Raw genomic sequence first — 229238 nt, 5'->3', positions numbered from 1 at the left:
CGGCTATCCGGATCAATGGCGCGACTATAGCAGCTTTACGGTCGGCGACAGCGCCTATGCCAACGAGATTGCGGGTCAGAAAGCCGAAACCGCGCATCAACTTGCCAAGATCGGTCAGCCGATGGACAAGGGCGAATGGTGGATGACGCCGCAGACGGTGAACGCGGTCAATTTGCCGGTGCAAAATGCGCTCAATTTCCCCGCTGCGATCCTCCAGCCGCCTTTCTTTAATGCCAAGGCGGATCCGGCCTATAATTATGGAGCCATCGGGGCAGTCATCGGTCACGAAATCAGCCACAGCTTTGACAATAATGGCGCGGCCTTTGATTCCACCGGCGCGCTGCGCAACTGGTGGACCAAAGAAGATTTGGCGAAGTTCGAGGCAGCAGGTGCGGCGCTCGCTGACCAGTTCGACACCTATAAGCCGTTCCCCGACTTGCACGTCAACGGCAAGTTGACGCTGGGTGAGAATATTGCCGATGTCGCCGGCCTACAGGCTGCTTATGATGCCTATCATGCGTCGCTGAAGGGCAAGGAAGCCCCTGTCATCGACGGCTTCACCGGCGATCAGCGTTTCTTCATCGCTTTTGCCCAGACCTGGGCGACCAAGATGCGCGATGAGGCGCTGCGTCAGCGTGTCGCCACCGATGGCCACGCGCCGGGCATGTATCGCGCGCTTACCGTTCGCAATCTCGATGCTTGGTACAAGGCGTTTGATGTCAAGGAAGGCGACAAGCTGTACCTCGCTCCCGACAAGCGCGTGCGCGTTTGGGGATAGGATGATTGGACGACGGGGCGGTCAGTCCACCCCGTCGTCGTTCGTCGGTGTGACCGGCTTTTCCTTTAGGATCAGATAACGATAAACGCCGATCGCGTTGATGATTAGCAGCGCGATATTCTGCCAGCCGATGCCTTCGCTATCCTGTTGCAGGAAGCCCCAGGCGATCAGAGCCATACTGCTCGTCACGAAAATGACGAAGGCCCAACCTGTCCATCGTCGGCCGAGGTTAAGCGAGACTATTAGCGCTGCGAGCGTCGCTGCGCCCGCACCATAATATTGGAAGACGGTGAGCAGGCTTTCGTTCAAGCCCCCGCGCCAATCAGTTCCCGCCCAATCAACATGCGTCGGATCTCATTGGTGCCGGCGCCAATGTCGAGCAGCTTGGCATCGCGCCAATAGCGTTCGACCGGCCAATCCTTGGTATAGCCCGCGCCGCCGAGCGCCTGAATCGCCTCGCCGGCAACCTTCACCGCATTTTCGGACGCGAGCAGGATGCAGCCCGCCGCATCAAAGCGCGTCGTTTGTCCAGCATCGCAGGCCTTGGCGACATTATAGACATAGGAGCGCGCTGACTGGAGCAGGACATACATGTCGGCCACCTTGGCCTGCATCAGCTGGAATGAGCCAATTGGCTTACCAAATTGTTTGCGGTCGCGAACATAGGGAATGACCGTATCGAGGCAGGCTTGCATAATACCCAGTTGCAGCCCCGCGAGCACGACACGCTCATAATCGAGGCCCGACATCAGCACGCCAACGCCGCCGTTTTCCGGTCCTATGACCTGTTCTTCGCTGATTTCGCAATCATTGAAAACCAGCTCAGCGGTCGGGCTGCCACGCATACCGACCTTGTCGATTTTTTGTCCGATGCTGAAACCCGGCATGTCCTTTTCGATCAGGAACGCCGTAATACCGCGCGACCCCGCTTCGGGACTCGTTTTTGCATAGACGACCAGCGTGTCGGCATGGGTCGCATTGGTGATCCAAAATTTGGTACCGTTGAGGACATAGCCGCCCTGCACCTTGTCGGCCTTCAGCTTCATCGACACGACATCGCTGCCCGCGCCAGCCTCTGACATGGCCAGACTGCCGACATGCTCGCCCGAAATCAGCTTGGGCAGATATTTCGCCTTTTGATCGCCATTGCCCCAGCGGCGGATCTGGTTGACGCACAAGTTCGAGTGCGCGCCATAGGACAGACCGATGGCGGCGCTGGCGCGGCTGACTTCCTCAACCGCGATAACATGTTCCAAATAGCCCAGACCAAGCCCGCCAAATTCCTCTTCGACGGTGATGCCGTGCAAGCCAAGCTCGCCCATTTGGGTCCATAGCTCGTCGCGCGGGAACCAATCCTCACGATCAGCCTTGGCGGCGAGCGGAACAATCTGCTCATCGGCAAAGCGCGCCGTGGTGTCGCGGATCATCTGGGCGGTTTCGCCCAAAGCAAAGTCGAATTCTGGGGTGGCGCGCATGGTGTTCCTCTGCATCTGAATTGGTCCGCGACTAGCAGGAAGCAATGGCAAGTTGAAGAGGCGGCGCAAGTCGGATTTTTGCTCCCGTCATTCCTTCTTGCTTGCCGATGTCGGCATGAACGGCCACATTGATCGTAATTCTGGCAGACGCGGGCTGTCTGATCAATCTGTGCATGATGGTCGGACGGTGTAGATGTTCAACATCTTTGGGGCGAAGATATGTTACTGTTCAGAGGGCGTGAAGCCCATAGTCGTTCCCTGTCCAAAGCAATCAGCTGGCGAATTTTGGGCAGTATTGACACCTTCATCCTCAGTTGGTTGTTTACGTCCGACGTCAAGGCGGCAGGGGCGATTGCGAGCACCGAAGTGCTGACCAAGATGCTTCTCTATTATTTTCACGAGCGCGCCTGGAGCCGGATTGGATGGGGTATGGGCAAGGGTGGAGTGTCCGGTGGCAGCGACAAGCCGACGCCGCATATTTGAAAGCCATGCCGTGGGACTGATGAGATTGCCAGCCCCGCCAATTGCGTCTAACCAGTTGCATAGCGAAACTGACATTCCCTGTTTTGGAGATACGCAATGACTGACTTGCCGGCAACCAACCTGACCATGCACACGCTCATCAAACCAGAAGGCGAGCTGGAGGTTTCGCTGGTACGTCTGCCGATGCCCGATCCCGCACCGCATGAAGTGTTGGTGAAGGTTCAGGCCACGCCAATCAATCCGTCCGATCTCGGGCTGCTATTTGGTGCTGCCGACATGTCGACCGCGCGGGCCAGCGAGCGTGATGGTTTGCCGGTCGTCACGGCTGATGTGCCGGCACCTGGGATGCGCGCGATGATGGGCCGCATCGGCGAGGCGCTCGCGATTGGCAACGAAGGCTGCGGCGTTGTTGTCAAAGCCGGGTCGTCGCCCGAAGCCCAAGCGCTGATGGGCAAGACGGTGGCACTGATTGGTGGCGAGATTTATGCCGAGTATCGCTGTTTGCCCGCGCAAATGTGCATGATTTTGCCCGACGGGACCACTCCCGAAGATGGCGCGTCCTGTTTCGTCAATCCGCTCACGTCACTGGCCTTTGCCGAAACGATGAAGATGGAAGGGCACAGCGCGCTGGTTCATGCCGCCGCCGCGTCCAATCTGGGCCAGATGCTGGTAAAGATTTGCGCAAAGGATGGCATCCCGCTGGTCAATATTGTGCGCAGCGATGCGCAGGTGGCGATTTTGAAATCGATCGGCGCGACTCATATCGTCAATAGCAGCGACGATGATTTTCTCGACAAGCTGACCGAAGCGCTCATCGAAACGGGTGCGACAATCGGTTTTGATCCGATTGGCGGCGGTAAACTGGCGGGCCAGATTTTGAGCTGCATGGAAGTGGCGGCGGTCAAGCGGATGAAGACGTACAGCCGCTATGGGTCGGACACGTTCAAGCAGGTCTATATCTATGGTGCGCTCGACCTAGGTCCGACGATCCTCAACCGCAGCTTTGGCCTGACCTGGGCGCTGTCGGGGTTCCTGCTCACGCCTTTCCTGCAAAAGGCCGGAATGGAAGTGAATATGCGCCTGCGCAAGCGCGTCGTTGATGAATTGACCACGACGTTCAAGAGCCATTACAGCCACACAATTTCGCTCACAGAGGCGCTCTCTCTCGACGTGATCGAATCCTATAATGCCAAGCGCACGGGTGAGAAATATCTGATCAAGCCAGCGGGCTGATGAACGGGCCGGCTCTGCAAAGCTGAGGGATCAGCGTTTCATGCACTGGCGTTTGTCGTCGCGCATATATTCGCTGCAATTCCACAAGGCCTTTTCAAAGCCTGCCTTTTCATCGCGCAAATAGGAAAAACTCATGGCGGCGCGTGCGGTGTCGCTCATAGCGTCGCCCTGTGGTTTCAGGACCGGATTGGTCCAGCCCATAAACTTGCAATAATCGCGCGCGCCGCACAGGCGGAGCGCAAGCGTGACAAAGGATTCCGCCGGTGCGCGGCGGTCGAGCAATATATAGATGGTGTCACGGCCGACCATGTCGCCCTTACCGGGAATGAGGCGAGCAGCTCCAGCGGTGGCGTTTGTGTCCGTGGCAGGCTCTGCAGGGGCGTGGGCAGATGAAATCGCGGCAAGTTTGGCAACCGGCGCATCGCTGCCTTGAACTGCGCCACGAAACGCACCCGGCGTTCCCCAATATCCGGGCCAGCGAAAAAAGAGGTGGGTGTCAACGACAGCAATTTTCTCGAGGCTATCGCTCCAATAGGGCAGGACCCAATCGGTGTGGTAATGGGTCGCGAGCCCGACTTGCTTGTCGACGCCGCCCGACAACATGGTGTCTGCCGTCGCCTGCGCCCGCTTCCAGGCCGCGTCCGAATAGCGCCGGTTCAATGCGCCATCGCAGGTAAAGGTGAACTGGCATCCGGTGCGGCGCTCTGATCCCTGAAAGACGACGGCGCAGATCGATTTGGGAAAGGCGGGGTGGCGAACGCGGTTGATGATGACCTGACCGACCGCACGCTGGTCCTTGCTATCGTCGCCCGCTTCATAAATCATCGCCGCTGCCAGGCAATCGCGGGCGCGGGTGCGGTTTTCGGCATCCCCGGGGTAGGTAAACGGTCGCGCGGCGACAAAGCCCGATGTGACGAGCGGAACCAGGTCATTTAACGCCTTGGCGTCCTCGCTGGCAATGGGTGCCAATTCCATCGGCAACACGTCTGGAACAACCTCGGCGGGCGGTGCTTGCGGCGCAGGCGGTCGATGGCCAGTCAATGTTGCGGGGCCAGTGCTGCTAAGGTGCAGCACCGCGCCAATCGCCACGACCGCCAGCAACAGGAACAGCCACGCCGACCAGTCGCGCCGCAAAGGCAACGTGGGCTGATCCTGATCGGTCGTCATGGCTAGTGTCAGATCTCCGGCAAGAAATCGGACACCGACAAATAGCGCTCGCCGGTATCATAGTTGAAACCGAGGATACGACTACCTGCGGGCAGGTCGGGGAGCTTTTTGGCAATCGCCGCTAATGTCGCACCCGACGAGATTCCAACCAGCATTCCTTCGTCGGTTGCGGCACGCAGCGCCATGGCTTTGGATTCTTCAGGCTCGACTATGATCACGCCGTCGAGCAAATCGGTGTGCAAGTTGCGCGGAATGAAACCGGCCCCCAATCCCTGAATGGGGTGAGGCCCGGGTTTGCCACCCGAAATCACCGGCGACGCACTAGGCTCGACAGCATAGACTTTAAGGTTCGGCCAATGCGGTTTCAGAAATTCCGCGCAACCGGTGATATGCCCGCCAGTGCCAACTCCGGTAATCAGGACGTCAATCGGACTATCCTTGAAATCCTCCAGGATTTCAGGGCCGGTCGTATTGGCGTGAATCGTGACATTGGCTTCATTTTCGAACTGCTGCGGCATCCAGGCACCATCGGTGGTTTCGACCAGCTCGATGGCACGCTCGATGGCGCCCTTCATGCCTTTTTCGCGCGGGGTCAAATCAAAGGTCGCGCCATAGGCGAGCATCAATCGGCGGCGTTCGATCGACATGCTGTCGGGCATGACCAGAACAAGCTTATAGCCTTTGACCGCAGCCGCCATGGCCAAACCGATACCGGTGTTGCCCGATGTTGGTTCAACAATCGTGCCGCCTGCTTTCAGGCTGCCATCGGCTTCTGCTGCTTCTATCATTGCAAGGCCGATACGGTCCTTGATAGATCCACCGGGATTGCTGCGCTCTGATTTGATCCACACTTCCGCATCCGGGAACATTCGTCCCATCCGGATGTGCGGGGTGTTGCCTATGGTGTCGAGAATGGAGCGAGCTTTCATGACGGTCCTACCTTAAATTGAGGTTCAAATGTGCGCGCGCGGCGCAGTTCTGGAAACAGCCTCGACCATAGCGCGGTGATGGCTATCGCGCCAGCGCCGCCAAATATAACCGCGCCGACCGGTCCCAAAAGCGCGGCGGCGACGCCTGATTGCATTTCACCCAATTCATTCGAGGCAGAAATGGCGAGTCCCGAAACCGCGCTGACCCGTCCGCGCATATTATCGGGCGTGTTGAGCTGGATTAATGTGCTTCGGACAAAGACCGAGAACATGTCCGCCGCACCCAAAATGCTGAGCAAGCCAAGCGACAGGAGGAAGTTTTTGGATATGCCGAACAAGATCGTCGCAAGCCCGAAGACGACAACAGCCCACAGCATCTTCACCCCGACATTGCGCTCGATCGGTTTGAAAGCGAGCGCCAGGGCCACGGCAGCGGCTCCAAGCGCAGGTGCTGCGCGCAGTTGACCCAAACCTTCAGGGCCGACATGCAATATGTCACGCGCATAAACCGGCAGCAGCGCGGTTGCCCCGGCGAGCAGGACCGCAAACAGATCGAGGGTGATGGTGCCGAGCAAGAAACGCTCGTTCCAGGTGAATTTCAAACCGTCGGCCATTTCTCGCAACGGATGGCGCCGGACCGCTTCGGGTGGCGGGTAAACCGGTCGCACCATGCTGATGGACAAAATCGACAGCGCCAGCATGGAGACAGCAAAGATATAAGGTGCTGTGGGGTTGGCACCATAGAGTAGTCCGCCAACCGCTGGCCCGACAACCGATGCCGACTGCCACGCAATCGAACTCATGGCGATGGCCCGCGGCAAAACAGCGGGCGGGACGATATTGGGGGCAATGGCACTCATCGACGGACCGATGAAAACGCGTCCGACGCCATGCATGGCTGCAAGGGAAAACAATAGGGGCAGGGTCAGGCTGTCATTCCAGGTGAACCACCCCAATGCCAACGCCACGCACATGTCGACTGTGTTGGAAAAGCGCGCCACCAGTCGTCGTTCAACGAGATCAGCAATCCATCCAGCCAAGGGTGTGAGCAAGGCGAGCGGAATGAATTGGAACAGTCCGACCAGTCCCAGCTGGAAAGCGGCATCGCGCGGCGACATGCCATAATCGGACCGCGCCACATCATAAACTTGCCAGCCAATGACGACAGCCATCGCCAAGGTCGCCATGACAGCAGTAAAGCGTGCAAACCAGAAATAGCGAAAATCGACAATGGAGAGCGGGGAGGGCGGTTTACCGACAGGGTCGGGCTGCGCTGGCGATGTGGTCGTGGCCATGACAGGCGCTCTAATCTTGAACCCGACAATGCGCTAGATAGCTAATCTATGTTATTCGTCGATTTTTTGATGCGACCTTCCTAAAGGAGTGCCAGAGAGCGCCATGTGGAAGCTCAGGGAGATAGTTTAGTGTTTAAAGGCAAGAATCGGATAGGTAGCGCAGTTCTGGCTGCATTGATGGTAACGACAGCGGGCTGCAACACCTCATCCGACAGTGGTGCGTCGACCAGCGCAGAGGCCGTATCGGCTTCGGGCTGGAGCCAGTTTCGCGATGATTTTCTCGCCGGCTATTTCCCGCTCAATCCGACCTTCGCCGTCTATCAAGGCAAGCATGACTTTGATGGCAAGCTGCCCGACTGGTCGCCTGAGGGCCTGGAGGCCCAAGCCGCATTTCTGGAAAAGACCATCACTGATGCCAAGGCGATGGACGGAGACATGACGGACGCGGAAAAGTTTGAGCGCGACTATCTAATCCATGTCGCCCAGGGGCAGCTATTCTTTTTGCGCGATGCCGATTTCCCGCACAAAAACCCGGCCTTCTATGTCGGTGCGCTGGATCCCAATGTGTATATCTCACGCCCCTATGCCGATGCGACGACTCGGATGAAGGCGTTTATCGCCTATGCCGAGAATGTCCCGACCGCTGCCGCCCAGATCAAAGCGAATCTAAAGCTGCCTATGCCAGCGACCTTTGTGAAATATGGCGCGGCGGGCTTTGGCGGTTTTGCCGATTATTACACCGGCGACGCCAAAGTAGCCTTTGCCGATGTGAAGGACCAAGCGCTGCAAAAGCAGTTTGACGATGCGACCGCCAAGGCGTCGGCGGCAATGAAGGATCTGGCCGCTTATGTCAGTTCCAAGCCGGGAACCGCCGATGGCTATGCGCTGGGCGCGGACAATTTCTCAAAGATGATTCTGACCAGCGAGGCCGTCGACACACCGCTCGACGAACTGGAAAAAATTGGCGAAGCGGATCTCAAGCGCAATCAGGACGCGCTTAAAGCCGCGTGCGACAGCTTTGCACCCGGCGTTTCGATCGCCGCTTGCATGGCCAAGATGGGGGCGGACAAGCCCGCTGACGGACCCGTGGCAGAGGCGCGGCGGCAATTGCCCGAACTGCGCGCTTTCCTCGTGAAAAAGGATCTTGTGTCGATCCCGGGGGCCGAACAGGCCAAGGTCGAAGAATCGCCTCCCTATAACCGTCAGAACAGCGCCTATATCGATATCCCCGGACCTTATGAGACCGGATTGCCGTCGGTTTATTATATCTCGCCGCCGGACCCGAGCTGGGATGCCAAAACGCAGGCCGATTTCGTGCCGGGCAAGAAGGATCTGTTGTTCACATCGGTCCATGAAGTCTGGCCGGGGCATTTCCTGAACTTCCTCCATTCGAACCGGTCCGACAGCATCTTTGGCAAATTGTTCGTCGGCTATGCGTTCGCAGAGGGTTGGGCGCATTATACCGAGGAAATGATGTGGGATGCCGGTCTGAATGACGGCGACCCCGAAACGCACATCGGTCAGCTATCGAATGCGCTACTGCGTGATTGCCGTTATTTGTCGGCGATCCGCCTGCACACCAAGGGTATGACCGTTGCGCAGAGCGAAAAGCTGTTCAAGGATCAGTGCTATCAGGACGCAGGCAATGCCAAGCAACAGGCGGCGCGCGGAACCTATGACCCGCAGTATCTGAACTACACCATGGGTAAGCTGATGATTCGCAAGCTGCGCGAAGATTGGACCAAGGGCGATCACACCAAGTGGAAGGCGTTCCATGACCAGTTCCTGTCCTATGGTGGCCCGCCGATTCCGATGGTGCGCGCCGCAATGATGAAGGAAGCGACGCCCAAGGCTGCCTTTTAATTGTGAGACAAGGGGAGGGTTTCAAAAAAAGACTGGAAATCTTCCCCCGTTTCATGCCAGCTTCATCCGGTCTTGGGAGGGATTGGATGATGAAGAATTTGGGACCACGCACTGGCGTAGCGACTGTCATGGCATTGGCGGTGATGACGCTTGGCGGGTGCAGCGATCCGGCAAGTGAGGCCGGGGCGTCGCGTAAGGCCGACGCCACAGTCGCGCAGGCCAAATTTCCCGATCGCGTTTATTGGGGCGATACCCATCTTCATACCAGCAATTCGGTCGATGCGTTCGGCTTTGGCGTCCGGTTAGGGCCTGAAGATGCGCTGCGTTTCGCAAGCGGCGAAGAAGTGACAGCCTCACATGGACTGAAAGCCAAATTGGCGCGTCCGCTCGATTTCTTGGTCGTTGCTGACCATGCCGAAGGTTTGGGCGCGACGCGGCGACTCTATGAAGCGCCGCGCGCGTTGATCCGCGACCCTGACCTGCGGCGCTGGTACGACATGATGCATGAAAGCGATGCCGGTGCGTTGAAGGTGACGGCTGAGCTGATCACACGCGCCGCCAATGGCACCTTGCCCAAAGCGTTGAGCGATCCGGTCGCGAATGAAAAAAACACGCGGACGATCTGGACCAACAATAATGATATTGTCGAACGCTATAACAAGCCCGGCAAGTTCACGGCCTTTATCGGATTTGAATATTCGCTGATGCCCGACGGCAATAATCTGCATCGCGTTGTCATGTTCCGCGATGGCAAGGCCGAGGCGGATCAGGTGCTGCCCTTCTCGTCGCTCCTGCCTGGCGCCAGCCCCAGCAAGCTGTGGGACTATATGGACGCCTATCAGAAAAAGACCGGTGGACGTGTGCTGGCGATTCCGCACAACCCCAACTTGTCAAACGGACTGATGTTCGAGACAGAGGGGCCTGATGGCAAGCCCATGACCGCGGAATATGCGCGGCGTCGTGCGGCCCATGAGCCCGTCGTTGAAATCACTCAGATCAAGGGCGACAGCGAAACCCATCCGTTTCTTTCTCCCAATGATGAGTTCGCGAGTTTTGGCGATGCGGGTTGGGAATTGGGCAATCTGCCGCTGACGCATGATGCAACGCCCGACATGTATGGCGGCAACTATGTGCGCGAGGCTTTGAAGCGCGGGCTGGCCATCGAGGCCCGAACCGGCGTTAATCCCTATCAATTGGGCTTCATCGGGTCGACCGACAGCCACACAGCGCTCTCGACCGCCGACGAGAATAATTTCTTTGGCAAACATAGCGGCAACGAACCGAACAAAGACCGAGCATCTGAAGGCCAGAATCTGGGCACTCGTGCTGGCCGCTTTGGTTGGCAATATCTGGCGGGGGGCTATGCCGGAGTTTGGGCAACGTCCAACACCCGCGCGGCCATTTTTGACGCGCTGGCGCGGCGCGAAGTTTATGCGACCACCGGACCGCGCATGACAGTGCGCTTTTTTGGCGGATGGGATTTTGCTGATGCCGACCTGAAGGGCGACTTTGTCAAGGCAGGCTATGCCCGCGGCGTCCCGATGGGCGCGGTACTGTCATCTGGTAAAGGTGCGCCGCGATTCATGGTTTCGGCGCTGAAAGACCCTGATGGCGGCAATCTGGATCGTGTTCAGATCGTCAAGGGCTGGGTCGACCGCAGCGGCGTGTCGCAGGAAAAGGTCTATGACGTGGCTTGGAGCGATCCCGCCAAGCGGCCGAGGGGCGCGAACGGGAAGGTTCCGGCGGTCGGCAATACGGTCGATATCGCCAAAGCGACCTATGAAAACAGCATCGGCGCGCCCGAGCTGGCGACGGTTTGGGTGGACCCCGATTTTGACGCCAAGGAACGCGCCTTTTATTATGTGCGCGTGCTGGAGATTCCGACACCGCGATGGGTGTTGTTCGATGTGTTACGATATGGCGCGAAATTGCTGCCTGGAACAGAATTGACGTCACAAGAGCGCGCGTATACGTCGCCCATCTGGTACAGTCCCGCCAGTTGATATTGCGGCGGCCAATTCCGGCCAGAAAGTCTGGTCCCTAATGCGCGATTTGCGGCTCAGCGTTGTCATGCCGATGTATAATGCTGCCCGTTATGTCGAGGATGCGATTGATAGCGTTCTGACGCAGACCATGCCCGATTTCGTCTTTTACATCGTCGACGATGGATCGACCGATGGTTCGGGTGAGATTGCGGCGCGAAAGGCCGCCGAAGATTCGCGCATTCACCTGATTCATCAGGATAATCAGGGTATTGTGGCTAGCCTGAACCGCATGTTGGAATTGGTCGATACGCCCTTTGTGGCACGTATGGACGCCGACGATATTTCCCTGACGGATCGCTTTGCGCGGCAGTTGGAACGTATCGAGATGGATCCGGACCTGGGCGCACTCGGCACGCAATTTGTGGAGATCGACAATGGCGGGCGCGCCCGTAATCTGCAATTTCAACAGCCCGTTGGTCGCGCAGAGGTCCGTGCACAGCTCGAAATCCGCCAACCCGTCGCCAACCCGACCGTGATGTTCCGGACCCAGATATTGCGAGATGTCGGACTCTATCGACAGGCGTTTCGCTACTGCGAAGACTATGATTTGTTCCTGCGATTATCTGAAATCGCAGATATCGACAATTTGTCCGACATTTTGCTCCACTACCGTCGCTCACCGGGCCAGATGAGTGTGCTCAACAACGGCCATCAGACCCGCCAAGCGGCTTATGCCCGCCTTGCTCACACAGAACGGGGGCAGGGCCGACGCGACCCATTCGACGGTATGGATGACTTGCCGGCTTTGGACGAACTCGACCATATCCTTGGCCGACAAGGCGTTGCAAGGGCAGTGCAGACCGATGTGCTCGCAGATTTGCGCTATGCCGTCGCCAGTATGAACGATGTGGAGTTTGCCGATTTTCTTCGTACTGTTCGACGCGGTGTGCCGTTGACGGAAGGGTGGCGGACTGTCGTGCGCTGCCTGATCAACCGGCGCATCAAACGCGCCGCACAACTGGCCCTCGCCCTTGTTCAGGGGAACGCACAAAACAACTAGGTTGAAGACCTCTGGCGTCGCTGGCTAAGCTGATGGTGCCTTCAATCGTGCGATGAAAAATCCGTCGAGACCGCCGGAATCAGCAAGCATCCCAGGCAATATCCGAACCTGCCCCTTTGCATCAGGTACAACGCCTGCTGGCACTTCCTCTTGCGCCACCGGATCAATGGACCAGCCGGGGTGATCGTCAAGGAAGCGTTCGATTTGCGCTTCGCCCTCGGCTTGTTCGAGCGAGCAGGTGGCATAGACCAGAGTTCCCGACGCTTTGACCCACGCGGCGGCGCGGCCCAGCAACTGATGTTGCAGGTCGGAGAGCTGCCAGATGTCGGTGGGTTCGATGCGATGAAGGACGTCGGGGTGGCGCCGAAAAATGCCGGTCGCAGTGCATGGGGCATCGAGGAGAACCGCGTCGGCGGGGGCTTCAGGCTCCCACTGCCGCAAATCACCCTGCGCGATTTCAACGTGCAAGCCTGTGCGCTTGAGATTGCGTTCGAGCCGTTGCAATCGCTTGGCGCTGCTATCGACTGCAGTTGTGGCCCATCCCGCTGCCGCCAACTGCATCGTCTTGCCACCCGGAGCCGCGCAAAGGTCGAGCACGGTTTTTCCGTTGCCATCGCCCAACAAGTGCGCCGCGATACTGGCGGCGAGATCCTGAACCCACCAATTACCGCCAGCATAACCCGCGACATCCTCTATCCGGTCGCCGCGCGGTAGGCGGCGGTGTGCGGCATAAAGCGCCGTTCCGTCATCGAAGCTGTCGGCGGCGGCCTGACTGGCGAAACTCAGGTCGACGGGCGGCGGCTGGCTCCATGCCGCCTCGGCGTCCGCAACCATCGCATCTCCCCATTGCCCCTGCCAACGCTCGGCAACGTGGCTCGGCAGGCTGGCACGGGCGGGCAATTTCCATTGCTCTTTCTGGGCGCGAGACAGGATGGCATGGACCAGCCGACGCGGGCCTCCGGCAACAAGCGGTAGCGCCGTCGCAACAACAGCATGCGGCGGTGTTTTGAGGATGAGCACTTGCGCGAGGCTGAGGCGCAGGACAGTGCGCGCTTTGACATCATCGGCGAGTGGTTGCGGCGTTGCCTGATCGATCAGGCGGTCGATATCGACCATCCAGCGCAGCGTATCGGATGCTATGGCGACCGCAAAGGCGCGGTCTGGCGGCGGCAATCCCTGAGCGGCGGCATGTGAAGCGAGGTCGAGCGGTTCACCCCGTCGCAAAACCGCGTCGAGCATCCGCAAGGCCGAGCGTCTGGCGGCGGTCCCGGCGGGGTCATCCTGATTCCGGTATGGGCGGCGGCGCCCCGGATTCGGTTCATTCATAAGGCTTGATATCCAAGAAAAACGGGTTCGGAGTGTTGGCGCAACAGATACTGTCTCCTATAGTAGAAGGAGCAGAGCGACCCTTCGTATCACTGCGGGAAAGAGACGACCATGCTCAGCGCATCAGAACCGAAAATGATCGGCGGAACTCCTCGCGCCCAACTGCGTCCACCGCATGCCAAACCACCTGCGAACTGGACGATGGAACCACTGCCTGAGCCGCAACCAATTGCGAAGGTTGAGGCCAAGGACCAGCCCGGCGGGCGCGATCCTGTCCGCTATGGTGACTGGGAAAACAAGGGGCTCGCGATTGATTTTTGACAGGCCCGTCAAGCGCAGGCGTTCGCCGTCATCCGAAAGGATTCATGCGGGCGACCAGGCGGGTGCGGTCGATATATTGATGCTTAAGCGCCGCGAGAAAATGGATGATAACCAACACTAGCATGGCGATGCCCATCACTTCATGCCCTTCGTGCATGGTACCCGCGAGCGCTTTGCTGGGGCCAGCGATCAACGGAAGGTCGAACAGGCCGAAATAATTGATCGGGGCCTTTGCTGCCGACATCCAGATCCAGCCGGAAAGAGGCAGGAGGAGGAGCAGCGCGTAAAAGACGAAGTGGACAAGCTTGCTAAGCGGGCGTTGCCAAGAGGGCGTTGCGGCGGGCAGGGGCGGCGGTGTGTGCGTCAACCGCCACGCAATGCGCGCCAGCGTCAGCACCAAAATCGTGATGCCGAGCGGCTTATGCACCGCCATTGCCGCCATATGGGTCGCTTTGGACATGTCCTCGGTCAGCATTGCCAAACCGATATTGGTAACGACCGCTGCGCCAATCAGTAGATGAAGCCAAATCGCTACTCTTGTGTAGCGCTCGCTCTGGGTGCTGGCGTCGGCGGTCGTTGCCATGTTCTTGCGTCCTTATGTCGTTGGGGCTTCAGTGACTAAAGGCATCTTGCCCAGTTTCACCTGTTCGGCAAAAATTTCGCGCATCAACTGTAATGAAAAAAGATGTGCAAAAATGAGGCCGAGCATACCGTTCTGCATCATCTTGCGCAGCACATCGCCGCGCAGTTCGCGCAGCTTGGCTTCGTCAACCATCTTGAATCCGCGATAGACAAAGGGCTTGTCGCTACCTTCGGGCTGAATACTGACTTCGCCGTCCATCAGCAGGTCCGCTTTCTTCAACTCTTCCATAAATTGGCCGGTGCGCTGCCCTGCTTCTTCAAATTGTTTGCAGAAATCCAATACGGCGTTGGTGGCGTCGGTCGGTTGTCCATCCTTGAACAGCGCATCGCCTTCGTCAAACTTGCCGATGGCCTTGCTGGTCGGGTCAAAACAGAGCGACAGTTCGTCGCTGTCGGGCCGCAAACGGGCGAGAAGAAAAGGGTAGCGACGGACATAAGCGGGCACATAGACCGGATTGATCAACTTACCTTCGGCATCGACGAAGGTGTTTACCCCTTCGTTCATACCCATCAGAGCCAGTGGAACGGGGACTTCGCTTGCTGAAAAGACAATGGGATAATAACGCGAGGCCGAGACAAACTCGTCGGAGGTCAAAGGAACCGCGTGCTGGTCGATCAGAAATTCGGCATTATCAAGAGCACGAGCATGGAAATCCGCATGATCGACGCTCGAAAGCGGCTGCAGGTCCTTATAGAAAATGGGCAGGTTGGCAGCATCGGTCACAGAGGCCATGAAATTACTCCGAAAATAAAAGCCCCGCCAAGCGGAGCAAAAAAGCTAATGGCGCGCCTTATTGAGCCGCGCGCCGCGACGCAAGAGGCGGATGCGATGATTCCGACCGGTTGTTCAGGGAACCAGCTTGCCAGGATTAAAGATACCGGCAGGATCCAACCCTGCTTTGACCCCGCGCAGCGCCGCAATCCGGGCCGGACTCGCCATTTCCGCGAGCATGGCGCGCTTCATTTGTCCGATACCATGCTCGGCAGAAATTGATCCGCCCAATTCAATGACATGGCGATAGACGCAGCGGCTAACATTCTCGCCATTCTCTGTGAGCCATAGCGCGCCATCGGCATCAACAGGCGGCTGGATATGGTGATGAATATTGCCATCACCCAGATGCCCAAAGGACAGGATGCGCGCACCCGGGAACTTCTGCGTGACCCGCGCGGGATTGTCGGCAATAAATTGCGGCATCCGGTCGACTGGCACACTGACATCATGTTGCAGGGCAGGGCCATCGGCGCGCTCGGCCTCTGATATCGAATCGCGCAGGCGCCAGAAGTCATCGGCCTCACGTTCGTTTTTAGAGAGCACGACATCGCGGAGCAGCCCGCGATTCAAAGCTTCACCCAACGCCGCCTGCGCATCATCATCGATTGCCATCGCCTCCTCAGCGGCAAACTCGATCAAGGCATACCAGGGGTGGTTGCCCGCAAGCGGGTGCCGAGTCTGCGGAATATGGCGAAGCACAGCATCGAGGCAGCTGTGCGGGACTAACTCAAAGCCTTCGAGCTGCGCGCCCATAAACTCGTCAAGACAACGCAAGAGCGAAAGAGCATTCTCGGGGCTGCCCAGTCCAGCCCATGCGGTGCTGCGCGCCACAATGGCTGTGCTCAGGCTCAATGTTGCTGCCGTCACAATGCCCAATGTCCCTTCGGCGCCGCAAAACATGTGGCGGAGATCATAGCCGCGATTGTCTTTTTTGAGCGGTGCCAATCCCTCAAGAATATTTCCGTCAGGCAGCACTGCTTCGATGCCGCTGACCAGATTGCGCATGGTTCCGTGGCGGAGAACCTGGGTGCCGCCGGCATTTGTCGACACCAGTCCACCGATGGTTGCAGACCCTTTTCCTCCCAGCGTTAAAGGGAAACGCAGGCCCTGCTTCTGCACCGCATCGTGCAAATCCGACAATATGACGCCAGCCTCTACTACGGCCAGCTTTGCATCGCGATCGATAGAGCGAATGCGGTTCATCCGTCGCGTGGACAATAAAAGTTGGTGCCCGGATTCATCCGGCGTAGCCCCGCCTACCATCCCGCTGTTGCCGCCCTGGGGCACCAGAGCGACGTCTGCGGCGCTGCAGAGCGCTACGATTTTAGCCGTTTCCTCGGTGCTCGCTGGGGAGAGCATAGCTGCTGCTGCGCCATGAAATTTTCCGCGCCAGTCGGTTAGCCAGGGCGATAGGGCGTCAGCATCCTGAGTGTAGCCTTTTGGACCCAGCAGGGTTTGCAAATCAGCGAGCAACTGAGTTGTAGGCGCGCGCGTCACACCGGACACTCCTTGATACCCAGAATGGCGGCGATGGCCATATTCGATAAAAAACAGTTCATTTGATATTCAATCATAGGGCTCTAAAACATATTTTCGAACCGGTAGCATGACTTTTTCGCGCTATCATCATTCGCGGGAGCGGTCGGGTGCCTTTCAAATTTCGTTGTCATATCGGCCTTTGCGGTGAGAGGGCATGAATCCTGCCTTGCTCTTGCTTATGGCTGCGGCACCAGCCCCTGACGCATTGCCGATGGCAGGAACAGCGGAGCCGCTGCCTACACTGGAAATGCCCCAGATCGGTCCAGTTCCTGCTCCCTATCTCCAGGTGATTATCGAACGGCGAATCATTATTCGCGTTCCCGCACAGCGTTCGCCCCTGACCAATTTTTCTGCGAGCCGGAGCGAGCAATCTGCCGCGCCCGAAATGCCTATCGTCTGGAAAGAAACCAAAGCTCCCAAATGCGTGGCAATGCAAAATATCATGGGAATGCGGGCGGTGCAGCGCGATAGCATCGACCTTATGACGCGTCAAAATCAGCGGCTTCGGGCGCAACTCAATCGCGGCTGCCGCGCGCTCGATTTCTATTCGGGTTTTTATATGCAGAAGAATAAGGACGGGCGGCTCTGCGAGGATCGCGATTCCATCCACGCTCGCTCCGGTGCCAAGTGTGAAATCGACAAATTTCGGATATTGGTGCCCGTGCGCGAGAAAAAATGATTGGCGGCGGAACGTCGCAATTCCTTGACTTTTCCAAAGTAGTTCCGCAAGGGCGGCGTCAGCGTCAGGCCATGTGTTGCCATACGCTTTTTCAGACTCCGGACATATTGAAACTATGAAATTTGCCGACCTCGGCCTTTCCGACGAACTTTTGCGCGCTGTTGAAGAGTCGGGCTATGACACTCCGACGCCGATTCAGGCGGGTGCCATTCCTTCGGTATTGATGATGCGTGACATGATCGGTATCGCCCAGACGGGGACAGGCAAGACCGCGTCCTTTGTTCTGCCGATGATCGATATTTTGGCGCATGGTCGGACGCGTGCGCTGATGCCGCGGTCCCTTATTTTAGAGCCGACCCGCGAATTAGCCGCCCAGGTTGCTGAAAATTTTGAAAAATATGGGAAATATCACAAGCTGTCGATGGCACTTTTGATCGGCGGGGTCCAGATGGGCGATCAGGTTAAGGCGCTTGCCAAAGGCGTTGATGTGCTCATCGCCACGCCAGGCCGCCTGATGGATCTGTTCGAACGCGGCAAGATATTGCTCAACGGGTGCGATTTGCTCGTCATCGACGAAGCCGACCGGATGCTCGACATGGGGTTTATCCCTGATATCGAAAGCATCTGCTCCAAACTGCCGACCAACCGCCAAACCTTGTTGTTTTCTGCGACCATGCCGCCGCCGATTAAAAAATTGTCGGACAAGTTCCTATCCAATCCAAAGATGATTGAAGTTGCTCGTCCAGCCAGCACCAATGCCAATATCGCGGAATTTCTGGTCAAAACTGCCGAACGCGGGAAAAAGACTGCGCTGCGGCGATTGATAGACAGCGAGGATTTGTCGACCGCGATCGTGTTCTGCAATCGCAAAACCACGGTCCGCGACCTTGCCAAATCTTTGCAGCGTGATGGCTATAAAGCGGGTGAAATTCATGGTGATATGGATCAAAGCTCACGCATCGCAGAGCTTGATCGGTTTAAGGCCGGGACGATCAACATCTTGGTCGCTTCGGACGTTGCTGCGCGCGGTTTGGATGTCAAAGGCGTCAGCCATATTTTCAATTATGACGCCCCCTGGCATCCCGATGATTATGTCCACCGTATCGGCCGCACTGGCCGTGCCGGTGCCAAAGGACGCGCGTTTACACTGATTACCCCTTCGGATGACGAAGCCATCGAGAATATTCAAAAACTTACGGGTAAAAAAATTGACCTGTTCGGCGACGGTGGTGCGGATGCGACCGCGAGCGAAACGCCAGCGGTTGATCGCGAGCCATCCGGACGCGGCCCCCGCAAGCGGCGTGGCGCTTCGAAACCCGAACGCAGCGCCAAGCGCGAAGACTCAGCACCGACGCGCGACGACATATCGCCAGTCGAAACCAAGCCAGCAAAACATGCCGCCGAACCCAAAAAGGCAAAACCCGCGCCTGCAGCTTCGCAAGATGATGATGGCCCGGACGATGGCTGGAATGGCCCACTGCCGGGCTTTCTATCGGTAGGGTTTGGCGAATAGATCTAACCGACCAAGGCTAGTCTAGCAGTGCTGTGGGTTCGCACGGTCTCGTCCACATCAGCATCGCGCGTGACGCGATCACAATTTGACGAGCATCTTGCCCGTATTGGCACCGGAAAACAGGCCTAGAAACGCCTCCGGTGCTGCTTCGATCCCTTGGTAGATAGTTTCGTGTATCGTGACGGCTCCGCTGGCGATTAATCCACCCATGTCGCTGTAAAATTCTTCCATACATTCGAAAAATTGGTCGGTGTAGATAAAGCCTTCCATCCGGATGCGCGCCGAGATGGTGCGGATGATATATTTCATTTCCTGCGCTTTGCCGTCGTTATACACGTCGATCATGCCGCAAATTGCAAAACGGGCGAAGTCATTTGCGGTCGCAAAGGCTGCATCCAGATGATCGCCACCGACATTGTCAAAATAAACATCAATGCCCGGCTTGCCCAGTGTTTTGAGCGCCTCGGCCAGCTGTGGAAGGACTGCTCTGGCCTTGTAGTCGATCACAGCATCGGCACCCAATTCGCTGACCCATTGGCATTTATCGGCACCCCCGGCGGAGCCGATGACGGTCATCTCCCGCGCTTTTGCAATCTGGACCACAGCGGACCCAACCGCACCGGCGGCGGCCGAAACAAATATTGTGTCGCCGGGCTTCGCTGCGGCGACACGCAGCAAACCGATCCACGCGGTTCCACCAGTCAATCCCATATTGTGAAGAAAGGTCTGCGGTGTCATTCCAGCGGCCAAAGCCTCAGGCGGCAATTTGTTGGGGGACATATCCAGCCCGATCACACCGCCATCGCGCCAGCCGCCCATGTGGAGGATCACGTCACCCGGTGAAAAACCATCCATGCGGCTTTCGATCACTTCACCAATCGCACCACCGGTCATCGGTTCGTCAAGTTGGAAGCTTGCTGAATAGCTTTTGGCGTCATTCATGCGACCGCGCATATAGGGGTCAACCGACAGCCAGAGGTTTTTGACGCGGAGCTGATCCACTTCCAACGGACCGTCAGGAATCTCGCGCAAGGCGAAATCTGCCATGGTCGGGAGGGCGGCAGGACGATTGGTCAGGTGCCAAGCTTTGCTCATTTGCTGTTCCTTGTCTCTGTTACACAGAACTGTAACGGCTTTTGCGACAAAAGCCATTGCCGCTATCCGACAGGCTCGTTAATACGCCGCCCGTCCCGGGGCCGTAGCTCAGATGGGAGAGCGCTGCAATCGCACTGCAGAGGTCAGGGGTTCGATTCCCCTCGGCTCCACCATATTTTGCGATTATTGCGTTGAAATTCCTAAAATAGTTCAACTTATCAGACCTCCCATCACTTGCGCCCCAGTCAAACAGCAAAAGATGCGGCGAGACAGGCGCGCGAGACATAGGATGCTCTTGCTTACCATGCTCTAATTGCGGGTCCCACTGACCGCATAATTTGCATTTTGATGATGAATCGGTCAGTCCTCAGCTATGCGATTACGCCAGATCGAAATTTTCTATCACGTCTATCGGAGCAAATCGATCAGCGGAGCCGCGCGCGATCTGTTCGTTTCGCAACCATCGGTCAGCACTGTTTTGCGACATCTGGAGGATCATCTTGGCTTCCTGTTGTTCCGTCGCGAAAAGGGGCGGCTGGTTCCGACCGATGCGGCGCACGAATTATTCACCGACATTCAGGCCATCTATGCCCAGATTGCGATGCTGCGCCGGTCCACCGAAAATATCCGCAATCGCAAGGGCGGGCACCTCCACATCGGAGCACTGCCATCGCTCAGCCTGAACCTGATTCCTCAAGCGATTGCCAGAGTACGCGCTAATGATGCCGATATGACCTTTGAGGTTACGACAATGCACAGTCGCGAACTCCAGACGGCGTTGATCGAAAAGCGCTGCGACCTGTGTCTGGGGTTTGAGGCACCCTTGCACCAACGCCTAGCCTATGAATTGCTGACCGATGCCGAATTGTTGCTCGTTTCGAAGCCGGGGGCTTTTGATGACAGCGTCGATACTGTCCAACTGGAGGCGCTGAACGGTATGCCCTTTATCGGCATGAAAGATTCGGGGCCAGCCGGCGCACTGCTTGCCGAAACGCTTGAAAAAAATGATGTGTATCCCAAGGAGATCATCACCGCCCATTCCTATCATGTTGCAATTTCGCTGGTCGCGCTGGGTCAGGGGCTGGCGGTTGTCGATGAATTTACCGCCGCGTCGGAATTGGCGGATGGCTTGGCGCGCTTCAGCTTTGCAGAGCCTCTGCGATTGCCGGTAATCGGCATGTATCATGCCGATATACGTAAGGATCAGCTGATCAAGGATTGCCTTGCCACCATTATCAAGACCGCAACCGAAATCAGGCGTGTCGTCAAGCCGTCATAGCCCAAGGCTATAGTGCAGGAAAATCTCTATACTTAGACCCTGAAATTCCCCTGCTATTGTCGGTTCAAATAAGATCTTCAAGGGGGAGTACCATGGGTATTGCACGATCAACTTTCCGGCTGTTGCTGGGATCCACCATTTTATTCGGCAGCGCGGGTACGGCCTATGCACAACAGGCGGACGACACCAACAGCGACGGTGAGCCGATCATCATTGTCACTGGCTCGCAGATCCAGGGCGCAAAGATCAATGATGTTCTGCCTGTCACGGTACTGAACGAAACGGATATCGAAGCGACCGGCGCCGCATCGGGCGAAGAGTTGTTCAGCTCCATACCGCAAATCGGCACCGTCTCCTTTAACGAGCAGAGCACGACTGGCGGCATCAACGGCGCGCGCGGCGACATTGCATCGATAAATCTGCGTGACCTTGGTACCGGCAATACACTGACGCTGATTAACGGCCGCCGCATGGTGCTCCATCCCGGCTTCCAGACCGAACTGCTTGTGCCTGTCGTCTCCTCTGATGCGAACGAAATCGCACCGGGCAGCGTCAAGCGATTGGAAATCCTGCGCGACGGTGCATCAGCTGTTTACGGGGCCGATGCGGTCGCCGGCGTGATCAACACCGTGCTGAAGGGCGGTATGAACGGCGGCTTTATAGATGCCGATTGGCGCGCGTCGGACGGGACCAGCCTGTACAGCACCAGCATCAGCGGCGGCTTTGGCTTTGATATCGCGGGCGGACGCGGCAACATCACCTTCTATGGCGGCTATTTCCACGAAAATGGCGCTCCGGTCACGATCCGTGAATATGCGCGCTATGATGACCGACGCCCGCTTGTCGTCGGCACACTGTTCGAAGGCGACGCATCGTTTAACAACCGGTCGACGAGCAGCCCCTATGGTCAGTTTGATATTCAGGCACCTAGCAACCGGACGCCGATCGGCGACGATGACTTTTACCTTCAGCCGTCGACATTCCCCAGCTGTCGTCTCGATTTTGGTGGCGGTATCTGTGCCCGCGCGGGCACCACGCCAACCACTGACGTTCGCTATAACACCAATTTTGGCGTTGATCTCTTCTCGCGCAAGAACCGCTATAATGCAGCGCTGCTGTTCGACTATGATCTCAGCGATGCCGTCAAATTCTATTTTGAAGGCAGTTTTTATCGATCGGAAAGCCGCCGCGCCAATGAAGCGACTGCTTTACTTTCCGCTGTACCTGTTGGCATATCGCGCGACGCCTATTGGAACCCGTTCGGCCCGACGACAGTTAATGGTCAGCCCAATCCAAACCGGCTTCCCGGCACGACAATTTCGGCGACGGGTGCCGATATCATCATGGAACGCTATCGCTTCATCGATGTCGGCAATCGCGACGTGTCGTTCAACAAAAATACCTATCGTCTGGTCGCCGGGCTCAAGGGTGAGATTGGCAATTGGGATTTCGACACCGGTCTGGTCTATTCGCAGGCCAACAGCAACGACTTTACCCGTGGTCGTATTTCACTGACTCTGCTGCAAGAGGCCCTCAATCGCACCACGCCCGATGCCTATAATCCGTTTAACGGCGGCTGTCTCGATGACCCCAACAATGGCGATTGCACACCCAATCCACAGTCGGTGATCGACGGAATTACCGTCGATGTCTTCCGCAAGGGCGAAACATCGCTGGCGCTCGCCGATTTCAAATTGTCGCGGCCTGACTTTTTTACCCTACCGGGCGGCGATGTGGGTGTTGCGGCGGGCGTCGAGTTCCGACGTGAAACGTTCCGCGACGATCGCGATCCGCGGCTAGATGGGACCATCACCTTTACCGACACAGTAACCGGTGATTTCAACGGCAGCGACGTCGTCGGGTCAAGCCCCTCGCCGGACACCAGCGGCAGGCGCGATGTCTTTTCAGCCTTTACCGAAGTGTTCATTCCGTTGGTTTCGCGCGACATGAACATTCCATTGATTCAGGACTTCAGCGTCCAGGTCGCGGGCCGTATGGAACATTTCAACGACATCAAGGAAACCACCATTGTTCCGCGTATTGCGGCATCGTGGCGGCCATTCACTGGTATCATGCTTCGCGGCGCCTGGTCAAAGGGCTTCCGCGCACCGAATTTGGTACAGGTGAATGACGCTGGCACCACGCGGTCGAATACACGCGATGACTTCGTCGTGTGTCAGGCGCGCGTTGAAAAGGGGCTGGACGCCAATCTAGGCGTCTGCAGCGGTACCGGCACAGTCAGCTTTCGCTCAGGCGGCCCGAACCTAAAGCCCGAAAAAACGCAGAGCATCAACCTGGGTGTCGTGGTGGAACCACCCTTCATTCCCGGCCTGACGCTCACTGCCGATTATTGGCGGGTAAAGCAAAAGGGCCTTGTCGGCGTATTTGGTGACGATAACGCCATCGCGCTCGACCTGTTGCGTCGGTTGAATGGGTCGACCAATCCTAATGTCGTCCGCGAAGCGCCAGATGCCGATGATATCGCGCTGTTTACGGGCACCAGTCTGGCGGGCAATCCGGCGGGCAAGATCATTCAGGTTCTCGATCCCTATCTGAACCTCGACAGCCGCACTTCGCGCGGCTGGGACTTTGGCTTCTTGTATAATGTTCCCGATTTCGGGATGGGCGATTTCCGTTTGCGTGTGAATGCGGCGCGCCTGTCGTCCTTTGTTCAATCGGCTGGCCCGGATGGACAGGAACTGCTCGGCGCAATTGACGCTGGTATCTTGCCGGCCGACGTTACAGTGGGTGGACTTGGCCAGTTGCTAGAGATCGAAGGTCGTCCGAAATGGCGGCTGAGCGGTTCGGTCGGCTGGGGCAGCGGCCCCGTCGATGTCAGCCTGTTCGGGCGCTATGTCGGCAAAGTATTTGATACCAGCGTGACACAGGATCAGACCGGAGATTTCTATGAAGTCGATGACTGGTTCGTCATGAATGCGTCTATTGCCTATACGATCAAGAACAACACCGCATTGGATGGCACGCGCCTGAAATTCGGGATCAACAATCTGTTTGACAAAGACCCGCCGCTGGCAGACGAATCCTATGGATTTTTCAGCGAGTTGCACAGCGCACGCGGACGCCAGTTCATTGTCGAACTGCGCAAGAAGTTCTAATTAAACGGGGAAGGGGGACCGGACCATGCCAGTCAATGGAAAATGGGTCCGGTCTCCGGCCCTGAGCAAGTTACGGATAGGCGGAAAACTTGCGAGAATCCTGATTGCATCGCTGGCGTTGGCGGGTTTTTCGCCGCCACCACCAGCACCGCCGGCCACCACAGTCGTGCCGCCGCCATCTCTGGCGCAGGCGGACGGATGCGAAAGCGGTAACGTCACGATCACCGCCGACTTCGAGGAAGGGGCCTTCGCTCAATGCGCCCGCGTTTCGAACCGGCATTTCGTCCTGACCATCGCCGCAGAAGATACTCAGGTCATCAATTGCAGTCCCTGGTATGCGTTTAAGGTGAGTGCCAAACACCCGACACCAGTGGTCGTGGACTTGCGCTATCTGCATTGCGGCCATCGCTATTGGCCCAAAGTCAGCACCGATGGTCAGTCATGGTCGCGGCTCGACAAAAATCAGGTCAAGATTCGTAAAAAATCGGGTCTGAATCAGGCGCGGCTCAAATTGTCGGCCACCCCGACACCGCAGATTGTTGCCGCACAGGAACTGGTGCCTGCGGCTTTCTATAATCAATGGATGTCCAGTCTTGCCGCCTTCCCGACGGTACAACGGTCGCGTCTAGGTGCTTCGAAGGAGGGGCGGGCCATCGACATGCTGCGCATTGCCGCGCCGGGACAGGCACCGCGTGAGCAAATCCTGTTACTCGGTCGGCTGCACCCACCCGAAACCACCGGCACCGTCGCGCTGTTCGCCTTTGTCGAGCGCCTGCTTCAGGATGACCCCCTAGCGACCGCCTTTCGCGCGCGCTTTGCCACCAATGTCGTTCCGATGCTCAATCCCGATGGCGTCGCGCACGGCCATTGGCGGCACAATATGGGAGGGGTAGATCTCAACCGCGACTGGGGACCCTTTACCCAGCCCGAAACGCGACTGGTCCGCGACTATGTGGCGGGGCTAACCGGCGATGGTGTAAACAAGCTGCGGTTAATGATCGATTTCCACTCGACCGCGCATGATGTGGTTTACACGCTACCCGCTGGCACGACGACCGAACCTCCCGGCTTTACGGAACACTGGCTGTTGCGATACGCTCAACTAATGCCGGATTATCATGTCAATATAGAGTCCAAACACAATGCAGGCGGGCCAGTGTCAAAAGCATGGTTCTTTGACCAATATCACGTCCCGACCGCGACCTTTGAAATGGGCGATGAAACCGATCGTGCCCTGATCCGTAAGGCAGGAACGGCGGCGGCGACGGCGATGATGGAAAGCCTGATGGCAAGCAATGTCCCCTAAAACCCACGGACTTCTATCAATGGCGGTGTTGCTGTTGCTTTCGTCGGGATGTGCCGCAACCCGTCAGAAAGACACCAAGCGCCATGTCGATGCGCTGATTATCGGCGGGCAAATATATGACGGGTCGGGCCGTGCGGGCTGGCAGGGCGATGTGGCCCTTGATGACGGTCGGATATTGGCCGTCGGACCGCATCTTGAACAGCAATATGTCGGCACACGTCGGATAGATGCGCGGGATATGGTCGTCGCGCCGGGGTTTATCGACCCGCACACACACGCCGACCATGATCTCTCCAGCTCCGACGCTGCGCGCCGCGCCAACCAGGCCTATGCCTTTCAAGGCGTAAGCACAGTCGCTGTCGGCAATGATGGATTTGGCAGCGCCTTCACTGACAATCCACAGGGCCTGCCGAGCGATTTTGGCACCAATGTCGCGCCGCTCGCGGGTTTCGGTGCAATTCGCCGCGCGGTGATAGGCGACCGCGACCGCGCGCCCAGCGCAGACGAACTAGCGCAGATGAAACAGCGTCTGGCGACGCAAATGTGCGCGGGCAGCTTTGGCTTGTCGACTGGGCTTTTCTATGCCCCGCAAAGCTTTTCCAAGACTGGTGAGGTGGTGGAGATGGCACAAGTAGCCGCGCGCTTCGGTGGCTATTATGACAGTCATATCCGCGACGAAAGCGACTATACAATCGGCGTGCTAGCCGCGGTGCAGGAGGCCCTAGACATTGGTCGTCGCGCCGGTTTGCCGGTGCATATCTCGCATATCAAGGCGCTAGGTCCTGCGGTCTGGGGCAAAAGTGCGGCGATGATTGCGCTGGTCGAAAAGGCGCGCGCCAGCAGGCAGATTGTGACCGCCGACCAATATCCCTATGCCGCATCGGGGACGCGGATCAGCAATGCGCTGGTAGGCCGCTGGGCGCTCGATGGCGGACTGACGGCGTTGCGGACGCGACTGGCCGATCCGGCCCAACGCGCGCGTATCGCGGCGGATATCACCGCCAATATCACAAGGCGCGGCGGTGCTGACACATTGTTACTGACCAAATCGGTCGGCGTTGACTCAGCGCTAGAAGGGCAAATATTACAGCAAGTTGCTGACGCAGCGAACCAGACACCCACGGCGGCAGCCATCTCTATATTGGAACAGGGGGATGCCTTACTGGCCTCATTCAATATGAACGAAGACGATATTCTCGCCTTTGCGGTCCAGCCTTGGGTGATGACAGGATCGGACGGAAGTGAGGGGCATCCGCGAAAATACGGGACTTTTCCCACCGCATACCAAAGTCTCGTCAGCAAGGGGCACCTGTCGCTGACGCGCTTTGTGGCACGGAGCAGTGGCGACATAGCACTGATGATGGGCCTGACAGATCGTGGCTTCCTGCGCGCTGGAATGGCCGCCGATATTGTTGTCCTTGATCCGTCTGCCTATGCGCCGCGTGCGGACTATCGTCATCCGACCGAATTATCGTCGGGCGTGCAGACGCTGCTGGTGAATGGTGTCGCCGTGATAGCAGATGGCACAGCGACCGGACAACTCGCCGGACATGTGTTGCACAAATCTGTGCAATCAAAACAATGTGCCGCACAACAATGATGAAGGCTTTGGATGACTAAATATTGGTTCGGTGTCGCGCTTTGGAAGCGTGTTGTCCTGTCGTTGATTCTGGGGGTGGTTGCCGGGATTCTGATGGGCCATGGAGCCGAATCGATAAAATGGATTGGCGACCTGTTCATTCGTGCGATCAAAATGCTGGTTGTGCCTCTGATCTTTTTTTCGCTGGTATCGGGAGTTGCCGCGCTGGGTGATCTGAAAAAGCTGGGTCGCGTAGGCAGCAGGGCGCTGGCCCTGTTTTTGGGCACGGCAATTATTTCGGTCACCTTGGGGATGACATTGGGGACGCTGGTGCGCCCCGGTGATGGCCTGCGGATCAGTATCGAGGGAGCCGCTCCGGCAACTCCCGCGCATAGTGTCACCGACATGATCCTCGCTATGATCCCTGAAAATCCGGTGATGACCATGGCACAGGGTCAGATACTTCCGCTGATTATCTTTGCCATGTTGTTCGGCATCGCGCTGCTGATGGCGGCCGAAGAAGGCAAGCCGCTCGTGCGTGCGGTCGATGCTGGTGCTGCGGTGATGCAGAAAATGACAATGCTGGTGATGGAACTCACCCCCTTTGGCGTCTTTGCGCTGATCGCTTGGGTGACCGGAACCTTTGGCTTTGCCGCACTCATCCCGCTCAGCAAGCTGGTGGGACTCAATTATGGCGGCTGCCTCATCATCCTGCTTGTTGTCTATCCGCTGATCATTCGTACCATTGCTAAATTGCCGGTGCGTGATTTCTATCGCGGCATACTTGACGCGCAGGCCGTGGCTTTTTCCACCGCCTCATCTAATGCCGCGCTGCCGGTGACGCTGCGCTGTGTGCAGCGCAACCTCGGCGTTTCGAAAAGCATCGCCAGTTTCACCGTCGCACTGGGCGCCACCATCAATATGAACGGCACCGCTATGTATCTGGGTGTCGTCGCGCTGTTCGGTGCGCAGGCCTATGGCATTGAGCTGACCCCGATTTCCTATCTGCTGATCGGCCTCACCTCGACGTTGGGCGCGGTTGGTGCAGCGGGGGTTCCGGGGTCAGGATTGGTAATGATGAGCCTAGTCCTGACCTCGATCGGCGTGCCGCTGGAGACGATTGCTTTTGTTGCGGGTATCAACCACATCCTCGACATGATGCGGACCATGACCAATGTGACCGGCGATGCGACGGTTGCCGTGGCAGTGGGGCGGATGGCGGGAGAGATCGACGTCGAGGAATATGTCTCCGACGATGATGTCTGACTCTATTCGGACAGGATATTGGCCGACCGTTCGGCAGACCCCATTGCCAGCGTCCACCCCAGCATCCCATGACCTATATTCACCGCCACACGGTCGCCCAGCTGACGAATGATCGGCAGTGAATTGGGGGTCATTGGGCGGTGTCCGGCCCAAAAATCGGTCGCGCGATCATAGTCAGCCGCCTGCGGAAGCGAAGCACGAGCGGCTGCTAGCAAATGCTCGATCCGATTGTGGTCAACGGCTGTGTCGCCATCTCCCAGATCGGCAATCCCCGCGACCAGCATCTTGTCGCCGCAATGGGTGAAAACGATGCGGCGACTGCTGTCTGTAATGCTCGTCTGTGGGGCATGTTGGCCCAAAGGAGCGGTGAAGGAATAGCCTTTCATGGGCTCAATAGGCGGTCTCCAGCCCAGATCGCGCGCAAATTCGGTGGCTGCAAAACCGGCGCACAGCACGATCTGGTCATGGCGTAGCTCTTGCCCACCCTTCAACACGACGCGAACATGGTCGGGATGCGGTCGAAGCGCGGTGACGGGCGAAGCAAAGCGAAAATTGACGCCAAATTTGCGCTGCGCGACCTCCGCCAGCTGATTGGCGAATTCGAAACAATCACCCACGGCATCATGCGCGCTGTGTATCGCTCCGACAATTGGAAAGCCCGCCTGATCCAGAGCTGGTTCGACCGACAGCACCTCGTCAGGAGACAGCGCGCTTTGCGATGCACCCTGGTCTGCTTTCAGCGACAGGATAGCGCGTGCGCGTGCAAAGCCGGACGATGAATCAAAGATTTGTAGTTTGCCCGCTTGCCGAAAACCAAAAGCCAGATCTTCTTCACTGCATAGCTGTTCGAGCGCGATGCGCGATTCATCAGCCAGCTTCAAGCAAGCCAGCGTATTGGTGCGAAATCGAGCCGCAGTGCAGTTGCGCAGAAACTGGCCGAGCCACAGCAGAAACTGTGAATCGCATCGCCAGAACAGCCGAAAGGCCTGGTCACGGCCAAAGCTGAGCTGCGGCAAGTCGCGGATCACCGAGGGGCTGGCGAGGGCATCGGTGTAGCAATAGCTCAGCTGACGTCCGTTGCCCCATGACGCTCCCATCGCGGGTCGGTCATGCCGGTCATAGACGGTCACCCGATGGCCTCTCTTGGCGAGTGCATAGGCGGTCGTTGTTCCGACAATGCCGGCCCCGATAACGGCAATATCTAGCGACTTGAACATGGTCGGAATTTGTCCATATTTCGAAGGGATGGCTACTATACATTGCTGTCCGTGCCATAGCTGTCGGCTATGGTTTTAGCCGCTAATGGCGCTAGCTATTGGGCCGAACATTAGGTTAGGCTGCGCACAGGGGGGACGTTGCGCATGATGGACAGAGTGTTTGCGAAGCGGAGAGCAGCCAAAGCGGGACGCCGGTTCCGCGCTTATTGGCTGCCTTTGGTGCTGCTCACGACTGGCAGCGCCGACGCTGCCAGCGAAACGCCAGTGCCAGCCGCTGCCGTTGCGGCCGACCATCTCAGTCTCAGCGGACAGATTCAGGTGGTAGGTGGCACCGTCGACCCTGCTACTTTGCGAGTGCAGATCAACGATGTGGTCGCGCCGCTCGACAGCGATGGACGATTCCACGCCAAACTGGCCCCTAACAGCTATTATCAACTGGAGGTCAGCGGCGCGGGCATCTTCACTACAGTCCAGACATTTGGTCATAATGAGCTTCGCCAACAGGGCGCGCTTGCCGCGCTGCCTCCCGTCGACGTTGTGGCGCGAAAACCGGGTCGGGTTGAACTTTTCTTTGGCGGCGATGTTATGGCCGGACGCCGCTATTCCAAACCGCTTTGGGATGAGCATGTCCTGATCCACAAAGGGTCGGAGGAGCAGGATATCGTTCGCCTCCTCAAGCCCATGCAGCCCTATTTCGTCCATGCGGATATGGCATCGGTCAATCTGGAAACTGTTCTGGCGGACAATGCACCTGGCGATTTTCCGGGGAAAACCGTTGTCTTCTATTCACCATTGGCCTTGGCAAAGGCGCTGGCGGATGTCGGCATCGACTATGTCACTCTCGGCAATAATCACAGTTTTGATTATCTCGACCCCGGCATTTTGACCACGCGGTCGGCGGTCGAGGGGGCTGCGCTCGCCCATTCCGGGGCGGGGCTGAACGAAGCAGAAGCTCTACGCGCTGCGCGGATTGACCTTGCCGGTGCCAAGCTGGCTATGCTGGGCTTTGTCGGTTGGGAAGGGACCGTTGAACCGAACCAGGTCGCCGAGACGAATAAGGGCGGCGCCGCACTCGGCAGCGATGACAATATCGCTTCGACGGTGCGCCGTGAGGCGGCGGCGGGGCGCAGCGTCATCGTCCAATATCATGGCAGCACGGAATATAGCGATGCGCCGACCGAGGTCAGCGAGCGCCGGATGAAACTAGCGCTCGACAGCGGCGCTGCGCTGATCGCCTCGCATCACCCGCATGTGCCGCAGGGTCTCGAACTATATCATGGCAAGCTGATTGCCTATTCGCTCGGCAACTTTCTGTTTGACCAGTATTTTCACGAGACGCAAGGCAGCATGGCGCTGAAGGTCTGGATGGACGACGGCCAATTTTATCGTGCTGAGGCGGTGCCGATCCAGATACTCGATTATCGTCCGGTGCCAGCGGTGGGCGATATGCGCGCCGCCATCCTGCGCCGCTTGTTTGCGCTATCGGCGGATCGCGGTACCTATTTGCGCATGTCGGGCGGCCATGCCGTCGTCGATTCCCGCTCCGTCGCACCCGCCGCCACTACGCCTGGCTGCGCGCAAAGTCCCGCCGGACCGGACAGCCTTATGAAATCCTCTTTTGATCTGTGGGTTGGGCCACGCGGTTGCCCCAACTTTACCGATAAAGACAGTCGCACCGGAGCCGATATTTTCCAGCGCGGCGATTTTGAGAATGCCGTCTTTGGCGATGCCACTGACCGGACCTGGGGAGCTACCAACGCCAGCATCGGTTTCGACCGTGACCAGCAGCAAAGTCATTTGACTGTCACCGGCGCACCCGCGCAAGACCGAATGGAATTTGCGCCCAAAAGCTTCTTTCGAACCGGACATTTCGGCCAATACAGCCTGATCGCACGCGTTCGGACGCGTCAGCCCGCCACCCTTGCGATGGAGGTTCAGCCCCGCCCAGAAGGGATGGGGCGGCTCAAAGCGCTCGCCACCGCAACCCCGCGCCAGATCGGCACAGTTGCCCTGAAGGGTGGTGCAAACTGGCAAAATATCCGCATCAATTTTACGATCCCCAACCCCAACCCTGGCGATGGCGAAGGCGACAAACCAACCTTTCGGCCTCTCTTTACTCTGAGTCAGGCGGGAAGCGCATGCAAAACGAGCGATGCCCCTTTGCGAATAGAGCTGGACGATGTCGCACTCATCAATTGGCAGAACTAATATCATGACCTTTGGCTCGAACCTGCGCCCTAGGTGTTTGGTCCCGGCAAAGACTCAATACAAAAGCTGGAAGCGATGAAGTGGCCAGACATCGGTGGTCGTTGCGCCCCGCCAACGCAGCCTCCGCTTCGCGCTGCTTTGCAATTGATTATCCTGCGAAATCCCGGATCATATTTTTGGCAATAACCAGTTGCTGAATCTGCGTGGTGCCTTCGTAGATACGATAGATGCGGCAGTCGCGATAGAAGCGCTCGGCCAGATATTCCTTTAAATAGCCTGCGCCACCATGGATTTGGACCACGCGATCGGCGACGCGCCCGCACATTTCGCTGGCGAACATTTTGGTGGCGGCGGCCTCGACAAGGATTTTCTCGCCGCGATCCGCGCGCGCGCAGGCGTCATTCAACATACAATCGGCGGCGTAAATCTCGGCTTTGCTGTCGGCAAGCATCGCCTGAATCAACTGAAAATTGGCAATGGGTTCGCCGAAAGCCTTGCGTTCCATCGCATATTTTAGCCCTGCATCGAGCATGCGCTGGGCATAGCCAACACTGGCTGCAGCTACCGATAATCGACCATTATCAAGGCTTTGCATCGCAGTGCGAAATCCCATGCCCTCTTCGCCGCCGAGCAGTGCGTCTCCGTCGACATGTACGTCTTCCATGATGACATCGGCAATTTGCGACCCCGCCTGACCCATTTTGCCATCGGGCTTGCCAATCGACACGCCGGGGGCGTCGCGCGGGACGAGGAATGCGCTGACATGCGCATTTTTAGGCAACGCCTCGGCATTGGTGCGCGCCAAGACAAGGATAACGTCGGCGAAGGGGGCGTTGGTGATGTAGCGTTTGGTGCCGTTGAGGACATAGCCATTGCCATCACGCACCGCGCGGGTTTTCATGGCGGCGCTGTCGGATCCGCTGTCGGGTTCGGTAAGGCCAAAGGCGGCGATGGTGCCGCTGGCTAGTTTGGGAAGCCAATGCTCCTTTTGCTGATCGGTCCCAAAACCGACCAGCGCCTTGCACACCATGCCAATGTTGATCGAAAGGATCGAGCGATAGGCCGGCGAAGCATAGGCAATCGCCTTGATGAAACCGACATATTGGCTGATATTCATGCCTGCACCGCCATATTCGGGTGGCATCGTCACACCGAACAACCCCATTTCGCGCATTTCGGTAAGAATGTCGTCTGGGACACGACCGAGGTCTTCCAACTGATCCTCTGCCGGAATCAGCCGGTCGCGGACATAGCGATGAATCTGCTCCATGAAGGCGGCATGAATGTCAGCGTCCATCCCGGGGTTGGCCATGTCATTCACACCTTCTGGAGGGTCATTGTTGTTCATAGCTGTCAATCGCCGAAAAGATTCGGGTCAGTTGTTCACGTTCGTCGGTCCCGATATCGGGGCGCCAAATTTCAAACAGCAATATCGTTCGGTCGCTTGTTCCGTGATTCCACGCTTCATGTTCAAAACTGTCGTCGAAAATCAGCAATTCGCCCTCACGCCAGTGCCGCGTTTCCGCCCCTACACGGATGCCACAGCCGTCGGGCACGACAAGCGGCAGGTGGCAGATCAGCCGGGTGTTGAGCATACCATGATGCGGCTGGATATGTGTGTCGGGGGTGAGGCGTGAGAAAAGCGCAAGCGGTGCGCGCTGGGGAATAATCGGCTGCGGCGCGTGGGTAAGGGCCGCCAGAGTCGCGGGACACTGCTCGGTCATTCCGGGAACGACTTCGCCATCTTTCCACAGCCATGCGGCACACCAGTCTGGCTTGTCGAGCAATGGATTATTGGGTGGAGGGCGATCTGAACTGGCAGTTACATATGGGCCGAACCGATCGGGTGCATCGGCGACGAGGTCGGCAAGTTCGGCGCGAATTGCGTCCGCAGCAGCTTCGATTTCGTTGACCCAGTCGAACGCGTCGCGCTCAAAGAAAGGGCGTTGAGTGAGACCGGGGAAGTAAAACATATTCGGCTGCTGCAGGTGCAGCACTTCGTCGCCACGTAGCAGTCGCAAGGCTTGGGCAACACGGGGACTGGCGTCCTGATCCCGGACCCCAGAAGCATCAAGTTTCTTGGCCAAATGCGCGGCAAACTCTGCCTCCGCCGCAGCGAGAAATTTTTGAGCGCGGTCGAGCCCAGCATGAAGGGCTGTGGCAACTTGCCCGGCGGTCGATGCCGTGCTGAGCGCGAGGCGATAAAAGCTTGCGGCGGCGCGCTGATCATCCTTGCGGCGCTTGAGTTCTGCCATAGCGAGCATGGCCGCGATATTGCTCCGGTCGCTACGGATCGCCTGATCAAGGGCAGATTGTTCCGCGTCAATATCATCGGCGCTGTAAGCGGCGCGGGCCTGTTCCAGCCATGAAGCATTGCCTGTCATCCCGTCGGCATAGCGTTGCAGCTGTCTTTTGCAAGCAAGCTACAGCATGACATTGGCGGCGGCTCATACTCTGTCAGTTGGTGTATCTGCGGACGGTTTCTAGCTAGATGGATAGGCGCTGGGAGCAGATAAGATCAAAATCGCGTCCGTCAGGCCAGTTTGACGAAACTGTCGAGCACGCGTTTGGTCCCTGCCTGTTCAAATTCCACTTCCAGCTTGTTGCCATCAATATCGCCGATGGTGCCATAACCGAACTTTTCATGAAAGACGCGACAGCCGATGGCGAGGTCGGTGCGGGCCTTGGCGCCAACCGAGGCGGCGGGACCGCGCTCGCTGGGCGGTGCGCTGCGTGTGACGGTTGACGAGCGCACGGCACCGCGTTGCCATGCGGGGCCACGCGATTGCGCGCGCGCAGGCTTTTGTTCGGTGACATGGGCAAAGGGATATCCCTGCGCCGACCAGTTAGCGCGCCACATGCTGGCACCGCCGCCCATCGTGTTGACGACATCGACATGTTCGTCGGGCAATTCGGCAATGAAGCGGCTGGGGATGCTGCTCATCCACTGACCATAGATGCGGCGATTAGAGGCGTGATAAATTTGGGCGTGGCGGCGGGCACGGGTGATGGCGACGTAGGCAAGCCGACGCTCCTCCTCCAAACTGGCGGCTCCGCCCTCGTCCATTGCCCGTTGCGAAGGAAAGACGCCATCTTCCCAACCAACAAGAAAGACATGATCGAACTCTAGCCCCTTGGCGGCATGTATGGTCATGATGGTGACGGTTTCGCCCTGTTCCTGGGAATCCCGGTCCATCACCAGGCTGACATGTTCGAGGAACGTCTCGAGCATATCATAATCTTCCATTGCGCGGACGAGTTCGGAGAGGTTCTCGATACGCCCCGCGGCATCGGCACTGCGGTCGGCCTGAAGCATGGCGGAGTAACCCGATTCGTCGAGGAGTAGTTGCGTCAGTTCGGGATGCGACAGCTGTTCCGATTTGCCCTGCCAATTTTTCACTAACGCCACGAAGCTGGAAAGCGACCGCCGAGCCTGCGGCGTGAGTTCATCGGTTTCGACCAGCCGCTCAGCCGCATGGAGCAGCGGTGTGTGTTCGGCGCGCGCGGTTTGGTGAATCCGCGCGAGCGCTTTGTCCCCTAGTCCACGCTTGGGCATGTTGACGATACGTTCAAAAGCCAAATCATCGGCGGGTGATTGGATCAGCCGCAAATAGGCGAGGGCATCGCGAATTTCGGCGCGCTCATAGAAACGGAAGCCGCCGACAATCCGATAGGGCATACCAATGGAGATGAACCGGTCTTCAAATTCACGGGTCTGAAACTGCGCCCGCACCAAAATAGCAGTCCTGTCGAGACTGACGCGATTGCGCTGAAGCGTTTCCAACTCTTCGCCGACGCGCCGCGCTTCTTCCGGCCCGTCCCACACGCCAATAACACGCACCTTGTCGCCGGGATCCAAGTCGGTCCATAGCGTCTTGCCCAAGCGGCTGCCATTGTTCGCAATCAAGCCGGAGGCGGCGGCCAATATTTGCGGTGTCGAACGATAATTTTGTTCGAGCCGGATCACTGTCGCGTCGGGAAAATCCTTTTCAAAGCGTAGGATATTGGCGACCTCAGCGCCGCGCCAGCTGTAGATTGATTGATCATCATCGCCGACGCAGCAGATATTCTTGCGGGCCTGAGCGAGCAGGCGAAGCCAGAGATATTGGCTGGCGTTGGTGTCCTGATATTCGTCGACGAGGATATATTTGAACCGCTGTTGAAATTGTTCCAGCACATCGCGATGGGTCCGCAGGATGACGAGAATATGCAGCAACAAATCGCCAAAATCGCAGGCATTGAGCCCTTTTAGTCGCGCCTGATAAAGCGCATAGAAATGCTGTCCTTTGCCATCGGCAAAGGCTTCGCGGTCGGCGGCATCAAGGTCGGTGGGCACAAGTCCCCGGCTTTTCCACCGGTCGATCAGGCCGGCGAGCAGCTTAGCGGTCCAGCGCTTTTCATCAATCCCTTCAGCATGAATCAGCTGTTTGAGCACGCGCAATTGGTCATCGGTGTCGAGAATGATGAAATTGCTTTGCAGGCCCACCAGTTCGGCGTGTCGGCGCAACATTTTGGCCGCGATGCTGTGAAAGGTGCCGAGCCAGGGCATGTCCTCGACCGCATCGCCGATCATCCGGCCGATGCGCTCTTTCATCTCACGCGCGGCGCGGTTGGTGAAAGTGACGGCCAATATCTCGCTGGGCCAGGCGCGACGGGTGGCGACTAGATGCGCGAGCCGCGCGGTCAGCGCCGCCGTTTTGCCCGTGCCCGCGCCTGCCAGCATCAAAACCGGCCCTTCGGTGGTCAGCACAGCCTGTCGCTGCGGACCGTTAAGTCCGCGAATATAGGGCGGGTCCGATGGGTCGGTGGCGGGAATGTGGGGTGAGGGGGTGGGCAATGCGGTCACGAGTGAACGATTAGGGAACAGCCACGCGCAGTGCAAGCGTGGCGCTCAGTCAATTTTCCGCATCAGCGTGAGCAGCGCTTTACCGACCCGTCGTTCGACCTCAATCGCAAAGCCTGAGACTTGGACTGCCTCATTGGCTGCTGTTTCCATTGCAATCCAGCTTTCCGGAGGCGTCCAGCCATGGCGACTGAGTTTATCGAGCGCGACGCTCCCCGCGCCGGTGCCATAGGGGGCGTCAAGCAGGAGCAGGTCGAACTGGCGTGGCGTGGGACCAAGACTGAGGACCGAGCCGGTGCGCACATCGGCGCGCGACAGCGCGCCAAAGGCTTCTAAATTGGAGCGAAGTGCGTCGATCGCCGCGCGATCCTGTTCGGCGAACAGACAATGCGCCGCACCGCGTGACAAGGCTTCGATGCCTAGTGCGCCCGATCCGGCGAAGAGGTCCGCGACAGCTAACCCTTCGAAGCTGCCCAAGCGGCTGCTGAGCATAGAAAACAGTGTTTCGCGCGTGCGATCGGCGGTCGGGCGCGTCGCTTCACCCTTCGGTGCCTGCAATTTACGGCCCCGCCATTCTCCGGCAATGACGCGCATTAGGCTTTGCCCATGTGCCGACGAAATTTGAACAATTCGTCACGGGGGACGACATCGACGGCACCCATCGGCAGGCCGTCGAGCGCGAAAGCGCCATAGCGGGTGCGGATGAGGCGGCTGACCTGCAAGCCGAAATGTTCGAGTACCTTGCGGACTTCGCGATTTTTGCCTTCGGTCAGTGTCAGTTCGACCCATTGGTTGCGACCGGTGCGGCGTTCCAGGTTGGCGTCGATTTTGCCATAGGTCACACCGTCAATGGTGATGCCTTCGGCCAGTTCTTCCAATTGCATCTGGCTGATGTCGCCAAAGGCGCGGGCGCGGTACGTGCGCTCGACGCCGCTGGCGGGGAGTTCAAGGTCGCGTTTGAAGCCGCCGTCGTTGGTCATTAGCAACAGCCCCTCGGTATTATAATCAAGCCGCCCCACTGGCATCAGGCGCGGCAGATCCTTGGGCAGAAGGTCATAGATGGTCTTGCGCCCTTTCGGGTCGCGCGCTGCCGTGATGCAGCCTGACGGTTTGTGAAAACGATAGAGCCGGGTCGAAACGGGCTTGGCGACGGGGTGGTCATCGACGGTCAACCCCTCCAGCGTCGTCAGAAGCGGGGCGGGCTGGGCCACGATCGCGCCATTGAGCGCGATGCGTCCCTCCTCGATCATCCGTTCAACATCGCGGCGCGAGCCTACGCCGGCGCGCGCCAGCAATTTGGCGATGCGCTGTGGCCCATCGTGCGTTTCTGCCGATTCTTTTGTGGGCTTGGCATCGCGCACCGCGGCGCGCGCGGAGCGGCGACCTTTGAGGCCACCCGTGGCTTTTGAAGGGCGTCCGGCTGGACGGGCAGGGGGGCGGGGTCCGGAACGTGTCATGATGGTGGAACGGATACGCCTTTCACGACGTTGTTTAAGAAATGAGGGTCTGTCGAAGGAATATTCATAGTCGCAAAAGCGTCGCTTCGTCGATGCAAAGCAAAACCCATCTTGCGCGATGCTTCGCGGCGCGTCATGCCCGTGCAAAAAGGTAAAGGCAATGCTCTTCGACTCTCGCCCAACATGCATTAAACGCTTGCTGATCATCGAGGATGATCCGGTGGTGGCGTTCGATAATGAACGGATACTGCGACACAGCCATTATGATGTCGTTGCGACGGTGAATTCAGGGGAAGCTGCCGTCGCGGTTTTGGCGCGTGAACAGATTGATGCAATCGTTCTTGACCTCGGGCTAGCTGGGCACATGTCGGGACGCGAAGTGGCGCGATTGGCGCGGGATCGCGAAATTACTGTCTTGCTGGTAACGGGACAATGCCCAGACGACGCTAGCGAGCTGGCTCTGGCCTGTTTGAACAAGCCGCATAGCGCCTCTGCACTGGTGAGCGCGCTGCGTGCTATCGAAACGATGATTTGCAAGAACAAGGCTCCCCGCAAAGTGCCGGGTTTACAGACATATTGGCAGCCCGCTGCGGCCTGAGGGGCTGCGAATATGGTTTGTCCGATGCGCTGGACTGGCCTCGTTGCCAAATAGCCGCTTCCAATTTGTCCCCAACGCTTTAGGCCTGTCGTCACAGAGCGAACGGCGCCCTTGCCAGGGCGCGCCATGAAGGGGACATCCATGCCGACAGAATCCGCTTTGCCGGTGCAAAAGGGATGGCTCGATAGCCTTCGCCCTTATTTTGAGCCAGCGCCGCTGGCTGCACTGTTCCTTGGCATCTCGTCGGGTTTCCCTTTCGCCATGATCGGCGCAACGCTGACGACGCGACTCGCGCAGGACGGGATCGAAAAGTCATCTGTCACGGCCTTTGCCCTGACTTTCCTTGCTTATAATCTCAAATGGGCTTGGGCGCCCGCGATCGATCGGTTTCGCATTCCGTTGCTAGGACGAATTGGTCAGCGACGCTCGTGGCTCATTGTTGTCGGCGCGCTTGTGTTTGCTGCCGTTTCTGTGCTCGGAAACCTGGACCCTCAGGCGTCGCTTGCCGTAGTCGCGCTCGCTGCAATCGGGGTCGGATTGGCGGGTGCAACTTTTGACATTGTAATCGACGCCTATAGGATCGAACTGCTCGCACCCCATCAATTGGGGACCGGGTCGGGAATGTCACAATATGGGTGGCGTATCGGCGCGGCTTTGGCTGGTGGTGTCGCTCTTGTGGTTGCTGAGCGAGCGGGTTGGGGCGTTGCCTATATGGTGTGTGCCGCGCTGGTTTTGCCGGCGATTGTCACCGGACTCGTCATGGGTGAACCCGAACGCAAGATCGAGCGAAATTGGCCGCCGTTCTTATCGCGTTCCAAATATGCGCTGTTCATCTTCAGCTTTCCGATCATCTATTTCCTAGCAACGAAAGTCGATGCTTGGCTCGGGGTAGATATCCTTAGCCTGATGGCAGTGGTTGGTTACCTGTTTCCACTTTTTGATCTTAGCGCCCGACGTGCGCGCGACACCGGTTGGAATGGTCAAGTAAATTGGATTATCGCAGCGCCTGCAATCGCGTTGAGCGGCGTCCTTGCAATGGGTTGGGACCAGACAGCGGCCTATGTCAGCACGAGCATTTTGTCGATATTGCTGGGTGTCGGAGCGGTATTCTTGCTGTTCCTGTTAGCCCAGCCAGCACGGGGGCGCAGTATCGACGAAGAGCCCGACGCGAGCGCGATTGGCCCGCTGGTAGAATTTTTCTCCCGCGAGGGTGCCGTCCTGACAATTTTGTTCCTGTTACTACACAAAATTGGCGACACGCTGGCCAATCTAACATTCCGTTTGTTGTTTGAAGACCTTGGCTACACCAATGACGAGATTGCCTTTTATGACGTGGGTCTGGGCTTTTGGGCGTTGCTGGCGGGCGTATTTGTCGGCGGCATTCTTTATGCGCGGCTGGGGATGAAGCGTTCAGTGCTGTTGAGTCTGGTGCTGATGGCGGTTTCCAACTTCAGTTTTGCAGGGCTGGCCGCAGCCGGGCACAGCAATTGGGGTATGGCGGGCGCCATTGGTTTTGAAAATTTCGCTAGCGGCATCGGCGGAGTTTGTGTTGTCGCTTATCTCTCGGCCCTCGCAGATCTGCGCTTTACAGCAACGCATTTTGCTCTGTTTTCGGCCGCAGCGAGCATCTTGGGTCGATTCCTGACCGGCACAGGCGCGGGCAAGATGATTGAGCAAATTGGGTATGTACAGTTTTACCTACTGACGACGGCGATTGCGGTGCCCGGCATCCTTATTTTTTGGTGGATGATCGCTTCCGGCCTCGTCGACCGTTCGATTGGAACTGCTGGGGAAGTCGAAATACCCGAAAAGCGAGAATAGAAACCTAAACCGGCATCTCCCCGTTCAATCTGAGCACCTCGCCAGCAAGATAGAGCGAACCCGCTATCAGGACGATGTCGTGCTGTGGATTGACGCTGAGCAGCTCAAATGCCCCGGCAACTGAGTTTGCCTGACAGGCAGCCGAGTCAAAAGCACAGGCGCTGTGATGATCATGGTCAGGTACCGGCACCACTATGATCGAGGCTAGTTGTCCGGCGAGCGGTATCGTTAGGGCTTCGGGTTGTTTGTTCGCAATCATCCCCGCGATCAAATGGATGCGGCGACCGTCGGCGGCAAAATGGCGTGCGAGCTGCAATCCCGCGTCGGCATTATGCGCTCCATCCAGCCAGATTTCGGTGCCTGCGGGTAACAAGGCAGTCAAAGGCCCCGCTTGCAGTTTCTGTAACCGCCCTGGCCAGAAGGCGGTTGCGACGCCCTGTGTAATGGCTGAGTCTGAAACTTCGGGACCGGGTGACAATTTCAACATGGCAATCGCAAGTCCGGCATTCCTCATCTGATGGGCGCCCGCCATTCGTGGTTGGAGCGTTTCGGCGACGGATCGGTCTTGTGCGTGCCAGCGAAAGCCGTTCACAGCGGGCTCGACTGTCCAGTCGGCGGCTTCTGAAAATGCCGTGACACCGGCTGCGGCGGCGCGACCGACGATAACGTCCATCACGGGCTGCGGATAAGAGAGTGTCGCGAGCGCCGAGCCGGGTTTGATGATGCCAGCCTTTTCCCAGGCAATCCGTTCTGCCGGTTGTTGAGGGGTGCCGATCTCTGGTGCCAACAAGAAGGCTTCATGGTCGATGCCGAGAGAGGCTATGCCGCAAACCGCAGGGCGGGGCAGGATATTTGTGGCGTCAAGCCTACCGCCTAGCCCGACCTCGATCACGCAATCATCGGCGGGTTCGCGCGAGAAGGCGAGGAAGGCCGCCGCTGTCGTGACCTCAAAGAAACTCGCGCCAAGGCCATCGACGTGGTCGAGAACTTCCTCGAGCAAAGCCGCAAGTTGGGCGTCGTGGATCAACTCACCGGCAATTCGGATGCGTTCATTGAAACGCACCAGATGTGGGCTGGTATAACTATGGACGCGTCGACCACTTGCTTCGAGGATTGCACGCAGGAAGGCGCAGGTTGAGCCTTTGCCGTTGGTCCCCGCGACATGAAAGACACGTGGGAGGTGGTTCTGTGGATTACCTAGTCGATCACAAAGCGCCGCGATGCGCTCCAGCCCCAAAATGTCGCGCCCGGGCGACAGATTGGCCAGCCGGTCAAGCTGCGCCTGTACCGCAGAGTCCAAGGATCGGGCATGGTCCGCCATGAAAGGTGACGCCGCGCCGAAGTTTCGGCTCAGGCGGCTTTGCCGGGCGCGAGATAGCCGATCAGGCGACCGAGTGTTTCGCGCATATCTTTCCGCTCCACCACCATGTCGATCATCCCGTGATCGAGCAAATATTCGGCGCGTTGGAACCCGTCGGGCAGTTTTTCGCGGATGGTGTTTTCAATCACCCGCTGTCCCGCAAAGCCGATGAGGGCGTTGGGCTCGCTAATCTGCACATCGCCGAGCATCGCATAGCTGGCGGTGACGCCGCCGGTGGTCGGGTCGGTGAGGAGGACGATATAAGGCAGACCTGCGCGCTTTAGCCGGGCTAGCGCCACGGTCGCGCGCGGCATCTGCATCAACGATAGCGTGCCTTCCTGCATCCGCGCGCCGCCCGCCGCTGTCACCGCTATAAAGGGACAGCTGCGACGGATAGCTTCTTCAACGCCAGCAACAAAGGCTTCGCCGACAGCGACACCCATCGAACCGCCCATGAAGGCGAAATCCTGAACGCCGACGACAGCAGGATGGCCACCAATTTTGCCATAGGCGTTCTGAAAGGCATCGCGGTCGCCGGTCTGACTGCGTGCCGCTTTGATGCGATCGACATATTTTTTGGTGTCGCGAAATTTCAGCGGATCTTCGGGAGCGGGCGGCGCAGCGATCATGCTGTGCTCGCCGCCGTCGAACAATTGGGCAAAACGCTGCTTTGCACCGATGCGGTCATGATGATCGCAGCGCGGGCAGACATTCAGATTGTCCTCCCACTCCTTGACGAACACCATCTGTTGGCACTGGCGGCATTTATGCCACAAATTGTCCGCCGTATCGCGCTTGGCCGTGAAGGGCAGGGCGTTGCGAACGCGTTCGAGCCAGCTCATGCGGCACTCTCCTTTGCGTGGTGGATAGCATCGGCGAGGCTGCGGGTGAAGGCCTCGACATGCGGGCCTGCATCGGCACCATATTTGCCGACAAGTTCGACAAGCGCCGAGCCGACAACGACACCATCGGCGACGCTGGCGATCTGTGCGGCCTGTTCGGGGGTGCGGACGCCAAAGCCGACGGCGATAGGGAGGTTGGTCTGGCTACGCAGGCGTGCCACCGCGTCTTCGATGCTGGCCTGTGCCGCTTGTTGCAGCCCGGTGATGCCGGCGACGCTGACATAATAAAGAAAACCGCCCGCGCCATCGAGCACAGCAGGAAGGCGCGCGGCGTCTGTGGTCGGGGTGGCGAGGCGGATGAGGTCGACGCCAACTCCGCGCAGCGCGGGGCCAAGTTCTGGGTCTTCCTCGGCGGGTATATCGACGCAAATGACGCCATCGACGCTGGCTTTGGCACATTCTGCGGCGAACCAGTCGCCGCCGCGGATCGTCATCGGGTTGGCATAACCCATCAGGACAAGCGGCACGTCGGGGTGACGCTGGCGAAAGGCCGTTGCCGTCGCAAAGATGTCGGCCGTCGTTGTGCATTTGGCAAGGCTGCGCAGGTTTGCTTTCTGGATCGCGGGACCGTCGGCCATTGGATCGGTGAAGGGCATACCAAGCTCGATGACATCGGCCCCGCCCGCAACGAGCGCATCAAGGTTTGAGGTCGTGTCGCCGTCGCCCGCAGTAATGAATGTGACGAGCGCAGTTTCTAAAAATGCGTTTGAGAGACGGGTCATTGGGTTGGTTTCCAAATAACTGCACCGATACCCGCAACAAACGAAAGGTCCAGGGCAAAAGGTGCCAGCTCCGATGCTATGATTTCACGACCTGTGATCGTGAAGACCAATGCAGAAAGTATGAAGCCGATCGGAAGGCCGATCATGAAGAACACAAGTGCACGACCGATAATGAACCTCACAGTTGCACCTCTAGTGCGTCGGCCACCGTCGCAATATCCTTGTCGCCGCGGCCCGAACAGTTGACGATGATGATCTTGTCCTTGTTCATCGTTGGCGCAATGCGTTCGGCGGCGGCAATGGCGTGGGCAGACTCCAGCGCGGGGATGATGCCTTCGAGCTGTGTTAGCTTTTGGAAACTCGCTAGTGCCTCTTCATCAGTCACAGGCACATAACGGGCGCGGCCGGTTTCATGGAGCCAGCTATGTTCGGGGCCGATGCCCGGATAGTCGAGACCCGCCGAGATGCTGTGCGCTTCGGTGATTTGTCCGTCCTCGTCCTGAAGCAGATAGGTTTTGTTGCCGTGGAGGATGCCTGGCTTGCCGCCCGCGAGGCTCGCGGCGTGCCGTGCGTTGAGGCCTTCTCCTGCCGCTTCGACGCCGACGATCTCGACCTCGGGATCGTCGAGGAAGGCGTGGAAGAGGCCGATTGCGTTCGATCCGCCGCCGACAGGGGCGATGAGCATGTCGGGCAGTCGGCCTTCGGCTTCCATTATCTGCGCGCGCGCTTCGGTGCCGATCACCGACTGGAAATCACGAACCAGCTCTGGATAGGGATGCGGACCGGCGACGGTGCCGATGATGTAGAAAGTGTCGTGTACGTTCGCGACCCAGTGGCGCAGTGCCTCGTTCATCGCATCCTTGAGCGTCTTGGCGCCCGATTCGACCGCGACAACTTCGGCACCGAGCAGCTTCATTCGGAACACATTGGGCTGTTGCCGTGCGACGTCGACCGCGCCCATGAAAATGGTGCACGGCAAACCGAACAAGGCGGCGACGGTTGCGGTCGCGACGCCATGTTGTCCCGCGCCGGTTTCGGCGATGATCTTCGTCTTGCCCATGCGCTTGGCGAGCAGTATCTGGCCTATGCAATTGTTGATTTTGTGCGCGCCGGTGTGATTCAAATCTTCGCGCTTAAGGTAAATTTTTGCGCCGCCAAGGGCATTGGTCAGCCGCTCGGCTAACCATAACGGGCTGGGGCGACCGACATAATTTTTGAGCAGATCGTCAAATTCTTCACGGAACGCCGGATCAACCTGCGCCGCACGATATTCGCGTTCAAGGTCGAGGACCAAAGGCATCAGCGTTTCGGCGACAAAACGTCCACCAAACTGGCCGAAATGACCGCGCTCGTCTGGTTGGCTGCGATAGCTGTTCGGCGTGCTTGTCATGCGTCCATCTAAACCACGCACCCTGAGCCTGACGAAGGATGCGGAAAATGTCAGGCTTCGTAAGGCTCAGCCTGTGCGTCCGGAAAATTCAGGCGCTGCGGGCGGCTTTAAGGAATGCCGCAATCTTGTCCACATCCTTGATGCCCGGCGTGCTCTCTACGCCCGATGACACATCGACTAGGGGGGCGTTTGTGGCTTGGATCGCTGCCTTCACATTGTCGGGTGACAGACCGCCAGCGATTCCCCACGGAATTTCATGGCGATGGTTGCTCAGCAACGTCCAGTCGAATTTGGTGCCAGTACCACCTGGCAGCGTTTGGGCAGGCGAATCGAACAGCAAGCGGTCAGCAATTCCGACAAACTTGCGCGCATAATCAAGCGTCGCCGCGTCGCGAAGTCCGAGAGCTTTCCAAATCTCAACCTTGAGATTCTGTTTGACCAGCCGCAGCCAATCGGCCGCTTCATTGCCATGGAACTGGATGACGTCTGGCTTGACTATTTCATACGCTTTTGCGGTCAATGCAGGCTCTGCGTTGACGAGCAACAAGACGGTCTTGACCGCCGAGCCCGCCTGTTGGCGAAGTTCCGCCGCTTTTTTGAGGTCAACATGGCGCGGACTCGGCTCGAAATGAACCAAGCCGATATGAGTGGCGCCGTGCTTGATCGCCGCGTCGATACCTTCGCTGGACGAAAGGCCGCATATTTTCATCAGTCTCGACATGGTTACCTTTTGCGCTGCGTCCGCACCCGCTTCAACAGTGGAACATCATTTGAATCAATCGTCGGTCAGAGCGTAGCCTCTATGGCCCGCGCGGCCAGATCGGGGTCTTGCGACTGACTGATCGGTCGCCCGATCACCAGCATAGAGGCACCGTCCGCCATCGCCTGTGCTGGGGTTACGATGCGCTTTTGATCGCCCGCTTTGCCATTGGCTGGCCGCACGCCGGGAACAACAAAATAGCCACGCGGCCATGCTTTGCGCGCGGCCTTCACTTCCTTGCCCGAGCAGACAATGCCATCGAGTCCCGATTTTTTTGCGAGCATGGCGAGACGTTGAACTTGGTCGTGTGGGCTGCCGTTGACGCCGGTGTCGTCAAGATCTGGTGTGTCGAGACTGGTTAGCACCGTCACCGCCACAACCTTGGTGTTCGTGCCAGCCGCCGCCTTTGCCTCTTCGAGCATCGCACGTCCGCCACTTGCATGAACAGTCAAAACGGCAGGCTCTAAGGGACGCAGCGCCTGAATGGCTTTGGCAACCGTGTTGGGAATGTCGTGCAATTTCAGGTCAAGAAAGATGGGCAAGCCCAGCTTGGCCATTTCATGAACGCCATGATGCCCATTGGCGCAGAAGAATTCCAAACCCAACTTTAAACCGCCAACATGATGACGCACTTTTTGCGCCAAGGCCTGGGCGGCGTCCAAGTGAATCGTATCAACGGCAAGGAAAACAGGCGATGTCATGGCGCCTCGAGCGGGGAAGAGGTGGCATTTGATTTCGGTGTGCCAGGCGCAACAGACTCTGATGACCGATTAGCCATGGCGCGCAGATCGGCAAGTTGCCGTTCGCTATTGTCTAGCCGACGTTTCAGCGACCAGCGCGTTGCTCGATGCGCGATCCACATCGGCAACAAGCCCAACAGGAAGGATACGAGGATCAGAACCGGCAATTTGGTGTCGGCCAATTGACCCGGCCAAATTGTGATTGTGACCTTGTTCCAGTTTGCCATCGAAAAAATGACGAGGATTATCGTCAGGGCAATCCAGAGAAATGTTCGAAACATGGACATTAAATTGGCTCCCGCAACATCCGAGATATGACCCTAAGCCAAGTTTGGCCGCTATTCCAGTAGCAGCGCGCTATTCGCCGAAAACACGCGAGAAAATGGTATCGACATGTTTGAGGTGATAACCGAGATCGAACAGTTTGGTCAGTTCGTCGACAGAGAGCAGAGCAGTGACATCGGCATCAGCTTTGAGCAGATCGAGCAGCGCCAATTGGCCATCGCTCTCCCATACGCGCATCGCATTGCGTTGAACGAACCCATAGCTTTCCTCACGGCTAGCGCCAGCCTGAGTCAGCGCCAGCAAGACGCGCTGTGAATGAACCAGTCCGCCCATACGATCGAGATTTTTCTGCATCCGTTCGGGATAGATCAGCAATTTGTCGATGACACCGGTCAGCCGCCCTAGCGCGAAATCTAGCGTAATCGTCGCATCGGGGCCGATGAAACGCTCGACCGAACTATGGCTGATGTCGCGTTCGTGCCACAGCGCGACATTCTCCATCGCGGGTGTGATGGCGCTGCGCACCATGCGCGCAAGACCAGTCAAATTCTCGGTGAGGATCGGATTGCGCTTGTGCGGCATCGCCGACGAACCCTTTTGACCCGGTGAGAAATATTCCTCGGCTTCCAACACTTCGGTGCGTTGCAGGTGGCGCACTTCGGTGGCGAGCCGCTCGATGGATCCGGCGATGACACCCAGCGTCGCAAAATACATGGCGTGGCGATCACGCGGAATGACTTGTGTCGAAACGGGCTCGACGCTCAGCCCCAGTTTCTCCGCGACATGCGCCTCGATGGCCGGATCAATATTGGCGAAAGTGCCGACTGCCCCGGAAATGGCGCAGGTGGCGATGTCGGCGCGGGCGACAACCAGACGGTCGCGGCAGCGTGAAAATTCGGCATAGGCCTGCGCCAATTTAAGCCCGAAAGTCACCGGTTCGGCATGGATTCCGTGGCTGCGCCCGATTGTCGGGGTCATTTTATGTTCCATCGCCCGCCGCTTGATTGCTTCGAGTAGCGCGTCAAGGTCAGCCAGCAAGATGTCGCTCGCTTGCGCCAGTTGGACCGATAGGCAGGTGTCGAGCACATCGCTGGAGGTCATGCCCTGATGCATGAAGCGCGCTTCTTCGCCAACATTCTCGGCCACCCAGGTCAGGAAGGCGATGACATCATGCTTGGTGACGGCCTCGATGGCATCAATGGCCGCGACGTCGATGGTCGGGTTGGTCGCCCACCAGTCCCACAACGCCTTGGCTGCTGATTTTGGAACGACGCCATGCTCTGCCAGTGCCTCGGTCGCATGGGCCTCTATTTCAAACCAGATGCGAAAGCGCGCTTCGGGTGCCCAAACGGCGGACATGGTAGGACGGGAATAGCGGGGGACCATAATATGTTCTTCCTTGCGGCGGCTTATCGCGGAATCGGCGCGTAACGACGCCGAGCCGCCCCCTAGCAAAGCCAAGTCGCAACGCCAAACGCTGCGCACATGCAACCCGATAAAATTGTCAGTTGTTGTCCTATTGCCCCCTCAGGGCACACAGGCTGCCTCCTCTTGGGCAAGCCGTGCCATATTTTGGAGAATAGACATGTTGAGACCGATTCTTTTCGCAGGCGCTGCTATGCTGGCACTCCCTGCTGCAGCACAAAGCACCCCCGCGCCGGACGACGTGACGTCACCGGCAAGTGAAGCCGATACGATGACCGCTGATCCGGGGACGACCGCTTCGGCGCCCGATTCAACCGATTCGATGACGGATGAGTCGTCCCAACCCGGCAATTCGCAAGCCTCAGCCTCTGCTTCGCAGATCTCGCAAATAGTCGATAAGGATTTCCCTACATATGATGCAGATGCAAACGGCGAACTGAACCAGAGCGAATTTGGTTCCTGGATGATCGCGTTGAAAACGTCGACCGAACCCGGATTTGACGCGAGTAGCGAGGAAGCACAGACGTGGCTTGGTAAGGCCTTCGCTTCTGCCGACGCCGACAAATCGCAGGCTGTCAGCAAAGTCGAACTCACGGGTTTTCTGACGCGCGGTGCAGGCTAAGCACACAACGGTACATAAATAAGTGATCAGGGGCCGCTATTCTATTTAGGACGGCGGCCCCGTTTATTATGTCACAGCAACCCCATCGATCGAAAGCTGCGGTAATCGCCGCCGCCGATGATGATATGGTCATGCAATGTTACACCCAGCTTCCCCGCCGCCTCGGCAATATCGCGCGTAATGGCGATATCCTGACGGCTCGGTTCGGGACTGCCGCTAGGGTGGTTGTGAACAAGGATGATCGCGGCGGCGCCCAATTCCAACGCGCGCTTGACGACTTCCCGGACATATATGGCCGACTGGTCGACCGACCCTTCACTAACGACTTCATCACGGATCAGCATATTGCGCGAATTGAGATAGAGCACGCGGACGCGCTCTATATCGATTGGCCCCATATCGGCGCGCAGCCAGTCGAGCAGCGCGGTCCAGCTCGACAAAAGGGGGCGCTCAGCAAATTCGCCTTTCAGCATCCTCAGGCTGGCGGCTTGAACGATCTTCAACGCAGCAATGCTGGAATCGCCGAGGCCATCAACGCGCCGAAGTGATTCGGGGTCGGCGCTTATAAGTTGAGCCAGCGATCCGAATTCGCGCAGCAAAGCCTTGGCTAGCGGCTTGGTGTCACGGCGCGGAATGGCGAGCGCGAGCAAATACTCAACAAGCTCATAATCCTGCAATGCGTCTGGCTTGCCAGTTAATAAGCGAGAGCGGAGACGCGCACGGTGACCGCTATGATCCGAATGGGGGGCTGGAGCCGTTGTCATGGAGGTGGGGGATAACCGGCTTGTGACCCGCACTCAACGGTCATAGATACAAAGCCTTATGGTTCCTGAATATTCCTTGCGACGAAAAGTCGGACTGTGCGTTGCGATGCCATGTAGCTGGCAAAGCGGCTATGGGTGGCTTCTTGGCTTTCAGGCCGAGCCGTTGACGTTGAATCTGAGAATGGCGTGAGCGAAACAACCAAGTCCTTTTTTCTGCGTCGGCCTTGGCTATGGGGCGGCGTGTCGGTCGTTGCTTTGATTTTGCTCCTGCTGTGGCTGGGCCGCGCGCCGATTGCCGATCATTTTGTGCAGCAGCAACTGGAATCACGCGGAGTCCCGGCCTCTTACACCATCGAACAAGTTGGGCTAGGGACGCAGCGCCTATCAAATATTGTCGTCGGCGATCCGGCGCACCCCGATCTGACAGCGAAGCGTGTTGAGGTTCATCTGGGGTTCGGATCATCTGGCCCCACCGTCTCGCTGATCCGCGCCGAAAGTGTGCGCCTTTATGGGCGCGTTATCGATAGCCAACTGTCGCTGGGCGCGCTCGACAAGTTTCGCGACCCGACCAGCAACGACCCTTTGGCCTTGCCCGATCTGGCGGTTGACCTGACCGATGCGCGGGCACGCATCGCAACGCCCTGGGGCAGTGTTGGTGCGGCGCTCGACGGGCGTGGCAATTTGCGCAAGGATTTTGCTGGGACGCTGGCTTTGGTCGCGCCCAAGGTGGTGGCGGGGGGCTGCACCGCGCAGGACATGAGCTTTTATGGGAAGCTGACCATCGAATTGGTCGAGCCGACGTTGCGCGGGCCTTTGCGCGGTAAAAGTCTTGTGTGTGACACGGGCGGTTTGAAAGCGGCCTCACCACAAATCGCGCTCGATCTGGCCCTTTCGGAAGATTTGCAGAACTGGCACGGGACATATGACGCGAGCCTTGCCGCTCTGCGTGTCGCAACTTTTCGAGCCAACCGACTGGTAGTGAAGGGCGCATTTAAAGGCAATGTAAAACGAACCGAGATCGACACCGAGGCTCAACTCGCCCTGCTAAACGGGCCAGATTTTTCCGCCGATAGCGTTGCTATTGATGCCAAAGCTGTGCTCGGCAAGGCTGAACCGACCGTCAAGGGTTCGCTTCGTTTTGCCAAAGCTGCCGCTAGCCGGACGCTGCGGCAGTCGCTGCTACGCGCGGTCGATGGCGTGAAAGGCAGCCCGCTTGGTCCTCTAACCGATAAGGCTGCGACGGCTATGTCGTCGGCGCTGGCCGATGTGTCGGGACAGTCTGACTTTGCCTTGACCGGCGATCAGTGGACACGGCGGATCGAATTAATCGCACCGCAACTGACATCGACCAGCGGTGCAAAGATCAGCGCCGGTTCCGACAGCCGCCTTGCCTATCTATTGGCCACACCCAAACCCGCGCTGTTGATCGCGGGGCAATGGACTCTATCCGGCGGAGGACTGCCAGTGGGTGATATTCGTATCGACCGACAGGCGGATGGTTCGACATCGGGGTTGGCAAGGTTTGAACCCTATCGCGCCGGAACGGCAGAATTGGCGCTGACGCCGATTCGCATTTCGGGTGGTCGCGACGGCAGGCTGCGATTTGATTCCATTGCCACGCTGTCGGGGCCGGTTGCGGGTGGCCGCATATCGGGGCTGGCAATCCCGCTGAGCGGACAGGTCGATCAGACCGGCGCACTCGCTTTGCGCGGAGGATGCTCGGTCGTGCGGCTCGACAGCGCCGTTATTGGTTCGATGAAAGCGGGACGAAATGAAGTCCGCCTGTGCAGCAAAGCCGGACAGCCGCTTTTGGCGCTGGGTGGCAATGGATTGCGCGGAACTGTTATCGTGCCCGACCTGTCTTTGGCCGCCACCTCCGATGGATCGCCTGTTCGCATTACGGCAAAGCGCGGCGAGATGGATCTGACGTCGCAACGCTGGTCGTTCGCACTGGCCAATGTGTCGATGGGCGAAGGCGATTCGGCGACCGAATTTGCGATGGAATCACTAACCGGACAAGCGGTTAAAGCTGGACTCGTCGGTACTTTGACCGGTGCGCATGGCCATATTGGTCCCGTCCCACTCGATCTGAGCGAAATGGGTGGCGACTGGAGATGGTCGAATGGTGAGCTTTCGCTCGACGGTTCGGTTGTCCTCAGCGACCGGCAAGCTGATGCACGGTTTTTCCCGCTTATCAGCCAAAACGCCCATCTTTCTTTTGCGGATGGTGTCATCGACGCCACGGCGGGTTTCTCTGAACGCAAGACAGAGACAAAAATTCTCGACACAGTCATCCAGCACAAGGTGAATGGCGATGGCGGTCATGCCGACCTCACCGTCAACAATTTGCGTTTCAACAGCGAATTCCAACCGGTCCAACTGAGTGCGCTGGCATTGGGCGTTGTTGCCAATGTCGAGGGATCGGTGGTCGGCAACGGTCGGATCGACTGGAATGATGCTGGCGTAATGAGCCACGGGACATTCGCGACCGCCGGAACCAATTTGGCGGCGGCCTTTGGCCCAGTGAGCGGGCTTACCACCACTTTGACATTTGATGACCTGTTGAACCTCCACACCCCACCGCATCAAATTGCCAGCATCGAAGAGATCAACACCGGCTTTCCCGTCATTGGCGGAAAAATCGACTATCAACTGCTCGGAACCACCCGCATACGTGTCGATGGAGGTGAATGGCCGTTCGCTGGTGGCAAATTGTCGCTGCACCCGACCACGCTGGATTTCGGCGCCGAGCAGACGCGGTATCTGACCTTTGATCTGAATGGCGTCGATGCGGCGGTATTTTTGCAGCAATTCGGGTTCGACAATATCACGGCTACCGGCGTTTTCGATGGCACCCTGCCTGTCGAGTTCGACGGGCTGGGCGGGCGGATCGTCAATGGTCGGCTTGATTCGCGGTCGGGCGGCGGGACGCTGGCCTATGTTGGGGAATTGTCGAACCGCGATTTGGGTGCCATTGCCAATTTCGCGTTTAGCGCGCTTAAATCGCTGAAATATGATGATCTGAGCATTATCCTGAACGGCGATCTGGATGGAGAGATGGTCACCGATATCCGGTTTGGTGGGGTCGGACAGGGAGAAGGGGCCTCGCGCAATTTCCTGACCAAACAGATTGCGGCCTTGCCGCTGGTGTTTAACGTCAAAATATCGGCCCCCTTTCGCCAGTTGATTACATCTGCCAAAGGTTTTTATGATCCCAGCCTGTTGGTTCGACAGAATTTGCAGGCGCTGGCCGAAGAGCAAGAGGCCCAGCGACGGGCGCAAGAAAAACCGCCTGTTCAGCCTTCAGAAAGTGAGCCCATGCCATGACCAAGGGGAAGAAAATGGGTTTGAGTGGAAATTCAGTGGGCGTCATCATAGCTTTGGTGGCCGTTTCGGGAGGATTGGCGGGTTGTGTACAGATTGCGACGCCTGACAAACCGATTGAAATCAACCTGAATATCAACATCAAACAAGAAGTCGTATATCGGTTGGACGGCGATGCGAAAAAACTGATCGACCAGAATGCCGACATATTTTGACCAGCAAGTGAGGAAATGAAGATGGTTTTGCAACGGACCCCAAGCAAGAGCAAAAAGCTGCTGGCTGGCGGCCTGTTGGCGGCGGCTGTGCTGGCGCTAACCGCGACCGCAGCGATGGCGCAGCGTGACCCGGCTTATGAATCCGCCCGTAAATCGGGGCAGGTCGGTGAGCAAACCGATGGCTATCTCGGCATTGTTGGTTCGCCGACTGCGGCGGTCCGCGACATGGTTCGCGATATCAATATCAAGCGCAAAGCCGCCTATACCGAGCGCGCTGGCGCGACAGGCAGCACAGTAGAGCAGTTTGCTTTTACGAGCGGCTGTAACCTGATTGCCAAAACCCAACCGGGCGAGAAATATCAGACTCCGAGTGGCGGATGGCAGACCCGTGGCGCCAGCCCGCCACAGCGCGATCCCCGCTGCCTCTGATTACCGTAGCGTCCTAGCTGCTTGCGGGGAGCATGGAACAGATAGCTGAAAACGGCCATTCGTCCGCCAAGGTTGACTTGCGAGGGCACGCTACGTAAATGGGCGTCGCTTCGCCGGTCGGCCCTGTCGATCGCGCGAAAATCCTATACTTTTTGCCAAGGACGATTCGGTTTCGTGACGAACCCCGACCCCAAGGACGCACACGCTTCCCCAGTGGTGCAGGATCCGGAGCTGGAATCGCTCGACTCCCGGCTGTCTGACGCACGCCGGAAAGAGGATGCGCGGCTTGCGGCGGACCATGCCCCGATGCGCGCAACGGGCAGCAATGCCGGCTGGCAGGTCGCATCGACCATGTTGGGCTATCCTCTTGGCGGCATCATTATCGGCCTGTTTCTCGACAGGCTGTTTGGAACTTTGCCGTGGATAACCATTGGCCTGATGTTTACCGCCTTTGCCGGTGCGTTGATTCAGGTTGCACGCAACAACAGTAACAGCGCCGATTGAGCGCGAAGAACAGGGAATGACGATCAGTGGCGGCCGAATCTACCATCGACCCGATGCACCAGTTCGCAATTGCCCCCTTGGGCAGCGAGCATCTGACCGCATCGCCGTTCATGTTTACCAACTCGTCCTTATGGATGTTGATCGTGTTCGCGGTCATCGTCGCTTTCATGCTGGGCGGGACAAAGCGTCAGCTAGTGCCCGGTCGCTGGCAGGCAGCGGTCGAGGGTCTGACCGGCTTTGTCGACAATATCACGCGGCAGAGCATAGGGCCTGAAGGGCGGAAATATCTGCCTTGGGTGTTTACAGCGTTCACCTTCATTCTGTTCGCCAACTGGATCGGAGCGATGCCCTTCGCGATTGTTCCCGGTGCGCATCCGTTCACCGTGACCAGCCAGTTCAGCGTAACCGGCGTCATGAGCCTGATCAGCTTTGCCATCGTACTCGCGGTTGGTTTCTGGAAGCATAAACTGCACTTCTTTACGCTTTTCTGGCCTAAAGATACGCCAATTTTCCTTGCTGTTCCTATCTCGCTGATTGAATTTGTCTCATTTCTGGTGCGTCCTTTCAGCCTTGGACTGCGACCCTTTGTTGCTATGTTCGCTGGCCATATCCTGCTCGACGTCTTTGGCAACTTCGTGGTTCAGGGACTCAACACCGGTGGGGCGATGGGCTATGGTATCAGCGCGCTGTGCTTTGTCTTCGTGGTTGGGGTCAACGCGCTGGAACTGCTCGTCGGGGCCATTCAGGCTTTCGTGTTTGCTTTGCTGACCGCGCTTTACATCAACGACGCGGTCAATCTGCACTGATTTGATTATTTTCGCTTTCTTACAACATTTTATCTAACGGAGTTATTATCATGGATCTCGCTTCTGCTCAGGTTATCGGCGCCGGTATCGCCGCCATTGGTGTTGGCGCTGCTGCGGCTGGCGTTGGCTTTGTCTTCGGTTCGTTCCTTCAGGGTTCGCTACGTAATCCCGCAGCTGCTGCTGGTCAGACCGGCACGCTCTACATCGGTTTTGCTGCTGCTGAATTGCTCGGCTTGATGGCATTCGCCGTCGCTATGATCATCCTTTACGCCCGTTAATCGGACAGACGTTGGCGATGGCCGGTGGGGTTTCCTGCCGGTCCGCTGACTGACTTAAGGTAGCCCAATGCCTCAACTTACCCAGTTCATGACCGTCTATCAGTCGCAGTGGTTTTGGCTGCTGTTGGTGCTGGGCGCGATCTATTTCATTGTTGGTCGCGGTATCGTCACCAAGGTCGAAGAAACTGTCGATGACCGTGATGCGAAGATCGCGAGCGACCTCGCCGCCGCCGAACGGGCGCGCAGCGAGGCCGATTCGATTGAGGAGCGGCTGCGGACACGGATGAACGAGGTTCATGCCGAGGCACAGGAAGCCGCCGCCACAGCCAAATCGAAGGCCACGGCTGCAGCGGAAAAGCGGATTGCCAAGGCCGATGCGGCTCTGGCGTCCAAAGCCGAGGAGGCGAGCGCCAAGCTCGCAGAAGCACGCGCCGCCGCAATGGCCGCGATCGAAGATGTTGCTTCGGACGTCACGCGCGACATCGTCACCAAGCTGACCGGTCAGAAAGTCAGCGAATCCGACGCCCGCAAGGCCGTCGCAGGAGCCTTGACCCATGGCTAATCAAGCTGCGGCCAGCACCGCGACCGATACCGTCAGCGTTCCCTTGCCCGCATCGGATGCTGATCATGCCGTGACAACCGAGCATGTCGGCGTTGCCGAATCGCACGGCGAGGCGGCCTCCTTCTATGGGATCGAAGCTGGCGGCATTGTCGCGCTGGCGATGATCGTTGTCTTTGCGATCATGCTCAAAATGCGCGTACCTGCGCTGATCGCCTCGATGCTCGACAAGAAGATTGCCGGGATTCGCGAGCAACTCGACACGGCAGCCGGACTTCGTAAGGAAGCCGAAGCACTCAAGGCCGAGTATGAGAAAAAGACCCGCGACGCTGACAAGGAAATCGCTGCCATGACGGCGAGTGCCGAGAAACAGGCTGCTGAAATCGTTGCCAAAGCCAAAGCTGACGCCACCCATATGATCGCCCGCCACACCACGCTGGCCGAGGAACGGATTGCCGTTGCCGAAGCACAGGCGCTGGCTGACGTTCGTCACGCGGCAGCGCAGGCTGCAACGAAAGCAGCTGCAGCTTTGATCGCCGACAATCATGATGCATCGAACGACAAGTCGCTGGTTGATGATGCCATCGCTGCCGTTGCCAAGGGCTGACGGCAGCAGTCTTCCCTAACATGCTGTGCCGAGGTTGAGTTTGCGCTAAAAACTCAGCATGACGCGCCGCGCCATGGCTGGCGATACACTGTATACAAGCTTCAACAGCTTGACCATGCCGACATTGATTTCGGCTTTATCGTTCAGAATTCCGCGAACAATTTCGGCAGCGCAGTCTGTCGCGCTCATTTTCTTGCTGTTGCGTCCTGCTGTCATCTTGGTTTCGACCACCGGCGGCAGAGCCTCGACGATGCGAAGGTTGCTGTCCTTGTACAAATGGCGGATGGCCTGCGTATAGCTGCGTAAAGCCGCCTTTGACGCACAATAGATGGACCCTCCGGCGCGCGGGGCAATGGCGAGACCCGATGTTACATTGACGATCATCGCCGCTGGTTGAGCCCGCAAAACAGGGATCAGGCGGGTGCATAGAGCAATCGGTGCCTCGACATTGGTGCGCAGGCATTGCTCGGCACTCCCCATACTGGTCGCGTCGTCGGGATCATAGTCGCTGCCCATACCGGCATTGTTGACCAGCAAGGCCAAGGACTGGTCGGCCATCGCGGTGACAATCGCATCGATGCCGGCCTTGTCGGACAGTTCTGCTGCGATGGTTCCAAACCCGCGACCTGCCATGTCTTGTAGTCGCTCGGCTGATCGACCGGTGACCGTCACCCGTGCGCCTGCGGCCTGTAGCTGCAGAGCAATCTCGCGACCGATGCCGTCGCTGCCGCCGGTGACCAGCGCCACTTTGCCATTTACGTCCATCCGTCAGCCCCTCTGTCGTCAAAATCGACACCGACTATGGCAGCTTGGATGCGCTTCGCCTACATGGATTGGCATGGCCCGCCCCAACGCCCCCGACCGGTTCAACGAGGAGAAGGCGACCTATGTCGTGCGCGGCTCAGAGATTGATGGCGACAAACCCGATCTGGAGCAGGGGGCCGAGGTCATTCGCAGTATCGTGCGAAAATTGCCCGCGCGACCGGGGGTTTACCGGATGCTCGATGGGCGCGGCGATGTGCTGTATGTCGGCAAGGCGCGGGCGCTAAAGAACCGGGTGACCAATTATACGCAAGTGGCGCGATTGCCGCAGCGGTTGCAGCGGATGGTTTCGCAGACACGTGCCATGGAGATTGTCACGACGACCAGCGAGGCCGAGGCGTTGCTGCTCGAAGCGCAGCTCATCAAGCGATATCGCCCGCCCTATAATGTGCTGCTGCGCGACGACAAAAGCTTCCCTTTCATCCTTTTGCGCGCCGATCATGACTTTCCTCGGGTGCAAAAGCATCGCGGCGCGCGGCGCGCAAAAGGACGCTATTATGGCCCGTTCGCTAGCGCGGGCTCGGTCAATCGCACGTTGAACGCACTGCAAAAGACCTTCCTGTTACGCAGTTGCACCGACAGTTTTTTTTCCAACCGCTCGCGCCCCTGTCTGCTCTATCAAATCCGCCGCTGTAGCGCGCCCTGCGTCGACCGGATCGGTAAGGAAGATTATGCGCAGCTTGTCGGTGATGCGCAGGATTTTCTGGAGGGACGCTCGACGACGGTCCAGAAGCGGCTCGGTGTGGCGATGGATGCGGCTGCGGACGCGCTTGATTTCGAGCAAGCGGCGGTGTTGCGCGACCGGCTGAAGTCGCTGACCTTCATTCAGGGCAGCCAGTCCGTTCACGCCGACGGACTGGGCGATGCCGATGTTTTTGCGCTCGCGGCGAAGGGCGGGCAGTTGTGCGTCGCGGGTTTCTTCATTCGCGGCGGGCAGAATTGGGGGCATCGCAGCTTTTTTCCAACGCATGTGTCCGGTGTGCCAGAGGATGAGGTTCTCGCGACCTTCCTGATGCAATTTTACGAAGGGGTGCCGCCGCCCAAGTTGATATTGGTCGACCGCGAGCCAGCAGAAGCGGCATTGCTCGCCGAAGCCTTAGGCACCGTTGCAGACCGCAAGATCGAGATCAGCGTCCCGCAGCGCGGTAATCGCCGTCGGTTGCTTGAACAGGCGGTGCGAAATGTCGGTGAGGAAATAGATCGCCGCATTGCCGAAAGCTCCTCACAAGCCAAATTGGGGCGGGATCTGGCCGAATTGTTCGACCTGGAAGCTCCGCCGCAACGGATCGAAATTTACGACAACAGCCATATCCAGGGCACAAATGCGCTCGGTGGGATGGTTGTCGCTGGCCCCGAAGGCTGGATCAAAGGCGCCTATCGCAAGTTCAACATCAAACGAGCCGAAACCGCACCCGGCGATGATTTTGCCATGATGCGGGAGGTATTTGAGCGCCGTTTTGCCCGCGCTATCGAGGAAGATCCGGACCGCAGCAAGGGCGAATGGCCCGATCTGGTGCTGATCGATGGCGGCAAGGGACAGGTATCGGCAGTCGCCTCGGTCTTCGCCGAATTGGGTATCGATGATCTCCCTTTTATCGGCGTTGCCAAAGGCCCTGACCGCAATGCGGGGCGTGAGACATTTTACCTGCCTGATGGCCGCGAATTCACGTTGCCACCCAACAATGCTGTGCTGTTCTATATCCAGCGTTTGCGTGACGAGGCGCACCGCTACGCCATTGGTGCGCACCGGCAAAAGCGCGCAAAGGCGATGGGAACATCGCCGCTGGACGAGGTGCCGAGCATCGGACCTGCGCGTAAAAAGGCATTGCTGATGCATTTCGGGACCGCGCGTGCTGTTCGCAACGCCAGCCTGGAAGATCTGGCGCGTGCGCCAGGGGTCAGCGAGACGGTGGCGCGGACTGTCTATGATTTCTTTCATGACTAATTTGCGCGCCGAGGCGCTGTTGTGTTCGGTGCGGGCGCATGGTGAGCATGGCAGCATATTGCGCGGCCTGACGCGCGATGAGGGAATGGTCGCTGGATATGTTCGCGGTGGTCGGTCGCGGCGGCTGCGGCCCATCCTGATCCCCGGCAACCGGGTCCAGATCGAACTGCGTGCACGGACCGCCGATCAATTGGCTGGCGCGACGGTTGAATTGACCGAGAGCCGCGCGCCCTTGCTCGCCGAGCCGTTGGCGGCCGCCGCGATCGACTGGATCACCAGCGTGACGGCGGCGACATTGCCGGAAAATCAGGCCTTTCCGGCCTTGTTCGATGCTTTGTCGGGACTGTTGGACGCGGTCGCTGCGGCGCCATCGGCGCGGCAATGGGCGGCGGCTTTGGCGCGTTATGAATTGCTGTTGCTTGCCGAGCTTGGTTTTGGGCTCAATCTCGACGAATGTACCGCGACGGGCGGTCGCGATGATTTAGCCTTTGTCAGCCCCAAATCAGGCTCTGCGGTAAGCCGTGCGGCGGCGGTCGGATATGAAGGACGCCTGTTCGCTTTGCCTCCCTTTCTGCGTGGAGAGAATATCAGTCCTGATCTGGATGATGTGCTTGATGCACTCAAAATCACCGGCCATTTCATCGACCGTTCGCTGCTGGATGGTAAGGCTCGCGATCTGATTGATGTGCGGCAACGTTTGACCGACCGGCTCAAAAGGGCGGTTGCGTGAGTGCGCGTGGCTCCCTAAGCGGCAGGCAACAAGTGAAAGGGTATGGCGTTGCAAATTTTGCTGCTTGCGGGTGACGGAATCGGTCCTGAAATCATGGCCGAGGCGGAAAAGGTCATCGCGGCGCTGGCGTTGCCGGTGACATTGGACCGCGCACTGGTCGGCGGATCCGCTTTTGCAGCTACCGGTCATCCTCTACCGCCCGAAACGCTGGCCAAGGCGAAAGCGGCCGATGCCATATTGTTCGGCGCGGTGGGCGACCCGCGTTTCGATAAAGTTGATAGGCAATTGCGGCCCGAACAGGCCATATTGGGTTTGCGCGCCGAATTGGGCCTGTTCGCCAATCTGCGCCCCGCCAAGATGTTCGCCGGATTAGAGGATGTCTCCGCATTGCGGCCCGAAGTTGCCTCGGCCATTGATCTGCTAATCGTGCGCGAACTCAATGGCGACGTCTATTTCGGCGAGAAAGGGACTCGCACAACCGCAGACGGCGAACGCGAAGGCTATGACGTGATGGCTTATAGCGAAAGCGAGGTGCGTCGCATCGCCCATGTCGGCTTTCGCGCCGCACAAGGCCGCAAGGGGCGTCTTTGCTCGGTCGATAAGGCCAATGTGCTGGAAACATCCCAGCTTTGGCGCGACGTCGTCATCGAAGTTTCCGCCGATTATCCTGATGTGGCACTGACCCATATGTATGTGGACAATGCCGCGATGCAATTGGTCCGCAATCCCGGCCAGTTCGATGTTGTCGTGACCGGCAATCTGTTTGGCGACATATTGTCCGATCAGGCGAGCATGTGCGTCGGTTCGATCGGTTTGCTGGCGTCGGCGTCTTTGAGCGAAGGCACGCAAGGGCTGTATGAGCCGATCCATGGCAGCGCACCGGACATCGCCGGGCAGGGCATTGCCAATCCGTTGGCGATGATATTGTCGCTGGCCATGTTGCTGCGCCATTCGGGCGGTGATGAGGCCAATGCGGCGCGGATAGAGGCGGCGGTTGCCCATGTGCTCAGCGAAGGCGCGCGCGGCGCCGATCTGGGCGGGACGATGGGGACGGTTGCGCTGGGTGATGCCGTGGTCGCCGCATTGAACGAAAGAGGGTCATGAAAAAGAAATCCGGAATAGATCGCGAGTTAACGAAACACTGGCATGCGGCAACCCGCGCGGTTCGCGGCGGTACATCACGCACCGAACATGGCGAGACGTCAGAGGCGATGTTCCTGACATCTGGCTATAGCTATGACGATGCAGAAAGTGTTGCGGCGCGCTTTGCCGGTGAAGCGCCCGGCATGACCTATTCGCGGCTGCAAAACCCGACCGTCGCAATGCTGGAGGAGCGTATCGCGCTGATGGAGGGGGCCGAGGCGTGCCGTGTGCAATCGACGGGCATGGCGGCGATGACCGCTGCCTTGTTGTGTCAATTGTCGGTCGGCGACCATATTGTCGCGGGCAAAGCGGCTTTCGGGTCGTGCCGCTGGCTCGTCGATAGTCTGTGCCCGCGTTTTGGTATCGAAACCACCGTTGTTGATGCCCGCGACAATGATGCCTGGGAACGGGCCATTCGTCCGAATACCAAGGTGTTCTTTTTTGAAACGCCCGCAAATCCGACGATGGACATTGTCGATCTGGCCCATGTTTGCGGACTGGCGCGCGCGCATGGGATCACCAGTGTGGTCGACAATGCTTTTGCCACCAGCGTGCTGCAACGCCCACTGGAATTTGGGGCCGATGTCATCGCCTATTCGGCGACCAAGCTGATGGAAGGGCAGGGCCGCGTTCTCGCCGGTGCCGTTTGCGGGTCCGAAAAGTTCATCAACGACGTGCTGCTGCCGTTTCAGCGCAATACAGGGCCGAATCTGTCGCCTTTTAACGCTTGGGTCGTGCTCAAAGGGCTTGAGACGCTGGAATTGCGGGCGCAGCGTCAGTCGGAAAACTCGCTGGCCGTTGGACAATCAATTGAAAAGCGGGTGGCGCGGATGCTGCACCCGTGGCTGGCCAGTCACCCCCAGCAAGAGCTGGCGATTCGCCAGATGGACGCGTGCGGACCGATTTTTTCCTTTTCGCTCGACGGTGGGCGCGAACAGGCGATGGCCTTTCTGAACGCGCTCGAACTGGTCGATATCAGCAATAATATTGGCGACACGCGCAGCCTGTGCTGTCACCCCGCCTCGACGACACATCATAGCGTCGGTGCCGAAACCCGCGCTGATATGGGGATTGATGAAGGGATGTTGCGTATCAACATCGGGCTGGAGGATGCGCGCGATATTATCGCTGACATCGACCAGGCATTGACCAAAGTCGGGCTTTGAGCGACCTTAGGCCATGATGATGGAATTGCTGTTCCCCTTTGCCGAGACAACCGAGGCGGTCACCGTGCGCGTCGCGGTCAGCTATTTGCCCGAACAATCGCATCCGGCGCTCGGTCGCTGGTTCTGGGCGTATCATGTTCGCGTCGAGAATCACGGCGAACTGGCGGTGCAACTGATCAGCCGACACTGGCGCATTGTCGATGGCATGGGGCAGGTCAGCGAAGTCGAGGGTGAGGGCGTTGTCGGTGAACAGCCGGTCATCGCGCCGGGCGGATCGTTTGACTATGTATCGGGATGCCCTCTACCCACCGCCGAAGGGTCGATGGTGGGGAGTTATGAGCTGGCGCGGGCCGATGGCAGCGCGCTGATGGTGTCTATCCCGCAATTTCCCCTTATCGCGCCCGCGACCGCGCCATGAAGCGCACTCATTTGCCGCTCAATGCCTTGCGGGTTTTCGATGCCGCCGCACGGCACCTCAGCTTTACACGCGCCGCCGACGAACTGGCGGTCACGCCAGCCGCCGTTGGCCAGCAAATTCGCGCCTTAGAGGATATGCTGGGGGTGGTGCTGTTTCGTCGCACGCCCAAAGGTCTGGAGCTGACCGGAGAGGCCGATGCGGGCCTTGATTCGCTGCGTCATGGTTTTCTGCAATTTGAAGAATCTGTGCGGGCGATGCAGGCGGGACAAAGCTCGCAATCGCTGACCATCGCGGCACCGCGTGACTTCACCGCCAAATGGTTGGCGCCGCAGCTCGCAAAATTCAGCCAGCAGGCGCCCGATGTGCGATTTACACTGGTCTCAGCCGACAGCGGAATCGATTTTACCGAGGCTAACCTCGATCTCGCAATATTCTGGGCCGAAGGTCCTGGCGAGCATGAGGGTGTTGGCTTGGGCGATGCAAAGATGGTGACCGTGACGGGGCCGGGAAGCGGCAGCGACACGCGCATTGCCTGGCCCGGCTGTCCGGTTGCCGAGGGTGAACCGGCGCTGCGTCTTGCCGATGCGGGGCTAGCAATCGACGCCGCCGCCAACGGGCTAGGCTATAGCTGCGTTCCGGCGCTGTTGGCAGAGGCTGACATTGCGGCGGGGCGGGTACGTCAGAAGGATGAGGCTTTCGAGGCCAAGCGCAGCTATTGGCTCGTCGCACCTTTGCCGCAATGGCGGCAGAAAAAGGTGAAGGCCCTCGTGGCTGCTCTGAGCGGCGGTTAGCGGTCGGGAAGCTGTGCTGCGGAACGGCTCACCAACAAGGAAAATCGCGTCAGATCAACAGGCTTGGTCTTGTCGTGCCATTGCGCGATCACGGCATAGCAGCTGTTGTTGGAGCGGCAGAGGATCTGAACCGCCGCGAGGACGCCGGTTTCAGAGCCGCCCTTATAGCCGACATAGGCCCAGCCATCGCGGGCGACCATGCCCGGATTAATCGCCAATATTGCGCGCGCCTCAGGGCTTGCCTCTTTTGCGAGCCATTCCGCCAGCCGCGCCATCATGTCGGCATCGGCAAACCATTCCACAGTGCCGCTGAAAACAGGCTTTTCCGATAGCGTGGAAACATCAACGTTGCCGACGCGCAACTGACTGTTATGCGCTTTCAATAATTCGGTTCGCTCTGTGGTGGAACTCGCTTTCCATTGTGCCGCCAGCTCTGACCCTTTGGGGCTTTTTAACGCCGCCATTTCCACTGTTTTCAGGATGGGTAGCGATGTTTTGGCGTCAATCCATCCGGACTTGACCGCGCGAGCGGCGACGCGGTCGCGACCGAGTGTGTCGATGAGCAGGTCGGCGGCGCTGTTGTCGCTGATCGAGATCATCAGCGCGGCGAGACTATGTAATGTCAGGGGAGATTTGTCGGGCCAGTTCTGGATCGTGCCCGAAGGTATCGACTTGGCATCTAGTGTCACCACGTCGGACCAGTGCCGTGTGCCGGCGCGAACCTCGGCATCAAGTTCGGCCAGCACCCACAGCTTGAAAACCGATCCCAGCGGCAGAACCGGGGTCGTCGACGTCCCGAACAGTTTTTGGGGCGTTTCTGCCCCCAGCCGATAGGCGGCCAAACTCTTTTCGCCCGGCAACGCTGCGAAATCTGTGAGCAACGCCTCCGGCCCGGCTGCGTCTGCCGCAGGTGCAACGGGTTTGAACAGCAATTCGGTTATCAGATGGGGGGCGTTTTTTGCGTGACGCAGTTCAACGCGAAGTTGCCCTTTGGCGAAGCGCAAAATCCCATATCCGACGTCGGTGCCAAGGTCGTGCCATTCGACATACTCTACAGCCGCGCCGAGTTGCCCCACCAATTGGTCGCGCAACGCCCCTATTTTGGCCGGCGGGATGGACTGTAAAAAGGAGGGTGCGAATATCTCTTTGGCACTGGCGCTGCCATTCAGAAAATCGATAACGTGATCGGCTTGCTGGCGGGTGGTCGAGGGCGCGACCTCAGCCGCCGTTTCCTGTGCAATGGCGGATACCGGTATAGCGAGGAGGAACAGGGCCGCCGCAAGGGCGGTGGGTAGCGGGGCAAACAGAGATTTCATTCTTGGTCTCCTTCAAAACGGTTCGCGCTATGATCGAGGCGATCAATCTGACGGCGAAGCATCGCCGCGGCGCGGTGGTTGAGCCACCAGATGCCACCGAACAGCAACGCCGGTATCGCGATGTAATATGTGATGCCAAGCGGATCCAAATGGCCGGTGATTGCGGCCTGTCCGACCATGAACACTATCAAACCGGGCACCAGTGGCCCAAGATACCAGCGGCCAACGCTGGCGAGCATTTGTTCTTCGACGACAAGGCGGGCGCGATAATGGGTGCGTACATCGGCTGTGGCCGTGGTGGATTCTGGGCGTGATGTGCGGCGCGAAAGCTGCCAAACGACAACGGCAATCCCGGCGATCATCATCAGGCTGCCGACTTTCAGCAAGAGACCAGGCAGGATAACCGCATAGATGGCGAACGCCACTGCGACGATCGCCGAGGCAATATATTCGCGTCGGTTACGCCTATGAACCTGCTCGCCAAAGCGTTTGGCACGATGTTTAATCTCATCCAGCGGGAGTGGGGCAGGGGTCGCATCGTCGTCCTGCCACAGGCGAAACAGGCTTTCCTCGTCAAAATTGCGGATCATCGGGCCTCTCCCTCTTTGGCAAAGCGGCGGGTTAGCATGGCTTTGAATCGGTGGACTTTCGTGGCGACGGCATCGGGGGAGACGCCGGTGATTTCGCCGATTTCGGCGGCGGGAACGCCTTCAAGATAGAGCAGCATGATCTGGCGATCGGGCGGATTAAGGCGGTGGATGATGTCCAGCATCAAGGAACGCGCCTGATCGACCTCGATCAGGTCATAGGGTGACGGTTCGTCCGCCGCGATTTCCAGATCTTCGATGCTCGCCCAGTTCCGGCTGCCGTATCGCCGGTGCTGCAGCATATGACTGGTCGCGCGGTTGTGCGCGACACGCCATACCCAAGTGCTCAGCGAACAATGACCCTCGAAAGTGGCGAGGCTGCGCCACAGTGCGACTTGTATATCCTGTTCAAGGTCAGGGCGCAGATTGGCGTCGGCTTCATAGGCGCGGACGATGCGTCCAATCCCGCCGCCAAAGCGTGCCATCGCCTCCGTAAAGGTCGCATCCTGCTCTGCTTCTGTCACTCCGGCCTCCAGTCCCCGTGATGGTCTGGTAGTTTAGTCAGCGCCGCGCTGGCTTTCTGACACAGGGTCGGAAATAAATTTGTCAGGCGTCAATCGCCGCTTCGTCGAGGGTCGCAGCGTTGGCCTGGATGAACTGGAAACGATGTTCGGGATGTTTGCCCATCAACCGGTCGACCAGATCCTTGACCAGATGCCTCTCCTCATATTCCTGGGGCAGGGTGACGCGCAGCATGGATCGCGTTTCCGGGTCCATTGTCGTTTCGCGCAGTTGCCCCGGATTCATTTCGCCAAGCCCTTTGAAACGCCCGACGTCCACTTTCTTGCCCTTGAACAATTTCGCTTCGATTTCAGCGCGGTGCGCGTCATCCCTTGCATAGGCAGAGGTGCTGCCTGAAGTGAGGCGGTATAGGGGTGGCTGGGCCAGATAGACATGACCTCGGCGGACAATGTCGGGCATTTCCTGAAAGAAGAAAGTCATCAGCAGCGTGGCGATATGCGCCCCGTCGACGTCAGCGTCGGTCATGATGACGATTTTTTCGTAGCGTAGGCGATCGGCGTCGCAATCCTTGCGCATCCCGCAGCCTAGTGCGAGCGCCAGATCAGCGATTTCCTGATTGGCGCGGATTTTGTCGGCGCTGGCGCTGGCGACATTCAAGATTTTACCGCGGATCGGAAGGATCGCTTGTGTCTTTCGGTTGCGTGCCTGTTTGGCGCTGCCGCCGGCGCTATCGCCTTCGACGATAAATAATTCCGTACCTTCGGGGCCATTGTTCGCGCAATCTGTAAGCTTGCCGGGCAGCCGCAATTTGCGCCCGCTGGTGGCGGTCTTGCGTTTGACCTCGCGTTCGGCCTTGCGCTTCAGCCGTTCGTCCATGCGTTCGAGCACCAACCCCAATAGCGCGCGCCCGCGATCCATATTGTCCGACAGGAAATGGTCGAAATGGTCGCGAACGGCATTTTCGACCAGACGCGATGCCTCCGGGCTGCTCAAGCGATCCTTGGTCTGGCTTTGGAACTGCGGGTCACGGATAAAGACCGACAGCATCATTTCGCCGCCATTGAACACATCCTCGGCGGTGATTTGCGCAGCCTTTTTCTGACCAATCAGATCGCCAAATCCGCGTAATCCCTTGGTCAGAGCCGCTCTCAACCCCGCTTCATGCGTGCCCCCAGCCGGGGTGGGAATGGTGTTGCAATACCAGCTATAGCTGCCATCGGACCATAATGGCCAGGCAATCGCCCATTCGGCGCGGCCCTGTTCGTCCGGAAACTCCTGACGCCCCACAAAGGGTTCTGCCGTGGCGCATTCGCGGCTGCCAATCTGTTCCTTCAAATGGTCGGCAAGCCCGCCGGGGAATTGAAAGATCGCTTCTGCTGGCGTGTCATCGCCAATCAGATCTGGCGCGCATTTCCAACGGATCTCGACCCCTGCAAACAAATAGGCTTTGGACCGCGCAAGCCGGTAAAGGCGCTGTGGCCGAAAGCGGCCATGCTCGCCGAAAATGGCAGGATCGGGAATGAAAGAGACACTGGTACCGCGCCGGTTGGGTGTTGGTCCCAAATCTTCCAGTCCACCTAGCGGCGCACCACGCCCGAAACGCTGACGAAAAAGCTGCTTGTTGCGCGCAACCTCTATCTCCGTTTCGATGGACAGGGCGTTGACCACGCTGACTCCAACACCGTGCAGACCTCCCGACGTCGCATAGGCTTTGCCTTCAAACTTGCCGCCAGAATGGAGCGTCGTCATAATGACTTCAAGCGCAGACTTGCCGGGAAATTTTGGATGCGGATCAACCGGTATGCCGCGGCCATTGTCGGTCACAGTTAGACGGTTGCCGACATCCAGCGTAATTTCTATCCGATTCGCATGACCGGCGACGGCTTCATCCATGCTGTTGTCGATCACTTCGGCGGCAAGATGGTGCAGCGCGCGCTCGTCGGTGCCACCGATATACATGCCGGGCCGGCGGCGGACGGGCTCCAGCCCCTCCAGCACTTCAATTTGCGAGGCGTTGTAGCTGTCGGTGGCAGCGGTGTTGGCGGTGTCGAACAAATCGTGACTCATGCCCCTGCTATAGAAGGGCAGGAGTCCTGCTTGCAAGGCTCCGATTAGGCTGGTTTGGTCGGCGCAGGAAAGATTGCGAAATTGCCGTTGGCACTTGCGACCAACCGATCATGCTGGAACAGGCGGGCATCGATATTGCCCACGCGCTTGCCGCGATGCAGCACGGTGGCCTCGCAAATCAACAGGCCTTCGCGGACGCCGACATGATAATTCATCTTGAGGTCGATGGTGGCACACCAAAAATCCGCATCGAGCTGACTCGACAGCGCGCCGCCCATTGCGGAATCGGCCAGTGAATAGGCGACGCCGCCATGGGCAACACCCTGCGGGTTGAAATGCGTTTCCGCCTTGATGTCGATCAGCATCCGGCAAAAGCCGTCGTGCCGCTCGTCCATCTTCATCCCGAGCATGTGCGCGAAGTGAAAGTCCTGCGGAAAAGGCTTCACCGAACGCGCGGGCCACCGAAGGGCGGAGGAGGCGGAGGACGGCGTGTGCCACGGGGCAGTTGCGCCTGATAAGCGCGTCCGCAATGCTCAACGCAATAGGGAAAGCCCGGATTTACCGCGACGCCGCAGAAATGGAAATCAGGTTCACCCGGATGGCCCATCGGCCAGCGGCAGATACGGTCATTGAGGTCAAGCAAGCTCGTCTTGTCGGCAATTTCGGGGCTCGGCTTGGCCGGAACCAACCGGCGCGGCGGCGCGGGAGGAATCGGAGCCTGCTGGTCGCCCGGACCCTGCCGGATGAATCCACCGGGGCCAATCGACACAATACGCGGTGTGTCAGGCTTTACGGTCGTTGACGGATCGGCCGGTGTGGCCGGAGCCGAAGGTGTGCCGGTGTTGGTTCTTGCTTCAACCTTGTGCGCCGCAGGTGCCGCCGGACGCGGAGCAGGGGCGGGGGTAGTTGCACGCGGCGCAGGTTTCTGAGCAGGTGTCGCTGCCCGCGGTGCCGCCTTCGCTTTGGCGGGTTTGGCTGCATCGGCGGCTTTGACCGGCGACGGGCGCGATTTCAGGCCCAGGCGGTGCGCCTTGCCAATGACGGCATTGCGGCTGACGCCACCCAGTTCTTCGGCGATCTGGCTGGCAGTCAGCCCTTTTTCCCACATGCCACGCAAGCTATCGATGCGCTCGTCGGTCCAAGACATAAAATATTCCTTATATTTCCGCACAAGAGCAAATATCGGGACCCGGAAAGGTCTGCACAGGCGTTGCTCCGCTTGCGGTAAAGTCGGGGACGCGATAGGCGAGAACGCCATGAACGACCAGCCCCAAATTTCGCGCGTTGCCGCAGGTCTGAATAATGACCCGCAACCTTTTGCCGAACCCGGTGTCCCGCATATCCGTGCCCTGAATGTGCCAGGTATGCAGGCCCTATATGTCAAAGAGGTGAAGCGGTTTTTCAAGGTGCAGTTGCAAACTATCTGGGCTCCGGCGATTACAACGCTGCTTTTTCTGGTCATCTTTACCGTTGCCCTCGGCGGATCGGGGCGCAAAGTGCTCGATGTTCCATTCCCTGATTTCATCGCGCCGGGCCTGATCGTGATGGCGATGCTGCAAAACAGTTTCGCCAACAGCAGCTTTGCTCTGCTTGTTGGCAAGATACAGGGCACAATCGTTGACTATCTGATGCCGCCGCTGGCCGTGGGGGAATTGATTATTGCGCTGATTGGCGCCGCAGTTACGCGCGCGATCCTTGTCGGGATGGCTCTGTGGTTTGCTATGCTGTTGTGGCCCGGCGTGCATGTGATCCCGCAACATATGTGGGCGGTGGTGCTATTCGGTTTGCTGGGCGCTTCGATGTTGGCGTTCATGGGTCTGATCACGTCGATCTGGGCCGAAAAATTTGACCATGCCGCCGCTGTTACCAATTTCGTCGTCGCTCCGCTGGCCCTGCTCTCGGGCACCTTTTACTCGGTCGACCGCCTCTCTCCCCTGTTTCAGACGATCAGCCATGCCAATCCCTTTTATTATGTCATCATGGGATTTCGCTATGGTTTCATTGGCGCTGTGGATTCGAGCATTGCATACCCGGTCGCGACAGCAACCCTGTTCTTGTTGGGTGTGATTATCCTGTTGGCGGCGGCTACATACCGGCTCTTGCTGTCCGGCTGGAAACTGAAAGCCTGACCCTTAGCGATTAGTGCCGCTGGTTCGGGCGCAAACGATACCGACCGCGCTCCATCCCGTCGAACATATGGTCGATTTGCGGGTGATCGATTGGTCCCCCGTTATTATCCGCAACCAGATTCTGCTGGCTGACATAGGCAATATAGGTCGAATCCTCATTCTCTGCGAGCAGGTGGTAAAAGGGCTGCTGCTTTGCGGGACGCATGGATTCGGGGATGGATTCATACCATTCATCGCTGTTCGCAAAGACGGGATCGATGTCGAACACCACGCCGCGAAAATCGAACATCCGGTGCCGGACAATGTCGCCGGGGGCAAAATTGGCCCGCACGATGATTGGCGCAGCGATGACCCCATTCTTGGCCATCAAGGGCAACGAATCTTGATTATGTGTCATGATGTCAATCTATGCCCATTTGCCACTTATTCAAGGTCTATGACCAAATGGTGCCCAAGCCTACCAGATATAGGGGGTGGAGGTGAGTGAGGGATTCGAACCCTCGGTACCGTTGCCGGCACTTCGCATTTCGAGTGCGACGCTTTCGACCACTCAGCCAACTCACCATGGGTCGGGGGGCGCATGTAACGATGCACTCTCGACCATGCAACACCGATTATCACATTATGTGGCCCCGCCATCATCCACCGGTCCTACGACCACAGCCGGACGGCAGTTTATCGTGGCTATGATGCTGGTTGCGGGGCCAAATGGTTGCTAGACGACAGGAGCAATTGGCGCATCGCGAATGAAGGAGACCATGGTTTTGTCATTGGCTGGTGTACGGGTTCTCGATTTCGGACGCTATATAGCGGGGCCATATTGTGCCGCACTGCTCGCCGACTATGGTGCCGACGTCATTCGGATTGAACAGCCCGGGGGCAATGATGACCGGTTTACCGTTCCCGTAGCCGAAGATGGTTCGGGCGCGATGTTCCTGCAGATGAACCGCAACAAACGCTGCCTCAGCCTGAAGCCCGGCAGCGAGGAGGGGCGCGAGATTGTCCGGCGTTTGGTCTGCACAGCCGATATTGTGGTCGCAAACCTGCCTGACGAAGCCTTGAAGAAACTAGGCCTCGACTATCCAACCCTGTCTGCGCTCAACCCCCGGGTCATCCTGGCCACCGCATCGGCCTATGGCAGCGAAGGTCCGCTTGCGCGCCATGTCGGGTTCGATGGCGTCGGCCAGGCGATGTCGGGGACCGTGCATCTGGCCGGCACGGTCGATCAACCCTATCGGGCGGCGGTCAACTATGTCGATTTTGGAACCGCGCTACATTGTGCCTTTGGTGTCATGATGGCGCTGCGCGAACGCGAAGCAACGGGGAGGGGGCAATGTGTATCGGGATCGCTGCTGGGTACCGCCCTCGCCATGTCGAATGCGCTGACCATCGATCATGCACTCAACGGTATTGATCGTCCGCCCATCGGCAACCGTGGTTTTGGGTCGGGACCAACGGATTTATTCCGCACCCGCGATGGCTGGATCATGGTGCAGGTTGTGGGAAACCCGATTTTTGCGCGTTGGACCAATCTGGTGGGTGCGCCCCAGCTTGTCGACGATCCACGCTTTGGCAGTGACATGGCGCGTGGAGACAATGGCGCAATATTGAGCGAGATCATGCAGGTCTGGTGTGCAGAGCGGACAGTCGAGCAAGCCATCACGCAATTAGGTGAGGCGCGCGTCCCCGCGGGTCCTGTTTTGCGCTCTGCCGAGGCGCTGGCGCATCCTCAAGTTGCAGCCTCCGAACTGGTCGAGCCCATGGCTTATCCCGGGACCAGCAAGGATGCGCCGGTGATACGTGCGCCGTTGCGCATGTCATCGACCGCCAAGTCCCCACCGGAACGCGCGCCCACGGTCGGCGAGCATAGCGACGAGATTTTGGCTGAAATTGGCTATGACGCCGCCGCTATCATGGCTTTGCGGGCGGATAGTATAATTTGATACCGTCACGATGGACGGCGTAACCGCGGCCCGTTAGGTTGCGAACAACCACTGAATCACCGTAACCGGAGAATCTTTATGACCGATCAGACCGACTATGTTCCGCCCAAGATCTGGAAATGGGACAAGGAAAGCGGCGGTCGCTTTGCCAATATCAACCGCCCGATAGCTGGCGCGACTCATGAGAAGGATTTGCCGGTCGGCAAACATCCGCTCCAGCTCTATTCACTGGCAACGCCCAATGGGGTGAAAGTCACGGTGATGCTGGAAGAATTGCTGGCGCTTGGCCATAGCGGCGCCGAATATGACGCCTGGCTGATCAAAATCAGCGATGGCGACCAATTCGGCAGCGGTTTTGTCGCGGCCAATCCCAACAGCAAGATACCGGCGCTGATGGACCATAGCGGTGCCAAGCCGGTACGGGTGTTCGAATCGGGGTCGATCCTGATCTATCTAGCCGAAAAATTTGGTGAGTTCTTGCCGTCCGAACCCGCCAAGCGGGCCGAGTGCCTGTCCTGGCTGATGTGGCAGATGGGTAGTGCACCCTATCTTGGCGGCGGATTCGGTCATTTCTATGCCTATGCGCCGTTCAAGATTGAATATGCGATCGACCGTTTTGCGATGGAAGTGAAGCGCCAGATGGATGTTCTCGACCGGCGGCTTGGCGAGAGCGAATATCTGGGCGGAGACGAATATACCATCGCCGACATGGCGGTTTGGCCCTGGTACGGCTCGATGGCCAAGGGTTTGCTGTATGAAGGCGGCGAGTTTCTGCAGGTTCAGGACTATAAGAATGTCCAGCGCTGGACCGACCAGATTGCGGCGCGACCGGCAGTGCAGCGCGGCCGCATGGTCAATCGCCCCTTTGGCGAGCCATCCAGCCAGTTGCACGAGCGGCATGATGCCAGCGACTTTGAAACCAAGACGCAGGACAAGCTGGAAGAATCGGCATGACGCAATAGCCAAGCGCGCGTCAGCCCTTCCTGAAAATCTGTATAATGTGAATTTTTACGCGGACGCCCGGTAATAATATCGGGCGTCCGTTTGTGCGATCCTTCGCATATTGGACAGTATATAGCTGATTCTAAGCTATTTTCTGTCAATAAAGCGATCTGGCGGACCGCTGTGTAATATATGTATTTTCTGTAATTTCATCCGTTGAGGGGGAGGCGAGGGAATTTACCTCGCCGTCTGACACTGAACGGATGACACATAGCCTTTCACTCCTATCGACAGTCCGACGTTGCATCCGTTCGCTGCGCAGCGATTGTCGTGGTACGCCGATCATCGAAATGGCGCTTTTGCTGCCGCTGCTGCTCACGCTGATGATGGGCATATTGGTCTATGGACAATATTTTCTGATCGCACACAGCGTACAGCAGGCCGTCAACAATGGTGGCCGCGCGGCACTCGTCGGTCTGGACGCGGGCGAACGTCAGACAATTGCCCTTCGCACCATAGACCAAAGCCTTGCCAAGCTGGGCAATTTTTCTGGAGAAAGGCGTCAAATTTCGGTCGAGGAGAAGGGGCAGGAGATGACCGTTCACCTGGCCTATACGCTGCCCGAAGACAGTTTCTTGCGCACCTCTTTGGTTCCGGTCCCCAGCAATGTCATTCGCGCCGATGCGACGTTCGAATTGCAGGAGGAGTGATGATGATGTTGCGAAACATGCTGGCCAGACTGGCGACTGACAGTAGCGGCAATATAACGATCCTGACGGGCCTTGGCATGACGATGATGATTGGCGCGGCGGCGCTGGCGGTCGATGTCGGCTCGGTCTCGCTCGATCATCGCAAGCTGCAAGGGATCGCCGACGCTGCGGCGTTGGCTGCAGCCGCTAAGCCCGGCGAGGAACGCAAGGCGGCGCTGCATATCATCGCGGCCAATTGTGATTGCGGGATCTGGATCGACGCACTGACGACCGGCAGCTATTTGCGCGACCGCGCTATCGACCCTGATGACCGTTTCAAACCGGGCACTAAGGCTGTCGATGCTGTCCGCGTCGTCATCAAACGCCGCCACCCTTTGTACTTCGGACGCTTTCTAACAGGGCGTAAGGATAGCGAAATTTCCGCATCGGCGATTGGCGCACGGCAAGGTTATGCTGCTTTCTCGCTGGGGTCGCGGGTTGCTGCGGTCAACGGAGGCGTCGCCAATGCCCTGTTGTCCGGGTTGACAGGCAGCGAGCTCAACCTGACCGCTATCGACTATAATAGTCTGGCGAGTGCCAATGTCGATCTGCTCGCCTTTTCCGACGCGTTGCGTACTAATATCGACGCTGAAATCTTGACCTATGGCCAGACGCTCGACAGCAAGGTGACATTGCGTCAGGCGCTGTCTGCGCTGGCGGCGAGCAGTTCTGGTCCCGAAGCGCGTGTGCTGGAGAAAATCGCCGCCCGTGCCCCCGATAGCCCGATCATTCCAGCGCAGGTGATCGATCTGGGACCACGTTCCAACAATATCAGCGTCAATGCCGCAGACGCGGTGCAGGTCAATGTGCTGACGTTATTGCGGGCAATGTTGGTTCTGGGCAATGAGGATCATCTCATCGATCTGGGCCTGACCAGCGAGCTTCCCAGCGGATCGTCGGTAAAGCTGTGGCTGGCGGTGGGCAGCCCGATGGTCCATTCGCCGCTGATCGCCATTTCAAACGACCAAAAGGTCATTTTGAGATCGTCGCAGGTCCGGCTGTATTTTGACACCAAATTGAACAGTCCGCTTGCTCAGGTGGAGCTTCCTATTGTCGTCGAAATGGGCTCCGCAGCGGCGAAGATTACTGCTATCAATTGCAGCGCCAATGATGACGACAAGGCGGTGACTTTGGGTGTCACCACATCGCCCGCAACGCTAGGCATTGGTTCGGTGAACCTTGCCGATTTTCAGGATGTGAGTCGGCCTCTGGAATTGTCGCCAGCCCAGCTGGTCACGCTGCCGCTGGTCAAGATTACCGGCGAATCCGAAATTACTTTGTCCGATATGAATGAAAAGCCGGTGGGTTTTAGCAAGCGGGAGATTGCCGATCTCGAGCTCAAAACCGTTTCGAGCACAGGCGTCGTTCAGGGCGTTGTGACGTCGCTGTTGGACCGGCTTTCTCTCTCGGTAAAGGTGGCCGGTCTGGGTATTGGCGTGCCGTCGGGCGCGTTGAAATCCGGGGCAACCGATGCGATTGCAAACGCGGCACCGGTTCTCGACAAGATTATCGATCAGGCGATGGATACGCTGGGCGTCCATATCGGACAGGCCGATACGCGCATTGATGCCCTGCGGTGCGGTAAATCCTTTCTCGCGGGCTAGTCATGCCGACCTCTCACCCCGACCATCCGTATTTTCCGTGCGCTTTGGAAAGAGGGGGTTAGGGCTGCATAGCGACAAGGCTCCCTTGCAACAAACAGGGGATCGCCATGGTGTCGCCTTCGACCGACCAGCGGGTTTCATCTGCAGACTTCATCCGGCGCTTTGCCAATTGGCGGGCGCATTCGGTGCGAAAGCCGGTTGTCGTAACCCATCATGGCAGGGACGCGCATGTCTTGTTGTCACACGATGACTATCAGCGCCTATTCGATCGGCGCAATGCAAAAGCCAAAGCAGCGATGGATCAATCGTTAGCAAAGCTGGTCGATCATTTACGCGATGGCGTCATCATCATCGACGCCGAGCTTCGGGTCCGGTCGATCAACAGGGCAGCCTGCGACATCGTGGATTGCGGTGCGGACGGTGTCATCGGGACGCGGCTCACCACACTCTTTCCTAGCGTGGAGCAGGGCCATCTTCATGGTCACATCACCCGGATGCTGAAATTCAAAGAAAGCTATGCGGGCGAAAGCCGCTTGTTCGTGGACGCAGGGCAGGGCTTCCACGTGCAACTGGTCCCTGTGCGCGCCGGTGGGGCAATTATCTTACGCAACATTAGCGAAGAGATGGCCGATTTTGAGCGCGTGCAGGTACGTCGTGCCATTTTGCGCGGGATCGAGACGTGCGGCGGCATAGGATATGCGCGCCTGTCTGCTCGCGGCGTTATTGCCTCCGTCGATGCGGTGCTGGTGGAGGCGTTAGGCCTTGGCGAGGAGGCTATGCGGCGGGTGCGTTTTTCGGCGTTGCTTCCTATCGACAGGCGTCAGGCTTTTGGCGAAGCCCTTGAAACAGCAATGGACGGCGGTGAACCTGCTGTGCTGACATCGTCGCTCGTCGATGGATACGGTACCGTGATTCCGGTCAGACTATCGATTGTTGAACTTCGTGGCCCTTTCGCTTGCGAGGGCGCGATGGTCGTGGTGTCATTCTCCAACGCATCGCCCTAGCGACGTCTGTCTATAGAGCTTTGCTCTGCCGAATGTCGTCACTTTTTACAGGCATTGAGAAGATCATTCCATCCTCCCCGACGATAATCGGCCCCGAATAATGTTCGGCGGCATCGCCCAAAAAGGCGGGATAGAAATAGGATGAGGGCAGGGGCGGCACGATATGACTCAGCACCAGCTCGCGCACCCCGGCTTCGCGCGCGGCATCGGCCGCTTGCTCGGGGCTGCTGTGGTAGTTTTGGATATCGCGCATGATCTGAGCGGTCTTGGGGATGTGTTTGGCGTCTAGTGTTTTCGCGAGAATATCGACGAGACGCGGTTGTAACGCCTCATGCACCAGCAAGTCGGCCCCTTTGGCCACCGCGACCAGATTGGGTGAGGGCGCCGTATCACCGCTGAGGACGACCGAACGGCCTTTATAGTCGAAACGATATCCGACCGCAGGCTTCACCGGGTCATGATTGACGCGGAAGGTGGAGATTTTGAGTCCGCCGCTTTGCAATATAATTTCTGATTTGCCGACGCCCTCTGGTGGCATTGTGAACGGATATGCGACGGCACCCGCACCGGTCGGCGGCACAATATCGGGACCATGGTGCGCGACGCGATAGCTATAATCAGCGGTGTAGGCCGTATCAAAGCCAGCGATTACGGAATCGACCCCTGGCGGGCCATAAACGGGCAGCGGGCGGGTGTTCGCGTTGCCGGTCCAGCGCAGCAACATCATTGGCCCCATGCCGTCGATATGGTCGGAGTGGAAGTGGGTGAGAAGCAGTGCCTTTATTCGCCCGTTCGGTATGCCCATCCGGGCGATGTTACGCGCCCCGCCTTCGCCCGCATCAACGACATAGATTTGCTGACCCGCGATGACGACAGTGCAGGGGCCTGCACGGTCAGGATTAGGTAACGGCGACCCAGTGCCGCATAGCGCGACATGCAATCCATCGGGCAGGGAGGAGACAATATCGCGCCCGACATTTTTCTCGACTCCGCGCTTGAACAGCCAAGTTCCAATTTCGGGCTGAAAGAGTTTTGCCGTGAACGAGCAGACTAGAAACAACAGCCCGACACCAATGACCCAACGCCGCTTGTTCCGAAACATCTGATCGCCTCCACACCTGTTGGGGATAAGCTGAATCATTCAGGCTCGACAAGTGGGCTTCGATATTCCAGTCTTCGGCAAAGGCGCACAGGCCCTGCGGCCACCCCGCTAACTTCCGTTTACGTAAACGTGAGAAGCCGCTATAGACTGGCCTTAAGTTGACGGAGATTCGTAATGGACATGGAATTCAGCCCCGAGGATCTGGCCTTTCAAAAGGAAGTCCGCACCTTCATCGCCGAAAATTATCCCGCAGATTTGCGCGCCAAGCAGGACGCCGGGGAAGAACTGGGCAAAGAAGACTTCCTGGCCTGGCATAAAATCCTGTTCAAAAAGGGCTGGGTGGCTCCCGCATGGCCGGTTGAATATGGCGGAACGGGCTGGACCCCGACGCAGCGTTTTATCTGGTCCGAAGAAAGCGCAAGTGCTGATTGCATCCGCTTGCTGCCCTTTGGTCTGGCGATGGTCGGACCCGTCATTTACACATTTGGCACGCCCGAACAGAAAGCCCGTTTCCTGCCGCGTATCCTGTCGGGAGAGGATTGGTGGTGTCAGGGCTATTCGGAGCCCGGCGCGGGGTCGGATTTGGCGAGCCTTCGTACCGCCGCTGTTCTTGATGGTGACGAATATGTCGTCAACGGCCAGAAAACATGGACGACGATGGCACAGCACGCGGATTGGGGCTTCTTCCTCGTCCGCACCGACAAGGATGTGAAGCCGCAAGAGGGCATTTCCTTCCTGCTTATCGACATGAAATCACCCGGCATCACGGTGCGCCCGATCATCACATTGGGCGGCGAGCATGAGGTCAATGAGGTGTGGCTGGAGGATGTTCGCGTTCCCGTCGTTCAGCGCGTCTATGAAGAGAATAAGGGCTGGACCTGCGCCAAATTCCTGCTCGCGCACGAACGCACCGGCATTGCAGGCGTCGCATCATCGAAGCGCGGGATCGAGAAGGTCAAGGAAATCGCCCGAACCGAGATGGACGGCGACAAGCCCTTGCTGGCCAATGCGTTTTTCAAACGCAAAGTGGCCGAGTTGGAGATTGACCTGACCGCGCTGGAGTTCACCGAATTGCGCAGTCTTGCCGGTGCCAATGCGGGGAAGGGGCCGGGACCGGAATCGAGCTTGCTCAAGATCAAAGGGTCGGAAATTCAGCAGCGGTTGACCGAACTGACGCTGGAAGCGGTCGGCCATTATGGCGCGCCCTATTTCCGTGGCTTTGGCGAGGGCGACAACGAGCATCCGATCGGGCCTGATTATGCCCATCGTGCGGCCCCGACTTATTTCAATGCGCGCAAGACGACCATTTATGGCGGGTCGAACGAGATTCAGCGCAATATCATCGCCAAGATGGTGCTGGGGCTCTGATCGATTCTTCCGCGTTTTCCTATATTCCTCATGCTCCGCAAGCCGGAGGATGAGCAGCCACTTGTGAGAGACTGACATGGACTTCACCTATACCGAAACGCAGGACATGGTCCGCGATACGCTCGCCCGCTTCCTTGCCGACACCTATGATTTCGACAAACGCCAAGCGATGGCCAACAGCGATAGCGGTCGTGACCCCGCGATCTGGCTGGCTCTGGCGACCGAACTGGGGATGCTAGGCGCCCCCTTTGCCGAAGATCATGGTGGCCTCGGTGGCGGCGCTTTGGAGAATGCCCTCGTCATGGAAGAAATGGGCAAAGTTCTGTCGTTCGAACCCTACCTGCCCACCGTCGTTATCGGTGGAGGCGCGCTCAAGGCCGTCGGCGGGGCGCAGGCCGACGCCATCATTCCCGAAATCATCGCCGGTAATGTCATCATCGCCTTTGCCTATGCCGAGCCGCAGGGTCGTTATGACCTCGCCAATGTGCGCACGACGGCAAAGAAGGATGGTAGCGGCTATGTGCTCAACGGGCACAAAGGCGTGGTTTATGCCGCGCCTTGGGCGACGCATCTACTGGTGACGGCTCGCACTGGCGGGTCAGGGCGCGAGCGCGATGGTCTGTCGCTGTTCCTGATCGATGCCAATCTACCCGGCATCGTGCGTCGCGATTATCCGACCGTCGACGGCTCGCGCGCCTCCGAGATTTATTTTGAGAATGTCAGCATCCCGGGCGAAGCTTTGCTTGGCAACGAAGGCGGCGGCCTGCCTCTGATCGAACAGATTGTTGACGAAGCCACCGTGGCAACCTGCGCCGAGGCAACCGGCGTTATGCAAAAATTGCACGAAGGCACGCTGGAATATTCGCAGCAACGCAAACAATTCGGCCAACCCATTTCGCGCTTTCAGGTAATGCAACACCGGATGGTGGACATGTTCATGGAGGTCGAGCAGGCGCGGTCGATGACCATCATGGCCACGATGAAGCTTGATCTGCCCGCCGACGAGCGCAAGGCCGCCGTTTCGGCCTGTATGAACAAGGTTAGCCGTGGAGCGCGCTTTGTCGGCCAGAATGCGATCCAGACGCATGGCGGCATCGGCATTACTCAGGAACTGGCCATCGGCCATTATTTCAAGCGCGCGACGATGATCGAAAGCCAGTTCGGCAGCGCCGACTGGCACATGCAACGCTATGAAGAAATGGCACTGGCGGACTGATGGGCCAAGGCAGGGGTGGCGGACAGGGTGGTTTCAAGAACTAACCCCATGTAATTGATATATTATTTCAAATATTTGTCTGCAAAATTCGGTCCCACACGGTGTTCCCCGCATGCCTGAAATCATGATTCAGTCCGTAGAAGTTTGATGTCATATTTGCCGATTCTTGTCGACTATTTTCTATACTACGCTACCGCCGCCACTAGACCAATTCAGCAATGCCGTAGACGTTGGCTCGGTCGTTTGGCGTAGGGCTAATAATCCCAGCTTGGTTCAATGCGACATAAATAGCGATGTCCGCCTTGCGCTCCATGTTGGACATCGCAGCTTCTTTCCTTTGTTCCCAATTGCGGATGTTCAATTAAATATTGCATCTAATCCCAAGGAAAGCCTCTCCGCTTGGTTAGAGAAGCGGGCAGGCTCAATCCAAAAGCTGCATGACTAGACAAGGCCTCTCAACAACCGACAATATGAAAGGCTAGTCGGCGAGCAGGTGGGGAAAGTAAACCTTGATGGACCTTCACATGTTATCCGCCAAATATGAACGCGTCAGGTATTTCGTATATTTCGTAGCGTCCGATGCGGACCACGCTTGTATCGCCGCGTCGCGATGCATTGAACGGTGATTGGGCATCGCTTGAAACAGGCCGACCATCACGGAACAAAATATTGCGCTCGCCGCCATCCGGTGTGTCGATATGAACGGTTGCCGTAGTGGCGCGCCGTATCACGCCTGCTTTGCAAGACGACATTGGCTTGTTGGGCTCCGCGACGCAGCGGATAGGACCAGTCGCATGATATGGTGTACCTGCAACTAGCGCATCGCGCGAGTGGAACGGGTGATTGTTCGCCCCTCCTGCGCCCGTCGCACCGCCTCCACTGGAGCGAGCCGAGATATTCAACGCAAAGCGTGCTGTTTCGCCTCGTCTTCCCGAAGCCCTCATCTGATATACACGGATTGTGTAGGTGCCCGCTCTTCCGGTTCGGACTTCGAATTGGTCGCCGCTTGTCGATCCGATGAAGATAGCTTCCCCGGTCGATCCAGGCTCCATGACATTGAAATAAGGCGAGCCGCTCTGTGGTTGCATAGTAACCGAAAACATCTGTCCGGCACCGAGCCGGATGTGATAGTCAAGATAGTCGCGCCCCTTGATCGATCCGGTTACGGTCGTTCCCGTTGCTCCACGCGCAAACTGCACATCTTGAACCTGTTGCGCCGCAAGAGGCGAGGCAAGAACGACGGACAATGGGATAAGTGCGATAGCAAAACGCTTCATAAGAACTCTCCTAGGCAATCAGTTTCTGTCTCAGTCATCTTGGAGCAAATTCAATATTTGTCGAGTCTGACAGGATAGGATCGCGAAAATCCCACCAGTTGCGATTTATGCAACTAATTATTCTGCTTGAACCGCATGTAACATTCAACGGCCAAAACAGTCAGCACTGCGCTGACAATGGTGATGCCACTGACCATTGGCAGGGAGGGCATTTCGGTTACAAAAGGTGCTACCGTGCCTATGATATCTCCTGCCGTGCCGACCAGCAGGACATTTCCAATATTATTGGCGAAATGAAGCCCAGCCGGAACAAGCAAAGATCCGGTACGCCATGCCGCCCAGCCCCAGACCGTTGCGGTAACTGTATAAGGCAGCATGGCCCAGGTCGAACCCTCATAGGATATGACATTGCCAATATGCATGGCACCAAATAGAAGTGCCTGGAGCAGAATGGAGAGAATGACCGAGTTCGAAAGATTGAAAATAAACTGCATGATCAACCCGCGGAACAGCAATTCTTCAAATGCAGTCTGTATGACTAAGCCTAACAAAGTCAGCGCTACGAAACCTAACCCTGCAGAAAGCAAGGGTCCGAAACCTTGAAACCGGGTTTCAATGAGCGGAAAGGCTATGAGTGCGGAAGCGGCGGTTATGCCGACCCCTATCATTATGCCCCATAGATATCTGGCCATATTTGGCGGCCATGCTGGCAGAGCGACGGACCACCAAGGGCGGCGCAAAAGGAAATGAACGACGATCGGCAAGGCGACAAAAGCGGGAACGAAGGAATACTCCTTGAGCAGATCCCCAAAATCGTCGGACAAACCCATCACCGCGAACAAAATGTAAATCGGAATTGGCAGGGTGAACCAAAGCAAAACAACCAAACCAATAGTAGCGATATACCACCACGGCTGAGACTTTCCCTGTCGCGACCAATCCAGATAGCTCGTCATAAAGCGGCTTCACCTCCCCCTCAAACAGAAAGGTGAGGGAAATCGGGACACGATGCAATAACTCATTGTCCCCCTGTTCAAAGTGAGCGGTTGCGCCATTCGCTTGGCGAGCAGTCAAACCATCGACGGAATGCGCGACCGAAAGTTGTGCTGTCACTATAGCCAGATGCAAGGGCTACATCCTTGATCTCCGTTCCGGTCTTCAATATCTGGCTGGTCGCAACCTCTCTCAGGCATTGGTCTAAGACATACTGGAATTTCGTGCCGGCGTCGGCGAGGCGACGCGCCAGCGTTCGTTCTGACATTTTCATTTCCAACGCGACTTCCTTGAGTCTTGGAATTTTCGCATGTTGATAGATATGGGACTCTACCAGTCTCTTCATCTCGGCCATCGGGCAGGTCAAGGCTGCGCCTGTGCTGCTATTGTCTCCAAAACCAGCTTCTCGATCGCGATGTGTCAATTCCATTCTGCCAGAGCCGAACCAGCTTCTGGGAACAATGAGCGCGGAATCGCGCGCGTTGCAGAATATCCTGCAACGCCCTTGAAGCGCTCCTGGCCCGTTTTCAGCATAGGCTGATGTTGAAAGCATCAGGACAGGTTTGGTCTGTCTACGTTTCGCGTCGGTAGGTTGGAATAGTTCGGAAATTCGGAGCAGCAAGATTGCGATCATGTCTGCCGCAAAACGACCAAATTCGCCAAGCTCTGGGATCGAAGCGATAGCAATGGTCGGATCATGTGTTTTAATCGCCCTGATCGAGAGGGTGTAATTATTCTTAGAAATTTGAGTTATCGTTTGCCGGAGTGCATTCTGCAGTGAGTTCGCCTTGGCAACCATTTGCAAATGATCCATGCCGAACGGCATTGGGCCAAGATCAGAGAAGTGCTGCAGGATATCCGATGTCCCGACGTGGTCAAAGAGATTTGCGGCCATTATCAGATCGTCGGCGGTGGATATCATCACAGGCAATGGTGTGAACGGACGATATTTGGTTCCCTCAACCAACCATGCTGGCCAACTATAATCCTCTCCATATTTCCCCAAGATGCCCAGGTTTGTATTCCGCCCGGCAATCCTCTGAATTTTGGGCAATGCCTCATCGACAATCGCTCTGAAATTCTGGTGAGAAGAATTTTGCGCGCTTTTGACCTGAGGGGATGATGATGGCAGCATCTGCATAGTCTATGGCAGCAGAAGTCTATAGTCCACCGGCAGGCAACAGAATAGGCATATATATCGAGTGGTTGGCGATTCCGGAGGGCAGGATGAAGATCAAAACGATAATTTCAGTTGCTGCATTTGTTGGGCTTCAGGCCTGTGCCGCAGATCAATCTGCATCTCCGGCAATCCAACTGCCCTTCGGTGGGTTGGGCGGAACGAGCTGGCAATTGGTCGAGATGCAATCGATGGATGATACGCAGGGAGTTGCACGCCCCGACGAACCTTCAAAATACACGCTTTCCTTTGCTGCCGATGGTTCCTTGTCGGCAAGGCTGGATTGCAATCGCGGGACCGGAAATTGGCGAAACGACATCGCCAATGCGACCGGCGGTTCCCTGACATTCGGTCCCATGGCTGTCACCAAGGCGTTGTGCCCGGATCCGACACTGGGCGAGAAGCTTGAACGACAACTTCCCTATGTGCGCAGTTTCATTATCCGCGACGGACAAATGCATATGGCGCTGATGGCGGACGGCGGGATCATTGTGTGGAACCCAGTAAACTTGTCACAATAGGGCAATATCATGTCGCAAAAATTACCAAGAACTTGTATTGCTTGGTAACATTATGATTCTTTAGGAAGGTTTGCCGTGTTGAATATTTCACGCCGTAAGGGGCGCAGCTCGATCCTCACCAGCGTAGGTCTGGCCGCTTTCGCAATAAGCTGGGCATCGACTGCCTGGGCCGATCCCACTCCGGAATGTAACACTGGTTCAGGTAACGATTCACTGGAATGCGGGGTCGATTCAGACGCGTCAGGCGACGAGGCAACTGCCGTTGGAACCCGCTCCAATGCAGTCGGAGACGGCTCGACAGCCGTTGGCATCGAGGCTCAATCAATCGGCGAATCTTCCACTGCGGTCGGCGACTCTAGCACTGCTTCGGGCAATAACGCGGTTGCGGTTGGGGTTAGTGCCAATGCATCCGGTACCCTATCCGCCGCCGTCGGCCCCAATGCGGTCGCATCGGGCGTCGCGAGTGCCTCTTTCGGCGACGCTGCAAACGCCAGTGCCGAAGCCGCCATTGCACTGGGCGCTGGCACCAAGGCTTCTGCAGCTCGTGCCGCCGCGCTCGGCAATAACGCTGAAGCGGACCATGCCGATGCGACGGCGCTGGGCAGCAATACCAAAGCGTGGCAGGTCGGCGCAACGGCGGTCGGCGCCAACGCCTATGCCGACAAGGCCAACGCGACCGCCGTCGGCGATACGTCGCGGGCCACCGGCACGGCTGCCACAGCGATGGGCTTCACCGCCAATGCCTCGGGAGCGCAATCGACGGCGGTCGGGACTGGGTCACAGGCAATGACGACCGGCGCCGCCGCCTTTGGCCACGGTGCTGTGGCGCAGGGCGAGAATGGGCTCGCGATGGGCAACCTCGCCAATTCGGGCCTGATCGGCTCCATCGCCATCGGTAATAGTGCATACTCGTTCGCACGGCAGGGCGTCGCGATTGGCGACAGTGCCAGAGCCACCGCCGAGAATGCGGTTTCAATCGGCCATCAAGCGCAGGCAACCGGAACAGATTCGATTGCAGCCGGTCGCGGTGCCGCAGCATCGGGTACATTGTCCGCCGCCGTCGGCCCCAATGCGGTCGCATCGGGCGTCGCAAGTGCCTCTTTCGGCGACGGCGCGAACGCAAGCGGCGAAAGCGCGGTCGCCCTGGGCTCCGCCGCCAAGGCTTCGGCGGCTCGTGCGATCGCGCTCGGCAATAGTGCGGAAGCGGACCATGACGATGCGACAGCATTGGGCAACAATGCCAAAGCGTGGCAGGTCGGCGCCACTGCGGTCGGTCACTCCGCTTATGCAGACAAAAGCGACTCGACTGCCGTCGGCACGTCGTCGCGCGCTACCGGCACAGCTTCAACCTCGCTCGGCTTTTCGGCGAACGCCTCGGGAGCGCAATCGACGGCGGTCGGGACTGGGTCACAGGCAATGACGACCGGCGCCGCCGCCTTCGGCCACGGTGCTGTGGCGCAGGGCGAGAATGGGCTCGCGATGGGCAACCTCGCCAATTCGGGCCTGATCGGCTCCATCGCCATCGGTAATAGTGCATACTCGTTCGCACGGCAGGGCGTCGCGATTGGCGACAGTGCCAGAGCCACCGCCGAGAATGCGGTTTCAATCGGCCATCAAGCGCAGGCAACCGGAACAGATTCGATTGCAGCCGGTCGCGGTGCCGCGGCATCGGGTACATTGTCCGCCGCCGTCGGCCCCAATGCGGTCGCATCGGGCGTCGCAAGTGCCTCTTTCGGCGACGGCGCGAACGCAAGCGGCGAAAGCGCGGTCGCCCTGGGCTCCGCCGCCAAGGCTTCGGCGGCTCGTGCGATCGCGCTCGGCAATAGTGCGGAAGCGGACCATGACGATGCGACAGCATTGGGCAACAATGCCAAAGCGTGGCAGGTCGGCGCCACTGCGGTCGGTCACTCCGCTTATGCAGACAAAAGCGACTCGACTGCCGTCGGCACGTCGTCGCGCGCTACCGGCACAGCTTCAACCTCGCTCGGCTTTTCGGCGAACGCCTCGGGAGCGCAATCGACGGCGGTCGGGACTGGGTCACAGGCAATGACGACCGGCGCCGCCGCCTTTGGCCATGGTGCTGTGGCGCAGGGCGAGAATGGGCTCGCGATGGGCAACCTCGCCAATTCGGGCCTGATCGGCTCCATCGCCATCGGTAATCGCTCCAATGCCTTTGCACGGCAGGGCATCGCCATTGGCGACAGCGCCAGGGCATCGAGCCAAAGCGCGATTGCAACGGGTTATAATTCCACGGCTTCGGGCGAGAGTTCGATCGCCGTCGGCGAATTGGCTGTTGCCAGCGAACAGTATGCGATGGCCAGCGGATATAAGGCGAATGCAGCAGCGCCCTCGACCATCTCCATCGGCGTCGAATCCCAAGCGACGAAGGCGGGAGCGGTGGCGCTCGGTCCAGTGGCCAAGGCTGACGGGCAATCCTCGATCGCCGCAGGCTTGAATGCACAGGCATCGGGACTAGAAAGCGTAGCAATGGGAGCCGGCGCGACTGCAAGCCATGACCTGAGCGTTGCCATAGGTGGCGCGTCAGAAGCTTCAGCGACTGGTGCCATGGCCGCCGGATACGGTGCCAAGGCCACCGGGACCAAATCCACCGCATTGGGTGATTCGGCCATGGCATCGGGATCGCAGTCGATCGCGGTTGGCAACCTCGCTAACGCGAGCGGGAACTTCGCGTCAGCTGCCGGATACCAGTCGGTGGCATCGGGCAATCTGTCGATCGCCAGCGGCTATCAGTCGCAGGCAACCGGGATCAGTTCGGTGGCGATGGGGCCGCTGGCATCCGCCTCTGCCCTCGACGCGATGGCGCTTGGCGCGCGATCAAACGCAACGGCTTCCGGATCGGTTGCTCTCGGCGCCGGATCGGTCGCCAACCAAGCCAATACGATTTCGGTTGGCGCAGTCGGAAGCGAACGGCGCATAGTCAATGTTGCAGCGGGGACGGCGCCGACCGATGCCGCCAACGTCAGTCAGCTTACAACGGCAGTCGCGACCCTGAACAACGCCAACGCTGTACAGGACGCGGCGATCACAGGATTACAAACTCAAGTCGGAACAAACAGCACGGCTATCGCAGGTATCCAGACACAGGTCGGTTCCAATACTTCGGCGATTTCGGGCCTCCAGACACAGGTCGGACAGGTCGACAACAGGCTTACCACCGTCGAATCGCAGGTGGCGTCGAGCACGGGCCAGCTCAACGCGCTCGACACGCGGGTTACCACCAACGAAGCGACGATTGCCAACCAGGGCACCGCCCTGACAGCGGTTCAGGGTCAGGCCGCTGGAAACACTTCTGCAATCGCAGGGCTCGACACACGGGTAACGGGTAACGAGAATGAAATCCTGGCTTTGGGAACGCTGGTGATTGGCCAGCAATTTGGCGGGTTTACATCGAGCAATCAGGCGGGAGCTGGCGTTCCGCAGACAACGGGTGCCAATGCCTCCGCTGGTGGCGCGGGTGCCATGGCGTCGGGTGAGCGTTCTGTCGCGGTCGGCAATTCCAGCACTGCAAGTGGAGCTGGCTCGACAGCTCTCGGCAATATGGCGATGGCCACGGGCACAAACTCCGTTGCTCTAGGCGCCAATTCGACCGACGAAGGCGAGGATAATGTCGTCTCGGTCGGCAGTACGGGGAGCGAGCGCCGGGTCACTCATGTTGCCTCTGCCGTGAACAATAGCGACGCGGTCAATCTAGGCCAGCTGACCAGCTCGCTCAATCAGTTCACGTCCATGTCGAACAGCTACACCGACCTGCGTATCCTGGATGTCAAAGCCGACATCCGCGACCTTCGGCGGGATTCGGAGGGCGGCACCGCTGCGGCCATGGCGCTTGCTGCGATTCCGCAATCATTTCAGCCAGGTGTCGGAATTATCGGCGGTGGCGTCGGCGTGTGGCAGGGTGAGCAGGCCTTCGCTATCGGCATGTCGAAATCGGACCCTGAAGGGCGCTTGGTTTTCAGGATTGGCGGGACTGTTACCAGTCGCGGCCAGGCAGGCGGAAGTGCCGGCTTTGGAATCGCATTCTAATATTTGGGCGAGGAGAGAGATTATGAAAAGAGTAATAGGCAGTACCGCGACCATTGCGCTGTTGATTGCACCACTCGCCGCGTTTGCGCAGACACCGTCGGTGTTGCAAGATCTTGTCGGGGCGAGAGGCTCCTCCTTTGAATCCGAAATGGGAAGCCGCGGCTACAAATTTGTGAAAAAGGAAGGCGAAGCTCAATATTGGTGGAACCACAAGGACAGGCAATGTGTCTCGGCTACTATAGCCAACGGTCGGGTCGATACACTCAATCCGCAAGACGCTGGACAATGTGGCCATTCTGCACATGGCGGAAACACTGCGGCAGGGGTTGTTGCCGGAGCTGCTGCTGTCGGATTAATCGCTGCGCTTGCGCACCATCACAAGAAAGATAACTCGCGAAACACGCCTGAATATAACACGGAATATCAGCGCGGATATAATGACGGCATATATGGCGGTCATTATTCAAGAAATGATTCAGAGGCATACCACTCAGGCTTCATGGCGGGTGAAGCGGAGGGCAATAATCGCAAACATTCCAACAGCGTTCTGGTTCGTGGTGCGCCTGCTGCAGCTCAGAATGCCTGCAAGGAACGGGGTGACGATTATTGGGGTGTCCCATCGGGCAGCACGGTTCCGGTGGGCGTATTCCACTATAACAATGGCCCTTACGAAATCACGGTCGCGTCAGGCCATCATCGCGCGACATGCAATGTGAGCGCCAGTGGACGCGTGAGCAGTTTCGCTGAATGATTTGAGAGGCGGCCGGAGATTTGGGTGCGCCCAAATCTCCGCGCCGCAATCGATCAACGCAAAATTGAGAAGCAACAGGAGCTAGGAATGATGGATATTCGAATTGCAGGTGGAGTGCTCGTCGCCAGCCTTCTTGTCAGCGCCTGTTCGCAAGAGGCCAAGCAGCCCGATCAGGCTGCGGAGACAACTACAACTGTGCCAAACAACGATAATAATGGTCCCCCACCTCCACCTGATATGCAGACTACCGCTGCCGAGCCAGTCTCAGCGCCTGTTGCGGACGCAGCTCAGGGTGATGGTATCACCACAAAGCGACTAAGCTTTGAAAAAGGATCTTCATCTGCTCGCGTCGAGGGGAAAATCACTGGCTACGAGACCGTTGATTACATTCTCAACGTCCGTGCTGGTCAGTCGATGAATATTTCGATGGCATCACCAAATACCGCCGCATATTTCAACCTCCTCGAGCCCGGAGAAACTGAGGCCGCCATATTCAACGGTTCGATGGGCGAAAATATGTTCGAAGGTGTTGCAGCCAAAAGTGGCGACTATCGCATCCGCGTTTATCTCTACCGCAACGCTGCAAGGCGAAACGAAAAAGCCGATTACGGGCTTGAGGTGGCCGTCAACTAAGCAATGGGCGCAGCTCTGCCCCTACAAAAGTTTGGAGAAACAGGATGAAACGATTTTCCAGTCTGGCCATTGTATCCATGTCGGCGTTCGCGCTTGCCCTAGCTGGTTGTGGCTCTCCGGGCGGGACGGAAGATAATGCCGAGGCGACCTCTGCACCCGACGAGGTTGTGGCAGAAGCAAATGCCCCTGTCGAAATGTCGGCACCGGTTTCCGTTGCGTCGGCTGACCCTATCCGTGGCAAGGGTGGTCTGGAAGAGAAGTGCCTTGCTCGTGTTGCGCAAACAACAGGGGCACCGGTGATTGGCACCAATCGAATCGAGGAATCGGAAGCGGCGATCGAAATCTACGTCAATGTGGACGGTGCCCAAGCTCCGTGGAAATGCCTGGGATATAAAGATGGCTCAATCGGTGAGGTAATGTTCACCGGCGACGAAGGAGCGCTATAATATAGTTCGCGAAGCCTTTGATTATTTTGCAGCAAATTTATGAGGTCGCATATGAAATGGGTGTTCTGGATATTTCTGACTTTCTATGTGATCGCTGTCTTGCTGCTCCTCGTGAGCGCGTTCGGCTGGTTCGGATCCGAGAAGGATCCACTCTCGGCAGTTTTCTTGCTTCCTCTCGGGCTTCCTTGGAATATCTTGGCTGATCGGATTGGCATTGCCGGCACGCCGACGTTGATTGGTGCGCCGCTGCTCAACGCTGCCATTCTTTTTTGGCTATGGAAACGATAATCACTTCTTGCCCGATAGAATATAAAACTAGGTCTAGCGGGCCATTCCTGCTGCGCGCATCTCGATTGGAGTCACTACACCGTCGCGATCTGTGTCAATTTTGTCAAAATTGGTCTGTGTTGCAACGCGATACTCGATGAGGGTTATCGTTTGATCTTTGTCCGTATCGAACTGGCTCATCAAAGGAGCGGGATTAATCGGAATAGCGTCGGGATTTGCAAGAGCTGCAAACTCCCGTGGATCAAGTTGCCCGTTGGCATCGCGATCAAGCCGATCAAAAACTGCCCGGTTCTGGCGCAACGCCTCGTTGGCCGCCGTTTCTCTTTGAACGGCCTTGATCTCTTCGGGAGAAATCACCCTATTCCCATCGCGATCATAGCGGGCGAATTCGGCGTCCATTTGGCGAACAAACTCCGCCCTAGTTAGCGGCTGGGCTTCAGTGCTCTTCTGTGCGTCTTGAGCTGCTGCAGTCGTGCTTCCCAACACAGCGACCACAATGAACATTACTCGCTGGCAAATAATCAATTTGCAACGCCCCCATCGTTGGTGTGAATTGGTTAAGGACCCGCTTGGCGCGTTGAGTAGTTGAGTCTCCATAGTTCCTCATATTTTAATGTAGTGGCAGATGCCATTGATCGGCAATCTAGCCCGAAATAAATGGTTGTGGCTATCGGAAGATCTCATCAGTTCCGCAAGATTGTAAATCACCTACACCGCAACCTGTCAATCTCGACCAAGGGGAATGGACTTGTAACGGCTTTGCGCCGGTCACTTGAGAGTTTAACACTCGATCAAGGAGACCGACGAGATGAAGAAGCATACAGAAGAGTACAAACGCGAGGCTGTGCGGATTGCGCTGACCAGTGGATTGTCGCGGCGCGGCTGGCGGGGAAGTCCCTTGGTGATCGCCCGCATCGGCGCTTCGGTATCGCGATAGCCCGACGCATAGGCCCAATCGAGCACCGCGCCGCGCCGCTGGCGGACGCGACGCGCTGTCTCGGGCTTCTCAAGCCAGATTTCTGCGAGCAGGTCGCGGATCATCGGGCCGGTGATTTGATCGACCCGGAATTTTCCGATGTGAGGGAAAGCGTAAAGTTCGAGCGTTCGGGTGCATGGTGCTTGCCATTGCGCCATGTCTTGGAATGCAGCTCGCAAACCTTCGCTGCCGCGTCCTTGAAGATCGGGACCCCCTGCCGCTTGCGCCGCTCGAAAGGCGGGTCGATGCCCAACTCGATCTGACTGCGGATTTCGCGCGCCAGCTCGCGCGCTTGCGCCAGACTGACCTTCTGGCAGCTACCTAAGCCGAAGTCCCGCCGGTTGCTATGCTTCTGGACCCGGCACACCCAACTGCCGGTGCCTCCCGGTCGATCCATTCGGACGAGCCCGTTGCCATAGCTGACGCGGCTCGACTTGCCTTTGTACTTCGCAGCCCCGTTCGATACGTTTTTCATCGTGGTAATCATAATTTTCCGCCCACATTGGCAAAAATGTCGGACTGGATCCTGTGGGACACACAGGGACCCGAATCACCTCTCAAACCCGCAGAAAATCTGGGGTTCTGAAAACGGCTCGAGAAATAGGGATTAGAATTTGGCGGACAGGGTGGGATTCGAACCCACGGTGAGCTTGCACCCACGGCGGTTTTCAAGACCGCTGCCTTAAACCACTCGGCCACCTGTCCAATCACGGCTCCCATAGCGTGAAGTGCGGCTGGGACAAGAAAAACATTGGCTGGTGGGGAGGGGGCGCTGCGGTTGGTTTTCCGTCTGGCGTGCGAAAGACTCATTTTATCTGCGCCTAGTCTAGGCAAGCCGCCTGCTAATGTGCGAAAGAACGTAAATGGGATGGGAAGCCAAAACCTTGCTCGATACCAAGTTAAGATGGATCGCCTCTTGCGTGATGCTACTCGCCTGTCTGGCTTTGGTTGCCAGCGCCTCGCCGCTGAAAGCGCAGGATCAACAGGGCTTTACCGCTTATGTCCAGTCTCTTTGGCCAAAAGCGGCGCAAAGGGGCGTGTCGCGCGGAACCTTTGATCGGGTGACGTCGGGGCTGGTCATCAGCGAGCGCGTCGTTGCGCTCGATCGCGACAATCTAGGCAGCCCCTCCTCAGCCAACAATCCAATCCCGCCTTTTGCGCCCTATCTAGCCAAGCATGTCGATGCGGCGCGGATCAATGGCGGACGCCGCGTCCACGAACGGCTGTTGCCGCTTTTGTCGCGTATCGAGGCGCAGACCGGCGTGCCGAGCAGCATCATGATTGCGATCTATGGTCATGAAACGGCCTATGGCCGCGTTACGGGCGGGTTTGACTTGCCGCAGGCGCTCGCCACACTCGCCTATGAAGGGCGTCGGCGCAGCCTGTTTGAAGGCGAATTTCTGGCGACGCTGGAAATGGTCGAGCGCGGGGTGCCGCGCGATGCGTTGAAAGGCAGCTGGGCGGGTGCGTTCGGCTATCCGCAATTCCTGCCGTCTGTTTATCTGCGGTTGGGACGCGATGGCGATGGCGACGGCAAAAGCCGCATCTGGTCAAGCGAAGCCGACGCCATTGTATCGATTGGTGCTTATCTGCATCAAGCTGGCTGGCGGGAAGGGCAGCCGTGGGGCATTGCCGTGCGCGTTCCCAACGGGTTCGATCGGAACCGTGTGTCCAATCGTCTGGCTCCGACGCGTTGCACGCGGGTCTTTGAACGTCACAGCCGTTGGCGGACAATGGACGCCTGGCGCGCAGACGGGTTTCAACCGATTGGAACGAACTGGCCAGATGGTCATGTTCTGGCGACCTTGCTGGAACCCGATGGCCCGGGACGCACGGCCTATCTGTTGACCGGAAATTATCGCGCGATACTCGATTATAACTGTTCCAATTTTTATGCATTGTCAGTGGGGTTGTTGGCCGATGAAATTGATCGTTAAACAGGCGGCGATGGGGTTGAGCATCGCTTTGTTGCTCACCGGCTGTGGCAGTTTTGATGGCAAGCGCGACGGCATTCCCGTCGCAACTTCGGCACCATTGCCATCAACAACCGTCCGTGACGGCCCGCCAAAGCTGGGCGCGCCTTTTACTGTCGACGGCACCACCTATACGCCTGCCGATGTGGCCGATTATGACGCGGTTGGCTATGCTAGCTGGTATGGCGATGAATTCGCCGGAAAGCCGACTGCCAACGGCGAAACTTACAACCCTGACGGAATCAGCGCGGCCCATAAAACATTGCCACTGCCAAGCTATGTCGAGGTGACTGCCCTTGATACCGGGCGCACGATCCTTGTTCGCGTCAATGATCGCGGCCCGATGGTCAAGGGGCGGCTGATCGACCTGTCAAAAGCGGCCGCGAAGCAATTGGGAATTACCGGCGTTGCCCCTGTCCGCGTGAGGCGTACCAATCCGTCCGAATCCGAACGCGCGCAATTGCGTGCCGGTCGGGCCGTCGCCACGCGATTGCCAACGCCTGATTCACTCTTGGCCATTTTACGCAAGAATATCGCGGATCAGCCGGTTCCTGCTGCGCGCAAGGACGTGGCGACATCAACGATACCCGCTGCCACGACAGCGACAACCGCCGCCGCCACCCCGGGGGATCGCTTCATTGTCGAAGGCAACGGCGCGAAGGCAGCGGCGACGCCCTCGAAAACACCGACGGCGGCCCCTGCGGCTCCCACTCCCACCACGACCAAAGCATATGTCGTTCAGGTCGCGGCGTTCAGCACCCAATCGCGTGCCGATGCCTCGGCGCGCGCTGTCGGCGGTCAAGTTAGCAAAGCGGGTAAATATTGGCGCGTTCGCATGGGGCCTTTTGCAAAGGAATCCGACGCAAAGGCCGCACAGAAAACCGCGCAGTCCAAGGGTTTTGGTGATGCGCGGGTCATGCGTGACCGTTAAACAATCGGGACGATGAAACGGACACGGATCAGATGGGGCGCCGGAATCATCGGCACGATTGCGGGCGCGCTTTTGCTAGTCAGCACGTCAGGCGCGTCTCAGGCACCATCACATCCGGTAACCGCCAGTCGGCCGATCTTTGCGACCCAAGCGCCGATCGCTTTACTAAAGGACATGGATTCGGGCGCGGTGCTCTTTTCGCGCAAGCCCGACAAACGCTTTGCTCCGGCATCGATGGCCAAAGTGATGACCGCTTATGTTGTACTCGACCTGATCGACAGCGGCAAATTGTCGCGCCATGCGGTCTTCACCGTCCAACGCAAAACATATGAACGCTGGAACAGCGGCAATGGCGGATCGACCATGTTCTTGCGAGCTGGTGAAAAGGTCAGCGTCGATGAATTGTTAATGGGGCTGATCACCGTTTCGGGAAATGATGCCGCCGCCGTGCTCGCAGTGGGGATCGACGGCAGCGAGGCCGCTTTTGTCGCGCGTATGAACAGGGTCGCCAAATCCATCGGGCTGTCCGCCAGCCATTTCGGGACCCCGAACGGTTGGCCCGACGGTGGATTGACCAAAGTGACCGCCAATGATCTGCTGCATCTGGCCGACCGGCTCATCCGCGATTTCCCCGCCGGCTACGACCGCTATTTTTCACTTCCCAGCCTGCAACATGGCATAACCCCCGACGGCAAGCCGATTACCCAGCCCAATCGCGACCCGATCATCGGGCATTTTCGGGGCGCCGATGGGTTGAAAACCGGGCATACCGAGGAAGCGGGCTATTGTTTTCTTGGTTCTGCGACGCGGAACGGGCGGCGCCTGATCATGGTCGTCGCGGGCCTTGGCAGTGCAAAGGCGCGCAAAGATGAGTCGATGAAGTTGATGACGTGGGGATATGACCAATGGCGCGTCCAGCCGGTTTTGGCGCCCAAAACAACGGTCGGCACGGTTGATGTGACCGATGGCGATGCGCCGGTTGTCGCGGTCAGAACGACACGGAGGGTGACGATGACATTGCCCAAGCATCATGACGGCCATTTCCAGTCGATCATCCGCTATCGCGGGCCATTGCGTGCGCCGATCAAAAGCGGTTCGGTGGTCGCCGATCTGGTCGTGTTGCCCGATGGCTTACCGCCCCAGACAACGCCGCTCGTTGCCGCCAATGATGTGGCCAAGGGCAACTGGTTTGATCGGGCGCGCACCGGCTTTTATCGGCTGACCGGTCTATGACGGTGCGCTTCCTTTCGCTCGAAGGCGGGGAGGGGGTTGGGAAATCCACCCAGATCCGAGCACTATCGGCTGCTCTGGGCGCACGCGGAATTGAGACCATCGTCACCCGCGAACCGGGCGGCAGCGCGGGCGCAGAGGCCATTCGCGGCTTGCTGATGCAGGGGAGCGATGATCGCTGGGATGCGCGATCCGAGGCGCTGTTGTTCGCTGCTGCGCGCGCGGACCATGTCGCAAAGACCATCCGCCCTGCGCTGGACTCTGGAATTTGGGTATTGTGCGACCGCTTTGTCGATTCAACCCGCGCTTATCAGGGCGGGGGAGGCGGCGTCGCCGATACCGACATTATGGCTCTCCACCAGTTCGGATCGCAAGGCTTGCTCCCCGACCGGACTTTCCTCCTGACGCTCAGCGCAGAAGAAGCAGCCTCGCGGCTCATCGAGCGTGATGGCGATGCCACAGACCGGATGGGCAGCAAACCTGTCGATTATCAACTCCGACTAGCTGACCGCTTTGCAGCAATGGCGGCGGCCGATCCCGAACGTTGGCGCGTCATCGATGCTGGGCGCCCTGCCGATGCGGTGACGGCTAGCATCCTTGCAGACTTGGACGATTGGCTATGATGATCGGTCATAGCGACCCCGAAGCCGCCTTTCTGGAAGGATGGCAGAGCGGGCGGCTTCACCACGCCTGGCTGCTCGCGGGACCAAAAGGGATCGGCAAGGCCAGTTTTGCCGAACGGGTGGCCCGTTTCCTCGTCACCCATGGCGCGCCGGAGGCCGACGCCCCCATCGGTCTTGATGATGCAGGTGACGCCGTGGCCGACCGGCTTTTTGATGCCGGAAACCATCCCGAAATTTTGCGATTGATGCGTTTGCCTAAGGAGAAAGGTAAGGAGCTGGCCCGCAACATCACCATCGATCAGGTGCGCCAGATGATCCGCAAAATGCATCTGTCGCTATCGCTAGGTCATTGGCGTGTGATCCTGATCGATGCGGTTGATGATATGGAGGGAGACGCAGCCAACGCGCTGCTCAAAACGCTAGAAGAACCGCCCGCACGCACGCTGTTTCTGCTGGTCAGTCATTCTCCGGGTCGCTTACTGCCGACGATCCGGTCGCGATGCCGGACCCTGCGATTTCAACCAGTTAGCTATGACAGCATGACGTCATGGCTGCACGAACTGCGCCCGATGATGGACATTGCCGACGTCAAAGCGATTGCCGGTGCCGCAGGCGGCGTTCCGGGCAAGGCGCTGGCCTTGATCGACAGCGATGTCGCCTCTATGGAAAAGAAATTGCTGGCGATTGCCACCGGCGGCGATGCCAATAACCGCCTTCGAGCAGCGCTCGCCAAAGAAGTCAGCGGTGTGGCCAATCGGCCCAAGCTCGAACTGATGCTCGATGTGGTGCCCGCGATCCTTGCGAAACTGGCGCGGGAGCGGCCGCCAAGCGAATTGGGACCAGTATTGGCAGAGTGGGATCATGTGCAATTTAACCTGCGCCACGCCATTCGCGGATCCTATGATGGAGCCATGATAGGTTTTGATGTAGGCAACTGCTTGGCTCGATTGGCGTCTGGCATACAAAAAGCCGCGCACTGACGCTTCCCCTTGCCGATGATGGGCGTTACACGCGCAGCCTATGCCCGAACCTTTTTATATCACCACAGCGATCAGCTATCCCAATGGACGCCCGCATATCGGCCACGCTTATGAAGCCATAGCGACCGATGTCATGGCGCGGTTTCAGCGGATGCGCGGGCGTGATGTCCGGCTGGTTACCGGCACCGACGAGCATGGGCTGAAAATGGTGCAGACCGCGCGCGGTGCGGGGCGCGACACATTGGAATTTGCGGACGAAATGTCACAATATTTCCGTGATATGTGTGCCACACTCAATATCAGCTATGATAATTTCAGCCGCACGTCGGACGCCGCTCATCAGGTCGCATCGCAGGCGCTGTGGCGCGCTATGGAAGCCAATGGCGACCTGTACCTCGATCGCTACGAAGGCTGGTACTCGGTTCGGGATGAGGCTTTTTACGATGAAAAGGAGCTAAGCGACGGGGAAGGGGACGTAAAACTGTCCCCGCAAGGCACACCCGTCGAATGGACCGCCGAAGAAACCTGGTTCTTTCGCTTGTCGGCCTATCAGGACAAATTGCTGACCCTCTATGAAGATCAGCCCGATTTCATTCGTCCTGAAAGCCGCCGCAACGAGGTGATGCGCTTTGTTGAAGGCGGGCTTCAGGACCTTAGCATCTCGCGCACCAGCTTTGATTGGGGCGTGCCGGTTCCGGGATCGCCGGGGCATGTGATGTATGTTTGGGTCGATGCGCTGACGACCTATTTGTCGGGGATCGGTTATCCTGATCAGGATGGCGACTTTGGTCGCTTTTGGCCCGCGAACGTTCATATGATCGGCAAGGATATCGTGCGTTTTCATGCGGTTTACTGGCCGGCGTTTCTGATGAGTGCCGGTTTGCCGCTGCCCAAACAGATTTTCGGCCATGGCTTCCTGCTCAATCGCGGGGAGAAAATGTCGAAGTCGCTCGGCAATGTCGTCGACCCGATGCTGCTTGCCGAACAATTCGGCGTCGATCCGCTGCGTTATTATTTACTCCGCGAAGTCAGCTTTGGTCAGGATGGCACCTATTCGGCGGAATTGATCGTTCGCACTGCCAATGCTGATCTGGCAAACAGCTTCGGTAATTTGGCTCAACGCAGCTTGTCGATGATTTTCAAGAATTTGGACGGTGAACTGACGAACGATTTTGCGTTCAGCGAGGATGACCGCACTCTTATGGGGCTTGTGGAAGGCATGGCAAAAACACTCACCCCACGCGCCTTTGACGATCTCGCCTTTTCGGTGGGCATCGAAGAATGGATAAAGGCTGTGTTTGCCTGCAATCAATATGTCGATGCGCAGGCGCCCTGGGCGCTCCGAAAGACCGATCCCGACCGGATGACGGCCGTTCTGATGACCTTATTCCAGTGCGTCCGCACATTGGCCATCGCCATCCGTCCGATCATCCCTGCATCTGCCGACACCTTGCTCCATCAGATGGGTCTGGCGCCCGATGCGCGCGACTATGCTGCACTCGAGGATACGGACTGGTTTGCAACGCTTTGCGCTACAGACTTCAAGCTGGGTCAGCCCGTCCCCATTTTTCCGCGTCTCGAATTACCCGAAGGGGAAGGGGAGGTTGCGGCCTGATGCTGGTCGATTCGCATTGCCACCTCAATTACAAGGGTCTTGCCGAGCAACAGGATGACGTGCTGGATCGCGCCCGGGCGCGTGGAGTCACTGCGATGCTCAATATTGCGACGCGCGAGAGCGAATGGGACGATGTTCTTGCAGCGGCCGAGAATAATGCCGATGTATGGGCGAGCGTCGGCATCCATCCGCACGACGCCGACCAGCATCCGGACATCGACACCGCAAAGCTGGTCGAACGCGCCGCGCATCCACGCGTCATTGCCATCGGCGAGACCGGGCTCGATTATTATTACGACAAGAGTGACCGCGAGCGACAGCAGCAGAGTTTTCGACGCCACATCGTCGCTTCGCAGCAAACGGGTCTTCCGATCATCGTCCACACCCGCGACGCCGAGGCTAATACGCTGCGGCTGCTTGGCGAAGAGATGGCGCGCGCACCCTTTCCTGGCGTCATTCACTGCTTCACGGCGAGTGACGATTTTGCCCGCAAAGCCCTTGATTTAGGTCTTTATATTTCGATTTCGGGAATCGTGACCTTCCGTAATGCCTCCGATTTGCAGGCGAGTGCGAAATGGATCCCCGAGGATCGGCTGTTGGTTGAAACCGATGCGCCCTTCCTGTCGCCGGTGCCGCATCGCGGCAAGACCGGTGAACCGGCCTTTGTCGCGGATACACTGGCTTTTCTGGCCGATTTACGCGGCACGACACCTGAAGCCCTCGCCGAAACGACCAGCAGCAATTTCTACCGTCTGTTCAGCAAGGCGATAGCATGACGCCAGTTTCGGCATGAAGCTTCGCATTCTGGGTTGCGGAACATCGTCGGGTGTACCGCGGATCGGCAATGATTGGGGGCAGTGCGATCCCGATAATCCCCGCAATCTGCGCAGTCGCGCATCGGTGATGGTTTCTCTCGGCGGCTATCGTATCCTCGTAGATACCAGCCCTGACATGCGACTGCAACTGATGGCAGCCGAGGTCGGCGAGCTTGATGCAGTCGTCTGGACCCACGAACATGCCGATCATTGTCACGGTATCGATGATCTACGGCAAGTCATGCATTTAAGGCGCAGACCTGTGCCGGCCTATGCCCGCGATCATGTGCTCGACATACTGCATTGGCGGTTCAGCTACGCCTTTGACGGTAATGCCGGTTATCCGGCCTCGGTTGATCCTATCGCATTGACGGATCATCAATGGATTGGCCCCATAGAAGTGTCGGCGATCGACATGCCGCACGGTCCGATAAAAGCCAGTGGGTTGCGTTTTAGCGATGGGGCGCATAGCATTGGTTATGCTACTGATTTTTCCAAGTTTACAGACGAGATGGTGGAGTTTTTCGACGGTGTCGATCTGTTCGTCATCGATGCCTTGCGGCGCTATCCACATCCGACCCATCCGCATTTGGCCATGAGCCTTGAGGCCCTGGAAAAATGCGGGTCACCGCAGGCCATCATTACCCATATGGACAATACGATGGACTATGTCGATTTGTCTGGTGAACTTCCCGACAATGTCGAACCCGGCTATGACGGGTTAGAGGTGCAGTTATGAGCATGGACATGGGTGTCGAGTTTCTTTGGTTTCTGGGTGCGATGTCATTAGTGGTCAGCGCGTTGATTGCGCGGCGACTCCCGTTGACCGACTGGATCAAGATGTCACTGGCATGGTTCGCCATTTTCGCCTTGTTGTTCCTTGTAATCCGCACATTTCAGGCTGTGACATGACGAGGCTACCTAAGCTTGCCTTGATATAGTTTAACATAATATATATTATCGGATATATTTATGCCGACGCCTCCAAGCCCTACTCCCATCGACCGCCTGCTCGCCATCATGCGCCAGTTGCGCAATCCCGTTGGCGGCTGTGAATGGGATTTGGCGCAGGATTTTCAAAGCATTGCATCCTATACCATCGAAGAAGCATATGAAGTTTCCGATGCGATAGCGGGCGGACAACCTGACGCCATATGCGATGAGCTGGGTGATCTTTTGCTTCAAGTCGTTTTTCACAGCCAGATCGCCAAGGATCAGGGTCTCTTTGACTTCAATCAGGTCGCCGAGACGATCAGCGACAAAATGGAACGCCGCCATCCGCATATTTTTGGTGATGCCACCGCTGACGATGTCCACGAACAATGGGAGCGCATCAAGGCTGACGAGCGCGAGGCCAAGGCTGAAACGAACAGCGCGCTAAGCGGCGTGGCCTTGGCACTACCGGCGCTCTTGCGCGCGCAAAAGCTTCAAGGACGCGCCGCGCGTACCGGCTTTGACTGGCCTGATGCCACCGGACCACGTGACAAGATTGATGAAGAACTAACTGAAATTACAGAAGCAAATGACGCGGCTCATCGTCATGAGGAAGTCGGCGATTTGCTCTTCGCCGTCGTCAACTATGCCCGCCATTTGGGTGTGGATGCTGAAACGGCCTTGCGCGACGCCAATGACAAATTTGCGCGGCGTTTCTCTGCGATGGAAGAAATCGCGGGCGGATCACTAGATGGTCTGAACCTCGTCGCTCAGGAACAGCTATGGCAGGACGTCAAAGCGACCGAGCATCGGGCCACAGACGATGAAACCGTGCCCAATCGCTCGGATCCAGCCTGACCGTCAAAAGCTGCCCGCCTTCTGAGTCTGCCTCCGCCAAGACTTCGCCTCGCGCGTGTAGCCAAGCGCCAGCATCACCCTGCCCATAATCAACCAGAATCCGGTGCGTGTCATGCTCTGCGGTGAGTTTGGCTGCCATCAAGATGCGAGCGGCTTCGGTCCCCTCACCTGTGACCGCCGATACAATTGCTACATCGTCGCGATGGGCTGCTTTCTCTTCGATGACGGCGCGAAGGTCGGCGTCTGCTAGGTCGACCTTGTTCCAGATTTCGATTTGCGGGACCGGCTGCACCCAATCGTCATCGTCTTCCTCATCGCCTTCGCTATCGTCGCCAGAAGCGCCATTGACGCCAAGACCATCAAGAATGGCGCAAACATCGGCAAATTGCGCTTCGCTGTCTGGATGCACAATGTCGCGCACATGGACGATCAAGTCGGCTGTCGTCACTTCCTCCAGCGTGGCGCGGAATGCAGCGACCAATTCGGTCGGCAAATCCGACACAAAACCCACGGTGTCAGACAGGATTGCCTTATCGATTCCGGGCAAGCGGATCTCGCGCATCGTGGGGTCCAACGTGGCAAACAACATGTCTGCCGCCATGACGCCACTTCCCGTCAATATATTGAAAAAAGTAGATTTTCCCGCATTGGTATAGCCTACCAGCGCCACCACCGGCCAAGGCGCGCGCTGGCGCTTGGCACGCTGAAGGTTGCGGGTGCGGCGGGCGTCGTCGAGCTGACGCCTGATACGCGCCATGCGATCGCGGATCACGCGCCTGTCGGCCTCGATCTGGGTTTCGCCCGGACCACCGAGGAAGCCAAAACCACCGCGCTGGCGTTCAAGGTGGGTCCAGCTGCGCACCAGCCGTCCAGCCTGATAATCCAGATGGGCCAGCTCGACCTGCATCCGCCCCTCGGCTGTGACGGCGCGTTCGCCGAAAATTTCGAGGATCAGACCGGTCCGGTCGATGACCTTGGCCCCGAAGGCGGTTTCCAGATTGCGTTGTTGAATGGCCGAAAGCGGCGCATCAACGATAACGAGCTGCACGTCCCTGGCCGTAACATCGGGCTTGATCGCCTCGACCTGACCGGCACCGATCAACGTCGCCGCGCGCGTTTGGCGCAGCCGCAGGGGATGGACGGAGACGACCGAAAGGCCGATCGCAAGCGCCAGACCTTTGGCCTCCTCAATGCGCGCATCAAGATCGCGAGACAGCCCCTGCCCGCGCCATTCTGGAACAATCAGCAGCGTTGCCGTGCCACGCGAAATTCCCGCAGCTTCATCCACCATGGATGGGATCAGTCATCGCTGTTATCGTCAGACGTTTCTTCGCTAAGGTTGATCGGACCATTGGGCTGAACCGTCGAAATGGCGTGCTTGTACACCAACTGAACCTGCCCATCGCGCTCGAGCAGCATGGAGAACAGGTCAAAGGCGGCGATTTCGCCCTGAAGCATGACACCGTTCACCAAGAACATCGTCACTGCTTCGTCCGATTTGCGAACGGCATTCAGAAAGACGTCCTGCAACGCCTTGCTTTTCCCTGCCCCGACTTCTTTCAAACTGTCGCGAATCGTGGAAAGGTCGAAATCATGCGAAGGCATGACGGTTGAGATGGCGTGCTTGTAAACAAGCTGTGACTGGCCATCGCGGCGCAGCAGCAATGAAAAATTGTCGAACCAGGTGATGATGCCCTGCAATTTGACGCCCTTGACCAGGAACATGGTCACGGGAGTCTTGCTGCGGCGCAGCGAGTTTAGAAAGAGATCCTGGAGATTTTGATTTTTGTCGGACACTTTGGCCTCCTGTTTTTGGCGGTGTTGCCGCGTTATGCGCGCACATTGACGAGCGTGCGTTGTTTTCGAAGTTTCAATATGATGCAAAGCGGCAGTCCGGTCCAGACTTCGTTTGCGATCCGCCACATTTGGATAGGTCCTGACCCTAGCTGCCGTTACTCTCGCTCGTTTCTGTGAGCCCGAGCAACTTAAGCTTTCGGTGCAAGGCCGACCGCTCCATCCCGATAAAGCTCGCGGTGCGAGAAATATTGCCTGAGAAGCGGCGAATCTGGATACGCAGATATTCGCGCTCGAAATTTTCCCGCGCTTCTTTCAACGGGATAGACGTAATTGATTCGGGACTGGGCAGAATATCGGCACCGCCCCGCATTAATTCCGCCGGCAGCATGTCGATATCGATTTTGGTCAAGCGTTCGCTGGGCGCAAGGATCATGACGCGTTCGATGACATTGCGCAGTTCGCGCACATTGCCGGGCCAGTCATGGGCTTGCAGAGCGGCGAGCGCCTCTGGACTGATCGCAGGCGCCTCGATGCGGCGGTCGGCGGCATAGCGCATGATGAAATGCTCGCACAATGCGACAATGTCGTCCCGGCGTTCGCGCAATGGCGGAATATGAACCGGCACGACGTTGAGCCGGTAATAAAGATCCTCACGGAAGTGATTTTCTGAAATCTCTTCGAGCAGATCGCTTGCCGAACCCGAAATGATCCGCACATCAACCCGGATTGTCGTGCGTCCTCCCACACGGGCAAAGCTCTGTTCGGTCAGGACACGCAGAATCTTGCCTTGCGTGGTTAGCGGCATGTCGGCGACTTCATCAAGGAACAGCGTTCCGCCATGGGCCTGCTCCAGAACGCCAACGCGAATCGCGCCGTCGGGACCTTCGGTTCCGAACAGTTCCGCTTCGACCGTTTCGGGGTCCATCCGTGCCGACGAAATCACCCGAAATGCAGCGCTGTTGCGGCCACTCCAGCCATGCAGAACGCGCGCGGCCACCTCTTTCCCCACGCCGGGCGCACCGGTGATCAGGACGCGGCTTCCCGTTCCCGCTACGCGCTTGAGGGTAGCACGGACGTTGTTGATGGCCGCGCTTGTCCCGGTAAGCTCGTCGGCCTGCCCCACTCTTTCGCGCAGCTGCTCATTTTCGAACTTCAACCGTTCGCTTTCGGTCGCCCGCGAAACCAGATGAAGCAGGCGTTCGGCCTCGAACGGCTTTTCGATGAAATCAAAAGCGCCGCGACGGATGGCGGCCACCGCTGTGTCCAGCCCGCCATGGCCCGATATCACGATGATCGGCAATGTCGGGTCAAAGCTTTTGATCGCCTCGACCAACCCCAACCCGTCGAGCCGTGACCCTTGTAACCAGACATCGATCAGCGCCAGTGAAGGGCGGCGCTGACGAATGGCTTCCAACGCTTCGTCGCTGTTAGAGGCGGTGCGGGCTTCATAGCCCTCATCCTCCATAACACCGGCGACCAGATCACAAATATCGCGTTCGTCATCTACTATCAGGATATCAAGCGCCATCGTCATCTCTGCCTGTTCGATTGCGTATGCGGCCCGGAACAGATTCCCCCTGGCCCGCACTTGCTGTTTCTCCCCCCTGTCCGGCCAATGGCCGCAATCGGTCGGGATAGAGTGTCATCACCACTCTGGTTCCCGGTCCGGTTTCTGCATCCCCGAATTCCAATTCACCAAAATGCTGCTCGACGATTTTTTTGACGATCGCCAGCCCAAGACCCGTGCCACCCTGTCTTGTGGTCATATAGGGTTCGGCAATGCTCTCGCGTTCCGTAGGCAGGCCAATGCCATCGTCGCTTATCGCGATCAGCAAGGCTCCATCGGGCCTGTCGATAATCTCCGCTTTGACATGGCCTTGTGGTGATGTGGAATTTTTTTTGTTTCTTTCCTCAACGGCTTCAACAGCATTTTTTACAATATTTGTAATTGACTGAGACAGTAAGCGCCGATCGCAAACCAGCGGCTCAGGATCACCATCTACGGTGACGGAAAAGACAATCTCCGGCTTCGCAACTTCAAACAGAAACACTGACTTGCGGACCATGTCCCAGATGTCCTCGGCCCCGAATGTGGGTTTGGGCATCCGGGCAAAGCTAGAGAATTCGTCGACCATGCGACGCAAATCCGCAACCTGCCGGATCACCGTGTCGGTCAGTCGGCGAAATGTTGCCGGGTCATTTTCTATCTTGTCGCCAAATCGGCGTTGCAACCGTTCAGCCGCCAGTTGGATGGGGGTCAGCGGGTTTTTGATTTCATGCGCGATGCGACGGGCGACGTCGGACCAAGCGGCGCGTCGCTGATCGAGCAATTGTTGTGTAATATCCTCAAAACTCAAGACAAAACCGTCGCCGAGTGCGACCGCTTTGGCCGCCAGCGTGCGCGGCTCACCATCGCCGCGCGCCAATTGAACCACAGCCTCAGGTTCGCTCCCGTCGAGCAAACGTGTAAGCTCAGGGGCAACGTCGTCCAGCTTCTGTCCGACCAATCCGCCAGAATTCCCGCAGATGAGCCGCTCGGCCGCAGCATTGGTGAGCTGAATGCGATGATCGGCATCAACCGAAACGACCGCAGATGACACGCCGCTCAACACAGTTTCGATAAAGGTCCGGCGAGCATCAAGTTGCTCATTCGCGGTAAGCAGGGCGCCCGTTTGTCCCTGCAATTGTTCGGTCATGCGGTTAAAGGCGCGCGTCAGCACGGCGATTTCATCGTCACGCACGGGGGGCGTCACGCGGACCGACAAGTCACCGCCAGCCGCCGTGCGCGCCGCCCCGACCAGCGTTCCCAAAGGTCGAACAATACGGTCCGCCACCACAATTGCGGCAACCACCGCAAGCGCCAGCAACAGCAGGGACCCCAGATAGAGCGCGAGGTTAAAGCGCAATTGCAATTGCTGTGACTGACGAAACATCGCATTGTAATCGGCCAGAACGGTGCGCGCGCGATCAAATTGCTTCAGGCCCAGGACATTCGCATCGCGCGAGGCGTAAAGATAAAGCCGCTCTGGCCCCGCAAGTTTTGTCGATGCTTCGATCTTGTCGCCGCGCTGCAAGGTGACGACCGACTGGCCGCTGTCGAGCTTCTTGATGGTTTCGGGGGATATGCGCTCTGCCGCCACCCTGTCATCAGGATCGATAAGCGCCTGAGTGGCATAGTCTCCTGCCGCATTCACCCCAATGATAGCAGACTCATTCAGGCTACGAAAGACGACCTGTTGCAAATAGAATAGTTGGAATTCAGGGTCGTCGAGAGGCGTTGTTTTGAGATATTTGTTGATATCATCGGCCATCGTTAAAGTGTTGGCTTCAACCTCTTTCTGGTTTTCCTGATAATAGCCCTGCGCCAATCCTGCGGCATTTTCGAACATCCCGCGAGAGCGATCGGAAAACCAGAAGTCGACTCCGAATTGGAACAGCAAAGACGCGAAAATCACCACCAACAGTGTTGGCGCTGCTGCGATGAGCGAAAAGAGTGCCACAAGGCGAACGTGCAACCGTCCATTGCCACCATCCAACGAACGAACAGCGCGCGCGCGCGCAAGGCGGCTGCCGATCAGCACGAGGAGCGTCATTGCCGGAACCAGATTGGCGACCATTATGGCGGCCACCAGCGCTGGCGTCAGCAGGCGTTCGCTCTGGGTATCCCCTGTTACAAAAATATAGGTCGCGGCTGCTACGCTGGCGATGACGGCCAGCGTGTAATATTCCATCTTGGCGAAACGCCAGCCGGTCCCTTCGTCGGCAGCCGACTCGGATTGGGCAGATGGGTTCAAGGTCGCGGTCGGCTCCATTGTTGCCGCAATACGACAAAGCTGTTGCACAGAAAACACACAATTTGTGCAAAGCGGTGCATTTCAACAGAGAATCGCATCACCTCGGCGTGTCAGGGGTGCGCTGGGTCGATATTCAGCTGCGCCAAGCGCTTGCGCAATGTGTTGCGATTAATCCCCAAACGCCGCGCCGCCTCCAGCTGATTGCCACCGGATTCTTTCATCATGCGGCGGATGAGAGCATTCTCAACAATTTCCAATATGGCCGCATGAACGCCGCCATCTAATTCGGCGCGCGCGATCTGCTCGCGCGCCCAATAGTCCACCGCTTCGTCGAGCCGCTGCGCCGGCGACGCCAAGCCATCATCAACGTGCCCATCGAACAAGATATCCTGCACGTCCTTGGCCGTGACCTCGACATCACGCGCCAGCACAGCGAGCCGCTGCACCACATTCCCCAGTTCACGGACATTGCCCGGCCAGTCATAATTTTCGAGCATCTGCATCGCCGCCGGAGCGAAGCGCCGGTCGGGCAGTCCTAACTGGCGGCCCGACGCGACAAAATATTCGGCCAGTGCCGCGATATCTGTCCGCCGCTCGCGCAAGGCCGGTAATTGCACCGGAATGACGTTGAGCCGGTAATAAAGATCTTCGCGAAACCGTCCGTCGGCAACCAGCGTCCGCATGTCGCGATGGGTTGCGGCAATGACGCGCACGTCGGACTTTAGAGCCTGATTTCCGCCCACGGTCGAATATTCATTGCTTTGCAGCACCCGCAATAGCCGCGTTTGCGCTTCGAGCGGCATGTCGCCGATTTCATCCAGAAAGAGCGTCCCGCCTGCCGCTTGTTCAAATCGTCCGGCGCTGCGGGCATGGGCTCCTGTGAACGCCCCTTTTTCATGCCCGAACAGCTCTGCCTCGATCAACTCGCGCGGAATGGCGGCCATGTTGATTGCCACGAAAGGTCCGCTTCGCCGGAGTCCCGTTGCGTGAATGGCTTGGGCCACCACTTCTTTGCCGGTGCCCGATTCGCCCAATATGAGGACTGCCAGATCATTCGACGCCAACCGCGCAATGGTGCGATAGACCGCCTGCATCGCGGGCGCCCGCCCGATCAGGCCGTGGCTGGGGTCAATCGCTTTGCTGGCCGGGTCAGTGGTCGCATCGGGCCGCCGTTGCGCCAAAGCGGCGCGGGCACTGGATGTGAGATCCCCAAGATCAAAAGGTTTGGGTAGATAGTCATAGCTGCCGATATCGGTCGCGCGCACCGCCGTATCGAGCGTATTTTGTGCCGACAGGACGATGATCGGCAAATGCGGTTCGATTCGGGCATCGGCTAGCGATTCAAGCCCGTCACCATCGGGAAGCACGACGTCGGTAATAATAAGGTCGGGCTGATGCTCGGCTAGCCAGCTATCGCGCTCCCCAATGCTGGCCACGGCCACAAAGGTTTCGCATTCATCGACCAGCGTTTCGCGTATGATCAAGGCAATCGCCGGATCATCTTCAACTAGCAAGATGGTTTTGCCCACGCTCATGTTATAGCTTCCTGTTCGTCCGTCGCCGTCGCGACGGGCAGATGGACGCGAAAATGGGTCATCTTATTGCCGCGGCTATGTTGGACAGTGCCACCCATGTCGCGCGCCAGTTTGGCGACCAATGCCAACCCCAGTCCGCGTCCTTCACGTTTGGTGGTCACAAAGGGATCGAACAAGTCGCCCCGAATATCGTCGGGAACACCGGGGCCATTGTCGCTGACCATAATTTCAATCGGCAGGGAAATCCGACCGCGACCGTCGCCATTGTCGATGGACAGTCCGTGACGATAGGCCGTGGCGACCCGGACCAATGCGTCATCACTGCCATCGACAGCTTCACCAGCGTTGCCGACAAGATTCAGTAATATCTGCACAATCGCATCATGATTGGCCAAAACCATCGGGATCGAAGGGTCGAAATCTTCGATCAGGCGCAGCGATTTCCATGGCCTTGCCCGCATCGTTTCCATCGCCTGCAAAATCGCGGGATAAAGGTTGATCGGCGAACAGGCGATGGGCTGACCGCGCGAGAAATGCTCCATTTGATCGATCAAGGTCGCAATCCGGTCAACCTCGGCACAGATCAACGTTGTAAAGCGCTCGGCATTTTTCTCGGGTGCCCGCGCGATTAACTGGGCCGCGCCGCGAATACCGGCGAGCGGATTTTTAATCTCATGCGCCAACATCGACGCGGCCGCACCGGCGGCACGCCCCGACCGCCCGAAGGACCCGCTCAGCAAATCGGCTTCGCGTTGAGCCGGAGTGATGGCGAGGATCAACTGTCCGCCCGATCCGCCGTGGACGATTTGAATATCCACCAGCATCACCTTGCGATCACTCAGGATAATTTCAACGCCATGCGCGAAGAGAGCAGGATTATCGGCGTCCAAGATACGCTTGCTATAGCTGCTGTCCAACTGGATGACGTCGGCCAATGCGCGGCCCACCATCGCCGAACGACTGATGTTGCAAAGCTGTTCGGCGGCAGAGTTGACGAAAAGGATGGTGCCGCTGCGGTCGAGCAACAGTGTCGCCACAGGGTGCGACTGTATAAGTTCGTCGCGATCCCATGGCTGGGTCGCCGACTTTTCCTGGGTCACGCCGCAGCCTTGACCAGAAAGGGCGTGTAAAACTCTTCGATCGCCGCCAGCACGCTGCGGCTGTCGCCAATCTGGTTGGCGCGATTGCGGAACTCGGCCGATCCGGGCAGCCCCCGCGTGTACCAACCGATATGTTTGCGGGCCATATTGACGCCAGTCATCTCGCCATAATGGTCGAGCATCGCGTGATAATGACCTATAATCAGGTGATATTGTTCGTCCAGGCTGGGGTCGGGACGATCCCCCTCCCCGCGCAAGGCCGCCATCACCTGACCGAGCAGCCATGGCCGCCCATAGGCGCCGCGACCGATCATCACGCCATCGGCGCCGCTTTGCGCCAAAGCCGTGCGCGAATCGTCGACCGAGCAAATGTCGCCATTGACGATCACCGGAACGCGAACCGCATCCTTGACCTGACGGACAAAGCTCCAGTCGGCATCGCCGCGATACATTTGGCAGCGGGTGCGACCATGCACCGTGATCATCTGCGCGCCCAGATCTTCTGCGATATGCGCCAGTTCGGGGGCGTTAAGGCTATGATGGTCCCAGCCCATCCGCATTTTGACCGTCACTGGTACAGACACGGCTTTGACCGTTGCTTCGATCAGGCTCGCAGCCAGCGGCAGGTCGCGCATTAGCGCCGATCCAGCGTCGCCGTTGACGACCTTTTTCACCGGACAGCCCATGTTGATATCGATAATCGCAGCGCCGCGATCTTCATTCAGCTTGGCGGCTTCGGCCATTTCATGCGGATCACAACCGGCAAGCTGCATCGACACCGGCTCTTCGACCGCGTGCCATGCGGCCTTTTGCAACGACTGCCGCGTTTGGCGGATCATCGCGGGTGACGCGATCATCTCGGTAACATTAAGCCCCGATCCATAGCGACGGACGAGCGTGCGGAACGGCATATCAGTGACGCCCGTCATCGGCGCGAGGATCACAGGATCCGCGATCTCGATCGAACCAATGGTGATGGGCCGTAGCGCCGTCATGCCGTCCTTCTTTTCCGCCTTGCGCGAAGATTGCCTAAAATATGTGCAGCCCGCTACACGCTAAGCGGCTTTCCCGCAAGCCGGTGCTGCGCTAACCGGCTTCTTCATGTCCGATTCCGAACCATCCTCTCTGCCCCAAACAACCGCCGCCATCATAGTGGCTGCGGGGCAAGGGTTACGTGCCGGACAACCAGTGCCCAAGCAGTTTGCGCCGTGGCGCGGCAAAGCCGTCGTCCGCCATTCCGCCGAGGCCTTTGCTGCGGCTGGACTGTCGCCCATCATTGTTGCGATCCCCGACAATGCCGAGGATATCGGGGGTGAGGCGCTGGTTGACATAGCTGGCGTTCGCCTGATTATCGGCGGAGAAACGCGCCAACAATCGGTGCGCCTCGCGCTGGAAGCACTGGCTGATGCTTCCCCCGCTCATGTGCTGATCCACGATGCAGCGCGCCCTGTCGTGCCACACGCGGTCATCGAGCGCTTGCTCGCAGCTTTGGAAACGCACGCTGGTGCTATCCCAGTCCTGCCGGTTGTCGATAGCCTTGCCCAAGCCAAGAGCATGGAAATGGGCGCGCCAGCCAACCGCGAGACGCTGCGCCGTGTTCAGACGCCGCAAGCCTTTCACTTCGCCGAAATCCTGCGCGCGCATCGTAATTGGAGTGGTGACGCGGTTGCGGGCGACGATGCTCAGGTGGCGCAGGACGATGGAATCACCATCCAGCTCGTCGAAGGAGACGAAGATTTGCGCAAGCTGACATTCGCGACGGATTTTGCGGGCGATGTGCCCGCCATGCGTGTCGGTACTGGTTATGATGTGCATCGTCTTGTTGCTGGTGAAGAGCTGTGGCTGTGCGGCGTCAAAATCGAGCATGATTTTGGACTGGCGGGACATAGCGATGCCGATGTTGCTATTCACGCGCTAGTCGACGCGATACTTGGCGCAATAGGCGAAGGCGATATCGGGCAACATTTTCCGCCTAGCGAACAGCGTTGGAAAGATGCGTCTTCGGACCGTTTTCTGCGCCATGCCATCGGACTGGCAGCGGACAAAGGCTATCGCATCGGCAATGTCGACGTGACGATCATCTGCGAAGCGCCCAAGATCGGGCCGTACCGCGACGCTATGCGCGAACGGCTGGCCTCGCTGCTCGATACCAGTATCGACGCCATCAATATCAAGGCCACGACGACCGAGCGGCTGGGCTATACCGGACGCGGCGAAGGCATCGCGGCACAGGCGATTGCCATGTTGATACGGCCTTGATGCATCCTAAAATGCGACGGGCCGTGTTGGTCCGACTCGTCATTCTTGCGAATATGTGACCGTTATTGGGGCATCTATCGCTCTGAAATATCGTGGTTCCCTGACGTCAATACGCCATGCAAAGTAGCCAATTCATCACTATCACGCTATGGTAGCCGCCGCCGAAACAATGGCGTAAGGGCCTTTCCCGCCACGCAACAGTCGGAGACCTTAGCCTGTGCCTTTCCCCGAGTTTTCATTGTGACTGATCTTTCCGTTTATGAACGGCGCGCCCAAGAGCGGGCGAAGGCCGCTGAGTCTGTACTCTCCGCCAACCGCGCCGTCGGACGCAGCGTTGCGATTGCCGAAAGCTGCACCGGGGGCATGGTCTGCGCCTCGCTCACTGATATTGCGGGCTGCTCCGATGTATTCAGCGCCGGCTTCATTACCTATTCGGACGAGTCGAAACTAAGCCAGCTTGGCGTCAGCAGCGAGATTATCGAAACCTTTGGTGCCGTTGCGATTGCGACCGCCTGGGCGATGGTCAACGGCGTGCTGGCCAACAGCGATGCCGATGTTGCCGTTTCGATTACTGGCCTTGCCGGACCCGATGGCGGAACTGACAAAAAGCCTGTGGGACTGGTCGTCTTTGCGCGCGGTCGTCGGGGTCAGGACCCCGACGAATTTTTCACCCAGCGCGTCCAGTTCGAATCCAATGACCGCGCGACCATTCGCCACCATGCGACCCTGTTTGCGCTCGACTTGCTTCAGCCGGCGCGTGATTCGTTGCGGCCATCCGAAGACACGACGCTTCCGGCACCATAAAGCGCATCGGCGCGCGTCTCGAAGGCCTCGATCATCTTGCGTAGGGCTTTGTCGAACATCTGCCCCGCCAAGGCTTCAAAAACGCGCGACCGGAACGAAAAATCGACCATGAAGTCGACGCGGCACCCGCCGCCTTCGTCGGCGGCAAAATTCCATTCATTGTTCAGATGCCGCATCGGACCGTCGATATAGTCGACCGCCACCCGATGCGGGCGATCCTTGTGGACGCGGCACGAGAAACTTTCCCGAAGCCCTTTGAAGCCAACGATCATATCGGCGACCGATTCCGCCTCGTCGTCGCTGCGCACGCGCAAAGCGATGACCCAGGGCAGAAACTCGGGATAACGCGCAATGTCGGTAACAAGAGCAAACATCTGCTCGGGAGAATGGGAAAGGTCGCGCGTCTCGTGATGTCGCGGCATGGGCCTCAGCTACCCGCCGCCCGCGCCAGCTGGGCTTCGCGCGCAGCACGCATCTCGGCAAAATCTTCACCGGCATGATAGCTGGAGCGTGTCAGCGGGGAGGATGCGACCTGCAAGAACCCTTTGGCACGCGCGATTTGTGCATAGGCATCGAAGGCTTGCGGCGTAACGAAATCGATCACTTTGGTGTGACGCGGTGTTGGCTGCAAATATTGGCCCATGGTCAGAAAATCGATGTCGGCGCTGCGCATGTCATCCATGACCTGATGCACCTCCATCCGATCTTCACCCAGACCGAGCATGACCCCGGATTTGGTAAAGATCGACGGATCGCGGCGCTTCACGCTCTCCAGCAAGCGGATCGAGGCATAATAGCGCGCGCCGGGGCGGATGGTGGGATAGAGGCGCGGAACGGTTTCCAGATTGTGATTATAGACGTCGGGACGCGCATCGACGATGGCCGCAACCGCGTTTTCGGGCTTGTTGCGAAAGTCAGGTGTCAAAATTTCGATGGTGGTCGTCGGGGTTTCGCGGCGTAGCGCCTCTATCACCTTGACGAACTGGCTTGCGCCACCATCGGGTAGGTCGTCGCGGTCGACCGACGTGATGACGATATGGCTGAGCCCCATCTTGCCGGCGGCAATCGCGACATGCTCGGGCTCCAGCGCGTCAACCGCGCGCGGCATCCCCGTCTTGACGTTGCAAAAGGCGCAGGCCCGGGTGCAGGTGTCGCCCAGGATCATCACCGTCGCATGTTTTTTGGTCCAGCATTCGCCGATATTAGGGCAAGCGGCTTCTTCGCAAACCGTATTGAGGTTGAGGTCGCGCATCAGGCGGCGCGTCTCGGCATAGCCGGCACTGGTCGGCGCTTTGACCCGAATCCAGTCGGGCTTGCGTTGGCGAGGAGCGGAAGTGAGCGGTGCGTTCATGGCGTTCACATAGCGATGGCCGCCCCTCTTCTCAACCACGCTTCTTCGGTTTAAGGGCGAGTCATGAATCACTTTTCCGAATTGCTCGCCGGCTATGCCCGCTTTCGTTCAACCGGTTGGAAATCACAGCGCGAGCGCTGGGACGAGCTTCGCGAAGGCCAGTCGCCCAAAGTGATGATCATTGCCTGCTCGGATAGCCGGGTGGAGCCTTCGCAAATATTCGACACCACGCCGGGAGAAATTTTCGTGGTGCGCAACGTCGGCGCGCTGGTCCCGCCATTTGAAACAAGTCCGGGCCGCCATGGCGTCTCGTCCGCGCTAGAATTTGCGGTGCAAATCTTGAATGTCGAAGAGATCGTCGTGCTGGGCCACGGTCTGTGTGGCGGCTGTCACGCCGCCTTGCATCGCACGATGGAGGGCAGCGAACCTGGCAATGGCGGCTTTATAGCCGACTGGATATCGATGCTTGATGACGCGCGCGATGCTGTGACCGCCGAACATCCAGACATCACCACGCGCGAGGCAACCCGCGCGATGGAATTCGCAGCGGTTCAGGTCAGCCTCGACAATTTACGCAGTTTCCCCTGCATTCGTGAAAAGGAAAAAAAGGGAAGTTTGAAGTTACGCGGCGCGCTTTTCGCCATCAGCGACGGGATTTTGCACGTGCTCGATGAACAGAGCGGTGAGTTCTCTCCTCGATAAAGCAGATTTGCTAGGGGTTGGATGCGCGCGCTGCCTGCGCTAGGGCGCGATTTATGCAAAACGAAACTCTGTTCGCCATTTCTCTCTATTTTCTGATGATGCTCGGTATCGGCGTTTACGCCTATCGCAAATCAACCGCCGACAGCAGTGAATATCTGCTCAGCGGCCGCAGCCTCGGCCCCGCGGTTACCGCGCTCGCGGCTGGCGCGTCGGACATGTCGGGTTGGCTGATGCTGGGCTTGCCTGGTGCGATTTTTCTGTCCGGCCTGTCGCAAAGCTGGATAGGCTTTGGCTTATTCCTCGGCGCATGGGTCAACTGGGTTGTCGTCGCCCCCCGTCTGCGAAAACAGACCGAAGATTATGGTGATTCGTTGACCATCCCGGAGTTTCTGGGCAACCGCTTTGCTGACAAATCCCATGTACTGCGCATCGTTGCCAGCATCGTCATCGTAGTATTCTTTGCCTTGTATAGTGCCTCGGGCTTGGTCGCAGGTGGCAAATTGTTCGAAAGCGCCTTTGGGCTCAGCTATCAGACCGGTCTGTGGGCTACAGCCTCTGTAGTGGTCGCCTATGTTGTTCTCGGCGGATTTCTGGCGGTCAGTCTGACGGATTTTGTTCAGGGCATGATTATGATGGTCGCGCTGGTCATTGTACCGATTGCGGCCTGGAACGGGCTCGATGCCGGTGTCAGTGTGGTCGGGGTATTAAATGACGTCGATCCCAAGCTGACCAGCTTTTTCGCGGGCACCACCGCGCTGGGAATCATTTCAGCGCTGGCTTGGGGGCTCGGTTATTTCGGGCAGCCGCACATCATTGTCCGCTTCATGGCGATCCGGTCGGTCAAGGACGTACCGGCTGCGCGGTTCATCGGGCTGACGTGGATGGGCATATCCTTGATGGGCGCGATTGGCGTGGCGATGATTGGCCGCGCTTATCTCAGCTCTCAAGGGGTCACGCTCGACGATCCGGAAACGATCTTCATCATCCTTGGCCAGATGTTGCTGCACCCGCTGTTGCTCGGCTTTTTGCTGTCGGCCATTCTGGCGGCGGTGATGAGTACGATTTCGGCGCAATTGCTCGTCACCGGATCATCGCTGACAGAAGATTTCTATCGCCTGTTCGTGCGCCGCAATGCGGGCGAGCGGGAAATTGTCGCGGTCGGACGACTTTCGGTGGTGTTGGTGGCTGCGGTCGCGATGCTCCTCGCTCAGGACCCTAACGGTAGCGTCCTGCAATTGGTCAGCAAGGCATGGGCAGGCTTTGGCGCCGCCTTTGGGCCGCTCATCATCCTGTCGCTCACTTGGTCGCGGATGACGCGCTCTGGCGCGCTGGCCGGGATGGTGACGGGCGCATTGGTCGTCATTGCATGGGATGTGGCTGGCATGAGCGCCTGGCTCTATGAACTGGTCCCAGGATTTATCGCTGCCATGGCGGCCATTTTCGTGGTGAGCTTGTTGTCCGAAAGTCGGCAAGCCGAAGTCGCGCATGGCTGATCGCAAAGCGGTTGAGCGGGTCGGACTGGCCCGCTCGACTTCTTTTGCAGAAAGACGCCAAAACTAGACGCCAACGGGGTTGCGCTCTGCCAGAGTGGGGCTAACAGGACCGAATGCACCTTCCATTCCGAATGCCGCGCCTGATGCGCCTGTGGCAACTGCGTTTCAACCGGCGCGCCCGTACTGAAGTTGTGGACATTCGGCGACGCATTGCGATGGTTAGCGGTGCCATATTGCTCGGGCTGGTAGCGATGACCTTTGCCGAGGCAGGCAATCATGCTCAGCGCCTGATATTTGTCATCACACGGCAAGCCTGGTGGCTGCCGCTGGTGCTGACTCCAGCAACTTTTGCAGCGGTGGTATGGTTTGCCAACCGCTACTCCCCCGAATCCAAAGGGTCGGGCATCCCGCAGATTATTGCGGCGGGCAAGCGACCGGATGGCGAAGCCAACGGGCCACTGGTCTCGCTGCGCACCGCGCTATCCAAGCTGGGTCTGACGCTAGCGACATTGGCAGCCGGCGGGTCGGTCGGACGCGAAGGCCCGACAGTCCAGGTCAGCGCCGCCATCATGGTCGGGATCCATAAACTGCTGAAGGTCCGCATTACGGCAGGCGTCTATATCGCTGGTGGCGCAGCCGGGGTGGCTGCCGCGTTCAACACGCCGCTCGCCGGAATCGCCTTTGCTATCGAAGAATTGGCGGCGGCTTATGAACAGAAAGTGGCGGTGCTAACGATGGGCGCGGTCATGATATCGGGTTTGGTCAGCCTCGGCATTGCGGGTGACTATCTCTATTTCGGCGTCATGCATGATACATTGGGACTTGGCGAACTGGTCCTCATTGCTCCAGTCGCCGGAATTATCGGCGGACTGGCAGGCGGATTGTTCGCCCGGCTTGTCCTTGCCTTTGCGGCCAAGACCAACAAATTCGTCAAACACCTAACGGCTTATCCCATCCGGCTTGCGGCCGGCTGCGGCCTGATTGTTGCTGCCGTCGGCATCCTGACCGGCGGTGCGACATGGGGCACGGGCTATGACGTCACCAGCTTTCTGGTCGAGGGTCATCACGGCAAGCTCTGGTTTTTTCCGGCCAAGTTCGTCGCCGCCATCGCTTCGACGCTCAGCGGCGCGCCCGGTGGCATTTTCTCGCCATCGCTAGCGGTCGGGGCTGGTTTCGGTAATTTGCTGACGCCGCTCTTTCCGGATAGTCCGGTGGGGCCAGTCGTGATGATCGGCATGGTTGCCTATTTCGTCGGCGTCGTCCGCGCGCCGCTCACTGCGGTTATCATCCTCATTGAAACGACCGCCAGCCGCGGCATCGTTATGCCGCTGTTCGCCACGGCGCTGATCGCCGACTGGACGAGCGCGCAAATCTGTCCGACCCGGCTTTATCACGGACTTTCGACCTATTTGCTGCCGACGAAAGCAAAGGCCAGCCCCGATTAAGGAATGGCGTAAGTTACACTCGCCTGCCCCACGGGCTTGTCCGCATCGTCGGTAAAGATGTGGATGTCCATGACCGCCAAACGCTTACCAAGCCGCAACAATCGCGCATCGGCGGTCAGCGGGCCAGGTCGGCAAGGTCGCAAAAACTGATAGTTGAGCGAACTCGTCACTGCCATCGCGACGGGTCCGATATGCGCTAGGACAAGTGCATAGGCCGCCATATCGGCGAACCCCATCTGCGTCGGGCCAGACACCAGCCCGCCGGGACGCAGGGCATTATCATTCGGCACCAACCGAGCCCGCACATGCCCCGGCGCCGCCGAAACCACCTGCCCACGCGATCCCGGCTTCGACATGGGAAAGGCCTCGGCCATAAAGGCATTGAGAGCATCTGCATCCAAGCGGATGGTTGCAGACGATGGCGGAGTCTCTCCCGTCACCGACGCTACCGCGTCAGTTTTTTATAGGTCATCGCATGAGGGCGCGTGGCTTCATCGCCGAGGCGGCGGATCTTGTCCTCCTCATAGGCGCCAAAATTGCCTTCGAACCATTCGACATGGCTGTCGCCTTCAAAGGCCAATATGTGAGTAGCGAGCCGGTCGAGGAAAAAGCGGTCATGGCTGATGACTACAGCGCAACCGGCAAAGCTTTCCAGCGCTTCTTCCAGCGCGGCGAGCGTTTCGGTGTCGAGGTCGTTGGTCGGTTCGTCGAGCAGCAGCACGTTACCGCCTTCTTTCAACATTTTGGCCATATGCACGCGGTTGCGTTCACCGCCCGACAATTGGCCGACCTTCTTCTGCTGGTCGCCGCCCTTGAAGTTAAAGGCGCCGACATAGGCGCGGGTCTGCATCTCAAACTTGCCGACATTCATCATTTCAGCGCCGCCAGAAATTTCCTGCCAGACATTGTTGTCTGGTTTCAGGTCGTCGCGGCTTTGATCGACAAAGCCAAGGCGCACCGTATCGCCGAGCGTGACATTGCCATTGTCCGGGGTTTCTTGACCGGTAATCAGCTTGAACAAGGTCGATTTACCCGCACCGTTCGGACCAATGACCCCGACAATGCCACCGGGTGGCAGCGAAAAGGACAGGTCTTCGAACAAGATTTTGTCGCCATAGGCTTTGGAGACATTCTCCACCTCGATAACCTTGCCGCCGAGGCGTTCGGGCACCTGAATGACAATCTGAGCCTTGCCCGGCGTGCGCTTCTCTTGCGCTTCGATCAGTTGGTCAAAGCTTTTAATACGCGCCTTGGATTTGGCCTGACGCGCTTTCGGCGATTGGCGAATCCATTCGAGCTCGTCCTTGATCGCCTTTTGGCGTCCGGCGTCCTCTCGCGATTCCTGTTCGAGCCGCTTGCCCTTCTTTTCAAGATAGGTCGAATAATTGCCCTCGTAGACAAAATAGCGACCCCGATCGAGTTCAAGGATCCAGTTGACCACATTGTCGAGGAAATAGCGGTCATGGGTGACGAGAATGACGTTGCCCGGATAATCGACCAGATGCTTTTCCAGCCAGGCAACGCTTTCGGCGTCGAGATGGTTGGTCGGTTCGTCGAGAAGCAGGATCGACGGTTTTTCTAGCAACAAGCGGGTCAGCGCGACGCGGCGGCGTTCACCACCCGACAGATTGTCAACGCGCGAGTCGCCCGGAGGGCAACGCAAGGCCTCCATCGCAATCTCCAGTTGGTTGTCGAGTGTCCAGCCGTCGACCGTGTCGATCTTTTCCTGCAGCGTGCCCATTTCCTCCATCAGCGCGTCAAAATCGGCATCTTCGGGGGGATCGGCCATCATCGCACTGATTTCATTGAAGCGGTCCATCATGTCGGCAACGCCGCGGACGCCGTCCATGACATTTTCTTTGACCGTCTTGGACGAATCGAGATCGGGCTCCTGCGCCAGGTAGCCGACCGTAATCCCCTCACCCGCCCATGCTTCGCCGGTGAAATCCTTGTCGATACCGGCCATGATCTTCATCAGCGTCGATTTACCAGTCCCGTTCGGACCAACGATGCCGATCTTGGCATCGGGGTAAAATTGCAGATGAATGCCATTGAGCGTCGGCTTTTGAGCCCCGGGGTAGGTCTTGCTCAGATCCTTCATCACAAAACTATATTGAGCGGCCATGCGATTTTGCTCCAAAAATGCGGGCTGGGGTCGCGCGGGTGTCGCGCCGACCATCCATTGGGTTTCGTCGCGCCGGTTAGCGAAAGCGACCGCGCTTGGCAATCGGCGCTTGCCGTTTGCAAATGGATGGCGGTAGGAAGCGGCGCATGAAAAACAGACTTCTGATGAACCGCTTTGGCCGCACGCTCACCGTGATCGCCACACTGACCACCAGCTCATTCGCCTTGGCCGCAACCAGCCCGCCTACCGCCGTCGAATTGGCGCAGAAAGGCGACAACCCTGCCTTGTCGATTATCAGCGACCTAACGACCGAAATCGGGCCGCGACAGGCCGGAACACCCGCCGAAGCTGCCGCGCGCAAATGGGCTGTCAGGCGGTTGAAGGCGATGGGTTTCCAAAACGTCCGCGAAGAAGATTATATGATGCCGACCTGGGTACGCGGCGACGAACAAGCCTCGTTGACCGGACCTTTTCAGCCACAGAAGCTGGCGATAACCGCGCTGGGCAACAGCGGTTCGACCGGCCCCGATGGTCTGGACGGAGAAATTGCTTATTTCGCAAGCTATGACGCTCTGGTCGCCGCGCCCGAATCTCAGGTCAAAGGCAAGATCGTCTTTATCGACAATCAGATGGAGGCAACGCAAGACGGCAGCGGCTATGGCCAATATGGTCGCGCGCGCTTTATCGGTCCCAATGCTGCAGCGAATAAGGGCGCATTGGCGGTCGTCATCCGGTCAATCGGGACCGATAGTCACCGCGTCCCGCATACCGGCGTGAGCAATTTTCAAGACGGAGTCACTCCGATTCCGGCAGGTGCGATCTCCAATCCCGATGCCGACTTGCTGGTCGGGCAATGGAAACGGACGCACGGACTGCGAACCGGCGCAGCCAGTTCGGGCGAGGTGCAAGGCCCGTTGAAAATGAAACTGCTACTGACTCCTCGCAATTTGGGTCAGCAACCATCGGGCAATGTCATCGCGGAAGTGGTTGGCACAGACCCCAGCGCCAGCCCCGTCATCCTCGCCTGCCACCTCGACAGCTGGGATCTTGGCACCGGTGCTATCGACAATGCGGCAGGCTGCGGCATCATCACAGCGGCGGCGAAACATATCATGGCCACCGGAAAGCCGCGCCGGACGATCCGTTTATTGTGGGCGGGTGCCGAAGAGGTTGGCACCTTTGGTGGCCAAGCCTATTTCGACGCGCATGGCACTCAAAAACATGCCGTCGCGCTCGAATCCGACTTTGGGGCCGACAATATCTGGAGCGTCAATTATACATTGCCCGACAGTGCAGCCGATCTAAGCAAGCGGATCAGTGCTGCGCTCGCCCCCTTCGGGGTCGTCGCCAGCGGTGGCAAGGCCCATGGTGGCGCCGACATTGGTGGGTTGGTGAAGGTTGCGGGAACTCCCGTCATCGACCTGCGTCAAGATGGCACACGTTATTTCGACCTGCACCACACCGCCGATGACACTTTTGACAAGATCGACCCTACCCAATTGCGGCAGAATGTTACAGTTTGGACGACAGCCGTGTCGATTCTGGCGAATAGTGAAGATAGCGAGTTGCCATAGGCGCAGCAAAAACGACTGGAATTGCGTGCATTCCCGCCAACTCAATTATTTTTGTTGACGATTGTGGGGGAAAGACTAAATCCCGCCGCTCGCGGGACGGAAAATTCCTTAGCGCGAAAAGGCATTTTAGGGAGCCAATAGATCATGAAGAAATTTGCTGTTATCGCCGCTGCTGCCGGCATGTTTGCCCTCGCCGCTTGCGGTGAAAAGGCTGCTGACGAAGCGACCACCACCGAAGCTCCGGCTGCAGACGCAATGGCCGAAGACGGCGCTGCTGCAACCGCAGAAGGTGCAGACGCAACTGCTGACACCGCTGAAGCTGCTGCTCCGGCTGCTGACGCTGCTCCGGCTGCTGACGCTGCTCCGGCTGCTGACGCTGCTGACGCTGCTCCGGCTGAAGAAGCTAAGTAAGCCTTTGCCCTTCGGGGCATAGTCTGAAACAGTTTGGGGGCGGATCTCTTGTGAGAGCCGCCCCTTTTCTGTGTCTGAAATCTCCCGCCACTTAGCGCACAGGGTGTCAGCTGTCGACGAGGACCCGATGTGCGGGGCGCTCGGATTGATCCGTTAGCAGAATGAGCAGCTTTCGCGCCGCACGCAGTGAAGAGGGTTCGGCGGTCAGATCGAACGTATGCCGGAATAGATCGTCCTGAACGGCGCGATAGTGCGATGCGTGATGAGCCTGTGATTCTGTAATCGCGGCGTCCAGTCGGTCGACTGATTCTATGACCGGCCCCGACTGCCAATGGGCAAAATTGCGATCACCCGCATAGGCATGGCGATGACTATTGAGGAATATACAGGGTCTGGGTCGCCGCAAAAATTCATACACCTGACTGCTGACATCGCCCAAATAAATGTCGGCGCAATCCATATAGGTCATATCGGTCAAAGCGCGGCTGGCGATGTCGACATGGATATTCGGCGCACAGCAATAAGCTTTGTTCAGCCGTCCCGGCCGCCCCATCCGCAAGCGGTCGATGGTGAAGTTGTAACGCCGCTCGAACATCATGATGTGCGGCGCAAAAATCAAATTATAGCGCGTGCTCGCTGCGAAATAGTCCAGCACGGCGCGCCCATGGCGGTACCAGGACGACAGATGCGGCGAGAGATGCGGATTATAAACAATGATCGGCTTGTCTGACTGATTGAATTTGAAAGGCCGCGATTTCGACACAGGTAGATCAAATTTGGGATAGCCGGTAATTGTGATCCGTTCGGACGAGACTCCCGCTTCGTCGATCAGCCGATCACGAATTTTCGGGCCTGCCGCCAGAATATGGTCGAATTGCGCGGCCGACGCTCCGAACCCTATGGCGCGGTCGCCAGCGCCATGATCCGCCAGAATCAGCTTGAGCCGAGACAGTCCATACCGGGTGCGCAAAATTAAAGATGTGCGCTCGGTTACCACCAGCGCATCGAGCGAGCGGAAGAAATCAAGATTCTCCGAATAGACGAGAATTTTGGCCAACGGCACCAGCCCGCCGAACAACCGCACCATCATATGCCGCGTCGGCGAGGCAATTTTGAGGCGGACGATCCGGATATTCGCAGGATATTCGGCACCGAGCAGGCGGACGACCTCGGCATGAACGCGCGCATTGCTCGTCGCGATCACAACATTGGCATCGCGTTGCATCCGCGCCAGCGCCGTGGCGATGGGCAGGCTGTGGGCGATTTGATGAATCTGGTCGTGATTGAAAAGAAAGCCCAGCTGCATAGGGTATAGACGCTGTCAGACGCGCGATTCCGCACCGCGTTGCGGGTTCAGCCACGCGACGACGTCTATACGGGCAAAGGATATTGCCCTTGGCCACCCAACTGATCAGCAAATTGTCGGTTTTTGACCTTGACCGAACATTGACGAAATGGCCGACATGGTTCCCATTTCTGCTCTTTGCGGCGCGGCGGCATCAGCCTTGGCGATTGATGTTCGCGCCGTTGGTCATCCTGCTCATGCTCGGTTACAAATTGCACTTGCTGTCCCGGCAACGGCTCAAAGAATATATGCAGCGATTGATGCTTGGCGGTAAGCTCCCCATGTCACAGCTCCTTCCGCTCATCGGTCAATTCGCGAGCCAGTCGCTGGCCAGCAATATTTTTCCTGAGGCGCGCGAACAGATTCAGGCCGAGCGCGATGCGGGTCGCCATGTCGCCATCGCCAGCGCCGCGCATGAATTTTACCTGCGCCCGATTGCTGATGGCTTGGGGATCTCCGACATAATCGCCACCAGGTCGGTCTGGCACGAGGGTTTTCTGTCGAACCGGATTGACGGCGCGAACTGCTATGGTGCTGCCAAGCGCGATCAATGCGCGCATTTCCTGGCCCATCAGGGTGTTGCCCGAAGCGAGGTGCACATCCGTTTCTTTTCCGACGATGTATCGGACATTCCAACATTCGAGTGGGCGGATGAGGCCGTTGCGGTGAACCCGTCCAAGCGGCTGGCGGCCCTATCATTGCGCCGTGGTTGGCCCGTGCTCGATTGGCGATAGGGCAGACGCGCATGGCTATTCCTCACTCACGCCCCGCCTTGGCAGTGGCTTGCATCCTGATGGCGTCATTAGGCGGTTGCGGCATGGCCAATTCACCGTCGGAGGACGCCATCGCCACATTTTCGCTGACCACCCGCGCAGGCATTACCGACTATGCGGTCGATCCCGATCCTCTTAAACGCGCGTCGGCGGGCTTTTTCCGCGACATTGCCGCATCATCGCAATCGGCAGAGCAGAGCCTGTTGGCGCGGCATATCCGTGAGGCTGTTTATGCCGAAAAAGGCGTCCATCAATCGCTTGGCCCTGCGATTAAACCACAGATGGAAACCGTACTTGCCGCTCTCAATAGCGCGCAGCGCCAGGATGATCGCAAGGCGATCGCCATGGCCGCGCTTCAGGCCTTCCGCCTTCTGACCGAAGATCAATCGACGGCGGTCCGTATTCCTTCCGCCCTCACCCTAATCGACTATGCACGGCTGCTTTGTGCGACACAGCTCGGTTCGGACAAGCCCGACTGGCAGGCGATGGAAGCCGCTCTAGTCCTCGCTGACCAGCAAATGCAGGTCGTTTCCGACGATCTTGATGACACTCGATTAAGCGAAGGTTTTGCGATGTCGCTTGCCAGACTGCGCGCGGCGACCGAACAACAGAACCTCGTTTTGGCGCAGCAGGCACTCGCGCAGACTCACGACCCATTTAATCAGCTCAAAGGTTATTTCACGCGCGCATGAGGGTTCGACATATCTGCCGCTTGCGCTAGCTGAACCGATGTCGACGGCGACATGGTATAGCGCGCGACAAAGCCGGAATGGTCAGACAGTCGCGATCCGTCAGAGGCACGGCCAAAGGGAACAGAAATCGCATTGACGGTCAAAGACGCCAATCGCGTTGACGCAAAAAGCTGCCGATCCCTCCCCAACGCATAGCTTTCTTCGGCCGCAGTCGGGAATGTGCCGGGCCTGTCCCGACAAATATGCAACGCCTCGCGCATCGCGCCAAGGCGATTGGCGCGCCACCAGCCCGATTTCGCTGTCGTGAAATAACCACTGCGGGCCAGCGTATTTCCGACATTGAAATCACCCGCGAAAATGATTGGATATTGTTTCCAGTCGCTTTGCCCCAAAAACCGGCCAGCTGAATCAACTTGGCGCTGATAGGCACGGCTCGACCGCGCGTCGGCGACGCCCGAACTGCGGCGCGAATTGAAATGGGCGGTTGCAACCACCACCGGCGTGGGCGACCCGGGAACCGCGATCATCACCATCAACACGCCTTTATTGGCCAGACAATCGAAACCGGCACAGGCAAAGGCGGGAAAGGGCTGTCGGCGCACCGCCACAATCGGATAGTCGGACAATATCTGCAGACCACTGTCGAGAATCTTGCCGGACCTTTCGCCCTTCAGCCATGCCGCCGCTGCGACAAAGCGCTGATCGGCGGCATTTGGCTTGGCCGGATTGGTGTCGGAAGCGGTCGGACCATTGACGACATAGCGATAGCCGCTGCGACGGCCAATCGCCTTGGCTTCCGGCGTGAAGGCTTCCTGAAACACAACCACATGCGGTTGTTCATCGGTCTGACGCATCAGACGCAGCCGCGCCGTAATGCGATCAAAATCCGCATCGCGACCGCGCGCTAGCGGCCAAGGTAGGCCATGAATATTATATGTCAGCACCGACAAGGCTACAGGCGCAGGATGAGCTACAACTGGGACTGCAAAACCTAGGCTCGCCACGCCAAAGCACAGCGAGAATTTCCAGCGAGCAATCGTCATTCGGCGCTCCCCTTATCAGCAGGGGCAAAGGTCACCCCATGTTGATAGGACGCTGCCCTACCCTGCTTTCCGCAAAGTCAGGGCAAGACGCGTGCGTTTTGGGAACAGACGCCGCGACTGCATTGCGGCGACTTGCACGCCTTGCTACGGCCAAGCTCATGGATTCTGACGGTCTTGAACAGGTTTTTTTGACCAACCGCCCGGCGTTGGAGCGATTTTTGCGTGCCCGCTGTGGTAATCCGGCTGAAGCAGAGGATTTGTTGCAAGATCTGTGGCTGAAACTGGCGGCGGTCACAGTGCCCATCGCCGAACCGCTCGCTTATTTGTATCGCATGGCCGACAATCTTGTCCTCGATCGCCGCCGCTCGGCCCAGCGGCGCGAACGGCGCGACGATGCCTGGACCGACCTAGCCGGAAGTGGCTCTGCGGGCGTCTCCGACGCGCCATCTGCAGAGCGTTCCATCATTGCAAAAAACCAGCTGGATCAGGTCGCTAAGGCTTTTGACGAACTGGGAGATCGCACCACTGCGATCTTCAAAAGCTATCGCATTGATGGCATCGGCCAGCGAGAAATTGCCGAACAACAGGGCATCAGTCTGAGCGCGGTCGAGAAGCATCTGCAAAAGGCCTACCGGCTTGTGTTACAATTACGCTACAATTTAGATGCGGAATTTGACGGTTCAGACCGTCATCCCGAATAGGAGGCGAAACAAGCGCAACATGGCGAGTTCGACGGCACAGAGGGAGGCGATTGACTGGGTAATCCGGTTGCGCGACCCCGCGTCCGCCGACTGGGAGGCTTTTACGGACTGGCTGGAAGCGTCCCCCGTCAACAGCGCCGCCTATGATACCGCCATGCTGGCCGATGCCGACATGGTGGACCATGTGGCCACGCAAACCGCCGCGCCCGGTGTCATCCCTGCCAATGACAATAATCCCGGCCTGATGCGGCGCTATGGCGCGGTTGCCGCCGCTGTGCTTGTCGCGGTGGTGGCCTATCCTGCCTATCAAGCGCTGACCCCGACCTATAGCGTCGAGACGGCGCTTGGCGAACAGCGCAGCCTGACGTTGGACGATGGCACGGTCATCGATATGAATGGTGGGACACGCCTGACGCTCGATCGCCGCAATCCACGACTGGCGATGCTGGAAACGGGCGAAGCGCAATTTCACGTCGTCCATGATACGGCAAACCCCTTCACGGTCCAGACAGGAGATGTCCGGATTCAGGATGTCGGCACGATCTTCAATGTGGCGCGTGAGTCGCAACAAACCGACGTCAGCGTTGCCGAGGGTTCAGTGCTATTCAATCCGGCACGTCAGGCCGTCTTGCTGAAACCGGGACAGCGGCTGCGTATGTCGGGTCCGGGCGCGGAACCGGTGGTCAGCGCGGTCTCCATTGCACAGGTCGGCGGGTGGAAAAGCGGACGGCTTGATTTCACGGCAGCGACATTGGACGATATAGGCCCCGACTTGGCGCGGGCGCTTGGTCGACCCATCGATGTTGACCCCGCAATTGCGACCAACACCTTCACCGGCACGATTGTCATCGACCGGACCGATAAAAATGCGATAGAGAATGTCGCCGCCTTGATGGGCATTGCGGCCCGCAAGACGGACAATGGGTGGCAATTGACCGCTAAATAGCGTCGGGACCCTGAATGACATACGCATGTTGGCGACGGACAATGCTGGGAGTGACAGTGGCTTTAGCGGCGCCACCGGCTCTCGCGCGTGAAGAACAGACTTTTTCCATTCCTGCCGGACGGCTTGACCAGGCGATACTGATCTATGGCCGCCAAGCCAACGTCAGCGTCGCGCTCGCCGATCCGTCGTTGGGCAGCACTCGCGTTCGCGGTGTGTCGGGCAGTATGGACGCCCTGACAGCGCTCCAGCGCCTGCTGCGTGGGACCGGTTTGGCAATTGACAGGCTGAGCGGGAGCAGCTTTCGCATCGTCAAGGTCGTGCGCGTGGCCCCCGCCCCGCCCCGCCCTCGCAATCGCTCGGTGGCGCGGCCTAAGGCCGTCCAGCCGCCGCTACCGCCACCGCCACAAGAAATCATCGTCACGGCCAGCAAGCGCGACACCAATCTTGCCGACTATGCTGGGTCGGTGTCGATGCTGTCGCTTGATGATCGCTTCGGCGGCGCTCCGGGCCTGCACGGCACCAGCGCCATTGTGCAGCGCCTGCCCGCGCTCAATTCGACAAACCTTGGGCCTGGCCGCAACAAACTGTTCATTCGCGGCGTCGCCGACAGCAGTTTTACCGGCCCGACACAGGCCACGGTTGGGCAATATCTGGGCGATGCACGGCTCAATTACAACGCCCCCGACCCCGACCTTAATCTCTATGACATTGCCGAGGTCGAAGTTCTCGAAGGACCACAGGGTACACTTTATGGGGCGGGGTCACTCGGCGGTGTGATCCGGCTATCGCCCCGCCTTCCCAAGAGCAACGAAACCGTGGCTACGATCCGCGTAGGCGCTAGCCTGACCGAGCATGGTGCCAGCAGCAACGACCTAGCGGGAATGTTGAACTTGCCCGTTGTCAGCGACACCCTCGGCATACGCCTCGTCGCCTATAACAGCATCGATGGCGGTTATATTGATGACAGCCTCCGCAACCTGCGCAATGTCAATCGCAGCAAGATTGTTGGTGGGCGCGCATCAATGCGTTTTACGCCCGGCGACAATTGGAGCGTCGATGCGGGATGGGTGCGGCAAGACATCCAGAATCGCGATGGCCAATATAGCGAGGAAGGTCAGCCCGATCTGACGCGCGCCAGCACCATCGCCCAGCCATTTGATAATGACTATACGCTTGGCTATGTGACGGTCGGCAAGAGGTGGGGAAAGCTGACGCTCCGGTCAACCAGCGCTGTCATTCAGCATGACCTGTCGAACAGCTTTGACGCATCTGCGCTGGGAACCGGTGCGCCGATCCTGTTCGAGCAGGATATCGAGATTCGGCAAAAGTCGAACGAAACCCGCCTTTCGCGACGCGGAACCGATGGGCATGGCTGGGTCATTGGCTTCAGCTTTAACGATGGCACCGATCGGGTTATGCGTTTGCTGGGAAATCCTGACGACCCAGCGCCGCTATCCTATGTTGCCAACGAACGTACCGAATGGGCTGGTTTTGGCGAATGGTCCTTTGGCCTCGCCCCCAAATTGTCGGCAGGGGTTGGGGGCCGGTTTTCGCGGACGCGCTTTGCGGGCGAGATTATCGATCCCAATCAGCCCCAAGCCACTGAGCCACGTCGCACGCTCAATCATTTCGTCCCGCTTGCGTCGCTCAGCTGGAAACCACAGCCCAACTGGCTCGTCTATGCCCGCTATCAAGAAGGATTCCGTCCTGGTGGCCTGTCTGTCAGCGGCGCGAACACCGCCGCACGTTTTAACTCGGATTCGCTGTCGACATTTGAAATCGGCACCCGCTTTGGCAACGCCGCACGGGATCGTTTGAGCGCATCGCTGGTCGGCTCCTATGCCCGATGGGAATCAATTCAGGCGGACCTCATCGATGCGCAGGGTTTTCCCTTCACCGACAATATCGGCAATGGTGAGATTTGGGGTCTCAGTGGATCGGCGAGCTGGCGTCCGAGCACCCCCGTCAATCTGGAGGCTGCCGCCTTTTACAACCAGAGCAACCTCACCCAACCTGCACCCGGCTATGCCCGCGCAGAGGATAATGATCTGCCCAACATTGCCCAATGGGGCGCGCGGCTGGGGATGGCGTGGACCCGCGAATTTGGCGACGACGCGCGGCTGATCGTTCGCGGCAACGCGCGCTATGTCGGACGGTCTTTCCTAGGCGTCGGCACCTTGCTGGATATCCCGCAGGGCAGATATGTCGACACGGGATTCGATATCCGGTTGGAGCGTGGAAGGATGGGACTGACCATCGGGATCAGCAATTTGTTCAACGCCGACCAGAACCGCTTTTCCTATGGCAATCCTTTTGGCGTGATGGACAGAAAGCAAGAGACACCTTTGCGACCACGCACAATCAGAATCGCGCTGGATTCAGCATTTTGACCGACTGGCTTTCAGACGGAGAACTAGGTTCAGCCTCTGCTGCGCTTTGGCGTTCCCTGTGATTCCGTTTGCCCCAAACCAGCCAACGATAAATGAGCGCCATTAAGGGAAATTCATTCATGGCCGAGCCGTCCCACCCGACCAAAAAGCTGCTCGCCTCGATCCACGACGTCAGCCCCCGCTTTTCGGACGAAATCGACAGGCTGCTCGATCAACTGGCGCACCACCTCGACGGACCAAAGCTCGCGATGCTTGTCGTTCCCGATTATTGGGGCAGCGCGCCGATTGAGGGCGATGCCGCCTTTCAGCGACGATTGCGCGACTGGGCCGCCGCCGGAGTTGAAATCTTCGTTCATGGTTGGGCGCATTGTGACACCAGCCAGCATCCAGGTGCGCTCAACGGCTGGCGCGCACGTCATATGACGGCGGGAGAAGGCGAGTTCCTTGGCCTTGACCATACCACCGCGCTTGCACGCATGGTGGCTGCCAAGCAGCTCGTCGAACAGACGACGGGGACCGCCGCGACAGGCTTCATCGCGCCGGCATGGCTGTACGGACCAGGGGCGTTGACTGCACTGCCCGAAGCCGGCTTTACGATGGCCGAGGATCATATGAAGGTGTGGAACCCGCAAAACGGCGCCATATTGGCGCGCGGGCCAGTCATCACCTGGGCCAGTCGCAGCAAGGCGCGGATCGCCAGTTCGCTGGGTTTTGCCGCACTGGCGCGTCATGCGCTCAAACCGCTTAGCAACGTCCGCGTTGCGGTGCATCCAGGGGACGTGCATGTACCCCGTTTGCGCCAAAGTATTGACGCGACCTTCGCGACACTGCTGCAGGGCCGCAGCGTTGGGCGCTATGCTGATCTGGCGCGCGATCATGCCGCAACCCGCGCTCGATTATCTAGCAATGACTGATAATGCCCTAGCAGTGCGGCCACATGGTCGCGGTCGGACCGGACCCCTATTGCAGCCTCGCGTGCCGCCGCTCGCACAACGAAACGATCACGTGCACAAAAGCGCAGGATAGCGAGGGCTGCTGACGCCGCCTCCCGCGCCGTGAAAGTTTCGGAAAAATCAGGATGTGCGATCTCGGTGCAGCCGCCTTCATCGGGGATGATGAGCGGCAGCCCCGATGCCAGAGCCTCCGATGCAACCAAGCCAAATGTCTCGCCCTCACAGCCATGGATCAGTGCATCGCCGCTCGCCAAAACCCGGGCAAGTTGCGGCCGGTCATAGACAGGCCGGAACAGGCGGATATGCGGGTTGGCGCCAATCTGTTTCTGCAAAGCGCCGCTCGCCATCCCCTGCCCTATCAATATAAGCCCGACAGGCCGTTGCGCTCCTGCCGCCTGCACGGCATCAATTACCAGATTCCAGCGCTTTTCCGGATGGTGACGCCCCACCCCGATCAATAAAGTCGCATCCTCTGGCAGGTCACATTGCGCGAGCAAATCAGCGCGCAAACTGTCGTCACGAAGCGCGGGCGAAAAGGCACTCCGGTCAATCCCGAGTGCGATGCAATTGGCTGGTCCCACTTGTCGCGCTTCAAGCCGCTTGCCCAGCGACTCGCCGCAAACAACCAGACTGTCGAACAAGGGCATCGCGCGGCGCAAATAGCGGTTGAACCAGTCAAAGGCCGCGTCGATCCTTTCACGCGAGGCCAGCCGTCCGAACCAGCGCTGCGGATAGGAAACCACCGGATCGCTGTGGAGGAAAAAGACCTTCGCTGCCCGTCCCTGCCATTTACCGACAATCCATGCAGGCCGCCATGGCGACGAGGCTTCGACGACATCTGGGCGCAGCATATCCAGCCAAGCATAGACCGGCTCGGCATCCCAGAACATGCGGTAATTGGTATCAAAAGGCAGCGCGGGAGCTTTGATCCAGATAATCTGTCCGCCACCATCGCGTGTTTCGATGCGATCCACGGTTGCTGGTGCGAGGACGATCAATTCATGCCCCAACTCGCCGAGCAGCCGCATTTTGCGATCGACATAGGTTCGGATACCGCCGCCATTGGGCGCATAAAATTCGCAGACATCGACGATCCGCATGACCGGCTACCTTTGCTTCACCGGCGAAAATCCAAGCCCGCTGAAATATTTCATCGTCACATGGATTTCAGTCACCCCTTTACCCACAGTCAGGGCTGCTTTGCGTGCCTTGGGCTTACCCCAACCCAGTTTGGGGTTGCCGGGAAAGCCTACGCCATCGACCGAAAAGCTGAACTTCCGCTTCCCGTCCCGATCATGAATCAACGCCAGGCTATAAGTTCCGGGCCGGGGTGCGCGAATGCAAACAGCGACCGGTCCCACCGCTGGTGTGCTCAGTTCGATCCGGCGAAATGTCTTGCCCGCCTTTATCAACACGAAATCATCTTCGAGAAAATCATCATCGTTGCTGGGGAAAAGTTCGAGCCGTATTTGTCCCTTGCGATCCTTGAGCCCGTCGAACCAAGCGAGCACCGCTGGTGTAGTAGAGCCGACAGCGCAGGCAGCACTGTCCCCGTATATCGTAGCGGCACTTGCCGGTGCGTTCGCGAAAGCCGCCAGCCCAACGAAAAAGAACACCGCCTTCATCGCGCAGTCGCCTTTGGTGAAGGCAGCCACGTCAAAGCGAGTACCACGACATGGCACACCAGGGTCATCGCCACAGTCAATGCCAACAGCCGTGTCACCGCCGTATCATTGCCCACCAACAGCAAAGCCAGGTTGGCGAACACAATATCCTTGTTGGGAATGAGCGGGAGGCGGGCAACCAGCTGACGCCCTGTCACCAACAGCATCCACAGCCCCAGCTGAACCGTTGGCAAAGCGAGGTGCCAGCACAGCGCGAGCAACGCCGTATAGACGATGGTCCGCAGCAGATGGATGCCAAAGACCCAGCGCAAATCACGCGCAGGCAATGAAAAAAGCCGCCCACGAAAGACAAGGATCGCGAGTGACAGTGTCAATATGACGGCGACCGAGGCGAGGATCGGTTTCACATGCTCGGCGGGCAGCAACGCATAGACAAAGGGCGTTGCCAAACCCAGCAAAGCCAGCGTCACCACATTGCCGACCACCGCCGATAAAATGCTGACGTCTTTGATTGCAGCAAAAGGCGCAGTGACCATTTTAAGCCGCATCCGTGCCCAGGCATAAAAATAGGCTTCGCCAGAGTATCCGAGCAAAATTTCATTCGCGACTAGCTTACGCAGGATCGGGATCAGCCCGGACAGTGGCAGCCCCCACAACCGACGGAAAATGACAAAATCGGCCCCCGGCTGCACCGCATAAATCGCCAAAAAGACCATATAGAAAAGCGGATTACTAGGAATGGCGGCGCTCAGGCCAGACAAGCCGCCACTCAACAGCGCGTGCGCGAGACCGCCAACCAAGAGTAGGCTGAGGCCACCGCTGAGATAAATCGGCCAACGGCTGCGGAGCGTTGTCAGCGGTTCAAGCCGGGCCATCGGAGCGGCGGTGACTGGTCCAGCAAGCGTCAGTCCGTTCACACACCTGTCCCACAATATTGCGAGCTGCTCGCCTGCATGACTGCAAGAAACTGGCCCATTCAGCGGATAGACGCCGCCGCCGGTTCCATCCCGCATTGCCCAATGCGGTTAGTGCAAAGAGGCGGCGTCTCTTCCTTGTGTCGCCGCAGCGCGGTGCCGTGCGGCGCTTGAAAAGGATTGAAATTGCCAACAATTACGCGGCACATCGTCATCATATTTCATGATTTTTCATTTGGCGGGACTGAGGCTATTGCGCTGAAACTAGCCGCCGGTTGGGTGAAAATGGGGTGCCGCGTTACCATTTTGTGCGGAACATTGGATGGGCCGTTGCGGCCTGCTGTTCCGGCAGGGGTCAAAGTTCAGTCACTGGAGCCCGAGATTGGCCGCAGCATCTTTTCGCGCCTTCGACTCCGCCGAGCCTTGCCAAAGCCGCTGCAACACCTCGCCCCCGACATCCTGTTTCTGCCGGGCAATTTTCACATCATTCTGGCCGGAGCGGTGCGAAAACTCACCGATCCCCCAAAAGTGGTCGCCAAGATCAGCAACCCGCTCGCCCCACATCGTTTCGCGCCGCTACGGTGGTTGACCGAACAGGCCTTTCGCCGCGCCTCACGCGATGTCGATTGCCTCGTCGCCATGTCGACAGGCTTGGGCAAGGAATCGCGGCGGATAACCAGCGTTCCCAACATTCAAGTAATCTTTGACCCCAACGTCGCACAAGGCGCACCACCGCCCAAACCACGCCCGCGAAAGGCCGCGCCGGGGCCGCTGAAAATTGTGGCGGCAGGGCGTCTCGTCACCCAAAAAGATTTCGGTCTCGCAATCCGCACGATTGCCCGCCTCGCCACCGAAATGGACGTTCATTTGACCATCCTTGGCGAAGGCCCCCACCGCAAGTCCTTGCAAAGATTGGCCCGCAAACTCGGCGTATCAAATCGCGTCGATTTGCCCGGTCATGCCCAGAACATTGCGCCTGCCCTACGCAGTTCCGACCTGCTGCTCATCACCTCACGCTATGAAGGGGGACCGGCGGTTGCGATCGAGGCCATCGAACAAGGCGTCCCTGTCATCACCACAGACTGTTCTTATTTTTTGCACGACTTGCTGGACGACGGCGAAAACGGGATCATTGTGCCGTCGCGCAACCCCAAAATCATAGCAAAAGCAATTGGCGCGTTTTGCCAGCGTGAGGAACGAAACGACATCGCTATTGAATCTGTGCTGACAAATTATCGGGCGGACACCGTCTGCCGCCGCTACCTTGATCTTTTTGATAATTGTTAGACCTCGGACGCCATGCCACCGGGCAATGACATCCGCCGGATTAGTAAATGGTCGGGGAGACAGGATTCGAACCTGCGACCCCCTGGTCCCAAACCAGGTGCGCTACCAGCCTGCGCCACTCCCCGACAGAAAGGCGCCTTAGACAGGCTGAGCCGCCAAGTCTATCCCGCAGATGTCGCAATCAGCCGCGCATAGAAATCAATCATGCGTTTAAAGCTGTCGATGGACATATGTTCGTTGGTGCCATGAATCATTTCCGATTCTTTCAAGCTGAAGTGCATCGGCATAAATCGATACACATCATCTGAAACCGGCTCCATGCTACGGCTGTCTGTGGCGGCAACGACCAATATGGGTGCGAGCACGGCATCGGGCGCATCGGCCTTTGCCGCTGATGCGATCCATTTCCACCCGTCAGAGTTAATCGAAGATACGCGCGACGGTTCTTTGGGAGTAGAGACCCAGGACAGATCGACCTTGGCATTGCCAATCGCCGATTTCGCACGTGCCATAACGTCCGCTGATGTGTTCCAGGGTGCGATGCGATAGTTGATCAGCGCATTGGCCGATTGCGGCAAGACATTCTCCTTGGGGCTTCCTTTGAGCATGGTGGGAGCGATGGTGGTGTGAAACGCCGCCGCCGTCGATGGTGCGCTCGCCAATTTACGCCGCAGAACCGGGCCGAACAGCCATCTGTTCGCGACCGCCATCTTCATGCTGCCGCCCTTATTTGCGGCCAGCGCCTCGATCATCGATTCCCCTGGGCCGCGCAGCTTAAGTGCGAAAGGGTGGCCAGTGATATCGAGCACGGCCCGCGCCAGCGTCTCGACGCCGGTCTGTTTCGGCGGCATGGAGCTATGCCCGCCGGGCGCATTGGCGGTGACTTTCAAGGTTGCATAGCCCTTTTCGGCGATACCGATTAGGATCGCAGGGCCGTCAATGCCCGGAGGGTCGGTCAAAACGATGCTGCCCTCATCGATCGTATAGATCGCTTTGACACGCTTTGCTTTCAGCTCGGCGGCCGCAGATGTCGCGCCCGATCCGCCCGCTTCTTCGTCATGCCCCGAGACTAGATAGATGCCGCGTTTGGGCTGAAAACCCTGCCGCGCCAGGGCATCCAAAGCCTCGAACAATCCGATTAGCGACCCCTTGTCATCGACGGTCCCCCGTCCCCACACTGCCTTGTCGGTAATGGTTCCGGAAAAGGGCGGATATTTCCAGTCCGCTTCTGTGCCTGCCGTCACCGGCACCACATCTTGATGCGCCATGACGATAATCGGCTGCAACGCCGGGTCGCTGCCGTCCCAATGATAGATCAGCGTGCCATTGGGCAAGATTTCGCGGGTCATCATGCGATGTGCCGCCGGATAGCTGTTTTGCAGCCAGTCATGCAGCTTGTCCCACTGGGTCCGGTCATTTTCTGCCGGATCTTGATGGGAAATGGTTTTGATCTGCGCGGCCTCACTCAAATGGGTGACGGCGGCGTTCAAATCATAGTCAGGCGCGGCGGCCAGCTTGACATCGCTGCCATCGGCCATGCCCTTGGGAGTGAAGGTCACCGTGCGGACGCCAACGGTGGCGGCGACAAGCGCGATCACAGCGATTCCGCCCCAGATGATTTTACGCTTGGTTCCCATTATTCCCTCCCCGAATCGATGCGACGCAATGGAACGGCTTGCACATAGAGATGCAAGAGAAAATGGTGGGCCCGGAGGGACTCGAACCCCCAACCTAGCCGTTATGAGCGGCCGGCTCTACCATTGAGCTACAGGCCCCCGTGGGGACGCCGCGCGATAGCGGAGGCAAGGCCCGATTGGCAAGCGCCTTGGTCAGCCAGCGGAGCGGACATCCTTTGCCGATACCAGAAAGTCCGCTGTGGTTGTCGGCTCAATCCCGCGACGCGCCAAATGGTCCAGCACAACGTCCCACCAGCGATAAAAGGCAGTCAGATCCGCTTGATCCCGCACATAGGGAGTGTTGCCGGGCTGGAGCGACGGCGAATGAAAGGAGAAGTTGAGCAGCGGCAATTGGTCATCAAGGGCTATATCGATGGCCCGACACGCCTTGTCGGCGGGAATGCCCTCGGGCGTCAGCGCAATCCGTTCGATCATCCCCAGTCGCGCCATCGCAGCTCCGGCGATGGAATTGGGTTTCGCCAACAGATGATAAAGATCACGACCCATGGCGCGGAGCCACCCGCTAAAGACCGTGGTCAGCGGCGCCTCTAATATGCGCCGATCGCCCTCCCCGACCCACCAGGGATGCAACGGCAACCGGCGAAAGTCCGGTCCATGGCCGGGACGATAGTCAAAGCGAGAGCGAACCGATGTGTCACACCGAAAGCCCAGATCGCCCAGCATGTCCGCCGTCTCGTCCGACAGTCCGTAACGTCCGGCGCGATAGATGAGCGGTTTTACCGAAAAACGGCCAAGAATGGCATCGTGGAGTGCGGTCAGCTTGGCCCGTTGCAGCTCTGGAGTCAGATTGCCAGCATAGCTGTTATGGATATTCACCACCTCGTCAAACGGTGGCGTCACCCAAGGATGCAGCTGCGCTCCGATTTCGCATTTTCCCGCCGCTTGAGCGCTACCCAATATGGCGACCGCCCCATCGTCGGCAACAATAGGCCAATCGACCAAATAAATCGGGCTGACGGACGCCGCCTCAAAATAGCGCTGACACTCCGCAAGTGCGGGCACCGAATCGAGGCTATAACCAGAGCGAGCAAAGGGCGCGTCCCAGTCGAAATCCTCTTCGGTGTCGACCGTAACCCAAAATCGCGGTTTATTATTAGCAGCATATTTTGCAAATTGAGCGGGTTTCGGTGCAGCGAGCAAATTTGCAGCCGACTGTTGCACCTCATCCCCCTTGCTTTCTTATCGCATTACCTATTCGCTAGTTGTCGCCAGCGGTGCGGCTGCTTGGGCGTTGGCGGAGCGCAATCGCAAGGTCAAGGCATTATGCCCGATTTCAAGGCCGCCACCTGCCGCGCGGGCCAAGCTATCCACCAGCCGTAGCGAAAATCCCAGACTCAGAATGGCCGCACCCGGCGCTTCGCCACTGGGACTAAAACCAGGGTCGAGGAGTTCGGTTGGCGCCGCAAACCGGATCGCGGCGGGACGCACCACACGCAGTTGGACAAGATCGGGATACGCCTGATCAAAGACGAGTTGCCCCATTACACTTTTGTCCTGATCAGCGACATCAACGAGCGCGGTCAGCAGTCGCCCCACCATACGCCGCGCCCCGCGCTCGCTGCTATGGGCAAAGAAGGGGCCGCCGACGCGCGAAATGCACAGGTCGATCTGCTCATCACCAACAAGCGCCGCCAGGTCCTGCTCTACGGCGTGTAAGACTGCGGCAAGGTCGGTGGTTTCCGTGTCAATCGCTTCTTGTGCCGCCGTCCCCGCCTTCGCAGTGGTATCCAGATCATCAATAATCGTTTGAACATTGGTTGCATCGGCGATGATCGAGCTCGCCAATTGCCTATAATCCCGGCTGACTGGACCGAACATTTGCCCCTCAATGATCTGCGCAAAGCCGGAAATGGCATTTAACGGGCTGCGCAATTCGTGAATCAGCTGGCGGATCGAATCGCCTGCGGCGCTAGTCTGGGTCTGGCCATAGGGTAATTCGTTGTGAAGCGGGCGACGGGCGCTGCCGCGATAGCCGCGAAATTGCCCCGACGCCGGATCGAACCAGGGTAGCGCCGAAAAGCGCCATTCGCCCGCCTCGCTATCACCGCCCTCCATCACCATGCGTGCATTGATCATTTCAGCGCGCTGGCGAAAAGCGCCGGCGGCGACTCCATCTACGCCCGGCTCGCCGGCAAAAGCCGCGTCAGCGATGGAAAGACCGATGACGGCGCCGCGGTTGACCCCGTCAACCCAATGAATGGTACCATCCGATGTGGTTTCGAACAGAAAACTATCGCTATGATCCAGCGGCTTGCGGACGGTCCGATCGGTTCGATATTTGTCAATCCGGCGAACAAGCTCGCTGATCTGGCTAATCTCATTTGGAATTTCACCTTCGGATTGCTTGTCATCTGCGTCGATGTTCGCAATCTCTTGTTGTGCCAGAGGCAGGGCCACTGCGCCGCTTCCCAGACTCGCGAGCGCCCTATAAACGACCCCCGGCAAATCGCTCCGCGCGGCCAATTGTGACCGGGCAACGGGTGTCGTTGAAGGCAGAAGCGCCAGCCAGTCGGCGGCGTCGAGCTTGGCCAGCGCCAACATCCGGCTCGAAACCGCGGGCGTGTCATTGGCATAGAGCGCTACGATCGGTGCAAACCGGCCATGGCGCGCAATCGCTTCGGCGGTTTCGCGGCGGACCGTTTCGGGAACTCGCGGACGCAATACAGCCAGCGCATGGAGGGCCTTGTGAATCGATGCACTGTCCAGTTGATTGCCGCGTTGGGCCAAAATATCGGAAAGCTGTCGCCAAGCGACAATACAGGATTGCCTGTCCGTCGGTTCCTGTCGTAAAATTGTTGCAATCATTCCATCAACTTGCACGCGACACCGGCTCCGAGATCAATGATTGGTTAGCAGATACTTACCAGCTAGCGTGAATTTTCCGGTCATGAAAGCGGGTAAAGATGGCGCGTCACATTGTGGGACAATTGCAATCGGCTGAAATAATATTATGGGTGGACTGAAGTTTCGGAAGCGGAAGTTACAAAGATGGCCAGTCAGAAATTCGACGAGATAGATTTACAGATCCTACGCGAACTCCAAAAAAACGGGCGCATGACCAACGTCGAATTGGCGCAATTGGTCGGTCTGACCGCCCCGCCGTGCCTTCGCCGCGTGCGCGCCTTGGAGGAAGCCGGCGTCATTCATTCCTACCATGCCGACCTCGACGCCGCGAAGCTGGGATATGGAATTACCGTCTTTGCAATGGTCAGCCTGCGCAGTCAGGCCGAGTCGGACCTGACCGCATTTGAAGATTATGTCGGTCATCTGCCCGAAGTGCGCGAATGTTATATGCTGAACGGTGAAATCGACTTTTTGTTGAAGGTGGTGGCGCGCGACCTTCAGTCGTTCCAAAGCTTTTTGACCGCCCAACTCACCTCGGCGCCCAATGTCACTAGCGTCAAGACGTCACTAACGATTCGGACGGCCAAACAATTGGCGGGAATTCCCGTCGACGACTGATACGGTGTCAGACTTGACATCACGCATGGTCGAGAACGGTTCATAAAAAAGGGGGCGTCATCTAGAAAATGACGCCGCCATTTTTAATAAGATTGTACCCGTTTAGGTGCTGGGGTTTGCAGCGGATTCTGCAGCAGGGGGTGCTGCCTTTGCAGCCACCGCGTCGCCACCCAGATTGATGGACCATAATTTTGCCAGCTGGGCATGGTTGCCCTGCACTTTAGCGAAAGTCTGCAAAGCTGCCTCACGGTTACCCATCAGCCCTTGTGCAACGCCCAAGCGATACTGCACCAACCCGTCGCTGCCGCCGCTCGCATCCAGCGCTGCCTGGTACAACGGTATAGCCTTGGCATAGCTGCCAATCCCGACCAGTGCATCGGCCGTGACGCGTGCCAGCCTTGGATTGGCAAGCGTTGACGGCTTGGTCGCATCCGAGTTCAAACCAGCGACGTCGGAAGCTGCACGCGACGATTGCGTTGACAGAATGGAACCGAAACGCTCGTCGCTAGCAGGGATATCACCGTTTGCCTGGCCATCTTTGATCAGCGCAACCACCTCTCCGGGGAAACCCGCCTCAGTGGCTTGGCCGGCATATTCCAGATAGTCCGCACGACGCTTCAAGGATTTGGTAGCGCGCATCAAACGCAGCGTATCGAGGATCAAATCCTTATCGCCGCCCGCTTGTCGCATATAAATTTGTAGCGTGTTGCCCCAAGTCTCTGGCGTCCCATAATCACGCAGTCGCATAACCAGGAATTCCAACATCTCGCTATTCCTCTTGGCGGTTTGCAGGGCCAAAGCTGGGCGAACATACATATCTTCGGTTGGTTTCAAACCTGCCGCACGCTGGGCCGCGATTGCCGATTTGGCATAGACGATTCCCTTGTCGATTTGGTCAGCCTTAAAATAGCTGTCCACCAACAGCGGCGGTAGCGACGGCTCGGTCGCTCCGGCTGCCTTCGCAGCCTCCAGACGTTTGACCGCCTTGGCATAATCTTTCGCAGCATAAGCGAAATTGCCGGAGAAAAAGTTGAATGTTGCTAGCTCTGTCTGCGGGGTTAGTCCCGAGTCAAGCATAACGTCGAGCGCAGCAGCCTGGGCTGGCTGATCTTTGGTCTGAAGCGCCAATTGCAGGCCAAACGATGCAAGCAAATATTTGTCTTCCGCCGTCGTTGCGGTCCCCTGACCTTCCGTCAAGGCCGCCTGCAATGCCGCCTGATCTTTCGCTTGAAGCGCGGTCTGCATCTTTTTGACTGCTGGCAAGAACCCCTTGCTGGGAGTCATGGCCTTACTTGGAGCCTCTTCCTCTTTTTTGGGCTTTTGCTTGGCTTCAGCCGTGGGGGCCGTGGCCGTCATTGTAGCAAAGCCAAGAACGGCAGCCAGCGCCATCGCGGGCATTGACCGGATAGGGTTCGTCATCAAATCTCTCCTTATATCGCAGCCACCCGCTGCCTCACCACGCGTTTCAGGGCCGCACGACGAGAACGCGGCTAGCCTTCTGAAGTTGCCAAGGCAAGGCAACCTTTCAAAAATCTATATGGTATATGGAGAGAAGCGGCTGAATAGAGATTGAACCGGCGAAATGTGGCCTGCTTCAGGAAATCTCGTCGATCGCCTGTTGGATCTGGCGCAATATAGCCGGATCACCCGGAACGCCGGTCATTGCCGATTCGGCATGCTGGATCAAGGGGATGACGCCAAATGTCGCTGCCAAGCCTTTGAGTCTCAAGGCGGCCACATGCCAATTGGCATCGCAGCGTGATCGCTTCATCAGATCGCATAGGTCGCGTGCGCTTTCCGAAAAAACGGCGCGCAAATCCATCGACAAAGCGGGATCATCGCCAACGGCGGCGGAAATATAACGGTCAAGAGGGCCACTATCGAACGACATTCCACAGCTTTCACACAACATGGTTAAGTTTCGATTTCGCACCGCCCAAAAAATGCTACAGTCGATCTATGTCTGGGGAAAAGAAAATTGTCGGATTGTGGCGGGAAACCGCAACAGAAACCGATAAGCAGGCGGAGCCGCAAGCGCTCGCGTCAAACACTGATGCTGCCAAGGCCGAGACTGAGGGGGCAGCAACAGCCGAAAAGAAGGCGCCAGAAGAGGCCGGTTGGCTCGATACGCCGACCGAAAGCGAAGCGGACACATGGGTAGAAACGTCAGAACCGGATGCATCATTTGCACGTGACCGGATCGTGACCAGCCTTTTGGCTCTGCTCGCCATCGCATGGACAGGATTCGCGGCCTATACCGCCACCGACGCCTTCACCCACGCCCCCTCATTTCAACAATGGCCGACCTTCGTTGCGACCCTAACCGCGCCGCTGGTCCTCATCTGCCTGTTGTGGATGTTGCTCTTGCGCTCGGGGAAGTCGGAGCAGCGACGTTTTTCTCGCCTAGCCGCCAATTTGCGGACAGAAAATCAAGCACTCAACCAATCCATGCACGCCGCCGGATTGCAGCTGTCCGACGCGCAAAAGCAATTGGCCGAACAAGGGCGATTGCTTCAACAAATGGGCTTAGAAACGGTCACGCGACTTCAGGATAGCAGCGGCAAGATCGCACATAACGCCGATATGGTTGCCAAGGCGCAGGCCGACCTGTCACAGTCGGGCGACATCGCACTTCAGAGAATGGAGGGCTTGCTCGCGGGTTTGCCAAAGATTGACGCTGTAGCCCAGCGTCTCGCCGACAATTTCCGTGAGGCCGGGCTGGTCGCGCATCAGCAAGGGGCCAGCCTTGAGGCTAAACTTGCAACCCTCGCAGAGGAAGCGGGCAAAACGACCGAACAAACAACGGCTTCCGCATCGACGCTCAAATCGCTTCTTGAGGATATTCAGACTCAATCTGCCCAGACTGAATCCGAACTGGTTTCCGCATCGGGCAAGATCAATGGGGCGCATGAAGCCAGTTTGGAAAAGCTGACCCAATTGGCGCAAAGTGCTCGCGACCGTATGACAAGCACGGCCCAACAGATCAGCGAACAAATGGGCGATATTTTCGACCAATTCTCCGACAAGGTGGGGGCTGCTGCCGATCAGATGGACATTCGCTATGCTGCGGTCACCTCGACCAGCGATGCGATAGCCTCCAGCCTACTGGATCATGGTCTCGCAAGCGACGAACTGGCGGCGCGGGTCAGCCATCATGTTCAGGAAATCGAAAACCAACTGGCAGGGCTCGACAGCAATGTCACGGCACGCACAACCACCATTGGCAAAGCGTTGGAAGATACACAGGCCCAGTTGGGCGTCTTTGGCGAACAGGTTGTCAGCGGCAATAATGATGCTCACAAACTGATCGCCCATGCCGAATCGCTTTTGCTTGCGCTCGATTCTGTGACCAGAGAGATGGAAGAAACATTGCCGCATGCGCTCGACCGTCTGTCAGAACAGAGCGGAGCGACGCAAAATATAGTGGCGCAAATGCGGCCCGCCCTCGACGCATCCGAGATGGTGGCCCAATCGACGCTTTCGCACGTCAACGAAGTCCATAGCAAATTGTCGGACTATCAGCGCAAGCTCGCCGAACAGTCGGACAAACAACATGCAGTGGTCGGCAAGGTCAATCTGGCGCTCGCCGATGCCGATGTTGCGATGCAAAAGCTAACGGCGGGCGCGGACCATTTCACCGCCGAAAGTGGCGCGCGCATGGTCGCAACCCTGCACCAAGTACGCGGAACAGCAGAGGAAGCAGCCGGTCAGGCCCGCGAAGCTCTTGAGGCCGTCATCGCCAGTGCCAGCGCGACGATGAAGGACAAGGCCGCCGAAGCCATTTCGTCGACCTTCCAGACCGAAATCATCACCCAAATGTCGGCCATTGAAACCGCATCTGAACGTGCAGTTTCAGCTGCGAACGATGCGGCCGAACGCCTGATGCGTCAGCTCATCACGATCATGGACACCAGCGCCAGCGTTGAAGCGCGCGTGACAGAAGCGGATCAGGCGATTGCGGCCACCGACCGTGACAGCATGGCAAAACAGGTTGGGTTGCTTACCGAATCGCTGAAATCAACCGCAATCGACCTCACCAAAATGCTGTCCAGCGAAGTCAGTGACACCGCTTGGGAATCCTATTTGAAGGGCGACCGCGGTGTCTTTTCGCGCCGTGCGGTCAAATTGATCGAAAATAGCGACGCAAAAGAGCTGCTGCGTATCTATCACAATGATGATGGGTTCCGCGAAACGGTAAACCAGTTCATCCATGACTTCGAGGCGATGCTGCGGGTTCTGATGGCGGCGCGTGACGGTTCTGCGATCAGCGTGACCCTGTTGTCATCCGACATTGGCAAGCTTTACGTCGCCCTGGCTCAGTCGATAGACCGACTGCGGCACTAATTTGACTATCCGTTTTATCGGGAGGGTGCCGCGCGCCCACTGATGACGTTGGGGTCGAACCAACCCGCCGTGAAACCGACGTAGAAAAAGCCAAAAATGATGGCCGAAAGCAATGTCATCTGAAGCATGATACGCCCGGGGCGAACATGCGCCGGAGCGCCATGTTCCTGCCCCTCCACCAGAGGAACGTTATCCTGACCCGACGGGCGCCCATGAAAGGGCAGAACAAAGAAAGCGCTAAAGCACCACAGCAACGCATAAATCGCCAGAGCGGACGTCCATTTCATCGCGCCAACCTCTCCCGTCTAGATATCGACGATGATCACATCGACGATCGGTTTTTTACCGGTCCAACTCGTTGCCACACGCCGTACACTTAGGCGGATAGCCTCGCGCAATTTTTCACGATTCTTGGCGGGTGCCAACGCGGCGTCCTCGGCCGCGTCGCGCAGTTCTTCGATAAACTCGTCGCGATCATCCTCGACCGGCACGCCGCGATAATGAATACCCGCATCGGCAAAGCGTCCTTGTGCAAGGACCACCGCGACCGATATCTGTCCGTAAAGCGCCAGCTTGCGACGCTCGTTGATCGTCTCGCCATCGGCAGGAATGATCACATCGCCATCAAGCAGCAAGCGTCCCGAACGAACGCGCTCGATAATCTTGACTGGCCCTGGAGCCAACCGAACCACATCGCCATTCACTTGCACCAGTGATTTCGGCACGCCGCACTCAGTCGCAAAGCGTGCCTGTTCGTGCATATGGCGAATCTCGCCATGCACCGGTACCAGTAATTCGGGCCGCAGCCAGCCATAAAGCGCCGCAAGCTCGGGTTTTCCGGGATGGCCACTCACATGGATATGCGCCTGCTTTTCGGTGACGGTCAAAATGTCCTTGTCGGCAAGCTGGTTCATGATCCGCCCGATGGCAATTTCATTGCCCGGGATCTGCTTGGACGAAAAGATGACCGAGTCGCCCGCTTGCAATTTGATCTGATGGCTTTCGCTGGCAATCCGGCCCAGTGCGGCACGGGGCTCACCTTGACCACCGGTGGCGATGACCATCAACTTGTCGCGCGGCAGCCGCATGGCCGTGTCGAAATCGACGGTATCAGGAAAGTCCTTCAGATAGCCGGCGGCCTGTGCAACGCCCAAAATGCGGTCTAGCGAGCGGCCCGCTACGCACACGGTGCGCCCTGCGGCCTGCGCGACCGCGCCTAACGTCTGTAACCGAGCTGCGTTGGATGCAAAGGTGGTGATGACCACCCTGCCCTCGGCCGATTTTACGGCGTTAAGCAAGCCTTCGCGAACGCTACCTTCGCTGCCGGATGCTTCGGCGTTAAAACTGTTGGTCGAATCACAAACCAGAACGTCGATGCCTTCGTCGCCAATTTTGGTCAGCATCTCGGCAGACGATGGCTTGCCGAGCACGGGCTCGTCATCCAGTTTCCAGTCGCCCGTATGGAATATGCGGCCATAGGGCGTGTCGATTACCGCCGCGCTCATTTCTAGGATCGAATGCGCCATCGGCATGAAACGGATGCCAAACGGCCCCAGTTGGAATTGAGCGTCTATGTCGACGATGTTGAGCTTGATCTCCTTCTCAAGTCCCTCCTCGGCCAGCTTGCCCTTGATCAGACCGGCGGTGAAGCGATTGGCATAGAGCGGCACGCCCAAATCGACCGCCAAATAAGGCAAGGCGCCAATATGATCTTCATGACCGTGCGTCAGCACGATGCCCAGCAAATCGGCCTTACGGTCTTCGATAAACTCCAGGTCGGGCATGATGATGTCGATGCCAGGATAATCCGCCGATCCGAATGTCACGCCCATGTCGAGCATGATCCATTTGCCGTCGCAGCCGTAAAGATTGGCATTCATACCAATCTCGGCGGATCCACCCAATGCGACGAAAAGCAGTTCCTTTTTGGATTTGCTCATATTCAAACGGCCCGCTGCGCATAAAGCTGCGCCAGACCGTTGAGCGTCAGATCAGGTTCAATCCTATCGAATAGCTGCGCCTGTTCTTGAAACAGCGTCGCGAGACCACCGGTCGCAATCACTGTCAGCGGCTTGCCAATTTCCGTCTTCATCCGTTCAATCAAACCTTCCATCATCGATACATAGCCCCAATAGACGCCAATCAGCATCTGGCTTTCTGTCGTGCGTCCAATGACGCTGTTGCTTTTCGGCGCCTCTATGGCGATGCGCGGCAATTTGGCCGCCGCCGTCACCAAGGCTTCGAGAGATAAATTCACACCCGGTGCGATGATGCCGCCGCAATAGGATCCATCTGGGCCGATATGGTCTAGCGTTGTCGCCGTGCCAAAGCTGATCACCAGCTTGTCCTCACCCGGCACCTGTGACTGCGCGGCAATCGCATTGATCGCTCGGTCGGCTCCGACAGCTTGCGGTTCGTCGACCTTTAAAGCGATGCCCCAGCTTACCGGTTCACGCCCAGCGACCAGCGCATCGACGCCGAAATATTTCACCGATAGCAGCAGCAAATTGTGCAGCGCGCGAGGGACGACGGTGGATATGATCACGGCGTCAATATTGGCGCGTTCATACCCCTCGATCCGCAACAGCTGATCCAGCCACACAGCATATTCATCGGCGGTCCGGCGGTCATCGGTGGCGATACGCCAGCGCGTGAGCAGCTGCGTGCCATCGAACAGTGCGAATTTGGCATTGGTGTTGCCGACATCAATCGCAAGCAGCACGGCTATTTCCCTTTCTTTGTCGGACTCTGTACTTCGACATCGCCCGCATGGACCAGCATGATAGTGCCGTCATCGCGACGCAAACGTAGCGCTCCGTCATAGGCAAGCCCGTCAAATTGGCCCGAAATATTCTGTTCGGTCAGATGGAGCGGCGTCCCAACCTCATGCGCCTGAACCAACCAGTCGGCGATAATTGCGTCGACACCTTGTTGACGCCAGTTCCACAAACCATCGGTCATGGCAACCGCCAAGGCCTCCGCAAAATGGTCGCGATCAACTTTGGTGCCATGGTCCGCCAAAGAAACCGTCTTGCGATCTGCGAGGTCGGGGGCGCTCACCAGATTGACGCCGATCCCGATCACGACCGCGTCACCGCTGCGCTCCATCAAAATCCCGGCGCATTTTGCACCGTCGATCAACAGGTCATTGGGCCATTTCAGCCGTGCTTCAATATCGGTAGCCAGTGCAGCAACCGCACGTGCCAATGCCACACCCGCGACCAGTGATAACGTTGCCGGAGGTGGGTCGCTCGCGCGCAGCTGCACGACCGTCGATCCCATAAAATTGCCCAAGCCGTCATCCCAGACGCGGCCCAGTCGACCGCGACCAGCGACTTGCTGGTCCGCAATCAACCATTGTCCTTCGATGACCTGTTCACCGCGGACCAAGCGCGCCAGCAGATCGGCATTTGTCGAACCTGTTTGCGCGACCCGTTCGGTGGGCGCAATCAGAACAGCACCGCAGCAGCAGCCGTTGACACGCTCTCCAGCGCCGGAATGAACAAATAGCCAACGACCGACAGCCAAAGGGCGCTGGTCAACAACAACACGCGTTCGATTCGCGGCCCATGCTCGCCGAGTTTGACCTCGGACGGATCGTCAAAGAACATCGTCTTGATGATCGCGATATAGTAAAAGGCACCGATGACCGAGGTCACGATCCCGGCGACGGCCAGCGGAATCAGATCGGCATTCACCGCCGCCTCGAATACCAGATATTTCGGCCAGAAACCAAACAGCGGCGGAATACCGGCTAGGCTGAACAAGAATACGGCCATCGCGGCGGCAAGCCCCAGGCGCCGTTGCGACAATCCGGCATAGTCGGGGATGTTCTCGATCGTGTTTCCATCAGCATCACGCAATTGCATGATGAACAGGAAAGCACCGAGCGTGGTGACGATATAGACGAGCAAATAGGTCAGCACAGCCTGCACGCCCGCTTGCGTTCCGGCGGCCAGTCCGACGAGCATATAGCCGATATTGTTGATCGACGAATAGGCGAGCAACCGCTTGATATTCTTTTGCCCGATGGCACCCACCGCACCGAGGATGATTGATGCCAGCGCCAGAAAGATGATGATCGGCTGCCACGAGTCAATCGCCGAACCGAAAGCCGAGATGACAACGCGGGTCGTCAACGCCATCGCTGCGACCTTTGGAGCCGTCGCGAAGAAGGCCGTGACCGGCGTCGGGGCGCCTTCATAGACGTCGGGCGTCCACATATGGAACGGCACCGCGCTCAGCTTGAAAGCCAGCCCCGCCAGCATGAAGACAATGCCGAAAATGGTGCCAAGCCCAAGTTCGCCGCCGAGCGCATTTGCCACACCGTCAAAACTAGTGGTTCCAGTGAAGCCGTAAATCAACGAAATGCCGTAGAGCAAAATGCCGCTAGCAAGCGCGCCGAGCACAAAATATTTGAGGCCTGCTTCGGCCGATCGACCGTCGCTGCGCAGAAAACTGGCCAGAACATAGGACGCCAGACTGTTGAGTTCGAGCCCGATATAGAGCGTCATAAGGTCGGTGGCCGACACCATGATGCCCATGCCCACGGCGGCAAACAGGATAAGGACCGGATATTCACCGCGCATCCCGCCCGCTTTTTCCAGATAACGCGGCGCGATGATCAGAGAGACCGCAGCGGCGGCATAGATGATCAATTTGCTGAAGCTGCCAAAAGCGTCCATCCGGTACGTGCCCGAAAAGGCATCGCCGCCAAACTCATAGGCCGGGTTGGTCAGCAGTTCGACGACATGCGCGCCCGCGGCAAACAGCGCCACGACCGCCAAAATGCTGATCAAACGTCCCGAATCACTGCGCCACGCCGCCAGTACCAACAGGGCAAGGCCGGCAAGGCTCAGAATGAGTTCGGGCCGCGTGAAATAAAGGGAAATGCCGTAGTCCATTAGTGGTGGCTCCCCTCAGCCGCTTTTGTTTCATGCGCCGCCACCGTTTTCGGCTTGGGCGCGCTGATATGGGCATCGCCCGCTGGTTTGGCGTGAGAGACCCGTGCAACCAATGTCGTCACATCACCGCGCATCGGCGCGAGGAAACTTTCGGGATAGACCCCCATCCACAGCACCACCGCTGCAATCGGCGCCATGATCGCCCATTCACGCAGGCTGAGGTCGGGCAGCGCCTTGACGTCATCCTTGATCAGCGCACCGAAAATGACGCGGCGATACAGATAGAGCATATAGGCGGCACCGAGGATGATACCGGTCGTGCAGGCAAAGGCCACCCAGCTCGAGGCTTCGTAAATGCCCGCCAGACTCAGGAATTCGCCGACAAATCCGCTCGTCCCCGGCAATCCGATCGACGCCATGGTGAAGAGCATGAAGAACAAGGCATAGGCGGGCATATTGACCGCGAGCCCGCCGTAACGATCAATCTCACGTGTATGCAATCGGTCGTAAATAACGCCAACACACAGGAACAGCGCACCCGATACGACACCATGGCTCAGCATGACGATCAGCGCGCCTTCGATACCCTGTTGGTTCATGGCAAATAGACCGGCAGTGACAATCGCCATATGCGCGACCGACGAATAGGCGATCAGCTTTTTCATGTCGCTTTGCACCAGCGCAACAAGGCTGGTGTAAACGACCGCGATCATCGACAGCGCAAAGACGATCCACATCAATTGCGCTGATGCGTCGGGGAACATCGGCAGTGAAAAGCGCAGGAAGCCATATCCGCCCAGTTTGAGCAGCACGCCGGCCAATATGACAGAACCCGCCGTTGGTGCCTGAACATGCGCGTCGGGTAACCATGTGTGCACCGGCCACATCGGCATCTTGACCGCAAAACTGGCGAAGAAGGCCAGCCACAGCCATGTCTGCATTTGCGGCGGGAAATCATAATTGAGCAGGGTCGGAATATCGGTCGTGCCCGATTGCGCAATCATCACCATGATCGCGATCAGCATCACCACCGAACCGAGCAGCGTATAAAGGAAGAATTTGAACGCCGCATAACGACGGTTCACCCCGCCCCATATGCCGATGATGAAATACATCGGGATCAGGCCGGCCTCAAAGAAGATATAGAAAAGTAGCATATCCTGCGCCGCAAAGACGCCGATCATGATCAGTTCCATGATCAGGAACATCGCCATGTACAGCCCGACGCGGTCGGTAATCGCTTCCCAGCTGGCAAGAATGCACAGCGGCATCAGGAACACGCTGAGCATGATGAGCATCAGCGCCATACCGTCGATACCCAGCGCCCAGGCAAAGCGCCCGAACAAATCGGCATGTTCGGTAAATTGCCATTGCGCGCCGCCAATATCAAACTGCGCCCACATCACTATGCCCAGTGCAAAGTCGATCAAGGTTGCAATGAGGGCAATCCAGCGCGCCGCGCGTGCTTCGACAAACAGACAGGCGATGGCGGCAACAGCTGGAACCGCCAGCATCAACGACAGGATGGGAAGACCGCCGCTCACAGGAATTCCACCATGGCCCAAGTGGCCAGCCCGACAAGCCCCAACAACATCACAAACGCATATCCATAAACATAACCCGATTGGAGCCGCCCCGCGAGCCGCGTCCCGCCCTGCACCAGCGTCGCCGCACCATCGGGGCCGAACCGGTTGATCACCTGCTCGTCACCGCGTTTCCAAAAGAAGCGGCCAATGGCAAAGGCCGGGCGCACGAAGATCACATCGTAAAGCTCGTCAAAATACCATTTGTTGAACAGGAACTTATGCAACAACCCGAACTGCGCGACAAAGCGCGCGGGCAGCGTTGTGTTGCGGATATAGCTGTTCCACGCGATGATCAGGCCGATGGCCATGGCCGCAAAAGGCATCCATTTGATGACGGTCGGAATCTCGTGCGCTGCGTGCATCAGATGCTCGTCGAACACCAGACTGTCCTTCCAGAACGCCAACCCGCCCTCTGGGTCGATGAACTGGTGATGGAATACAGCGCCAGCGAAGACAGCGCCGACCGACAGAAGCACCAGCGGCACCAACATGGTCCACGGGCTTTCGTGGGGATGATAGCCCGCGGTGCCTTCGTGCGCATCGGCGGCATGGGCGTGCGCGACATCATGCCCCGCATGTTCGTCGGCTGCATGGGCATGATCATCGTCATGCATCGCATGTTGAATATGTTCGCTCGCGGCCCAGCGCGGCTTGCCATGGAAGGTCAGAAAGACCAGCCGCCAGCTGTAAAAGCTGGTGAGCAGCGCCGCAAAAGTGCCGACCCAAAAGGCAATCACACCGCCGCCGCCGCTGGCAAAGGCGGCTTCCAATATGCCGTCCTTGGAATAGAAACCGGCGAACCCGGCCACGCCCGCAATACCGACCCCGGTAATCGCCAGCGTTCCCATCATCATCGTCCAATAGGTGATCGGGATTTTCTTACGCAGCGCACCATAATAGCGCATATCCTGTTCGTGATGCATCGCGTGGATCACGCTGCCTGCGCCGAGGAACAGCAATGCTTTAAAGAAGGCGTGGGTAAAGAGGTGGAACATCGCCGCGCCATAGGCACCAACACCGGCAGCAAAGAACATATAACCAAGCTGCGAACAGGTGGAATAGGCGATAACCCGCTTGATGTCCCATTGGGTCGTGCCAATGGTCGCGGCGAACAGGCAGGTCGCGGCACCAACAAAGGTCACAACGCCCTGAGCAATCGGGGCAGCCTCGAACATCGGCGACAGGCGGCACACCATGAACACGCCCGCCGTCACCATCGTCGCGGCATGGATCAGCGCCGACACAGGAGTCGGGCCTTCCATCGCGTCGGGTAGCCATGTGTGCAGCCCCAACTGCGCCGACTTGCCCATCGCTCCGATGAACAACAGCAGGCAGAGAATGGTGATCGTATCGAGCCGCATTCCCATAAAGGACATGCTCGATCCGGCCATGCCGGGTGCTGCGTGCAAAATCTCGGGTATCGATACGGTGCCGAACACCAGGAATGTCCCGAAAATGCCAAGCATAAAGCCCAGATCGCCGACACGGTTGACCACAAAAGCCTTGATAGCGGCGGCATTGGCGCTCGGCTTTTTGTACCAGAAGCCAATCAGCAAATAGGACGCCAGCCCGACCCCTTCCCAGCCAAAGAACATCTGGACGAGATTGTTGGCCGTCACCAACATCAGCATGGCAAAGGTGAACAGCGACAAATAGGCAAAGAAGCGCGCCTGATCAGGGTCTTCTTCCATATAGCCCCAGCTATACAGATGGACGAGCGACGACACGGTGGTGACAACGACCAACATCACCGCGGTCAGTGTATCGACCCGCAGTTCCCAGTTAAATTGTAGCGTGCCCGAGCTTACCCAATGAAGCACCTGCGTCACGCCCGGCTCGCCGGTTCCCGCCACAAAGGACAGGAATATCGGCCAGCTCAACGCGCAACTGGTAAACAGTGCGGCTGTCGTGATCAGTTTTGATGCAAACGGACCGATGGCCCGCTGGCCCAAACCCGCGACAATCGCCGCGAGCAGCGGCAGGAAAACAATCGCCTGAATCACCGGCTACCCCTTCATCCGGTTGGCATCATCGACCGCAATGGTCCCGCGTCCACGGAAGTAAATCACAAGAATGGCGAGACCGATGGCCGCCTCGCCCGCCGCGACGGTCAGCACGAACATCGCAAAAACCTGTCCGACCAAATCGCCAAGCGCGCCGCTGAACGCCACCAAATTGATGTTCACTGCCAGCAGGATAAGTTCGATCGACATCAGGATGACGATGATATTCTTGCGGTTGATGAAGATACCCAGCACGCCCAGCGTGAACAGCACCGCCGATACGGCTAGATAATGCCCCACGCCAATCATAGATCGACCCCCTGCCCGACTCCCGGATCAACCAGTCGTGTCGCATCCTGCGGCCGCCGCTGGTTCTGCGACGAGATATTCTGCATCCGCGAACCGCCGCGCTGGCGATGCGTCAGCACAATCGCGCCGATCATCGCCACAAGTAAGACCAGCCCTGCGGCCTCGAACAGGAAGATATAGCGGGTATAGAGCAACTCGCCAATCTGCTGGATATTGCTCGTGTCGGCAACAACCGGTGCTGTGCGCTGGGCAAGGTCGACCCCGCCCGCATTCCACGCCCCAACCGCAAAGATCATCTCGACCGCGAGGATAATCGCGACCAAGGCACCAAGCGGCAAATAGCGCACGAAACCGGCGCGCAGCTCGGCAAAATCAATGTCAAGCATCATCACCACGAACAGGAACAGGACCGCGACCGCGCCAACATAAACAATGACCAGCAACATCGCGATAAACTCGGCCCCAGCGAGCAGCATCAATCCTGCCGCGTTGAAGAAGGCGAGGATCAGCCACATCACGCTATGCACCGGATTGCGGGCCAATATGACCATGGTGGCCGACGCGATAACGATCACGGCGAACAGGTAAAAGGCGGCAAGTTGAATCATGTGCGCCGCCCCTACCGATAGGGCGCATCGGCGGCAAGACTTGCCGCGACTGCGCGTTCCCATTTGTCGCCATTGGCGAGCAGTTTTTCCTTATCGTAAAGCAGTTCTTCGCGCGTTTCGGCGGCGAATTCAAAATTCGGCCCCTCGACAATCGCATCGACAGGGCAGGCTTCCTGGCAGAAACCGCAATAGATGCACTTGGTCATGTCGATATCATAGCGTGTTGTGCGCCGCGACCCGTCCTCGCGCGGCTCGGCCTCGATGGTGATCGCCTGTGCCGGACACACCGCTTCGCACAGCTTGCACGCGATGCAGCGTTCCTCACCATTGGGATAACGCCGCAGCACATGCTCGCCACGAAAACGCGGGCTCAGCGGGTTCTTCTCAAACGGATAGTTGATCGTCGCCTTCGGCTTGAAGAAATATTTGAGCGTCAGCCAATGGGCTTTGACAAATTCCCACAGCGTGAAGGATTTGATGAGATGGGACAACGACGTCATGCGGAATACCTCGTCAGCATCAGATAACCCGACACCAGGAATATCCAGAACAGCGAAATGGGCAAAAAGACTTTCCAGCCCAGCCGCATCAACTGGTCATAGCGATAACGCGGCACGGTTGCCTTCACCCAGCTAAAGACAAAGAAGAAGAAGAAAATCTTGCCGAACAGCCATATCCAGCCAGGGACGAGATAGAGTGGAGCCCAGTCGATCGGGGGCAGCCAGCCGCCCCAGAACAGCACAGCATTGAGTGTGCACATGAGCAGCACATTGGCATATTCGCCCAGCCAGAAAAGTGCGAAGCTCATCGACGAATATTCGGTCTGATAGCCCGCGACGAGCTCGCTTTCCGCTTCGGTCAAATCAAACGGCGTGCGCGATGTTTCGGCGAGGCTGGAGATCAGGAACATGACCGCCATCGGGAACAGGATCGGATAAAATCCGAACCCTTGGAAAATGCCGAAGAGCGCGCCCTCCCCGCCCTGCGCCCGCACAATATCATTCATGTTGAAACTGTCGGCGAACAGCACGACGCTGATCAGGATGAAGCCAATCGAGACTTCATAACTGATCATCTGCGCCGCTGCGCGCATCGCGGAAAAGAAGGGGTATTTAGAGTTTGAGGCCCAGCCCGACAGCACGACGCCATAAACGCCTAGTGACGAAACAGCGAGGATATAGAGCAGCCCGACATTGATATCGGCAAGCACCGCGCCCGAATTGAACGGGATCACCGCCCACGCCAGCAACGCAACCGTAAAGGTGATGATCGGCGCGATCAGGAACAGCCCGCGATTGGCCCCGCTGGGGATGATCGTTTCCTGCAGAAACACTTTCAACCCATCGGCAAAGCTTTGCAGCAAACCGAACGGCCCGACCACATTCGGCCCGCGCCGCAATGCCATTGCCGCCCAGATCTTGCGGTCGGCATATATAATCATCGCGACAGCCAGCATTAGCGGCAATGCGATCAGCAGGACACCGCAAATGGTCGCTAGCGCCCACGCGGCGTCATAGGACATCGTGATGTGGAACCACGACAGACCGAGGAGATTAAAGTCTTGGAAAAACTCGGTCACTGCGGCCACCCCTTTACCGTTCGGGCTGAGCTTGTCGAAGCCCCGTTCTTTTCTTCAATCGGCGTGGAAGGACAGTCCTTCGACAAGCTCAGGACGAACGGTATTTTGCGAAAGTGAACGAACATCATTCCGCGGCCTCCGCAAATTCAACCCCGTTCAGGATTTCGTCCGAACAGCGCTGCATCGTCGGCGAAGCCCGGCAGATGGCGTTGGTGAGATAGAAATCCTTGATCGGCGAAGGTATTGCGCGCGCCTCGGGCTTCGCGGGCAGTTTCGGAACCGTCCAACCATAATCGGCCAGCCCCTCAACGCCCAGAGCGGGCACCGCCGCAATCATCGCCGCGCGGCATTCTGCAAAGCTGTCGAAACCGACCGTCACGCCCAGCGCATCGGCGAGCGCGCGGAAAATACTCCAATCCTCGCGCGCATCGCCGGGTGCGAACACGGCCTTGTCGCTGCGCTGCACCCGTCCCTCGGTGTTGACCGCTGTAAAGGCTTTTTCGGTCCATGCGGCGGCAGGCAATATGACATCGGCGGCATGCGCGCCCTTGTCGCCATGATGACCGACATAGACCTTTAACGTGTCGCCAAAAGCTGAAAAATCCACCTCGTCGGCACCAAGAAAGAATGCGAGCCTGGGCTTGGCCGCAATCACATCTTTGATTCCGCCCGCTCGCGAATAACCGAGCATCAACGCACCCATGCGCGCGGCGGAAAAATGGACGACGTTGAATCCGTTCCAGCCGTCCTTCACCGCATTTACGGTCTTGGCCAGCGCCAAACCCGCACCATGCACGCCCGGTACCGACAAAGCGCCACCGCCGAAAATCAGCATCGGCCGCTCGGCACCTTTCAGCGCGTCCATCGCCGTCTTGGGTAGCTTGGCCACCAGCGCGGCGTCGTCGCCCAGCCATTCGACCTTGTAGGTCAGGTCGATTTCAGGGCCAATACCAAATACCTTTGCGCCTTTTTTCCACACCGCTTTTCGGACACGTGTATTGATCAACGGCGCTTCCCAGCGCAGGTTCGTCCCGACCAGCAGGATCACGTCAGCATTTTCGGCCTCTGCGATCGTCGTGTTGAAATTGACCGCCGACAGGCTGGTGACATCATAGTCGAGTCCCGTCTGCCGTCCTTCCAGCATATCCGAACCCAGCGCGTTGACCAGCGCTTTGGCTGCGAACATCGTTTCGCAATCGGCCATGTCGCCTGCGATAGCCGCAACCGAGCTGTCCGCATTTGCCGACTTGATGGTATCAAACGCCTCGGCCCAGCTTGCCGGCTGCAATTGGCCATTCTTGCGGACATAGGGTTGGTCGAGGCGGCGGCGGGTCAGGCCATCGACATGGTGGCGCGTCTTGTCGCTCGCCCATTCCTCGTTCACATCATCATTGATGCGCGGCAGCACGCGCAGCACTTGCCGCCCGCGCGCATCGATTCGCACATTGGTGCCGACCGCATCCGACATGTCGATGCCCAACGTCTTGGTCAGTTCCCAGGGCCGTGCCTCGAACGCATAGGGTTTCGACGTCAGCGCGCCGACCGGGCACAGGTCGACGACATTGCCCGAAAGCTCGCTTTGCACCGCATGTTCCAGATAGCTGGTGATCTGCATATTTTCGCCGCGATAAATCGCGCCAATATCCTCGACCCCGGCCACTTCCTCGGCAAAACGGATACAGCGGGTGCACTGGATGCATCGCGTCATCACCGTCTTGACGATCGGCCCCATATATTTCTCGGTCACCGCGCGCTTGTTTTCTTCATAGCGCGTCGCGCCGCGACCATAAGCGATGCTCTGGTCCTGCAAATCGCACTCGCCGCCCTGATCGCAAATCGGGCAATCGAGCGGGTGGTTGATCAGCAGAAACTCCATCACCCCTTCGCGCGCTTTTTTGACCATCGCGCTGTCGGTACGGATTTCCTGCCCCTCGGCAGCGGGCAACGCACAGCTCGCCTGCGGCTTTGGCGGTCCGGGCTTCACTTCCACAAGGCACATGCGGCAATTGCCTGCGATGCTCAGCCGCTCATGATAGCAAAAACGCGGAATTTCTTTCCCCGCCAGCTCGCAAGCCTGCAAAACAGTTGCGCCCTGCGGCACGTCAATTTCGATGCCATCTACGGTCACTTTAGGCATTATAGTTTTGCCTCATTCTGGTCGACGGATGCGGCGTAACGGTACGCCGCTTCTGCAAGATATCCACGCAGCTGATATTTGCTCATGCGCAACTCGACGCTAGGCGGAATGCATCCGGCCAGCAGGGGAGACAGACTTGCAAAAGCTGTTTTTTCTTCGGGACTATTGGGCGTTGACGTGAACAGTGTTGCCGCTGTTTCCGGCGACGATTTAACGACGCAGCTGGCAATCTCTGTGAATATCACGGCGCTGCGTGTGTCTGCACTCAACCGTTTGAGCTTGCCATTCGACGGCGTCGTATAGACTTTTGCCGGCTTGTCCTTTAGCCGCCACGTCTTAAGATCAAAATCACGCTTCAACAGATACTCCGCGATAGGGCCGCGCATGTATCGTACCGAATAGCGCAGCCGCGTACCGTTCGTGCTGCAGCTATTGGCGAGCGTCCCGATCCAGAACAAAATCTTGTCACTGCTATCCGAAGTCGGTAGCCAGCGCAGCAATTTGCGTGGCGTCGGCATCTGGTCGGCTGCCGCACAAGTCACAAATTCATTGAACTGCTGCCAAGAATCAGCGTCAATGGGGGCCGCTCCATTTTCAATGTTGTTGATCAACTGGCTATCGGTGTCCTGAGCGGCCGCCGACGTGCTGCCAAGCATCAAAGCGCAAAGAAGCAGCAGCTTTTTCACTCCGCCGCCTCCAACACACTGCCATTGTCACGGATCCGGCGCTCCAGTTCGGGGCGGAAATGCTTGATTAGCCCCTGAATCGGCCAAGCCGCCGCATCGCCCAGCGCGCAGATGGTGTGGCCTTCGATCTGCTTGGTCACGTCGAACAAAGTGTCGATTTCGCTAATGTCTGCGTCGCCGGTGCGCAGCCGCTCCATCACGCGCCACATCCAGCCGGTGCCTTCACGGCACGGCGTGCATTGGCCGCAGCTTTCATGCTTGTAAAAGTAACTGATGCGGCTGATCGCCTGGACAATATCGGTCGATTTATCCATCACGATGACGGCGGCGGTGCCAAGGCCCGAGCCTTGTTCTTTCAGCCCGTCAAAATCCATCGGGCAGTCGATAATATCTTTGGCAGGAACCAAGGGCACCGACGAGCCGCCGGGAATAACCGCGAGCAGATTGTCCCACCCGCCGCGAACCCCGCCGCAATGCTTTTCAATCAGGTCGCGAAAACTGATGCTCATTTCTTCTTCGACGACACAGGGCCGGTCGACATGGCCGCTGATCTGGAACAGCTTGGTGCCCTTGTTATTTTCACGTCCAAAGCTAGAAAACCACGCGGCCCCACGCCGCAGGATGGTTGGGACCACCGCGATGCTTTCGACATTATTGACCGTCGTCGGGCAGCCATAAAGCCCCGCGCCCGCCGGAAAAGGAGGCTTGAGGCGCGGCTGCCCCTTTTTGCCTTCCAGGCTTTCGATCATCGCGGTTTCTTCGCCGCAGATATACGCCCCCGCGCCGCGATGGACGAACACATCGAAATCATAGCCCGATTTGGCGGCATTCTTACCCAGCAGTCCAGCGTCATATGCCTCTTGCACGGCGGCAAACAGCACCTCGGCCTCGCGGATATATTCACCGCGAATATAGATATAGGCCGCGCGCGCGCGCATCGCGAAACCGGCGATCAACGCGCCTTCGATCAGCTTGTGCGGGTCGTGCCGCATGATGTCGCGGTCCTTGCATGAACCGGGTTCGGATTCGTCCGCGTTGATGACCAGAAAGCTCGGGCGATCCGCGCGCGGCTCTTTGGGCATGAAACTCCATTTCAGTCCGGTCGGGAACCCTGCCCCGCCGCGCCCGCGCAAGCCCGACGCCTTCATTGTCTCGATGATCGCGTCCTGCCCCGGCGCCATCAGCGCCTTAGTATTGTCCCAATCGCCGCGCGCCTGCGCCGATTTCAGGTTCCACGGCTGAAACCCGTAAATATTGGTGAAAATGCGGTCTTTGTCAGCGAGGGTCATGCCCAATCCTCCCCATTCATGGGGAGGTGGCAGGCGCGCAGCGGCTGACGGAGGGGGGCGGCGTCCTTGCGCGAGGTGGCGTGAGGCCGCAGCCCCCCTCCACCATGCTTCGCACGGTCCCCCTCCCCGTGAACGGGGAGGATTTTAAGAATGGCCATCACCAGTCCCCCCGATAATCATGGTTGGCTTTGACCATGGCTTTCAGCGTCGTCGGCCCACCCTCGGGCTCGCTGGTGTGGCGATCCTTGATCTGCGTTCCCGCCTTGGGGCTTTTGCCTTCGGCCAGTTCATCCAAAATGCGCGTCATGCTGTCATAATCCAGATCTTCAAAATTATCGTCGTTGATCTGGACCATCGGCGCGTTGGCGCAATTGCCCATGCACTCAACCTCGGTCAGCGTGAACAAGCCGTCGGGGGTCGTCCTCCCCTTGGCCATGCCGCGATTGACGCAGGCGGCCATCACATCGTCCGATCCGCGTAACAGGCACGGCGTCGTCCCGCATAGCTGGACATGGAACCGCCCGACCGGCGCCAGATTATACATGGTATAAAAAGTCACGACCTCATAAGCGCGCATGAACGGCATATCGAGCTGGGCCGCCACATATTCGATCACCGGCACCGGCAACCAGCCTTGCGTGTTCGTCTCCGCCCCGACCTGCCGCTGGGCAAGGTCGAGCAACGGCATCACCGCCGATCGCTGTCGCCCTTCGGGATAGCGCGCGATAACAATCTTCGCCTGTTTGGAGTTTTCCTTTGTCCAAGCAAAATCGCCCCAGCGCGCGCGCACTTCAGCTTCGTCGGGAATTTGGGGTGCGTCAGCCATGCGCCGCTCTCAATTTCATTATCATGAACCAGACCAGTGCGATTACCATCGCGCAAAAGAGGTGAGGAAAGACGAATCCCAACGTGAAGTCGCTCTTTGCCATTCCGCTCGCTGCTCCCAATAAGACGAATACCAACGCGAGCGACATACTCACGACAACCAGCGACCAGCCGCTCAAAAATCTGCGGACCGCCAACGAGATTAGGAACCCCAAGGCAAACATAATTGACCCGGTAAACGCGAGCCAAGTCATCCAACCGCCCCCGAATCCGCTCACCGGTCACACTCCCCGAACACGACGTCGATCGCGCCAATGATCGCGGTCGTATCCGCCAGCATATGGCCCTTCGACATCATATCCATCGCCTGCAAATGCGAAAACGCCGTCGGGCGGATCTTGCAGCGGTATGGTTTGTTGCTGCCGTCGCTGACCAGATAGACGCCAAATTCGCCCTTCGGGCTTTCGGTCGCGACATAGACTTCACCGGCGGGGACGTGGAAACCCTCGGTATAAAGTTTGAAATGATGGATCAGACTTTCCATCGACTGTTTCATCTCGCCGCGCTTGGGCGGCACGATTTTGCGGTCGAGGCTGGCGATCGGGCCGGTCGGCAAGTCGCGCAGGCATTGCAGGATGATTTTCTGCGACTGATAGACTTCTTCGACGCGGACCATGAAGCGGTCATAACAATCGCCTCGCGTCCCCACCGGAATGTCGAAATCCATTTTGGCATAGGCGTCATAGGGCTGCGACTTGCGCAAATCCCATGCGATGCCTGACCCACGGATCATCGGGCCGGAGAAACCCCATGCCAGCGCATCCTCTTTGCTCACCGTCGCGATATCGACGTTGCGCTGTTTGAAGATGCGGTTGTCGATGACCAAGCTCATCGCGTCGCCGAACAATTTGGGCAACCGCGATTCGCACCATTCGCCAATATCGACGAGCAGCTTTTCGGGGACGTCCTGATGGACCCCGCCGGGGCGGAAATAAGCCGAGTGCATTCGCGCGCCGCTGGCGCGTTCAAAAAAGTTCAGGCAATCCTCGCGCAGCTCGAACACCCATAGGTTCGGCGTCATCGCGCCGACGTCCATCACATGGCTGCCGATGTTCAGCATATGGTTACAGATGCGCGTCAGCTCTGCAAACATGACGCGCAGATATTGGGCGCGAGCGGGCACTTCGAGATCGAGCAGCTTTTCGATGGCCAGCACGTAAGAATGTTCCATCGCGAGCGGCGAGCAATAATCGAGCCGGTCGAAATAGGGCAAAGCCTGCAAATAGGTCTTATATTCGATCAGTTTCTCGGTGCCGCGATGGAGCAGCCCGACGTGCGGGTCGACGCGCTCGATAATCTCGCCATCGAGTTCGAGCACGAGGCGCAACACGCCATGCGCGGCGGGATGCTGGGGACCGAAATTGATCGTATAATTGGTGACGGCATTGTCGCCCGCCGTATCGGCGGTGTCGACAGGCGGATAGCCAGCAAACATGTCGCTGCCATAATGCTTGATGTCAGGAGCGTCGGTCATGCGTCACCGCCTTTGGGAGGTTTGACTTTGCTCGCGCCAGCCTTGGGCTTTGCGCGCGTTTTGGCCACGGTCTTTTTCTTGGCAGCGACCGCCTTGGCCTTCGGCTTGCCCGTCGCTTTGGCCTCGCCTGTTTTATGCGCTTTGTCGGTTGTCTTTGGCGTCGGTGGCGGAGTGGCTTTGCCGCTATCGACAGCCTTTTTGACCTCTTTCGCCGTCATCGGCGTCGGAGCGCCCTTCCCCGGAGCCTCGCCCGTTCCGCCCGCTTTTTCATCGCCGGGCAAAATATAATCGGCGCCCTCCCAAGGTGACATAAAATCAAAGCTGCGGAAATCCTGCGCCAGCTTCACCGGCTCATAAACAACGCGCTTATCCTCTTCGGAATAGCGTAGCTCGATATAGCCGGTGAGCGGGAAATCCTTGCGCTGCGGATGGCCCTGAAACCCGTAATCGGTCAGGATGCGGCGCAAATCGCTGTTGCCGCTGAACAAAACGCCATACATGTCGAACACTTCACGCTCTAACCAGCCGGCGTTGGGCCAGACGCCTGTCACGCTTGGCACCGGCGTGGATTCGCTAGCCGACACCCGCACCCGCAAACGGTGGTTTTTGGTGATGCTGAGCAGATGATAGACAACTTCGAACCGTTCTTCGCGGTTGGGATAATCGACCCCTGCGATCTCGACCAACTGCTGATATTCAAGGCCATCACGCAGCGCCACCATCACGCCGCCAAGTGCATCGCGCTTCACCGTGATGCTGTCTTCTGCAACGATCAGATCATGCGTGAGCATATCCTTGCCCAGCAACTTCTTGAGCACGGCGGCAAGGCCCTTTTGCGGGGCGATAAGGGGAGCCGGATGTCCCATCAGCGTTCAATCGTTCCGGTGCGGCGAATCTTGCGCTGCAATTGCATCACGCCATAGAGCAGCGCCTCGGCCGTCGGCGGGCACCCGGGGACATAAATGTCAACCGGGACGATGCGGTCACACCCGCGCACCACCGAATAGCTGTAATGATAATAGCCGCCGCCATTGGCGCAGCTGCCCATCGAAATCACATATTTGGGGTTCGACATCTGGTCGTAAACGCGGCGCAGCGCAGGCGCCATTTTGTTGCACAGCGTACCTGCCACAATCATCACGTCAGACTGGCGCGGCGAGGCGCGCGGTGCAGCGCCAAAACGCTCCATGTCATAACGCGGCATATTGACGTGGATCATCTCGACCGCGCAGCACGCGAGGCCAAAGGTCATCCACCACAGACTGCCGGTTCTGGCCCAGTTGAACAGATCCTCGGTCGAGGTAATCAGAAAGCCTTTGTCGCCCACTTCACCCGTCAAATCGTCATAGAATGACATATCGGGATTGGTCCCGGGGGCCACCGGCATATCGCCCGGCATCAGGATAGATGAATTGCTCATTCCCAGTCCAACGCCCCTTTCTTCCACGCATAAATCAGGCCGATGGCAAGCTCACCCAGAAAGACCATCATCGTCGCCCATCCGGCCCAGCCGATTTCTTTCAGGCTGACCGCCCAGGGAAACAGGAACGCCGCTTCCAGATCAAAGATGATGAACAAAATGGCGACCAGATAGAATCGCACATCGAACTGGCTGCGCGCGTCCTCGAACGCGGGAAAGCCGCACTCATATTCGGTCAGCTTTGCCGGATCGGGTTTGTGCGCGCCCGTCAATCGCGCCACCCCCATGGGCAGGAAAACGAAGGCCGTTGATAATCCCACTGCAACGAACAGGAAAATCAAAATGGGCAGATATTGTGTCAGGTCGACCATGGGAGCTGGTGATGCTTCCTGTTGCTGGTGTTTGGGGCAAACAGCCCGTCTGTGCGGGCGCTTTAGGACAGCACGCCGCGCCTCGCAAGCACTCGCGACAGGAATTTCGAGACAATATGTTCAAATACACAAAGGTAACTGGTGACAGGCGTCGTTGCTGTGTTACCCAAACCACGGGTCAGCTTTCCGGACGGCCTCCGTCCATCACAGCATTGGGGAATATCTATGCGCATTTTGTCATCAGCTCTGGGATGGTCGCTCGGCGCCGGCCTGATGCTCGCCGCAGCGCCCGCACAGGCCGATTTGGTCAATCCCAAAAACCCCGCAACGATTGAAGCCATGGTCGAGTCGCAGGGCTGGCCAGCGAAGCTGGTCAACAGCGAGGACAAGAGTCCCTATATCGAAAGCACCCGCAACGGATTGAAATTCCTCGTCCTGTTCATGAACTGCGATGACGATCAAAAAAATTGCAAGACGCTGCAATATTATATGGGTTTCAGCGATGCGAAGGGAACGTCGCTCGAACGACTCAATGAGTGGAATCAATCCAAACGCTTTGCCCGCGCCTATATCGACGACGCGGGCGATCCGGTGCTGGAAATGGACATGGATCTCGATTTCGCCGGACTACCGCGCGAGAATGTCGGCGAGTCCTTCAACACCTGGGCGGCATTGATGGACGCCTTTCACAAATTCATCTTCGAAAAGGAAGAATAGGGGCCATAGCCGGTCGCCGCGGGCGCTCAGGCGTTACGCAGCGCGCCCGCGACCAGCTTTTGCAGCTTTGAATGAACTGCGGCGCTGCCCGCAATATATTCGCTGCGTTCAATGGCGCGGTCGCCGCCGCGAAAATCGCTGACGAAACCGCCGGCTTCGCGCACCAACAACATACCGGCGGCCACGTCCCAGACGGCCAGGTCGCTTTCCCAAAAACCGTCATAGCGCCCCGCCGCCACCCAAGCGAGGTCGAGGCTGGCCGCACCAAAGCGGCGGATGCCCGCAACTTCGGGCGCAACCGCGCCGAATATACGGCTCCACTGCGCCATATCGCCATGACCCATATAGGGAATGCCGCTGGCAATCAGACTTTCGTTCAAATGACGGCGCGACGACACGCGCAGGCGGCGATCGTGCAGCCACGCCCCGCGGCCACGTTCGGCCCAATAACTTTCGTCGGTCACGGGCTGATACACCAGCGCCGCCGTTATATCACCCCAACTGCCGCCGAGCTTGGGCTCCTGCACGGCAATCGAAATTGCGAAATGTGGAATCGCGTGCAGAAAATTACTCGTTCCGTCGAGCGGGTCGATAATGAAGCGCGGCTTGTCGGGATCGCCTTCGATCACCCCGCCTTCCTCCAGCACAAAGCCCCAGCCCGGACGGTCGTGGCCCAGTTCGTCATACAGCGTGCGTTCGGACGCTTGATCGGCCTTAGACACAAAGTCTGCAGGTCCCTTTTGCGACACTTGCAGATGTTCAACTTCGCCAAAATCGCGGCGCAGCTTGGCACCTGCCTTGCGCGCGGCGCGTTCCATGACGGTTATGATGCCAGATACGGCCATTAATTCTCTCCCCCTCCCGCTTGCGAGAGGGCAACTCAATCAGTCGGCGCGACGCACATATTCGCGGGCGTAAACATCGACGACGATGCGCGTACCAGTGGTGATATGCGGAGGAACCATGACGCGCACGCCATTGCTGAGGATCGCGGGTTTATAGGAGGACGAGGCTGTCTGCCCCTTCACCACCGCATCGGCTTCGACAATCTCGGCTTCGATGGTGTCGGGCAGTTCGACGCTGATCGGGCGTTCTTCCCACAGCTCCAGAACGACATCCATACCGTCCTGCAGAAACTCTGCGGCATCGCCAATCACGTCGCGCGCGATGGTGATCTGCTCGTAATTATCCTTGTCCATGAACACCAGATCATCGCCTTCGGCGTACAAATACTGGAAATCCTTGGTGTCGAGGCGAACCTTTTCGACCGTGTCAGCGCTGCGAAACCGCACGTTGGTTTTGCGGCCGTCGATCAGATTCTTCATCTCGACCTGCATATAGGCACCGCCCTTGCCCGGCTGAGTGTGCTGAATCTTGGAGACCTTCCAGATGCCTGCTTCATATTCCAGGATATTACCGGGACGGATTTCAACGCCAGAAATTTTCATCGCGCACACTCACACTTCAAGGATGATAAAGAGCCGGACGACACGCGATGCGTATCGTCCACAGGTGGGCGCCCTTAGCCTTGCAGGCAAAGAAGGGCAAGCGGCTAGGACGAGACGGCTGCGACGCGGGTGCAGCGATAGCTCCAGATCAAGGTCCCGAGAAACAGGACCGCGCCGATAACGATACCATTTGACGCAAAGCCGTCGCCGACAACCGCCAGCGGTTGTTCGCTGCCGCTTCCTGCCACGATAAAGGCGTACAAAACGCCGAACAGACTCTCGCCGACGATCATCCCCGTAGCGGCTAGCACACCCATTCGCCGTGCAAATTCGGGCTTTGCCGTTCGCGCGGACCAGCGGTCATAATACCAGCCACCTACAGCACCGATTGTCACGGGCAGGATCACCGCCATCGGCAGATACATCCCAATCCCCACCGCCAGCGGTGGCAGGCGGAGCTTGCCACCGCGACCGAGCAATTCGTCAAGGACAATAAATCCGACCCCGGCCAGCGCGCCCCATCCCAGCATCGACCAGTTGAGATCACCGCCCAACACGCCTTTGGCCAGCGAAGAGATCAACCCAGCTTGCGGCGCGGCCAGCGCGTTGGGGCCTGCACCGGGAGCGCCTACGAAGCCCATGGTGGTATTGAGTACTTCCATCACGGGCGGCACCACCAGCGAGCCAAAGATGACACCGATGATCAGCGCGACCTGCTGTTTCCACGGTGTCGCTCCGACCAGTTGGCCTGTTTTCAAATCCTGCAGATTGTCGTTGGAGATCGTTGCGACCCCGAACACAATGCCGGTCACGATCAGGGCATAAGCGATCAGCGCCTGCGTATGTTCTTGCCCGTCGCCACGCCCGAACAGGCCAAGCAGCATCAGTGACGAGGCAAGGATCGTCAAAATGCCGATGCCCGAGACGGGTGAGTTCGACGCGCCGAGCAATCCGGCCATATAGCCGGTCACCGCCGCGATCATCAGCCCGATGACGATGACGAAAAGTAGCGCTCCGATCATTAGCACCAGCGCCGAACCGGCGATTGGTCCGCCCAATATGACCGACCACAACAGCCAGGCAATCGGCAGCATCAACGCCGCCGAGCCGCCAAAGACGATCTTGATTGGCAGGTCGCGTTCTACGAGTGCCAGTTCCTCACCGCCGCCACGCGCGCGGCTCGCCGCCATGGCAGAGCGGATGCCGCCAATCACCGGAGCAGCGATTTTCAGCAAGGCCCAAACGCCAGCGACACCAATCACACCCGCGCCGAAAAAGCGAACATCAGTTGTAAAAACTGCATTCGCTACTTCCTCGGCCCCACCCGGCAACGAAGAGTGAACTGTCAGAACAGGCAACAATATCCACCAGCCCGTCACCAGACCGAGCAACTGGGCCAACCCGACCGACAGGCCAACCAGATGGCCGACTCCGAACAAGGCAAAGGACAGGCTGGCCGAAATTCCCGTTGCCCCTGCCCCGACGCGAAACCAGCGTGACACTTCTGTGGCCACCAACTTCATCTGGGTTAGTAAGGCAAAACCAGCGGACGCCAAACTGTTGAACACCAATACGCGCAAACCTAGCGAACTCTCGACAGCCGCTTCCTCGGTTTTCGCACCGATTTGCAGCACTTCGGCAGCCGCACGGCCTTCGGGATAGGGCAGGTCTGAATCGACCACCAGCGCGCGGCGCAGCGGGACAGAGAAGAGCACGCCCAATATACCGCCCAGCATGGTGATCGCCGCCGTGGTCACAAAGGGAAAGCCCTGCCACCACCCGATCATCACCAGTCCAGGCAACACAAAGATTATCGCCGCCAAGGTCCCCGCCGCGCTGGCGACGGTCTGGACGATATTATTCTCAAGAATTGTGCTGTTGGGAAGGAATCGCAAAATTCCCATCGATATTACCGCCGCAGGAATCGACGTGGCAAAAGTCAGCCCGACCTTCAGCCCCAGATAGACATTGGCAGCGGTAAAAAAGAGCGTGATGAGCCCGCCCAGCAATATTGCACGCGCGGTCAGTTCGCGCACGCCGGTCACAGGCTTGGTCGTATCGGTCATTGTGGACATCCCCCAGCGCCTCTTTCGTAGGCTGCGGCGCCAATGGCAAGCCGAAAGACGCATCCCCATATTTCTGCGCTTCTGTCGCATCTATCCTATCTTGCGCACACCTTGCGTGCGACAAGTTGCATATGATACCAACATACATCATGACCGATTTAGCGACTCGCCCCAAAAGTGATCCGGGTAAGCCGGTGCGACCGGTTATCGCGGCGGGCTTGTTCGGCTGGTGCGACCATGAAAAAAACAAAAAGCCCGCGCCAAAGCCCAATGAAAAGCAACCTGCCGATTAACCCGTCGACTAAGGTTAAGTCCGCTCAAGTCTCATCGCGGCATCAAACGCTTTGACGGCAAGGTCCGGTCCCGCCGGATCAGCCCAGACAGCGCCCGACACTGCAACGAAATCAGCGCCAGCCGCGACCAGTTGCGGCGCATTTGTCGACGTAATCCCGCCAATGGCGACGCACGGCAGTTCGAACATGCCCTGCCACCAGGTCAGTATTTCGGGTTCTGCATAATGCTCGACCGTTTTGGTCTGGGTCGGGAAGAAAGCGCCGAACGCGACATAGTCGGCCCCCGCCTCTCCGGCTTCCATCGCTATGTGGCGGCTGGCATGGCAGGTCACGCCGATCTGGACGTCGGGACCAAGCAACCGCCGCGCCTCGCGCGGGTCGCCATCGCCCTGCCCCATATGTACGCCGTCCGCACCCAGCCGCTTGGCGAGCGCCATATCGTCATTGACGATGAAAGCGACATCATGCGCGGCACAAATTTCCTGCAAAGGGGCGGCAAGCCGCGCCGCGTCATGCTGATCCACATCCTTGACGCGAAACTGGAAAGCCGCGACCGGTCCACCATCAAAGGCTTGCGCCAGTCGATCAGGAAAATCATCTCCGACGTCCGTCGGAGAGATGAGGTAAAGCTGGCATGGGGTCTGGGTCATGGCGGGTTCATAGCGGGACGATTAGACGGCGGCAAATGCAGAAAATAACGACCTTAGCCGTTGTCGGCCTTTGCGTGTCATCCGCGCTTAGTCCTGTGCGTCAACGCCTCCTCAGGCCCGCGACGGTCATGATATGGCGCTGGGACAATCCGCCTATGTTGACGGGCCTTTGGTCCGGCCCATTTCGGTTATAGAAGACAGCCGTTGCCCCAAGGATGTGCGCTGCATCTGTGCAGGCCGGGTGCGCGTTCACATGCAATGGATTCGCCCCAACGGCAAAAAACAGCCGTTTGAGATGGAGCTTGGCCAGCCGCATCCGCTTGCCGATGGGCAAATAACGCTGATCGCTGTTCGTCCGGAAAAGCAAAGCGACACCGCTATCGCGGCGTCAGACTATCGCTTTTCCTTTCGCTTTCAGGGTGGACTTTAGGCCACCGACGCGGCGTGAATCTCATTGATTGCGCTGCCCAGAGACGCATCAAATTCGCCATCATCCATCGGCGCGCGTAAATCCTGAAGCAGCGCGCGACTAAAGCTGGCAATCATACCGCGGTTCTTGGCCAGCTCTGCACAGGCTTCGGGCCGCGAATATCCACCCGACAGGGCGACGACGCGCAAAACCTTGGGATGATTGATCAGCGGCGCATAATGGTTCGCTTGCACCGGAATCGACAGTTTCAACATCACCTGTGAATCGCCGTCCCACGCGTCCAGTTCGGCGAGAATCGCGTCGAGCAACAGCGCGTCGATCTCGGCGCGCGCGGCGCTCTTGATGTTCACTTCGGGTTCGATCATCGGCATCAGGCCATGCGCGGCAATCCGTTTGGCTTCGGCAAATTGCTGCGCGACATTGGCTTTGATTCCAGCGGGATTGGCCAGATTTATGACGCTGCGCATCTTGGTTCCGAACATCCCCTTGTCCACCGCACGCGCGCACAGCGCGTCGAGGTCGGGCATCGGCTTCATCAACTGAACCCCGTCCGCTTCGGCTTCCAGGCCCTTGTCGACTTTCAGGAACGGCACAACGCCGCGTTCCCACAACAAGGTCGGCACCGGCTTGCCATCGGCGTCGCCATCCATCGTCCGTTCGAACAAAATCGCGCCGATGACTTTTTGCCCGTTAAAGCAAGGCGCGGTGACGATCCGCGCGCGCATGGCATGGATGAGCGCGAACATTTCTTCTTCGCCGGTATAGGCGTCTTCTTCGATGCCATAGCCCTTCAACGCTTTGGGCGTCGAGCCGCCGCTCTGGTCCAGCGCGGCGATAAAGCCCTGTCCCGTTTTCATCTGTTCCATCATCTTTGCGTTGGCGGCGGTCATAACGTCTCCGTTCGATTGCATAGGTATGTGGCGGTGCGCATAACGATCCCGTTTACGGGATGCAATGCGGCGCGCTTCAGCGTTTAAGGACTTCAACTCCGGGCAGCGGCTTGCCTTCCATCCATTCAAGGAACGCCCCGCCTGCGGTCGAAACAAAGGTGAAATCAGCGGCAACGCCGGCATGGTTGAGCGCCGCGACCGTATCACCGCCACCCGCCACCGACACCAGCGACCCTTCGCGGGTCAGCGCCGCCGCCGTCTTGGCCAGCGCCACAGTCGCGGTGTCAAAGGGCGGCGTTTCAAACGCACCCAGCGGTCCGTTCCACACCAAAGTGCGGCAGTTTTTGAGCACATCGGCCAGCGCTTCCGTCGCCGCCGGACCGATATCGAGGATCATCTCGTCGGCGGCGACCTCATGCACATTGACGGTGCGGGTCGGCGGATTGGCGGCAAACTCTTTTGCCACCGCGACGTCATAGGGCAGATGGATGGTGCAATTGGCGGCGTCGGCAGCGTCAAATATCGCATTGGCCGTCTCAACAAGGTCATGCTCGCACAGCGATTTGCCGACATCGACTCCGCGCGCCGCGAGAAAGGTATTCGCCATCCCGCCGCCGATTATCAGATGATCGACGCGCGCCACCAGATGCCGCAGCACGTCGATCTTGGTCGACACTTTGGCGCCGCCGACGACTGCGGCTACCGGATGAACAGGATTGCCCAGCGCTACATCAAGCGCCTTCAACTCGGCCTCCATCGCACGTCCGGCAAAAGCGGGCAGCAGATGTGCCACACCTTCTGTTGATCCATGCGCGCGATGGGCGGCGGAAAAAGCGTCGTTTACATAAAGATCGCCCACCGCAGCCAAGGCCGCAGCGAAATCGGGGTCATTCGCTTCTTCACCCGCATGAAAGCGCGTGTTTTCCATCACGGCGATATCACCCGGGGCCAGCACCGCGATTCCCGCTGCCGCACCTTCGCCAATACATTCGGGAATGAACATCACCGACCGACCCAGCGCCAGTTCCAATCCGCCAACGATAAGCGACAGCGATTGGGTAGGGTTCTTTGTGCCCTTGGGCCGCCCGAAATGGGCGAGCAACAGGACAATCGCGCCCTGATCGGCCAGTTCGGTTATCGTCGGAACCGCGGCTTCCAGACGGGTGCGGTCGCTAATCGCCCCTTCGATCATCGGCACATTCAAATCGACGCGGACGAGCACGCGCTTACCGCGCACATCGCCCATATCGTCCAATGTTTTGAAAGCACCCATCATGTCATCCCGTCTGGTTACGCGCTGGAGTTAGAGCAATCCCGCCATCACAGTGGCGGTATCGACCATGCGGTTCGAGAAACCCCATTCATTGTCGTACCAGCTGACAACGCGCACCAATTTGCCGTCGAGCACTGCCGTTTCAAGGCTGTCGATGGTCGAGCTTGCCGGGCAATGATTATAATCGATCGACACCAAAGGCTCGTCGGAAAAGGCGAGAACGCCCTTCAAAGCGCCTTCCGAAGCGGCTTTAAGAAGCGCGTTAATCTCTTCCTTGCTCGTCTCGCGGCCCGGATTGAAGGTCAGATCGACCAAGCTGACATTAGGGGTCGGCACGCGGATTGCCGATCCGTCGAGCTTGCCCTTCAATTCGGGCAACACTTCGGCAACTGCACGGGCAGCGCCGGTGGTTGTCGGGATCATCGACATCCCCGCGGCACGCGCGCGACGCATGTCGGGGTGGATTTGGTCGAGGATTTTCTGGTCATTGGTATAGGCATGAACCGTGGTCATCAGACCGCGCTCGATGCCGACAGCATCGTTCAGCACCTTGGCCACCGGTGCAAGGCAGTTGGTTGTGCAGCTGGCGTTCGAAACCACCAGATGTTCAGCCGTCAACTTGTCATGGTTGACCCCGTAAACCACCGTCAGGTCGACGCCCTTGGCCGGCGCTGAAATCAAAACGCGCTTGGCGCCAGCGGTCAGATGCTTGCTCGCGCTGTCGCGGGCGGCAAAGAAACCGGTGCATTCCAGAGCAATATCGACGCCCAGTTCGCCGTGCGGCAGTTTCGCGGGGTCGCGTTCTGCCGTAACCTTGATCCGCTTGCCATTGACGACCATTGCATCGCCATCGGCGCTGACCTCGCCCGGAAAGGGACCGTGGACACTGTCACGCTTGAATAGCAGTGCATTCGCCTTGGCATCGGCCAGATCATTGATCGAAACCAGCTCCAATCCGCAATCGGGCCGCTCCAATATCGCGCGTGCCACAAGGCGTCCGATACGCCCGAAACCATTGATTGCGACTTTTACTGCCATGACAAACGATCCTTTCTGCTTGAACTTTATAGGGACGACTCAGGCGGTCAGCCGAGCCAATATTTTGGGTGTGATAGCATCGGTCGTCAGACCGAAGTGGTTGAATAGGTCGTCAATCGGTGCCGAAGCGCCAAAACTGTCGATTCCGAAGCGCAAACCGTCGCGTCCGGTATAGCGTTCCCAGCCAAAAGTGGTTCCGGCCTCGACCGATACGATGAGCACATCGTCGGGCAGCATATCGGCCTGATAAGCGGCGGGCTGCTCGTCGAACAGTTCGGTGCAGACCATCGACACGACGTCAGCGCCCTGCCCTGCGGCTTCCAGCTTGTCCGCTATCGCATAAGCCAGCGACACTTCGGACCCGCTGGCGACAAGCACGACCGACCGTTTGGCCGAAGCCGCGCGAAGGCGATAACCACCTTTGCTGCAATGATTTTCCGTGACGTCATGGCGTAACGGCGGCAGGTTCTGACGCGATAGCGCTAACAGCGATGGCCGGCTCGTCTGAGCCAGTGCCAACGCCCAACATTCGGCGGTTTCCACCGCATCGGCGGGGCGCATCACCAGCAAGTTCGGCATCGCGCGCAGCGATTGCAAATGCTCAACCGGCTGGTGTGTGGGGCCGTCTTCGCCCAGCCCGATGCTGTCATGCGTCATCACATAGACAACGCGCTGTTGCTGGATCGCCGACAGCCGGATCGCGGCACGGCAATAATCGGCGAACACCAGGAATGTCCCGCCATATGGAATGATTCCGCCGTGTAACGCCATGCCGTTCATCGCCGCCGCCATGCCGAATTCGCGAATACCATAATAGATATAGCGGCCCGAATAATCCTCTTTGGTCAAAGGCTTGGTGGACGATGTTTTGGTGTTGTTCGATCCGGTCAGATCGGCACTACCGCCCAGCATCGCGCCAATGTCGGCGGTCAGCGCGGTCAGCGCATTTTCCGATGCCTTGCGGGTCGCGACCTTCGGCGGTTCGGCAACTAGCGAGTCCAGATAGGCTTTGAACGCGGGGCCGGTGGCGCCATCAGTCGACAGCCTTGCCGTAAATTCTGTTTTCTTACTATGATTTGTAAGCCGACTCTGCCAGTCAGCATGAAGTTTCTGCCCTCGCTTGCCAAAACTGGCCCATGCAGCGGCAATATCCGCCGGAATCGTAAAGGGCTCAGCGGTCCAGCCCAGGGTTTCGCGCGCCGCAGCGATCTCGTCGCCCCCCAGCGGGGCACCATGCGTTGCCGACGTTCCTTGCTTGTTCGGAGCGCCAAAGCCGATGATCGTCCGGCAAGCAACCAACGAGGGGCGCGGATCGGCGAGTGCGGCATCGATCGCGCGGCGAATATCAGCGTGGTCATGGCCGTCGCACTCTTCAACGTGCCAGCCGGTCGCAGCGTAACGGGCCGGAATATCCTCACTCGTCGACAGCGTCGTTGCCCCGTCGATGGTGATACGGTTGTCATCCCACAGCACAGTCAACCGGCCAAGTTGCAAATGCCCCGCCAAGCCTATGGCTTCATGGTTGATGCCTTCCATCAGGCACCCATCACCGGCCACCACCCAGGTGCGATGATCAACCAGATCGTCGCCATACAAACTGTTCAAATGCCGTTCGGCAATCGCCATACCGACTGCGGTCGCGAGTCCCTGCCCTAGCGGTCCCGTCGTTGTCTCGATTGCTTCGAGTTCAAAATTCTCGGGATGCCCGGCGCACGGGCTGTTGATCTGACGGAAATTGCGGATGTCATCCATCGTCGGGCGTGCATAGCCGGACAGGTGCAACGTCGCATAAGCCAGCATAGAACCATGACCCGCCGACAGAACAAAACGATCGCGATCGGCCCATTTCGGCGCGTCGGGATCAAATTTCAGATAGTCGGAATAGAGCACTGTCGCGACATCGGCCATGCCCATCGGCATTCCCGGATGGCCGCTATTGGCGGCTTGAACCGCATCCATCGCAAGAGCTCTTATGGCATTGGCCATATCACGTTCGGACACTGTCATCTTTTCCCCGGCTCGCTGGACAGCGCCTTTACGGCCCTGAAGGGTTGTTGATGCGCACAGCCCTTCGCGGTGACACCGTCGAGAGTCAACCGGTGACGACATCACCATGGCGATTCAGTCAGCAATTGCACCATGATTAAGGCGCTGCTAATCCTCCTCCCATGGAACTTGACGAAGCCAGCCTGGCCATTGGCCGGATCGAACGGGCACTCAGTCGGATTGAGAAGTCCCTGTCAGACCGGGCCAAGCGCCCGGCACCCACCAATGCTGTCGATACAACGGCGCATGACGCACTGAAAGCAGAGGTTTCTGCGGTAATCGGCGATCTGGACCGCCTGATTGGGGAGGCGAGCCGTGGCTGATGTCAAATTCATGATCGGCGGACGCAGCTATGAAGTGCATTGCGCCGACGGCCAGGAAGAGCAATTGCAGCACCTCGCGTCGATCATCGACGCCAAGGCTAGCGGCGTTCAGGGCGGCAGCGAAGTCAGGCAATTGCTCTATGCGGCGCTGATGCTCGCCGATGAAGCCAATGATGCGCAGTCAAAGGCCAGTGAATCGACGCCTCAGCTTGATTCGCTGCGCGCTGCCGTCGCCCTTGCTGAAAGCCGCGACGCAGAGGTGCAAGAGCAGTTGCGCGCCGCTGTCGTTCGCGAACAGGCGGCGCTCGATCAGGCCGCAGCGGCCAGCAAACGTGAACAGGACGCCTTGGACCAGCTGCAAGCGACAAAAAAGGCTTCATCCGCGCCGCCCAAAGCAACAGCGGCTTCACAAAAACCGGCGCACGAGCGCGCCCTGTTGCAAATCGCCGACCGCATCGAATCTCTGGCGAATCAGATCGAGCAGGACGCCTAGGCTAACGCGCCGCTCAAGCCCCTTGAGTGCAGCCCTGCGGACGCTTACATAGTGGGCGGCGGGTACTGCCCGGCACGAGCCTTTGCGAAAATCCCTGAGGCGATACATCATCCTAGGGAGCTGTCCCTGCCCGGACCCTGGTCCGACGTATATGGCCCCCACCTGACGTTACTGGCGTCAGAGGACTTTCCGGCAACCGACCACGGTGGTCCCGCCAACTGCCGCCGCGATGAAAGCTCAAAATGAAAGCGACGCCGCCGCGATGACCAAGGCCAGAGCCGACCGCAGCGCTGAAAAACGGAAGTCGCGTGAAAAACTGCGGTTTCGGCGTCAACATTGCGTCGCAACGATGGACGCGATGACGCATCATGCGGCCTTTCGAGCTTTGCCTAGCCCCATAGCCGACATCATGGACCGAAAGGCCTGTATCGGCGGTTATGCCGCATGGCGTGATGAACCCGACATCCTGCCCCTTCTCGCCCGCCTCGGTACGACGAGCGCGCTCGCCCTCCCCTTTCATCAAGAACGGGACGGCCCTATGGAGTTTCGCGTCTGGCACGACGGCGATGCACTCGAAAAAGGACCGTGGGGGCCGGGCCAGCCCTTCAGCAGAGCGGCACATGCCATACCCGACCTTTTGCTCTGCCCGATGCTCGGTTTCGATCGCAACGGAGGGCGGCTTGGTTATGGCGGTGGCCATTATGATCGCTATTTTGCCGAACACCCGACAGTTTTACGCGTTGGCATCGCTTGGGCGGTGCAAGAGGTTGATATGGTCCCACGTGATAGCTGGGACATGCCGCTCGATGCGATTCTCACCGAACAGGAATTCGTCATAACCGGAGATCGCTTGTGAACCCCGAACCCAGTTGGCGCAAACCCGCCGGCATGTTTCTGATATTGGCGCTGATTGTGGTCTGGTGCGTCATTGCGGCCAGCCTGTCGCCGTGGATCAGCAAATGGCCCGTGCTTGTGCAGGGCCTGTTTTATCTGGTTTTCGGGATTATCTGGATCCTCCCGCTCAAACCCCTGCTCCGATGGATGGAACTAGGGAAATGGCGCGAGTGACGGGACTCGAACCCGCGACCTCCGGCGTGACAGGCCGGCGCTCTAACCAACTGAGCTACACCCGCGTGGGGTTGGGAGCAGCGCCAATATGGCGGTGATGCTTGCCTGTCAACCGTCGCCTGCACGCTCTTTTGCATTTAGTCGCGCTTCCCATTCTTCGTTTGGCGTCAACGTGCCGCGTTCGAACAGAAAACCGGCAAGATCGGGCGTTCCGGTCGAGGCCAGCACAGTCTGAAGAATCAACAGCAAGGGCACAGCAAGCAGCGCGCCCGGCGCACCCCACACCCAGCCCCAAAAGCTCAACGACACCAGAATCAGCAGCGGGTTGACCGTCAGCCGCCGCCCCAGCACCAGCGGGGTAATCAAATTGGCTTCGACCAAATGCACGCCGGCAAAGATCACAGCCGGCAAAAAGGCGAACCCGACGGCATCAAATGTCATCAGCCCGCCAAGGCACAACAAGGTCGCGGCCAATATCGGCCCCAGATAGGGCACAAAGTTGCACAGGGTAACGATTCCACCCCACATAAAGGGGGATGGCATACCCAGCGCCCACAGCAACAGCGCAACGACCAGCCCCAATATGGCGTTGATCATCGTAATCGTCGCCAGATAATCTGCCGTCGCATCGACGACATTCTGGATCACCCGCGCGGTTTGCATCGCACCGTCAAAGCTGCCGCGCCGTTTGATCGTCCCGCTTCTCAGCCGCGTCCAGCCCGCCAGAAAAAAGAAAACAACCAAAATGGCGAAGAAAAGCTGGATGGCGGCTGACGGCGCGGCTGAGATAAAATAATCAACCACAGACGTTGGTGCGGTCGCCGCCATTGCTTGCGCTGTCGCCTCTGTCCCACTTGCGACAGATGTTAAAGTTCGATCCACAAAACTTTGTAATGTTGAATAAAAATCAATTAGTGGAGAGAGGTTGTTCTGGATCCGCGGGATCGATTCCGGCACGCGAGCAAACCAGCCCGTTGCTGGTAAAACGATGATCGCCAGTGCCGCGTTGACCAGCATAACAAAGCTCGCCAGTGCCAGAAAGGCCGACAGGGCCGAGGGCACGCCGCGCCTTTCGAGCCATTCGAGAAGCGGCACCAGGGCAATCGCAATGACAATCGCCGCCGTCAGTGGCATGAAAAACTCCGCCCCTGCCTGCAAGGCAAAGGGCAGACCAAGGCAAAAACTGGCCCCCAGAATCAGCGTGAGCGCGGCCAACAGCCGATCGCGGCGAAAATCATCCACCTCAATCTGTCGCAATGGATTGGCGATGTCTTGGTCGACACCCACCCCGCGATCATCGGCCACCCAGACCACTCCCTGTTAAGCCCCTCATCTTAGGCACGCTTTGCCAATCTTGCCAGCGGCTTCACGACCTCGGGAAAATTAAGCTCTCTCGGACCTCTGTCCAACAATGGGTCAACTCTTGTGACACCCTGTCGCCATTTTAACCAGAAATTACCCATTTTGGTTGCATTAGATGCTCCGAGGACCAGAATTCAGGAGTTTATCATGCGGACCAGTGACCATGGGGGGCCACTCTCACGCCATCGTTTGCCTTATGTTTCCGCCTTTGCGCTGGCGATTGCTATCGCCTTACCGCAACAGGCTCAAGCAACAGGAACACGCGCAGGTTCAACGATCAGCAACACAGCGCAAGCCAGCTTTGACAATGGCGCCGGCACCCAGACCGTCGATTCCAACCCTGTCAATCTGCTCGTCGATGAACTTCTTGACGTCACAGTCGCATCGAGCGACCCTGCCGATGTCCCGACCACACCAGGCGCGACCAATGGCGTCCTGACGTTCGAAGTCACCAACACCGGCAATGGCAAAGAAAAATTTGGCCTGACCACGATCGCCAATGGCGGGGGTGATGATTATGACCCCACCGTCACCCAAATCTATCTGGATGACGGTGACGGCGTCTTCGATTCCAACACAGACACGCTCTATGTCCCCGGCACCAACGATCCGGATTTAGACCCTGACGCCAAGATCAAGGTCTTTGTTATCGCATCGACGCCGGGAACTGTCTCAGACGGGAACCGCGGCACTGTTCAACTTGTCGCAAGTGCCAAAACGGGGACCGGCACACCGGGAACCAGCTTTGCCGGTGCAGGCGAAGGCGGCGGCGATGCCGTCGTTGGTTCAACCGGTGCCGATGGCAATGATGATGGCGCCTTTGTCGTCACATCGGCCACCGTAACGCTCGTTAAATCTGCTGTCATTGTCGATCCGTTTGGCGGCACGGACCCGCTGCCGGGTTCGACCATCACCTATACGATCGTCGCCACAACTGCCGGAAGCGGATCGATCAGCGGCCTCACCATTACCGATCAGATTCCGACCGACACAACATATGTCGCCGGAACGATAAAGCTGAACGGTGCGACGCTGACCGATAGCTCAGCCGACGCCGATGCCGGCAATTTTGACGGCAGCAAGATCAGCGTTTCGCTTGGCACTGTCCCCGGCGGCCAAACCCGCACGATCAGCTTTCAAACCAAGATTAACTGATGGAGACGACTATGCGTAAGCTATTGATTTTTATAGCCGCATTGCCGCTCGCAGGACCGGCACTGGCCGCAGACCAGATCGCGCTCAACAACAATGTTTTTGTCGAACGCGTTTCGACCGGAGCCGATGGCAAGCCTCATGTGATGCTCGAGGAGCCCAAAATCGTCGTTCCCGGCGATCGGCTCGTGTTCGTGCTCAATTATCGCAATGCCGGAACGCAACCGGCGAACCGCTTTGTCATCACCAATCCGATGCCCGCCGCCGTTCAATTTCAGGATGGCGGCGACAGCAAGCCCATCGTGTCGATCGATGGCGGCCAAAGCTGGGGAGCTCTCACCGATCTGACGGTCAAACAGGCCGACGGTACGATGCGCCCCGCTCTGGCGTCCGATGTCACGCACGTTCGCTGGGCCTTTCAAAAGCCGATTCCAGTCGGTGGTGCAGGCAAGCTCATGTTTCGGGGAATTGTGAAATAAGTCATTAAAAAAAACCGCTTTTCGGTCGCCTGCGGTGGGGACTTGGCGACTATAACACCAAGGAGTTCAGCTATGACCAGTATGCTGAAAAAATTGGGTGCATCCGGTGTATCCTTGCTCGCACTGAGCTTGGCTACGCCGGTTCTTGCGGCGGGTACAACTGCCGGCACCTCGGTATCGAATACGGCAACGGTCGACTTTCAGGTCGGCGGCGTCGCTCAGACACAGCAAAGCGGATCGGACGCGTTCGTCGTCGACCGTAAGATCAATTTGACGGTGGCCGAAACAGGCGCGGTAACGACGCAGGTTGTTCCCGGCCAGGCCAATGCGGTGACCACGTTCCAATTGACCAACCAGTCGAACGAAACGCTCGATTTTCTGCTTGCTGCAACCCAGCTAGCAGGCGGGACGGCAGCCCATGGTGGCACGGACAGCTTCAACATTGCCGCCTTGAAAATTTATCAGGACAATACGGGTAGTGGAACCGTCGGCAGCTTCGATGCTGGCGACACGCTGGTAACCTACGTCGATGAATTGGCGGCCGATGCGTCGGTTACTCTGTTTATCGTCGGTAATATCCCGGCGGGGCTTGCCACGGGCAGTGTGGCCGGCGTCCAGTTAAAGGCAACCGCGCGCGAAGGCGGAACAGCCTCGACTCAGGGCGCTGCCGTCACCGAAACCACTGGCGCCAACACGGCGGGCAAAGACACTGTTTTTGCTGATGGAATCGGCGTGAACGACGGTAATCGCGATGCGTCCTTCAGCGACGATGACGATTATACGGTGAATACTGCGACGCTGACCGTGACCAAAACAAGCCGGGTCATCTCCGATCCGTTCAATGGCACGACCAACCCAAAAATGATTCCCGGGGCCGTCGTGGAATATTGCATCGCGGTTGCCAACGCATCTGGCGGTGCGTCTGCAACGTCAGTCGCGATCAACGATAGCGTGCCAACGCAGCTCACTTATAATGGCAGCTCTATCAAGCTGAACGGAACGGTGACGAGCGGCACTTGCAACGCCGATGGCGTCGCCGGTGGCAGCTATTCGGCGCCTGTCGTGTCCGGAACGATCCCGACAATTACTGCGGGCGACATCCGAACGCTGGTTTTCCAAGCCACCGTGAACTGATTGACCGTTTGGAGGGGTGAGGGAGGCCGGTTTTGCCGGTTTCCGTCGCCCCTCTCGGGCACATGATGGCGTTAACCACAAGATATGTGGGTCGATTGACCACTTTGTTCGCGACAGCATTGCTGGTTGCGGCACCGATGGCGGCTGCCCAGACGATATCCAATACGGCCTCCGCCGAATGGACGTTGGACGGCCAGTCCATGTCCTCGCTTTCCAACCGCGTTGACGTGACAATTCTTCCGCCTTCGCCGCAACAGCCAGGCATAACCACCTATCGTTTGACCGATGGCAACGGAACGCGCTCTGAACCCGTTGTGCCGACGCAATGCCAAACGAATAGCGGCCCGATATTCATCAAGCCCTCAGGCGCTTTTGCCGGTTTGCCGACCACACCGGCTTCTTTGCAGGCGACGGACAGCTTTCATGCAGGTGAAGTTCTGGTTGTGGGTGTCAACCTACCCTCAGCCAACACCGATCCTTTGGCTCGCGACACGCTCGACGTGACGCTGGAGCTGGAAAATGGGGATCGCGAACAAATCACACTAAGCGAAACAGCGGTCAGTAGCGGCGAATTCATCGGTATTATCAATACCATCGGGGTTCCGCCTGCGATTGTGCAGGGCGATTGCCGTCTGTCGGTGACACCTGGCTCGTCCATTTCCATGCGCGTGTCGGATTCGTCCGATGCCTCGCTGTCGGCGATTGCCCGCATCGATTTTCTGGTCGACCCCTATGGCGTGGTCTTTGACAGCGGCGACGGATCGGCTGTTCCGGGAAGCCGGGTGACGCTAATCAACAACGGAACGGGCCAGCCCGCGCAGGTTTTTGGCGACGACGGCGTGTCCAGCTATCCGGCCTCGGTCCTCACCGGCCAATCGGTCACCGACAGCTCCGGCATGACCTATAATTTTCCGCCCGGCGAATATCGATTCCCGTTCGTCGCGCCCGGAACCTATCGTCTGGTTGTCGAGCCACCCGATCCCTATGTCGCCCCATCAAAAGCCAGCCCCGCGGATCTCGCGGGATTCAAGCGCCCCGACGACGGGCTGCCTTTTGATATATCGCGCGCCAGCTATGGGGATCCCTTCACGCTCAGCAGCCCCGCACCGGTGCGAATTGATATCCCGGTCGACCAACCGGGCGTCCCCCTTGTGCTGCGCAAGACAAGTTCGACCCAATTGGCAGCGCCGGGTGACGTCATCCAGTACCGAATAGAGATCAACAACCGCGACGCCCTGCGCAATACCGGCGCTGTGACGGTGCACGACGTGTTGCCGCGCGGATTACGGCTTCGCAGCGACACGGTGCGCCTCGACGGCGTGCGCGTTGACCCCATAGTGGCATCCGATGGACGCGATTTCAGCGTTACCGTGCCACCTGTGGCGCCGTCACGCACGGTTTTGCTCACCTATCTGGCCGAAGTGCTGGTCTCAGCCGAGCCGGGTAGTGTGCTCAATCGCGCTACAGCGACCGATAACCGCGGAACCATCAGCAATGTTGCCGAAGCCACGGTTGCCATCCGCCGCGACATTTTGGGCGACCGGATGACCATTATCGGCCGGATTACAGAGGGCGGCTGCGCGGTTGATCCCGGAAAATCGGCAGGAATCGCAAATGTCCGCGTCATGCTTCAGGATGGCAGCTATACCGTCACCGACCGCGACGGGCGCTATCATTTTGAGGGCGTTCGCCCCGGCACCCATGTCGTTCAGATTGACCCATCGACGCTACCGATCGACCGCGCGCCGATCGATTGTGCCCGCTCGACCCGCAGCGCCGGAAGCGCCATCTCACGCTTTGTCGAAGGTCGTGGCGGATCGCTGAAACGCGCTGATTTCCGTGCCAAAGCTGTCACACCGCGCAAATCCAACGCCACCGAAACAATCGAGCGTCCAGCGCCGCTCAGCGATCCCGATGCCGCTGGCGCCAACCGTGACTGGACCGAGGGCCAGACCCCCGGCACCGGCTGGGTCTTCCCTGCCATCGACCATAACCCGCGATCCAAGGCGATCCGCGTCGCGATCAAACATCTTCCCGGTCAGGCGGTCTCGCTGAGCGCCAATGGCAGCGTGGTCGACCCACTAACCTATGAAGGCGTGCGCAAATCCGCTGATAGTCAGGTTCAAGTGGCCGTTTGGCGTGGGGTTGAGATCCGCGAGGGCAGCAACCAGCTGGTAGCGCAGATCAAGGATGCCAATGGCGTTGTCGTCGAAACACTGCAACGCAGCGTCCATTATTCGATTACGCCGATGCGCGCGGTGCTGCTCAAGGACAAATCGGTGCTTATCGCCGATGGCGTTACGCGTCCAGTTCTGGCGGTTCGCCTCACCGATCGTGAGGGCAAGCCGATCAAACAGGGCCTGACCGGCGACTTCTCGGTCCCCGCCCCCTATTATCCCGCGGTCGAGGCCGATGCGCAGCAGGCGCGGCAACTGGCCGGACTCGAACGCGCCCGCCCGGTCTGGAAGATCGAAGGCGACGATGGCATTGCCTATATCGAGCTGGAGCCAACAACGGCGTCGGGCACGCTTAGTATCGATTTCAACTTTCGCGATGACAAGATTGAACGGAGCCAAACGATCGAAACATGGCTCGATCCCGGCGATCGTCCGTGGACGGTAGTAGGTTTTGCCGCAGGAACGCTGGGTTACAATACGCTTGATGACCGGATGGAGCCGATTGCCGAGACGCTCGACGACCTGAACGCTGACGCCCGCCTGTCGCTATATGCCAAGGGCCGGATCACCGGCAAATGGCTGATGACCATGTCCTATGACAGCGACGAGGAAAAGGATGACGCGCGGTTTGGCGGCGTGATTGACCCGCGCGCCTATTACACCATCTATGCCGACCGTAACGAGACGCGCTATGACGCGGCATCGGTGCGCAAACTTTATCTGCGCCTTGAACGCCCGCAATTTTATGCGCTGTTCGGCGATTTCGAGACCGGGATTTCCGAACCGCAGCTTGCCCGCTATCAGCGCGCTTTGAACGGCGGCAAAGCCGAATATCGTGGTCGCAAGGTTGCTGCGACGGCCTTTGTTGCCAACACCCCCTATCGCTTTCGCCGCGAAGAAATTCAGGGCAATGGCTTGACTGGCCCTTATTTGCTGGGCGCGCGCAACATTCTGCCGAATAGCGAGCGGATCACCATCGAAACGCGCGACCGGTTGCATAGTGAGCAGATCGTCAACACGGTCACGCTAACCCGCCACATCGACTATGACATCGATTATTCGACCGGCAGCCTGCGCTTCAGCAGTCCGGTGCTTAGCCGCTCGCCGAACCTCGACCCGCAGTTCATCATTGCGGAATATGAAGTCGATGGCGTCGGCGAGCGCGTTCTTAACGCGGGCGGACGTGTCAGCTTCCAAACCGAAAACGAGAAATTGCGCGTCGGGGCGACCGCGATCCACGATGAAGATACGCTGACCAAGACCAACTTGGGAGGCGTCGATCTGCGCTATCGCCCCAGCGTCGATACCGAAGTGCGCGCCGAATTCGCCGTCAGCGATACCAATGCCAAGGCAGGAACCCCTGCGGCCGCGGGTTCGGCCAAAGCGTGGCTCATCGAAGCCGAGCATCACAGCGCCAAATTTGATCTCCTCGCCTATGTTCGTGAGCGGGAATCGGGCTTTGGCGTCGGGCAACTCAATCGCGGCGAAGACGGAACACGCAAAATTGGCGTCGATGCGCGGCTGCGCGCCACCCGCACCCTGTCGCTGACCGGCAGCGCGTGGCAGGAAGATTATCTCGACGTCGATGCACGCCGCCGCGCCGCCCGCATATTGGCGGAATATGACAATGGTACCACAGTCGCGCGCGCCGGACTGACCCATGCCGACGATCAGCTCAGCGACGGCAGCACCAATGTATCAAATATTGTCCAGTTGGGCGCGACGCAGCGCCTGTTTGAAAAGCGGCTCGAACTTGATGCCCAAACCGAATTTGCGCTTGGCGGCAAAGATGCCAGCGTCGATTTCCCAACGCGCCATCGCCTCAGCGCACGTTTTGCCGTTACCAACGACGTCAATTTGATCGGCAGCTATGAAATTGCAGACGGTGACACCATCAAGGCGCGCACGGCACGCGTCGGCTTTGATGTTGCACCTTGGGCTGGCGCACATTTGCTGGCGACGGCCAATCAGCAAGACATCAGCGAATATGGACCGCGCAGCTTTGCCGCCTATGGCTTGTCGCAATCGCTTCATCTCGGCAAAAAATGGTCGGTCGACTTATCTGTCGATGGCAACCGCACTATCGGCGGCATCCGTGCCAGCGACGTACTCAATGTCGATCAACCTGTCGCATCGGGCGGATTTCTCGGCAATGCGGGCACGCTGACCGAAGATTTCGTCGCGCTGAGTACCGGCGCGACCTATCGCACCGACCGCTGGACCATCACTGGACGCGGCGAATATCGCGATGGCGAGCTTGCGAACCGCTTTGCCCTGACGCTGGGCAGCCTCCGCCAACTGGGTGAAGGAGAGGCGTTGGGCGCGTTGTTCACCTGGACCAAGGCGAATGGCAGCAAGACCGCGCCCGACACCGAAACCCTTCGCTTTGAAATGAGCTGGGCGCACCGTCCCGCCGAATCGCGCGTCTCTTGGCTCAACAAGACCGAATTTCGATCCGACAAGGTGCGCGATGCGGTGGCGGGCCTGCCCGGCCCCATTGGCGGCCCCGCCCTCACCATCGATGGAGATGCCACTAGTCGGCGTTTTCTCAACAGCCTGTCGGTCAATTGGACGCCGCTTGGCAATCGCCAGGCCGATGATAGGTCGTCGGTCAGCGACCGCAGATGGCTCGAACGTGGCGAATTCGGATTTTTCTGGGGCACCCGCTATAATTTCGACCGCTTTGGCGCCTATGACGTCAAAGGCTGGTCGAACCTGTTGGGCGCCGATTTCCGCTTTAACCTCGATGAACATGTCGATGTCGGCGCGTCGGGTACGGTGCGTATCGGCACCGATGCCGACACAGTCAGCTGGGCTGGCGGCCCGACAGTAACAGCTGTCCCGTTCAAAAACGCTAATGTTACAATCGGTTATAACTTCGCTGGCTTCCATGACCGCGATTTTGAAGCGAACCGCTACTCGCGATCAGGCGCCTATGTCACCTTCAAGCTGAAGTTTGACCAAACCAGTTTTGCTGGATTGGGGCTGTAGGGATTTCCGTCACTTCATTCGTCACCCTGAACTTGATTCAGCATGACGACTAAAAGAAGGGCCGATAATCAGTCTGCGAAAAGAAGCACCGGCGTTTCGACGAGTTTCTTCATCGCCTGAACATAGCTTGCGGCATCCCAGCCATCGACAACGCGATGATCGCAACTGATCGACAGATTCATCAATTTGGCGCGGCGGATATCGTCGCCGTCAAACACAGGGCGCTCGACAATCTTGTTCGGGCCGATGATTGCAACTTCGGGGCGATTAATGACCGGCGTCGTCGCGATTCCACCCAACGGGCCGAGCGATGTGATGGTCAGGGTCGAGCCTGACAGTTCATCGGTCTTCGCCTTTCCGGTGCGAGCAGCGTCCGCCAAGCGAATGATTTCACTCGCCAATTGCCAGACGTTCATATTCTGCGCGTCGCGAATGACGGGGACCATCAGGCCGGCATCGGTCTGTGTTGCCATACCCAGATGCACCGCGCCGTGGCGCGTCACAACACCGGCTTCATCGTCATAGCGGGCGTTGATCATCGGAAATTGCGGGATCGTCCGACAGATTGCGACGATCAAAAAGGGCAGCATCGTTAGCTTCGGACGGTTGCCGCGATTGGCATTCAAATCGGCGCGCATCTCCTCCAGCGCCGTCACGTCCATTTCTTCGACATAGGTGAAATGCGGGATAGCGCGCTTTGAGGCGGCCATATTTTCGGCAATGCGGCGGCGCATACCGATAACCTTGATCGGCTCGTCGGCGCGCGCGCGGTCTGCATGGGGGGATTGATAACCCTGCCCCGCATTGTAACGCAGATAGGCGTCCAGATCGGCGTGGCGAACCCGGTCGCCATCGCAGTGCACCTGTCCCAGATCAACACCGAGGTCGCGGGCGCGAGCGCGAACCGCGGGCGACGCCAAAACCTTAACACCACTTGCAGCAGCCGGAGCGGGCGCAGGCACACTTACCGGAACAGGAGCGGGCTTTTCTGCTGCCGGCTCGGCCTTGGCGGGTACAGGATCGTGGTTTTTTTCTTCCTTGGCCGCCGGAGCCGGAGCCGGAGCAGGCTTTTCTGATTCCGTATCCTTGGGCTCTTCGCCGACTTCCGCATCGGTCTCGATCACCGCAAGCGTCGACCCGATGGGGATCAGGTCGCCCACTTCGCCTGCGAGTTCGACAACCACGCCCGAAACCGGCGATTCCATCTCGACCGTTGCCTTGTCGGTCATCATGTCGGCAAGCTGGGCGTCTTCTTCGACGCGCTCGCCAATTTTGACGTGCCAGGTGACGATTTCGGCCTCGGCAATGCCTTCGCCAATGTCGGGAAGCCGGAATGAATAGCGGGCCATAGCGGTCAGTCCTTCATAATCTTGTAAAGTGCCGTCGCAATGCGGATGGGGCCGGGGAAATAGGCCCATTCCAAACTGTGCGGATAGGGCGTATCAAAGCCGGTGACGCGCTCGACCGGTGCTTCGAGATGATAGAAACATCGTTCCTGCACCAGTGCCGCGAGTTCGGCACCAAAGCCCGACGTCCGTGTGGCTTCATGGATAATCAGACAACGGCCTGTCTTTTTCACCGAGGCTTCAATCGCCTCTATGTCCAAAGGCAAAAGCGTCCGTAAATCAATGACCTCTGCGTCGATGCCCAATTCCTCGACAACCGTCTTGGCGACATGAACCATCGTCCCATAAACAAGGACCGTGACTGTTTCGCCTTCGCGCACGGTCGCCGCCTTGCCGAGGTCTACGCGATAATAATCCTCTGGAACAGCGCTGACGGCATGTTTGGACCAGGGCTCGACCGGACGATCATAATAGCCGCTGAAGGGGCCGTTGTAGATCCGCTTGGGTTCAAGGAACACGACCGGATCATTGTCCTCGATAGCCGCGATCAACAGGCCCTTGGCATCATAAGGATTGGACGGGATCACCGTCTTGACCCCCGATATGTGTGTCATGATGCTCTCGGGCGACTGGCTGTGCGTCTGCCCGCCAAAAATACCGCCGCCGAAGGGCGTCCGAATTGTCATCGGACTGATGAAATCATTGGCCGAACGATAGCGCAGCCGCGCCGCTTCGCTCACCAGTTGGTCCAGACCCGGATAGATATAGTCGGCAAACTGGATTTCGGGCACCGGTCGCAGGCCATAGGCACCCATGCCCACCGCTACCCCGATAATGCCGCATTCATTGATCGGCGTGTCAAACACGCGCGTCTTGCCATACTTTTTCTGCAAGCCAGCGGTGGCGCGGAACACACCGCCGAAATAGCCGACATCCTCGCCCATCACGACGACATTGGAATCGCGGGCCAGCATGATGTCCATCGCGCTGTTGATCGCTTCGATCATATTCATGGTCTTGGTACCGTCCGCCATTATTCGGGCCTCCAATCGGGGCCAAATTTGGCTTCCTGCTCGGCCATCATTTGCGCGCTCTGTTCTTTGAGATGCCAGGGCATTTCCTCAAACACATCTTCGAACATGGTTTCAAAGGGCTGGTGCATCCCATGCCCCAAAATACCCAATTTTTCAGACTGCCTCTGCATCGACTTGACTAAATCTTCTAGTTCTTTGCGGAGCGCTTCGTGCCGATCGCCATCCCATTCGCCCAAAACTTCCAGGTGCTGGCGCAACCGGTCGATCGGGTCGCCAAACGGCCAGGCCGCCCCCTCCTGCGCAGGGCGATAGGCGCTAGGATCATCCGAGGTGCTATGCCCTTCTGACCGATAGGTGAAATGTTCGATCAGCGTCGGCCCATTATTGGTACGCGCGCGGTCAGCGGCCCATTGCGTCGCGGCAAACACGGCCAGCGCGTCGTTACCGTCAACCCGCAAACCGGCAATACCATAGCCGATGGCCCGTGCGGCAAAGGTCGTTCGCTCACTTCCCGCAAAGCCAGAGAAGGACGAGATTGCCCACTGATTGTTGACGATATTGAAAATAACCGGCGCATTATAAACAGCGGCAAAGGTCAGGGCCGAATGAAAATCGCCCTCCGCCGACGAACCTTCGCCGCACCACACGCTGGAAATCCGAGAATCGCCCTTGGATGCAGAGGCCATCGCCCAGCCCACCGCTTGCGGATATTGCGTCGCCAGATTGCCCGAGACACTGAAAAAGCCATGTTCCGGGGCCGAATACATGATCGGCAGTTGCCGTCCCATCAGATGGTCGCCGCGGTTCGAGTAAATCTGGTTCATCATATTGATCAGCGGATATTCGCGTGCAATCAAAATGCCTTGCTGGCGATAGCTGGGGAAACACATGTCGGCGCGGTCGAGCGCCATGGTGGCCCCAACCGAGGTTGCCTCTTCACCGGTGCATTTCATGTAAAAGCTGGTCTTGCCCTGACGCTGGGCGCGGAACATGCGATCATCGAATGCCCGCACCAACATCATATAGCGCAGCATCGCACGTATGCGATCGGCAGACAGATTCGGATTCCATGCCCCCTTGGCGGTCCCGTCAAAATCAAGCACGCGCACAAGACCATAAGCGAGCTCGCGCATCTCATCGGGTTTGCTCGCTTCGCCCGGACGCGAGGATGCGTCGACGGAAGGCACAACAATGTCGCTGAAGTCCGGCGCATCGCCGGGGCGATAGCGCGGTTCGGGAACGTGCAGCGCCAATGGCGGCAAATTACTCGCCGGTCGCCGGTGCGTATCAGGCATGGCCTCATCCCTTCGTGACGCGACTCACCGCGCCGTTAGTTATATTTCACAGTTGCGACATATTATTTCAGCCGCGCCGCTTATGCAATGGCCTGCTTCAAACCGCGACGGGAGCCGCAATATGCGCTTGTGGAGCATAGTCTTCGACAGCGAAATCATCGAATTGATAGTCGAATATGCTGTCAGGTCGTCGGTAGATCAGCAACCGCGGCGCACCGCCTGCTGTCCGCTCCAACTGTGTCTGAACCAGTTCCCCATGGTTCAGGTAAAGATGAACATCACCGCCGGTCCAGACCAGCTCATGTGCATGAAGATCGCACTGCTGGGCAATCATGCGGGTTAGCAGGGCAGCCTCAAAGACGTTAAACGCAAAACCCAGACCCAGATCGCACGACCGCTGAAACAACAGACACGACAGTCCACCGTCGGACCGGACGTGGAATTGATAGGTCATATGACAGGGCGGTAGCGCCATCTGGTCAAGATCGGCCACATTCCATCCGGTAAAGATATGCCGCCGCGACCCCGGATTGTTACGCAGCGAATCGATCAGCGCCGCAATCTGGTTGTGGCCATCGGCAGCGCGGCGATACAGCCCCTCCCCTGCAGTCTCATAGCGCGGCCAATTGACCCATTGATGGCCATAGACCGGACCAAGGTTGCCCCATTGTGCGGCAAATTCCGGGTTTTCGATCAGCTTGTCTTCAAATTCACGGGCCTCGATAGCGTCGCCGGTTTCGCGCCGATAGCGAGCGAGGGGCCAGTCGGTCCAGATATGAACGCCTTGCGCCACCAAAGGTCGTATGTTGGTGTTACCGGTCAGGAACCACAGCAGCTCGCGCACTGCTGTTTTCCAGTAAACTCGTTTGGTCGTGAGCAGCGGAATGGCATCGTCGGCGAGCGAAAAGCGCATCGTTTCGCCAAAAAGGGAACGCGTCCCGACCCCTGTGCGATCAACACGCTCGTCGCCTTCCGCCCAGATGCGACGCATCAAGTCCAGATATTGCTGCTCATAATGGATGGAATCGGACAAGAATCGCTCCTGCAATCAGGCCTCTTTGCTAGGCGGAAGCGCGGTCAGCGACAAGGGCTGTGCCAGCTTCTCACCATTGCGGAGGCAACATCGCTTGGCAGTCATCGCGGCGCGTTCATTGTGACGTCATGACGACCCTCGTTTCTCCACTCAGCACAGCAAGGCCCGGAGATCAGTCGGGCTTTGTCCAACTGTCTGTCGAAGATCAGTTCGTTCAAAACCTCATCCGCCCACTCTTCCCGGCACATGAGGAGATGGTCGTCATTGCCGGCTTTGACCAAGCGCTTCGCCTGAAACAATTGATCGAAATTGCTACAGGCACCGCCAAAAGCTGCCAGATAAACCCACGGCATTGGCAAAGCCTTCTTTCAGGACGGCATATTTCGCACGCCATTCTCGTCCACAATCATCCATCAGGCATTGCCCGCCCCAGTCAAGCAGACATACATCTGACCCGCGAAGCCGCGGCCCATTTGCAATTCTTCGCCATCAATCTAACGGACCACCTGATCCTCGTAACTACTGGTCATTTCAGCTTTGTCCGGGCCGGATTGCTTTAGCGATGATTGGCGCTTGAAGTTCCGTGTCTCCACGTCTAGAGGACCGCCCTGCCTTCGCGGTGACCCACGGGTCGCGTGGCGCACGGTCGGGGAGTAGCTCAGCCTGGTAGAGCACTGTCTTCGGGAGGCAGGGGCCGGAGGTTCGAATCCTCTCTCCCCGACCAGTTTTTTCATTATCAAGTTCTTGTAACCGTAGCGCGGTCGTCCTAGATTGCTGTTAGCTGCCTTGGTTTTCCCCTTACCATTGCAGCTAGCATCCTGCGCTTTTGCGCGGGTGCGTCCTCCCTGGACCCTGGCCACCTCGTGTCTTCAAGCGCGAGGTGGTTTTTTTATTCGGCAGCCATGTTGGCCAATTGACCGTCTGACCGATCTGCCGATGCAACGATAATAAGCTTGGAAAACCACTCGGATAGCCGATCGACACTGGCAGGCTGAGCGGATCCGTCAGCCTGTAAATATAGGCTGCGGTCAATCTCTATCTGGATGGCATGAATCGCCTTGTCGGGACGTCCGTGGGACCGCGTGATATGACCGCCCGCATAGGGCTGATTGCGACCCACTGCCACGCCCAGTTGCTCCGCCATCGCCAATATCGGTTCGATCAGCCACTCCGCAGCCGATCCTCCAAAATGGTCCCCCACAATAATTTTTGCGCCGTGGCCAGGCTGACCGACCGGAATCGGCGGCATACTGTGCAGGTCAATCAGGATGGCCCGTCCGAACCGCGCGTGAGTCCGATCCAGCGCCTCGGCCAAGGCGGCATGATAGGGACGGTGAAAATTATTGAGCCTCCAGTTCATCGCCTCGACGGTAATCGGGCGCCGCCACAATGGCCCGGTATTGAACAGCCGAGTGGGAATAACACCCAAGCCTGCCCGCTCCTTACGGCCCGGTGCGGTGAAATGGTGCCGCAGGGATAAATCCACCTCTCCGGGTGCCATTTGTCCCTCTGCCCGATTGCAATCGGCGACCGCACGCGCCCACAAGGCTTGAACTAGCGTGGCCCCCACTTGCGTTGCCGATCTGGCGATCTGGTCACACCAGGCATCTTCCAACCGTTCGAGATCCCGCTTTGCAACTCGGGCAGCAGACAGAATTTCGGGGGGATAAACGCGCCCGGCATGGGGCACCGAAACGACAATGGGCAACGGATTTTCCCTTGGATGGATGACGTCGATTGCGGGAAACAAAGATGCTCGATCTGGCATTACCAAGCGGTGCCAAATAACAACGCGTAAATCCAGTGCGGCGTCAATTTGTTAAGCATGTCGGGTTACAACGCGTTATCAATAGACTGGCAATGCGGGCCAGAAGAGACATAATCGATCGACCAAGGGGTAAGCTGGACCATGATTCGCATTTTGCTGGCCGAGGATGATGACGTAATGCGCGAGTATCTGACGCGTGCGTTGAACAGTGCCGGCTATGAGGTCACGGCGGTTGATCGCGGCACAGAAGCGGTGCCTTATCTCGATTCGGGTGTGTTTGACCTCCTTTTATCCGACATCGTCATGCCAGAAATGGACGGCATCGAGCTCGCCCAGCATTGCGCCAAAGTGGCCCCGCAAACACAGGTGATGTTCATCACCGGATTCGCCGCCGTATCGCTCCGCGCCGAGGCGAATGTCCCGCAAGCCAAATTATTGTCAAAGCCCTTTCACCTGAAAGATCTGGTGCGCGAAGTCGACAATCTGTTCGATCAGGCCGACAAAAGCAGCCAACGATAAGCTTTGGATGACGCGAAGGGCTTGCCAGCCCGCGAAAGGCCCTTTAAGGGCGCGTCACCCGATACGTGTGGGCGTGTAGCTCAGTGGTAGAGCACTGTGTTGACATCGCAGGGGTCGCAAGTTCAATCCTTGCCACGCCCACCATTTTCTTCTCACACCCCGACCATGTCAGGCCATGCCGCGCGCCAGATCTCCGCGGGAGGCATCGCCAATCTGTGACCCGCCATCGCAATCGAGAATCGTGCCGGTGATATAGGCCGCAGCAGGCGAACTCAGGAACACCGCGCAGTCGGCAACCTCGTCGATCTTTCCCCACCGCTTCATCGCGATACGGTCATAATGCGATTGCCGTGCCGCAGCGTCGGGCGCCAGGCGCTTCATCCCCTCGGTGTCGGCAATTGGCCCTGGCGAAATACCATTCACCCGCACATCTGGCCCCCATTCGAGCGCGAGAACACGAATCAACTGGTTGATACCAGCCTTGGCCGCGCAGGCGTGGGCTTGAAGCGCCGATGCGTTGATGGCCTGTCCCGCCGTAATGGCGATCAGCGATGCATTGGGCTGCAACAGATCATGGCATCCGCGAAAGACGTTGAAGGTGCCATTGAGGTCAATATCCACCACGGTGCGAAAGGCATTGGCGGACATCCCCAACGCCGGGGCCAGAAAATTCCCCGCCGCGCCGGACACAACAATATCAAGGGCACCGAGGTTCTCGACGACCTGCTCCATCACGCCGCGGATCGCGTCAAAATCGCGCACATCACCCGAAAGACCGATGGCGTCATGGCCTATCTCAGCGGCGGCACGCGCCGCTTTTTCCGGGTCGCGACCGGCAACCGCCACCTCGGCGCCCAACGCGGCAAAGCGTTTGGCGATCCCCAGATTAATCCCGCTGGTGCCGCCCGCCACAAAGGCTGTTTTTCCAGCGAGCAAATTGTCACGAAATGTTGTCATCGGGCATCCCTTTGTTGTGAATAACTATGGCTAGACCAGAAGCCGGGATTCGCAAAGCAACCGCGCAAGGGGTTGACGGCGGCGCTGCGCTCGCCTTTTGCAGGGGCAACGCTCTCAACCGAAAGAAATGTCATGGCCCGGTCCGGTCCCACCTCCAACAGCTTCATATCGCAGCGGCTCAAGCTACATTATGCCGACTGGGGCAATGAAGAGGCACCGCCACTCTTGCTGATTCATGGCGGGCGCGACCATTGCCGTAGCTGGGACTGGGTGGCCGAGCGCCTGTGTGACCGTTACCATGTGATTGCTGTCGACCTGCGCGGCCATGGCGACAGCGCCTGGTCACCCGATGGCAATTATGAGATGAGCGCCTTTGTCTATGATCTGGCGCAGCTCATTCACCAACTTGACCTTGCCCCGGCAACGATCGTCGCCCATTCGATGGGCGGCAACATTGCGACCCGCTATGCCGGCCTTTACCCCGACAATGTCCGCAAACTCGTGTCTATCGAAGGGCTGGGCCCCTCACCCGCCGTACTGGAAAAACGCGCCGAGAAGAGCTTGGCCGACCATTTTCGCAAATGGATTGAGGACAAGCGCGAAGCGGCGGGCCGGACACCCAAACGCTATTCGTCGCTCGACGATGCCCTACAGCGGATGATGGCGGAAAATAGCTATCTGACTCCCGAACAAGCCCGCCACCTGACCGTACAGGGCATCAATCGCAATGAAGACGGCAGCTGGAGCTGGAAGTTCGACAATTATCTGAACATCTGGGCTGTTTTCGACATGCCGCAGGAGGATCTGCACCACATCTGGAGCAGCATCACCTGTCCCACCCTCTTGCTCTATGGTGCCGACAGCTGGGCCTCAAACCCCGAAAAGGACGGGCGCATCAAGCATTTCCAAAGCGCCGAAGTGGTCGAATTTGAAGACGCCGGCCACTGGCTTCATCACGACCAGTTCGACCGGTTCATGTCCACGTTAGTCGAATTCCTGTAGTCTGCCCGCAACTCGTGCAAGTCGCACGCATTGATGGACAAACATGGGATATACAGGACAGCTATCGACTACTAAGCGCGCCATAGCAGGAGGTGCCACGCTGTTTGCGGCGGTGCTGGTCGGCATTACCTTGGTCAGCGGCCTTGATCTGCGCGTCATAAAAGAGGTCAGCGATGCGATTTCGGCAGTGGCCATCCGCGCGCCCGAACCGCAGCCTGATCCGCCGAAACCCGTGCCCGTGCCCGACAAGGCCGCCGGAGCCGCCTCCCCAGCCAATCGCCACGCCAAAGCTGCGCCGGTCCTCGCACCCAAGCCCAAATATAATTCTCCCAAACCGCCTACCATCGCTGCGGCACCCAAGCCGGGAACAGGCAGTGAAAGCTCCGCTGGCGCAGCGCCTGTTGACGGCCCCGGGTCGGACGCGGGCGGTGCTGGCAATGGATCAGGTGCGGGCGGCAGCAAAGCCGTCTGGCGGAGCGGAGAAATCCGCAACCGCGACTACCCAAAGTCCGCAAGCCGCGCTAAGATTGGTGGTGTGGTGGAAACCCGCTTCACCATCCAGCCCAGTGGCCGCGTTACCGGATGCTATGTGTCACGATCTAGCGGCGATGCCTCACTCGACGCCACAACCTGCCGCCTGATCGAACAACGATTTCGATTTAAGCCCGCCACCAATGCAACCGGCAAGCCCATCGCCAGCGATTATGGCTGGCGACAGACATGGTGGTTAGAACGGAGGCGCTAGAGAAGCAGCCCGATCAGGAGTCCGTTGCTCCCGACTGGTTTGGTCCCCTTCCCCCACGGACGAAGGCTTGGAAAACGACCCAGGCAAAACCGAACACGCCGACACTGAACACGATATCGCCCGGAACCCGCGCCCAGACCAGCGCCTGCATCACCGGACTATGGATAAACTCGGCTGAACGGGCGAAAGAATAGCCTTGTTCGACGCTGACATAAGTTTGCAATATACCCTGCGGCAACAGCGACAGAAATGTCATCATCGCCAGTCCGATATTGAGCGACCAGAAGGATGTTTTGAGCCATTTCTGGTTCCAGTGCGCGATGTCGGTCAGACCGCGCATGCAATAGAGGGTCAGGCCCAGACCCAGCATCCCGTAAACACCAAACAAAGCGGCATGGCCGTGGTTGGCGGTCAGGTTCAGACCCTGCATATAATAGAGCGCGATCGGTGGATTGATCAAAAAGCCGAACAGTCCGGCGCCGACCAAATTCCAGAACAGTACGGCAGCAAAGAACATGAACGGCCAGTGATAATTGCGTTCCCACTCTGCCACACGCTCCACTTTATACCTTGTATAGGCTTCGAATCCGACGACGAGCAGCGGCACCACTTCCAGCGCCGAAATCATCGCACCCACCGCGATGACAGACGTCGGCGTCCCGCTGAAATAGAGATGATGGAACGTCCCCAACACGCCGCCGAACAAAAAAATGATTGTTGCGAACAACACCATCACCGTCGCCGTCGATGTCCGCAAGATCCCCATACGGACGAACAACAAGGATATGATCGCGGTCGCAAAGACCTCGAAAATTCCCTCGACCCACAGGTGGACGACCCACCAGCGCCAATATTCCATGATCGAGATATGGGTGTGCTGCCCCCACATCAGCCCCGCCGCATAAAGCAGGCCGATGGAGATGGCTGACACGAGCACCAGATAGATGAGCGATTTTCCACCCTTCTCCTGCAGCACCGGCCACAAGCCGCGCACCACAAGGCAAACCCACAGGAACAGGCCGACGGTCAGATAAATCTGCCAGAAACGACCGAGATCGACATATTCATAGCCCTGATGACCGAACCAGAAATTGGCCGTCAGACTGTCGAACAACCGATGAACTGCCGCCCACTGGCCAATAAAGGACCCGACCACGATGATCAGCAAGCTGATAAACAGGAAATTGACCCCGAAGCGTTGAAATTTGGGGTCTCGCCCGCCCAGCATCGGGGCAACATACAATCCTGTCGCCAGCCACGCCGTCGCGATCCAAAGTACCGCCAGTTGCGTGTGCCAAGTGCGCGTCACCGCATAGGGCAGATATTCGGCAAAGGGCAGGCCATAAAGCCCCTGCCCCTCGACCGCATAATGCGCCGTGACGATGCCGAGCAGGACCTGCCCGACAAACATGGCACAGACGACCCATAAATATTTGGCGGTCGCCCGCATAGAAGGCGTGATGACGGCGCTGTCCAATATGTCAGCACGCGCCATGCCCTCTTCGGGCAGAATATGTTCACGCCAGACGTCAAATTGCTTGGCATAATAGGCGATGAGCGCGCCCGCCGCCGCGAGCAGCAGAATGACCGACGCGATGCTCCACAGCAAAATGCCCGTCGTCGGAACATTGCCGACCAGCGGCTCATGCGGCCAATTGCTGGTGTAAGTGATGGTCTTTCCCGGGCGATTAGTCGTCGCGGCCCACGCCGTCCAGAAATAGAAGGATGACAACTGCTTTGCTTCTGCCGATGTCAGCAGACCGTGGACAGGAAAAGCATAATCGCGGCGTAAGGCAAGCGATGCCTCGTCAGTGCCCTCGTACAGCCGTTCATAATGTGCGGACACCCGCTTGATAGCCTGTGCGCGGGCGTCACTAACACGGATCGTTCCATTCGCCGGATCAAATGTGTTGGTGCGCATTTCTTCTTGCAACGAGGCCTGATTCGCCGCAGCTTGCTGTGTTGATGACTGGCCTCCAACCGGCTCTGCAGGCATTTCCGCCAGCAATGTTTCGGCCTCGCGGTGGAGCCAGTCCGCGCTCCAGTCCGGGGCCAAATAGCTGCCATGCCCCCAGATTGACCCTTGTTCCATTCCGCCAATAGATTGCCAGACATTCTGCCCCGTCTCGATGTCGTGACGCGTGAACAGGGTTTCCCCTGACTCCGAAATCACCTTGTCGGGCATCGGTGGTTTCTGCTGGTAAATTTCGGCACCCAGCAGCAGCAAGATACCGAACATGACGATCATACCCGCCGTCAAAATCATCCACAGCCGCCGGATGCTGAATGTCTGTTCATAGGTCTGCATGTTAGGCCCCCCTTTTTGTCAAAACAGTCCGTGACTGCCGCCAACAGCGCCAACAAGTGTGACAACGCTAAGCAACAGCAGAATTTGGTGCATCCGCAGCATACTTGCGAAATGCCGGGCAGGAGTCGCTGAATGCTCAAGTTTTCGATGCATGAAAATGGGTTCGATCAGGAACAGCATCACCGCGAAAATGGCCCACAGACACACCATAGCGTGCATCCACCAATAGGCTGGATCGGCAAACCGGCTCCACAAATCAGCGCGCCAACACATCCACAGACCGCTGCCCCCTGTGAGCAACACCCATATGCGCGCTTGCCAAGCGAAACGTGATTCAAATTGCTGGAATCCTGCCAACCGCGCTTCGCTCGGCTCGTTTGTGTTCAGCATGGGCATGACGACCAATGTCACAAAGCCCACTCCGCCAATCCAGAACAAGACCGCCAGCACATGGACCACTCGGGCCAGAGCATAGTCATCCATCGGACGACACCCTCACTACTTGCCCATCACAGATCATCGTCGTCGTCCAACAAAACACGATTGGCGGCCCCGTCCAGATCATCATACTGGCCGCTTCGCATGGCCCAGAAAAAACCTGTGAGACCAAGGGCGCCAAGGCCGAGCGCAACTGGAATGAGAAGGGCAAGTCCGTTCACCGCATCACACCTCTTCCCGATAGCGCGCCAGCCGCAGCGAATTGCCGACGACGATCAGTGAGCTGGCTGACATCGCAATAGCTGCAATCAAAGGCGTGACGAATCCGGCAACCGCCAAAGGAATGGCCAGCAGATTATATCCCACCGCCAGCGCGAAATTCTGACGCACGACCTTCAAGGTTCGCCGCGCCACCGCGACTGCCATCCCAACCGGCATCAACCTGTCCCCGATAAAGACAGCATCAGCGGCTTGCTGACTGACGTCGCTGGCACTGCTGGGCGCGATAGAGGCGTGGGCAGCCGCCAAGGCAGGGCCATCATTGATGCCATCGCCCACCATCAGCACGTGCCGACCCTTTGCTGCCAGGTCGGCCAACCTGTCCAGTTTGTCGGACGGCGATAAATTGCCAAGCCCTGTCATCCCGACTTTCTCGCCAGCGGCGTCCACCGCCACAGTTCGATCTCCAGACAAGATGGACGCACAAAGACCCAGGCTATTCAGGCGCGCAACCGTCTCGCGTACATCGGGACGCAGCGGATCATCGAAATAGAGCGGCAGCAGCGTTTTGCCGATCCGCAAACTGGTTGAAAGCACTCCGTCGTTCGCATCGCCGCGCACCAAGGCGACGGCCTCCCCCTGCCAGCGAGCGCGGACGCCCTTACCTGCTATTTCCTCAACATCATCAAGGTCGGTTGACACAATTTTGCGCTCACGCAGCGCTGCCGCAAGGCCCCGACTGAGCGGGTGACGGCTGGATTGGGCCAGCGCCAGGGCAATCGCCGCCTGTTTGTCGTCGAGCCTATCCAGACCGATCGGTCGCGGCTCGCCGATGGTCAGCGTCCCTGTTTTGTCGAACACGGCATAGTCCACCTCTGCCAGTCGCTCGAGCGCGCTGCCGTCCTTGATGAGCAGCCCGCGCTTCATCAGGACATTGGCCGCGACGACCTGAGCCGTAGGCACTGCCAAACCCAGCGCACAGGGGCAGGTGATGATGAGCACGGCGACGGCTATCAACAGCGACTGATGCCACCCCGCACCGGCGACCATCCATCCGGCAAAGCTCACCAGCGCCAGCGTATGAACCACCGGCGCATAGGCCTGCGATGCGCGGTCGGCGATACGGACATAGCGCGATCGGGATTGCCCCGCCTCTTCCATCAAGCTGGCGATTTCAGCTATGATCGTATCCGATCCAACCGCCGTGACGCGCACCTTTATCGGCCGTCCCAAATTGATGGTGCCAGCATGGACAGCATCGCCCTTGCCCACCGTCTGCGGTCGACTTTCCCCCGTCAGCATGGCGTTATCGATCGACGTTTGACCGTCGATAATCACTCCATCGGCGGCCAGCGCTTCACCCGCCGCGACCAGCATGACCATATCCCGACGCACATCTTTTGCCGCGACCCAGACGGTCTGCCCATCACTCTCCCATATCGTGGCCCCCCGCCCCATGCGGCCCAGCAAGGCTCCGATGCCCGAATGGGCGCGATTGCGCATCATCGCGTCCAAAACGCGCCCCGCCAATAGAAAGAATAACAGCATGACGGCACCGTCAAAATAGGCATGGATGCCGCCGGTGGCTGTCTCATATAGGCTCAGCATCGTTGCCAACAGCACGCCAATCGAAATCGGAACATCCATATTGGTGCGCCGCTGCCGGAGCACTTTCGCCGCCGACATAAAGAAGGGGCGTCCCGAATAGAGGATTACAGGTACCGCGATAAGCGCTGACAGCCAGTGGAAAAGATCGCGCGTTGCGCCTTCTGCCCCCGACCACACACTCACCGACAAGAGCATGACATTCATCATGCCAAATCCGGCCACAGCTAGACAGCGCAGCAGCAATTGCGATTCGGTGCTATCGGGCACCAACGCCAAGCCAGCGGCGGGCTGCGCGTCAAAGCCGATCCGGCTAAACGCCGCAACGATCTGCCGCATATCGAGGTCGGGTGCATGGCTGACCACAACACGCTTTGCGGTGAAATTGACGCGGGCAGACGCTATGCCGGCCTCGGCTATCAAACCGCGTTCAATCTTTCCGATGCATCCCGCGCATCTGATCCCCGGCACCGTAAAGCGGCTGTCCACACAGGCGATGGCTTCCTCGCCCGCCATGGTTGCCGCCAACGTCACCGCAGTTCCTTTTCAGAGCGCCAGATTTTCTCCCCGGCCTGTATCTCCACGCGCAATATCCACCGTCCCGGCGGCAAGGGCATCTTGCTTTCAAAATCACCGTTTTTGGCAGCATCAAAGGTCAGGTCTTGGTCGGGTAAGCGGCCCAGCGGGTGCCGCGCGGTCGCTGACACTATGGCACCAGCGGGAACCCCCTCGGTCAAGACATGCACCTTGCTCTGCCCATCCCGCTTGATGGCGACCGTCCACCCGAGCGCCTTGACCTGCTCCGCCTCGTCCAACCAGCGGTTGAAGTGCTGGCTGGCGACATAGGAATTTTCGACGACCACACCGCCAAAGGTCGAGATAGCAAAACGCGCCATCGTCAGATTGACCGCGATGACGATGCCAAATCCGACGACAAGGATGGTCGCCATATGCCGCCCTGTAAACTCGCGGCTCATGGCGTCTCCTCCGGCGCTGCGAACTGCGTCTCTCCGGTATCGCGCTCCGCCTGTTTGTCGAGCGAGGTCAACAGAAATGCAAAATCCTGAGCCTTTGTCGCGGCAGGCGCGATGACATAGGCGCGGACGGTTTCGGTGGAATCGGCGGCGACCAGAACGGTCAAGGTCCGCGCCGCCTTTTCACGCCCGATATTGTCACTCCACATACGCGCATCAGACAAACCGACCAGCGCGATGCACATCTGTCGCGGGCGATTTTCCATGTTGCGAAGCTTGAGCGTGTAGGAATTGCGCACCGACCCGTCACTCATCAGCATGAAAGGCGGATTGCGATCTGGCGCGACTGAAATATCGGTATGGGTGCGCGCGCCGAGAACGAACAACAGCGCCAGTCCGATCGCGCTCCACCCGCCCAGATAGACCAAGGTACGCGGGCGCAGCACCGTTTTCCATACCGGCTGCGGCGCCTCACCCGCCGCTTCGCGTTCGCAGTCTTCCAGCGTCGCATAATCGATCAGGCCTCGGGGGCGACCGACCTCGCCCATCACCCGGTCACAGGCATCAATACACAGTGCGCAGGTGATGCAGCCAATCTGTGGCCCTTCGCGAATATCAATGCCGGTGGGGCAAACCGCCACGCACTGCAGGCAATCGATACAATCGCCAAAGCTGCCCGGATCCTTCTCGGCCTTTTTGATGTTGCCGCGGGGTTCCCCGCGCCAGTCCTTATAAGTGACGATCAGCGATTTTTCGTCGAGCATCGCCGACTGGATGCGCGGCCAGGGACACATGTAGATGCAGACTTGCTCACGCAGGAAGCCCCCCAGCGTGAAGGTGGTCAGCGTCAAGATCGCTACTGTAATATAGGCTGCGGGCGCCGCTTGCCACGACCAGAAGTCGCGCACCAATGTTGGCGCGTCGGCGAAATAGAGAATCCATGCGCCGCCGGTCCAGAAGCTGATGAACAAATAGATTGACCATTTGAACGATCGTTTGGCGATCTTTTTCGGCCCCCATGGCGCGCGCGCCAGCTTTGCTTGCGCGTTGCGGTCTCCATCGACGAAGCGGTCGACATGCTGGAACAGGTCGGTCCACACCGTTTGCGGGCAGGCATAGCCGCACCACGCGCGCCCGACCGCGCTGGTCACCAGAAACAAGCCGATACCGGCCATAATCAACAGGCCGGCAACATAATAAAATTCGTGCGGCCAGATTTCGATACCGAACATATAGAAACGGCGATGGGCCAGATCGACGAGTACAGCCTGATCCGGCGCATATTCCCCGCGGTCCCACCTGAGCCATGGGGTGATATAATAGATACCCAGCGTGACGAACATCACCAACCATTTGAAACGGCGGAACGCACCATCAATCGCCTGCGGGAAAACCCCGCGGCGTTTCTCGAACAATTCCTGAGTCAGTTCCCGCGACGACGGATCGGACGCGCGCATCTTACCGGCGGCGTCAGATTGGGGTCGGGTCGGCTCCTTAAGGTTGGTCATCGACGTCGACCGCCGGGTCTGCGGCGACCTCCACAAAATCTTCGCCGCCGCCCAGAGAATGAACATAGGCCGCAAGCATCTTGATGGTCACAGGATTCAACCGCCCGCCCCACGCCGGCATTACACCATGGCGCGGGTTGGCAACTTGCCGTCTAATGTCGTCGACGCCCGATCCATAAAGCCAGATCGCATCACCCAGATCAGGCGCGCCAAACTGCCGCTCTCCGCGTCCGCCTGCGCCGTGACAAACCGCACAGTTATCAGCAAAAAGTTGCGCTCCTGTCGCACTATCCTTGGCTTTTCCCGACAGGGCAAGGACATGCGTGGCGATCTGATTGATCTGGCCGCTGTCCAATATCTGATCGCGACCGAATGCGGGCATCAGGCTCATCCGTGTTTCGGACTCGCCCGGCTGTCTGATGCCGTGAATAATCGTATATTCGATGGCTTTCAGATCGCCGCCCCACAGCCAGTCGTCATCGTTGAGGTTGGGATAACCCTTGGACCCTGCTGCGCCCGAACCATGGCATTGGACGCAATTCACTTTGAACGCCGCCCGTCCACCAGCTACGGCCGCCCGCATCAGCTCTTCATTTTCAGGAAGTCGCTCGATCGGCACCCGCGCCAGAGCGGCAAAGAGCGGTGCCTTGCGCGACCCTTCCTCGGCAATTTCATCGGCAAGCTGGCCCCGACTTGTCCAGCCCAGCACCCCCTCGGTGCCGCGCTCGACGAGCGGCCATGCGGGGTAAAGGATGACATAAACCACGGCCCACACAATCGACAGGTACAGGCACCATAACCACCAGCGTGGCATCGGCGTGTCGAGTTCTTCGATCCCGTCCCATTCATGCCCGACGGTTTGGGTGCCGGTTGCTTCATCGAACCGACTGTTCTCGCTGGCTTTATTCGCCATCATCGTCATCCTTGAAGATCAGGGTCGCCGCATCATGGTTGCGGCGGGCGGCACCGGGTCGGAACGGCCACGCAATCAGCACAGCAAACACCCCCATCATCACCAACAACCCCCAGCTGTCGGCGATGTGACGCAGCGATTCATAGAGGGAATGGTCGCTCATCGCCCTTTCTCCGTCGCCAGTTCCTCCTGAGCGGCGGCGCTGTTCACATCGACCAGCGTCCCCAGCATCTGAAGATAGGCGACCAGTGCATCCATCTCGGTCAACCGGTCAGGATTGCCGTCATAGTCGCGGATTTGCGCCTTGGGATAGCGTTTGACCAAGTCATCGGCGTCCATTTCGGGGTCCGCCTGCGCCTTCAGATCATTGACGGCCTGCGCAACGTCGCGATCCGAATAGGGAACGCCAACATCGCGCAGGGCGCGCAACTGCGCCGCCGGGTCGCTGACGTCCAGATCGGTTTTGGCGAGGAAAGAATAAGGCGGCATGATACTTTCGGGCACCACCGACCGGGGATCGATCAGATGCTGGACATGCCATTCATCCGAATAACGCCCACCGACGCGCGCGAGGTCCGGCCCCGTCCGCTTTGACCCCCATTGGAACGGATGGTCATACATCGACTCTGCGGCGAGGCTGTAATGGCCATAGCGTTCCACCTCGTCGCGGAACGGACGGATCATCTGGCTGTGGCAGCTATAGCAACCTTCGCGTACATAAATGTCGCGCCCCGCTTGTTCGAGCGGGGTGTAAGGCCGCATCCCCTTCACTTTCTCGATCGTATTGTCGATCCAGAACAGTGGAGCGATTTCGACAATCCCTCCGATAGCCACTGCAATGAAAGCGAACACACCCAACAGGGTAACGTTGCGCTCAATCTTTCGATGTCCTTCGACGATCTTGCTCATGATATTTCTCTATTCAGCGGACTGAGCGACAAGCGGGCGGTCGGATTCAGGCGAATAGGGTGCGCCACTCATCGGTGCCTCCTGGCGCAACTGGCCCGCGATCGTCTTCCAAACATTAACCACCATGATGACACCGCCGGTCAGATAGAGAAGTCCGCCAAAGGCGCGCATGAAATAGAGCGGTTTGAGCGCGGCGACCGTGTCGGCAAAGGTGTTTACCAAATAGCCGTCAGCCCCATATTCGCGCCACATCAAACCTTGCGTGATGCCGGCGACCCACATCGACGCGGCATAAAAAACGATGCCCAGCGTCGCGAGCCAGAAGTGCCAATTGACCATTCGCAGCGAATAAAGTCGCTGACGCCCCCATAGTCGCGGTGTCAGGAAATAGATGGCGGCAAAGGTAATCATGCCGTTCCACCCCAGCGCTCCGGCATGGACATGACCGATGGTCCAGTCAGTGTAATGCGATAGCGAATTGACGCTCTTGATGCTGAGCATCGGCCCTTCAAAAGTCGCCATGCCGTAAAAGGCCAGTGCGAGGACCATCAGGCGGATAATCGGATCGGTGCGGACCTTGTCCCATGCGCCGTTGAGCGTCATCAGTCCGTTGATCATCCCGCCCCAACTCGGCATCCACAGCACAATCGAAAAAACCATGCCCAGCGTCTGCGCCCAGTCGGGCAGCGCGGTGTAAAGCAGGTGGTGTGGGCCTGCCCATATATAGAGGAAGATCAGCGACCAGAAGTGCAGGATTGACAGCCGATAGCTGTAAATCGGTCGCTGCGCCTGCTTCGGCACAAAATAATACATCATCGCCAGAAACGGCACGGTCAGGAAAAAGGCGACCGCGTTATGCCCGTACCACCACTGCACCAACGCATCCTGAACCCCCGAAAAGGCCGAATAGGACCGAGATCCCAGAAACGACACCGGCACGGCCAGATTGTTGAGGACGTGCAGCATCGCAATAGTGATGATGAACGACAGATAGAACCAGTTGGCGACATAGATATGCGGCTCATTACGCCGCGCCAATGTGCCGACAAAAACGATCAGGTAAGCGATCCAGACAATCGTCAGCCACAGGTCGACATACCATTCAGGCTCGGCATATTCACGCGACTGGGTGACACCGAACAAATAGCCGGTGGCCGCCAGCACCAGAAATAGCTGATAGCCCCAGAAAACGAAGCGCGCGAGCGACGGGAAAGCGAGACGCGTGCGACAGGTGCGTTGAACGACATAAAAACTTGTCGCTATCAGGGCGTTACCGCCAAAGGCAAAGACCACCGCAGAGGTGTGCAGCGGCCTGACCCTCCCGAAATTGAACCAGGGCTCAATATTCAGCGCCGGAACTGCCATCTGCATGGCAATAAACAATCCGGCAGAAAATCCGACGACAGCCCAAAAGACCGTTGCAATGACACCCCAGCGTATAGGCTCGTCATCATATCGCGTCGGGTCGCTCGGCATATGGAGCCGGTCTCGCGCCTTTTGCAGCGGATTATAGCGACTGACGGACAGCCACATCATGCCAAGGCCGACGATGGCGATGATCACCATATGCGCGGCAAAGCCCGTATCTCTCGCGTCCGCAGCGGCAACCATCGCCAGCAAAAACAGCAAAAACCACAAACCGGCACGGGTCAGTGTCGATTCCACGGACGACCTCCTTGTCAAAGCGAACAGTGGTTTGCCTTGGCTTTATTCGGGTCGCGCAACATTGATCTAGATCAATTTGAACAAGGAGAGCATGAAATTTTGAAGAGGATTATGCCCAAGTCTGCCTCATCAAATGCTGGCCGTTTGGAGCGTCATTTAGCCCGCCCGTCGGCGCAGGCCATCACGGTCAAGGATTGTGATGCTGCTACGCGACACAATATCAATCAGCCCGTCCTTTTTAAGCTTAGTAAATTCGCGACTGACTGTTTCAATCGTCAACCCGAGTACATCGGCAATTTGACGCCGAACCAGCGGTAGCTCAAAACTGTCCAGAGCCATCACGGACAGGCTATCTTGCGGCGCCTCCAGTCGCTCGGAAATTTCCAACAGGAAAAAGGCAAGCCGCTCTTCAGCCGTCTTGCGTCCCAAAAGCAACATCCAGGATCGGGTCCGATCCAGTTCGGTCATCATTCTCTGCAACAACCGATGTTCCAGCCTCGGATGATGACTTGCAAAGCCGTCAAAGTCACTTTGCGAAAAAACACAAACATCAGCATCCGTCAGCGCCGTAACGCCATAGGGCGCGGTCGTTCCATAAGGCCGCCCGATAAAGTCCGACGGGTAAACGATGCCAACAATTTGCTGGCGCCCATCTTCGGTCCCGCTGGTCAGTTTCAGCACGCCTTCGACGACATTAGCCACCAAAACAGCTTCTTCGCCCTGCCATAATATCTGTTCGCCGCGCTTCACCTGACGGCGGCGACCCAGTGCGTTAAGCAATGCAAGCTCATCGTCGTGGAGATCCGCGCAAATGGAGTGGTTTCTGACCACGCAGGCTTGGCAGAAATTCATCCTACCTGCCTATCATCAGCGCCCAATTCCCGCAACGCTTAGGTCTTTGACCCAAGCGAATACCGCCCTACCGTCCTTGATCTATGTCAAATCGACATAGCAGTCCCATCAGATCGAATTTTGCGCCAAGTAATTAACGTCAAAATCCGGTGGAAGATAAAGAAGGGACGCCGCTTCTCGGCAGCAAAAATTTCCTGCAGAAAAGGTGGCGGAGACGGAGGGATTCGAACCCTCGGTACGGAATTAACCCGTACGACGGTTTAGCAAACCGTTGGTTTCAGCCACTCACCCACGTCTCCGCATGGTCTGTCGCGCTAGCGGCAGTTTGGCCTTGGCGGGCGCTATAACCAGCCCTCTCTCACGCTGCAACGCCTAACATCACCCGATTTCATCGTCGCAGCGATCTTCTCGCCGCAAAATAGATTCAGTCTGGCGCAAAATCGACTCGGGTCATCGCCCATTCATTGCCCTACTGACAAAGAGAGTCATGATGTGTCAGGGATGCCGCGCGCTTTGCGCATAAGCTGTTTGAGCCTGCCTTTTGGGGGAATACCATGCGCCTATCGCTATCAACCATTGCCACCATCGCCATCGGGGGGATCAGCCTCGCGCTGGCACCCGTCGCGTCTGCGGCCCAGATGACAGAAGTCGATCCGAATACCGCGATCGATGCCGATCTCGACAATCCAACACCTCCACCTCCCCCGCCGCCATCACAGCCCGCGTCGCAGGGGATGGATATTGACAGCGATCTCGCCTCCGGCAGCGAGGTCACAACGCCAGCGACCGACCCGGTGACTGACCCGTCCGTCGAAACCGCAACGCCGGGAGTGGAAGAAGCCACGGTCACCAACGCTGCTGCGGCAGGCACCACCTATGGCAAGGACGATCTGATCGGAGCCGCAGAAGGCGTTTTTGGTAAAGGAGCCAAGGGACTGGCAGGGCTGATCGAAGATATACTACGCAAACAGGGCGAGCCGAATGCCTATATTGTCGGGCGCGAGGCTGGAGGCGCGCTGGTGCTCGGTGTGCGCTATGGGTCGGGTACACTCTATCACAAGATAGAGGGCGAACGCCCAGTCTATTGGACAGGCCCGTCCATCGGGTTTGATGCCGGCGCCAACGCGGGCAAGACTTTTGTCCTCGTGTACAACCTGTTCGACACCGAAGATTTGTACAAACGCTATCCTGCTGGCGAAGGCGCGGCCTATCTGGTGGGCGGATTCAACGCCAGCTATCTGCGGCGCGGCGATGTGGTGCTGATCCCCATTCGTGTCGGCGTCGGTGCGCGACTGGGTGCCAATGTCGGCTATATGAAGTTCCGCAAGAAGCAGAGCTGGTTGCCGTTCTAGCCAGCACGCTCAGCCAAGGCTGATTCCACGGCGGCGAAATCTGCGAGGCCCAACTTGGCCGGTATATATTCGGCCCAAGCGGCATCAACCTGATCGGCCACTGCTTGCGGTAGCATGGTTTTGTGTCCGCCGACTTTGCCTTCGCGCACTTTTGATGAGTCGCTACCAGCGGGGAAACCGACCCGGTCCTCGGACAGTGCGCGCATCATTGCATCGTCAAACTGATGCTTGTTCGCCAGCATGTATCCGATCGACGACCGCTCAAGCGTCAGCACCAATAGCTCGTCATCAAGCGTGATATCGCAAAACGCCGCGAGCCGCCGAACATGATGCGCCGGGTCCTGCACCATCTGTGCAAAAGAGAAAATGAGGACGTCGGGATTGTTCCGCTGTGTCCACCAGCTCGCCAGATGTTGCCAATAGTTGCCCCCCTCTGCGCTACCCGCCATCCATCCCGCAGCAAACGCCTCGATTGACACCGTTCCGGGCTCGATAAACCAGCCCTCCATAAATTTGTACATCGACAACAGCGCGTCTTTCGGGTCGCGTAAGGCGACGACATAACGCGCTCCGCGCGGCGCAGCGTCATAAGCCAGATGACTTTTGAACCCACGCGGCGCGGCGCGCTGATCCGCATTTATGTCCAACCCCAAAGCGACCGAGGTCTCGATCCACGGCACCACCTTTGAAATATCGTCATAGTCCCTGTCGCCGCGGGTGCGCAGTGTGTGGAATGTTTGCTGAAGCCAAGTCGTTCCGCACTTACCATAAGGCGCGATGATGACGTCGCTCGGCCGCGCTCGAAATCCGCTCAAGGCCGCTCCGATATCGTTAGGGTCAATAAGTGTCCCCATCGCCTGCTTGAACTCAGCCACATTTCGCGCGCGGCGCCCCAATTTCTGAACCATCGGAATCCCCGTTTTCGCGCCCTAGGATAGTGTCGCGAGCAAAAATGCCCGTTCGGATAGCATACAGCCATTAATCGCCATCAAAGGCAATCAGGGTCTCGCTGGCCAAACGGCCATCGGAAAGTCGGCGCGATCCGCCAAGATCAGGCAGGTCGATGACGAACAGCGCCGCCATTACGACCGCTCCAGCGCTCCGCATTAACTCGGCGGTCGCAAGGATCGTGCCGCCCGTCGCTAGCAGGTCATCGACGAGCACGACACGGCTGCCGGGGCTTATCGCCCCTTCGTGCAACTCCAAACGGTCGCTGCCATATTCAAGCGCATAATCAACGCCGATCGTCACACCGGGAAGCTTCCCGGCCTTGCGCACCGGAACCAAACCCAGTCCCATGGCGGTCGCCATCGCGGCACCGAACAGGAAACCGCGCGCTTCGACAGCAACAATCATATCGGGTTTATAGGCAGCGGCGCGCTCGCAAAGTCGCTGCACGCTCTCGGCAAAGCCCTCAGCGTCGCTAATTAGAGTGGTTATGTCGCGAAATTGGATGCCAGGCTTGGGAAAGTCAGGAATCGTGCGGACAAGCGCCGCCAGATCAAGGTCAGGCTGGGGTGCGCGGGCGATCATCGCTGACAATCGCCCGACACTTCCTCAATGCTTCTTGTCGGCCCAGATGTTCCGATAGGACAGATAGGCCAAAATGGTGAAGATGATCAGGAACAGCAGCGCTGCCCGGCCACCGATCAGGCGGTTTTCAAGCTTCGGTTCTGCTGTCCACACCAGGAATGCAGACACGTCACTCGCCATCTGATCAACCGTCGCCTTCGTGCCATCGGCATAGGTGACAGCGCCATCATGAAGTGGTGGTGCCATCGCCAGATTCAGGTTGGCGAAATAGGGGTTGAAGTGCAGTCCCGTCGGCGGCTGCAATTCTTTGGGCAGGTTGGCCGGCGGATTCTGGAAACCAGTGAGCAAGGAATAAACATAGCTCTGGCCACCTTCGCGCGCCTTGGTGATCAGCGACAGGTCAGGCGGCAAAGCATTGTTGTTCGCGGCGCGGGCCGCCACGTCGTTCGCAAAAGGTGCCGGAAAATGGTCGGCAGGCCTGCCGTCGCGCGTCGCCGGCTCACCGGTATCCGGATTGAGCGACGGAACCTGAAATTGCTTGGCAAAGGCTTTGATCTGACCTTCGTCATAACCAAGCGCCTTGATATCGCGGAACGCAACAAGGTTGAGGCTGTGACAGGCCGAGCAGACCTCTTTGTAAACCTGCATCCCGCGTTGAACCTTGTTCACGTCAAACGTGCCAAAAGGTCCGTCACTCGACAAGGCGAGGTGGCGAGGTTCTTTGTGAAAAGCGTGGGCTGCATCAGGCGTGCTGGTGAGCGGCGTCGTAAAGATCGCCATCAGCAGTGCTGCGATGAATCCCAGGCCGACTAAAAATCCGAGCGGACGAACCATGGCTGTTTCAGCTCCCCAAAATGTCCGGCGCTCAGGCCGTTGTCGCTGCCGACGATGTGTCGTCAGCATGTTTGCTCAAAACCGCTTCGGTGATCGAATTGGGCATCGGCTCAGGCCGCTCAATTCGCGAAACGATAGGCACGATAATCAGAAAATGGGCGAAATAATATATGGCGCCAAGTTGACTGAGGATAACCCAAGGCTGTGTCGCCGGCTTCATCCCGCAGGTTCCAAGCAGCACGATGTCAGCCATCAAAACCCAAAAGAATTTGCGATACAGCGGGCGGTAGGTCGCCGACTTCACCGGCGACCCGTCGAGCCACGGCAGGAAGAACAGCAGCGCAATCGATGCGAACATCGCAATCACGCCCCAAAGCTTTGCCGGAACCCACAGGAAGTTGAACGTGAAGGCGCGCAAAATCGCATAGAAGGGCCAGAAATACCATTCAGGCACAATATGCGCCGGCGTCGACAGCGAGTTAGCCGGAATATAGTTATCGGCATGGCCCAGCAGGTTCGGCGCAAAGAAGGTCAGCAGCACAAAGACGATCAGGAAAACGCCCAGTCCGAAACCGTCCTTCGCCGTATAATAGGGGTGGAACGGAACCGTGTCCTGCTCATCCTTGACTTCGATGCCGGTCGGATTGCTCGATCCCGGAATGTGAAGCGCCCAAATGTGCAGGATAATCACACCCAAAATTACGAACGGCAACAGATAGTGCAGCGAGAAGAAGCGGTTTAGCGTCGCATCGTCAGGTGCAAATCCACCCAGCAGCCACACGCGGATCGGTTCACCGACAATCGGAATGGCCGAGAAGAAGCCGGTAATCACCTGCGCACCCCAAAAACTCATCTGCCCCCAAGGCAGCACATAGCCCATGAAGGCGGTCGCCATCATCAACAGGAAGATAACGACACCCAGCAACCACACCATTTCGCGCGGCGCTTTATACGAACCATAGAAAAGGCCTCGGAAAATATGCAGATAGACGACGATGAAGAACATGCTCGCGCCGTTCATATGCGCATAGCGCAGGAACCAGCCCGAATTGACGTCGCGCATGATATGCTCGACCGAATTGAAAGCGAGACCTGCGTTGCCGGCATAGTGCATCGCCAAAATGATGCCCGTGATGATCTGAATCATCAACGCCGCACCGGCCAACACACCAAAGTTCCAGAAATAATTCAGATTGCGCGGCACCGGATAACCCGGCCCGGTGGCATTATATACCAACCGCGGAATCGGCAGCTTCTCATCCATCCATTTCATCAACGGATGTTTTGGCTGATATTGCTTGGCCCAGGGAAAGCTCATCTTATCTCGCTCCTCAGCCGATCGTCACGACAGTATCGCTGTTAAAAACATAGGGTGGCACAAACAAATTCTTCGGTGCCGGACCTTGGCGAATGCGGGCGGCCGTATCATAGGCCGACCCGTGACAGGGACAGAAATAACCGCCGAAGGGGCCGCGATTTTCGCCCTCGCCCGCGCCCAGCGGAACACAACCCAAATGGGTGCAAACGCCCAGCGTAATCAGCCAGTTTTCCTTGCCCGCCTTGGTGCGCTGGTCAAGGGTTTCGGGGTCACGCAGTTCGCTCAACGGAACAGCCTTCGCCTCTGCGATTTCTTTCGGCGTTAGGTTGCGGACGAACACCGGCTGCTTGCGCCAGCTGGTCTTGATCGCCTGTCCAGCCTCAATCGCCGAAATGTCGATTTCGGTCGATGACAACGCCAGAACGTCGGCGGAAGGATTCATCTGGTTGACCAGCGGAATCACGACTGTGACCGCGCCGACACCGGCAAAGCTCACCGCCGCTATATTGATAAAGTCACGGCGGCGGACACCATCTTCGATGCCTGCGTTTGGTTCGGTTTCACTGGCCATTCGATTGCCCTTGCATGGCTGAACTGACAAATATCTCTCAAAATCGGGTCGCCCTGTCCGCAGTTTTGCAATGCGGTGCCTCCCGGCGGCCCCTCCGAGAATTGCGGGCCTGATAGCCGCACATCCCATGCTTGCCAACAGGCAATTTCCCTTTCTTGGTCGCTAATTGCACCCTATCGATATGAAGTCATTGACCCGCTATGCGGGCTGTATGGAAATTGCGCTCTATCAACCCGACATCGCCGGCAACGTCGGCACGACCCTGCGCACAGCCGCATGTTTCGGGGTCAAAGTCCACATTATCGAGCCGTGCGGCTTTGCATTTTCAGGGGCCGCGCTCAGGCGCGCGGGCATGGATTACGCGGCCAAAGCCACATGGCAGCGCCATGCCGACTGGTCGGGCTTTCGCACGCTGATGCAAGAAGAAGGGCAGCGGCTGGTCCTGCTGACCACCAGCGGCGCGACTCCCCTGCCCGCCTTTGGATTTCAGCAAAAGGATGTGTTGTTGATGGGAGCCGAGTCTTCGGGTGTCCCCGCCCATGTCCATACCGAAGTCGGGGCTCGCGTCGCAATTCCGATGCAACAGGGCTTTCGTTCCTTGAATGTCGCGGTGGCGGCTGGCATCGCACTTGGTGAAGCATTACGACAAACGAAAGGCTTTCCCGCATGATCTCGCTCGACAAGCAGCAACTGACCGCAAAAGACTGGTTCGAGTCGCTGCGCGACCGCATCTGTGCCGAATTTGAAGCGATTGAGAAGGAAGCGGATAGTGACGCTGCCTTTGAATATACGCCCTGGGATCGAGAGGCCGATGGGCTTGCTCCCGGTGATGGCGGCGGCGGCGTGCGCGGCGTTATGAAAGGCCAAATCTTCGAGAAAGTCGGCGTCAATGTCTCAACCGTCGGTGGTGAATTCGCGCCCGATTTTGCCCAGTCGATTCACGGCGCGGACGAAGACCCCAGCTTTTTTGCCACCGGGATCAGCTTGGTCGCGCATATGGCCAACCCGCATGTTCCCGCGGTTCATATGAACACGCGCTTTCTGGTGACCGCCAAGCGTTGGTTCGGCGGTGGGGCCGATCTGAATCCGCCCATACCCTATCAGGACGACACTGATGCCTTTCACGCGCGGCTGCGCGCCGCCTGCGCGCCCTTTGGTCCTGATGTGTATGAACGCTATGCCAAATGGGCCGACGAATATTTCTACATTCCCCATCGCGGCGTCCATCGCGGAGTCGGTGGAATATTCTATGACCATCTCGATTGCAGTGATGACGCCAGCTTTGATCGCAATTTTCAACTGACCCAGGCGGTCGGCGAGGCCTTCCTCGACATTTTTCCGCAAATCGTCCGCAAGCGCATGAAATCATCATTCACCCCTACCGACCTCGAAACGCAATCAGAGTGGCGTGGCCGCTATGTCGAGTTCAACCTTGTCCATGATCGCGGGACATTGTTCGGGCTCAAGACCGGCGGCAATATCGACGCCATCCTGATGAGCCTACCACCGATGGCGAAGTGGAGCTAAAAGCAAAAAAGCCGCCCCAACCGGGACGGCCTTTTCGCAAATCTTTGGCAATTATCGCGACTCAGGAAAAAACCTCGCCGCTGCCTCCGCCACCAACGGATCGATAAATCGCCGGAGGAATGGCCACACTGACCAGGATAATCGGCAGGTAAAAGACCAAGCTGACAAGGCCTCCGCCAATCATTGTCCCCATACCGGGACCACTGGCCATCATCGCACCGCTGACGCCGCCCACAATCATCATCGCAACAAACATATATATCACGGAAGCGATCATCAGGAGCACATAGAAGCCCACAATCGTCCATTGAGACGTAGAGGTTAACTTCCATGATTCGATCAAGGCAGCGAATGGATTGCTTGACCGGTTGGCCGCCATGACGGGGCCTGCGACCGACAGGCGACCAAAAAACCACGCATAAAAGACCAGAACTGCAATATATACCAGCACGCCAAAGGCTAACAAACCTGCCGAAGCGCCACCGCTGGCAAGGCTTTCAAGCGACATCCCGCTTGCCCCGAAAACCGCAAATGCCAACAGGCCAAAGATCAGCATCACTATATACATCATGATCACCAGCGCGATGGAAACGACGAGCATGGCCAGCATAAAGGCGATGCCTGCCCCCAGCGACCATCCAATATCCTCACCGGGTTTGCTTCCCATCAGACCGGATCGCCAGATCAGCATGGACGCAGCATATAATATGGTCCCGGCCAAAATGCCGAACAGCATGAAGGAGCCAATTGCACCGAATGCTGCGGTTGGATCGCCTTGCGAGATCATCAAAGTTCCAATCGCTGAACGCAGCAGCAACGCACCCAGGACAGCGCAAATCACGACCGCGCCCGCCATGATCGCCAGCATCATTTTCCAATTTTCGGAAACAAAGGCGATGGTCGCCGAAATGGCGCCACCAATTGTCATTTTAGTCATCCCCATTCTCCCCTGTATGAATTATAGTTGACCCCCTTTATCAGCTAAAAACCTCACTTCTGCTTTGCGATGACAGTTGCCGATAAATGGCCGCCGACACTGCGGCGGAAATCCAGCCCGCCGCCGCCGAAGCGAAGGCACTAAATGTGCCGCTGACCAATCTTCCGGCCTCCAGACCACCAAAAAGCGCACCCAAGGCGCCGAGCAGCAAGATAAAGATGATCATCACCAGTCCGATCAGAAACAGGAACAAAAAGATCATCCAGCCATTGTCTTTGGTCAGTTCCCAGCTCTTTTGAATGACCTTGATAGGATTGCGGATACCAAGATCGGCAACCACGGGTGACACGACAGACAGTCGGCCCAGCAAATAAAGCAAGGGAATAAGGAACAGCAGCGCCGCAACGCCCATCATAATGCCTGACAAAAGCTGGACGGCAATCATCGTCGGCAACATCGTCAACGCAAATATTAGCGAGTCGCCCACGCTAACACCGCCCCGCGCCAGCCAAAGTCGCAAAATGGCTACGCTGCCCAGCGCTGCTAACAATCCGCTGATCAGAAGACTCGGCACCGACCCAATGAAATTTTCACGCATCGCTGCCATCGCCTGGTCAAAGGAAGCCCCCACGGGCGGTTCCACCGGGAGTGGCCCGAACCAACTGAAGGCCAGTGACGGGAGGAACAGGAACACAGCAGCGATTGCAATGGTCAAGGTCGTGTGTGAGCGTAGCAACAGAATCGTATCGTCCCAAGCTGCTGCCATATCAAACTGCCGCATTCCGTCTCCCAATCATAACTGCCCCGATATTCACGCAGACTGACAATCTTGACCTTCGATGTCCAGCCTTGATAGCCTTTTGATTCTATTGCTTCTTGCTCTTGGGACAAGTTGGCGGCAGGAAAATTCCCATGGCCCTGCACGACGCACCTGAATGGAACATTGCTCCGGGACTGACCGACTATGAAACGGCGCTTGCCGATATGGAGGCGCGTGCAGCGGCCATTTACGCAGGGGATGACGCAGAGCGCATCTGGCTGATCGAGCATCCTCCGCTTTACACGGCCGGCACCAGTGCAGACCCGGCAGAGCTGCTCGATTCGCGCTTTCCGGTCTATGCCGCTGGTCGTGGCGGTCGCTACACATATCACGGTCCGGGACAGCGCGTCGGCTATGTCCAGCTCAATCTGGCGCAGCGCGGCCGTGATGTGCGGGCCTATGTCGCGGCGCTTGAAGGCTGGGTCATCGACGCGCTCGGCCTGCTCGGCGTTGCCGCGCGTCGCGCGCCAGGTCGCATTGGTATCTGGACCGATGATTTGACAGGCCAAGAGGCCAAGATTGGTGCGATTGGTGTGCGAGTGCGTCGCTGGGTGACGATGCACGGATTTTCCATCAACGTCGCGCCCGACCTCAATCATTTCGGCGGCATTGTGCCCTGCGGCATCGCCGAATTCCCCGTAACTAGCCTTGCGATGCTCGGAAACAAAGCGAGCTTTGCCGACCTCGATTCGGCACTGCAACAAAGCCTGCCAAGCTTTCTCGACAATGTGACCACGAAGAATTAGGACCAGACCCATGAAGAAAAGCCCGTTCGCGACCGTCCTGCTCTTGGCTCTGTGTAGCTGCGGCAGCCCCTCAACGCCCGATGGCAAGACCACGACCAAATTGGATGCGGTCGAAGTTCAGCCGGGCACGATCAGCGACTCGATGATTATCCTTGATGACAGCAACATCGATGGAACCGCCGTGGACAACAGCACGCCCGATACAAAGAAGGGCAAGGATGCAGACGAAAAGGCCGAGGCCAAAGACGCTGAAGAGAAATCCGATAGTGATGGCGAGGCACGCATCACCGATCCCGCACCGACTCCCAAAAAGGTTGAGCCTGAAGACAACTGACTGCGATTTATCGCAGGCCCAAATTCTTGTGCGTCTGAAGCGACAGACGCCACCGCGGATCACTCATCACCAGATCGATACAATGGGCAACATTGGCGGCAGCATTGGGATCGTCGAGCGGCTGGATGAGTCGATGGGCGAAGTCGAGCGCAGCGAGTTTTTCAATATCACTACCCGGCTGCGGCCAGACGAGTTTGAGTTCATCTCCGCTTGTCTGAACCAGCTTGCTCCCCGCTTTGGGGCTGACGCAGATCCAGTCGATGCTGCGCGGAACGGCGATGGTGCCATTGGTTTCTATCGCGATGGTAAAGCCTTCGTCATGCAAGGCCGTAATCAACGCATCGTCCAGCTGCAGCATCGGTTCGCCACCGGTCAGGACGACAAAGCGGTCGGCGCGGTCGCCGTCCCATGATTGTGCAATCACCTCCACTAGTGCCACAGCGTTGGCAAATTTTCCGCCGAGAGTCCCGTTGGTTCCGACAAAATCCGTATCGCAAAATTTGCAGATGGCGGCGGCGCGATCAACCTCGCGCCCGCTCCATAAATTGCATCCGGCAAAGCGACAGAAAACCGCTCGGCGGCCCGATTGCACACCCTCCCCTTGCAGGGTCAGGAATATCTCTTTGATGGCATAGCCCATGCGCCCGCGTCTTCAGGCGACCGCCGCATAGACAGTCGGATCGACCAGTCCAGCGTCACGAAACCCCTTGCTGCGGAGGCGACAGCTGTCACACTGGCCGCAATGTTTGCCGTCGGGGGTCGGGTCATAGCAGGACCAGCTGAGTCCCGCGTCAAGCCCCAATCGCGCGGCTTCGGCAGCAATCTCGGCCTTGCCCAGATATTGCAGCGGCGCGTGGATGCGAAATCCGGTGCCGACATCGCCCGCCCTAGTCGCCAATCTGGCGAGATCCTCAAAACCGGCAATGAAGTCGGGTCGACAATCGGGATAGCCCGAATAATCGAGCGCGTTGACGCCAATAACAATGTCGCTGGCACCGCGCGCTTCGGCAAGGCCCAGCGTCAGCGACAGAAAGATCAGGTTGCGCGCGGGGACATAGGTGACCGGAATATCGCTGCTCAGTCCATCTTTTGGCACATCGATATCGGCGGTCAGCGCCGACCCGCCAAAACGGCGCAGATCGAGCGGCAGGACAATATGCTCCACCGCCCCCAGCTCTGAGGCGATGCGCGCCGCCGAGTCCAATTCGACGCGGTGACGCTGGTTGTAATCGATGGTCAGCGCAATGACACGCGCGTCGGCCTCGCGCGCCAGCCCCGTACAGACGAGCGAATCAAGACCGCCCGACAAAAGGACGACAATCGGTTTTCCCTGCATATCTTGCATGGCCGCCCGTTACGTCTCCCTCTTCTCGGGCGCAAGTCCTGTGCGGGCTGCAACGGCCAAAAGAAATGAGCCGCCAAACACGATGTTTGACGGCCCAGGTCGGCCAAAGGCCGTTTTAGGGAGAAGCTACACACAAAATGTGTGCCGGTCCCAGCTATGCCGAAATGGTTAATTTGGCATGAATGTCACAAGGTTATTGGGTTCCGCCAGCCGTACATGCGCCAACCCGACGCCCCTCAATCGCTTGCGAAAATGGCTTGCCACCGGCAATGCCCTGTGTGTCGATCTGGACCAGTCGATTAGTTTCGTGGCGGATGGTCGTCCGCCCATGGCCGGCGCCGGGGCAAGTGTAATGAACCGTCACGCTCGTCGGCTCATCCTGGATGATATAGCGCGAACAGCCGGTTCGGCTGTGGAAAATCTGGATCATGCGCCGCGCATCGCCCAGGCAATAGGTTTGCACGATAGAGCCATCATCCTTTGAACGCAGTTCCCAGCTCCCCTTTTCGAGCTGATCGAGCATCGTCAGGCTGGGCGCGGAAGCAGGACCGGCAGCAGCGGCAGAGAGGATGAGGGCAACTCCGGTCAAACCGGCCAGTCGCGATAAGATCGCCATGTATTCATTCCAACTTTAGCCCCCGTTTGCGGAGGCGGACACGCGACCCTGTGTGGCGGGCAATAATGGCGTTGGCGTGAAATTTCAACCATCGAACGACAGTTTCGCACGCTTTGCCGTCAATCAAGCGGCCCATGGCGGGTTTCTTCGCCTAGTTGGCCGCCTCGATCTCACCCAAAGGAATCGGAAAGAGTCGCGAGCAGAAGGCGCAGTCCACGACAATATCTCCTTGTTCATCGACCATATCGGCGCGTTGATCGGCCGGAAACTGAGACAGCACGGTAGCAAAATGCTCGACACTGCAACGACAACCGCGCGACACCATTACCCCGGGTTCAACTCGCACCTCATCCTCGTGGAACAACCTCCATGCTAGCGTTTCGAGTGACGACGCCGGATCGGTCAATTCTTCGTCTTTCAGTGTGGCCGCTATTGTTCGGGCATGTTCCCATTCGGGGTGATCGTGCCGCACATGCAGGCGATCGCGTCCGACCTCGCCTTCGGGCAGATGTTGGAGCAGCAGGCCGCCCGCGACGCATCCGGCCTTGGCATCATGCCGCGCGGCCAATTTGATCAAGCTGGGAATCTGCTCTGATTGTTCGAAATAATGCTCGGCGGCTGCGCCGATCGACGATCCTTCGAGCGGGACAATCCCCTGATAGCGTTCACCCGTCACCGCCTGATCAAAGGTAATCGCCAGAAAACCTTCTCCAAAGAGCGCAAACAGTGTCGGGGCCGGCCCCGCCGCCGCCAGTCGCTCGGCATCAAATTTCAAATATCCACGCAGTTCGCCTGCTTTATAGTCACAAACGAGGAGTTCAATCGGGCCACCCCCCGTTTGGGCCTGCATCGTCAACTGGCCATCGGCAGTCTTGAGCGTGGAGCCGAGCAACACGGTCAGCACCAGCGACTCAGCGAGCAGCTTTTCAGCCACTGGCGGATAATTATGCGCTACCAAAATCATTTTGAGCGCTGGCCCCAGACGCACGAAACGCCCCCGCACATGCCGCGCCGCAATGGTGAACAGCATGGGCTGGTCAAACCATGTTTCAACTCTTTCGCTCACAATTTTCCCAAAGCCCATAGCAGGACCGACTTTTGCGCATGAACGCGGTTTTCTGCCTCGTCCCATACGCGCGATTGCGGCCCGTCGATCACCGACGCGATGACCTCTTCATCGCGATGTGCGGGCAGGCAATGCAGGAACAAGGCGTCGCTTTTCGCTTCGCCCATCAAGCGGTCGGTAACCTGATAGGGTGCCATCGCCGCCAGTTTGCTATGGGCATGGTCCTGCCCCATCGACACCCAGGTATCGGTCACAATGACATCGGCACCTGACGCAGCCTCGCTGGCATCGCGCATCACGCTGATCCGCGCGCCGCGCTCTTGAGCTGTGGCGACAAAGTTGGGGTCTGGTTCATAGCCCTGCGGACAACCCGCACGAATGTTAAATCCGAACAGCCCCGCCGCCTCGATCAGCGATGACAGGACATTGTTGCCGTCCCCCATCCACGCGATTTCGAGCCCCGACAGCGCCTTGCCCTGCTCGACCAGAGTCAGAAGGTCAGCGACGATCTGACACGGATGCGACAGGTCCGTCAGACCATTGATAACCGGCACAGTCGCATATTCCGCCAGTTCCTCGATCTTGGCATGATCGTCGGTGCGGATCATGATGGCATCGACATAACGCGACAGCACGCGCGCAGTATCGGCGATTGTCTCGCCGCGCCCCAGTTGCATCTGCCCGCCCTCCATCACCATCGCCGAGCCACCAAGCTGGCGGATGGCAAGGTCGAAAGAAGCGCGCGTGCGGGTCGAGCTTTTTTCGAATATCATCGCCAGCACATGATCCGCCAAAGGCGCATCAGCGTCTGCCTTGCCCTTTGGCCATCCTGTCCGCGCCGCCTTGCGGTCAATCGCATCGGCGAGCATCGCCGCCACCGCGTCCCCGCCCGCGTCGGACAGGTTCAGGAAGTGACGTGTCATGCGGTGGGCGGCGTATAACTCGCCGCGCCCGCAGACAATTTTTCGATGCACTCGTGGATGTGCGATTCTTCGATGTTGAGCGGCGGCAAGATGCGGATAACATTGTCGCCCGCCGCAACTGTCAAAAGCCCGTGATTATCACGCAAATGGGCTACAAAAGGACGGCTCTCACTCTTCATTTTGACGCCAAGCATCAACCCCATGCCACGCACGCTGTCGAACAGCTGGTCGTGATTGGGAATCATCTGCTCCAGCGCGCCGCGCAGACGCTCACCGGTTGCCTTGACCGAGTCGAGAAAGCCTTCTTCCAATACAACGTCCAGCACAGCCTGCCCTGCCGCCATCGCCAGCGGGTTGCCGCCATAGGTCGATCCATGGGTGCCAATGACCATGCCACGCGCCGCCGCCTCGGTTGCCAGACATGCCCCCATCGGAAAGCCGCCGCCGATACCTTTGGCGCTCGCCATAATGTCGGGTGTCACATCAAATTGTTCATGCGCGTAGAGCGTGCCGGTGCGCGCCACGCCGCATTGCACTTCGTCAAACACCAGCATCATGTCGCGTTTGTTGCAAATGTCGCGCAAGCCCTGAAGGAAGGGCTGCGACGCGGGACGGATGCCGCCTTCGCCCTGAATCGGTTCAACCAAAAATCCCGCCGTATTGTCATCGACCAAATCAAGCGCCGCATTCAGATCATCGAAGGGCGCATAGGCAAAACCGGGCAACAACGGATCGAACCCTTTGCGCAGTTTTTCCTGATTGGTCGCCGAAATCGTCCCCAAGGTGCGGCCGTGGAAGGCGTTGTTGAAGGTGATGAGCGTGTGTTTCTGGGCGTTACCTGCGCTGGAATGATAGGCACGCGCCGTTTTGATCGCACATTCCACCGCCTCGGCACCCGAGTTGGTGAAGAAAACCGTATCGGCGAATGTATGATCAACCAGCCGGTCGGCATAGGCCTCTCCCTGCGGGCTGCCATACAGGTTCGACACATGCATCAGCGTCGCCGCCTGATCCTGAATGGCCTTGGTCAGATGCGGGTGCCCGTGGCCGAGCAAATTGACGGCGATACCGCTGGCGAAATCCAGATAACGCTCGCCGCGCTCGCCAATCAAATAGGCACCCTCTCCGCGAACCGGACGCACCCCACACCGGGGGTAGACGGGCATCAACGGGGTAATAGCCATCGGACAAACCTTTCAATTCTGGCAAAGTAAAAAGGCGACCCCGTGCGGGCCGCCCTAAGTCGGGGCTTTCCTATACTGCCCGCGTCGAAGCCGCGTCAACACGGGCTGCCGCTTCTATGGCAAGTGCCACCGAATGCTTGCGCGCATCATGATCATAGATGGACGAGGAGAGGATGACTTCGTCAACGCCGGTGCGCTCGATAAAGCCTTTCAGGCCGTCCTCAACATCGTCGACCGTACCTATGGCGCTGCATTGCAACACATGGTCCAGAATCGCGCGGGCGCTGGGCGGCAGCGAGTCGGGATATCCGGCCAGCGGCGGCTTCATCCGACCGGGATTGCCGGTACGCAGCGCGACAAACGCCTGCTGCTGCGATGTCGCCAGCAAAGCCGCTTCCTCGCGTGTGTCGGCGGCAAAGACATTGAAGGCAGCCGCCGCATAAGGCGCATCAAGCTGCGCCGAGGGTTTGAAATCGCGGCGATAGTTGGCGAGCGCCTCATCGAGCGCGTCGGGCGCAAAATGCGAAGCAAAGGCATAGGGCAGCCCCAACATCGCGGCGAGTTGCGCCCCGAACAGGCTCGATCCCAACAACCACAGCGGGACGTTGCTGCCGCCGCCCGGCACCGCCGTGATGCCCAGCCGATCATCACCTGCCAGAAACGCCTGGAGTTCGACAACATCTTGTGGGAATTGCCGTTCATCGCCGGAAAGATTGCGGCGCAACGCCTGCGCCACGCGCCCATCCGATCCCGGAGCACGTCCCAACCCCAAATCGATGCGTCCGGGAAACAGCGCTTCCAATGTGCCAAATTGTTCGGCAATCACCATCGGCGCATGATTGGGCAGCATGATGCCTGCTGACCCGATCCGAATGGTCGAGGTCGCCGCACCCACATGCGCGAGCACAACCGCTGTCGCAGCACTCGCGATCCCCGTCATTCCATGATGTTCGGCAACCCAATAGCGTTGATAGCCCAGCGCCTCGGCATGTTTGGCAAGGTCCGCTGCATTGGCAAGTGATTGAGCTATTGTCCCGGTATTGGTGACAGGAACAAGGTCGAGCAAGGAGAGTTTCGTCATGCAACCGATATGCGGGCACGAGTATAAAGGTTCAAGGTTCGATTAAGCACGTTCGTCCTTTGGCGAATCCATCAGCACATAGGTCGTGATAGAATTGACCTGCGGCAATACGCCAAGAATTTCGGTGTGGAAATGCTTGTATGCTGCAAGATCGACCGTCTCGACCCGCAGTATATATGTGATCGATCCCGTAACATTGTGGCATTCGCGAACTTCGGGTGCCAACGCGACTGCGGCTTCAAATCCCTGTTGGGAATCTTTGGCATGCCGAGACAAGCCCACAGTGACATAGGCGATAAAGGTCAATCCTATCTTTGTTGCATCGATCTGTGCACGATAGCCTTTAATCACCCCGCTGCGTTCTAACTCCTGCACCCGCCGCAAACAGGCCGAAGGTGACAGCCCGACCCGGTCGGCAAGGTCGACATTAGAGATTCGTCCATCTTGAGACAGATGACACAATATATTTCGTCCAATGGCGTCTATTTCACTCATATATTGCATATTATATTCAGATATGCGGCACATTTGCAACTCACAGCGCTATAGATCGCATTATATTGCTCATCATGAACCAATCCATGCTCCTCGCGCTGTCAGCGTACGCACTCGTCTCGTCCATAACGCCAGGGCCAAACACTATGATGTTGATGGCATCTGGCGCCAATTTCGGCCTGCGCCGTACCTTTCCGCACGCTTTGGGCGTAGCCTTCGGTTTCATGCTGATGATTACCCTCGTCGGCATAGGTTTGATGGGGATGCTGAATATGTTCCCGCTGTTCAGTATCGCCTTAAAGGCTCTCAGCGTCTCCTATCTCTTGTGGCTTGCATGGAAAATTGCCAACGCCGCTGCCCCCGATGTGCAAGGCGGCGCTGCAGGGCGACCTATGAATTTTTTACAGGCGATTTTATTTCAATGGGTTAATCCAAAGGCGTGGTCCATGGCACTAACTGCGATCGCGCTTTATGCCCCCGAACGCAGTATCAGCACTATATTGTTCGTCGCGCTGATATTCGGCATCATCAACCTGCCCTCGACCAGCCTGTGGGTAGTGATGGGGCAGGCGGTGCGCAACTGGCTATCTAGCCGCTCTCGGCTACGCGCCTTCAACTGGACGATGGCAACGCTTCTCATCGCCTCGCTCGCGTTAATTATCTGAATGCGTCGATTGCAAGGTTTCATTCGGCAACCTATGTACATCTTCCCTCCGCTTTGAAGGAATGACCCGCAATGAAAAGCCGCCGACTGGGCAAGAGCGCCCTTTATGTTTCCGACATTTGCATGGGTACCATGACCTTTGGCAGCCAGACCGACGAAGCCGAGGCCTTTCGCATCCTTGACCGCTGCGTCGATGAAGGAATTGACTTTTTCGACACCGCAGAGGGCTATCCGGTCCCGCCCGATGTCAAATGGGTCGGACGGACCGAAGAGATTGTCGGGCGCTGGCTCAAAACCAAAGACCGCCATTCGCTGATCGTGGCAACCAAGGTTTCGGGACCGAGCCATGTCTGGTTCAAATCCCCCAAGCGCGGCGGCATGACCGCACTCGATCGCCACCATATCACCACCGCTGTCGAGGACAGCCTGCAACGGCTGCAAACCGACTATATTGATCTGTACCAGACCCATTGGCCCGACCATGACGGTCCTTATGACGAGGTTATGGAGGTGCTCGACGAACTGGTGCGCGCGGGCAAGGTGCGGGTGTTGGGCTGTTCGAACGAGACCAGCTGGGGTTTGATGAAAAGCATCGCAGTGGCCGAACGCCTTGGTACCGCGCGCTTCCACACCATCCAGAATAATTTCAGCCTCAACAACCGCCGGTTCGAGGATGAACTGAAGCAGGTATGTCGTCAGGAAGGCGTCAGCCTGATCTCCTACTCCCCGCTGGCTGGCGGCGTATTGTCAGGAAAATATCAGGACGGCGCGACCCCCGAAGGCGCCCGTTTTTCAGACTATCTGAGCAAAGGCGGACGGCACACGGCAATGGCACAACGCTTCGTCAACGACCGCAGCCTTTCCGCAACAGAGCGCTATATGGCAATTGCCGCCGAGGCCGGGGTGCATCCGGTGACGTTGGCAACGGCATGGTCCAAGCAGCATGATTTTGTCGCCTCGACGATTGTTGGGGTCAGCCAATATGATCAGCTCGATCCGATATTGGCGGCATCCGAATTGGTCCTCGATAATGATGTCATCAAGGCGATCAATCAGGTCGGGAAGGACATCCTCTACCCGATGGGATGACCGTCACGTCCCGCATTTTTTCTTAAAGACAGCAAATCTTCATACCAACGCAATGTCTTGAGCCCAGTGGGGTTGTGTCAGGAGACATTAAGTATGAAGTTCATTTCCCTAAACTCGCGCGGCGGCGATTATCTGGTCGTCGCAGCCAATGTCGCCTGGCTGCGCGAAGCCGAAAACGGCCAAACCAATGTCGGCATGGTCGGCGGTGCACCGCTGCTCGTCGTCGGCACGATCGCGGCTACCGCAGAAAGCATCCTCGCTCAGGCCAACTCTCTGGGGTAACGAACTTGGGGCGCAGCCGGTGGCTCGCCCGTCGCTATTCGACCGTAACAGACTTCGCCAGATTGCGCGGCTGGTCGACATCTGTCCCCTTGGCCACCGCCACATGATAGGCGAGCAGTTGCACCGGCACCGCATAGACCAGCGGCGCGATCAGCGGGTGAACCTTGGGCATTTCGATGGTCGCAATGCAGCCTTCGCCCGCCTCGGCCAGCCCTTCGGCGTCAGATATCAGCACGATCTTGCCGCCGCGCGCGCGGACTTCCTGCATGTTGCTGACGGTCTTTTCAAATAGCGCTCCGCTGGGCGCGATGACGATCACCGGAACCGCCTCGTCGATCAGCGCGATGGGGCCGTGCTTCATCTCGCCGCTCGCATAGCCCTCGGCATGAATATAGCTGATTTCCTTGAGCTTCAGTGCGCCTTCGAGCGCCAGCGGATAGTCGGGGCCGCGCCCCAGATAGAGCACGTCGCGCGCAGGCGCGATCAGATGCGCCATCGCAGCAATCTCTTCATCATGCGCCAGCGCCTCGTTGAGCGCGGCGGGCGTCTCGGTCAGATGCTTGACCACGGCGCGCTCCTCGTCACGCGTCATGCGGCCTTTGACGACGGCCAGATGCGCGGCGAGCGCAGCGAGGACGGCGAGTTGGCATGAAAAGGCTTTGGTCGAGGCCACCCCGATTTCGGGTCCGGCATGGGTGGGAAGGAGCAAATCAGCTTCGCGCGCCATGCTGCTCGTCGGGACGTTGACGACGACGGCGATTTTCTGCCCTTCTTGCCGGGCATGACGCAACGCCGCGAGCGTGTCTGCCGTCTCGCCGGACTGGCTGATGAACAGGGCAAGACCCCCATTTTCCAGCACCGGCTCGCGGTATCGAAACTCGGATGCGAAATCCAGGTCGACGGGGACACGCGCGAACTGTTCGAACCAATATTTGGCGACCATGCCGGCATAGTAACTGGTGCCGCAGGCGACGATGGTGACGCGCTTTATGCTCGACAGGTCAAAGTCCATTTGCGGCAATGCCACCGCCTGCTCGAGTGGCCGGATATAACTACGCAATGTTTGCGCCACGACCGTCGGCTGCTCGAAAATCTCTTTGAGCATATAGTGGCGATAGGGTCCTTTTTCGGTCGTCGCCGCTGAAAGGCCACTGGTCGTCACTTCGCGGGTGACGGGTTTGTTTGCTGAGTCAAATATCTCTGCGTCATCGCGCCGGATCACGGCCCAGTCGCCCTCTTCAAGATAGCTGATCTTTTGGGTGAGCGGTGCCAGCGCCAGCGCGTCTGACCCCAAATAGGTTTCGCCATCGCCAAACCCGACGACCAAGGGGGAGCCCAATCGCGCTCCGATCAACAAGTCGGGATGCTGGCGAAAGGCAATCGCCAGCGCAAAAGCGCCGCGCAATTGCGGCAACACGGCTTGCACGGCCTCTTGCGGAGACTTGCCTGCCTCGACCTGCTCGCTCAGCAGATGCGCAACGACTTCGGTGTCGGTCTCGCTTTCGAACACACGTCCGCGCGCGATCAGAGCGTCACGCAGCGGCTTGAAATTCTCGATAATGCCATTGTGGACCAGCGCGACTTCATCCGTCGCATGGGGGTGCGCGTTGCTGGTGGTGGGCGCGCCATGGGTGGCCCAGCGGGTGTGGGCGATACCGACATTGCCGGGTGCCGGATTGCCGCTCAGTTCCTTGACCAGATTTGCCAATTTCCCTTCGGCGCGGCGGCGGACAAGCTGACCATCTTCGACCATGCAAACGCCCGCCGAGTCATAGCCGCGATACTCCATGCGCTTGAGCCCATCGACCAGCCGGTCGGTCGCTGCTGCTTTGCCAACAATACCTATAATTCCGCACATGCTATTTGCTTTCGTTCACAGCGACTAAAGGATGCGACCCACCAACATATTCGGGGAATAATGCGTGACGCAAAGGAGAAGGTAGCGCGGCACTGCTCAGACTGTCTGCAGGTTCCTGTCAACATAGATCATGGCAAATTGCACCGGATCGGCTGGCTCTTTATTCGCATCTTCAAAGCGCTTCTTGCCATCCGCCCAAATGCGCAGAATCTCGGCGGGCAATTGCGGCGAAAATTTCATCTGCTGCGCGACAATCTCTGACCAGCTGCCTTTCAATCCGAAACTCTGCTCAAGCTGCGGCACCATCGCAGTGCACCAGGTGTCAGTCGCTTCATCAAGATGGCCGATGGCTTTGAGCACATAGGCGTCGACGAAACGCAGGAACGGCTTGTCGGTATAACGGTCGCTCACGTTTTTTTCTCCGCTGCCTTCTTTTTGCGCATGGTGTCGTGAAAGCGATCGGCCCAGCCCGGTTTGACCAACTGTTCGGCGCGGACCATACGCAAATCGCCGTTGGCCACATCGCGGCTCACCGCGCTGCCCGCCGCGACGATGGCGTCTTTACCGATTGTCACTGGCGCGATCAGCGCGCTGTTGCTGCCGATGAAGGCGCGTTCGCCGATGATCGTCTGATATTTGAAATAGCCGTCATAATTACAGGTTATCGTTCCTGCCCCGATGTTGGCGCCCGCCCCCACCGTCGCGTCGCCCAAATAGGTCAGGTGATTGGCCTTGGCCCCCTTGCCCAGCACTGCCTTTTTCATCTCGACGAAATTGCCGACTTTCGCCTTCTCTTCCATCACCGCGCCGGGGCGTAGCCGGGCGAAAGGCCCGACCTCGCACTTTGGTCCAATGGTCGCGCCTTCGATATGGCTGTGCGCGCGGATCGTCGCGCCCTCGGCAATGGTCACGCGGGGTCCGAAAAAGACATTGGGCTCAATCGTCACGTCGCGGGCAATTTGTGTGTCCCATGCGAACCACACCGTTTCGGGGGCGATCAGCGTCACGCCATCGGCCATCGCGGCGCGGCGGCGGCGCTGCTGCCACGCGGCCTCCATCTCGGCGAGTTGCGCGCGACTGTTGATACCGGCAACGTCAAAGGGATCGGTCGTCACAGCAACGCAGACACGACCATCCGCATTGGCGATATTGACGATGTCGGTGAGGTAAAATTCCTTTTGCACATTGTCGTCGGTGACGCGTCCCAGCAAGGAGAACAAATCATGCGCCTTGACCGCCATCAGGCCCGAATTGGACAGTTTCACAGCCTTCTCGTCGTCGCTTGCATCCTTTTGCTCGACCATTTTGGTGATGCGGCTTTCGCTCACGATCACGCGGCCATAACCGGTGGGGTCGTCAGGCTCGAAGGCCAAAACCACCACAGCGGGAGAATCATCGGCATTCAACCGGTCGATCATCGCTTGCATCGTCGCGGTCGGGACAAAGGGCACATCGCCATAGAGAATCAGAGCATCGCCAGCAAAACCGGCGAGAGCCGCTTCGGCCTGTTGTACCGCATGGCCGGTACCAAGCTGTGGCTCCTGCACCGCAAGGTCTGCCGAACCGGCAAGCGCCGCCTCAAGCTGGTCCTTGCCGCTGCCGACAACGACAACCTTCTTTGCGGGATTCAGCGCATCGACGCTGGCCATCAAATGCATCAGCATCGGGAGACCGGCAATCGGGTGCAGCACCTTGTGCAGCGATGATTTCATGCGGGTGCCCTGGCCCGCGGCAAGGATGATGGCGGCGACTGGATTGCTCATATCCGCGCCATGCCAGCAAATGGTTGCGGATTCCATAGCTTCGCGCCATGCGGACCCCATGACGGATTTTCCTTTTCAGATTGTCGGGTTCGATCTCGACGGCACATTGATCGACACATCGGGCGATCTCACCGCTTCGGTCAATCATGCCTTGGCCCTAGTCGACCGTCCGCCGCTCAGCGAAGCGCAGGTCCAACCGATGATCGGTCTCGGCGCAAAGCATATGCTGGAGCAAGGGCTAGCAGCCAGCGGCGGATTGCCTGCAGACGACTTCAAACCGCTCTATCGCGCACTGCTCGGCTATTATGAGGCGCATGTCTCTGTTCACAGCCGCCCTTTCCCCGGCCTGCTCGCGCTGCTCGACAGCCTTGACGAAATGGGTGTGCGCTATGCGGTGGTGACGAACAAATTTGAAAGTCTGGCACGCAAACTGCTCGACGAACTTTCCCTGTCATCGCGTATGGGCACCATATTGGGCGCGGACACATTGGGCATCGAAAACGCCAAGCCGTCTCCCGCACCGATCCACGAGATGATCAAACGGTGCGGCGGCGGGCGTGCAGCTTTCATCGGCGACAGCATCTATGACGTCATGGCGGCAAAGGGCGCGGACGTGACCAGCGTGGCAGTGAGTTTCGGGTTTCTACACCAGCCAATCGAAGAGCTGGGCGCCGACCATATCATCGACCATTTTGATGAGTTGTTGCCGCTCTTGGCCCGACTTTAAGGCCGCCGCCACTTGGTCCACAAATGCTTGGCCAGCATCAGCGGCGGCATCCGCAGCCAATGCGACCTAATG

The 229238-nt window shown here is 58.2% G+C and carries 222 protein-coding genes and 9 tRNA genes (2 of these 231 only partly in view); 99 read left to right on the top strand and 132 right to left on the bottom strand.

The window, feature by feature from the left end; translation table 11 throughout:
- Positions 1 to 778 carry the final stretch of a M13 family metallopeptidase gene (locus ACR3XE_RS09745; protein WP_473697839.1) on the top strand. It extends 1304 nt beyond the left edge of the window, so 778 of the gene's 2082 nt are visible here — the last part of the coding sequence; its start codon lies off the left edge, out of view; its stop codon occupies positions 776 to 778.
- Between the two features lie 21 nt (positions 779 to 799).
- Here ACR3XE_RS09745 and ACR3XE_RS09740 read toward each other — a convergent pair whose 3' ends face one another.
- Together ACR3XE_RS09740 and ACR3XE_RS09735 are read right to left on the bottom strand one after the other, a co-directional pair.
- On the bottom strand, positions 800 to 1087 hold the full coding sequence (locus ACR3XE_RS09740) for a hypothetical protein (RefSeq protein WP_473697840.1): 288 nt from the start codon (positions 1085 to 1087) through the stop codon (positions 800 to 802).
- Entirely contained in the window at positions 1084 to 2253 is a 1170-nt protein-coding gene (locus ACR3XE_RS09735; RefSeq protein WP_473697841.1) for an isovaleryl-CoA dehydrogenase, read from the bottom strand. The genes ACR3XE_RS09740 and ACR3XE_RS09735 overlap by 4 nt, the downstream gene beginning before the upstream one ends.
- A gap of 219 nt (positions 2254 to 2472) precedes the next feature.
- Here ACR3XE_RS09735 and ACR3XE_RS09730 point away from each other — a divergent pair, with 219 nt between their 5' ends.
- Positions 2473 to 2736, top strand: coding sequence for a DUF2061 domain-containing protein (locus tag ACR3XE_RS09730; protein WP_473697842.1), 264 nt, complete (start codon positions 2473 to 2475; stop codon positions 2734 to 2736).
- Between the two features lie 96 nt (positions 2737 to 2832).
- Positions 2833 to 3969, top strand: a complete 1137-nt coding sequence (locus tag ACR3XE_RS09725) for a zinc-binding dehydrogenase (protein ID WP_473697843.1) — start codon at positions 2833 to 2835, stop codon at positions 3967 to 3969.
- A 30-nt stretch (positions 3970 to 3999) separates the two neighbouring features.
- On the opposite strand, the gene ACR3XE_RS09720 is transcribed toward ACR3XE_RS09725, so the two are convergent.
- The 3 genes from ACR3XE_RS09720 to ACR3XE_RS09710 are packed head-to-tail and all read right to left on the bottom strand — an operon-like array spanning position 4000 to position 7360.
- Positions 4000 to 5136 (bottom strand): cell wall hydrolase, encoded by a 1137-nt coding sequence (locus tag ACR3XE_RS09720; protein ID WP_473697844.1) that lies wholly within the window; start codon positions 5134 to 5136, stop codon positions 4000 to 4002.
- An 8-nt stretch (positions 5137 to 5144) separates the two neighbouring features.
- Positions 5145 to 6065, bottom strand: a complete 921-nt coding sequence (gene cysK, locus ACR3XE_RS09715) for a cysteine synthase A (RefSeq protein ID WP_473697845.1) — start codon at positions 6063 to 6065, stop codon at positions 5145 to 5147.
- Positions 6062 to 7360, bottom strand: a complete 1299-nt coding sequence (locus ACR3XE_RS09710; protein WP_473697846.1) for an MFS transporter — start codon at positions 7358 to 7360, stop codon at positions 6062 to 6064. The genes cysK and ACR3XE_RS09710 overlap by 4 nt, the downstream gene beginning before the upstream one ends.
- 177 nt (positions 7361 to 7537) lie before the next feature.
- Here ACR3XE_RS09710 and ACR3XE_RS09705 point away from each other — a divergent pair, with 177 nt between their 5' ends.
- From ACR3XE_RS09705 to ACR3XE_RS09695, 3 genes are all read left to right on the top strand, one after another.
- Positions 7538 to 9223 carry a DUF885 domain-containing protein gene (locus tag ACR3XE_RS09705; protein WP_473697847.1) on the top strand — a complete coding sequence of 562 codons (1686 nt, stop codon included), beginning with the start codon at positions 7538 to 7540 and terminating at the stop codon, positions 9221 to 9223.
- An 86-nt stretch (positions 9224 to 9309) separates the two neighbouring features.
- Positions 9310 to 11226: a DUF3604 domain-containing protein gene (locus ACR3XE_RS09700; protein ID WP_473697848.1), complete on the top strand. Its 1917-nt coding sequence runs from the start codon at positions 9310 to 9312 to the stop codon at positions 11224 to 11226.
- A 40-nt stretch (positions 11227 to 11266) separates the two neighbouring features.
- On the top strand, positions 11267 to 12268 hold the full coding sequence (locus tag ACR3XE_RS09695; protein ID WP_473697849.1) for a glycosyltransferase: 1002 nt from the start codon (positions 11267 to 11269) through the stop codon (positions 12266 to 12268).
- 24 nt (positions 12269 to 12292) lie between these two features.
- Here the strand turns inward: ACR3XE_RS09695 and ACR3XE_RS09690 are convergent, their stop codons facing one another.
- Positions 12293 to 13594, bottom strand: coding sequence for an RsmB/NOP family class I SAM-dependent RNA methyltransferase (locus tag ACR3XE_RS09690; RefSeq protein ID WP_473697850.1), 1302 nt, complete (start codon positions 13592 to 13594; stop codon positions 12293 to 12295).
- A gap of 111 nt (positions 13595 to 13705) precedes the next feature.
- Here ACR3XE_RS09690 and ACR3XE_RS09685 point away from each other — a divergent pair, with 111 nt between their 5' ends.
- Positions 13706 to 13915: a DUF1674 domain-containing protein gene (locus ACR3XE_RS09685; protein WP_473697851.1), complete on the top strand. Its 210-nt coding sequence runs from the start codon at positions 13706 to 13708 to the stop codon at positions 13913 to 13915.
- A gap of 28 nt (positions 13916 to 13943) precedes the next feature.
- On the opposite strand, the gene ACR3XE_RS09680 is transcribed toward ACR3XE_RS09685, so the two are convergent.
- The 3 genes from ACR3XE_RS09680 to ACR3XE_RS09670 all read right to left on the bottom strand — a co-directional run bounded on the left by ACR3XE_RS09680 (position 13944) and on the right by ACR3XE_RS09670 (position 16829).
- Positions 13944 to 14498, bottom strand: coding sequence for a cytochrome b (locus ACR3XE_RS09680; RefSeq protein WP_473697852.1), 555 nt, complete (start codon positions 14496 to 14498; stop codon positions 13944 to 13946).
- A gap of 12 nt (positions 14499 to 14510) precedes the next feature.
- Positions 14511 to 15290 carry a SapC family protein gene (locus ACR3XE_RS09675; protein WP_473697853.1) on the bottom strand — a complete coding sequence of 260 codons (780 nt, stop codon included), beginning with the start codon at positions 15288 to 15290 and terminating at the stop codon, positions 14511 to 14513.
- A gap of 114 nt (positions 15291 to 15404) precedes the next feature.
- Entirely contained in the window at positions 15405 to 16829 is a 1425-nt protein-coding gene (locus ACR3XE_RS09670; protein WP_486185689.1) for an FAD-binding oxidoreductase, read from the bottom strand.
- 196 nt (positions 16830 to 17025) lie between these two features.
- Between ACR3XE_RS09670 and ACR3XE_RS09665 the strand changes: the two genes are divergently transcribed.
- Both ACR3XE_RS09665 and ACR3XE_RS09660 read left to right on the top strand, forming a co-directional pair.
- Positions 17026 to 17550: a hypothetical protein gene (locus ACR3XE_RS09665; protein WP_486185688.1), complete on the top strand. Its 525-nt coding sequence runs from the start codon at positions 17026 to 17028 to the stop codon at positions 17548 to 17550.
- Between the two features lie 115 nt (positions 17551 to 17665).
- A complete protein-coding gene (locus tag ACR3XE_RS09660) occupies positions 17666 to 19063 on the top strand; it encodes a DEAD/DEAH box helicase (RefSeq protein WP_473697855.1) in 1398 nt (465 codons plus the stop codon).
- A gap of 78 nt (positions 19064 to 19141) precedes the next feature.
- Here the strand turns inward: ACR3XE_RS09660 and ACR3XE_RS09655 are convergent, their stop codons facing one another.
- Positions 19142 to 20158, bottom strand: coding sequence for an NADP-dependent oxidoreductase (locus ACR3XE_RS09655; RefSeq protein WP_473697856.1), 1017 nt, complete (start codon positions 20156 to 20158; stop codon positions 19142 to 19144).
- A 97-nt stretch (positions 20159 to 20255) separates the two neighbouring features.
- On the opposite strand from ACR3XE_RS09655, the gene ACR3XE_RS09650 reads away from it, so the two are divergent.
- The 6 genes from ACR3XE_RS09650 to ACR3XE_RS09625 all read left to right on the top strand — a co-directional run bounded on the left by ACR3XE_RS09650 (position 20256) and on the right by ACR3XE_RS09625 (position 28704).
- Positions 20256 to 20331: transfer RNA gene (locus ACR3XE_RS09650), tRNA-Ala, on the top strand.
- A 200-nt stretch (positions 20332 to 20531) separates the two neighbouring features.
- Positions 20532 to 21437, top strand: coding sequence for a LysR family transcriptional regulator (locus ACR3XE_RS09645; RefSeq protein WP_473697857.1), 906 nt, complete (start codon positions 20532 to 20534; stop codon positions 21435 to 21437).
- A 92-nt stretch (positions 21438 to 21529) separates the two neighbouring features.
- Positions 21530 to 24553: a TonB-dependent receptor domain-containing protein gene (locus ACR3XE_RS09640; RefSeq protein WP_486185687.1), complete on the top strand. Its 3024-nt coding sequence runs from the start codon at positions 21530 to 21532 to the stop codon at positions 24551 to 24553.
- A gap of 25 nt (positions 24554 to 24578) precedes the next feature.
- Positions 24579 to 25859, top strand: coding sequence for a M14 family metallopeptidase (locus ACR3XE_RS09635; protein WP_473697860.1), 1281 nt, complete (start codon positions 24579 to 24581; stop codon positions 25857 to 25859).
- A complete protein-coding gene (locus ACR3XE_RS09630; RefSeq protein ID WP_473697861.1) occupies positions 25849 to 27459 on the top strand; it encodes an N-acyl-D-amino-acid deacylase family protein in 1611 nt (536 codons plus the stop codon). The genes ACR3XE_RS09635 and ACR3XE_RS09630 overlap by 11 nt, the downstream gene beginning before the upstream one ends.
- 12 nt (positions 27460 to 27471) lie before the next feature.
- Positions 27472 to 28704 (top strand): dicarboxylate/amino acid:cation symporter, encoded by a 1233-nt coding sequence (locus ACR3XE_RS09625; RefSeq protein ID WP_486185686.1) that lies wholly within the window; start codon positions 27472 to 27474, stop codon positions 28702 to 28704.
- 2 nt (positions 28705 to 28706) lie between these two features.
- Here the strand turns inward: ACR3XE_RS09625 and ACR3XE_RS09620 are convergent, their stop codons facing one another.
- On the bottom strand, positions 28707 to 29921 hold the full coding sequence (locus tag ACR3XE_RS09620) for an FAD-dependent oxidoreductase (RefSeq protein WP_473697863.1): 1215 nt from the start codon (positions 29919 to 29921) through the stop codon (positions 28707 to 28709).
- A 144-nt stretch (positions 29922 to 30065) separates the two neighbouring features.
- On the opposite strand from ACR3XE_RS09620, the gene ACR3XE_RS09615 reads away from it, so the two are divergent.
- Entirely contained in the window at positions 30066 to 32129 is a 2064-nt protein-coding gene (locus ACR3XE_RS09615) for a CapA family protein (RefSeq protein ID WP_473697864.1), read from the top strand.
- A gap of 148 nt (positions 32130 to 32277) precedes the next feature.
- Here the strand turns inward: ACR3XE_RS09615 and ACR3XE_RS09610 are convergent, their stop codons facing one another.
- The 5 genes from ACR3XE_RS09610 to ACR3XE_RS09590 form a co-directional block, all read right to left on the bottom strand.
- Positions 32278 to 33441, bottom strand: a complete 1164-nt coding sequence (locus ACR3XE_RS09610; protein WP_473700312.1) for an acyl-CoA dehydrogenase family protein — start codon at positions 33439 to 33441, stop codon at positions 32278 to 32280.
- Positions 33442 to 33463: 22 nt separating this feature from the next.
- Positions 33464 to 34513: an aspartyl/asparaginyl beta-hydroxylase domain-containing protein gene (locus ACR3XE_RS09605; protein WP_473697865.1), complete on the bottom strand. Its 1050-nt coding sequence runs from the start codon at positions 34511 to 34513 to the stop codon at positions 33464 to 33466.
- A 149-nt stretch (positions 34514 to 34662) separates the two neighbouring features.
- A complete protein-coding gene (locus tag ACR3XE_RS09600) occupies positions 34663 to 36975 on the bottom strand; it encodes an ATP-dependent helicase (protein ID WP_486185685.1) in 2313 nt (770 codons plus the stop codon).
- 45 nt (positions 36976 to 37020) lie between these two features.
- Entirely contained in the window at positions 37021 to 37566 is a 546-nt protein-coding gene (gene rsmD, locus ACR3XE_RS09595; protein WP_473697867.1) for a 16S rRNA (guanine(966)-N(2))-methyltransferase RsmD, read from the bottom strand.
- A complete protein-coding gene (locus ACR3XE_RS09590; RefSeq protein WP_473697868.1) occupies positions 37566 to 38333 on the bottom strand; it encodes a pseudouridine synthase in 768 nt (255 codons plus the stop codon). The genes rsmD and ACR3XE_RS09590 overlap by 1 nt, the downstream gene beginning before the upstream one ends.
- 256 nt (positions 38334 to 38589) lie before the next feature.
- On the opposite strand from ACR3XE_RS09590, the gene ACR3XE_RS09585 reads away from it, so the two are divergent.
- Positions 38590 to 39027, top strand: a complete 438-nt coding sequence (locus tag ACR3XE_RS09585) for a response regulator (protein WP_473697869.1) — start codon at positions 38590 to 38592, stop codon at positions 39025 to 39027.
- Positions 39028 to 39168: 141 nt separating this feature from the next.
- Positions 39169 to 40848, top strand: coding sequence for an AmpG family muropeptide MFS transporter (locus ACR3XE_RS09580; protein ID WP_486185684.1), 1680 nt, complete (start codon positions 39169 to 39171; stop codon positions 40846 to 40848).
- 4 nt (positions 40849 to 40852) lie between these two features.
- Here ACR3XE_RS09580 and ACR3XE_RS09575 read toward each other — a convergent pair whose 3' ends face one another.
- The 8 genes from ACR3XE_RS09575 to purB form a co-directional block, all read right to left on the bottom strand.
- Entirely contained in the window at positions 40853 to 42169 is a 1317-nt protein-coding gene (locus ACR3XE_RS09575) for a bifunctional folylpolyglutamate synthase/dihydrofolate synthase (RefSeq protein ID WP_473697871.1), read from the bottom strand.
- A gap of 29 nt (positions 42170 to 42198) precedes the next feature.
- A complete protein-coding gene (gene accD, locus ACR3XE_RS09570) occupies positions 42199 to 43050 on the bottom strand; it encodes an acetyl-CoA carboxylase, carboxyltransferase subunit beta (RefSeq protein WP_473697873.1) in 852 nt (283 codons plus the stop codon).
- Positions 43047 to 43832: a tryptophan synthase subunit alpha gene (gene trpA, locus ACR3XE_RS09565; protein WP_473697874.1), complete on the bottom strand. Its 786-nt coding sequence runs from the start codon at positions 43830 to 43832 to the stop codon at positions 43047 to 43049. The genes accD and trpA overlap by 4 nt, the downstream gene beginning before the upstream one ends.
- A gap of 178 nt (positions 43833 to 44010) precedes the next feature.
- Entirely contained in the window at positions 44011 to 45222 is a 1212-nt protein-coding gene (gene trpB / locus ACR3XE_RS09560; protein ID WP_473697875.1) for a tryptophan synthase subunit beta, read from the bottom strand.
- 88 nt (positions 45223 to 45310) lie between these two features.
- Positions 45311 to 45943, bottom strand: a complete 633-nt coding sequence (locus ACR3XE_RS09555) for a phosphoribosylanthranilate isomerase (RefSeq protein WP_486185683.1) — start codon at positions 45941 to 45943, stop codon at positions 45311 to 45313.
- Positions 45944 to 46008: 65 nt separating this feature from the next.
- Complete coding sequence (gene pyrF, locus ACR3XE_RS09550) at positions 46009 to 46683, bottom strand: orotidine-5'-phosphate decarboxylase (protein ID WP_486185682.1); 675 nt, start codon at positions 46681 to 46683, stop codon at positions 46009 to 46011.
- Positions 46680 to 47009: a lipopolysaccharide assembly protein LapA domain-containing protein gene (locus tag ACR3XE_RS09545; RefSeq protein ID WP_473697878.1), complete on the bottom strand. Its 330-nt coding sequence runs from the start codon at positions 47007 to 47009 to the stop codon at positions 46680 to 46682. Before ACR3XE_RS09545 ends, pyrF begins: the two co-directional genes overlap by 4 nt.
- A gap of 70 nt (positions 47010 to 47079) precedes the next feature.
- A complete protein-coding gene (gene purB / locus ACR3XE_RS09540) occupies positions 47080 to 48393 on the bottom strand; it encodes an adenylosuccinate lyase (RefSeq protein WP_473697879.1) in 1314 nt (437 codons plus the stop codon).
- Positions 48394 to 48592: 199 nt separating this feature from the next.
- Here purB and ACR3XE_RS09535 point away from each other — a divergent pair, with 199 nt between their 5' ends.
- On the top strand, positions 48593 to 49054 hold the full coding sequence (locus tag ACR3XE_RS09535; RefSeq protein ID WP_486185681.1) for a hypothetical protein: 462 nt from the start codon (positions 48593 to 48595) through the stop codon (positions 49052 to 49054).
- A 71-nt stretch (positions 49055 to 49125) separates the two neighbouring features.
- On the opposite strand, the gene radC is transcribed toward ACR3XE_RS09535, so the two are convergent.
- Complete coding sequence (radC, locus tag ACR3XE_RS09530) at positions 49126 to 49818, bottom strand: RadC family protein (RefSeq protein WP_473697881.1); 693 nt, start codon at positions 49816 to 49818, stop codon at positions 49126 to 49128.
- A gap of 186 nt (positions 49819 to 50004) precedes the next feature.
- On the opposite strand from radC, the gene ACR3XE_RS09525 reads away from it, so the two are divergent.
- From ACR3XE_RS09525 to ACR3XE_RS09490, 8 genes are all read left to right on the top strand, one after another.
- Positions 50005 to 53145 carry an intermembrane phospholipid transport YdbH family protein gene (locus ACR3XE_RS09525; RefSeq protein WP_486185680.1) on the top strand — a complete coding sequence of 1047 codons (3141 nt, stop codon included), beginning with the start codon at positions 50005 to 50007 and terminating at the stop codon, positions 53143 to 53145.
- The gene (locus ACR3XE_RS09520; RefSeq protein WP_473697885.1) at positions 53142 to 53357 is read left to right on the top strand and encodes a YnbE family lipoprotein; all 216 of its coding nucleotides are present in this window, start codon (positions 53142 to 53144) and stop codon (positions 53355 to 53357) included. The genes ACR3XE_RS09525 and ACR3XE_RS09520 overlap by 4 nt, the downstream gene beginning before the upstream one ends.
- A 21-nt stretch (positions 53358 to 53378) precedes the next feature.
- Positions 53379 to 53786 carry a YdbL family probable chaperone protein gene (locus ACR3XE_RS09515; protein WP_473697886.1) on the top strand — a complete coding sequence of 136 codons (408 nt, stop codon included), beginning with the start codon at positions 53379 to 53381 and terminating at the stop codon, positions 53784 to 53786.
- Positions 53787 to 53960: 174 nt separating this feature from the next.
- Positions 53961 to 54290: an AtpZ/AtpI family protein gene (locus tag ACR3XE_RS09510; RefSeq protein ID WP_473697887.1), complete on the top strand. Its 330-nt coding sequence runs from the start codon at positions 53961 to 53963 to the stop codon at positions 54288 to 54290.
- A 26-nt stretch (positions 54291 to 54316) separates the two neighbouring features.
- Positions 54317 to 55096 (top strand): F0F1 ATP synthase subunit A, encoded by a 780-nt coding sequence (locus tag ACR3XE_RS09505; protein WP_473697888.1) that lies wholly within the window; start codon positions 54317 to 54319, stop codon positions 55094 to 55096.
- A 50-nt stretch (positions 55097 to 55146) separates the two neighbouring features.
- Positions 55147 to 55374 carry an ATP synthase subunit c family protein gene (locus tag ACR3XE_RS09500; protein WP_473697889.1) on the top strand — a complete coding sequence of 76 codons (228 nt, stop codon included), beginning with the start codon at positions 55147 to 55149 and terminating at the stop codon, positions 55372 to 55374.
- Between the two features lie 67 nt (positions 55375 to 55441).
- On the top strand, positions 55442 to 55936 hold the full coding sequence (locus ACR3XE_RS09495; protein ID WP_473697890.1) for a F0F1 ATP synthase subunit B family protein: 495 nt from the start codon (positions 55442 to 55444) through the stop codon (positions 55934 to 55936).
- Complete coding sequence (locus ACR3XE_RS09490) at positions 55929 to 56540, top strand: F0F1 ATP synthase subunit B family protein (protein ID WP_473697891.1); 612 nt, start codon at positions 55929 to 55931, stop codon at positions 56538 to 56540. Before ACR3XE_RS09495 ends, ACR3XE_RS09490 begins: the two co-directional genes overlap by 8 nt.
- A gap of 45 nt (positions 56541 to 56585) precedes the next feature.
- Here the strand turns inward: ACR3XE_RS09490 and ACR3XE_RS09485 are convergent, their stop codons facing one another.
- The gene (locus tag ACR3XE_RS09485) at positions 56586 to 57305 is read right to left on the bottom strand and encodes an SDR family oxidoreductase (protein WP_473697892.1); all 720 of its coding nucleotides are present in this window, start codon (positions 57303 to 57305) and stop codon (positions 56586 to 56588) included.
- Between the two features lie 73 nt (positions 57306 to 57378).
- Between ACR3XE_RS09485 and uvrC the strand changes: the two genes are divergently transcribed.
- From uvrC to ACR3XE_RS09455, 6 genes are read left to right on the top strand one after another with little or no spacing between them, the layout of a single operon-like run.
- Positions 57379 to 59307, top strand: a complete 1929-nt coding sequence (gene uvrC / locus ACR3XE_RS09480) for an excinuclease ABC subunit UvrC (protein ID WP_486185679.1) — start codon at positions 57379 to 57381, stop codon at positions 59305 to 59307.
- Positions 59300 to 60037 carry a DNA repair protein RecO gene (gene recO, locus ACR3XE_RS09475; RefSeq protein WP_473697893.1) on the top strand — a complete coding sequence of 246 codons (738 nt, stop codon included), beginning with the start codon at positions 59300 to 59302 and terminating at the stop codon, positions 60035 to 60037. The genes uvrC and recO overlap by 8 nt, the downstream gene beginning before the upstream one ends.
- Before the next feature lie 42 nt (positions 60038 to 60079).
- Positions 60080 to 61141 carry a 3-isopropylmalate dehydrogenase gene (leuB, locus tag ACR3XE_RS09470; RefSeq protein ID WP_473697894.1) on the top strand — a complete coding sequence of 354 codons (1062 nt, stop codon included), beginning with the start codon at positions 60080 to 60082 and terminating at the stop codon, positions 61139 to 61141.
- Entirely contained in the window at positions 61138 to 62346 is a 1209-nt protein-coding gene (locus tag ACR3XE_RS09465) for a trans-sulfuration enzyme family protein (protein WP_486185678.1), read from the top strand. The genes leuB and ACR3XE_RS09465 overlap by 4 nt, the downstream gene beginning before the upstream one ends.
- 19 nt (positions 62347 to 62365) lie before the next feature.
- Positions 62366 to 62764 carry a Co2+/Mg2+ efflux protein ApaG gene (gene apaG / locus ACR3XE_RS09460; RefSeq protein WP_473700313.1) on the top strand — a complete coding sequence of 133 codons (399 nt, stop codon included), beginning with the start codon at positions 62366 to 62368 and terminating at the stop codon, positions 62762 to 62764.
- Positions 62761 to 63555 (top strand): LysR family transcriptional regulator, encoded by a 795-nt coding sequence (locus ACR3XE_RS09455; protein WP_486185677.1) that lies wholly within the window; start codon positions 62761 to 62763, stop codon positions 63553 to 63555. Before apaG ends, ACR3XE_RS09455 begins: the two co-directional genes overlap by 4 nt.
- Here ACR3XE_RS09455 and ACR3XE_RS09450 read toward each other — a convergent pair.
- From ACR3XE_RS09450 to ACR3XE_RS09425, 6 genes are all read right to left on the bottom strand, one after another.
- On the bottom strand, positions 63552 to 64871 hold the full coding sequence (locus ACR3XE_RS09450; RefSeq protein WP_473697895.1) for a serine hydrolase: 1320 nt from the start codon (positions 64869 to 64871) through the stop codon (positions 63552 to 63554). The two genes, ACR3XE_RS09455 and ACR3XE_RS09450, sit on opposite strands and share 4 nt — an antisense overlap.
- Positions 64868 to 65461, bottom strand: a complete 594-nt coding sequence (locus ACR3XE_RS09445; protein ID WP_473697896.1) for a hypothetical protein — start codon at positions 65459 to 65461, stop codon at positions 64868 to 64870. The genes ACR3XE_RS09450 and ACR3XE_RS09445 overlap by 4 nt, the downstream gene beginning before the upstream one ends.
- A complete protein-coding gene (locus ACR3XE_RS09440; protein ID WP_473697897.1) occupies positions 65458 to 65982 on the bottom strand; it encodes an RNA polymerase sigma factor in 525 nt (174 codons plus the stop codon). Before ACR3XE_RS09440 ends, ACR3XE_RS09445 begins: the two co-directional genes overlap by 4 nt.
- A gap of 82 nt (positions 65983 to 66064) precedes the next feature.
- On the bottom strand, positions 66065 to 68047 hold the full coding sequence (gene parE / locus ACR3XE_RS09435; protein WP_486185676.1) for a DNA topoisomerase IV subunit B: 1983 nt from the start codon (positions 68045 to 68047) through the stop codon (positions 66065 to 66067).
- A 44-nt stretch (positions 68048 to 68091) separates the two neighbouring features.
- A complete protein-coding gene (locus tag ACR3XE_RS09430; RefSeq protein WP_473697899.1) occupies positions 68092 to 68457 on the bottom strand; it encodes a PaaI family thioesterase in 366 nt (121 codons plus the stop codon).
- 32 nt (positions 68458 to 68489) lie between these two features.
- Entirely contained in the window at positions 68490 to 69194 is a 705-nt protein-coding gene (locus ACR3XE_RS09425; protein ID WP_473697900.1) for a GcrA family cell cycle regulator, read from the bottom strand.
- A 109-nt stretch (positions 69195 to 69303) separates the two neighbouring features.
- On the opposite strand from ACR3XE_RS09425, the gene ACR3XE_RS09420 reads away from it, so the two are divergent.
- Positions 69304 to 70176: an ABC transporter permease gene (locus tag ACR3XE_RS09420; RefSeq protein WP_486185675.1), complete on the top strand. Its 873-nt coding sequence runs from the start codon at positions 69304 to 69306 to the stop codon at positions 70174 to 70176.
- Positions 70177 to 70186: 10 nt separating this feature from the next.
- Here ACR3XE_RS09420 and hspQ read toward each other — a convergent pair whose 3' ends face one another.
- Together hspQ and ACR3XE_RS09410 are read right to left on the bottom strand one after the other, a co-directional pair.
- On the bottom strand, positions 70187 to 70573 hold the full coding sequence (hspQ, locus tag ACR3XE_RS09415; protein WP_473697901.1) for a heat shock protein HspQ: 387 nt from the start codon (positions 70571 to 70573) through the stop codon (positions 70187 to 70189).
- Positions 70574 to 70650: 77 nt separating this feature from the next.
- A tRNA-Ser gene (locus ACR3XE_RS09410) sits at positions 70651 to 70740 on the bottom strand.
- A 194-nt stretch (positions 70741 to 70934) separates the two neighbouring features.
- On the opposite strand from ACR3XE_RS09410, the gene ACR3XE_RS09405 reads away from it, so the two are divergent.
- The 5 genes from ACR3XE_RS09405 to ACR3XE_RS09385 all read left to right on the top strand — a co-directional run bounded on the left by ACR3XE_RS09405 (position 70935) and on the right by ACR3XE_RS09385 (position 76418).
- Positions 70935 to 72119: a CaiB/BaiF CoA transferase family protein gene (locus ACR3XE_RS09405; protein WP_473697902.1), complete on the top strand. Its 1185-nt coding sequence runs from the start codon at positions 70935 to 70937 to the stop codon at positions 72117 to 72119.
- Positions 72120 to 72197: 78 nt separating this feature from the next.
- Positions 72198 to 73073 carry a glutathione-dependent disulfide-bond oxidoreductase gene (gene yghU / locus ACR3XE_RS09400; RefSeq protein WP_473697903.1) on the top strand — a complete coding sequence of 292 codons (876 nt, stop codon included), beginning with the start codon at positions 72198 to 72200 and terminating at the stop codon, positions 73071 to 73073.
- A 251-nt stretch (positions 73074 to 73324) separates the two neighbouring features.
- Positions 73325 to 73771: a TadE/TadG family type IV pilus assembly protein gene (locus ACR3XE_RS09395; protein WP_473697904.1), complete on the top strand. Its 447-nt coding sequence runs from the start codon at positions 73325 to 73327 to the stop codon at positions 73769 to 73771.
- On the top strand, positions 73771 to 75414 hold the full coding sequence (locus ACR3XE_RS09390) for a pilus assembly protein TadG-related protein (protein ID WP_473697905.1): 1644 nt from the start codon (positions 73771 to 73773) through the stop codon (positions 75412 to 75414). The genes ACR3XE_RS09395 and ACR3XE_RS09390 overlap by 1 nt, the downstream gene beginning before the upstream one ends.
- Positions 75415 to 75521: 107 nt before the next feature.
- Complete coding sequence (locus tag ACR3XE_RS09385; RefSeq protein ID WP_473697906.1) at positions 75522 to 76418, top strand: PAS domain-containing protein; 897 nt, start codon at positions 75522 to 75524, stop codon at positions 76416 to 76418.
- A gap of 10 nt (positions 76419 to 76428) precedes the next feature.
- Here the strand turns inward: ACR3XE_RS09385 and ACR3XE_RS09380 are convergent, their stop codons facing one another.
- A complete protein-coding gene (locus ACR3XE_RS09380) occupies positions 76429 to 77520 on the bottom strand; it encodes an MBL fold metallo-hydrolase (protein ID WP_473697907.1) in 1092 nt (363 codons plus the stop codon).
- 174 nt (positions 77521 to 77694) lie between these two features.
- Between ACR3XE_RS09380 and ACR3XE_RS09375 the strand changes: the two genes are divergently transcribed.
- Positions 77695 to 78888, top strand: a complete 1194-nt coding sequence (locus ACR3XE_RS09375) for an acyl-CoA dehydrogenase family protein (protein ID WP_473697909.1) — start codon at positions 77695 to 77697, stop codon at positions 78886 to 78888.
- A gap of 76 nt (positions 78889 to 78964) precedes the next feature.
- The gene (locus tag ACR3XE_RS09370) at positions 78965 to 80104 is read left to right on the top strand and encodes an acyl-CoA dehydrogenase family protein (protein ID WP_473697910.1); all 1140 of its coding nucleotides are present in this window, start codon (positions 78965 to 78967) and stop codon (positions 80102 to 80104) included.
- A gap of 202 nt (positions 80105 to 80306) precedes the next feature.
- Here ACR3XE_RS09370 and ACR3XE_RS09365 read toward each other — a convergent pair whose 3' ends face one another.
- The 4 genes from ACR3XE_RS09365 to ACR3XE_RS09350 all read right to left on the bottom strand — a co-directional run bounded on the left by ACR3XE_RS09365 (position 80307) and on the right by ACR3XE_RS09350 (position 83515).
- Positions 80307 to 80465 (bottom strand): hypothetical protein, encoded by a 159-nt coding sequence (locus ACR3XE_RS09365; RefSeq protein ID WP_473697911.1) that lies wholly within the window; start codon positions 80463 to 80465, stop codon positions 80307 to 80309.
- Between the two features lie 166 nt (positions 80466 to 80631).
- The gene (locus ACR3XE_RS09360) at positions 80632 to 81381 is read right to left on the bottom strand and encodes a hypothetical protein (RefSeq protein ID WP_473697912.1); all 750 of its coding nucleotides are present in this window, start codon (positions 81379 to 81381) and stop codon (positions 80632 to 80634) included.
- Positions 81382 to 81494: 113 nt separating this feature from the next.
- On the bottom strand, positions 81495 to 82337 hold the full coding sequence (locus ACR3XE_RS09355; protein ID WP_473697913.1) for a CPBP family intramembrane glutamic endopeptidase: 843 nt from the start codon (positions 82335 to 82337) through the stop codon (positions 81495 to 81497).
- 77 nt (positions 82338 to 82414) lie between these two features.
- On the bottom strand, positions 82415 to 83515 hold the full coding sequence (locus ACR3XE_RS09350) for a helix-turn-helix transcriptional regulator (protein WP_473697914.1): 1101 nt from the start codon (positions 83513 to 83515) through the stop codon (positions 82415 to 82417).
- Between the two features lie 86 nt (positions 83516 to 83601).
- Between ACR3XE_RS09350 and ACR3XE_RS09345 the strand changes: the two genes are divergently transcribed.
- The 6 genes from ACR3XE_RS09345 to ACR3XE_RS09320 all read left to right on the top strand — a co-directional run bounded on the left by ACR3XE_RS09345 (position 83602) and on the right by ACR3XE_RS09320 (position 90234).
- Positions 83602 to 84072, top strand: coding sequence for an META domain-containing protein (locus ACR3XE_RS09345; RefSeq protein WP_473697915.1), 471 nt, complete (start codon positions 83602 to 83604; stop codon positions 84070 to 84072).
- Positions 84073 to 84147: 75 nt separating this feature from the next.
- Positions 84148 to 88116: a YadA-like family protein gene (locus tag ACR3XE_RS09340; RefSeq protein ID WP_486185674.1), complete on the top strand. Its 3969-nt coding sequence runs from the start codon at positions 84148 to 84150 to the stop codon at positions 88114 to 88116.
- Positions 88091 to 88867 (top strand): hypothetical protein, encoded by a 777-nt coding sequence (locus tag ACR3XE_RS09335; protein ID WP_473697918.1) that lies wholly within the window; start codon positions 88091 to 88093, stop codon positions 88865 to 88867. Before ACR3XE_RS09340 ends, ACR3XE_RS09335 begins: the two co-directional genes overlap by 26 nt.
- Positions 88868 to 88954: 87 nt before the next feature.
- Complete coding sequence (locus ACR3XE_RS09330) at positions 88955 to 89500, top strand: hypothetical protein (protein WP_473697920.1); 546 nt, start codon at positions 88955 to 88957, stop codon at positions 89498 to 89500.
- Between the two features lie 44 nt (positions 89501 to 89544).
- Complete coding sequence (locus tag ACR3XE_RS09325) at positions 89545 to 89946, top strand: hypothetical protein (RefSeq protein ID WP_473697921.1); 402 nt, start codon at positions 89545 to 89547, stop codon at positions 89944 to 89946.
- 51 nt (positions 89947 to 89997) lie between these two features.
- Positions 89998 to 90234, top strand: a complete 237-nt coding sequence (locus ACR3XE_RS09320) for a hypothetical protein (RefSeq protein WP_473697923.1) — start codon at positions 89998 to 90000, stop codon at positions 90232 to 90234.
- Positions 90235 to 90267: 33 nt separating this feature from the next.
- On the opposite strand, the gene ACR3XE_RS09315 is transcribed toward ACR3XE_RS09320, so the two are convergent.
- The 4 genes from ACR3XE_RS09315 to ACR3XE_RS09300 form a co-directional block, all read right to left on the bottom strand.
- Positions 90268 to 90633: an EF-hand domain-containing protein gene (locus ACR3XE_RS09315; protein WP_473697924.1), complete on the bottom strand. Its 366-nt coding sequence runs from the start codon at positions 90631 to 90633 to the stop codon at positions 90268 to 90270.
- A 381-nt stretch (positions 90634 to 91014) separates the two neighbouring features.
- Positions 91015 to 91368, bottom strand: a complete 354-nt coding sequence (locus ACR3XE_RS09310; protein WP_473697925.1) for a phage integrase central domain-containing protein — start codon at positions 91366 to 91368, stop codon at positions 91015 to 91017.
- Entirely contained in the window at positions 91272 to 91685 is a 414-nt protein-coding gene (locus tag ACR3XE_RS09305; RefSeq protein WP_473697927.1) for an Arm DNA-binding domain-containing protein, read from the bottom strand. The genes ACR3XE_RS09310 and ACR3XE_RS09305 overlap by 97 nt, the downstream gene beginning before the upstream one ends.
- Positions 91686 to 91825: 140 nt before the next feature.
- Positions 91826 to 91915, bottom strand: a tRNA-Ser gene (locus tag ACR3XE_RS09300).
- 218 nt (positions 91916 to 92133) lie between these two features.
- Between ACR3XE_RS09300 and ACR3XE_RS09295 the strand changes: the two genes are divergently transcribed.
- The 10 genes from ACR3XE_RS09295 to mazG are packed head-to-tail and all read left to right on the top strand — an operon-like array spanning position 92134 to position 101168.
- A complete protein-coding gene (locus tag ACR3XE_RS09295) occupies positions 92134 to 93147 on the top strand; it encodes a lytic murein transglycosylase (protein ID WP_473700314.1) in 1014 nt (337 codons plus the stop codon).
- Positions 93131 to 94114, top strand: a complete 984-nt coding sequence (locus ACR3XE_RS09290) for a septal ring lytic transglycosylase RlpA family protein (protein WP_473697928.1) — start codon at positions 93131 to 93133, stop codon at positions 94112 to 94114. Before ACR3XE_RS09295 ends, ACR3XE_RS09290 begins: the two co-directional genes overlap by 17 nt.
- Positions 94115 to 94126: 12 nt before the next feature.
- Entirely contained in the window at positions 94127 to 95347 is a 1221-nt protein-coding gene (locus ACR3XE_RS09285; protein ID WP_486185673.1) for a D-alanyl-D-alanine carboxypeptidase family protein, read from the top strand.
- Entirely contained in the window at positions 95344 to 95967 is a 624-nt protein-coding gene (gene tmk / locus ACR3XE_RS09280; RefSeq protein ID WP_473697930.1) for a dTMP kinase, read from the top strand. The genes ACR3XE_RS09285 and tmk overlap by 4 nt, the downstream gene beginning before the upstream one ends.
- Positions 95964 to 96947: a DNA polymerase III subunit delta' gene (locus ACR3XE_RS09275; RefSeq protein ID WP_473697932.1), complete on the top strand. Its 984-nt coding sequence runs from the start codon at positions 95964 to 95966 to the stop codon at positions 96945 to 96947. Before tmk ends, ACR3XE_RS09275 begins: the two co-directional genes overlap by 4 nt.
- Before the next feature lie 40 nt (positions 96948 to 96987).
- Positions 96988 to 98562 carry a methionine--tRNA ligase gene (metG, locus tag ACR3XE_RS09270; RefSeq protein WP_486185672.1) on the top strand — a complete coding sequence of 525 codons (1575 nt, stop codon included), beginning with the start codon at positions 96988 to 96990 and terminating at the stop codon, positions 98560 to 98562.
- The gene (locus tag ACR3XE_RS09265) at positions 98562 to 99338 is read left to right on the top strand and encodes a TatD family hydrolase (RefSeq protein WP_486185671.1); all 777 of its coding nucleotides are present in this window, start codon (positions 98562 to 98564) and stop codon (positions 99336 to 99338) included. Before metG ends, ACR3XE_RS09265 begins: the two co-directional genes overlap by 1 nt.
- 13 nt (positions 99339 to 99351) lie before the next feature.
- Positions 99352 to 100116: an MBL fold metallo-hydrolase gene (locus tag ACR3XE_RS09260; protein WP_473697937.1), complete on the top strand. Its 765-nt coding sequence runs from the start codon at positions 99352 to 99354 to the stop codon at positions 100114 to 100116.
- Positions 100113 to 100289: a hypothetical protein gene (locus tag ACR3XE_RS09255; RefSeq protein ID WP_473697938.1), complete on the top strand. Its 177-nt coding sequence runs from the start codon at positions 100113 to 100115 to the stop codon at positions 100287 to 100289. The genes ACR3XE_RS09260 and ACR3XE_RS09255 overlap by 4 nt, the downstream gene beginning before the upstream one ends.
- Positions 100290 to 100349: 60 nt before the next feature.
- Positions 100350 to 101168: a nucleoside triphosphate pyrophosphohydrolase gene (gene mazG, locus ACR3XE_RS09250; RefSeq protein ID WP_473697940.1), complete on the top strand. Its 819-nt coding sequence runs from the start codon at positions 100350 to 100352 to the stop codon at positions 101166 to 101168.
- On the opposite strand, the gene hflX is transcribed toward mazG, so the two are convergent.
- From hflX to dusB, 7 genes are all read right to left on the bottom strand, one after another.
- The gene (gene hflX, locus ACR3XE_RS09245) at positions 101104 to 102459 is read right to left on the bottom strand and encodes a GTPase HflX (protein WP_473697941.1); all 1356 of its coding nucleotides are present in this window, start codon (positions 102457 to 102459) and stop codon (positions 101104 to 101106) included. The two genes, mazG and hflX, sit on opposite strands and share 65 nt — an antisense overlap.
- 8 nt (positions 102460 to 102467) lie before the next feature.
- Positions 102468 to 102965, bottom strand: coding sequence for an RNA chaperone Hfq (gene hfq / locus ACR3XE_RS09240; protein WP_473697942.1), 498 nt, complete (start codon positions 102963 to 102965; stop codon positions 102468 to 102470).
- A gap of 145 nt (positions 102966 to 103110) precedes the next feature.
- Positions 103111 to 104493, bottom strand: a complete 1383-nt coding sequence (gene ntrX, locus ACR3XE_RS09235; protein ID WP_486186021.1) for a nitrogen assimilation response regulator NtrX — start codon at positions 104491 to 104493, stop codon at positions 103111 to 103113.
- On the bottom strand, positions 104483 to 106759 hold the full coding sequence (locus ACR3XE_RS09230; protein ID WP_486185670.1) for a sensor histidine kinase: 2277 nt from the start codon (positions 106757 to 106759) through the stop codon (positions 104483 to 104485). The genes ntrX and ACR3XE_RS09230 overlap by 11 nt, the downstream gene beginning before the upstream one ends.
- A 110-nt stretch (positions 106760 to 106869) precedes the next feature.
- Positions 106870 to 108294, bottom strand: coding sequence for a nitrogen regulation protein NR(I) (gene ntrC / locus ACR3XE_RS09225; RefSeq protein WP_473697945.1), 1425 nt, complete (start codon positions 108292 to 108294; stop codon positions 106870 to 106872).
- Positions 108291 to 109394, bottom strand: coding sequence for a two-component system sensor histidine kinase NtrB (locus tag ACR3XE_RS09220; RefSeq protein WP_473697946.1), 1104 nt, complete (start codon positions 109392 to 109394; stop codon positions 108291 to 108293). Before ACR3XE_RS09220 ends, ntrC begins: the two co-directional genes overlap by 4 nt.
- Positions 109391 to 110389: a tRNA dihydrouridine synthase DusB gene (gene dusB / locus ACR3XE_RS09215; RefSeq protein ID WP_486185669.1), complete on the bottom strand. Its 999-nt coding sequence runs from the start codon at positions 110387 to 110389 to the stop codon at positions 109391 to 109393. Before dusB ends, ACR3XE_RS09220 begins: the two co-directional genes overlap by 4 nt.
- Before the next feature lie 106 nt (positions 110390 to 110495).
- On the opposite strand from dusB, the gene ACR3XE_RS09210 reads away from it, so the two are divergent.
- Together ACR3XE_RS09210 and ACR3XE_RS09205 are read left to right on the top strand one after the other, a co-directional pair.
- Positions 110496 to 111653, top strand: coding sequence for a bifunctional 2-C-methyl-D-erythritol 4-phosphate cytidylyltransferase/2-C-methyl-D-erythritol 2,4-cyclodiphosphate synthase (locus ACR3XE_RS09210; protein ID WP_473697947.1), 1158 nt, complete (start codon positions 110496 to 110498; stop codon positions 111651 to 111653).
- 240 nt (positions 111654 to 111893) lie between these two features.
- Positions 111894 to 112457: a CinA family protein gene (locus tag ACR3XE_RS09205; protein WP_473697948.1), complete on the top strand. Its 564-nt coding sequence runs from the start codon at positions 111894 to 111896 to the stop codon at positions 112455 to 112457.
- On the opposite strand, the gene ACR3XE_RS09200 is transcribed toward ACR3XE_RS09205, so the two are convergent.
- Positions 112400 to 112879 carry a type II toxin-antitoxin system RatA family toxin gene (locus tag ACR3XE_RS09200; protein ID WP_473697949.1) on the bottom strand — a complete coding sequence of 160 codons (480 nt, stop codon included), beginning with the start codon at positions 112877 to 112879 and terminating at the stop codon, positions 112400 to 112402. The genes ACR3XE_RS09205 and ACR3XE_RS09200 overlap by 58 nt on opposite strands.
- 5 nt (positions 112880 to 112884) lie before the next feature.
- Complete coding sequence (gene lipA / locus ACR3XE_RS09195) at positions 112885 to 113808, bottom strand: lipoyl synthase (RefSeq protein WP_473697950.1); 924 nt, start codon at positions 113806 to 113808, stop codon at positions 112885 to 112887.
- Positions 113809 to 113871: 63 nt separating this feature from the next.
- On the opposite strand from lipA, the gene ACR3XE_RS09190 reads away from it, so the two are divergent.
- From ACR3XE_RS09190 to ACR3XE_RS09180, 3 genes are all read left to right on the top strand, one after another.
- On the top strand, positions 113872 to 114510 hold the full coding sequence (locus ACR3XE_RS09190) for a carbonic anhydrase (RefSeq protein WP_486185668.1): 639 nt from the start codon (positions 113872 to 113874) through the stop codon (positions 114508 to 114510).
- Positions 114511 to 114563: 53 nt separating this feature from the next.
- Positions 114564 to 116003, top strand: coding sequence for a sodium/proline symporter PutP (putP, locus tag ACR3XE_RS09185; RefSeq protein WP_473697951.1), 1440 nt, complete (start codon positions 114564 to 114566; stop codon positions 116001 to 116003).
- Positions 116004 to 116116: 113 nt separating this feature from the next.
- Entirely contained in the window at positions 116117 to 117448 is a 1332-nt protein-coding gene (locus tag ACR3XE_RS09180) for a chloride channel protein (RefSeq protein WP_486185667.1), read from the top strand.
- Here the strand turns inward: ACR3XE_RS09180 and ACR3XE_RS09175 are convergent.
- Entirely contained in the window at positions 117445 to 117849 is a 405-nt protein-coding gene (locus ACR3XE_RS09175) for a PaaI family thioesterase (protein WP_486185666.1), read from the bottom strand. The genes ACR3XE_RS09180 and ACR3XE_RS09175 overlap by 4 nt on opposite strands.
- A gap of 44 nt (positions 117850 to 117893) precedes the next feature.
- Positions 117894 to 119573 (bottom strand): energy-dependent translational throttle protein EttA, encoded by a 1680-nt coding sequence (gene ettA / locus ACR3XE_RS09170; protein WP_486185665.1) that lies wholly within the window; start codon positions 119571 to 119573, stop codon positions 117894 to 117896.
- Positions 119574 to 119719: 146 nt separating this feature from the next.
- Here ettA and ACR3XE_RS09165 point away from each other — a divergent pair, with 146 nt between their 5' ends.
- A complete protein-coding gene (locus ACR3XE_RS09165; protein ID WP_473697954.1) occupies positions 119720 to 121147 on the top strand; it encodes a M28 family peptidase in 1428 nt (475 codons plus the stop codon).
- A gap of 144 nt (positions 121148 to 121291) precedes the next feature.
- Positions 121292 to 121558, top strand: a complete 267-nt coding sequence (locus ACR3XE_RS09160) for a hypothetical protein (protein WP_473697955.1) — start codon at positions 121292 to 121294, stop codon at positions 121556 to 121558.
- 106 nt (positions 121559 to 121664) lie between these two features.
- Here the strand turns inward: ACR3XE_RS09160 and ACR3XE_RS09155 are convergent, their stop codons facing one another.
- Complete coding sequence (locus ACR3XE_RS09155; protein ID WP_473697956.1) at positions 121665 to 122864, bottom strand: hypothetical protein; 1200 nt, start codon at positions 122862 to 122864, stop codon at positions 121665 to 121667.
- Between the two features lie 89 nt (positions 122865 to 122953).
- Between ACR3XE_RS09155 and ACR3XE_RS09150 the strand changes: the two genes are divergently transcribed.
- Positions 122954 to 123637: an HAD family hydrolase gene (locus ACR3XE_RS09150; RefSeq protein WP_473697957.1), complete on the top strand. Its 684-nt coding sequence runs from the start codon at positions 122954 to 122956 to the stop codon at positions 123635 to 123637.
- Between the two features lie 11 nt (positions 123638 to 123648).
- Positions 123649 to 124368 (top strand): hypothetical protein, encoded by a 720-nt coding sequence (locus ACR3XE_RS09145; protein ID WP_473697958.1) that lies wholly within the window; start codon positions 123649 to 123651, stop codon positions 124366 to 124368.
- On the opposite strand, the gene ACR3XE_RS09140 is transcribed toward ACR3XE_RS09145, so the two are convergent.
- Entirely contained in the window at positions 124350 to 125411 is a 1062-nt protein-coding gene (locus ACR3XE_RS09140) for an endonuclease/exonuclease/phosphatase family protein (protein WP_473697959.1), read from the bottom strand. The two genes, ACR3XE_RS09145 and ACR3XE_RS09140, sit on opposite strands and share 19 nt — an antisense overlap.
- Before the next feature lie 158 nt (positions 125412 to 125569).
- On the opposite strand from ACR3XE_RS09140, the gene ACR3XE_RS09135 reads away from it, so the two are divergent.
- The 4 genes from ACR3XE_RS09135 (at position 125570) to ACR3XE_RS09120 (ending at position 130362) form a co-directional block, all read left to right on the top strand.
- Complete coding sequence (locus ACR3XE_RS09135; protein WP_486185664.1) at positions 125570 to 126112, top strand: RNA polymerase sigma factor; 543 nt, start codon at positions 125570 to 125572, stop codon at positions 126110 to 126112.
- A gap of 19 nt (positions 126113 to 126131) precedes the next feature.
- Positions 126132 to 127058, top strand: a complete 927-nt coding sequence (locus tag ACR3XE_RS09130) for a FecR family protein (RefSeq protein ID WP_473697961.1) — start codon at positions 126132 to 126134, stop codon at positions 127056 to 127058.
- A gap of 56 nt (positions 127059 to 127114) precedes the next feature.
- Positions 127115 to 129448 carry a TonB-dependent receptor gene (locus tag ACR3XE_RS09125; RefSeq protein ID WP_486185663.1) on the top strand — a complete coding sequence of 778 codons (2334 nt, stop codon included), beginning with the start codon at positions 127115 to 127117 and terminating at the stop codon, positions 129446 to 129448.
- Positions 129449 to 129567: 119 nt separating this feature from the next.
- Positions 129568 to 130362 carry a DUF2334 domain-containing protein gene (locus tag ACR3XE_RS09120; RefSeq protein WP_473697965.1) on the top strand — a complete coding sequence of 265 codons (795 nt, stop codon included), beginning with the start codon at positions 129568 to 129570 and terminating at the stop codon, positions 130360 to 130362.
- Here the strand turns inward: ACR3XE_RS09120 and ACR3XE_RS09115 are convergent.
- Genes ACR3XE_RS09115 through ACR3XE_RS09105 form a run of 3 tightly spaced genes read right to left on the bottom strand, consistent with a single transcriptional unit; the run spans position 130323 to position 132943 of the window.
- Entirely contained in the window at positions 130323 to 131501 is a 1179-nt protein-coding gene (locus ACR3XE_RS09115; protein WP_473697966.1) for a glycosyltransferase, read from the bottom strand. The two genes, ACR3XE_RS09120 and ACR3XE_RS09115, sit on opposite strands and share 40 nt — an antisense overlap.
- Before the next feature lie 6 nt (positions 131502 to 131507).
- Positions 131508 to 132026: a DUF2141 domain-containing protein gene (locus tag ACR3XE_RS09110; RefSeq protein WP_473697967.1), complete on the bottom strand. Its 519-nt coding sequence runs from the start codon at positions 132024 to 132026 to the stop codon at positions 131508 to 131510.
- Positions 132023 to 132943 (bottom strand): hypothetical protein, encoded by a 921-nt coding sequence (locus ACR3XE_RS09105; protein ID WP_473697968.1) that lies wholly within the window; start codon positions 132941 to 132943, stop codon positions 132023 to 132025. The genes ACR3XE_RS09110 and ACR3XE_RS09105 overlap by 4 nt, the downstream gene beginning before the upstream one ends.
- 183 nt (positions 132944 to 133126) lie before the next feature.
- Between ACR3XE_RS09105 and ACR3XE_RS09100 the strand changes: the two genes are divergently transcribed.
- On the top strand, positions 133127 to 134227 hold the full coding sequence (locus ACR3XE_RS09100) for a glycosyltransferase (protein ID WP_473697969.1): 1101 nt from the start codon (positions 133127 to 133129) through the stop codon (positions 134225 to 134227).
- A 48-nt stretch (positions 134228 to 134275) separates the two neighbouring features.
- Here ACR3XE_RS09100 and ACR3XE_RS09095 read toward each other — a convergent pair.
- The 5 genes from ACR3XE_RS09095 to ACR3XE_RS09075 all read right to left on the bottom strand — a co-directional run bounded on the left by ACR3XE_RS09095 (position 134276) and on the right by ACR3XE_RS09075 (position 138729).
- Positions 134276 to 134352, bottom strand: a tRNA-Pro gene (locus tag ACR3XE_RS09095).
- A gap of 36 nt (positions 134353 to 134388) precedes the next feature.
- Positions 134389 to 135864 carry a M20 family peptidase gene (locus tag ACR3XE_RS09090; RefSeq protein ID WP_473697970.1) on the bottom strand — a complete coding sequence of 492 codons (1476 nt, stop codon included), beginning with the start codon at positions 135862 to 135864 and terminating at the stop codon, positions 134389 to 134391.
- Between the two features lie 63 nt (positions 135865 to 135927).
- A tRNA-Ile gene (locus ACR3XE_RS09085) sits at positions 135928 to 136002 on the bottom strand.
- A 54-nt stretch (positions 136003 to 136056) separates the two neighbouring features.
- Complete coding sequence (locus ACR3XE_RS09080) at positions 136057 to 137085, bottom strand: polysaccharide deacetylase family protein (RefSeq protein WP_473697971.1); 1029 nt, start codon at positions 137083 to 137085, stop codon at positions 136057 to 136059.
- 30 nt (positions 137086 to 137115) lie between these two features.
- Entirely contained in the window at positions 137116 to 138729 is a 1614-nt protein-coding gene (locus tag ACR3XE_RS09075; protein WP_486185662.1) for a sensor histidine kinase, read from the bottom strand.
- 183 nt (positions 138730 to 138912) lie between these two features.
- Here ACR3XE_RS09075 and ACR3XE_RS09070 point away from each other — a divergent pair, with 183 nt between their 5' ends.
- Positions 138913 to 139386 carry an Lrp/AsnC family transcriptional regulator gene (locus ACR3XE_RS09070; RefSeq protein ID WP_473697974.1) on the top strand — a complete coding sequence of 158 codons (474 nt, stop codon included), beginning with the start codon at positions 138913 to 138915 and terminating at the stop codon, positions 139384 to 139386.
- 102 nt (positions 139387 to 139488) lie between these two features.
- On the opposite strand, the gene ACR3XE_RS09065 is transcribed toward ACR3XE_RS09070, so the two are convergent.
- Together ACR3XE_RS09065 and ACR3XE_RS09060 are read right to left on the bottom strand one after the other, a co-directional pair.
- Positions 139489 to 140805 carry a tetratricopeptide repeat protein gene (locus ACR3XE_RS09065; protein ID WP_473697975.1) on the bottom strand — a complete coding sequence of 439 codons (1317 nt, stop codon included), beginning with the start codon at positions 140803 to 140805 and terminating at the stop codon, positions 139489 to 139491.
- Between the two features lie 175 nt (positions 140806 to 140980).
- Positions 140981 to 141277: an Hpt domain-containing protein gene (locus tag ACR3XE_RS09060; RefSeq protein ID WP_473697976.1), complete on the bottom strand. Its 297-nt coding sequence runs from the start codon at positions 141275 to 141277 to the stop codon at positions 140981 to 140983.
- A 68-nt stretch (positions 141278 to 141345) separates the two neighbouring features.
- Between ACR3XE_RS09060 and ACR3XE_RS09055 the strand changes: the two genes are divergently transcribed.
- Complete coding sequence (locus ACR3XE_RS09055) at positions 141346 to 143730, top strand: coiled-coil domain-containing protein (RefSeq protein WP_473697977.1); 2385 nt, start codon at positions 141346 to 141348, stop codon at positions 143728 to 143730.
- 14 nt (positions 143731 to 143744) lie between these two features.
- Here ACR3XE_RS09055 and ACR3XE_RS09050 read toward each other — a convergent pair whose 3' ends face one another.
- The 19 genes from ACR3XE_RS09050 to ACR3XE_RS08960 all read right to left on the bottom strand — a co-directional run bounded on the left by ACR3XE_RS09050 (position 143745) and on the right by ACR3XE_RS08960 (position 162981).
- The gene (locus ACR3XE_RS09050) at positions 143745 to 144017 is read right to left on the bottom strand and encodes a DUF1467 family protein (protein ID WP_473697978.1); all 273 of its coding nucleotides are present in this window, start codon (positions 144015 to 144017) and stop codon (positions 143745 to 143747) included.
- Positions 144018 to 144035: 18 nt separating this feature from the next.
- Positions 144036 to 145670 (bottom strand): ribonuclease J, encoded by a 1635-nt coding sequence (locus ACR3XE_RS09045; protein ID WP_473697979.1) that lies wholly within the window; start codon positions 145668 to 145670, stop codon positions 144036 to 144038.
- 2 nt (positions 145671 to 145672) lie between these two features.
- Positions 145673 to 146452 (bottom strand): type III pantothenate kinase, encoded by a 780-nt coding sequence (locus ACR3XE_RS09040; RefSeq protein ID WP_473697981.1) that lies wholly within the window; start codon positions 146450 to 146452, stop codon positions 145673 to 145675.
- A gap of 2 nt (positions 146453 to 146454) precedes the next feature.
- Positions 146455 to 147258 (bottom strand): biotin--[acetyl-CoA-carboxylase] ligase, encoded by an 804-nt coding sequence (locus ACR3XE_RS09035; protein ID WP_486185661.1) that lies wholly within the window; start codon positions 147256 to 147258, stop codon positions 146455 to 146457.
- Positions 147180 to 148634 carry an NADH-quinone oxidoreductase subunit NuoN gene (gene nuoN / locus ACR3XE_RS09030; protein WP_473697983.1) on the bottom strand — a complete coding sequence of 485 codons (1455 nt, stop codon included), beginning with the start codon at positions 148632 to 148634 and terminating at the stop codon, positions 147180 to 147182. Before nuoN ends, ACR3XE_RS09035 begins: the two co-directional genes overlap by 79 nt.
- The gene (locus tag ACR3XE_RS09025; RefSeq protein WP_486185660.1) at positions 148634 to 150178 is read right to left on the bottom strand and encodes an NADH-quinone oxidoreductase subunit M; all 1545 of its coding nucleotides are present in this window, start codon (positions 150176 to 150178) and stop codon (positions 148634 to 148636) included. The genes nuoN and ACR3XE_RS09025 overlap by 1 nt, the downstream gene beginning before the upstream one ends.
- Positions 150175 to 152223, bottom strand: a complete 2049-nt coding sequence (nuoL, locus tag ACR3XE_RS09020; protein ID WP_473697984.1) for an NADH-quinone oxidoreductase subunit L — start codon at positions 152221 to 152223, stop codon at positions 150175 to 150177. Before nuoL ends, ACR3XE_RS09025 begins: the two co-directional genes overlap by 4 nt.
- Before the next feature lie 3 nt (positions 152224 to 152226).
- Positions 152227 to 152532 (bottom strand): NADH-quinone oxidoreductase subunit NuoK, encoded by a 306-nt coding sequence (gene nuoK / locus ACR3XE_RS09015; RefSeq protein ID WP_473697985.1) that lies wholly within the window; start codon positions 152530 to 152532, stop codon positions 152227 to 152229.
- Positions 152529 to 153140, bottom strand: coding sequence for an NADH-quinone oxidoreductase subunit J (locus tag ACR3XE_RS09010; RefSeq protein ID WP_473697986.1), 612 nt, complete (start codon positions 153138 to 153140; stop codon positions 152529 to 152531). Before ACR3XE_RS09010 ends, nuoK begins: the two co-directional genes overlap by 4 nt.
- Before the next feature lie 11 nt (positions 153141 to 153151).
- Positions 153152 to 153640, bottom strand: a complete 489-nt coding sequence (nuoI, locus tag ACR3XE_RS09005) for an NADH-quinone oxidoreductase subunit NuoI (protein ID WP_473697987.1) — start codon at positions 153638 to 153640, stop codon at positions 153152 to 153154.
- A complete protein-coding gene (gene nuoH, locus ACR3XE_RS09000; protein WP_473700316.1) occupies positions 153637 to 154662 on the bottom strand; it encodes an NADH-quinone oxidoreductase subunit NuoH in 1026 nt (341 codons plus the stop codon). The genes nuoI and nuoH overlap by 4 nt, the downstream gene beginning before the upstream one ends.
- Positions 154663 to 154843: 181 nt before the next feature.
- Positions 154844 to 156856, bottom strand: coding sequence for an NADH-quinone oxidoreductase subunit NuoG (nuoG, locus tag ACR3XE_RS08995; RefSeq protein ID WP_473697988.1), 2013 nt, complete (start codon positions 156854 to 156856; stop codon positions 154844 to 154846).
- Positions 156856 to 157542 carry a hypothetical protein gene (locus ACR3XE_RS08990; RefSeq protein ID WP_473697989.1) on the bottom strand — a complete coding sequence of 229 codons (687 nt, stop codon included), beginning with the start codon at positions 157540 to 157542 and terminating at the stop codon, positions 156856 to 156858. Before ACR3XE_RS08990 ends, nuoG begins: the two co-directional genes overlap by 1 nt.
- Positions 157539 to 158831: an NADH-quinone oxidoreductase subunit NuoF gene (nuoF, locus tag ACR3XE_RS08985; RefSeq protein ID WP_473697990.1), complete on the bottom strand. Its 1293-nt coding sequence runs from the start codon at positions 158829 to 158831 to the stop codon at positions 157539 to 157541. The genes ACR3XE_RS08990 and nuoF overlap by 4 nt, the downstream gene beginning before the upstream one ends.
- Positions 158832 to 158988: 157 nt before the next feature.
- Positions 158989 to 159657 carry a complex I 24 kDa subunit family protein gene (locus ACR3XE_RS08980; protein ID WP_473697991.1) on the bottom strand — a complete coding sequence of 223 codons (669 nt, stop codon included), beginning with the start codon at positions 159655 to 159657 and terminating at the stop codon, positions 158989 to 158991.
- A 273-nt stretch (positions 159658 to 159930) separates the two neighbouring features.
- Positions 159931 to 161151 carry an NADH-quinone oxidoreductase subunit D gene (locus tag ACR3XE_RS08975; protein WP_473700317.1) on the bottom strand — a complete coding sequence of 407 codons (1221 nt, stop codon included), beginning with the start codon at positions 161149 to 161151 and terminating at the stop codon, positions 159931 to 159933.
- A 35-nt stretch (positions 161152 to 161186) separates the two neighbouring features.
- A complete protein-coding gene (locus tag ACR3XE_RS08970; protein WP_473697992.1) occupies positions 161187 to 162056 on the bottom strand; it encodes an NADH-quinone oxidoreductase subunit C in 870 nt (289 codons plus the stop codon).
- On the bottom strand, positions 162056 to 162610 hold the full coding sequence (locus tag ACR3XE_RS08965; RefSeq protein WP_473697993.1) for a NuoB/complex I 20 kDa subunit family protein: 555 nt from the start codon (positions 162608 to 162610) through the stop codon (positions 162056 to 162058). The genes ACR3XE_RS08970 and ACR3XE_RS08965 overlap by 1 nt, the downstream gene beginning before the upstream one ends.
- Positions 162607 to 162981 carry an NADH-quinone oxidoreductase subunit A gene (locus ACR3XE_RS08960; RefSeq protein WP_473697994.1) on the bottom strand — a complete coding sequence of 125 codons (375 nt, stop codon included), beginning with the start codon at positions 162979 to 162981 and terminating at the stop codon, positions 162607 to 162609. Before ACR3XE_RS08960 ends, ACR3XE_RS08965 begins: the two co-directional genes overlap by 4 nt.
- Positions 162982 to 163206: 225 nt before the next feature.
- On the opposite strand from ACR3XE_RS08960, the gene ACR3XE_RS08955 reads away from it, so the two are divergent.
- The gene (locus tag ACR3XE_RS08955) at positions 163207 to 163698 is read left to right on the top strand and encodes a YbjN domain-containing protein (RefSeq protein WP_473697995.1); all 492 of its coding nucleotides are present in this window, start codon (positions 163207 to 163209) and stop codon (positions 163696 to 163698) included.
- A 26-nt stretch (positions 163699 to 163724) separates the two neighbouring features.
- On the opposite strand, the gene ACR3XE_RS08950 is transcribed toward ACR3XE_RS08955, so the two are convergent.
- From ACR3XE_RS08950 to ACR3XE_RS08940, 3 genes are all read right to left on the bottom strand, one after another.
- Complete coding sequence (locus tag ACR3XE_RS08950) at positions 163725 to 164543, bottom strand: inositol monophosphatase family protein (RefSeq protein ID WP_473697996.1); 819 nt, start codon at positions 164541 to 164543, stop codon at positions 163725 to 163727.
- Positions 164544 to 164582: 39 nt separating this feature from the next.
- A complete protein-coding gene (gene efp / locus ACR3XE_RS08945; protein WP_473697997.1) occupies positions 164583 to 165146 on the bottom strand; it encodes an elongation factor P in 564 nt (187 codons plus the stop codon).
- Between the two features lie 104 nt (positions 165147 to 165250).
- Positions 165251 to 167212 carry an OPT family oligopeptide transporter gene (locus tag ACR3XE_RS08940; RefSeq protein WP_473697998.1) on the bottom strand — a complete coding sequence of 654 codons (1962 nt, stop codon included), beginning with the start codon at positions 167210 to 167212 and terminating at the stop codon, positions 165251 to 165253.
- Between the two features lie 149 nt (positions 167213 to 167361).
- Between ACR3XE_RS08940 and ACR3XE_RS08935 the strand changes: the two genes are divergently transcribed.
- Positions 167362 to 167505, top strand: a complete 144-nt coding sequence (locus ACR3XE_RS08935; RefSeq protein ID WP_473697999.1) for a hypothetical protein — start codon at positions 167362 to 167364, stop codon at positions 167503 to 167505.
- Positions 167506 to 167519: 14 nt separating this feature from the next.
- Here ACR3XE_RS08935 and thiE read toward each other — a convergent pair whose 3' ends face one another.
- On the bottom strand, positions 167520 to 168155 hold the full coding sequence (gene thiE / locus ACR3XE_RS08930) for a thiamine phosphate synthase (RefSeq protein WP_473698000.1): 636 nt from the start codon (positions 168153 to 168155) through the stop codon (positions 167520 to 167522).
- A gap of 253 nt (positions 168156 to 168408) precedes the next feature.
- Between thiE and ACR3XE_RS08925 the strand changes: the two genes are divergently transcribed.
- Positions 168409 to 168585 (top strand): hypothetical protein, encoded by a 177-nt coding sequence (locus ACR3XE_RS08925; RefSeq protein ID WP_486185659.1) that lies wholly within the window; start codon positions 168409 to 168411, stop codon positions 168583 to 168585.
- On the opposite strand, the gene ACR3XE_RS08920 is transcribed toward ACR3XE_RS08925, so the two are convergent.
- The 4 genes from ACR3XE_RS08920 to tkt form a co-directional block, all read right to left on the bottom strand.
- A complete protein-coding gene (locus ACR3XE_RS08920) occupies positions 168582 to 169475 on the bottom strand; it encodes a fructose bisphosphate aldolase (protein WP_473698002.1) in 894 nt (297 codons plus the stop codon). The two genes, ACR3XE_RS08925 and ACR3XE_RS08920, sit on opposite strands and share 4 nt — an antisense overlap.
- A gap of 76 nt (positions 169476 to 169551) precedes the next feature.
- Positions 169552 to 170751, bottom strand: coding sequence for a phosphoglycerate kinase (locus ACR3XE_RS08915; RefSeq protein WP_473698003.1), 1200 nt, complete (start codon positions 170749 to 170751; stop codon positions 169552 to 169554).
- Positions 170752 to 170778: 27 nt separating this feature from the next.
- The gene (gene gap / locus ACR3XE_RS08910; protein WP_473698004.1) at positions 170779 to 171786 is read right to left on the bottom strand and encodes a type I glyceraldehyde-3-phosphate dehydrogenase; all 1008 of its coding nucleotides are present in this window, start codon (positions 171784 to 171786) and stop codon (positions 170779 to 170781) included.
- Positions 171787 to 171825: 39 nt separating this feature from the next.
- On the bottom strand, positions 171826 to 173793 hold the full coding sequence (tkt, locus tag ACR3XE_RS08905; protein WP_473698005.1) for a transketolase: 1968 nt from the start codon (positions 173791 to 173793) through the stop codon (positions 171826 to 171828).
- Positions 173794 to 173954: 161 nt separating this feature from the next.
- Between tkt and ACR3XE_RS08900 the strand changes: the two genes are divergently transcribed.
- The 4 genes from ACR3XE_RS08900 (at position 173955) to ACR3XE_RS08885 (ending at position 175716) form a co-directional block, all read left to right on the top strand.
- On the top strand, positions 173955 to 174155 hold the full coding sequence (locus ACR3XE_RS08900) for a hypothetical protein (RefSeq protein ID WP_473698006.1): 201 nt from the start codon (positions 173955 to 173957) through the stop codon (positions 174153 to 174155).
- Positions 174148 to 174648 carry a cell division protein ZapA gene (locus ACR3XE_RS08895; protein WP_486185658.1) on the top strand — a complete coding sequence of 167 codons (501 nt, stop codon included), beginning with the start codon at positions 174148 to 174150 and terminating at the stop codon, positions 174646 to 174648. The genes ACR3XE_RS08900 and ACR3XE_RS08895 overlap by 8 nt, the downstream gene beginning before the upstream one ends.
- A gap of 229 nt (positions 174649 to 174877) precedes the next feature.
- Positions 174878 to 175504: a 5-formyltetrahydrofolate cyclo-ligase gene (locus tag ACR3XE_RS08890; protein ID WP_486185657.1), complete on the top strand. Its 627-nt coding sequence runs from the start codon at positions 174878 to 174880 to the stop codon at positions 175502 to 175504.
- Positions 175501 to 175716 carry a DUF2842 domain-containing protein gene (locus ACR3XE_RS08885; protein WP_486185656.1) on the top strand — a complete coding sequence of 72 codons (216 nt, stop codon included), beginning with the start codon at positions 175501 to 175503 and terminating at the stop codon, positions 175714 to 175716. The genes ACR3XE_RS08890 and ACR3XE_RS08885 overlap by 4 nt, the downstream gene beginning before the upstream one ends.
- Here the strand turns inward: ACR3XE_RS08885 and ACR3XE_RS08880 are convergent.
- Both ACR3XE_RS08880 and ACR3XE_RS08875 read right to left on the bottom strand, forming a co-directional pair.
- A tRNA-Asp gene (locus ACR3XE_RS08880) sits at positions 175705 to 175781 on the bottom strand. The two genes, ACR3XE_RS08885 and ACR3XE_RS08880, sit on opposite strands and share 12 nt — an antisense overlap.
- 43 nt (positions 175782 to 175824) lie before the next feature.
- Complete coding sequence (locus tag ACR3XE_RS08875; RefSeq protein WP_473698010.1) at positions 175825 to 177021, bottom strand: AI-2E family transporter; 1197 nt, start codon at positions 177019 to 177021, stop codon at positions 175825 to 175827.
- Positions 177022 to 177225: 204 nt separating this feature from the next.
- On the opposite strand from ACR3XE_RS08875, the gene ACR3XE_RS08870 reads away from it, so the two are divergent.
- From ACR3XE_RS08870 to ACR3XE_RS08855, 4 genes are all read left to right on the top strand, one after another.
- Positions 177226 to 178233 (top strand): hypothetical protein, encoded by a 1008-nt coding sequence (locus ACR3XE_RS08870; protein WP_473698011.1) that lies wholly within the window; start codon positions 177226 to 177228, stop codon positions 178231 to 178233.
- An 11-nt stretch (positions 178234 to 178244) separates the two neighbouring features.
- Entirely contained in the window at positions 178245 to 178709 is a 465-nt protein-coding gene (locus tag ACR3XE_RS08865; RefSeq protein ID WP_473698012.1) for a hypothetical protein, read from the top strand.
- Positions 178710 to 178781: 72 nt separating this feature from the next.
- Entirely contained in the window at positions 178782 to 179843 is a 1062-nt protein-coding gene (locus ACR3XE_RS08860) for a hypothetical protein (RefSeq protein WP_473698013.1), read from the top strand.
- 86 nt (positions 179844 to 179929) lie between these two features.
- A complete protein-coding gene (locus tag ACR3XE_RS08855) occupies positions 179930 to 185011 on the top strand; it encodes a hypothetical protein (protein ID WP_486185655.1) in 5082 nt (1693 codons plus the stop codon).
- Positions 185012 to 185079: 68 nt separating this feature from the next.
- On the opposite strand, the gene ACR3XE_RS08850 is transcribed toward ACR3XE_RS08855, so the two are convergent.
- From ACR3XE_RS08850 to thyA, 4 genes are all read right to left on the bottom strand, one after another.
- Positions 185080 to 186360, bottom strand: coding sequence for a dihydrolipoamide acetyltransferase family protein (locus ACR3XE_RS08850; protein ID WP_473698016.1), 1281 nt, complete (start codon positions 186358 to 186360; stop codon positions 185080 to 185082).
- Positions 186361 to 186365: 5 nt separating this feature from the next.
- A complete protein-coding gene (locus ACR3XE_RS08845) occupies positions 186366 to 187370 on the bottom strand; it encodes an alpha-ketoacid dehydrogenase subunit beta (protein WP_473700319.1) in 1005 nt (334 codons plus the stop codon).
- A gap of 20 nt (positions 187371 to 187390) precedes the next feature.
- Positions 187391 to 188686, bottom strand: coding sequence for a thiamine pyrophosphate-dependent enzyme (locus tag ACR3XE_RS08840; protein ID WP_473698017.1), 1296 nt, complete (start codon positions 188684 to 188686; stop codon positions 187391 to 187393).
- Positions 188687 to 188783: 97 nt separating this feature from the next.
- Complete coding sequence (gene thyA / locus ACR3XE_RS08835) at positions 188784 to 189719, bottom strand: thymidylate synthase (protein WP_473698018.1); 936 nt, start codon at positions 189717 to 189719, stop codon at positions 188784 to 188786.
- A 128-nt stretch (positions 189720 to 189847) separates the two neighbouring features.
- Between thyA and ACR3XE_RS08830 the strand changes: the two genes are divergently transcribed.
- Positions 189848 to 190279 carry a JAB domain-containing protein gene (locus tag ACR3XE_RS08830; protein ID WP_473698019.1) on the top strand — a complete coding sequence of 144 codons (432 nt, stop codon included), beginning with the start codon at positions 189848 to 189850 and terminating at the stop codon, positions 190277 to 190279.
- 87 nt (positions 190280 to 190366) lie between these two features.
- A tRNA-Pro gene (locus ACR3XE_RS08825) sits at positions 190367 to 190443 on the top strand.
- Between the two features lie 165 nt (positions 190444 to 190608).
- Here the strand turns inward: ACR3XE_RS08825 and ACR3XE_RS08820 are convergent.
- A complete protein-coding gene (locus ACR3XE_RS08820) occupies positions 190609 to 191427 on the bottom strand; it encodes an N-formylglutamate amidohydrolase (RefSeq protein ID WP_473698020.1) in 819 nt (272 codons plus the stop codon).
- A 201-nt stretch (positions 191428 to 191628) separates the two neighbouring features.
- On the opposite strand from ACR3XE_RS08820, the gene cpdR reads away from it, so the two are divergent.
- Both cpdR and ACR3XE_RS08810 read left to right on the top strand, forming a co-directional pair.
- On the top strand, positions 191629 to 192006 hold the full coding sequence (gene cpdR, locus ACR3XE_RS08815; RefSeq protein ID WP_486185654.1) for a cell cycle two-component system response regulator CpdR: 378 nt from the start codon (positions 191629 to 191631) through the stop codon (positions 192004 to 192006).
- A gap of 69 nt (positions 192007 to 192075) precedes the next feature.
- Positions 192076 to 192150, top strand: a tRNA-Val gene (locus ACR3XE_RS08810).
- Between the two features lie 24 nt (positions 192151 to 192174).
- Here the strand turns inward: ACR3XE_RS08810 and ACR3XE_RS08805 are convergent.
- Positions 192175 to 192963 carry an SDR family oxidoreductase gene (locus ACR3XE_RS08805; protein ID WP_473698022.1) on the bottom strand — a complete coding sequence of 263 codons (789 nt, stop codon included), beginning with the start codon at positions 192961 to 192963 and terminating at the stop codon, positions 192175 to 192177.
- A gap of 132 nt (positions 192964 to 193095) precedes the next feature.
- Between ACR3XE_RS08805 and ACR3XE_RS08800 the strand changes: the two genes are divergently transcribed.
- Together ACR3XE_RS08800 and ACR3XE_RS08795 are read left to right on the top strand one after the other, a co-directional pair.
- Positions 193096 to 193965: an alpha/beta fold hydrolase gene (locus ACR3XE_RS08800; RefSeq protein WP_473698023.1), complete on the top strand. Its 870-nt coding sequence runs from the start codon at positions 193096 to 193098 to the stop codon at positions 193963 to 193965.
- 43 nt (positions 193966 to 194008) lie between these two features.
- The gene (locus ACR3XE_RS08795; RefSeq protein WP_486185653.1) at positions 194009 to 194710 is read left to right on the top strand and encodes an energy transducer TonB; all 702 of its coding nucleotides are present in this window, start codon (positions 194009 to 194011) and stop codon (positions 194708 to 194710) included.
- 13 nt (positions 194711 to 194723) lie between these two features.
- On the opposite strand, the gene ACR3XE_RS08790 is transcribed toward ACR3XE_RS08795, so the two are convergent.
- The 12 genes from ACR3XE_RS08790 to ACR3XE_RS08735 form a co-directional block, all read right to left on the bottom strand.
- Positions 194724 to 197018 carry a nitric-oxide reductase large subunit gene (locus ACR3XE_RS08790; RefSeq protein WP_486185652.1) on the bottom strand — a complete coding sequence of 765 codons (2295 nt, stop codon included), beginning with the start codon at positions 197016 to 197018 and terminating at the stop codon, positions 194724 to 194726.
- Between the two features lie 18 nt (positions 197019 to 197036).
- Positions 197037 to 197501: a hypothetical protein gene (locus ACR3XE_RS08785; RefSeq protein WP_473698025.1), complete on the bottom strand. Its 465-nt coding sequence runs from the start codon at positions 197499 to 197501 to the stop codon at positions 197037 to 197039.
- 26 nt (positions 197502 to 197527) lie between these two features.
- Positions 197528 to 197677 (bottom strand): cbb3-type cytochrome oxidase assembly protein CcoS, encoded by a 150-nt coding sequence (gene ccoS / locus ACR3XE_RS08780; protein WP_486185651.1) that lies wholly within the window; start codon positions 197675 to 197677, stop codon positions 197528 to 197530.
- 4 nt (positions 197678 to 197681) lie between these two features.
- Positions 197682 to 199796 (bottom strand): heavy metal translocating P-type ATPase, encoded by a 2115-nt coding sequence (locus tag ACR3XE_RS08775; protein ID WP_473700322.1) that lies wholly within the window; start codon positions 199794 to 199796, stop codon positions 197682 to 197684.
- Between the two features lie 14 nt (positions 199797 to 199810).
- A complete protein-coding gene (locus ACR3XE_RS08770; RefSeq protein WP_473698026.1) occupies positions 199811 to 200257 on the bottom strand; it encodes a FixH family protein in 447 nt (148 codons plus the stop codon).
- On the bottom strand, positions 200254 to 201711 hold the full coding sequence (gene ccoG, locus ACR3XE_RS08765; RefSeq protein ID WP_473700323.1) for a cytochrome c oxidase accessory protein CcoG: 1458 nt from the start codon (positions 201709 to 201711) through the stop codon (positions 200254 to 200256). The genes ACR3XE_RS08770 and ccoG overlap by 4 nt, the downstream gene beginning before the upstream one ends.
- 37 nt (positions 201712 to 201748) lie before the next feature.
- Positions 201749 to 202678, bottom strand: a complete 930-nt coding sequence (ccoP, locus tag ACR3XE_RS08760) for a cytochrome-c oxidase, cbb3-type subunit III (protein WP_473698027.1) — start codon at positions 202676 to 202678, stop codon at positions 201749 to 201751.
- Positions 202665 to 202838: a cbb3-type cytochrome c oxidase subunit 3 gene (locus tag ACR3XE_RS08755; RefSeq protein ID WP_473698028.1), complete on the bottom strand. Its 174-nt coding sequence runs from the start codon at positions 202836 to 202838 to the stop codon at positions 202665 to 202667. Before ACR3XE_RS08755 ends, ccoP begins: the two co-directional genes overlap by 14 nt.
- Complete coding sequence (gene ccoO / locus ACR3XE_RS08750; protein WP_473698029.1) at positions 202835 to 203584, bottom strand: cytochrome-c oxidase, cbb3-type subunit II; 750 nt, start codon at positions 203582 to 203584, stop codon at positions 202835 to 202837. Before ccoO ends, ACR3XE_RS08755 begins: the two co-directional genes overlap by 4 nt.
- A 9-nt stretch (positions 203585 to 203593) precedes the next feature.
- Positions 203594 to 205195, bottom strand: coding sequence for a cytochrome-c oxidase, cbb3-type subunit I (ccoN, locus tag ACR3XE_RS08745; protein WP_473700324.1), 1602 nt, complete (start codon positions 205193 to 205195; stop codon positions 203594 to 203596).
- A 210-nt stretch (positions 205196 to 205405) separates the two neighbouring features.
- Positions 205406 to 206029 carry a Crp/Fnr family transcriptional regulator gene (locus tag ACR3XE_RS08740; protein WP_473698030.1) on the bottom strand — a complete coding sequence of 208 codons (624 nt, stop codon included), beginning with the start codon at positions 206027 to 206029 and terminating at the stop codon, positions 205406 to 205408.
- A gap of 278 nt (positions 206030 to 206307) precedes the next feature.
- Positions 206308 to 206400: transfer RNA gene (locus ACR3XE_RS08735), tRNA-Ser, on the bottom strand.
- 255 nt (positions 206401 to 206655) lie between these two features.
- Here ACR3XE_RS08735 and ACR3XE_RS08730 point away from each other — a divergent pair.
- Entirely contained in the window at positions 206656 to 207453 is a 798-nt protein-coding gene (locus ACR3XE_RS08730) for a DUF1134 domain-containing protein (protein WP_473698031.1), read from the top strand.
- On the opposite strand, the gene ACR3XE_RS08725 is transcribed toward ACR3XE_RS08730, so the two are convergent.
- From ACR3XE_RS08725 to petA, 5 genes are all read right to left on the bottom strand, one after another.
- A complete protein-coding gene (locus tag ACR3XE_RS08725) occupies positions 207450 to 208268 on the bottom strand; it encodes a sulfotransferase domain-containing protein (RefSeq protein ID WP_473698032.1) in 819 nt (272 codons plus the stop codon). The two genes, ACR3XE_RS08730 and ACR3XE_RS08725, sit on opposite strands and share 4 nt — an antisense overlap.
- 163 nt (positions 208269 to 208431) lie before the next feature.
- Positions 208432 to 208986: an adenine phosphoribosyltransferase gene (locus tag ACR3XE_RS08720; RefSeq protein WP_473700325.1), complete on the bottom strand. Its 555-nt coding sequence runs from the start codon at positions 208984 to 208986 to the stop codon at positions 208432 to 208434.
- A gap of 24 nt (positions 208987 to 209010) precedes the next feature.
- The gene (locus tag ACR3XE_RS08715; protein WP_473698033.1) at positions 209011 to 209820 is read right to left on the bottom strand and encodes a cytochrome c1; all 810 of its coding nucleotides are present in this window, start codon (positions 209818 to 209820) and stop codon (positions 209011 to 209013) included.
- A 31-nt stretch (positions 209821 to 209851) separates the two neighbouring features.
- On the bottom strand, positions 209852 to 211138 hold the full coding sequence (locus ACR3XE_RS08710; RefSeq protein WP_473698034.1) for a cytochrome b: 1287 nt from the start codon (positions 211136 to 211138) through the stop codon (positions 209852 to 209854).
- Between the two features lie 13 nt (positions 211139 to 211151).
- Positions 211152 to 211709 (bottom strand): ubiquinol-cytochrome c reductase iron-sulfur subunit, encoded by a 558-nt coding sequence (gene petA, locus ACR3XE_RS08705; protein ID WP_473698035.1) that lies wholly within the window; start codon positions 211707 to 211709, stop codon positions 211152 to 211154.
- A gap of 211 nt (positions 211710 to 211920) precedes the next feature.
- Between petA and ACR3XE_RS08700 the strand changes: the two genes are divergently transcribed.
- Both ACR3XE_RS08700 and hemF read left to right on the top strand, forming a co-directional pair.
- Positions 211921 to 212379, top strand: a complete 459-nt coding sequence (locus ACR3XE_RS08700; RefSeq protein ID WP_473700326.1) for a tRNA (cytidine(34)-2'-O)-methyltransferase — start codon at positions 211921 to 211923, stop codon at positions 212377 to 212379.
- Complete coding sequence (gene hemF, locus ACR3XE_RS08695) at positions 212376 to 213236, top strand: oxygen-dependent coproporphyrinogen oxidase (RefSeq protein ID WP_473698036.1); 861 nt, start codon at positions 212376 to 212378, stop codon at positions 213234 to 213236. The genes ACR3XE_RS08700 and hemF overlap by 4 nt, the downstream gene beginning before the upstream one ends.
- Positions 213237 to 213297: 61 nt before the next feature.
- Here hemF and ACR3XE_RS08690 read toward each other — a convergent pair whose 3' ends face one another.
- Together ACR3XE_RS08690 and ACR3XE_RS08685 are read right to left on the bottom strand one after the other, a co-directional pair.
- Positions 213298 to 214179: a hypothetical protein gene (locus ACR3XE_RS08690; RefSeq protein ID WP_486185650.1), complete on the bottom strand. Its 882-nt coding sequence runs from the start codon at positions 214177 to 214179 to the stop codon at positions 213298 to 213300.
- A gap of 34 nt (positions 214180 to 214213) precedes the next feature.
- A complete protein-coding gene (locus ACR3XE_RS08685) occupies positions 214214 to 214954 on the bottom strand; it encodes a hypothetical protein (RefSeq protein WP_473698038.1) in 741 nt (246 codons plus the stop codon).
- A 131-nt stretch (positions 214955 to 215085) separates the two neighbouring features.
- Between ACR3XE_RS08685 and lipB the strand changes: the two genes are divergently transcribed.
- Positions 215086 to 215739: a lipoyl(octanoyl) transferase LipB gene (lipB, locus tag ACR3XE_RS08680; RefSeq protein WP_473698039.1), complete on the top strand. Its 654-nt coding sequence runs from the start codon at positions 215086 to 215088 to the stop codon at positions 215737 to 215739.
- A 10-nt stretch (positions 215740 to 215749) separates the two neighbouring features.
- Positions 215750 to 216073 (top strand): hypothetical protein, encoded by a 324-nt coding sequence (locus ACR3XE_RS08675; RefSeq protein ID WP_473698040.1) that lies wholly within the window; start codon positions 215750 to 215752, stop codon positions 216071 to 216073.
- Between the two features lie 7 nt (positions 216074 to 216080).
- Here the strand turns inward: ACR3XE_RS08675 and queE are convergent, their stop codons facing one another.
- The 8 genes from queE to ACR3XE_RS08635 form a co-directional block, all read right to left on the bottom strand.
- Entirely contained in the window at positions 216081 to 216713 is a 633-nt protein-coding gene (queE, locus tag ACR3XE_RS08670; RefSeq protein ID WP_473698041.1) for a 7-carboxy-7-deazaguanine synthase, read from the bottom strand.
- Positions 216714 to 216725: 12 nt separating this feature from the next.
- Positions 216726 to 217418 (bottom strand): 7-cyano-7-deazaguanine synthase QueC, encoded by a 693-nt coding sequence (gene queC / locus ACR3XE_RS08665; protein ID WP_473698042.1) that lies wholly within the window; start codon positions 217416 to 217418, stop codon positions 216726 to 216728.
- Between the two features lie 193 nt (positions 217419 to 217611).
- Complete coding sequence (locus ACR3XE_RS08660) at positions 217612 to 218034, bottom strand: DUF3617 domain-containing protein (protein WP_473698043.1); 423 nt, start codon at positions 218032 to 218034, stop codon at positions 217612 to 217614.
- A gap of 151 nt (positions 218035 to 218185) precedes the next feature.
- Positions 218186 to 219064 carry an Hsp33 family molecular chaperone HslO gene (gene hslO / locus ACR3XE_RS08655; RefSeq protein WP_473700327.1) on the bottom strand — a complete coding sequence of 293 codons (879 nt, stop codon included), beginning with the start codon at positions 219062 to 219064 and terminating at the stop codon, positions 218186 to 218188.
- A gap of 32 nt (positions 219065 to 219096) precedes the next feature.
- A complete protein-coding gene (argF, locus tag ACR3XE_RS08650) occupies positions 219097 to 220023 on the bottom strand; it encodes an ornithine carbamoyltransferase (RefSeq protein ID WP_473698044.1) in 927 nt (308 codons plus the stop codon).
- Positions 220020 to 221207, bottom strand: coding sequence for an aspartate aminotransferase family protein (locus ACR3XE_RS08645; protein ID WP_473698045.1), 1188 nt, complete (start codon positions 221205 to 221207; stop codon positions 220020 to 220022). The genes argF and ACR3XE_RS08645 overlap by 4 nt, the downstream gene beginning before the upstream one ends.
- Before the next feature lie 70 nt (positions 221208 to 221277).
- A complete protein-coding gene (locus tag ACR3XE_RS08640; RefSeq protein ID WP_473698046.1) occupies positions 221278 to 222288 on the bottom strand; it encodes an LLM class flavin-dependent oxidoreductase in 1011 nt (336 codons plus the stop codon).
- A 42-nt stretch (positions 222289 to 222330) separates the two neighbouring features.
- Positions 222331 to 222783, bottom strand: coding sequence for an Lrp/AsnC family transcriptional regulator (locus tag ACR3XE_RS08635; protein WP_473698047.1), 453 nt, complete (start codon positions 222781 to 222783; stop codon positions 222331 to 222333).
- An 86-nt stretch (positions 222784 to 222869) separates the two neighbouring features.
- On the opposite strand from ACR3XE_RS08635, the gene ACR3XE_RS08630 reads away from it, so the two are divergent.
- From ACR3XE_RS08630 to ACR3XE_RS08620, 3 genes are all read left to right on the top strand, one after another.
- On the top strand, positions 222870 to 223448 hold the full coding sequence (locus ACR3XE_RS08630; RefSeq protein ID WP_473698048.1) for a LysE family translocator: 579 nt from the start codon (positions 222870 to 222872) through the stop codon (positions 223446 to 223448).
- A gap of 71 nt (positions 223449 to 223519) precedes the next feature.
- Positions 223520 to 224536, top strand: a complete 1017-nt coding sequence (locus ACR3XE_RS08625; RefSeq protein ID WP_473698049.1) for an aldo/keto reductase — start codon at positions 223520 to 223522, stop codon at positions 224534 to 224536.
- Positions 224537 to 224629: 93 nt separating this feature from the next.
- Positions 224630 to 224818, top strand: coding sequence for a hypothetical protein (locus ACR3XE_RS08620; RefSeq protein ID WP_473698050.1), 189 nt, complete (start codon positions 224630 to 224632; stop codon positions 224816 to 224818).
- Between the two features lie 34 nt (positions 224819 to 224852).
- Here the strand turns inward: ACR3XE_RS08620 and glmS are convergent, their stop codons facing one another.
- The 3 genes from glmS to glmU all read right to left on the bottom strand — a co-directional run bounded on the left by glmS (position 224853) and on the right by glmU (position 228439).
- On the bottom strand, positions 224853 to 226676 hold the full coding sequence (gene glmS, locus ACR3XE_RS08615; RefSeq protein WP_473698051.1) for a glutamine--fructose-6-phosphate transaminase (isomerizing): 1824 nt from the start codon (positions 226674 to 226676) through the stop codon (positions 224853 to 224855).
- A 96-nt stretch (positions 226677 to 226772) separates the two neighbouring features.
- A complete protein-coding gene (locus ACR3XE_RS08610; RefSeq protein WP_473698052.1) occupies positions 226773 to 227087 on the bottom strand; it encodes a hypothetical protein in 315 nt (104 codons plus the stop codon).
- Positions 227084 to 228439 carry a bifunctional UDP-N-acetylglucosamine diphosphorylase/glucosamine-1-phosphate N-acetyltransferase GlmU gene (gene glmU, locus ACR3XE_RS08605; RefSeq protein ID WP_473698053.1) on the bottom strand — a complete coding sequence of 452 codons (1356 nt, stop codon included), beginning with the start codon at positions 228437 to 228439 and terminating at the stop codon, positions 227084 to 227086. The genes ACR3XE_RS08610 and glmU overlap by 4 nt, the downstream gene beginning before the upstream one ends.
- Positions 228440 to 228497: 58 nt before the next feature.
- Here glmU and ACR3XE_RS08600 point away from each other — a divergent pair, with 58 nt between their 5' ends.
- Complete coding sequence (locus tag ACR3XE_RS08600) at positions 228498 to 229166, top strand: HAD hydrolase-like protein (RefSeq protein WP_473698054.1); 669 nt, start codon at positions 228498 to 228500, stop codon at positions 229164 to 229166.
- Here ACR3XE_RS08600 and ACR3XE_RS08595 read toward each other — a convergent pair.
- Positions 229163 to 229238, bottom strand: the final stretch of a protein-coding gene (locus ACR3XE_RS08595) for a nucleotidyltransferase domain-containing protein (protein WP_473700328.1). 929 nt of this gene lie beyond the right edge of the window; the window shows 76 of its 1005 coding nt (coding positions 930–1005); the start codon falls outside the window, past its right edge — the gene reads right to left on this strand; it ends in the stop codon at positions 229163 to 229165. The two genes, ACR3XE_RS08600 and ACR3XE_RS08595, sit on opposite strands and share 4 nt — an antisense overlap.

This window comes from Sphingopyxis sp. 10G20-10, from assembly GCF_057365075.1.
The sequence above is the reverse complement of the archived record's forward strand: the minus strand, read 5'-3'. Positions and strand labels throughout refer to the sequence as shown.

Bases quoted from the DNA above. Each gene is read 5' to 3' on its own strand.
- ACR3XE_RS09735 (WP_473697841.1), bottom strand. From the start codon at position 2,253: ATGCGCGCCACCCCAGAATTCGACTTTGCTTTGGGCGAAACCGCCCAG.
- ACR3XE_RS09730 (WP_473697842.1), top strand. From the start codon at position 2,473: ATGTTACTGTTCAGAGGGCGTGAAGCCCATAGTCGTTCCCTGTCCAAA.
- ACR3XE_RS09725 (WP_473697843.1), top strand. From the start codon at position 2,833: ATGACTGACTTGCCGGCAACCAACCTGACCATGCACACGCTCATCAAA.
- ACR3XE_RS09720 (WP_473697844.1), bottom strand. From the start codon at position 5,136: ATGACGACCGATCAGGATCAGCCCACGTTGCCTTTGCGGCGCGACTGG.
- cysK (WP_473697845.1), bottom strand. From the start codon at position 6,065: ATGAAAGCTCGCTCCATTCTCGACACCATAGGCAACACCCCGCACATC.
- ACR3XE_RS09710 (WP_473697846.1), bottom strand. From the start codon at position 7,360: ATGGCCACGACCACATCGCCAGCGCAGCCCGACCCTGTCGGTAAACCG.
- ACR3XE_RS09705 (WP_473697847.1), top strand. From the start codon at position 7,538: ATGGTAACGACAGCGGGCTGCAACACCTCATCCGACAGTGGTGCGTCG.
- ACR3XE_RS09700 (WP_473697848.1), top strand. From the start codon at position 9,310: ATGATGAAGAATTTGGGACCACGCACTGGCGTAGCGACTGTCATGGCA.
- ACR3XE_RS09695 (WP_473697849.1), top strand. From the start codon at position 11,267: ATGCGCGATTTGCGGCTCAGCGTTGTCATGCCGATGTATAATGCTGCC.
- ACR3XE_RS09690 (WP_473697850.1), bottom strand. From the start codon at position 13,594: ATGAATGAACCGAATCCGGGGCGCCGCCGCCCATACCGGAATCAGGAT.
- ACR3XE_RS09685 (WP_473697851.1), top strand. From the start codon at position 13,706: ATGCTCAGCGCATCAGAACCGAAAATGATCGGCGGAACTCCTCGCGCC.
- ACR3XE_RS09680 (WP_473697852.1), bottom strand. From the start codon at position 14,498: ATGGCAACGACCGCCGACGCCAGCACCCAGAGCGAGCGCTACACAAGA.
- ACR3XE_RS09675 (WP_473697853.1), bottom strand. From the start codon at position 15,290: ATGGCCTCTGTGACCGATGCTGCCAACCTGCCCATTTTCTATAAGGAC.
- ACR3XE_RS09665 (WP_486185688.1), top strand. From the start codon at position 17,026: ATGAATCCTGCCTTGCTCTTGCTTATGGCTGCGGCACCAGCCCCTGAC.
- ACR3XE_RS09660 (WP_473697855.1), top strand. From the start codon at position 17,666: ATGAAATTTGCCGACCTCGGCCTTTCCGACGAACTTTTGCGCGCTGTT.
- ACR3XE_RS09655 (WP_473697856.1), bottom strand. From the start codon at position 20,158: ATGAGCAAAGCTTGGCACCTGACCAATCGTCCTGCCGCCCTCCCGACC.
- ACR3XE_RS09645 (WP_473697857.1), top strand. From the start codon at position 20,532: ATGCGATTACGCCAGATCGAAATTTTCTATCACGTCTATCGGAGCAAA.
- ACR3XE_RS09640 (WP_486185687.1), top strand. From the start codon at position 21,530: ATGGGTATTGCACGATCAACTTTCCGGCTGTTGCTGGGATCCACCATT.
- ACR3XE_RS09635 (WP_473697860.1), top strand. From the start codon at position 24,579: ATGCCAGTCAATGGAAAATGGGTCCGGTCTCCGGCCCTGAGCAAGTTA.
- ACR3XE_RS09630 (WP_473697861.1), top strand. From the start codon at position 25,849: ATGTCCCCTAAAACCCACGGACTTCTATCAATGGCGGTGTTGCTGTTG.
- ACR3XE_RS09625 (WP_486185686.1), top strand. From the start codon at position 27,472: ATGACTAAATATTGGTTCGGTGTCGCGCTTTGGAAGCGTGTTGTCCTG.
- ACR3XE_RS09620 (WP_473697863.1), bottom strand. From the start codon at position 29,921: ATGTTCAAGTCGCTAGATATTGCCGTTATCGGGGCCGGCATTGTCGGA.
- ACR3XE_RS09615 (WP_473697864.1), top strand. From the start codon at position 30,066: ATGATGGACAGAGTGTTTGCGAAGCGGAGAGCAGCCAAAGCGGGACGC.
- ACR3XE_RS09610 (WP_473700312.1), bottom strand. From the start codon at position 33,441: ATGGCCAACCCCGGGATGGACGCTGACATTCATGCCGCCTTCATGGAG.
- ACR3XE_RS09605 (WP_473697865.1), bottom strand. From the start codon at position 34,513: ATGACAGGCAATGCTTCATGGCTGGAACAGGCCCGCGCCGCTTACAGC.
- rsmD (WP_473697867.1), bottom strand. From the start codon at position 37,566: ATGCGCGTCATTGCCGGAGAATGGCGGGGCCGTAAATTGCAGGCACCG.
- ACR3XE_RS09585 (WP_473697869.1), top strand. From the start codon at position 38,590: ATGCTCTTCGACTCTCGCCCAACATGCATTAAACGCTTGCTGATCATC.
- ACR3XE_RS09580 (WP_486185684.1), top strand. From the start codon at position 39,169: ATGCCGACAGAATCCGCTTTGCCGGTGCAAAAGGGATGGCTCGATAGC.
- ACR3XE_RS09575 (WP_473697871.1), bottom strand. From the start codon at position 42,169: ATGGCGGACCATGCCCGATCCTTGGACTCTGCGGTACAGGCGCAGCTT.
- accD (WP_473697873.1), bottom strand. From the start codon at position 43,050: ATGAGCTGGCTCGAACGCGTTCGCAACGCCCTGCCCTTCACGGCCAAG.
- trpA (WP_473697874.1), bottom strand. From the start codon at position 43,832: ATGACCCGTCTCTCAAACGCATTTTTAGAAACTGCGCTCGTCACATTC.
- trpB (WP_473697875.1), bottom strand. From the start codon at position 45,222: ATGACAAGCACGCCGAACAGCTATCGCAGCCAACCAGACGAGCGCGGT.
- ACR3XE_RS09555 (WP_486185683.1), bottom strand. From the start codon at position 45,943: ATGTCGAGACTGATGAAAATATGCGGCCTTTCGTCCAGCGAAGGTATC.
- pyrF (WP_486185682.1), bottom strand. From the start codon at position 46,683: ATGACATCGCCTGTTTTCCTTGCCGTTGATACGATTCACTTGGACGCC.
- ACR3XE_RS09545 (WP_473697878.1), bottom strand. From the start codon at position 47,009: ATGTCCATGTTTCGAACATTTCTCTGGATTGCCCTGACGATAATCCTC.
- purB (WP_473697879.1), bottom strand. From the start codon at position 48,393: ATGGTCCCCCGCTATTCCCGTCCTACCATGTCCGCCGTTTGGGCACCC.
- ACR3XE_RS09535 (WP_486185681.1), top strand. From the start codon at position 48,593: ATGTTGAGACCGATTCTTTTCGCAGGCGCTGCTATGCTGGCACTCCCT.
- radC (WP_473697881.1), bottom strand. From the start codon at position 49,818: ATGACAACGGCTCCAGCCCCCCATTCGGATCATAGCGGTCACCGTGCG.
- ACR3XE_RS09520 (WP_473697885.1), top strand. From the start codon at position 53,142: ATGACCAAGGGGAAGAAAATGGGTTTGAGTGGAAATTCAGTGGGCGTC.
- ACR3XE_RS09515 (WP_473697886.1), top strand. From the start codon at position 53,379: ATGGTTTTGCAACGGACCCCAAGCAAGAGCAAAAAGCTGCTGGCTGGC.
- ACR3XE_RS09500 (WP_473697889.1), top strand. From the start codon at position 55,147: ATGGATCTCGCTTCTGCTCAGGTTATCGGCGCCGGTATCGCCGCCATT.
- ACR3XE_RS09495 (WP_473697890.1), top strand. From the start codon at position 55,442: ATGCCTCAACTTACCCAGTTCATGACCGTCTATCAGTCGCAGTGGTTT.
- ACR3XE_RS09490 (WP_473697891.1), top strand. From the start codon at position 55,929: ATGGCTAATCAAGCTGCGGCCAGCACCGCGACCGATACCGTCAGCGTT.
- ACR3XE_RS09485 (WP_473697892.1), bottom strand. From the start codon at position 57,305: ATGGACGTAAATGGCAAAGTGGCGCTGGTCACCGGCGGCAGCGACGGC.
- uvrC (WP_486185679.1), top strand. From the start codon at position 57,379: ATGGCCCGCCCCAACGCCCCCGACCGGTTCAACGAGGAGAAGGCGACC.
- recO (WP_473697893.1), top strand. From the start codon at position 59,300: ATGACTAATTTGCGCGCCGAGGCGCTGTTGTGTTCGGTGCGGGCGCAT.
- leuB (WP_473697894.1), top strand. From the start codon at position 60,080: ATGGCGTTGCAAATTTTGCTGCTTGCGGGTGACGGAATCGGTCCTGAA.
- ACR3XE_RS09465 (WP_486185678.1), top strand. From the start codon at position 61,138: ATGAAAAAGAAATCCGGAATAGATCGCGAGTTAACGAAACACTGGCAT.
- apaG (WP_473700313.1), top strand. From the start codon at position 62,366: ATGGAATTGCTGTTCCCCTTTGCCGAGACAACCGAGGCGGTCACCGTG.
- ACR3XE_RS09455 (WP_486185677.1), top strand. From the start codon at position 62,761: ATGAAGCGCACTCATTTGCCGCTCAATGCCTTGCGGGTTTTCGATGCC.
- ACR3XE_RS09450 (WP_473697895.1), bottom strand. From the start codon at position 64,871: ATGAAATCTCTGTTTGCCCCGCTACCCACCGCCCTTGCGGCGGCCCTG.
- ACR3XE_RS09445 (WP_473697896.1), bottom strand. From the start codon at position 65,461: ATGATCCGCAATTTTGACGAGGAAAGCCTGTTTCGCCTGTGGCAGGAC.
- parE (WP_486185676.1), bottom strand. From the start codon at position 68,047: ATGAGTCACGATTTGTTCGACACCGCCAACACCGCTGCCACCGACAGC.
- ACR3XE_RS09430 (WP_473697899.1), bottom strand. From the start codon at position 68,457: ATGCTCGGGATGAAGATGGACGAGCGGCACGACGGCTTTTGCCGGATG.
- ACR3XE_RS09425 (WP_473697900.1), bottom strand. From the start codon at position 69,194: ATGTCTTGGACCGACGAGCGCATCGATAGCTTGCGTGGCATGTGGGAA.
- ACR3XE_RS09420 (WP_486185675.1), top strand. From the start codon at position 69,304: ATGAACGACCAGCCCCAAATTTCGCGCGTTGCCGCAGGTCTGAATAAT.
- hspQ (WP_473697901.1), bottom strand. From the start codon at position 70,573: ATGACACATAATCAAGATTCGTTGCCCTTGATGGCCAAGAATGGGGTC.
- ACR3XE_RS09405 (WP_473697902.1), top strand. From the start codon at position 70,935: ATGGTTTTGTCATTGGCTGGTGTACGGGTTCTCGATTTCGGACGCTAT.
- yghU (WP_473697903.1), top strand. From the start codon at position 72,198: ATGACCGATCAGACCGACTATGTTCCGCCCAAGATCTGGAAATGGGAC.
- ACR3XE_RS09395 (WP_473697904.1), top strand. From the start codon at position 73,325: ATGACACATAGCCTTTCACTCCTATCGACAGTCCGACGTTGCATCCGT.
- ACR3XE_RS09390 (WP_473697905.1), top strand. From the start codon at position 73,771: ATGATGATGTTGCGAAACATGCTGGCCAGACTGGCGACTGACAGTAGC.
- ACR3XE_RS09385 (WP_473697906.1), top strand. From the start codon at position 75,522: ATGGTGTCGCCTTCGACCGACCAGCGGGTTTCATCTGCAGACTTCATC.
- ACR3XE_RS09380 (WP_473697907.1), bottom strand. From the start codon at position 77,520: ATGTTTCGGAACAAGCGGCGTTGGGTCATTGGTGTCGGGCTGTTGTTT.
- ACR3XE_RS09375 (WP_473697909.1), top strand. From the start codon at position 77,695: ATGGACATGGAATTCAGCCCCGAGGATCTGGCCTTTCAAAAGGAAGTC.
- ACR3XE_RS09370 (WP_473697910.1), top strand. From the start codon at position 78,965: ATGGACTTCACCTATACCGAAACGCAGGACATGGTCCGCGATACGCTC.
- ACR3XE_RS09360 (WP_473697912.1), bottom strand. From the start codon at position 81,381: ATGAAGCGTTTTGCTATCGCACTTATCCCATTGTCCGTCGTTCTTGCC.
- ACR3XE_RS09355 (WP_473697913.1), bottom strand. From the start codon at position 82,337: ATGACGAGCTATCTGGATTGGTCGCGACAGGGAAAGTCTCAGCCGTGG.
- ACR3XE_RS09350 (WP_473697914.1), bottom strand. From the start codon at position 83,515: ATGCAGATGCTGCCATCATCATCCCCTCAGGTCAAAAGCGCGCAAAAT.
- ACR3XE_RS09345 (WP_473697915.1), top strand. From the start codon at position 83,602: ATGAAGATCAAAACGATAATTTCAGTTGCTGCATTTGTTGGGCTTCAG.
- ACR3XE_RS09330 (WP_473697920.1), top strand. From the start codon at position 88,955: ATGATGGATATTCGAATTGCAGGTGGAGTGCTCGTCGCCAGCCTTCTT.
- ACR3XE_RS09325 (WP_473697921.1), top strand. From the start codon at position 89,545: ATGAAACGATTTTCCAGTCTGGCCATTGTATCCATGTCGGCGTTCGCG.
- ACR3XE_RS09320 (WP_473697923.1), top strand. From the start codon at position 89,998: ATGAAATGGGTGTTCTGGATATTTCTGACTTTCTATGTGATCGCTGTC.
- ACR3XE_RS09315 (WP_473697924.1), bottom strand. From the start codon at position 90,633: ATGGACGCCGAATTCGCCCGCTATGATCGCGATGGGAATAGGGTGATT.
- ACR3XE_RS09310 (WP_473697925.1), bottom strand. From the start codon at position 91,368: ATGGCGCAATGGCAAGCACCATGCACCCGAACGCTCGAACTTTACGCT.
- ACR3XE_RS09305 (WP_473697927.1), bottom strand. From the start codon at position 91,685: ATGAAAAACGTATCGAACGGGGCTGCGAAGTACAAAGGCAAGTCGAGC.
- ACR3XE_RS09295 (WP_473700314.1), top strand. From the start codon at position 92,134: ATGCTACTCGCCTGTCTGGCTTTGGTTGCCAGCGCCTCGCCGCTGAAA.
- ACR3XE_RS09290 (WP_473697928.1), top strand. From the start codon at position 93,131: ATGAAATTGATCGTTAAACAGGCGGCGATGGGGTTGAGCATCGCTTTG.
- ACR3XE_RS09285 (WP_486185673.1), top strand. From the start codon at position 94,127: ATGAAACGGACACGGATCAGATGGGGCGCCGGAATCATCGGCACGATT.
- tmk (WP_473697930.1), top strand. From the start codon at position 95,344: ATGACGGTGCGCTTCCTTTCGCTCGAAGGCGGGGAGGGGGTTGGGAAA.
- ACR3XE_RS09275 (WP_473697932.1), top strand. From the start codon at position 95,964: ATGATGATCGGTCATAGCGACCCCGAAGCCGCCTTTCTGGAAGGATGG.
- metG (WP_486185672.1), top strand. From the start codon at position 96,988: ATGCCCGAACCTTTTTATATCACCACAGCGATCAGCTATCCCAATGGA.
- ACR3XE_RS09265 (WP_486185671.1), top strand. From the start codon at position 98,562: ATGCTGGTCGATTCGCATTGCCACCTCAATTACAAGGGTCTTGCCGAG.
- ACR3XE_RS09260 (WP_473697937.1), top strand. From the start codon at position 99,352: ATGAAGCTTCGCATTCTGGGTTGCGGAACATCGTCGGGTGTACCGCGG.
- ACR3XE_RS09255 (WP_473697938.1), top strand. From the start codon at position 100,113: ATGAGCATGGACATGGGTGTCGAGTTTCTTTGGTTTCTGGGTGCGATG.
- mazG (WP_473697940.1), top strand. From the start codon at position 100,350: ATGCCGACGCCTCCAAGCCCTACTCCCATCGACCGCCTGCTCGCCATC.
- hflX (WP_473697941.1), bottom strand. From the start codon at position 102,459: ATGGTGGATGAAGCTGCGGGAATTTCGCGTGGCACGGCAACGCTGCTG.
- ntrX (WP_486186021.1), bottom strand. From the start codon at position 104,493: ATGGCGCTTGATATCCTGATAGTAGATGACGAACGCGATATTTGTGAT.
- ntrC (WP_473697945.1), bottom strand. From the start codon at position 108,294: ATGAGCGTGGGCAAAACCATCTTGCTAGTTGAAGATGATCCGGCGATT.
- dusB (WP_486185669.1), bottom strand. From the start codon at position 110,389: ATGACGGCGCTACGGCCCATCACCATTGGTTCGATCGAGATCGCGGAT.
- ACR3XE_RS09210 (WP_473697947.1), top strand. From the start codon at position 110,496: ATGTCCGATTCCGAACCATCCTCTCTGCCCCAAACAACCGCCGCCATC.
- ACR3XE_RS09200 (WP_473697949.1), bottom strand. From the start codon at position 112,879: ATGCCGCGACATCACGAGACGCGCGACCTTTCCCATTCTCCCGAGCAG.
- lipA (WP_473697950.1), bottom strand. From the start codon at position 113,808: ATGAACGCACCGCTCACTTCCGCTCCTCGCCAACGCAAGCCCGACTGG.
- ACR3XE_RS09190 (WP_486185668.1), top strand. From the start codon at position 113,872: ATGAATCACTTTTCCGAATTGCTCGCCGGCTATGCCCGCTTTCGTTCA.
- putP (WP_473697951.1), top strand. From the start codon at position 114,564: ATGCAAAACGAAACTCTGTTCGCCATTTCTCTCTATTTTCTGATGATG.
- ACR3XE_RS09180 (WP_486185667.1), top strand. From the start codon at position 116,117: ATGCACCTTCCATTCCGAATGCCGCGCCTGATGCGCCTGTGGCAACTG.
- ettA (WP_486185665.1), bottom strand. From the start codon at position 119,573: ATGGCCGCTCAATATAGTTTTGTGATGAAGGATCTGAGCAAGACCTAC.
- ACR3XE_RS09165 (WP_473697954.1), top strand. From the start codon at position 119,720: ATGAAAAACAGACTTCTGATGAACCGCTTTGGCCGCACGCTCACCGTG.
- ACR3XE_RS09160 (WP_473697955.1), top strand. From the start codon at position 121,292: ATGAAGAAATTTGCTGTTATCGCCGCTGCTGCCGGCATGTTTGCCCTC.
- ACR3XE_RS09155 (WP_473697956.1), bottom strand. From the start codon at position 122,864: ATGCAGCTGGGCTTTCTTTTCAATCACGACCAGATTCATCAAATCGCC.
- ACR3XE_RS09145 (WP_473697958.1), top strand. From the start codon at position 123,649: ATGGCTATTCCTCACTCACGCCCCGCCTTGGCAGTGGCTTGCATCCTG.
- ACR3XE_RS09140 (WP_473697959.1), bottom strand. From the start codon at position 125,411: ATGACGATTGCTCGCTGGAAATTCTCGCTGTGCTTTGGCGTGGCGAGC.
- ACR3XE_RS09135 (WP_486185664.1), top strand. From the start codon at position 125,570: ATGGATTCTGACGGTCTTGAACAGGTTTTTTTGACCAACCGCCCGGCG.
- ACR3XE_RS09130 (WP_473697961.1), top strand. From the start codon at position 126,132: ATGGCGAGTTCGACGGCACAGAGGGAGGCGATTGACTGGGTAATCCGG.
- ACR3XE_RS09120 (WP_473697965.1), top strand. From the start codon at position 129,568: ATGGCCGAGCCGTCCCACCCGACCAAAAAGCTGCTCGCCTCGATCCAC.
- ACR3XE_RS09115 (WP_473697966.1), bottom strand. From the start codon at position 131,501: ATGCGGATCGTCGATGTCTGCGAATTTTATGCGCCCAATGGCGGCGGT.
- ACR3XE_RS09110 (WP_473697967.1), bottom strand. From the start codon at position 132,026: ATGAAGGCGGTGTTCTTTTTCGTTGGGCTGGCGGCTTTCGCGAACGCA.
- ACR3XE_RS09090 (WP_473697970.1), bottom strand. From the start codon at position 135,864: ATGGGAACCAAGCGTAAAATCATCTGGGGCGGAATCGCTGTGATCGCG.
- ACR3XE_RS09075 (WP_486185662.1), bottom strand. From the start codon at position 138,729: ATGATTGCAACAATTTTACGACAGGAACCGACGGACAGGCAATCCTGT.
- ACR3XE_RS09070 (WP_473697974.1), top strand. From the start codon at position 138,913: ATGGCCAGTCAGAAATTCGACGAGATAGATTTACAGATCCTACGCGAA.
- ACR3XE_RS09065 (WP_473697975.1), bottom strand. From the start codon at position 140,805: ATGACGAACCCTATCCGGTCAATGCCCGCGATGGCGCTGGCTGCCGTT.
- ACR3XE_RS09060 (WP_473697976.1), bottom strand. From the start codon at position 141,277: ATGTCGTTCGATAGTGGCCCTCTTGACCGTTATATTTCCGCCGCCGTT.
- ACR3XE_RS09055 (WP_473697977.1), top strand. From the start codon at position 141,346: ATGTCTGGGGAAAAGAAAATTGTCGGATTGTGGCGGGAAACCGCAACA.
- ACR3XE_RS09050 (WP_473697978.1), bottom strand. From the start codon at position 144,017: ATGAAATGGACGTCCGCTCTGGCGATTTATGCGTTGCTGTGGTGCTTT.
- ACR3XE_RS09045 (WP_473697979.1), bottom strand. From the start codon at position 145,670: ATGAGCAAATCCAAAAAGGAACTGCTTTTCGTCGCATTGGGTGGATCC.
- nuoN (WP_473697983.1), bottom strand. From the start codon at position 148,634: ATGGACTACGGCATTTCCCTTTATTTCACGCGGCCCGAACTCATTCTG.
- nuoK (WP_473697985.1), bottom strand. From the start codon at position 152,532: ATGATTGGCGTGGGGCATTATCTAGCCGTATCGGCGGTGCTGTTCACG.
- ACR3XE_RS09010 (WP_473697986.1), bottom strand. From the start codon at position 153,140: ATGATTCAACTTGCCGCCTTTTACCTGTTCGCCGTGATCGTTATCGCG.
- nuoI (WP_473697987.1), bottom strand. From the start codon at position 153,640: ATGACGTCGTTGTCCCATCTCATCAAATCCTTCACGCTGTGGGAATTT.
- nuoH (WP_473700316.1), bottom strand. From the start codon at position 154,662: ATGTCCTATGACGCCGCGTGGGCGCTAGCGACCATTTGCGGTGTCCTG.
- nuoG (WP_473697988.1), bottom strand. From the start codon at position 156,856: ATGCCTAAAGTGACCGTAGATGGCATCGAAATTGACGTGCCGCAGGGC.
- nuoF (WP_473697990.1), bottom strand. From the start codon at position 158,831: ATGACCCTCGCTGACAAAGACCGCATTTTCACCAATATTTACGGGTTT.
- ACR3XE_RS08980 (WP_473697991.1), bottom strand. From the start codon at position 159,657: ATGGCTGACGCACCCCAAATTCCCGACGAAGCTGAAGTGCGCGCGCGC.
- ACR3XE_RS08975 (WP_473700317.1), bottom strand. From the start codon at position 161,151: ATGTTTGCTGGCTATCCGCCTGTCGACACCGCCGATACGGCGGGCGAC.
- ACR3XE_RS08970 (WP_473697992.1), bottom strand. From the start codon at position 162,056: ATGGGACATCCGGCTCCCCTTATCGCCCCGCAAAAGGGCCTTGCCGCC.
- ACR3XE_RS08965 (WP_473697993.1), bottom strand. From the start codon at position 162,610: ATGAGCAATTCATCTATCCTGATGCCGGGCGATATGCCGGTGGCCCCC.
- ACR3XE_RS08960 (WP_473697994.1), bottom strand. From the start codon at position 162,981: ATGGTCGACCTGACACAATATCTGCCCATTTTGATTTTCCTGTTCGTT.
- ACR3XE_RS08955 (WP_473697995.1), top strand. From the start codon at position 163,207: ATGCGCATTTTGTCATCAGCTCTGGGATGGTCGCTCGGCGCCGGCCTG.
- ACR3XE_RS08950 (WP_473697996.1), bottom strand. From the start codon at position 164,543: ATGGCCGTATCTGGCATCATAACCGTCATGGAACGCGCCGCGCGCAAG.
- efp (WP_473697997.1), bottom strand. From the start codon at position 165,146: ATGAAAATTTCTGGCGTTGAAATCCGTCCCGGTAATATCCTGGAATAT.
- ACR3XE_RS08940 (WP_473697998.1), bottom strand. From the start codon at position 167,212: ATGACCGATACGACCAAGCCTGTGACCGGCGTGCGCGAACTGACCGCG.
- ACR3XE_RS08935 (WP_473697999.1), top strand. From the start codon at position 167,362: ATGACCGATTTAGCGACTCGCCCCAAAAGTGATCCGGGTAAGCCGGTG.
- thiE (WP_473698000.1), bottom strand. From the start codon at position 168,155: ATGACCCAGACCCCATGCCAGCTTTACCTCATCTCTCCGACGGACGTC.
- ACR3XE_RS08925 (WP_486185659.1), top strand. From the start codon at position 168,409: ATGCAATGGATTCGCCCCAACGGCAAAAAACAGCCGTTTGAGATGGAG.
- ACR3XE_RS08920 (WP_473698002.1), bottom strand. From the start codon at position 169,475: ATGACCGCCGCCAACGCAAAGATGATGGAACAGATGAAAACGGGACAG.
- ACR3XE_RS08915 (WP_473698003.1), bottom strand. From the start codon at position 170,751: ATGATGGGTGCTTTCAAAACATTGGACGATATGGGCGATGTGCGCGGT.
- gap (WP_473698004.1), bottom strand. From the start codon at position 171,786: ATGGCAGTAAAAGTCGCAATCAATGGTTTCGGGCGTATCGGACGCCTT.
- tkt (WP_473698005.1), bottom strand. From the start codon at position 173,793: ATGACAGTGTCCGAACGTGATATGGCCAATGCCATAAGAGCTCTTGCG.
- ACR3XE_RS08900 (WP_473698006.1), top strand. From the start codon at position 173,955: ATGGAACTTGACGAAGCCAGCCTGGCCATTGGCCGGATCGAACGGGCA.
- ACR3XE_RS08890 (WP_486185657.1), top strand. From the start codon at position 174,878: ATGAAAGCTCAAAATGAAAGCGACGCCGCCGCGATGACCAAGGCCAGA.
- ACR3XE_RS08870 (WP_473698011.1), top strand. From the start codon at position 177,226: ATGCGGACCAGTGACCATGGGGGGCCACTCTCACGCCATCGTTTGCCT.
- ACR3XE_RS08865 (WP_473698012.1), top strand. From the start codon at position 178,245: ATGCGTAAGCTATTGATTTTTATAGCCGCATTGCCGCTCGCAGGACCG.
- ACR3XE_RS08860 (WP_473698013.1), top strand. From the start codon at position 178,782: ATGACCAGTATGCTGAAAAAATTGGGTGCATCCGGTGTATCCTTGCTC.
- ACR3XE_RS08850 (WP_473698016.1), bottom strand. From the start codon at position 186,360: ATGGCCCGCTATTCATTCCGGCTTCCCGACATTGGCGAAGGCATTGCC.
- ACR3XE_RS08845 (WP_473700319.1), bottom strand. From the start codon at position 187,370: ATGAATATGATCGAAGCGATCAACAGCGCGATGGACATCATGCTGGCC.
- ACR3XE_RS08840 (WP_473698017.1), bottom strand. From the start codon at position 188,686: ATGCCTGATACGCACCGGCGACCGGCGAGTAATTTGCCGCCATTGGCG.
- ACR3XE_RS08830 (WP_473698019.1), top strand. From the start codon at position 189,848: ATGACGACCCTCGTTTCTCCACTCAGCACAGCAAGGCCCGGAGATCAG.
- cpdR (WP_486185654.1), top strand. From the start codon at position 191,629: ATGATTCGCATTTTGCTGGCCGAGGATGATGACGTAATGCGCGAGTAT.
- ACR3XE_RS08805 (WP_473698022.1), bottom strand. From the start codon at position 192,963: ATGACAACATTTCGTGACAATTTGCTCGCTGGAAAAACAGCCTTTGTG.
- ACR3XE_RS08800 (WP_473698023.1), top strand. From the start codon at position 193,096: ATGGCCCGGTCCGGTCCCACCTCCAACAGCTTCATATCGCAGCGGCTC.
- ACR3XE_RS08795 (WP_486185653.1), top strand. From the start codon at position 194,009: ATGGGATATACAGGACAGCTATCGACTACTAAGCGCGCCATAGCAGGA.
- ACR3XE_RS08790 (WP_486185652.1), bottom strand. From the start codon at position 197,018: ATGCAGACCTATGAACAGACATTCAGCATCCGGCGGCTGTGGATGATT.
- ACR3XE_RS08785 (WP_473698025.1), bottom strand. From the start codon at position 197,501: ATGGATGACTATGCTCTGGCCCGAGTGGTCCATGTGCTGGCGGTCTTG.
- ACR3XE_RS08775 (WP_473700322.1), bottom strand. From the start codon at position 199,796: ATGGCGGGCGAGGAAGCCATCGCCTGTGTGGACAGCCGCTTTACGGTG.
- ACR3XE_RS08770 (WP_473698026.1), bottom strand. From the start codon at position 200,257: ATGAGCCGCGAGTTTACAGGGCGGCATATGGCGACCATCCTTGTCGTC.
- ccoG (WP_473700323.1), bottom strand. From the start codon at position 201,711: ATGCGCGCGTCCGATCCGTCGTCGCGGGAACTGACTCAGGAATTGTTC.
- ccoP (WP_473698027.1), bottom strand. From the start codon at position 202,678: ATGATGGCGAATAAAGCCAGCGAGAACAGTCGGTTCGATGAAGCAACC.
- ACR3XE_RS08755 (WP_473698028.1), bottom strand. From the start codon at position 202,838: ATGAGCGACCATTCCCTCTATGAATCGCTGCGTCACATCGCCGACAGC.
- ccoO (WP_473698029.1), bottom strand. From the start codon at position 203,584: ATGAGCAAGATCGTCGAAGGACATCGAAAGATTGAGCGCAACGTTACC.
- ccoN (WP_473700324.1), bottom strand. From the start codon at position 205,195: ATGGTTGCCGCTGCGGACGCGAGAGATACGGGCTTTGCCGCGCATATG.
- ACR3XE_RS08730 (WP_473698031.1), top strand. From the start codon at position 206,656: ATGCGCCTATCGCTATCAACCATTGCCACCATCGCCATCGGGGGGATC.
- ACR3XE_RS08720 (WP_473700325.1), bottom strand. From the start codon at position 208,986: ATGATCGCCCGCGCACCCCAGCCTGACCTTGATCTGGCGGCGCTTGTC.
- ACR3XE_RS08715 (WP_473698033.1), bottom strand. From the start codon at position 209,820: ATGGTTCGTCCGCTCGGATTTTTAGTCGGCCTGGGATTCATCGCAGCA.
- ACR3XE_RS08710 (WP_473698034.1), bottom strand. From the start codon at position 211,138: ATGAGCTTTCCCTGGGCCAAGCAATATCAGCCAAAACATCCGTTGATG.
- petA (WP_473698035.1), bottom strand. From the start codon at position 211,709: ATGGCCAGTGAAACCGAACCAAACGCAGGCATCGAAGATGGTGTCCGC.
- ACR3XE_RS08700 (WP_473700326.1), top strand. From the start codon at position 211,921: ATGGAAATTGCGCTCTATCAACCCGACATCGCCGGCAACGTCGGCACG.
- hemF (WP_473698036.1), top strand. From the start codon at position 212,376: ATGATCTCGCTCGACAAGCAGCAACTGACCGCAAAAGACTGGTTCGAG.
- ACR3XE_RS08690 (WP_486185650.1), bottom strand. From the start codon at position 214,179: ATGGGGATGACTAAAATGACAATTGGTGGCGCCATTTCGGCGACCATC.
- ACR3XE_RS08685 (WP_473698038.1), bottom strand. From the start codon at position 214,954: ATGCGGCAGTTTGATATGGCAGCAGCTTGGGACGATACGATTCTGTTG.
- lipB (WP_473698039.1), top strand. From the start codon at position 215,086: ATGGCCCTGCACGACGCACCTGAATGGAACATTGCTCCGGGACTGACC.
- ACR3XE_RS08675 (WP_473698040.1), top strand. From the start codon at position 215,750: ATGAAGAAAAGCCCGTTCGCGACCGTCCTGCTCTTGGCTCTGTGTAGC.
- queE (WP_473698041.1), bottom strand. From the start codon at position 216,713: ATGGGCTATGCCATCAAAGAGATATTCCTGACCCTGCAAGGGGAGGGT.
- queC (WP_473698042.1), bottom strand. From the start codon at position 217,418: ATGCAAGATATGCAGGGAAAACCGATTGTCGTCCTTTTGTCGGGCGGT.
- ACR3XE_RS08660 (WP_473698043.1), bottom strand. From the start codon at position 218,034: ATGGCGATCTTATCGCGACTGGCCGGTTTGACCGGAGTTGCCCTCATC.
- hslO (WP_473700327.1), bottom strand. From the start codon at position 219,064: ATGCTGTTCACCATTGCGGCGCGGCATGTGCGGGGGCGTTTCGTGCGT.
- argF (WP_473698044.1), bottom strand. From the start codon at position 220,023: ATGACACGTCACTTCCTGAACCTGTCCGACGCGGGCGGGGACGCGGTG.
- ACR3XE_RS08645 (WP_473698045.1), bottom strand. From the start codon at position 221,207: ATGGCTATTACCCCGTTGATGCCCGTCTACCCCCGGTGTGGGGTGCGT.
- ACR3XE_RS08640 (WP_473698046.1), bottom strand. From the start codon at position 222,288: ATGACGAAACTCTCCTTGCTCGACCTTGTTCCTGTCACCAATACCGGG.
- ACR3XE_RS08635 (WP_473698047.1), bottom strand. From the start codon at position 222,783: ATGAGTGAAATAGACGCCATTGGACGAAATATATTGTGTCATCTGTCT.
- ACR3XE_RS08630 (WP_473698048.1), top strand. From the start codon at position 222,870: ATGCTCCTCGCGCTGTCAGCGTACGCACTCGTCTCGTCCATAACGCCA.
- ACR3XE_RS08625 (WP_473698049.1), top strand. From the start codon at position 223,520: ATGAAAAGCCGCCGACTGGGCAAGAGCGCCCTTTATGTTTCCGACATT.
- ACR3XE_RS08620 (WP_473698050.1), top strand. From the start codon at position 224,630: ATGAAGTTCATTTCCCTAAACTCGCGCGGCGGCGATTATCTGGTCGTC.
- glmS (WP_473698051.1), bottom strand. From the start codon at position 226,676: ATGTGCGGAATTATAGGTATTGTTGGCAAAGCAGCAGCGACCGACCGG.
- glmU (WP_473698053.1), bottom strand. From the start codon at position 228,439: ATGAGCAATCCAGTCGCCGCCATCATCCTTGCCGCGGGCCAGGGCACC.
- ACR3XE_RS08600 (WP_473698054.1), top strand. From the start codon at position 228,498: ATGACGGATTTTCCTTTTCAGATTGTCGGGTTCGATCTCGACGGCACA.